244 protein-coding genes, 4 tRNA genes and 1 pseudogene are annotated in these 218910 nt (G+C 72.2%); 167 read left to right on the top strand and 82 right to left on the bottom strand.

Annotated features, from left to right (window positions below):
* Nucleotides 1-782: 782 nt before the first annotated feature.
* The 24 genes from IEY75_RS12435 (at nucleotide 783) to IEY75_RS12550 (ending at nucleotide 24810) form a co-directional block, all read left to right on the top strand.
* Nucleotides 783-1718 (top strand): hypothetical protein, encoded by a 936-nt coding sequence (locus IEY75_RS12435; protein ID WP_189114474.1) that lies wholly within the window; start codon nucleotides 783-785, stop codon nucleotides 1716-1718.
* A 550-nt stretch (nucleotides 1719-2268) separates the two neighbouring features.
* On the top strand, nucleotides 2269-2559 hold the full coding sequence (locus IEY75_RS12440) for a pilin (protein ID WP_229789623.1): 291 nt from the start codon (nucleotides 2269-2271) through the stop codon (nucleotides 2557-2559).
* 5 nt (nucleotides 2560-2564) lie between these two features.
* Nucleotides 2565-3464: a conjugal transfer protein TrbL family protein gene (locus IEY75_RS12445; RefSeq protein ID WP_189114475.1), complete on the top strand. Its 900-nt coding sequence runs from the start codon at nucleotides 2565-2567 to the stop codon at nucleotides 3462-3464.
* A gap of 19 nt (nucleotides 3465-3483) precedes the next feature.
* The gene (locus IEY75_RS12450; protein ID WP_373290272.1) at nucleotides 3484-4410 is read left to right on the top strand and encodes a PrgI family protein; all 927 of its coding nucleotides are present in this window, start codon (nucleotides 3484-3486) and stop codon (nucleotides 4408-4410) included.
* Nucleotides 4407-6197: a VirB4 family type IV secretion system protein gene (locus IEY75_RS12455; protein ID WP_189114476.1), complete on the top strand. Its 1791-nt coding sequence runs from the start codon at nucleotides 4407-4409 to the stop codon at nucleotides 6195-6197. Before IEY75_RS12450 ends, IEY75_RS12455 begins: the two co-directional genes overlap by 4 nt.
* Nucleotides 6198-6208: 11 nt before the next feature.
* A complete protein-coding gene (locus tag IEY75_RS12460) occupies nucleotides 6209-8755 on the top strand; it encodes a type IV secretory system conjugative DNA transfer family protein (RefSeq protein WP_373290267.1) in 2547 nt (848 codons plus the stop codon).
* 301 nt (nucleotides 8756-9056) lie between these two features.
* Nucleotides 9057-9878, top strand: a complete 822-nt coding sequence (locus IEY75_RS12465; RefSeq protein ID WP_189114477.1) for a replication-relaxation family protein — start codon at nucleotides 9057-9059, stop codon at nucleotides 9876-9878.
* Nucleotides 9879-10569: 691 nt separating this feature from the next.
* Nucleotides 10570-11229: a hypothetical protein gene (locus IEY75_RS12470; protein WP_229789627.1), complete on the top strand. Its 660-nt coding sequence runs from the start codon at nucleotides 10570-10572 to the stop codon at nucleotides 11227-11229.
* 232 nt (nucleotides 11230-11461) lie between these two features.
* A complete protein-coding gene (locus IEY75_RS12475) occupies nucleotides 11462-12472 on the top strand; it encodes a hypothetical protein (RefSeq protein WP_229789630.1) in 1011 nt (336 codons plus the stop codon).
* Nucleotides 12469-13278 (top strand): GGDEF domain-containing protein, encoded by an 810-nt coding sequence (locus tag IEY75_RS12480; protein ID WP_189114480.1) that lies wholly within the window; start codon nucleotides 12469-12471, stop codon nucleotides 13276-13278. Before IEY75_RS12475 ends, IEY75_RS12480 begins: the two co-directional genes overlap by 4 nt.
* A gap of 122 nt (nucleotides 13279-13400) precedes the next feature.
* A complete protein-coding gene (locus tag IEY75_RS12485) occupies nucleotides 13401-14045 on the top strand; it encodes a hypothetical protein (RefSeq protein ID WP_189114481.1) in 645 nt (214 codons plus the stop codon).
* Nucleotides 14046-14139: 94 nt separating this feature from the next.
* Nucleotides 14140-15162 carry a M23 family metallopeptidase gene (locus IEY75_RS12490; RefSeq protein WP_189114482.1) on the top strand — a complete coding sequence of 341 codons (1023 nt, stop codon included), beginning with the start codon at nucleotides 14140-14142 and terminating at the stop codon, nucleotides 15160-15162.
* 150 nt (nucleotides 15163-15312) lie between these two features.
* Nucleotides 15313-15687 carry a hypothetical protein gene (locus IEY75_RS12495; protein ID WP_189114483.1) on the top strand — a complete coding sequence of 125 codons (375 nt, stop codon included), beginning with the start codon at nucleotides 15313-15315 and terminating at the stop codon, nucleotides 15685-15687.
* Nucleotides 15688-15814: 127 nt separating this feature from the next.
* Nucleotides 15815-16312, top strand: a complete 498-nt coding sequence (locus tag IEY75_RS12500; RefSeq protein ID WP_189114484.1) for a hypothetical protein — start codon at nucleotides 15815-15817, stop codon at nucleotides 16310-16312.
* Nucleotides 16309-16692 carry a hypothetical protein gene (locus IEY75_RS12505; protein WP_189114485.1) on the top strand — a complete coding sequence of 128 codons (384 nt, stop codon included), beginning with the start codon at nucleotides 16309-16311 and terminating at the stop codon, nucleotides 16690-16692. Before IEY75_RS12500 ends, IEY75_RS12505 begins: the two co-directional genes overlap by 4 nt.
* 128 nt (nucleotides 16693-16820) lie before the next feature.
* Complete coding sequence (locus IEY75_RS12510) at nucleotides 16821-17564, top strand: hypothetical protein (protein ID WP_189114486.1); 744 nt, start codon at nucleotides 16821-16823, stop codon at nucleotides 17562-17564.
* 131 nt (nucleotides 17565-17695) lie between these two features.
* On the top strand, nucleotides 17696-18079 hold the full coding sequence (locus IEY75_RS12515; protein ID WP_189114487.1) for a hypothetical protein: 384 nt from the start codon (nucleotides 17696-17698) through the stop codon (nucleotides 18077-18079).
* A gap of 126 nt (nucleotides 18080-18205) precedes the next feature.
* Nucleotides 18206-18535 carry a hypothetical protein gene (locus IEY75_RS12520; protein ID WP_189114488.1) on the top strand — a complete coding sequence of 110 codons (330 nt, stop codon included), beginning with the start codon at nucleotides 18206-18208 and terminating at the stop codon, nucleotides 18533-18535.
* Nucleotides 18536-18693: 158 nt separating this feature from the next.
* Nucleotides 18694-19944: an AAA family ATPase gene (locus IEY75_RS12525; RefSeq protein ID WP_229789631.1), complete on the top strand. Its 1251-nt coding sequence runs from the start codon at nucleotides 18694-18696 to the stop codon at nucleotides 19942-19944.
* Nucleotides 19945-19960: 16 nt separating this feature from the next.
* On the top strand, nucleotides 19961-21682 hold the full coding sequence (locus IEY75_RS12530; protein WP_189114489.1) for a hypothetical protein: 1722 nt from the start codon (nucleotides 19961-19963) through the stop codon (nucleotides 21680-21682).
* A 120-nt stretch (nucleotides 21683-21802) separates the two neighbouring features.
* Complete coding sequence (locus IEY75_RS12535) at nucleotides 21803-22321, top strand: hypothetical protein (RefSeq protein WP_189114490.1); 519 nt, start codon at nucleotides 21803-21805, stop codon at nucleotides 22319-22321.
* A 123-nt stretch (nucleotides 22322-22444) separates the two neighbouring features.
* Nucleotides 22445-23182 (top strand): hypothetical protein, encoded by a 738-nt coding sequence (locus IEY75_RS12540; RefSeq protein WP_189114491.1) that lies wholly within the window; start codon nucleotides 22445-22447, stop codon nucleotides 23180-23182.
* A 100-nt stretch (nucleotides 23183-23282) separates the two neighbouring features.
* Nucleotides 23283-24086, top strand: a complete 804-nt coding sequence (locus IEY75_RS12545; RefSeq protein WP_189114492.1) for a hypothetical protein — start codon at nucleotides 23283-23285, stop codon at nucleotides 24084-24086.
* Between the two features lie 112 nt (nucleotides 24087-24198).
* The gene (locus tag IEY75_RS12550) at nucleotides 24199-24810 is read left to right on the top strand and encodes a hypothetical protein (protein WP_189114493.1); all 612 of its coding nucleotides are present in this window, start codon (nucleotides 24199-24201) and stop codon (nucleotides 24808-24810) included.
* A 136-nt stretch (nucleotides 24811-24946) separates the two neighbouring features.
* Here IEY75_RS12550 and IEY75_RS12555 read toward each other — a convergent pair whose 3' ends face one another.
* The 14 genes from IEY75_RS12555 to IEY75_RS12620 form a co-directional block, all read right to left on the bottom strand.
* Nucleotides 24947-25948, bottom strand: coding sequence for a DUF2637 domain-containing protein (locus IEY75_RS12555; protein ID WP_373290268.1), 1002 nt, complete (start codon nucleotides 25946-25948; stop codon nucleotides 24947-24949).
* Complete coding sequence (locus tag IEY75_RS12560; RefSeq protein ID WP_189114494.1) at nucleotides 25945-29217, bottom strand: BTAD domain-containing putative transcriptional regulator; 3273 nt, start codon at nucleotides 29215-29217, stop codon at nucleotides 25945-25947. The genes IEY75_RS12555 and IEY75_RS12560 overlap by 4 nt, the downstream gene beginning before the upstream one ends.
* A 15-nt stretch (nucleotides 29218-29232) precedes the next feature.
* The gene (locus tag IEY75_RS12565; RefSeq protein WP_189114495.1) at nucleotides 29233-29637 is read right to left on the bottom strand and encodes a pilus assembly protein TadG-related protein; all 405 of its coding nucleotides are present in this window, start codon (nucleotides 29635-29637) and stop codon (nucleotides 29233-29235) included.
* 17 nt (nucleotides 29638-29654) lie between these two features.
* Nucleotides 29655-30116, bottom strand: a complete 462-nt coding sequence (locus IEY75_RS12570; protein ID WP_189114496.1) for a TadE/TadG family type IV pilus assembly protein — start codon at nucleotides 30114-30116, stop codon at nucleotides 29655-29657.
* Nucleotides 30113-30544, bottom strand: a complete 432-nt coding sequence (locus tag IEY75_RS12575) for a TadE family protein (RefSeq protein ID WP_189114497.1) — start codon at nucleotides 30542-30544, stop codon at nucleotides 30113-30115. Before IEY75_RS12575 ends, IEY75_RS12570 begins: the two co-directional genes overlap by 4 nt.
* Before the next feature lie 9 nt (nucleotides 30545-30553).
* Nucleotides 30554-30772, bottom strand: coding sequence for a hypothetical protein (locus IEY75_RS12580; protein WP_189114498.1), 219 nt, complete (start codon nucleotides 30770-30772; stop codon nucleotides 30554-30556).
* A 19-nt stretch (nucleotides 30773-30791) separates the two neighbouring features.
* Nucleotides 30792-31652 (bottom strand): type II secretion system F family protein, encoded by an 861-nt coding sequence (locus IEY75_RS12585; protein ID WP_189114499.1) that lies wholly within the window; start codon nucleotides 31650-31652, stop codon nucleotides 30792-30794.
* A complete protein-coding gene (locus IEY75_RS12590; protein WP_189114500.1) occupies nucleotides 31649-32536 on the bottom strand; it encodes a type II secretion system F family protein in 888 nt (295 codons plus the stop codon). Before IEY75_RS12590 ends, IEY75_RS12585 begins: the two co-directional genes overlap by 4 nt.
* Nucleotides 32536-34122 carry a TadA family conjugal transfer-associated ATPase gene (locus IEY75_RS12595; RefSeq protein WP_189114501.1) on the bottom strand — a complete coding sequence of 529 codons (1587 nt, stop codon included), beginning with the start codon at nucleotides 34120-34122 and terminating at the stop codon, nucleotides 32536-32538. Before IEY75_RS12595 ends, IEY75_RS12590 begins: the two co-directional genes overlap by 1 nt.
* Complete coding sequence (locus tag IEY75_RS12600) at nucleotides 34112-34867, bottom strand: CpaE/TadZ family protein (RefSeq protein ID WP_189114502.1); 756 nt, start codon at nucleotides 34865-34867, stop codon at nucleotides 34112-34114. Before IEY75_RS12600 ends, IEY75_RS12595 begins: the two co-directional genes overlap by 11 nt.
* Entirely contained in the window at nucleotides 34867-35532 is a 666-nt protein-coding gene (locus IEY75_RS12605) for an SAF domain-containing protein (protein ID WP_189114503.1), read from the bottom strand. The genes IEY75_RS12600 and IEY75_RS12605 overlap by 1 nt, the downstream gene beginning before the upstream one ends.
* A complete protein-coding gene (locus IEY75_RS12610; RefSeq protein WP_189114504.1) occupies nucleotides 35529-36500 on the bottom strand; it encodes an ATP/GTP-binding protein in 972 nt (323 codons plus the stop codon). The genes IEY75_RS12605 and IEY75_RS12610 overlap by 4 nt, the downstream gene beginning before the upstream one ends.
* Complete coding sequence (locus tag IEY75_RS12615; RefSeq protein ID WP_189114505.1) at nucleotides 36494-37060, bottom strand: hypothetical protein; 567 nt, start codon at nucleotides 37058-37060, stop codon at nucleotides 36494-36496. The genes IEY75_RS12610 and IEY75_RS12615 overlap by 7 nt, the downstream gene beginning before the upstream one ends.
* A 1019-nt stretch (nucleotides 37061-38079) precedes the next feature.
* Complete coding sequence (locus tag IEY75_RS12620; protein WP_229789635.1) at nucleotides 38080-39213, bottom strand: macrolide family glycosyltransferase; 1134 nt, start codon at nucleotides 39211-39213, stop codon at nucleotides 38080-38082.
* 279 nt (nucleotides 39214-39492) lie between these two features.
* On the opposite strand from IEY75_RS12620, the gene IEY75_RS12625 reads away from it, so the two are divergent.
* Entirely contained in the window at nucleotides 39493-42822 is a 3330-nt protein-coding gene (locus IEY75_RS12625; RefSeq protein WP_189114506.1) for an error-prone DNA polymerase, read from the top strand.
* A 522-nt stretch (nucleotides 42823-43344) separates the two neighbouring features.
* Here the strand turns inward: IEY75_RS12625 and IEY75_RS12630 are convergent.
* Both IEY75_RS12630 and IEY75_RS12635 read right to left on the bottom strand, forming a co-directional pair.
* Nucleotides 43345-43989 carry a hypothetical protein gene (locus IEY75_RS12630; protein WP_189114507.1) on the bottom strand — a complete coding sequence of 215 codons (645 nt, stop codon included), beginning with the start codon at nucleotides 43987-43989 and terminating at the stop codon, nucleotides 43345-43347.
* A gap of 429 nt (nucleotides 43990-44418) precedes the next feature.
* A complete protein-coding gene (locus tag IEY75_RS12635) occupies nucleotides 44419-44739 on the bottom strand; it encodes an STAS domain-containing protein (protein ID WP_189114508.1) in 321 nt (106 codons plus the stop codon).
* Between the two features lie 280 nt (nucleotides 44740-45019).
* Between IEY75_RS12635 and IEY75_RS12640 the strand changes: the two genes are divergently transcribed.
* From IEY75_RS12640 to IEY75_RS12665, 6 genes are all read left to right on the top strand, one after another.
* On the top strand, nucleotides 45020-45340 hold the full coding sequence (locus IEY75_RS12640; RefSeq protein ID WP_189114509.1) for a hypothetical protein: 321 nt from the start codon (nucleotides 45020-45022) through the stop codon (nucleotides 45338-45340).
* A 176-nt stretch (nucleotides 45341-45516) separates the two neighbouring features.
* Nucleotides 45517-45753, top strand: coding sequence for a helix-turn-helix domain-containing protein (locus IEY75_RS12645; protein ID WP_189114510.1), 237 nt, complete (start codon nucleotides 45517-45519; stop codon nucleotides 45751-45753).
* Nucleotides 45753-46322: a Clp protease N-terminal domain-containing protein gene (locus IEY75_RS12650; protein ID WP_189114511.1), complete on the top strand. Its 570-nt coding sequence runs from the start codon at nucleotides 45753-45755 to the stop codon at nucleotides 46320-46322. Before IEY75_RS12645 ends, IEY75_RS12650 begins: the two co-directional genes overlap by 1 nt.
* A 358-nt stretch (nucleotides 46323-46680) precedes the next feature.
* A complete protein-coding gene (locus IEY75_RS12655; protein ID WP_268244351.1) occupies nucleotides 46681-46854 on the top strand; it encodes a DUF2326 domain-containing protein in 174 nt (57 codons plus the stop codon).
* A gap of 328 nt (nucleotides 46855-47182) precedes the next feature.
* On the top strand, nucleotides 47183-48526 hold the full coding sequence (locus tag IEY75_RS12660; protein ID WP_189114513.1) for a NucA/NucB deoxyribonuclease domain-containing protein: 1344 nt from the start codon (nucleotides 47183-47185) through the stop codon (nucleotides 48524-48526).
* Between the two features lie 68 nt (nucleotides 48527-48594).
* Nucleotides 48595-49059 (top strand): hypothetical protein, encoded by a 465-nt coding sequence (locus IEY75_RS12665; protein WP_189114514.1) that lies wholly within the window; start codon nucleotides 48595-48597, stop codon nucleotides 49057-49059.
* A 62-nt stretch (nucleotides 49060-49121) separates the two neighbouring features.
* Here the strand turns inward: IEY75_RS12665 and IEY75_RS12670 are convergent, their stop codons facing one another.
* Nucleotides 49122-50357 (bottom strand): IS256 family transposase, encoded by a 1236-nt coding sequence (locus IEY75_RS12670; protein WP_189114699.1) that lies wholly within the window; start codon nucleotides 50355-50357, stop codon nucleotides 49122-49124.
* Between the two features lie 374 nt (nucleotides 50358-50731).
* Between IEY75_RS12670 and IEY75_RS12675 the strand changes: the two genes are divergently transcribed.
* Nucleotides 50732-51085, top strand: coding sequence for a histone-like nucleoid-structuring protein Lsr2 (locus tag IEY75_RS12675; protein ID WP_189114515.1), 354 nt, complete (start codon nucleotides 50732-50734; stop codon nucleotides 51083-51085).
* Between the two features lie 319 nt (nucleotides 51086-51404).
* On the opposite strand, the gene IEY75_RS12680 is transcribed toward IEY75_RS12675, so the two are convergent.
* Nucleotides 51405-51992 (bottom strand): GIY-YIG nuclease family protein, encoded by a 588-nt coding sequence (locus IEY75_RS12680; protein WP_229789638.1) that lies wholly within the window; start codon nucleotides 51990-51992, stop codon nucleotides 51405-51407.
* 152 nt (nucleotides 51993-52144) lie between these two features.
* Between IEY75_RS12680 and IEY75_RS12685 the strand changes: the two genes are divergently transcribed.
* From IEY75_RS12685 to IEY75_RS12695, 3 genes are all read left to right on the top strand, one after another.
* Nucleotides 52145-52570 carry an MmcQ/YjbR family DNA-binding protein gene (locus IEY75_RS12685; RefSeq protein WP_229789639.1) on the top strand — a complete coding sequence of 142 codons (426 nt, stop codon included), beginning with the start codon at nucleotides 52145-52147 and terminating at the stop codon, nucleotides 52568-52570.
* 186 nt (nucleotides 52571-52756) lie between these two features.
* Nucleotides 52757-53500 (top strand): 3-keto-5-aminohexanoate cleavage protein, encoded by a 744-nt coding sequence (locus tag IEY75_RS12690; protein ID WP_189114517.1) that lies wholly within the window; start codon nucleotides 52757-52759, stop codon nucleotides 53498-53500.
* A gap of 630 nt (nucleotides 53501-54130) precedes the next feature.
* A complete protein-coding gene (locus tag IEY75_RS12695) occupies nucleotides 54131-55669 on the top strand; it encodes a hypothetical protein (protein WP_189114518.1) in 1539 nt (512 codons plus the stop codon).
* A 228-nt stretch (nucleotides 55670-55897) separates the two neighbouring features.
* Here the strand turns inward: IEY75_RS12695 and IEY75_RS12700 are convergent, their stop codons facing one another.
* Nucleotides 55898-56956 (bottom strand): hypothetical protein, encoded by a 1059-nt coding sequence (locus tag IEY75_RS12700; protein ID WP_189114519.1) that lies wholly within the window; start codon nucleotides 56954-56956, stop codon nucleotides 55898-55900.
* A 261-nt stretch (nucleotides 56957-57217) separates the two neighbouring features.
* Here IEY75_RS12700 and IEY75_RS12705 point away from each other — a divergent pair, with 261 nt between their 5' ends.
* Nucleotides 57218-57589, top strand: coding sequence for an iron chaperone (locus IEY75_RS12705; protein ID WP_189114520.1), 372 nt, complete (start codon nucleotides 57218-57220; stop codon nucleotides 57587-57589).
* A 252-nt stretch (nucleotides 57590-57841) separates the two neighbouring features.
* Complete coding sequence (locus IEY75_RS12710) at nucleotides 57842-58120, top strand: hypothetical protein (protein ID WP_189114521.1); 279 nt, start codon at nucleotides 57842-57844, stop codon at nucleotides 58118-58120.
* 87 nt (nucleotides 58121-58207) lie between these two features.
* On the opposite strand, the gene IEY75_RS12715 is transcribed toward IEY75_RS12710, so the two are convergent.
* The 5 genes from IEY75_RS12715 to IEY75_RS12735 form a co-directional block, all read right to left on the bottom strand.
* Entirely contained in the window at nucleotides 58208-58561 is a 354-nt protein-coding gene (locus tag IEY75_RS12715; protein WP_229789640.1) for a GNAT family N-acetyltransferase, read from the bottom strand.
* A gap of 212 nt (nucleotides 58562-58773) precedes the next feature.
* Nucleotides 58774-58929: a hypothetical protein gene (locus IEY75_RS12720; RefSeq protein WP_189114523.1), complete on the bottom strand. Its 156-nt coding sequence runs from the start codon at nucleotides 58927-58929 to the stop codon at nucleotides 58774-58776.
* A 97-nt stretch (nucleotides 58930-59026) separates the two neighbouring features.
* Nucleotides 59027-59521: a nuclear transport factor 2 family protein gene (locus IEY75_RS12725; RefSeq protein ID WP_189114524.1), complete on the bottom strand. Its 495-nt coding sequence runs from the start codon at nucleotides 59519-59521 to the stop codon at nucleotides 59027-59029.
* A gap of 447 nt (nucleotides 59522-59968) precedes the next feature.
* Nucleotides 59969-60041 (bottom strand) — tRNA-Arg (locus IEY75_RS12730).
* Between the two features lie 35 nt (nucleotides 60042-60076).
* Nucleotides 60077-60166 (bottom strand) — tRNA-Ser (locus IEY75_RS12735).
* Nucleotides 60167-60726: 560 nt separating this feature from the next.
* Between IEY75_RS12735 and IEY75_RS12740 the strand changes: the two genes are divergently transcribed.
* The gene (locus IEY75_RS12740) at nucleotides 60727-61836 is read left to right on the top strand and encodes a globin domain-containing protein (RefSeq protein WP_189114525.1); all 1110 of its coding nucleotides are present in this window, start codon (nucleotides 60727-60729) and stop codon (nucleotides 61834-61836) included.
* On the opposite strand, the gene IEY75_RS12745 is transcribed toward IEY75_RS12740, so the two are convergent.
* On the bottom strand, nucleotides 61823-62776 hold the full coding sequence (locus tag IEY75_RS12745; protein ID WP_189114526.1) for a helix-turn-helix domain-containing protein: 954 nt from the start codon (nucleotides 62774-62776) through the stop codon (nucleotides 61823-61825). The two genes, IEY75_RS12740 and IEY75_RS12745, sit on opposite strands and share 14 nt — an antisense overlap.
* Before the next feature lie 483 nt (nucleotides 62777-63259).
* Between IEY75_RS12745 and IEY75_RS12750 the strand changes: the two genes are divergently transcribed.
* A complete protein-coding gene (locus IEY75_RS12750) occupies nucleotides 63260-64081 on the top strand; it encodes a (2Fe-2S)-binding protein (protein WP_229789641.1) in 822 nt (273 codons plus the stop codon).
* A gap of 294 nt (nucleotides 64082-64375) precedes the next feature.
* On the opposite strand, the gene IEY75_RS12755 is transcribed toward IEY75_RS12750, so the two are convergent.
* The 3 genes from IEY75_RS12755 to IEY75_RS12765 all read right to left on the bottom strand — a co-directional run bounded on the left by IEY75_RS12755 (nucleotide 64376) and on the right by IEY75_RS12765 (nucleotide 66509).
* A complete protein-coding gene (locus tag IEY75_RS12755; protein WP_189114527.1) occupies nucleotides 64376-64741 on the bottom strand; it encodes a hypothetical protein in 366 nt (121 codons plus the stop codon).
* A gap of 225 nt (nucleotides 64742-64966) precedes the next feature.
* Nucleotides 64967-66112 carry a tyrosine-type recombinase/integrase gene (locus IEY75_RS12760; protein WP_189114528.1) on the bottom strand — a complete coding sequence of 382 codons (1146 nt, stop codon included), beginning with the start codon at nucleotides 66110-66112 and terminating at the stop codon, nucleotides 64967-64969.
* Nucleotides 66102-66509, bottom strand: a complete 408-nt coding sequence (locus IEY75_RS12765) for a helix-turn-helix domain-containing protein (protein ID WP_189114529.1) — start codon at nucleotides 66507-66509, stop codon at nucleotides 66102-66104. Before IEY75_RS12765 ends, IEY75_RS12760 begins: the two co-directional genes overlap by 11 nt.
* A gap of 272 nt (nucleotides 66510-66781) precedes the next feature.
* On the opposite strand from IEY75_RS12765, the gene IEY75_RS12770 reads away from it, so the two are divergent.
* The 55 genes from IEY75_RS12770 (at nucleotide 66782) to IEY75_RS13035 (ending at nucleotide 97851) form a co-directional block, all read left to right on the top strand.
* Nucleotides 66782-67045, top strand: coding sequence for a hypothetical protein (locus IEY75_RS12770; protein ID WP_189114530.1), 264 nt, complete (start codon nucleotides 66782-66784; stop codon nucleotides 67043-67045).
* Nucleotides 67045-67278 (top strand): helix-turn-helix domain-containing protein, encoded by a 234-nt coding sequence (locus IEY75_RS12775; RefSeq protein WP_189114531.1) that lies wholly within the window; start codon nucleotides 67045-67047, stop codon nucleotides 67276-67278. Before IEY75_RS12770 ends, IEY75_RS12775 begins: the two co-directional genes overlap by 1 nt.
* Entirely contained in the window at nucleotides 67275-68021 is a 747-nt protein-coding gene (locus tag IEY75_RS12780) for a BRO-N domain-containing protein (RefSeq protein ID WP_189114532.1), read from the top strand. The genes IEY75_RS12775 and IEY75_RS12780 overlap by 4 nt, the downstream gene beginning before the upstream one ends.
* A 142-nt stretch (nucleotides 68022-68163) precedes the next feature.
* On the top strand, nucleotides 68164-68472 hold the full coding sequence (locus IEY75_RS12785; RefSeq protein ID WP_189114533.1) for a hypothetical protein: 309 nt from the start codon (nucleotides 68164-68166) through the stop codon (nucleotides 68470-68472).
* 153 nt (nucleotides 68473-68625) lie between these two features.
* Nucleotides 68626-68757 (top strand): hypothetical protein, encoded by a 132-nt coding sequence (locus IEY75_RS21280; RefSeq protein WP_268244350.1) that lies wholly within the window; start codon nucleotides 68626-68628, stop codon nucleotides 68755-68757.
* Between the two features lie 216 nt (nucleotides 68758-68973).
* On the top strand, nucleotides 68974-69162 hold the full coding sequence (locus IEY75_RS12790) for a hypothetical protein (RefSeq protein WP_189114534.1): 189 nt from the start codon (nucleotides 68974-68976) through the stop codon (nucleotides 69160-69162).
* Nucleotides 69155-69295, top strand: a complete 141-nt coding sequence (locus IEY75_RS12795; RefSeq protein ID WP_189114535.1) for a hypothetical protein — start codon at nucleotides 69155-69157, stop codon at nucleotides 69293-69295. Before IEY75_RS12790 ends, IEY75_RS12795 begins: the two co-directional genes overlap by 8 nt.
* Nucleotides 69292-69537: a hypothetical protein gene (locus tag IEY75_RS12800; protein ID WP_189114536.1), complete on the top strand. Its 246-nt coding sequence runs from the start codon at nucleotides 69292-69294 to the stop codon at nucleotides 69535-69537. The genes IEY75_RS12795 and IEY75_RS12800 overlap by 4 nt, the downstream gene beginning before the upstream one ends.
* 3 nt (nucleotides 69538-69540) lie before the next feature.
* Entirely contained in the window at nucleotides 69541-70089 is a 549-nt protein-coding gene (locus IEY75_RS12805) for a hypothetical protein (RefSeq protein WP_189114537.1), read from the top strand.
* Complete coding sequence (locus IEY75_RS12810; protein ID WP_189114538.1) at nucleotides 70086-70469, top strand: hypothetical protein; 384 nt, start codon at nucleotides 70086-70088, stop codon at nucleotides 70467-70469. Before IEY75_RS12805 ends, IEY75_RS12810 begins: the two co-directional genes overlap by 4 nt.
* On the top strand, nucleotides 70466-71017 hold the full coding sequence (locus IEY75_RS12815; protein ID WP_189114539.1) for a hypothetical protein: 552 nt from the start codon (nucleotides 70466-70468) through the stop codon (nucleotides 71015-71017). Before IEY75_RS12810 ends, IEY75_RS12815 begins: the two co-directional genes overlap by 4 nt.
* Before the next feature lie 82 nt (nucleotides 71018-71099).
* Nucleotides 71100-72122, top strand: coding sequence for a hypothetical protein (locus IEY75_RS12820; protein WP_189114540.1), 1023 nt, complete (start codon nucleotides 71100-71102; stop codon nucleotides 72120-72122).
* Complete coding sequence (locus tag IEY75_RS12825) at nucleotides 72119-72835, top strand: ATP-binding protein (protein ID WP_229789642.1); 717 nt, start codon at nucleotides 72119-72121, stop codon at nucleotides 72833-72835. Before IEY75_RS12820 ends, IEY75_RS12825 begins: the two co-directional genes overlap by 4 nt.
* Entirely contained in the window at nucleotides 72829-73008 is a 180-nt protein-coding gene (locus IEY75_RS12830; protein ID WP_189114541.1) for a hypothetical protein, read from the top strand. The genes IEY75_RS12825 and IEY75_RS12830 overlap by 7 nt, the downstream gene beginning before the upstream one ends.
* Nucleotides 73005-73181 (top strand): FDXHR family putative zinc-binding protein, encoded by a 177-nt coding sequence (locus IEY75_RS12835; protein ID WP_189114542.1) that lies wholly within the window; start codon nucleotides 73005-73007, stop codon nucleotides 73179-73181. The genes IEY75_RS12830 and IEY75_RS12835 overlap by 4 nt, the downstream gene beginning before the upstream one ends.
* Nucleotides 73178-73315 (top strand): hypothetical protein, encoded by a 138-nt coding sequence (locus tag IEY75_RS12840; protein WP_189114543.1) that lies wholly within the window; start codon nucleotides 73178-73180, stop codon nucleotides 73313-73315. The genes IEY75_RS12835 and IEY75_RS12840 overlap by 4 nt, the downstream gene beginning before the upstream one ends.
* Complete coding sequence (locus tag IEY75_RS12845; protein ID WP_229789644.1) at nucleotides 73312-74160, top strand: DNA adenine methylase; 849 nt, start codon at nucleotides 73312-73314, stop codon at nucleotides 74158-74160. Before IEY75_RS12840 ends, IEY75_RS12845 begins: the two co-directional genes overlap by 4 nt.
* Complete coding sequence (locus IEY75_RS12850) at nucleotides 74157-74522, top strand: VRR-NUC domain-containing protein (RefSeq protein ID WP_189114544.1); 366 nt, start codon at nucleotides 74157-74159, stop codon at nucleotides 74520-74522. The genes IEY75_RS12845 and IEY75_RS12850 overlap by 4 nt, the downstream gene beginning before the upstream one ends.
* Before the next feature lie 77 nt (nucleotides 74523-74599).
* Nucleotides 74600-74752 carry a hypothetical protein gene (locus IEY75_RS12855; RefSeq protein ID WP_189114545.1) on the top strand — a complete coding sequence of 51 codons (153 nt, stop codon included), beginning with the start codon at nucleotides 74600-74602 and terminating at the stop codon, nucleotides 74750-74752.
* A gap of 12 nt (nucleotides 74753-74764) precedes the next feature.
* Entirely contained in the window at nucleotides 74765-75049 is a 285-nt protein-coding gene (locus tag IEY75_RS12860) for a hypothetical protein (protein ID WP_189114546.1), read from the top strand.
* Nucleotides 75046-75252, top strand: a complete 207-nt coding sequence (locus IEY75_RS12865; protein WP_189114547.1) for a hypothetical protein — start codon at nucleotides 75046-75048, stop codon at nucleotides 75250-75252. The genes IEY75_RS12860 and IEY75_RS12865 overlap by 4 nt, the downstream gene beginning before the upstream one ends.
* Nucleotides 75249-75764, top strand: a complete 516-nt coding sequence (locus IEY75_RS12870; protein WP_189114548.1) for a hypothetical protein — start codon at nucleotides 75249-75251, stop codon at nucleotides 75762-75764. The genes IEY75_RS12865 and IEY75_RS12870 overlap by 4 nt, the downstream gene beginning before the upstream one ends.
* Nucleotides 75761-75907, top strand: coding sequence for a hypothetical protein (locus IEY75_RS12875; RefSeq protein ID WP_189114549.1), 147 nt, complete (start codon nucleotides 75761-75763; stop codon nucleotides 75905-75907). Before IEY75_RS12870 ends, IEY75_RS12875 begins: the two co-directional genes overlap by 4 nt.
* A gap of 51 nt (nucleotides 75908-75958) precedes the next feature.
* Nucleotides 75959-76276: a hypothetical protein gene (locus IEY75_RS12880; RefSeq protein WP_189114550.1), complete on the top strand. Its 318-nt coding sequence runs from the start codon at nucleotides 75959-75961 to the stop codon at nucleotides 76274-76276.
* 70 nt (nucleotides 76277-76346) lie between these two features.
* Nucleotides 76347-77318, top strand: coding sequence for a hypothetical protein (locus IEY75_RS12885; protein ID WP_189114551.1), 972 nt, complete (start codon nucleotides 76347-76349; stop codon nucleotides 77316-77318).
* A 180-nt stretch (nucleotides 77319-77498) separates the two neighbouring features.
* A complete protein-coding gene (locus tag IEY75_RS12890) occupies nucleotides 77499-77657 on the top strand; it encodes a hypothetical protein (RefSeq protein ID WP_189114552.1) in 159 nt (52 codons plus the stop codon).
* 410 nt (nucleotides 77658-78067) lie between these two features.
* Entirely contained in the window at nucleotides 78068-78277 is a 210-nt protein-coding gene (locus tag IEY75_RS12895; RefSeq protein ID WP_189114553.1) for a hypothetical protein, read from the top strand.
* Complete coding sequence (locus tag IEY75_RS12900; RefSeq protein ID WP_189114554.1) at nucleotides 78274-79755, top strand: terminase large subunit domain-containing protein; 1482 nt, start codon at nucleotides 78274-78276, stop codon at nucleotides 79753-79755. The genes IEY75_RS12895 and IEY75_RS12900 overlap by 4 nt, the downstream gene beginning before the upstream one ends.
* A gap of 11 nt (nucleotides 79756-79766) precedes the next feature.
* Nucleotides 79767-79973: a hypothetical protein gene (locus tag IEY75_RS12905; RefSeq protein ID WP_189114555.1), complete on the top strand. Its 207-nt coding sequence runs from the start codon at nucleotides 79767-79769 to the stop codon at nucleotides 79971-79973.
* Nucleotides 79970-81337: a phage portal protein gene (locus IEY75_RS12910; protein WP_189114556.1), complete on the top strand. Its 1368-nt coding sequence runs from the start codon at nucleotides 79970-79972 to the stop codon at nucleotides 81335-81337. Before IEY75_RS12905 ends, IEY75_RS12910 begins: the two co-directional genes overlap by 4 nt.
* Nucleotides 81337-82065 carry an HK97 family phage prohead protease gene (locus IEY75_RS12915; protein WP_189114557.1) on the top strand — a complete coding sequence of 243 codons (729 nt, stop codon included), beginning with the start codon at nucleotides 81337-81339 and terminating at the stop codon, nucleotides 82063-82065. Before IEY75_RS12910 ends, IEY75_RS12915 begins: the two co-directional genes overlap by 1 nt.
* Before the next feature lie 5 nt (nucleotides 82066-82070).
* Nucleotides 82071-83309 (top strand): phage major capsid protein, encoded by a 1239-nt coding sequence (locus tag IEY75_RS12920; protein WP_189114704.1) that lies wholly within the window; start codon nucleotides 82071-82073, stop codon nucleotides 83307-83309.
* Between the two features lie 61 nt (nucleotides 83310-83370).
* Nucleotides 83371-83793: a hypothetical protein gene (locus tag IEY75_RS12925; RefSeq protein ID WP_189114558.1), complete on the top strand. Its 423-nt coding sequence runs from the start codon at nucleotides 83371-83373 to the stop codon at nucleotides 83791-83793.
* Nucleotides 83790-84032: a hypothetical protein gene (locus tag IEY75_RS12930; protein ID WP_189114559.1), complete on the top strand. Its 243-nt coding sequence runs from the start codon at nucleotides 83790-83792 to the stop codon at nucleotides 84030-84032. The genes IEY75_RS12925 and IEY75_RS12930 overlap by 4 nt, the downstream gene beginning before the upstream one ends.
* Before the next feature lie 3 nt (nucleotides 84033-84035).
* Nucleotides 84036-84404 carry a phage tail fiber protein gene (locus IEY75_RS12935; RefSeq protein WP_189114560.1) on the top strand — a complete coding sequence of 123 codons (369 nt, stop codon included), beginning with the start codon at nucleotides 84036-84038 and terminating at the stop codon, nucleotides 84402-84404.
* On the top strand, nucleotides 84404-85258 hold the full coding sequence (locus tag IEY75_RS12940; protein WP_189114561.1) for a glycine-rich domain-containing protein: 855 nt from the start codon (nucleotides 84404-84406) through the stop codon (nucleotides 85256-85258). The genes IEY75_RS12935 and IEY75_RS12940 overlap by 1 nt, the downstream gene beginning before the upstream one ends.
* A gap of 12 nt (nucleotides 85259-85270) precedes the next feature.
* Nucleotides 85271-85555: a hypothetical protein gene (locus IEY75_RS12945; protein ID WP_189114562.1), complete on the top strand. Its 285-nt coding sequence runs from the start codon at nucleotides 85271-85273 to the stop codon at nucleotides 85553-85555.
* 13 nt (nucleotides 85556-85568) lie between these two features.
* On the top strand, nucleotides 85569-85898 hold the full coding sequence (locus IEY75_RS12950; protein ID WP_189114563.1) for a hypothetical protein: 330 nt from the start codon (nucleotides 85569-85571) through the stop codon (nucleotides 85896-85898).
* 9 nt (nucleotides 85899-85907) lie between these two features.
* Nucleotides 85908-86636, top strand: a complete 729-nt coding sequence (locus IEY75_RS12955; protein ID WP_189114564.1) for a hypothetical protein — start codon at nucleotides 85908-85910, stop codon at nucleotides 86634-86636.
* A gap of 1 nt (nucleotide 86637) precedes the next feature.
* A complete protein-coding gene (locus IEY75_RS12960; protein WP_189114565.1) occupies nucleotides 86638-87531 on the top strand; it encodes a hypothetical protein in 894 nt (297 codons plus the stop codon).
* Nucleotides 87531-87950, top strand: a complete 420-nt coding sequence (locus IEY75_RS12965) for a hypothetical protein (protein WP_189114566.1) — start codon at nucleotides 87531-87533, stop codon at nucleotides 87948-87950. Before IEY75_RS12960 ends, IEY75_RS12965 begins: the two co-directional genes overlap by 1 nt.
* A gap of 1 nt (nucleotide 87951) precedes the next feature.
* The gene (locus tag IEY75_RS12970; RefSeq protein WP_189114567.1) at nucleotides 87952-88287 is read left to right on the top strand and encodes a hypothetical protein; all 336 of its coding nucleotides are present in this window, start codon (nucleotides 87952-87954) and stop codon (nucleotides 88285-88287) included.
* A gap of 2 nt (nucleotides 88288-88289) precedes the next feature.
* Nucleotides 88290-89021, top strand: coding sequence for a hypothetical protein (locus tag IEY75_RS12975; protein ID WP_189114568.1), 732 nt, complete (start codon nucleotides 88290-88292; stop codon nucleotides 89019-89021).
* Nucleotides 89022-89077: 56 nt separating this feature from the next.
* The gene (locus tag IEY75_RS12980) at nucleotides 89078-89491 is read left to right on the top strand and encodes a radical SAM protein (protein ID WP_189114569.1); all 414 of its coding nucleotides are present in this window, start codon (nucleotides 89078-89080) and stop codon (nucleotides 89489-89491) included.
* Nucleotides 89491-89982, top strand: a complete 492-nt coding sequence (locus IEY75_RS12985; RefSeq protein ID WP_189114570.1) for a hypothetical protein — start codon at nucleotides 89491-89493, stop codon at nucleotides 89980-89982. Before IEY75_RS12980 ends, IEY75_RS12985 begins: the two co-directional genes overlap by 1 nt.
* A 2-nt stretch (nucleotides 89983-89984) precedes the next feature.
* Nucleotides 89985-90317, top strand: a complete 333-nt coding sequence (locus IEY75_RS12990) for a hypothetical protein (RefSeq protein WP_189114571.1) — start codon at nucleotides 89985-89987, stop codon at nucleotides 90315-90317.
* 123 nt (nucleotides 90318-90440) lie between these two features.
* Complete coding sequence (locus IEY75_RS12995; protein WP_189114572.1) at nucleotides 90441-92408, top strand: hypothetical protein; 1968 nt, start codon at nucleotides 90441-90443, stop codon at nucleotides 92406-92408.
* Nucleotides 92408-95149 (top strand): TIR domain-containing protein, encoded by a 2742-nt coding sequence (locus IEY75_RS13000; RefSeq protein ID WP_189114573.1) that lies wholly within the window; start codon nucleotides 92408-92410, stop codon nucleotides 95147-95149. The genes IEY75_RS12995 and IEY75_RS13000 overlap by 1 nt, the downstream gene beginning before the upstream one ends.
* Before the next feature lie 9 nt (nucleotides 95150-95158).
* Complete coding sequence (locus IEY75_RS13005) at nucleotides 95159-95626, top strand: hypothetical protein (RefSeq protein ID WP_189114574.1); 468 nt, start codon at nucleotides 95159-95161, stop codon at nucleotides 95624-95626.
* 25 nt (nucleotides 95627-95651) lie between these two features.
* Nucleotides 95652-95894 carry a hypothetical protein gene (locus IEY75_RS13010; protein WP_189114575.1) on the top strand — a complete coding sequence of 81 codons (243 nt, stop codon included), beginning with the start codon at nucleotides 95652-95654 and terminating at the stop codon, nucleotides 95892-95894.
* 10 nt (nucleotides 95895-95904) lie between these two features.
* Entirely contained in the window at nucleotides 95905-96603 is a 699-nt protein-coding gene (locus IEY75_RS13015) for a hypothetical protein (RefSeq protein WP_189114576.1), read from the top strand.
* The gene (locus IEY75_RS13020; RefSeq protein ID WP_189114577.1) at nucleotides 96600-96938 is read left to right on the top strand and encodes a thermonuclease family protein; all 339 of its coding nucleotides are present in this window, start codon (nucleotides 96600-96602) and stop codon (nucleotides 96936-96938) included. The genes IEY75_RS13015 and IEY75_RS13020 overlap by 4 nt, the downstream gene beginning before the upstream one ends.
* Nucleotides 96935-97174: a hypothetical protein gene (locus IEY75_RS13025; RefSeq protein ID WP_189114578.1), complete on the top strand. Its 240-nt coding sequence runs from the start codon at nucleotides 96935-96937 to the stop codon at nucleotides 97172-97174. Before IEY75_RS13020 ends, IEY75_RS13025 begins: the two co-directional genes overlap by 4 nt.
* Nucleotides 97175-97182: 8 nt before the next feature.
* Complete coding sequence (locus IEY75_RS13030; protein WP_189114579.1) at nucleotides 97183-97479, top strand: hypothetical protein; 297 nt, start codon at nucleotides 97183-97185, stop codon at nucleotides 97477-97479.
* 9 nt (nucleotides 97480-97488) lie between these two features.
* Nucleotides 97489-97851, top strand: coding sequence for a hypothetical protein (locus IEY75_RS13035; RefSeq protein ID WP_189114580.1), 363 nt, complete (start codon nucleotides 97489-97491; stop codon nucleotides 97849-97851).
* Nucleotides 97852-97956: 105 nt separating this feature from the next.
* On the opposite strand, the gene IEY75_RS13040 is transcribed toward IEY75_RS13035, so the two are convergent.
* The 13 genes from IEY75_RS13040 to IEY75_RS13100 form a co-directional block, all read right to left on the bottom strand.
* Nucleotides 97957-98463: a hypothetical protein gene (locus IEY75_RS13040; protein WP_189114581.1), complete on the bottom strand. Its 507-nt coding sequence runs from the start codon at nucleotides 98461-98463 to the stop codon at nucleotides 97957-97959.
* A gap of 142 nt (nucleotides 98464-98605) precedes the next feature.
* Nucleotides 98606-98863, bottom strand: coding sequence for a hypothetical protein (locus IEY75_RS13045; RefSeq protein ID WP_189114582.1), 258 nt, complete (start codon nucleotides 98861-98863; stop codon nucleotides 98606-98608).
* 145 nt (nucleotides 98864-99008) lie between these two features.
* Complete coding sequence (locus IEY75_RS13050) at nucleotides 99009-101123, bottom strand: FtsK/SpoIIIE domain-containing protein (RefSeq protein WP_189114583.1); 2115 nt, start codon at nucleotides 101121-101123, stop codon at nucleotides 99009-99011.
* A 2-nt stretch (nucleotides 101124-101125) separates the two neighbouring features.
* The gene (locus IEY75_RS13055; protein ID WP_189114584.1) at nucleotides 101126-101467 is read right to left on the bottom strand and encodes a hypothetical protein; all 342 of its coding nucleotides are present in this window, start codon (nucleotides 101465-101467) and stop codon (nucleotides 101126-101128) included.
* A gap of 10 nt (nucleotides 101468-101477) precedes the next feature.
* The gene (locus tag IEY75_RS13060) at nucleotides 101478-101906 is read right to left on the bottom strand and encodes a hypothetical protein (RefSeq protein ID WP_189114585.1); all 429 of its coding nucleotides are present in this window, start codon (nucleotides 101904-101906) and stop codon (nucleotides 101478-101480) included.
* Nucleotides 101894-102256: a hypothetical protein gene (locus tag IEY75_RS13065; RefSeq protein WP_189114586.1), complete on the bottom strand. Its 363-nt coding sequence runs from the start codon at nucleotides 102254-102256 to the stop codon at nucleotides 101894-101896. Before IEY75_RS13065 ends, IEY75_RS13060 begins: the two co-directional genes overlap by 13 nt.
* Complete coding sequence (locus tag IEY75_RS21480; protein ID WP_373290269.1) at nucleotides 102253-103284, bottom strand: hypothetical protein; 1032 nt, start codon at nucleotides 103282-103284, stop codon at nucleotides 102253-102255. Before IEY75_RS21480 ends, IEY75_RS13065 begins: the two co-directional genes overlap by 4 nt.
* Nucleotides 103285-103333: 49 nt before the next feature.
* Nucleotides 103334-103660, bottom strand: coding sequence for a hypothetical protein (locus tag IEY75_RS13075; protein WP_189114587.1), 327 nt, complete (start codon nucleotides 103658-103660; stop codon nucleotides 103334-103336).
* A gap of 74 nt (nucleotides 103661-103734) precedes the next feature.
* Entirely contained in the window at nucleotides 103735-103974 is a 240-nt protein-coding gene (locus tag IEY75_RS13080; protein WP_189114588.1) for a hypothetical protein, read from the bottom strand.
* Between the two features lie 3 nt (nucleotides 103975-103977).
* The gene (locus IEY75_RS13085) at nucleotides 103978-104388 is read right to left on the bottom strand and encodes a hypothetical protein (protein WP_189114589.1); all 411 of its coding nucleotides are present in this window, start codon (nucleotides 104386-104388) and stop codon (nucleotides 103978-103980) included.
* 87 nt (nucleotides 104389-104475) lie between these two features.
* Nucleotides 104476-104757 (bottom strand): hypothetical protein, encoded by a 282-nt coding sequence (locus tag IEY75_RS13090; protein WP_189114590.1) that lies wholly within the window; start codon nucleotides 104755-104757, stop codon nucleotides 104476-104478.
* Nucleotides 104758-104797: 40 nt separating this feature from the next.
* Nucleotides 104798-105355, bottom strand: a complete 558-nt coding sequence (locus IEY75_RS13095) for a hypothetical protein (protein ID WP_189114591.1) — start codon at nucleotides 105353-105355, stop codon at nucleotides 104798-104800.
* A 28-nt stretch (nucleotides 105356-105383) separates the two neighbouring features.
* A complete protein-coding gene (locus IEY75_RS13100) occupies nucleotides 105384-105695 on the bottom strand; it encodes a hypothetical protein (RefSeq protein WP_189114592.1) in 312 nt (103 codons plus the stop codon).
* Nucleotides 105696-105964: 269 nt separating this feature from the next.
* Between IEY75_RS13100 and IEY75_RS13105 the strand changes: the two genes are divergently transcribed.
* From IEY75_RS13105 to IEY75_RS13115, 3 genes are all read left to right on the top strand, one after another.
* Entirely contained in the window at nucleotides 105965-106186 is a 222-nt protein-coding gene (locus tag IEY75_RS13105; protein WP_189114593.1) for a hypothetical protein, read from the top strand.
* 82 nt (nucleotides 106187-106268) lie between these two features.
* Nucleotides 106269-107408, top strand: coding sequence for a helix-turn-helix domain-containing protein (locus IEY75_RS13110; RefSeq protein WP_189114594.1), 1140 nt, complete (start codon nucleotides 106269-106271; stop codon nucleotides 107406-107408).
* A 136-nt stretch (nucleotides 107409-107544) separates the two neighbouring features.
* On the top strand, nucleotides 107545-107712 hold the full coding sequence (locus IEY75_RS13115) for a hypothetical protein (protein ID WP_189114595.1): 168 nt from the start codon (nucleotides 107545-107547) through the stop codon (nucleotides 107710-107712).
* Between the two features lie 201 nt (nucleotides 107713-107913).
* Here the strand turns inward: IEY75_RS13115 and IEY75_RS13120 are convergent, their stop codons facing one another.
* Nucleotides 107914-108432 carry a kinase gene (locus tag IEY75_RS13120; RefSeq protein WP_189114596.1) on the bottom strand — a complete coding sequence of 173 codons (519 nt, stop codon included), beginning with the start codon at nucleotides 108430-108432 and terminating at the stop codon, nucleotides 107914-107916.
* Nucleotides 108433-108479: 47 nt separating this feature from the next.
* A complete protein-coding gene (locus IEY75_RS13125) occupies nucleotides 108480-109331 on the bottom strand; it encodes a GntR family transcriptional regulator (RefSeq protein ID WP_229789645.1) in 852 nt (283 codons plus the stop codon).
* Nucleotides 109332-109863: 532 nt separating this feature from the next.
* Here IEY75_RS13125 and IEY75_RS13130 point away from each other — a divergent pair.
* The 20 genes from IEY75_RS13130 to IEY75_RS13225 all read left to right on the top strand — a co-directional run bounded on the left by IEY75_RS13130 (nucleotide 109864) and on the right by IEY75_RS13225 (nucleotide 123157).
* Entirely contained in the window at nucleotides 109864-110148 is a 285-nt protein-coding gene (locus IEY75_RS13130; protein ID WP_308425704.1) for a DUF6284 family protein, read from the top strand.
* A 35-nt stretch (nucleotides 110149-110183) separates the two neighbouring features.
* Nucleotides 110184-110381, top strand: a complete 198-nt coding sequence (locus IEY75_RS13135; protein ID WP_229789646.1) for a hypothetical protein — start codon at nucleotides 110184-110186, stop codon at nucleotides 110379-110381.
* The gene (locus IEY75_RS13140; RefSeq protein ID WP_189114598.1) at nucleotides 110378-110515 is read left to right on the top strand and encodes a hypothetical protein; all 138 of its coding nucleotides are present in this window, start codon (nucleotides 110378-110380) and stop codon (nucleotides 110513-110515) included. The genes IEY75_RS13135 and IEY75_RS13140 overlap by 4 nt, the downstream gene beginning before the upstream one ends.
* A 29-nt stretch (nucleotides 110516-110544) precedes the next feature.
* Nucleotides 110545-110928 carry a hypothetical protein gene (locus IEY75_RS13145; RefSeq protein WP_189114599.1) on the top strand — a complete coding sequence of 128 codons (384 nt, stop codon included), beginning with the start codon at nucleotides 110545-110547 and terminating at the stop codon, nucleotides 110926-110928.
* A gap of 69 nt (nucleotides 110929-110997) precedes the next feature.
* The gene (locus IEY75_RS13150) at nucleotides 110998-111369 is read left to right on the top strand and encodes a hypothetical protein (protein ID WP_189114600.1); all 372 of its coding nucleotides are present in this window, start codon (nucleotides 110998-111000) and stop codon (nucleotides 111367-111369) included.
* The gene (locus IEY75_RS13155) at nucleotides 111366-112286 is read left to right on the top strand and encodes a DUF2637 domain-containing protein (RefSeq protein ID WP_189114601.1); all 921 of its coding nucleotides are present in this window, start codon (nucleotides 111366-111368) and stop codon (nucleotides 112284-112286) included. The genes IEY75_RS13150 and IEY75_RS13155 overlap by 4 nt, the downstream gene beginning before the upstream one ends.
* Nucleotides 112286-112426 (top strand): hypothetical protein, encoded by a 141-nt coding sequence (locus IEY75_RS13160; protein ID WP_189114602.1) that lies wholly within the window; start codon nucleotides 112286-112288, stop codon nucleotides 112424-112426. Before IEY75_RS13155 ends, IEY75_RS13160 begins: the two co-directional genes overlap by 1 nt.
* A 54-nt stretch (nucleotides 112427-112480) precedes the next feature.
* Entirely contained in the window at nucleotides 112481-113227 is a 747-nt protein-coding gene (locus tag IEY75_RS13165) for a hypothetical protein (protein WP_189114603.1), read from the top strand.
* A 149-nt stretch (nucleotides 113228-113376) separates the two neighbouring features.
* The gene (locus tag IEY75_RS13170; RefSeq protein ID WP_189114604.1) at nucleotides 113377-113841 is read left to right on the top strand and encodes a DUF3307 domain-containing protein; all 465 of its coding nucleotides are present in this window, start codon (nucleotides 113377-113379) and stop codon (nucleotides 113839-113841) included.
* A gap of 178 nt (nucleotides 113842-114019) precedes the next feature.
* Nucleotides 114020-114214 (top strand): hypothetical protein, encoded by a 195-nt coding sequence (locus IEY75_RS13175; RefSeq protein ID WP_189114605.1) that lies wholly within the window; start codon nucleotides 114020-114022, stop codon nucleotides 114212-114214.
* Nucleotides 114211-116298: a cell division protein FtsK gene (locus IEY75_RS13180; protein ID WP_189114606.1), complete on the top strand. Its 2088-nt coding sequence runs from the start codon at nucleotides 114211-114213 to the stop codon at nucleotides 116296-116298. Before IEY75_RS13175 ends, IEY75_RS13180 begins: the two co-directional genes overlap by 4 nt.
* A gap of 150 nt (nucleotides 116299-116448) precedes the next feature.
* Nucleotides 116449-116703 (top strand): hypothetical protein, encoded by a 255-nt coding sequence (locus IEY75_RS13185; RefSeq protein WP_189114607.1) that lies wholly within the window; start codon nucleotides 116449-116451, stop codon nucleotides 116701-116703.
* Nucleotides 116704-116751: 48 nt separating this feature from the next.
* Nucleotides 116752-117252, top strand: a complete 501-nt coding sequence (locus tag IEY75_RS13190; RefSeq protein WP_189114608.1) for a hypothetical protein — start codon at nucleotides 116752-116754, stop codon at nucleotides 117250-117252.
* Nucleotides 117249-117590 carry a hypothetical protein gene (locus IEY75_RS13195; RefSeq protein WP_189114609.1) on the top strand — a complete coding sequence of 114 codons (342 nt, stop codon included), beginning with the start codon at nucleotides 117249-117251 and terminating at the stop codon, nucleotides 117588-117590. The genes IEY75_RS13190 and IEY75_RS13195 overlap by 4 nt, the downstream gene beginning before the upstream one ends.
* Before the next feature lie 29 nt (nucleotides 117591-117619).
* The gene (locus IEY75_RS13200) at nucleotides 117620-118381 is read left to right on the top strand and encodes a DNA cytosine methyltransferase (RefSeq protein WP_189114610.1); all 762 of its coding nucleotides are present in this window, start codon (nucleotides 117620-117622) and stop codon (nucleotides 118379-118381) included.
* Nucleotides 118382-118421: 40 nt separating this feature from the next.
* On the top strand, nucleotides 118422-119363 hold the full coding sequence (locus IEY75_RS13205; protein WP_189114611.1) for a bifunctional DNA primase/polymerase: 942 nt from the start codon (nucleotides 118422-118424) through the stop codon (nucleotides 119361-119363).
* Nucleotides 119360-120931, top strand: a complete 1572-nt coding sequence (locus IEY75_RS13210) for a hypothetical protein (RefSeq protein ID WP_189114612.1) — start codon at nucleotides 119360-119362, stop codon at nucleotides 120929-120931. Before IEY75_RS13205 ends, IEY75_RS13210 begins: the two co-directional genes overlap by 4 nt.
* A 443-nt stretch (nucleotides 120932-121374) precedes the next feature.
* Nucleotides 121375-121545, top strand: a complete 171-nt coding sequence (locus IEY75_RS13215; protein ID WP_189114613.1) for a hypothetical protein — start codon at nucleotides 121375-121377, stop codon at nucleotides 121543-121545.
* Nucleotides 121542-121757 carry a helix-turn-helix transcriptional regulator gene (locus tag IEY75_RS13220; RefSeq protein ID WP_189114614.1) on the top strand — a complete coding sequence of 72 codons (216 nt, stop codon included), beginning with the start codon at nucleotides 121542-121544 and terminating at the stop codon, nucleotides 121755-121757. Before IEY75_RS13215 ends, IEY75_RS13220 begins: the two co-directional genes overlap by 4 nt.
* Nucleotides 121754-123157: a tyrosine-type recombinase/integrase gene (locus tag IEY75_RS13225; RefSeq protein WP_189114615.1), complete on the top strand. Its 1404-nt coding sequence runs from the start codon at nucleotides 121754-121756 to the stop codon at nucleotides 123155-123157. The genes IEY75_RS13220 and IEY75_RS13225 overlap by 4 nt, the downstream gene beginning before the upstream one ends.
* Before the next feature lie 136 nt (nucleotides 123158-123293).
* Here the strand turns inward: IEY75_RS13225 and IEY75_RS13230 are convergent.
* Nucleotides 123294-123380 (bottom strand) — tRNA-Ser (locus IEY75_RS13230).
* A gap of 103 nt (nucleotides 123381-123483) precedes the next feature.
* On the opposite strand from IEY75_RS13230, the gene IEY75_RS13235 reads away from it, so the two are divergent.
* The gene (locus IEY75_RS13235; RefSeq protein WP_189114616.1) at nucleotides 123484-124431 is read left to right on the top strand and encodes an NAD(P)H-quinone oxidoreductase; all 948 of its coding nucleotides are present in this window, start codon (nucleotides 123484-123486) and stop codon (nucleotides 124429-124431) included.
* On the opposite strand, the gene IEY75_RS13240 is transcribed toward IEY75_RS13235, so the two are convergent.
* The 4 genes from IEY75_RS13240 to IEY75_RS13255 all read right to left on the bottom strand — a co-directional run bounded on the left by IEY75_RS13240 (nucleotide 124418) and on the right by IEY75_RS13255 (nucleotide 127357).
* On the bottom strand, nucleotides 124418-125119 hold the full coding sequence (locus tag IEY75_RS13240) for a glycosyltransferase family 2 protein (protein ID WP_189114617.1): 702 nt from the start codon (nucleotides 125117-125119) through the stop codon (nucleotides 124418-124420). The two genes, IEY75_RS13235 and IEY75_RS13240, sit on opposite strands and share 14 nt — an antisense overlap.
* 104 nt (nucleotides 125120-125223) lie before the next feature.
* Nucleotides 125224-125757, bottom strand: a complete 534-nt coding sequence (locus IEY75_RS13245) for a hypothetical protein (RefSeq protein ID WP_189114618.1) — start codon at nucleotides 125755-125757, stop codon at nucleotides 125224-125226.
* Nucleotides 125758-125845: 88 nt separating this feature from the next.
* Nucleotides 125846-126754: a rhomboid family intramembrane serine protease gene (locus IEY75_RS13250; RefSeq protein ID WP_189114619.1), complete on the bottom strand. Its 909-nt coding sequence runs from the start codon at nucleotides 126752-126754 to the stop codon at nucleotides 125846-125848.
* A 78-nt stretch (nucleotides 126755-126832) separates the two neighbouring features.
* Complete coding sequence (locus tag IEY75_RS13255; protein ID WP_229789647.1) at nucleotides 126833-127357, bottom strand: peptidylprolyl isomerase; 525 nt, start codon at nucleotides 127355-127357, stop codon at nucleotides 126833-126835.
* A gap of 143 nt (nucleotides 127358-127500) precedes the next feature.
* Here IEY75_RS13255 and IEY75_RS13260 point away from each other — a divergent pair, with 143 nt between their 5' ends.
* On the top strand, nucleotides 127501-128454 hold the full coding sequence (locus tag IEY75_RS13260) for a hypothetical protein (protein WP_189114621.1): 954 nt from the start codon (nucleotides 127501-127503) through the stop codon (nucleotides 128452-128454).
* 87 nt (nucleotides 128455-128541) lie between these two features.
* Here the strand turns inward: IEY75_RS13260 and IEY75_RS13265 are convergent, their stop codons facing one another.
* Together IEY75_RS13265 and IEY75_RS13270 are read right to left on the bottom strand one after the other, a co-directional pair.
* Nucleotides 128542-129516 (bottom strand): CorA family divalent cation transporter, encoded by a 975-nt coding sequence (locus tag IEY75_RS13265; RefSeq protein ID WP_189114622.1) that lies wholly within the window; start codon nucleotides 129514-129516, stop codon nucleotides 128542-128544.
* A gap of 29 nt (nucleotides 129517-129545) precedes the next feature.
* Nucleotides 129546-130649, bottom strand: coding sequence for an aminotransferase-like domain-containing protein (locus IEY75_RS13270; RefSeq protein WP_189114623.1), 1104 nt, complete (start codon nucleotides 130647-130649; stop codon nucleotides 129546-129548).
* Between the two features lie 160 nt (nucleotides 130650-130809).
* Here IEY75_RS13270 and IEY75_RS13275 point away from each other — a divergent pair, with 160 nt between their 5' ends.
* From IEY75_RS13275 to IEY75_RS13285, 3 genes are read left to right on the top strand one after another with little or no spacing between them, the layout of a single operon-like run.
* A complete protein-coding gene (locus IEY75_RS13275) occupies nucleotides 130810-131652 on the top strand; it encodes a 3'(2'),5'-bisphosphate nucleotidase CysQ (protein WP_189114624.1) in 843 nt (280 codons plus the stop codon).
* 59 nt (nucleotides 131653-131711) lie between these two features.
* Nucleotides 131712-132554, top strand: a complete 843-nt coding sequence (gene cysD, locus IEY75_RS13280; RefSeq protein ID WP_229789663.1) for a sulfate adenylyltransferase subunit CysD — start codon at nucleotides 131712-131714, stop codon at nucleotides 132552-132554.
* Nucleotides 132554-133804, top strand: coding sequence for a sulfate adenylyltransferase subunit 1 (locus tag IEY75_RS13285; RefSeq protein WP_189114626.1), 1251 nt, complete (start codon nucleotides 132554-132556; stop codon nucleotides 133802-133804). Before cysD ends, IEY75_RS13285 begins: the two co-directional genes overlap by 1 nt.
* 72 nt (nucleotides 133805-133876) lie before the next feature.
* On the opposite strand, the gene IEY75_RS13290 is transcribed toward IEY75_RS13285, so the two are convergent.
* Nucleotides 133877-134959 carry an EamA family transporter gene (locus IEY75_RS13290; protein WP_189114627.1) on the bottom strand — a complete coding sequence of 361 codons (1083 nt, stop codon included), beginning with the start codon at nucleotides 134957-134959 and terminating at the stop codon, nucleotides 133877-133879.
* An 87-nt stretch (nucleotides 134960-135046) separates the two neighbouring features.
* Between IEY75_RS13290 and IEY75_RS13295 the strand changes: the two genes are divergently transcribed.
* The gene (locus IEY75_RS13295; RefSeq protein WP_189114628.1) at nucleotides 135047-135979 is read left to right on the top strand and encodes a LysR family transcriptional regulator; all 933 of its coding nucleotides are present in this window, start codon (nucleotides 135047-135049) and stop codon (nucleotides 135977-135979) included.
* Here the strand turns inward: IEY75_RS13295 and IEY75_RS13300 are convergent.
* From IEY75_RS13300 to IEY75_RS13325, 6 genes are all read right to left on the bottom strand, one after another.
* A complete protein-coding gene (locus IEY75_RS13300; protein ID WP_189114629.1) occupies nucleotides 135976-139584 on the bottom strand; it encodes an nSTAND1 domain-containing NTPase in 3609 nt (1202 codons plus the stop codon). The two genes, IEY75_RS13295 and IEY75_RS13300, sit on opposite strands and share 4 nt — an antisense overlap.
* 312 nt (nucleotides 139585-139896) lie before the next feature.
* Nucleotides 139897-140814: a glycosyltransferase family 2 protein gene (locus tag IEY75_RS13305; RefSeq protein ID WP_189114630.1), complete on the bottom strand. Its 918-nt coding sequence runs from the start codon at nucleotides 140812-140814 to the stop codon at nucleotides 139897-139899.
* A complete protein-coding gene (locus IEY75_RS13310; RefSeq protein WP_229789648.1) occupies nucleotides 140811-141740 on the bottom strand; it encodes a sulfotransferase family protein in 930 nt (309 codons plus the stop codon). The genes IEY75_RS13305 and IEY75_RS13310 overlap by 4 nt, the downstream gene beginning before the upstream one ends.
* The gene (locus tag IEY75_RS13315) at nucleotides 141737-142345 is read right to left on the bottom strand and encodes a glycosyltransferase (protein WP_189114631.1); all 609 of its coding nucleotides are present in this window, start codon (nucleotides 142343-142345) and stop codon (nucleotides 141737-141739) included. The genes IEY75_RS13310 and IEY75_RS13315 overlap by 4 nt, the downstream gene beginning before the upstream one ends.
* Nucleotides 142342-142818 carry a glycosyltransferase family protein gene (locus IEY75_RS13320; RefSeq protein WP_189114632.1) on the bottom strand — a complete coding sequence of 159 codons (477 nt, stop codon included), beginning with the start codon at nucleotides 142816-142818 and terminating at the stop codon, nucleotides 142342-142344. Before IEY75_RS13320 ends, IEY75_RS13315 begins: the two co-directional genes overlap by 4 nt.
* A gap of 134 nt (nucleotides 142819-142952) precedes the next feature.
* Nucleotides 142953-143891: a hypothetical protein gene (locus IEY75_RS13325; protein ID WP_189114633.1), complete on the bottom strand. Its 939-nt coding sequence runs from the start codon at nucleotides 143889-143891 to the stop codon at nucleotides 142953-142955.
* A gap of 98 nt (nucleotides 143892-143989) precedes the next feature.
* Here IEY75_RS13325 and IEY75_RS13330 point away from each other — a divergent pair, with 98 nt between their 5' ends.
* The 6 genes from IEY75_RS13330 to IEY75_RS13355 all read left to right on the top strand — a co-directional run bounded on the left by IEY75_RS13330 (nucleotide 143990) and on the right by IEY75_RS13355 (nucleotide 152886).
* A complete protein-coding gene (locus IEY75_RS13330) occupies nucleotides 143990-145738 on the top strand; it encodes a Wzz/FepE/Etk N-terminal domain-containing protein (protein WP_189114634.1) in 1749 nt (582 codons plus the stop codon).
* A gap of 37 nt (nucleotides 145739-145775) precedes the next feature.
* On the top strand, nucleotides 145776-147161 hold the full coding sequence (locus IEY75_RS13335; protein ID WP_189114635.1) for an O-antigen ligase family protein: 1386 nt from the start codon (nucleotides 145776-145778) through the stop codon (nucleotides 147159-147161).
* Complete coding sequence (locus IEY75_RS13340; RefSeq protein WP_189114636.1) at nucleotides 147158-148345, top strand: hypothetical protein; 1188 nt, start codon at nucleotides 147158-147160, stop codon at nucleotides 148343-148345. Before IEY75_RS13335 ends, IEY75_RS13340 begins: the two co-directional genes overlap by 4 nt.
* Nucleotides 148342-149199 (top strand): sulfotransferase, encoded by an 858-nt coding sequence (locus IEY75_RS13345; RefSeq protein ID WP_189114637.1) that lies wholly within the window; start codon nucleotides 148342-148344, stop codon nucleotides 149197-149199. The genes IEY75_RS13340 and IEY75_RS13345 overlap by 4 nt, the downstream gene beginning before the upstream one ends.
* Nucleotides 149187-150728 (top strand): lipopolysaccharide biosynthesis protein, encoded by a 1542-nt coding sequence (locus IEY75_RS13350; RefSeq protein ID WP_229789649.1) that lies wholly within the window; start codon nucleotides 149187-149189, stop codon nucleotides 150726-150728. Before IEY75_RS13345 ends, IEY75_RS13350 begins: the two co-directional genes overlap by 13 nt.
* Nucleotides 150729-150873: 145 nt before the next feature.
* Nucleotides 150874-152886 carry a hypothetical protein gene (locus IEY75_RS13355; RefSeq protein WP_189114638.1) on the top strand — a complete coding sequence of 671 codons (2013 nt, stop codon included), beginning with the start codon at nucleotides 150874-150876 and terminating at the stop codon, nucleotides 152884-152886.
* Between the two features lie 35 nt (nucleotides 152887-152921).
* Here the strand turns inward: IEY75_RS13355 and IEY75_RS13360 are convergent, their stop codons facing one another.
* Complete coding sequence (locus tag IEY75_RS13360; RefSeq protein ID WP_189114639.1) at nucleotides 152922-153311, bottom strand: CBS domain-containing protein; 390 nt, start codon at nucleotides 153309-153311, stop codon at nucleotides 152922-152924.
* A gap of 195 nt (nucleotides 153312-153506) precedes the next feature.
* On the opposite strand from IEY75_RS13360, the gene IEY75_RS13365 reads away from it, so the two are divergent.
* The 3 genes from IEY75_RS13365 to IEY75_RS13375 are packed head-to-tail and all read left to right on the top strand — an operon-like array spanning nucleotide 153507 to nucleotide 156029.
* Nucleotides 153507-154238: a phosphocholine cytidylyltransferase family protein gene (locus tag IEY75_RS13365; protein ID WP_189114640.1), complete on the top strand. Its 732-nt coding sequence runs from the start codon at nucleotides 153507-153509 to the stop codon at nucleotides 154236-154238.
* Nucleotides 154226-155293: an iron-containing alcohol dehydrogenase family protein gene (locus IEY75_RS13370; protein ID WP_189114641.1), complete on the top strand. Its 1068-nt coding sequence runs from the start codon at nucleotides 154226-154228 to the stop codon at nucleotides 155291-155293. The genes IEY75_RS13365 and IEY75_RS13370 overlap by 13 nt, the downstream gene beginning before the upstream one ends.
* Nucleotides 155268-156029 carry a CDP-alcohol phosphatidyltransferase family protein gene (locus IEY75_RS13375; protein WP_189114642.1) on the top strand — a complete coding sequence of 254 codons (762 nt, stop codon included), beginning with the start codon at nucleotides 155268-155270 and terminating at the stop codon, nucleotides 156027-156029. The genes IEY75_RS13370 and IEY75_RS13375 overlap by 26 nt, the downstream gene beginning before the upstream one ends.
* A gap of 6 nt (nucleotides 156030-156035) precedes the next feature.
* Here IEY75_RS13375 and IEY75_RS13380 read toward each other — a convergent pair whose 3' ends face one another.
* Together IEY75_RS13380 and IEY75_RS13385 are read right to left on the bottom strand one after the other, a co-directional pair.
* Complete coding sequence (locus IEY75_RS13380) at nucleotides 156036-157244, bottom strand: glycosyltransferase (RefSeq protein WP_189114643.1); 1209 nt, start codon at nucleotides 157242-157244, stop codon at nucleotides 156036-156038.
* Between the two features lie 34 nt (nucleotides 157245-157278).
* Nucleotides 157279-158010 carry a maleylpyruvate isomerase family mycothiol-dependent enzyme gene (locus IEY75_RS13385; RefSeq protein WP_189114644.1) on the bottom strand — a complete coding sequence of 244 codons (732 nt, stop codon included), beginning with the start codon at nucleotides 158008-158010 and terminating at the stop codon, nucleotides 157279-157281.
* Between the two features lie 151 nt (nucleotides 158011-158161).
* Between IEY75_RS13385 and IEY75_RS13390 the strand changes: the two genes are divergently transcribed.
* The 10 genes from IEY75_RS13390 (at nucleotide 158162) to IEY75_RS13435 (ending at nucleotide 167994) form a co-directional block, all read left to right on the top strand.
* Nucleotides 158162-159019 carry an Fpg/Nei family DNA glycosylase gene (locus IEY75_RS13390; RefSeq protein ID WP_189114645.1) on the top strand — a complete coding sequence of 286 codons (858 nt, stop codon included), beginning with the start codon at nucleotides 158162-158164 and terminating at the stop codon, nucleotides 159017-159019.
* Nucleotides 159020-159220: 201 nt separating this feature from the next.
* Nucleotides 159221-160759: a sugar transferase gene (locus IEY75_RS13395; RefSeq protein WP_189114646.1), complete on the top strand. Its 1539-nt coding sequence runs from the start codon at nucleotides 159221-159223 to the stop codon at nucleotides 160757-160759.
* A gap of 61 nt (nucleotides 160760-160820) precedes the next feature.
* A complete protein-coding gene (locus IEY75_RS13400) occupies nucleotides 160821-161390 on the top strand; it encodes a flavin reductase family protein (RefSeq protein ID WP_229789650.1) in 570 nt (189 codons plus the stop codon).
* A 147-nt stretch (nucleotides 161391-161537) separates the two neighbouring features.
* Entirely contained in the window at nucleotides 161538-162725 is a 1188-nt protein-coding gene (locus tag IEY75_RS13405) for an LCP family protein (protein WP_189114648.1), read from the top strand.
* Between the two features lie 330 nt (nucleotides 162726-163055).
* Complete coding sequence (locus tag IEY75_RS13410) at nucleotides 163056-164522, top strand: LCP family protein (RefSeq protein ID WP_229789652.1); 1467 nt, start codon at nucleotides 163056-163058, stop codon at nucleotides 164520-164522.
* Between the two features lie 50 nt (nucleotides 164523-164572).
* Complete coding sequence (locus IEY75_RS13415) at nucleotides 164573-164893, top strand: rhodanese-like domain-containing protein (protein WP_189114710.1); 321 nt, start codon at nucleotides 164573-164575, stop codon at nucleotides 164891-164893.
* A 5-nt stretch (nucleotides 164894-164898) separates the two neighbouring features.
* Nucleotides 164899-165651: a glycerophosphodiester phosphodiesterase gene (locus IEY75_RS13420; protein ID WP_189114649.1), complete on the top strand. Its 753-nt coding sequence runs from the start codon at nucleotides 164899-164901 to the stop codon at nucleotides 165649-165651.
* Between the two features lie 27 nt (nucleotides 165652-165678).
* Nucleotides 165679-166566 carry a sensor histidine kinase gene (locus IEY75_RS13425; protein ID WP_189114650.1) on the top strand — a complete coding sequence of 296 codons (888 nt, stop codon included), beginning with the start codon at nucleotides 165679-165681 and terminating at the stop codon, nucleotides 166564-166566.
* Nucleotides 166567-166568: 2 nt separating this feature from the next.
* The gene (locus tag IEY75_RS13430; RefSeq protein WP_189114651.1) at nucleotides 166569-167006 is read left to right on the top strand and encodes an ATP-binding protein; all 438 of its coding nucleotides are present in this window, start codon (nucleotides 166569-166571) and stop codon (nucleotides 167004-167006) included.
* A gap of 61 nt (nucleotides 167007-167067) precedes the next feature.
* Entirely contained in the window at nucleotides 167068-167994 is a 927-nt protein-coding gene (locus IEY75_RS13435) for a DUF5926 family protein (protein WP_229789654.1), read from the top strand.
* 32 nt (nucleotides 167995-168026) lie between these two features.
* On the opposite strand, the gene IEY75_RS13440 is transcribed toward IEY75_RS13435, so the two are convergent.
* A complete protein-coding gene (locus IEY75_RS13440) occupies nucleotides 168027-169232 on the bottom strand; it encodes an arginine deiminase (RefSeq protein ID WP_189114652.1) in 1206 nt (401 codons plus the stop codon).
* A gap of 362 nt (nucleotides 169233-169594) precedes the next feature.
* Between IEY75_RS13440 and IEY75_RS13445 the strand changes: the two genes are divergently transcribed.
* The 3 genes from IEY75_RS13445 (at nucleotide 169595) to pheA (ending at nucleotide 171885) form a co-directional block, all read left to right on the top strand.
* A complete protein-coding gene (locus IEY75_RS13445; protein ID WP_189114653.1) occupies nucleotides 169595-170299 on the top strand; it encodes a hypothetical protein in 705 nt (234 codons plus the stop codon).
* Nucleotides 170300-170410: 111 nt separating this feature from the next.
* On the top strand, nucleotides 170411-170884 hold the full coding sequence (locus IEY75_RS13450) for a hypothetical protein (RefSeq protein WP_189114654.1): 474 nt from the start codon (nucleotides 170411-170413) through the stop codon (nucleotides 170882-170884).
* A 38-nt stretch (nucleotides 170885-170922) separates the two neighbouring features.
* Nucleotides 170923-171885 (top strand): prephenate dehydratase, encoded by a 963-nt coding sequence (gene pheA / locus IEY75_RS13455; RefSeq protein WP_189114655.1) that lies wholly within the window; start codon nucleotides 170923-170925, stop codon nucleotides 171883-171885.
* A 47-nt stretch (nucleotides 171886-171932) separates the two neighbouring features.
* Here pheA and IEY75_RS13460 read toward each other — a convergent pair whose 3' ends face one another.
* Together IEY75_RS13460 and IEY75_RS13465 are read right to left on the bottom strand one after the other, a co-directional pair.
* Nucleotides 171933-172658 carry an AIM24 family protein gene (locus IEY75_RS13460; RefSeq protein WP_189114656.1) on the bottom strand — a complete coding sequence of 242 codons (726 nt, stop codon included), beginning with the start codon at nucleotides 172656-172658 and terminating at the stop codon, nucleotides 171933-171935.
* Nucleotides 172659-172815: 157 nt separating this feature from the next.
* Nucleotides 172816-173169 (bottom strand): metallopeptidase family protein, encoded by a 354-nt coding sequence (locus IEY75_RS13465; RefSeq protein WP_189114657.1) that lies wholly within the window; start codon nucleotides 173167-173169, stop codon nucleotides 172816-172818.
* Nucleotides 173170-173308: 139 nt separating this feature from the next.
* On the opposite strand from IEY75_RS13465, the gene IEY75_RS13470 reads away from it, so the two are divergent.
* On the top strand, nucleotides 173309-173740 hold the full coding sequence (locus IEY75_RS13470; protein ID WP_189114658.1) for an enediyne antibiotic chromoprotein: 432 nt from the start codon (nucleotides 173309-173311) through the stop codon (nucleotides 173738-173740).
* A gap of 45 nt (nucleotides 173741-173785) precedes the next feature.
* On the opposite strand, the gene IEY75_RS13475 is transcribed toward IEY75_RS13470, so the two are convergent.
* Nucleotides 173786-174220 (bottom strand): OsmC family peroxiredoxin, encoded by a 435-nt coding sequence (locus tag IEY75_RS13475; protein ID WP_189114659.1) that lies wholly within the window; start codon nucleotides 174218-174220, stop codon nucleotides 173786-173788.
* A 279-nt stretch (nucleotides 174221-174499) separates the two neighbouring features.
* On the opposite strand from IEY75_RS13475, the gene IEY75_RS13480 reads away from it, so the two are divergent.
* Nucleotides 174500-176092, top strand: coding sequence for a phytoene desaturase family protein (locus tag IEY75_RS13480; protein WP_189114660.1), 1593 nt, complete (start codon nucleotides 174500-174502; stop codon nucleotides 176090-176092).
* Nucleotides 176093-176224: 132 nt separating this feature from the next.
* On the opposite strand, the gene IEY75_RS13485 is transcribed toward IEY75_RS13480, so the two are convergent.
* The 3 genes from IEY75_RS13485 to IEY75_RS13495 form a co-directional block, all read right to left on the bottom strand.
* Nucleotides 176225-177181: a diacylglycerol/lipid kinase family protein gene (locus IEY75_RS13485; protein WP_189114661.1), complete on the bottom strand. Its 957-nt coding sequence runs from the start codon at nucleotides 177179-177181 to the stop codon at nucleotides 176225-176227.
* 199 nt (nucleotides 177182-177380) lie between these two features.
* The gene (locus IEY75_RS13490) at nucleotides 177381-177923 is read right to left on the bottom strand and encodes a Clp protease N-terminal domain-containing protein (protein ID WP_189114662.1); all 543 of its coding nucleotides are present in this window, start codon (nucleotides 177921-177923) and stop codon (nucleotides 177381-177383) included.
* Between the two features lie 3 nt (nucleotides 177924-177926).
* Nucleotides 177927-178163: a helix-turn-helix domain-containing protein gene (locus IEY75_RS13495; RefSeq protein ID WP_189114663.1), complete on the bottom strand. Its 237-nt coding sequence runs from the start codon at nucleotides 178161-178163 to the stop codon at nucleotides 177927-177929.
* 153 nt (nucleotides 178164-178316) lie between these two features.
* Here IEY75_RS13495 and serS point away from each other — a divergent pair, with 153 nt between their 5' ends.
* Together serS and IEY75_RS13505 are read left to right on the top strand one after the other, a co-directional pair.
* Nucleotides 178317-179579 carry a serine--tRNA ligase gene (gene serS, locus IEY75_RS13500; protein WP_189114664.1) on the top strand — a complete coding sequence of 421 codons (1263 nt, stop codon included), beginning with the start codon at nucleotides 178317-178319 and terminating at the stop codon, nucleotides 179577-179579.
* Between the two features lie 165 nt (nucleotides 179580-179744).
* Nucleotides 179745-180593 carry an HAD hydrolase family protein gene (locus IEY75_RS13505; protein ID WP_189114665.1) on the top strand — a complete coding sequence of 283 codons (849 nt, stop codon included), beginning with the start codon at nucleotides 179745-179747 and terminating at the stop codon, nucleotides 180591-180593.
* Nucleotides 180594-180630: 37 nt separating this feature from the next.
* Here IEY75_RS13505 and IEY75_RS13510 read toward each other — a convergent pair whose 3' ends face one another.
* Complete coding sequence (locus tag IEY75_RS13510; RefSeq protein ID WP_373290271.1) at nucleotides 180631-181224, bottom strand: bacterial proteasome activator family protein; 594 nt, start codon at nucleotides 181222-181224, stop codon at nucleotides 180631-180633.
* Nucleotides 181225-181718: 494 nt separating this feature from the next.
* On the opposite strand from IEY75_RS13510, the gene IEY75_RS13515 reads away from it, so the two are divergent.
* Nucleotides 181719-182909 (top strand): ABC transporter substrate-binding protein, encoded by a 1191-nt coding sequence (locus IEY75_RS13515; RefSeq protein ID WP_189114667.1) that lies wholly within the window; start codon nucleotides 181719-181721, stop codon nucleotides 182907-182909.
* 14 nt (nucleotides 182910-182923) lie between these two features.
* Here the strand turns inward: IEY75_RS13515 and ddaH are convergent, their stop codons facing one another.
* Nucleotides 182924-183742 (bottom strand): dimethylargininase, encoded by an 819-nt coding sequence (ddaH, locus tag IEY75_RS13520; protein WP_189114668.1) that lies wholly within the window; start codon nucleotides 183740-183742, stop codon nucleotides 182924-182926.
* Between the two features lie 146 nt (nucleotides 183743-183888).
* Here ddaH and IEY75_RS13525 point away from each other — a divergent pair, with 146 nt between their 5' ends.
* The 4 genes from IEY75_RS13525 (at nucleotide 183889) to IEY75_RS13540 (ending at nucleotide 188774) form a co-directional block, all read left to right on the top strand.
* Nucleotides 183889-184347, top strand: a complete 459-nt coding sequence (locus IEY75_RS13525; RefSeq protein WP_189114669.1) for an Lrp/AsnC family transcriptional regulator — start codon at nucleotides 183889-183891, stop codon at nucleotides 184345-184347.
* Nucleotides 184348-184394: 47 nt separating this feature from the next.
* Complete coding sequence (locus IEY75_RS13530; RefSeq protein WP_189114670.1) at nucleotides 184395-186008, top strand: methyl-accepting chemotaxis protein; 1614 nt, start codon at nucleotides 184395-184397, stop codon at nucleotides 186006-186008.
* A 99-nt stretch (nucleotides 186009-186107) separates the two neighbouring features.
* Nucleotides 186108-187511: an aminotransferase class V-fold PLP-dependent enzyme gene (locus IEY75_RS13535; protein ID WP_229789656.1), complete on the top strand. Its 1404-nt coding sequence runs from the start codon at nucleotides 186108-186110 to the stop codon at nucleotides 187509-187511.
* A 354-nt stretch (nucleotides 187512-187865) separates the two neighbouring features.
* Nucleotides 187866-188774, top strand: a complete 909-nt coding sequence (locus IEY75_RS13540; RefSeq protein ID WP_189114671.1) for a serine protease — start codon at nucleotides 187866-187868, stop codon at nucleotides 188772-188774.
* Between the two features lie 53 nt (nucleotides 188775-188827).
* On the opposite strand, the gene IEY75_RS13545 is transcribed toward IEY75_RS13540, so the two are convergent.
* The 5 genes from IEY75_RS13545 to IEY75_RS13565 form a co-directional block, all read right to left on the bottom strand.
* The gene (locus tag IEY75_RS13545) at nucleotides 188828-189418 is read right to left on the bottom strand and encodes a hypothetical protein (protein WP_189114672.1); all 591 of its coding nucleotides are present in this window, start codon (nucleotides 189416-189418) and stop codon (nucleotides 188828-188830) included.
* A 70-nt stretch (nucleotides 189419-189488) separates the two neighbouring features.
* Nucleotides 189489-190250, bottom strand: coding sequence for an amino acid ABC transporter ATP-binding protein (locus IEY75_RS13550; protein WP_189114673.1), 762 nt, complete (start codon nucleotides 190248-190250; stop codon nucleotides 189489-189491).
* Between the two features lies 1 nt (nucleotide 190251).
* Nucleotides 190252-191097, bottom strand: a complete 846-nt coding sequence (locus IEY75_RS13555; RefSeq protein WP_229789659.1) for an amino acid ABC transporter permease — start codon at nucleotides 191095-191097, stop codon at nucleotides 190252-190254.
* Complete coding sequence (locus IEY75_RS13560) at nucleotides 191094-191930, bottom strand: ABC transporter substrate-binding protein (protein WP_189114674.1); 837 nt, start codon at nucleotides 191928-191930, stop codon at nucleotides 191094-191096. The genes IEY75_RS13555 and IEY75_RS13560 overlap by 4 nt, the downstream gene beginning before the upstream one ends.
* Before the next feature lie 136 nt (nucleotides 191931-192066).
* Entirely contained in the window at nucleotides 192067-193092 is a 1026-nt protein-coding gene (locus IEY75_RS13565) for an ROK family protein (RefSeq protein WP_189114675.1), read from the bottom strand.
* 248 nt (nucleotides 193093-193340) lie between these two features.
* Between IEY75_RS13565 and IEY75_RS13570 the strand changes: the two genes are divergently transcribed.
* Together IEY75_RS13570 and IEY75_RS13575 are read left to right on the top strand one after the other, a co-directional pair.
* Nucleotides 193341-193901 (top strand): DUF6230 family protein, encoded by a 561-nt coding sequence (locus tag IEY75_RS13570; protein ID WP_189114676.1) that lies wholly within the window; start codon nucleotides 193341-193343, stop codon nucleotides 193899-193901.
* Between the two features lie 31 nt (nucleotides 193902-193932).
* Nucleotides 193933-195075, top strand: coding sequence for a DUF6114 domain-containing protein (locus IEY75_RS13575; protein WP_189114677.1), 1143 nt, complete (start codon nucleotides 193933-193935; stop codon nucleotides 195073-195075).
* 72 nt (nucleotides 195076-195147) lie between these two features.
* Here the strand turns inward: IEY75_RS13575 and lepB are convergent, their stop codons facing one another.
* The 3 genes from lepB to IEY75_RS13590 all read right to left on the bottom strand — a co-directional run bounded on the left by lepB (nucleotide 195148) and on the right by IEY75_RS13590 (nucleotide 199095).
* Nucleotides 195148-195681: a signal peptidase I gene (lepB, locus tag IEY75_RS13580; RefSeq protein ID WP_189114678.1), complete on the bottom strand. Its 534-nt coding sequence runs from the start codon at nucleotides 195679-195681 to the stop codon at nucleotides 195148-195150.
* A 22-nt stretch (nucleotides 195682-195703) separates the two neighbouring features.
* Nucleotides 195704-197326 (bottom strand): multicopper oxidase family protein, encoded by a 1623-nt coding sequence (locus IEY75_RS13585; RefSeq protein WP_229789660.1) that lies wholly within the window; start codon nucleotides 197324-197326, stop codon nucleotides 195704-195706.
* A gap of 86 nt (nucleotides 197327-197412) precedes the next feature.
* The gene (locus IEY75_RS13590; protein WP_189114679.1) at nucleotides 197413-199095 is read right to left on the bottom strand and encodes an Ig-like domain-containing protein; all 1683 of its coding nucleotides are present in this window, start codon (nucleotides 199093-199095) and stop codon (nucleotides 197413-197415) included.
* 628 nt (nucleotides 199096-199723) lie between these two features.
* Here IEY75_RS13590 and IEY75_RS13595 point away from each other — a divergent pair.
* The 3 genes from IEY75_RS13595 (at nucleotide 199724) to IEY75_RS13605 (ending at nucleotide 207297) form a co-directional block, all read left to right on the top strand.
* Entirely contained in the window at nucleotides 199724-204766 is a 5043-nt protein-coding gene (locus tag IEY75_RS13595; protein WP_189114680.1) for a peroxidase family protein, read from the top strand.
* Between the two features lie 203 nt (nucleotides 204767-204969).
* Complete coding sequence (locus IEY75_RS21285; RefSeq protein ID WP_189114681.1) at nucleotides 204970-205857, top strand: calcium-binding protein; 888 nt, start codon at nucleotides 204970-204972, stop codon at nucleotides 205855-205857.
* 615 nt (nucleotides 205858-206472) lie between these two features.
* Nucleotides 206473-207297 carry a hypothetical protein gene (locus IEY75_RS13605; RefSeq protein ID WP_189114682.1) on the top strand — a complete coding sequence of 275 codons (825 nt, stop codon included), beginning with the start codon at nucleotides 206473-206475 and terminating at the stop codon, nucleotides 207295-207297.
* A gap of 36 nt (nucleotides 207298-207333) precedes the next feature.
* On the opposite strand, the gene IEY75_RS13610 is transcribed toward IEY75_RS13605, so the two are convergent.
* Complete coding sequence (locus tag IEY75_RS13610) at nucleotides 207334-209004, bottom strand: DUF885 domain-containing protein (protein ID WP_189114683.1); 1671 nt, start codon at nucleotides 209002-209004, stop codon at nucleotides 207334-207336.
* Nucleotides 209005-209220: 216 nt separating this feature from the next.
* Here IEY75_RS13610 and IEY75_RS13615 point away from each other — a divergent pair.
* A pseudogene (locus IEY75_RS13615) lies at nucleotides 209221-210253 on the top strand (DMT family transporter); the annotation flags it as partial.
* On the opposite strand, the gene IEY75_RS13620 reads toward IEY75_RS13615, so the two are convergent.
* Nucleotides 210136-211203, bottom strand: a complete 1068-nt coding sequence (locus tag IEY75_RS13620) for a PHP domain-containing protein (protein WP_189114684.1) — start codon at nucleotides 211201-211203, stop codon at nucleotides 210136-210138. The pseudogene IEY75_RS13615 and the gene IEY75_RS13620 overlap by 118 nt on opposite strands.
* 147 nt (nucleotides 211204-211350) lie before the next feature.
* Here IEY75_RS13620 and IEY75_RS13625 point away from each other — a divergent pair, with 147 nt between their 5' ends.
* From IEY75_RS13625 to IEY75_RS13640, 4 genes are all read left to right on the top strand, one after another.
* Nucleotides 211351-212526 (top strand): NHL repeat-containing protein, encoded by a 1176-nt coding sequence (locus IEY75_RS13625; RefSeq protein WP_189114685.1) that lies wholly within the window; start codon nucleotides 211351-211353, stop codon nucleotides 212524-212526.
* Nucleotides 212527-212700: 174 nt separating this feature from the next.
* Entirely contained in the window at nucleotides 212701-212868 is a 168-nt protein-coding gene (locus IEY75_RS13630) for a hypothetical protein (RefSeq protein ID WP_189114686.1), read from the top strand.
* A 168-nt stretch (nucleotides 212869-213036) separates the two neighbouring features.
* Nucleotides 213037-213552 (top strand): tRNA adenosine deaminase-associated protein, encoded by a 516-nt coding sequence (locus IEY75_RS13635; RefSeq protein WP_189114687.1) that lies wholly within the window; start codon nucleotides 213037-213039, stop codon nucleotides 213550-213552.
* A 38-nt stretch (nucleotides 213553-213590) separates the two neighbouring features.
* Nucleotides 213591-214139, top strand: a complete 549-nt coding sequence (locus tag IEY75_RS13640; protein WP_189114716.1) for a nucleoside deaminase — start codon at nucleotides 213591-213593, stop codon at nucleotides 214137-214139.
* 88 nt (nucleotides 214140-214227) lie between these two features.
* Here the strand turns inward: IEY75_RS13640 and deoD are convergent, their stop codons facing one another.
* Nucleotides 214228-214935 carry a purine-nucleoside phosphorylase gene (deoD, locus tag IEY75_RS13645; RefSeq protein WP_189114688.1) on the bottom strand — a complete coding sequence of 236 codons (708 nt, stop codon included), beginning with the start codon at nucleotides 214933-214935 and terminating at the stop codon, nucleotides 214228-214230.
* Nucleotides 214936-215014: 79 nt separating this feature from the next.
* Here deoD and IEY75_RS13650 point away from each other — a divergent pair.
* Nucleotides 215015-215104 (top strand) — tRNA-Ser (locus tag IEY75_RS13650).
* A gap of 83 nt (nucleotides 215105-215187) precedes the next feature.
* The gene (locus IEY75_RS13655) at nucleotides 215188-215655 is read left to right on the top strand and encodes a GNAT family N-acetyltransferase (protein ID WP_189114689.1); all 468 of its coding nucleotides are present in this window, start codon (nucleotides 215188-215190) and stop codon (nucleotides 215653-215655) included.
* 98 nt (nucleotides 215656-215753) lie between these two features.
* Here the strand turns inward: IEY75_RS13655 and IEY75_RS13660 are convergent, their stop codons facing one another.
* Nucleotides 215754-216521 (bottom strand): hypothetical protein, encoded by a 768-nt coding sequence (locus IEY75_RS13660; RefSeq protein ID WP_189114690.1) that lies wholly within the window; start codon nucleotides 216519-216521, stop codon nucleotides 215754-215756.
* Between the two features lie 378 nt (nucleotides 216522-216899).
* Nucleotides 216900-217355 (bottom strand): hypothetical protein, encoded by a 456-nt coding sequence (locus IEY75_RS13665; RefSeq protein ID WP_189114691.1) that lies wholly within the window; start codon nucleotides 217353-217355, stop codon nucleotides 216900-216902.
* Nucleotides 217356-218025: 670 nt separating this feature from the next.
* Here IEY75_RS13665 and IEY75_RS13670 point away from each other — a divergent pair.
* The coding region (locus tag IEY75_RS13670; RefSeq protein WP_189114692.1) for a ParA family protein at nucleotides 218026-218910 on the top strand (885 nt) is incomplete at its 3' end.

Below are 218910 nucleotides of genomic sequence, written 5' to 3' on the forward strand. Positions count from 1 at the left end.
CGCGAACGGAACGCGCGGACGCGAACGGAACGCGCGCCCGGCCAGGGAACGCGAACGGAACGCGCGGACGCGAACGGAACGCGCGCCCGGCCAGGGAACGCGAACGGAACGCGCGGACGCGAACGGACGGACGCGAACGGACGGGCATCCGCCAGTGGACGTGCGCTTGCCGACGGACGTTCATCGCGAACGGATGTTCATCCGCCTACGGACGTTCATCGGCCTACGGACGTGCGCTGACTGCGGCGGTGCCGGCGGGCCGCACGGAGCGCGCCGCAGCCGGATGTACGACACGGCGGTTCGTGTCGTACATCCGGTGGACTGGCCCGCGTGCCTTTGCGTGGCACCCGACGCCGGATCAGACGACCGCGCGCAGACCCGCGCCTATACCTCGCGGGTGGTGCTGGCCGCAAGACCTGCGGGCTCTAACGGTTCTAACGAAACTAACGAAACTAACGGCCGACGCCATTGTGAGGACTGTTCGATCGTCCGTTAGAGCACCCTGCTCTAACGGACGATCGACCACAGTGGCATGTTTCGGTCATCTCCCTCTGGTAGTGGTTCAAGCTCTACGGCCTCGCCATTGCGGGTGTTTCCGCAGGTCAAGCCCCCGTTAGAGGGCGAATGGCGGCGTGAGGGGTCGCCCGTTCGGTGCCGCCGGCAGAGGCCGAAAACGTGCTTTGACCTGCGGCGTTAGAGCTGCGTTAGAGCCAGGCCCGCCAATGAGGGCATCACCAGCGGCTCACATGGGGCCGCGGTGCTGTGTCTCAGGGAGTCCTGCCATGACCGTCACCACCGCCAAGCCGGCTGCCGCTTCCCGTAGCGAGTCTTCGCTGGACGTCGCCGAGCGCTGCTTCCAAACCCTGAGCGTCGACCCGGCGCCCCTGTCCTTGGACTGCGACCAGCTCAACGCCGCCGCCACCGTGCAGGGCATCGACCTGGGGTTGCCGGCCGGCCAGGTGCCGCTGCTGGTGCTGCGGGATTGGCTGATCGACAACCCGCAGGCGTTCGCCGCCTCCGACACCGTCTGGCGCCAGCTGGTGGAGCGGGCCCGGTTGGATGGCCCGTCGTGGGTGGTCGCAGCAGCCGGGATGGCCGCGCCGGCGCTGCTGTGCCAGGCCGCCCAACTGCGCGACCGATTCGCCGACGCGGACACCGACGACATCAACAACGAGCTACTCACCGGCTTCTTGGAGGCCGTGCGTGACCGCCTGGACCTGACCGGCTCGGGCCTGTTCGCCGGTCTGCGTATGGCCGCGTGGCGGGCGGCGTGGCGGATGCTCACCGCCGAGCCCGGCACCGAACCCGTCGCCGACGTCGAGCACGCGGTGCCGGCGTCGCGGGCGCCGCGCCCGATGTCCGCCCATCCCGACTTGCTGGTCGCCCGCGCCGTGGAACTGGGCGTCCTGGACGCTACGGAGGCCGCAGCGTGGATCGACATCCGCCTGGGTCACAAAGCCCCGGAGCCACACGCGGCGGCGATGGGCATCAGCACCGACGCGCTGCGGATGCGCCTAACCCGCGCCGATATCCGCCTACACGCCGCGATCACCTCCGGCGCCCTGTCGGAGATGGTGTCGGACAGCGATCGGGAGCGGATGCGCGCCCGCGCCGCGGCACGCGCCGGGTTGCGGCGCCGTAACACCGCCGCCGCGGCGACCGCTGCCCGTGTCGGCCGGCTCCTTCGCCAGCCCGTATCGCATCGGCTGGCCTGCTGAACACCGGCATCGCCTCGGCGGCCCCGACGGATCTCACCTCCCGTCGGGGCCGCCGCCGTTGCGGTGAAACGGCAGTTCAGGGCTCTAACGGGCGGTGGCCGTTAGAGCCCGTTAGCCGGCCGTTAGAACGGCTAGACGTTCGTCAGCTCTAACGAAACCGGATTACTAGTCGCACGACATCCCAGCCCCGGCAACGCCGCGGCATGGGGTGCCTGCCCGCCGCCGGAGCCCGAACGCCGGTCGGGGCAGGGGATGGCCGCTGTTGCTGCCCGGGTTTTGGGGTGCTGCGCCGATGCGCTGACACCACATCGATCGCGCACCTTCTCGAGGAGGAAGAGCTTCCCGACCCAAGACCCCGCAAGCCAGTAGCCATCCCCCGCCCTGTCGGTACTTCGACTCCGGCGGCGGCGCTCCACCATCCTATTCGTCCAGATACGCCCGACTGTGTCGCTGGTTGGGCTGGAGGTGTGTCATGTCGACTTTTATCCACAGGGTTATCCACAGCCGCCGCGCCCGCGCGATCGCCGTCCATACGGCCACCATCGCTGTGATGGTGTCGGTGCCGGCCGCCGCTTACGCCGACACCACCGGCACCGCCGGGTTGGCGGCGGCGACGCTGCCGCAGGTGATCGCCAACCTTCAGCAGTGGCTGATGGGCATCCTGGCCGGTGTCGCCACCCTGTTCCTGATCCTGGCCGGCGTGTACTGGGCCACCGCCGGCGGCGACCCGTCAGCGGTGGAGCGCGCTAAGGGTGCGTTGAAGAACGCCCTGATCGGCTACGCCCTGGCCGTCCTCGCGCCGATCCTGCTCGGGGTAGTCAAGGGCATCGTCGGCGGCTGAACGTCATGGACTGGATCTTCGACGGGATGCTCGACAAGCTCGCCAGGGCGCTGCTGGCGGCGTTCGACGCGCTGCTCGCGCTGCTGACCAAGGTCCTGCTCCTGACCCCGGACGTCACCAACCTGCCGCAGGTGAAGGCCCTGACCGACAGGTCGGTGTGGGTCGTCGACACCGTCTTCGTCCTGGCGTTCGTGGCCGCCGGCACGGTGTGTGTGGTGTCCGGGGCCTCGGAGAACGCCCGCTACCAAGCCAAAGATTTGCTGCCCCGGATGGTGGTCGGGTTCATCGCCGCCCACTTCTCCCCCCTGGTCTGCTCCCAAGCCATCACCCTGGCCAACGCCCTGGTCGCGGCGTTCACCGGCCGGCCCGGCACCGACGACTCCCCCACCAAGGCGATGCGCCACCACTTGAACGCGGCGATCACCGGCGGCTCCGGGATCGCCCTGTTCCTGGTACTGATCGGCGTGCTCGTGGTCGTCCTGGCGGCGGTGGCGGTGTTCCAGATGCTCGTGCGCACCTGCGCATTGCTGGTGTTGGCCACGTTCGCGCCGATCGCGTTGGCGTTGCACGCGACGCCGGCCACCGACGGGCTGGCCCGGTTGTGGTGGCGGGGCTTCGCCGGCTGCCTCGCGGTCCCGGTGCTGCAGGCGTTCACCCTGCAGGCCGGCGGGTGGATGCTCACCAACCCCGACCTGCTCCTGCCGAACCTGGGCCTGCCAGGCGAGCCCCTGGAGGTGCTGAATCTGATGATCGTGGTCGTGCTGCTGTGGACCACCGTGAAGATCCCCGGCCTGGTCGCCAAGCACACCCGCTCCCCAGCCGCTGGAGGCCGCACCACCGTGGGCGCGTTCCTGAAGGTCGCCGTCATGCAGAAGGGCCTCAACAAGATCCCCGGCCTCAAATGACTCTCGGAAGGAGAACCTGATCGTGGACTCCAACGAACCACCACGGGCGAAAATCGCCGCTGATGTGGATGCTCCGGACAAGGTCCTGTACGGGCTGACCTTCCGGCAGCTAGCCATCCTCGCCGTCGGCGCGGTCGCCTTCTACAGCTTCTACCAAGCGGTCGGCCGGCATATGCCGGCGCCGGTGCTGGTCGTGGCCGGGGTGCTCATCGGCGGGACGGCGTTCGGGCTGGCGGTGGGCCGCCGTGACGGGCAGAGCCTGGACGTGTGGCTGCTCGCCGCCCTGCGCCACGGCCACGCCCCCAAAGCGCTCACCGACCGCGACCCGACGCCGGCGGTACTGCCGGACTGGGCGCCCGAGGCCGTCGGTAAGCCGGTCGTCCCAGCGCCGCTGCGGCTACCAGCCCAGACGGTCGCCGCGGACGGGCAGATCACCACCGACACCGGCAGCACGGCGATCGTGGCCACGACCACCGTCAACCTCGCGTTGCGTACTCCGGCCGAGCAGGCGGGGCTGGTGGACGGGTTCGGCCGCTGGTGCAACTCCCTGACCACCGCCACGCAGGTAGTGGTGTCCGCGCAGCCAGTGGACATCGCCGCCCGCGCCGACCACCTACGGGCCGCCGCCGACCGGCTGCCGCACCCGGCGTTGGCCGGCGCCTGCACTGATCACGCCGCGTTCCTGGATTCCCTGGCCGACAGCCGCGATCCGCTGCGCCGGCAGGTCCTGGTCGTCACCACCAGCACCGACACCGCTGGCAACGCCGCACGGCGTAGCGCGGATGACACCGCCCGCGCGCTTACCGCTCTCGGGGTGACCGCGCAGCCGCTGGAAGCCGGCGCCGTCGGCGCCGCCCTGGCCGCGGCCGTGGACCCGTTCCGCACCGCTGCCCCGGGTGCCCGCGCCACCACGGACACCCCCATCACTGTTCGGAGGTCACCATGAAACTGCCCACCCTTGCCCGCACCCGCGCCCCCGTCGACAGCCTGTCGGCGGGGGCTTTCGCGTGTGGCCCCGTCGAAGTGGCCCCCAGGTTCATTCGGGTCGGTGACGGCTACGCCGCCACCCTCGCCGTGACCGGTTACCCGGCTGAGGTCGGCCCGGCCTGGCTTGAACCCCTACTGGCATGGCCGGGCCGCCTGGACCTCGCCGTTCATATCGACCCGCTACCGGCGCCGGTGGCTGCCGGGCGGCTGCGTAAGCAGCGGGCCCGGTATGAGTCCTCCCGCCGCGCCGACGCCTCCGGCGGCAAACTCGCCGACCCCTACGTCGACGCCGCTGCCGAGGACGCCGCCGAGCTAGCCACCCGGCTGGCCCGCGGCATTTCCCGGCTGTTTCGGGTTGGGATCTACCTGACCGTGCACGCCCGCACCGAACTCGAACTCGCCGCCGCCTGCAACCAGGTCAAGACCGCCGCCGCATCTGCCCTGCTTGAGGTGCAGCCGATGACGTGGCGGCACCTACACGGCTGGACCTCCACCCTCCCGCTCGGCCACGACGCCGTTCAGGTGCGGCGCACCATGGACACCGCCGCTGTGGCCGCCGCGTTCCCGCTCGCCTCACCGGACCTGCCCGCACCGCTACCAGGGCAGCCGGCGGACACCGGCGGCGTCCTTTACGGCGTCAACCCCGAGTCCCGGGGGATCGTGTGGTGGGACCGGTTCGCCCAGGACAACTACAACCAGGTCGTCCTCGCCCGCTCCGGCGCCGGCAAAAGCTACCTGGTGAAATGCGAAACGCTGCGGCACCTGTATGACGGGGTGCAGGTCGCGGTCATCGACCCCGAAGACGAATACCTCCGGCTAGCCGACGCCGTCGGCGGCACCATCGTCCGGCTCGGGCACGCCGGCGTCACCGTCAACCCCCTCGACCTACCCGCCGCGGACCGGCGGCCGGATGTACTCACCCGCCGCGCCCTGTTCCTACACACCCTGATCGCCGTGCTGCTCGGGGAGCAGCCGACGCCCGGGCAGCGGGCGGCGTTGGACCGGGCGATCCTGGCCACATACGCGACAGCGGGGATCAGCAATGACCCGGCCACCCACCACCGGGCGGCGCCGCTGCTGGCCGACCTCGCCGCCCAACTCGCAGACGGTGCCGGCGGCCAAGACCTGGCCGAGCGGCTACAACCCTGGATCACCGGATCCGCAGCCGGAATGTTCAACGGGCCGACCACCGTCCGACCGGACTCGCACCTGGTCGTGTGGTCGCTGCGCCAATGCCCCGACGAGCAACGCGCCGCCGCCACCCTCCTCGCGCTGGACGCGATCTGGCAGCAAGTCGACCGACTCCCGGACAACCGCTCAGGCACCTCACCGCAGGTGCGGCGGCTGGTGGTGGTCGATGAGGCGTGGCTGCTCATGCGCGACGGCGAAGGCGCCAAGTTCCTCTACCGGCTGGCGAAGGCGGGCCGTAAGCGCAACACCGGGCTGACGATCGCCACCCAGGACGCCGCCGACCTCCTCGGCTCCGACCTCGGCCAAGCCGTGGTGGCGAACGCCGCCACCCAGATCCTGCTGCGCCAGGCGCCGCAGGCCATCGACGCCGTCGGTACGGCGTTCGGGCTCACCGACGGTGAACGCCGCCGCCTGCTGGCGGCCGGTCGCGGGCACGGACTCCTGCTGGCCGGCGCCCACCGGTGCGGTCTGCACGTGGTGGCCTCACCTGCCGAGGACCGGCTCGCCTCGACAACTCCCGGCCAGCTGGCCGACCTCGACGACCCCGACCTGTAGGAGCCGAACTCGTGTTCACCCCCACCATTTCCACCGTACCGATCCTGGCCGGCAAGTTCTCCGACCCGCCGGCCATCGCACCCCCGAACCTTGACCCCACCGCCTGGATCGTTGACACCTTCACCGCCCTGGCCCGCCCGTGGGTGGGCCTGGCGCTGCTCGTGGTCGCCGTGTCGACGGTGGCGCTGCGCCAGGTTGTCGGCAACCACCGGCACCTGCGGCTGCTCACCGACGCCCGCCAGATCACCATCGCCGCCCCGCCGGAGGTGGATTCCGGCGGCGCCCACGTGTTGTGGTCGAACCTGGCCGGCATCCTGCGCCCGTCCCGCCGCACAAGGTGGCTGTACGGGAGACCGCATGTGGTGTGGCAGTACGCGTGGACTGGCCGGCGGGTCACCATCAGCCTGTGGGTCCCCGGCACGATCCCGCCCGGCTCGGTGGAGGCCGCCGCTCGGGCAGCGTGGCCCGGCGCCACCGTCACCACCATCGTCGCCGCGCCCCCGATCACCGATGGTGCGGTGGCTGTGGGCGGGCAGCTGTCACTGACCGATGGGGAGTGGCTGCCGATCGGCACCGACTTCGACACCGACCCTTTGCGCTCCCTGATGTCCGCGGCCTCCCAACTGCGCGACGACGAGACCGCCGTCATGCAGATCCTGGCCGCCCCCGCTACCCCAAGCCGGTACGCGCGGGCCCGCCGCGCCGCGGGCCGGCTGCGCGCGGGGAAACCCGCCGCCGGCGGTCTGGACCTGGGCGCGCCGGTGCGCGGGGTGATCGACTTGTTCCTGCCTGGCCCCGCACCTCGCAGCGGCGGCGGGGCGGTGCCGGCGGCGTACCGGCCGCCGGGCCTGGACCGCGACGTGCGCCTCGTCCTGGACAAGACCTGCGGGCATCTGTGGCAGGCGGCCGTCCGCTACGCGGTGGCCACCACACCGCGCGGCGAGACCGACCGGACCAAGGTCAAGGCGATCCGGCACAGGTTGGGTGGTAAGGGCTCGGCGATCGCCTCCGCGTTCGCCGTCTACGACAACCGCAATCGGCTGGGCCGCCGCACCCGCCTGACCAACCCGGTCTGGGCGTTAGCCGACCGGCGGCTGGGTGCGGGGATGCTGCTGTCCGGGCCGGAACTATCCGTGCTGGCCGGGCTGCCGCAGGACCTGGCAGTGCCTGGCTTGGACCGGGCCCGCGCCAAGGCGGTACCGGCGCCGATCGAGGTCCCGGCCGGCGGGCGCGCCACCAAGCCAGTCGGGACGGCGGAGGTGGGCGGGCACAAGGTCGCGGTGAAGGTCGCCGACACGAGGTATCACACGCACATGGTCGGGCAGACCGGCTCCGGCAAGTCCACTCTCCTAGCCAACCTCGTCCTCGACGACGTCAAGTCCTATCGGGGGGTGGTGGTGATCGACCCGCACGGGGATCTGGTCACCGACATCCTCGAGCGCATCCCGGCCGAGCACGCCGATCGGGTGTGGCTGTTCGACCCCGACCAGGACAATCCGCCGGCGCTCAACCCGCTGGACGGGCGGCGGGAGGACAAGGATCTGATCGTCGACAATATCGTGTCGATCTTCTCCTCCATTTTCGCTAAGGCGTGGGGGCCGCGGATGGACGACGTGATGCGGGTGTCCTGCCTGACCCTGCTCACGCGGCCTAACGTGACGATGCAGCACATCCCTTCGCTGCTGAACAGCCCGAAGTTCCGTGGCCGGTTCACCGCCGACCTGCGCGACCCGGACGGCCTGGACGGGTTCTGGCAGTGGTACGACGGACTCACCCCCGCCCTGCGCTCCCAGGTCATCGGCCCCGTGCTGTCGCGGCTGCGGTCGTTCCTGCTGCGGGACTTCGTGAAGGACACGATGCGCTGGCCGAAGTCCTCGTTCGACATGGGCAAGATCCTGGACGGGCAGATCCTGCTCGTGCGCATCCCCAAGGGCGTCCTCGGCGAGGACACTTCCAAGATCCTGGGGTCGCTGATCCTGGCCCGGGTGTGGCAGGCCGCCACCGCCCGGGCGGGCACCGCCCCGGACGGCCGGCGGGACGCGGCGCTGTATCTGGATGAGGCGCACAATTTCCTCAACCTGGCGGCGAGTCTGGACACGATGCTGGCTGAGGCCCGCAAGTACCGGCTGGCGATCACCTTGGCGCATCAGGATTTGGCCCAGTTTCCCCGGGAGTTGCTGTCCGCGGTCAGCGCGAACGCTAGGAACAAGGTGTTCTTCTCCGTGGCCCCGGAGGACGCGCGGGTGCTGGCCCGGCACACGATGCCGGAGCTGGACGAGCACGACCTGACCCACCTGGACGCCTACACCGCCGTCGCCCGCCTGGTCGTTGACGGACGGCAGACGGCACCGTTCACCCTCAAGACCCTCCCACCGGCCGACCTGCAGAACGCGGTCGCCCAGATTCGGGCGTCGGCTGATGCGCGAGTGCCGCAGCAGAAGCCCTCGGAGGTCGACAAGCAGGCCGAAGACGCCGCCGAGGCGGACAAGGCCGAAGCCGAAAAGAACAACCGCGCTAACCGCAGTGCCGGTCGTGGCGATCGCCGCGACGGTAGATAACTCAAGCGCCCGTGGCCGGGCAACAAGACTAATCCCGGCCACGGGGCGCTCTGTTCGCTCCCGCCGCCGGCTGGGGTGGGGTTCGTCTTGGGGGGCAGTGGCCGTTCGTTGGCCGTTCGTCTGCGGGGTAGCTGGCGAACACCCGGCCATCCATTGCCGACACAGGCGTATCCGCAGGTGGATGCCGATCCTAACGGCCCCGATCCGGCGCGTTGTTTCGAAGACTCCCCTCCTCACGGAGGGTTCCTTCCTCCCCCTGGCCGGCATCTCACCCTGCCTTACCGAAAGGTTCTCCCTGCTCATGTCTGCCTCCGATCCCTACGCCCGCCTGCACCTCACACCCCGGGACTTCACGTTGTTGGGCTGGCTGGCCGAGCACTACGTGCTGTCCACCGACCAGATCGCCCAGGCCCTGTTCCCGTCCGTGCGCAAAGCGCAGACCCGGCTGCGGGCGCTCACCTTGGCGGGGGCGGTGTCGCGGTTCGTGTTCACCCGCCACGCCAGCGAATCGCGGTCCCACCGCTACACCCTCGGCCCCCTCGGCGCCGCCCTGCACCCCAACGACTGGCACGACCCCGCCAACCCCGACGCCCGCCCACCACGCACCAGCCTGGAGCGGCGTACCCGCATCGCCGCCTACCCCGCACTGGGGCACCTGTTGGGCGTCAACGGCTTCTTCGCCGCCCTCCACGCCGTCGCCCGGGTCGATCCCGCGGCTGCGGTGCTGACCTGGTGGTCCGAGCAACACGCCGCCAGTGTGTTCACGCCCGACAGCCCCCGCCTACGGCCCGACGCCTACGGCTGCTGGGCCTACGGCGCCGACGAGGTGGAGTTCTTCCTCGAACATGACACCGGCACCGAGGACCTCGGCCGGGTCCTGCGTAAGCTCCCCGCCTACCAAGCTCTCACCCTCGCTACTGGCGACGCCCGACCGCTGCTGTTCCGCCTCCCGGACAGCCGCCGCCAGCAGCGGCTGCTCAGGCACCTGGATACCATCGACCTGTCCATGACGGTGGCCACCTCCACCCACGACCAGCCACCCCACCAAGCCGTGTGGACCATCCCCGGACACCGCGAACGCCTGCCGCTGCACCTGATCCCGGCGAGGATCGCCGCCCGTTAGCGGCTATGGCGCTCTAACGGTTCTAACGGCGCTAACGGAAACGCCATCGAAACTGGCAGCGTCGGCTCTAACGGTGCAGGTCAACCCCGATATTCGCCGATCTCGGCGGTGGGCAGGCCCGTTAGAGGGGTGTCGTACGGTCATCGCCCTACACACCTTTAAAAACCCCGCTCCGCCCCCGGTTGGTCCCGCCTTCGGACACCCCGCCTTTACGAGGCCACGGCAAAAGCCCACCCGCTCACCAGAGCCGGTCGGCGCCGCAGCCCCGCACAGGCGACCCACAAGGTCGCACCCACCACCAGCACCACCGCTTCACCAGCACCACCCGCGATCGTCTCGATCGCACCCCCGCTGATCACGCAGCACACCGCACGCCCGAATGGGCGAGCAAGATCGCCGTCGGGCGAGCACGCCTGACAACGCCGGACGCGACCGTCCACACCCACGCCGTAAGGCGCACCGAACAAGCCGAACCGCATTCTCGCGGGCCGGCAGGTTTCACGCGCCCCGGCCAGGGGCGCACTCCCTGCAACAGGAAGGCACCCCGCTGATGGGCACTACCGCTGGAACGCCGCTGACCAGCCACGGCAGCCGCGTCCCCACCACCCGAGCCGCCCGGCCGAACACCACCACGGCGTCGAGCCAGGCCTCCGCGCCGGTATCGGCTCCGCCGCCTGCGGTGGTCCGCACCATGATCGTCTGCCTGCCTGACGATCTACCTACCGAGGTTCTGGCTGACGGCCGGGACCTGCACCGGCACCTCGGCCTACCCGCCACCGCCACCGCCGTGTTCTGGACCCACCCGAAGGTGCGGCCCTGGCAGCGCGGCGAACTGATCGACCTGCGCCCCGGAAAACGCGGACCCCGCTGGTGCGCCGGCGGGCCACTGCGTTTGCTGAATCTGGACGGGATGCGTCACGGCGCCGCTGTGGCCGCCGCCGTACGCCACCAGGTGTGGACTGAAACGGTGCGCGGCACCCGCAACGCCCACGACTGGAACCGCTACCTGGCCCGGCACCTGGACCAGCCCGACCGCTACGGCCACACCCAAGCGGTGCGGGACTTCCAAGCCCAACCCCGGGTCCTGGCGATGCGCGCCCACAACGCCGCCCAACCAGCCGGACCTCAACTCGACCCCTACGAGCTGGAGGCGTTGCAGGCCGGGCCCGCCGCCTACCAACACCTGCACGCCACCGCCGCCGTCTGCGGCGACGCGCTGCTAACCGCTGACCGGCACACCTGGCAGCCAACCACGGGCCTGCTGGCCGACCGGATCGCCTACCTCGGCCGGGCCAACGCCCACCTCACCCACCTACGACCCGATACCCGCCTGCTGGCGATCACCCTCTAACACCCCGGCACAGGGCCGGCCGGAACCTCGATAGCGCCGCCCGACCTGGGCTGCGCCATCGCCGTACCCAACCAGCACCCAACGCCGGCGGCGCCCCGTCAGGGGCAAGACCATTTCCGCCGGAAACATCCGGCACCCGGCCTTTACCTCTTCGCCCACCCGAAACAGACAACACGCCCGCACACCAGCCCCGGTGCGCGGGCGCCTCCACATCCGGGGCCGGGGAAGCGACTTGACCTTGCCCCGCGGCGAAGCGTGGATCAACCACGCCTCACCCATCGAAGAGAGGAACACCAGTCCCATGACCACAGCAACAGCCAGCACCCCGACGGGGTCGCAGAAGGTGATCGCCGCGATGTGGCGTGACCTAAACGGGGGCCCGGCAACAGCGGCGCAGGTCGCCGACGCCGCCGGGCTCGGCTACTCCACCGTCACCCCGATCCTGCGCCGTATGGGCACCGAGGGCACCGCCACCAAGGACGGCCAAGGGCGGTGGGTACTCAACCTCGACCAGCCCCAGCTTGTCCTCCCCGCAGCAGGGGACGACCAGCCAACGCACGACGCGAGCGCCGACGATGACCCCGCCGGAGACCATGCCGAAACAGCCGCCGCCGCAGAGGCGTCGACCACCGACATGGACGCCGACGCCGACCCGGCCGGTGGCACCGACCCGGAACCCGAGGTAGACGCCGCCAGCAGGGTCCAAGGTGCACCCGACGGTGAGGTGGCCGACAACCAACCGGCCACCGCCCCTAACACCGCTGCCGCCGACGGTGACGGTGACGGTGACGGTGACGCGCAGGAACTAGCTGCCGCACCGCTCCAGTGCACACCGAAGGATCAGACGCCGGATCCGCAGCCGGAGGAAGCCGAGGGCGATCCCGCTCCCAGCACCACCGAGGCAGCGCCCTCCGACACCGCGCAAACCACCGACACCGCGGAAACCACCGACACCGACACGACCGACGCCGACACGGCCGACGAACAGAAGAAGGGTCGGCGGGTGTCGGCGCATCCGAAGCGGCCCAAGGGCGCGCTGCGCGGCGATGTCCTGGCCGTGCTGCAGGCCGATCCGGACACCGCCTTCAAGGTGTCGCAGATCTGCAAGCACCTCGACACCGTCAACGACGGCAGCAGGGCGAAAGCCTCTGCGGGGGCGGTCGCTAACGCGCTGGACAAGCTCGTCGGTGACGGAAGCGCCCGCCGCCATGACGGCAAGCCCGCCACCTACCAGGCCGAATGACCGGCCGGCACTACCACGTCCTGATCGCCTTTAGCCCGGGCCAGCCGTCAAAGCCGTGGAAAGCGAACGGCCGGCCCGGTGACTCCAACCAAAGTTTGGAGCTACGCCAAGTGTCTCTAACAATTTCTACGGGCACCACCCTGGCCTGGACCATGATCGGCCTGATCGCCGGCGTCGCGGCCCTGCTGCCGGCGTGGTGGATCGCCAACCGGCAGCGCGTCCACTGGCAGACCAAAGCCCTCACCGACGAGCTGACCGGCCTGGCCAACCGCCGGCACCTCATCCGCACCCTGCACCGCATGGCCGACACCAGCCGCGCCGTCGCCGTGATCCTGCTGGACCTTGACGGGTTCAAGCAGGTCAACGACATCGGCGGTCACGGCGCCGGTGACGACCTGCTACGCGCGGTCGCCGACCGGCTCAACCGCATCGAACATCGGCACCTGCACACCATCGCCCGCCTCGGCGGCGACGAGTACGCGATCGTCATCGACAACCCCGACTCCGCCGCCGACATCGCCGATGCGATCGCGCAAGCACTCGCTGGGACTCCGGTGAGCCTCGGCTGGGGCCACCTTGCCTCGGCGGCGGCGTCGATCGGGGTCACTGTCGGGGAGGCGGGGGCGCAGCCGCGACTGCTGCTGCATCAAGCCGATGCCGCTATGTACCAGGCCAAGCGTGCAGGCGGCGCACAGATCCGCATGTTCACCCCGGCCGCCACCGAGCCCGGTCTGGTTGAGCGTCCCGCCGTACGGCAGCGCGACCGGCGACACGACACGGTCGAACTGCCCTGCGTCGACTCATGACGCAGCACGTCTCACCGCGCACCTGCCAGTAGCCCAGGCCGGACCGACCCCCTCGCGCCGCCAGCCGGCTGCCCGCCAGGTCGGTCCGGCCACCAGCATGCCCAACAACAAGGAGAACCAGCATGTCCGCCACACGTTTGAAGGTCGGCGACTACGTCGTCACCACCACCAAGCACCTCAAAGACTGCATCGGGGTCGTCTACCAGATCACCGAACTGGACCGTGACAAGGCAACCGGAACACCCCTCGGCGACGGGTTCCCAGTCGAGGAACCGGCCGTGATCTGGCAGCCGGCACCACCGGCCTTTGTCGCGCAGGCCAAGCGGATGGCCGACGGTGACATCCGCGCCGGCGACCTGGTCGTCCTGGACTCCCGCTACGGCCGACGCAAGGACCAGGGTGTGGTCTTCGAGGTCACCGACGTGGTCGGCGGCAAGGTCGACGCAGTGTCCGTGGTCGGCGGAAGGAAAGCCGGCGGACCGCCGCAGGCGTTCCGGCCCGCCCCCGCCGACCTGGTCGCCGCGGCCAGGACCAAGGCAGCCGCCGCGCCGGACGCCGCGAACATTGACCTGGGCAGCGTCGTCACCATCTGCGGCCGTGGCTGGAAGCAGCCTGTCGAGGTGCTGTGGGTGGTGATCCGCCGCAACGGCGACGAGCACGCCGACGTCGCCCGCCTCGGCGGTGACGGTGGCCGGTACTGGCCCAAGATCCCGATCACGGCCATGCGGCTGACCACCCCACCCCAGCCCGCACCCGCCACCAACTGACCCCACCCCACCGCACCACCTGCAGGGGCCGTGGCACCGCCAACCGGCGGACGCCGCGGCCCCTGCCCGCCGTCGCCCAGGAAGGAAGCCGGCCATGAAACTGCGCGCCCTGATGGCTCTGACCGTCGCCGCCGTAGCCGGGCTGATGCTCCTCGGCGCCGGTATCGGCGGCCTGTCCTACGGCCCGGCCAGCGCCGAAGACTGCCTGCCCACCACGGGCGCAAGGTCGGCGAGCGCGGCCAGCGACGGTGGCACGGAGGGGTTCGACCGTGAGCAGCTCACCAACGCCCGTCTAATCATCGCCGCTGGAGCCAAGCTAGGTGTGCCGGCCCGCGCGCACTTGGTGGCGCTGGTGACGGCGATGCAGGAATCCGGGCTACGGAACCTTCCCGGCGGGGACCGCGACTCGATCGGGCTGTTCCAGCAGCGCCCGAGCCAAGGGTGGGGCACCGCCGCTCAGCTGCACGACCCGACCTACGCGGCCAGCAAGTTCTACCAACGGCTGGCCAAGGTTCCCGGGTGGGAGCGGTTGTCAGTCACGGACGCAGCGCAGGTCGTGCAGCGCAGCGCCTACCCGAATGCCTACGCCAAACACGAACCGGCCGCCAGCCGGCTTCTGACTGCCATCGGTACCGGCATGCCAGCGTGCTCGCCGGTCAGCGCGCAAGGGTGGGTAGCTCCCGTCAAAGCCGCGGTCGTGTCCGGGTTCCGCACCACGGACCGGCCAGGCCACAACGGTGTCGACCTCGGCGCGCCCCGCGGGACGACTATCCGCGCCGCCGCCGCCGGACGCGTCGTGCAGTCGGTGTGCAACGTGGTGCCCGCCTCGCACGGCTGCGACCGGGACGGTAGCCCGACGGTCGGCGGGTGCGGCTGGTACGTCGACATCGACCACGGGGGCGGGGTGATCACCCGCTACTGCCACATGAGCCAGGAGCCTCGCGTCCACATCGGCGACCGCGTCACCGCCGGCCAACCGTTAGGGCAGGTCGGCTCCTCCGGGAACTCCTCCGGCCCGCACCTGCACTTCGAGGTCCACCTGCGCGGCGACTCCAGCCCCGCCGGCGCGGTGCCACCGACCGAGTGGATGGCCGCCCACGGCGCAGCCATCGGCTGAACGTTCGGTTCGGCGGCACCACCTCTCAAACGTCCGGCGACCCGTCCTCCGGGACCGGCGCCGGAATGCACAAACCAACCCCCATCCGCGGGTCCCCGTCACCCCGGCCGGGGTGTGGGTGCCCTCACCGAGCAAAGGAGAACATCTCCGATGTCGAATCAAGTAACGGGTGCGCCGATGGTGCGCTACCGCTACAACGACCAGCAGATGCACCGCTTCGCCGTCATCGCCGCCCGGGCGGCCGACGAGTGGGAACTGGTCTGCGACCTGCTGTGGGCGATCTACACCCCGCTGCTGTCCCACAGCACCGTCCCCACCCCGCCGCAGGCGACCGAGACTGGCGAGGTGCCGCGGCTGCTGATCCCGTCCGGGCAGGCTGCCGCCATCCGGCAACTGGCCTACGACCGGGCCGACGACTGGGCCAGCAGGGCTGAGGTCGCGTTGCGGCTGATCAACCAGATGCCCCCCGAATACCACGACCACGGCCGGCCCAACGGCGGGCGCGCGGGTGGTCCTCGACGGTAGCGCGACCGACGTCATCTAGCCCAGCCCCCTCGCAAGCGATGTGCCCCGCACCAGCCCCCTCCGGTGCGGGGCACATCGCTTCCCAACCCATGCCCGCACGCCACACGATTTCGGAAGAGGAACTGTCATGTCAGCTCAAACACCACCCCACACGCCCCAACCGCCACGGCCCCTACGCATCGGCGAGGAGGGCATCTTCGCTGGGGACTGGGCGCTCACCTACGACCCGGCGACCGGCCGGCACCGCGTCCCGGTCGGGTTCCCTGGCCTGTTGATCGACTGGTGGAACGGGTTCGCGGTCTGGTCCTGCAGCCGGCCGGTGGCCGAGGCGGTGGTCGCCGACCAGCAGTGCCTCCGCGACCAGGTCACCCACACCCTCACCGGGCAGGGCCTGACCGGTACGGCGCTGCGGGCCGAGTTGGATTTGCAGGCCGCGCCGATGGTGTGGGACGGCGCCGACATCATCGTTGACCAGACCCGCCTACACGGGCCCGCCGACGGGTTGTCGCGGATCAGCCCGGACCAGCGGGGTCGGTATGTGATCTGCGGGTGGCGGTGGACCTGGACCCTGGTCGATCCCACCGACTGCGATCGCGTCGCCGACGATGCGGGGGGCCTGCGGTGACCCGTTGTCTGTCGCGCGGGCATGTCGACCATGACGTGCTCGCCCAGGTCATGCACGCCGCCCGTGATGACGCCGACAACGCGGCCGCGGTGTGGGAGATGGACAACCTCGGCGGCCGGTCAGCCGGCGACCCCACCCCACTGGCCCGCAAGGTAATCACCGGAATCGACGACGGCGACCCGGTGATCCTGGATGCCCTGCCCGGACCGTCGATCGACGGGCCGGCCGAGGCGCTCACCCAGGCTGCCCCGGCCGGCGCTGATCTGGCCGGTCTGTGCCCCGGCTGCGCAGACCGCGTCAACGACGCCTACCTGACCGACTACGTGCAGCGTCTGCATGACGCGGTGGTTGAGCACTGCGAATACCACCTGAACCCGTAGCCCCACCCCCGGGACTGCGGATCCGTCGAGCCCACTGGGGGCCGGCGCCAACCCTGATTGAGGCAGGGGAACGCGCCGGCGGAGCCGGCCCGCGTTTCCCTGCCTCCTCACTATGAGGAGAAGCAGCAATGCCCAACCTGAAACGGCACGTCTACACCGCAGCCGAGCTGGCTGCGATCGTCGAGGCGATCAACACCGCCGGCGACGGCGGCCGGCTGATGCGCGGCGCGATGGAAGCGATCTGGAAGCCGCTACTGACCCAGTACGCGACGGGCTCAGGCCAGAACGCCGCAGTCCGCCCGGCCGAGCATGAGATCCCGCTGGCGCAGTGGCAGGCGGTGACCGAAGCCATCCTGGCCCGCGCCGACCAGTGGGGCCTGGCACCGGTCATCGCGTTCGACCTCGCCATCGGCTTGCCCTCGCACTACCCGGACCCCACGGTGCCTACCCCAGACCTGCCGGTCAGGGTGAACCTGCCCGGCGTGCACCACCTGGAGGCCGATCGGGATGCCACCGAGGTGATCAGCGCGGCCAGCGCCTACTGCGACGCGCTGGCCGCCGCCTACGGGCCTGGCAGCCGCTACCACCTGGACGCGGTCGTGTCCTGGCAGCGGCAGCTGTCACGCATGTTCCAACTGACCCTGGGCGCCCGCACCCGCGTACACCGCGACGGGCCGTTGTCGCTGCTGGTCCACACCGAGGCCGGGATCACCTACGGGTTGCTCTTCCACACAATCCCCCGCCGCTGCATCACCTGCGACGCCGGGATTACCGACGACGGCACCGCTATCGGCGGCGAGTTCGGCTGCTCGCATGCGCCGACCTACCCGCTCGACCGGCCGCAGCCCGGCACCTGGTCATTTCATTCCTGAAAGGACATCCGACCCCGATGAACAGTAGTGGCAACGTCGACGATGCAGCAGCTCCAGACAGTCCGACCGGGCTGTTACGGGCACCCGGAGGATGCCCACCGCCCACCAGCCAAGCTTCGGCCGGCCAACCTGTGAGTGATCAGAGAGTCCGGCCGGCCGCCGGTGTTTACGGCGGTGAGCCGAAGGACTCCGCCCCGGAGGCGGTGCGCGAGGAGTACGACAAGCGGCTGGGCTACTTCGAGCTGCTGGACAAACACGAGACGGCCTGGCTCGCGGCGGAGGTGCGCATGCTGCACCGGCAGTGCGAGAGCGTGAAGGCCGACTGTCGGCAGCGGCTGGCCCAGGCCCACCAGCGGGAGCTGAACCTCCGGCACCGGCTGGCCCACCAGCTGCTGGGTCTGCTGCCCCGCTGGGGCCTCGGCAAATATGCGACCGCAGGCGCGAAACGGGCTTTGGATGCGCTGTACCCGACCGGGAACTGCTCCCGGTACTGCCCACACGACCAGCACCGATAGCCCGCCCAGGACCGCCAATGCGCTCCCCAGCAGCGGCTGCGCACATCTACGGATCGGCCCGATACAGGGGGTGGGAGGTGCCGGCGAACGCCGAAGCCCGACCTCCGTCATTCATGAGGAGAAGCAGTGTCTACACCAGTTCGGCACGTTTACACACATGCGGAGATCACCGGGATCGTGCGAGCGGTCGACGCCGCGACCGACCCGCACAAGTTGATGTGGGGGGTTCTGGCTGCCGTCTACAACCCGCTGCTGGCCGCCGCGGGGCGTGGGGGCTTCGACATCGTCGCGTTCACCACCGGTCAGATCCAGCCGGCCCAGTTTTGCATCCCGGCCGGTCAGTGGACCGCTATCGACCGTGCGGTGTGCGCGCGGGCCGATCAGTGGGTTACGCGAGTGGCGTTGGCGTTGGAGATCACGATGAGTCTGCCGCTGCAGGACAACCCCCGACCGTAACCGCCGTAGCCGCTGACCAGCCGTACACCGGCCGACCGCGGCAGTAGCTGTAACACCCCGGCGCCCACCTGGTGGGCGCGTTCACCTTCACCCAGGAGGTGGCCGCGCCCAGACCGGGGCGGCCACCTCCTGCCCATTTGATGGCAGGAGCACCCAACATGCATCCCTACAATCCGGCCGGCAGCCCGCCAGCCTGGTCGATGACCGCCCCCAACCCCACCGCCGCGACTACCAGCACCACGGCGCCCCCCGCACCGCCCGCGACGCTGACGGTGTCGGGGCTGCCGACACTGCGCCCCGGGCAGCTACGTGCCCAGGTCCTGGCACACCTGGTCAGCCAGCCCGCCGACGGCAACACCATCGGTGCGATCGCCCGCGCCCTGGGCGGCCGTTCTACCGGCGCGGTCGGTCAAGCGATCACCAAACTGGTGGAGCTGGACCACGTAACCGGGGAGGTGTCCGGCGGGAAGAAGGTCTTCCACGTCACCACCGCCGGCCTGCAACAACATCAGGACAACTTGGCCGTCGGCGTCTTGGACGCCCCGCCGGCCGCGGCCCGCACCCGGCCAACACCGGCGCCCCGCCCGGCGCCAGCAGCGGCGCCAGCACCGTCGGGGCCGGTGCTGCGCCCCAACGGCACCCCGTACCACCCACGCCGGCTGGCCGGCCGCCGTGATGTGGACGTGCTGCAGGAACTGCGCGGGGCGGGTATCGCCGCTCTGCTCTACGGCCCACCCGGCACCGGCAAAACATCGGTGGTGGAGGCGGCGTTCGGCGCCGAACTGCACACCGTGGCCGGGGACGGCGACACCACCGTCGGGGACCTGATCGGTGACTACGTACCCGACAGGGCCGGCTACCGGTTCGTACCCGGCCCTCTGCCCACGGCGATGCAGGCCGGGGAGGTGCTGTTCATCGACGACGCGACGTTGATCTCGCCGCGGGTGTTGGCGGTGATGTATCCGGCGATGGACGGCCGCCGCCAAATCGTGGTGAAGGCCGACGGCGGCCGAACCGTGACAGCAGCTAACGGGTTCTACGTGATCGCCGGCCACAACCCGGGCGTGCACGGCGCGGTCCTGACCGAAGCCCTGGCCTCCCGATTCTCCGCCCACATCCACGTCACCACCGACTACGACCTGGCCCGGGCGTTAGGTGCTGACTCCCGGGCCGTACGCGCGGCGGTGGAGCTGAACGCCAAGGTGCAGGCAGGCCAGATCGGCTGGGCGCCGCAACTGCGCGAGCTGCTGGGCTTCAAGAAGATCGCCGACACATTGGACACCGACAGCGCGATCGCCAACCTGGCCGGTGTCGCCCCGGTCGAGGACCGCGACACCGTCGCCGAGGTCCTAGCCAAGCAGTTCGGTCGCCGCATCGTGACTGGTCTTGCTCTCGGCAAGCAGCTCTGAGACGGCGGCTGAAGCGATGACAACGATCAACCGGCACGTCACCACCACCCCTACCCCCAGCCGGCCGGCCGCGACCGATCTGATCTGGGCCCGCTACTCGGCCGCTTGGACCGCCCAAGTCGCCGACCTGGCCGACCGCGCCGACCTCACCGTGGTCATCCAACCCGGAGCGGGCCGAGGCGCTCCGGCGTGCTTCATCCCCGCCACCAACACCATCGAAGTCAACAGCCACCTGATCGACATCGACCCCCACACCGTCGACCCGACCGCTGCGACCGCCCGCGACGCCTACCCCGTGGCGTGGGGGGCGTTAGTGCACGAGGCCGGACACGCCGCCCACTCGCGATGGTGCAGGGTCAGCACCGGCGCCGGGGTGCCGTGGCCGGTCATCGAAGCCGCCACCCTGCTCGAAGAGCCACGCATCGAATGCCGACAGCTCAAACGCCGGCCTGGGGACCGTAGGTGGTTGCGGGCGATGGCCGCCAAGCTCCTGCTCGCCGACATCCCCACAGTCGACAACCCCTGGACCGCCGGCACCCTCGCCGCCCTACTCCTGGCCCGAGCCGACGCCAAGATTCTGGACCGGCGCGAAGTTCGGCCTGCCCGTACGGCGGTGCGGAAGCTGATCGGCACCGACCGGCTGCGGGAGCTGGGCAAGATCTGGCGCAAAGCCCTACGCACCAAAGACGGCGACGCCGACCGGATGCTGGACCTGGGCCGGCAGTGGTGCGACGTCCTGGGCATCGACACCCGCCTGATCGGGCCGGTCCTGCTGGTCCCCGACGGACCACCCGGCGTGGACGGTGCGGCGCGGAAGGCAGCCGCAGCGACCGCCGCCGCGGTCGCCGCCACCGACCTCGCCGACGCCCACACCACCACCAACGCCGACGCTCACGTCGCGGCGGCAGCGGCTGCACGAAACGCCAGGCGGGCCCTTGAAGCCCAGGCGCAAGCCCAGGCCCGGGACGCGGCCCGGAAAGTGTTCGGCCGCCGCGCCACCGCCACAGGCCCGACACGCCAGCCACAGCAGACGGAACAGGCGACGGCCCGACAACTGTCCAGGGCGTTGAAAGCCGCCGCCCGACGCGACCCGGTCGTGGTGTCCACGACAGCGGCGACACCACCTGGCCGGTTGATCGCCCGCGCCGCTGTCACCGCCGCCGCTCAACGCGCCGCCGGCGTCCGACCAGACGCCCAACCGTGGCGCAGCAGCACCTCCCGGCGGGTGCTCGATCCACCGCTGGCGGTCGGGATCACGGTGGATGTGTCGGTGTCGATGCGGGCCTGGCTGGGCCCGTGTGAATCGGCGGCGTGGATCACCGCCCAAGCCGCCGCCTGGGCCGGCGCCCACACCGCCACCATCACCTTCGGCCGCGACGTCACCCCCATCACCTACCCCGGCCAACCACCCGGACACGTCCGCCAACTCGGGCTGGAAAGCCACACGCGCGGGTTCTGCACGACAGTGGACGCCCTTGACGGTGCGCTGCACCTGTCCGACCCCCGTGGTGGGGCCCGGCTGCTGGTCATCGTCTCCGACGGCGAGCTGCTGCTCGCCGAACGCCTGCGCGGGCAGGAACAACTCGACCGGCTCCGCAAGGCCGGATGCGCGGTGCTGTGGCTGGGCCCCGCCGACAGCCAACCCCTGCACGGCGTTACCGCACGCCTCGGCCTTGCCCCGGCGCAAGCCGGCAACGCCATCACCGAAGCCGCCACCGCCGCCCTCCGCCGCCAATAGGCAGGCATGCCGGCTCCGGCAAGAGATGTCCGGCCGCACCGACCCGACGGCCGGTCATCTGGCGCCTCACCGACCCGCGGTGAGGCGCTTCGCGTATTGCCCAAGAAGGAAGGAACCGTGATGTTCAACCATCCCGAACCCACCGCCACCCCAGCTGTCGTGGTGCCAGAGGCGCTGGCCAAGGTGTTGCAGCAGGCGTGGGCGCAGGCCACCCACACCGACACCAGCCCCCAGCGTTGGACCGCCGACACCGTCCGGGCGCTCGCAGGGCACCTGGACGACCCAATCCGCAACGCCCAACGCCTCCACGACGGCCTGGACAATCTGCGCCGCACCATCCACACCCAGATCCACGACGCCGTCACCGAACACCACGCCGACTACCAGTGGGCGCAAGGATTCCTGCAGGCCTGCCGCGCGGAGCCGTTGCGCAGTCGCTACCGGGTCGTCGTCGAAATCGTCTTCGAAATCGACGCCGACGCCGAGTCCATCGACTCCGCCGAGGACGACGCCCGCGAACAGCTCGTCTCCGCCCTACGCCTCAGCAAAGTCGCCAACTCCTACCTGCGACCCGAAACCGAAATCACCGTACGCAAAGTGGACCGCGGCGATCTGGTCCACCCCAACACCTACCTGTAACCCGAGTCCCGCCGCCTCGCCGGCAGGGCTCTGCTTGCCCTAGCCATCCACGCCGAAGGCGCCCCAGCCCGCACTTGCGCGGCTGTGGGCGCCTTCCGCACCTTTACGAAAGCGAGTGCCACTGTGAGAAACAGGTATCCGGAGCCCGCCGCTGGTCTGGGCGCCTACCTGCAAGCGTTCCTGGACCACCACGGCTACCAGATCGACCACGACGAAATGTGGATCCAAATCGGCCAGCAGCCGCACAGCGTGCTGGAAATCTGGTCCCAGCTCGGCGCCTACGCCGCCGCCGACTACCAACTGGCCCTACTGCACCAGCCGGTGGCGTTCCTACGCGGCGAGGTCGGCGACACCAACACCGACTTCACCGACATCGGCGGCTACATCACCAGCCTGGACGCCTGCAACAACGCCCACACCCAATACGCGCAGGCCAGAGTTCAGACGGCGATGCGAATCCACCACTGCCTACACCAACTCCACAACTACGGGGCGCTGCACCGCAACTTCACGGACTGGGACGACGTAACACTGTCCCCGCACCGGCAGCCGGACCACACCGTCACGGTGCAAACCCCCGCCAGCAACTCGCCCGGCGGCGGATGGCCGCTGGTGCGCATCACCGACACGCAACTGCGGTCACTGGTAGCCGCCACCGCCGGCACTGCCCCGTCGCCGGCAAACCCGGTGATCAGACAGGACGGCGAAACGTTCGTCGAGACCATCGCCTGTCCCCACCGCGGCAACCTCGACCAGCTTCTGATCCCGGTCATCACCTCCGACGGGGACTGCTCCTACCTGCTACGCGATCACCGCTGGCAACCCACCACCACAACCAGCCAGGACCAGCAACCCGACTGACACCCATCCGCACCACCCGTTCCGTCGCCGAAGGCGCCCACCGCAGCACGCGGTACCGGGCGCCTTCGGCGTTCCCCTCTCCCGAAGGAACACCGAGACGATGATCGACTACGACCTGTGTGAAACCCCGGGCATACGCGAGTACCTCCACGAACTCGCCGCCGCCGCCGGCCACGAGGTGGAACCCTGCGAGATGGGGTGGACGTTCGTCAACGACCCCGACACCTGCACCAGCTGGATCCGCGCCGCCGCCATCTACGCCGCCGCCGGCTACCAGCAGCGGATGCTCGCCGGCACCATCGACATGCTCCGCGACAACATCGGCGACCAGAACCTCCACATCGACGACGTCCTCAGCCACGCCCCGCTGCTGGCTGCCGCCGCCACCAGCTACCAGACGATGGTCCGTGACCGGACGGCCGCCTACGAACGGCTAACCACTCACAGCAGCCGACTTGCCCGCATCCACGCCCTCACCCCCGACAAGATCGTCTGGGAGAAGCGGCCACTCATCCCGGCCGGCAGCCACGGCCCGGTCACGGTGACCGCACCGGCGGACGGCGGACCGCATTGGCCGATAGTGCGCGCCGACCGGCAGGCGATGACCGTCATCAGCGAAGGGCACCGGCATCTGCGGCCGAAACCGTCAAGGCCGTTGATCCGACGGTTCGGCGACCACTTCGCCCTCAACACCGTCGACCACAACGGCGCTACCAGCTACCGGATCCTGATCGAAATCAACGCCCCCGAAGGCACCTTCTGGCCGCTACGCGCACTGCACTGGACCGACCCCGAACCCGGCAACGCTACCGGCCCGATTGGGGCGCCCGGCGGAGTCGATACCGGGCAGGCGCCGGACCTGCCGCCCGGCACTGACGCCCGCACCAACCCGACCCCCAGCTGACGTCGCCGCCGGCCGCCGGGATGCGACTTGACCCGCGGCGGCCGGCGAAGCGTCCATGTCCAACGCCGCACCAACCCGGCCGCGGCATCCCCACCGAATCAGGAAGCAGAAGATGACAACTCCATCGGTGCCCCACGGCGTCTTCGAACCCACCAACGGCGCCTACGTCAAACTCAAGAAACTCCTGACGGAGCACTTCGACATCATCGAGTGGACCCGCGACCAGGACAACACGGCACCGGTCATGGTGTCGTTTGTGGATATCACCACCGGGGACGCGTTCACCATGCACCCCATCGACTCCATCACCGACTCCGACCCCATCACCCTGCTGGTGTTCACCACAACCGGCCAGGTGCGGGCACACGGCCCGTACAGGGGACGTACGGTCGCGAAGACGAAGGCCGCGGCGATCGCCGCAGCGGACACGGCCGTCGCGGTCACCTTCACCGCCGCGTTGCATCCGCCAGCCGAACAGCTCCCGGCCCTGGTTGGCTCCTGGCACGAGGTGCACCCGCGGATCCCCGCCGAGGTTGAGTTCTCGACCAGCGGGCACGGTCCGCAGATCGTGCTGTGTATCGACTGGACCCGGCGGCGGCTCCTACCCGTCGGCCCGTTCCCCGATGCCGGCACCGCCGACCTGTGGCAGCCGGGGAACCTTCCCGCCGGCGTCCACACCCGCCGGCTTGACCTGACCCTGCCCGCCGCCACCGCCGGCGAGTAGCCACCGTTGCGCGCGTCGCGGCGCCCGCCATACCAACCAGGCACCGGCGGGCGCCGTGACGGGCGCTTCCGCGCGCCGCAAGCCTGTCGCATGCATTTCGGGGTGCGACTGGTCTGCCGGACGGCGACTGCCGACATCAGGTCGGCGGCTGCCGGTCGGATTCGCGGGTGCGTTTGACGTCGTCGGGCATGTAGCGGCGCACCGTCTTGGGATGGCGGTTGAGCTTTTCGGCGATGGTGGCGGCGTCCAGCGACGGGTCCTGACGTAGCAGGTAGACGACGGCGTCCTTGGTGTACTTCGGGATCTCGTCCTCGCCATCCGCCGCCGGAGGCGTCGGGTCCGCGTGCTGGCCGTTACCAGCACGCGATTCGGCTCTTTTCTCGTCGGTGAGCGGGTCCGCTGCTGCTGCGGTGTCGTCTGAGGCTGTGGGCTGTGGGTCAACGATGGCCGGCGCATCACCGGTGGGCTCGGCCGCGATCGCAGGTGTGGGGGTCGGCTGATCTGGCTGATAGTTCGGGCCGTCGATGGCAGGCACGTTCAGCAGAGGCGGGTGTTCCACAGTCTGCAGCGCCGTGTGCCCGTTGGCGCCGTTGAGGGCAGCGACAACCGGTTGGCGTTCCGGCACCCTCTGCAGCGCCACCGGCGCCTGGGCCGGTGTTGGTGTTGGCTGCGCTGCCGGGTTGGTCCCGGCTGGGACGGTGGTGTCGGCTTGGGCGGTGCGGATACGACCGGCGAGTTCGACGAGGCTGACCGAGGCCACGATGACCATCCCGTCAACCGAGATAGGCAGCAGGTACGGGGTGATACCAGCCTCACCGAACCGTCCAGCGACCGCCGCCATATGCCAATAGGACACCCACGCCGCGATCGCCCCGATGACGATGGTGGCCAGCATCCGCAGCACGGCGAGGTCACGGCGGTGGACGGGGACGCGGGCGATGACCTCAATGGTCGCTAACAGCGCCAGCGGCGGCCAGGCCGCGATGCCCTGGGCGATCGGGTCGTCGGGGGCGTGGAGCATGTTCGCCGCCACCGAGGCGGCGACGCCGAGGAACAGCACCGCGCGGACGGCCCACCGCAGCCGCCGCAACTGCCCAAGGGTCAGCTTCGCCGGCGTCCGAGTATCGGTGCTGGTCATGGTCGCCTCCGGCCGGTGAGGTCGGCCAGGAGCTTGGTGGCCAGCTGTCGGGTGTCTTCTTCGGCTTCCACGCCGAGTTCCTCCATGGCCTTGTTCATGGTCCGACGCAGCGCCCGGATCCCGTCAGCGTCTCCAAGGGCTGCCATTGCCTTCATCGCTTTCTGGTACAGGGCCTCGGCGTATGGGCAGGCGCCGATCGCGGGGCGCACGACCCGCAGGATCTGGGCGGGGTCGTCAACGAGTTCGTCGGTGAAGGCCAGGACGGCGTCGATGTAGTCGCGGCGGGTCCGCTCCCGGTACAGATCGACCCACGGGTAGTCGGCGCCTGCGGCCAGCTCACCGGTGTAGGTGTCCACCGCCTGGCGCAGTAGCCGGGTACGGGTGATGCTGTTCCCGGCGGTTTTGGCTTGGCCGACAAGGTCACGCATGCGCCACAGGTCCACGTCGAGTAGCTCCTGTGGCCCGAGCTGCACGGCGTGGGCAGTGCTGTTACGCACGACGAACCGCTTCGCCGGGACACCGGCGACCTCACCGAGGATGTTGCGTAGCAGGGAACTGGCAACGTTGATCTGGTCCCGGGCCGCCTTGTAGGTGACATCCGGTAGGAGGTCTTCGAACAGGGTGTCTTCGTGGGCGGTGCCGCCGGAGGCGATCAGGTAGGTGAGCAACTCCCGGACGCGGCTGCGGTATTCGCGGCTGCCGGTGTAGTCCAACGGGGCGTCCGTGCCCAAGACGGTCAACTTCACTGGTAGCGGCTGGCGGGTGTCGGCCGGCATGGAGGTCGCCGGTTCGGCGGCGTCACCGTGATCGGTGTCCTCGGCGCCAACATCGTCCGGGCCGGCCGATGACTCGGCGCTCGTGTCCGCGACGTCGGGCACTTCGGCGGGTTGGTCCTGGCCAGACGCCGCAGTTTCATCGAGCCGCCGCGGGTCGTCCTCGGTCAGCCGCGCGTCGTCGGAGTCGGGGATGGTGTCGGCTGGCGGTCGGGGTGCGGGTGTGCCGGTTTGGGCTTCGATGAGGGTGAGCAACATTTCCAGCGTTTGTGCTTCGTCCAGGACGGTGAGGCGGCCGAGGTCGGCGGGGTGGCCGTTACGGTGCCGTTCCCCGTATCGGATTCCGACGGCTGGGGTGGTGGTGCCATCGGCGGCAACCTGGATGGTGTCGCCGCGCGGCCAGTCGCCGCAGATCACTCCGTGCACGTCGAGGCGGTAGTGGGCGGCCAGTGACCATTCCAGGCGGGTGGAGTCGGCTTCCCCGGTGACGTCGGTGATCAGCACCAGCGGTGGCACGAACTCCCGGTCGGGCTGCTCGGTGCGGAACTGGGCGATGGACACGGCCTCGTATTCCTGGCAGAGCCGTGCCCGGTAGAGAGCGTGGGCTTCCAGCTCTTCCAGGGCGGTGACCAGGTCGTTGGTGACGATCAGCCGGCTGGTGGTGTTGGGCACCTGCACCGCCGCGGCGCCGAGCAGCGACGCCAAAGTGGAGGCGGGGATGATGACCTCGGTGCGGGCCTGCGGATCGTCAGGACTGCCAGATGCCAGCGCGGAGACCAGTAGTCCTCGTGCGGCGGCCAACGCTCCCGGGCCGGTGAGGCCGAGGCCGGCGGTCGGCCACACCTGCGCGTGCTCGCCGTCGGTGGACGGGGCGACCGGTGTCGCCGGTCCCGGCTCCACCTTCACCACGTCCGCAGGTTCGACCTGCGGGGGCGTTTGCTGTTCGGCGATGATCTCGCGGTCCGGCGCGGGCTGCCAGTCGCTGTCGATCAACGCCGAAGAGTCGTGGTCGGCGCCGGTGAGATCACCCGGCTCCCCGGTGGGACGCAGGTCGGACACCCAGGACGCCACCTCATCGGCTACCGGGGTGGTTGCGGGGCGGGCGCCACGCGGGCCGAACGTCGGTGCTAGCCGGGCGCGCACATGTTTGACCAGTGCCGACACGGCGGGTAGGTCAGCGTCGCGGCGCCGGCGGCTGACGCCGGCCAGGCGCCGGTAGCGGCGGTTGCGGTGCGCCCACACCGCCGCCGCGGCGGTGGCGAGTGCGGCGGCGAGGCCGGCGTCGACCCAGCCCCCGCCGGGCAGGTCGATACCCGGCCGGGAGGTAGCCGGCGCAGGCTGCTGCGCCGACTTGCTCGGCGTCGATGTCGAAGGTGACTGCGGTGCGGCAGTGGTAGTGATGACCCCGTCATCGGTAGGCGGGGTAGCCGGCCCACTCGGAGTTGGCGCTGGATGGGTCGGGGCCGGTGTGGCGGGAAGGGTCGGCTCGGCCGGCTTACTCGGCTGAGCCGGCTCGACCGGCGGTGTGGCGGGGGTGGTCGGTTTTGGGTTGGTGTGCCCGGCTGGTGGTTGAGCATCGTCGGGAAGGTCGAGGGTCCATCCGGCGAAGATCAGCCGCGGGTTGTTGAGGGTGCGGCCGTCGTCGAAGTGGCGGTGCTTGTTGAGCTGGTAAATCTCGGGCCACCGGTCGCCGTCTCCGAGCCACTGCTGGGCGATCTTGTACAGGTTGTCGCCGCGGTGGACGTGGACGTCGTAGCTGCGGCCGGCGGCGACCAGGGTGATGGTGCCGGCATCTGTGGCTACCTGCTGCCCGGCGTCGGTGGTGGGGGTGGCGTGGGGGATGCGTAGCTGCCAGCCCGGGTAGATGCGGGTGCTGCCCGGCTGCAGGGCGCGGCCGTCGGGTTGGGTGACGCCGCTGTTGGCTTCCACGATGCGGGTGTAGGCCTGGGCGTGGCCGTAGTACCGCTCGGCCAAGTCCAGGATGTGCTCACCGCGCACCACGGTGTGGATAACCGTGGACGGGTCTTGGGCACCGGGACCCTGATGCACCACCGGCCCTTGATCGCCTACGGGCGACGATGTGGCTTCAGCGGTGCCGGCGAGCGCGACGGCGACGGCGGCGGGTCGGGGCTGCCAGCCATTGTGGGATGCCGCGGCCCAGGTCGCGGTGGTGGAGCTGGTGATGACCGCGCCGAGCAGGAACGTGAACACGGCCCGCTGCACCCCGATCGCCGGCAGGGTGCGCCGCCCACCGGTGAGAGTGTCGAGGAGGGCGGCGGCGAACCCTTGCACGCAGGTGGCCCAGGCGATCCACCCGGCGAGGGTGAGGGCCCCGAGTAGGACAGTGTTGCCGTAGTCGACCGCCCACAAATTTTCCTTCGCCCAAATGGCCGCGGACCAGGGGTTGGTGCCGGCGGCAAGCAGGACGGCGGGGACGCCGAGGAGGAGCGCGGCGATGGCCAGCACGGATGCGGCGGCTTTGCAGATCCTCAACACGGCAGCAAACCTCCTCTAGTTGGTGTTGATCAGGCGGGCGGTGGACTGGCCGGTCAACGTGCGGGTGCGGTAGCCGAACGCCGCCAGCAGGGTGGGCCGGTAGGTGATCGTGGCGGTCACGGTCACCGACTGCAGGTCGTCAGCGACAGCGACAGTGCCGGTGGCCCCGGCGCGGGACAGGTAGGCGCTCGCGGCTTGGGTGGCGGCGGCTGGGTCGATGCGTTTGATGCCGCCGCCGATGGCTGCGGGTAGGTCGATGGCTTGGCCGGCGGTGCGGGCGGCCTGAGCGGCGACGTTCTCCGCTCGCTGCAACGCCCGGACCATCCCGCCGGCGTCAACGACGAGGCCGACCAAGAGGAGTAGGGCGGGGGCGAGTATCGCGACGAGGACGCTGACCGCACCCCGGTCATCCCCGGACACAAGAAGCCTTCGGCGGGTCATGGGTTGCCCTGCCGGATACGGAACTGATCTAGCGGCGACACGAAGTCGGCGCTGAGCGTCTTGGTGGCGGTGATGCCAGGCAGCGCGGCCAACTGTGCGTAGGACAAGGTGCAGGACACGGTGGCCTGCACATGCGCCGGCTGACCCAGCGGCCGGCCGAAACCACTGGTATCGGTGATGGTCTCTGTCGCAACGCACTGCAGGCCGTTGCCGGTCAGGGATTGCTGGGCGGCTTTCGCGGCGGCTTGCCGGGCGGCGGCCGGGTCTGTTTGCAGGGACGCGGCGCGGGAGGCGTCGTGGGCGGCGTCGGCGACGGCGTTGGCCGCCAGCACGGTCCGGCCTCCCGCGACGGCGAGCAAAATAATCAGCAGCAGCACTATGGCCAGGATCGCCGCTTCCAGCGTCGCCGACCCGTCGTCCGACCCGCGAATCCAGCGGCGTTCCGGTGCCGGGCTCACGGTGCGCCTCCGGTCACGATCTCCCGTGGCCCGCTGGCGGTCTTGGCTATCCGGCTCCACGGGCCGGGGATCAAGGTCACAGTCCGGGCGGTGATGGTGACCGTGACCGTGGTGGGCGTCTGTTCCTGGCTGACTTGCGCGTCGGTAACCAACCTGCCAGCGGCCCTGCCCAGGAACCGGGATGCAGTGTCGGGGCCGGCGTCGGCTGGGGCGTCGTAGAGGCGGCCGGCGTCGGCGCCTTGCTGGGCGGCGGCCAGTACGAGGGTGTTGGCGAACATCGACAGGGCCGCCTGCACCCCGCCGACGATGAGGATCATGACGACTGGGGCGACGATCGCCAGCTCGATCGCGGTCGCGCCTCGGTCCTCGTGCAGCCGCCATCGGCGCCGCAGACTGCGGCGCAGAACGGAGACGAGGCGGGCGGGCAAGAGCGGCGGTCAGCCGTTGGGGGTGAGGCCGTTGACGACGTCAATGAACTTGCCGCCGGCGCCTTTGATCGCCGCGATTACCAGCAGTGCGAGTAGGGCGAGGCCGGCGGTGATGATGACGGTTTGGATGGCTTCGCCGCGGTCGTCGTGGCGGCCTTCGCGCAGCCGGTCGGCCAGGTGGCTGGCTAGGCGGTGGGCGTGGTGTTGGGCGGCGACGAGTGCTTTCACTGCGGGGGTCCCTTCGAGGTTAGGTGGCGATGTGGAGTTGGGCGATGAACGGGTAGACCGCGATTGCCAGTAGCACCAGCACCAGCGCCGCACCGAGGGCGTCCAGGGCGGTGGAGGAGGATTTCGCGGCGGCGAGTTCGGCGTAGCGGACCTGGGTACGCAGCGAGGTGGCCTTGGCCCGCAGGGTCTTGTAGACGTGGGCGCCGGCGGTGCCGGAGGCGTGCATGATGTCCCCCAGATCACCCAACGCCGGCACATCCAGATCCGCGCCCAGAGCTTGTAGGCGTTCCCATGGGGCTTCCATCCGCAGCTTGGCGTCCAGCAGGGTGCTGCGGATACGGTCGAACACCGGCCCCGACCCGACCTGCGCGGCTTGCTCCAGGGAGGCGACGGGTCCGTGTCCGGCGGCAGCCGATAGGGCGACTTGGTCGAGGTAGACGCAGACCCCACGCTGGTACTCCGCCCGCGCGGTGCAGGCCTGGCCGGCGACCCCACGCCGTTGCAGCACCATCGCCCCGACCGAGAACGCCAACCCACCCGCCGTGGGCGCCACAAACGGCACATCCAAGCCGGCCAGACCGGCAGCCAGAGCGAGCACGGGGATCGCGACAATGCCGGTCAGCGCGGCCATCCCGAGGTGCGACAGGTACTTGCCGCGAGTCAAATCAAGTAAGGCCAGGTCGGCTTCCGGGACTAGCTTGTCAGCCAGCCACGCCCACGCCCGCCCCGCGGGCGGCTGGTAGGTCTGCCGGTGATCCGGGTTAAGGCGGCTGAGAGCGGGGCCGAGGGCTGGGGTGCCAGGGCGTAGCTGCCACACCAACAACCCCACCGACAGGCCCAGCACCGCCCCAGCGAGCATCCCCGAAGTCGACAGCGTCATGCGACACCGCCGGTGTCGAGGGTGAGGATGCGGGCCGGGCGGCGGGGCATCGATAGCCTGCGGGCGGCCAGCAGCAGCCCGATGAACGCCGCCGAGAACACCGCCAACATCAACTGACCCCCGGCGGTGGCGTACGGGGCGGCATACGCGGGGGCCAGGAAACCGACGGCGAACTCGGCCGCCACCATCCCGGTCAACACTTTGAGGGTGAGGCGGGCGTTGGCGCGCTCAGCGTGCACCGCCCGCCGCAGTGACGCCTGCTCAGCGGCTGCGGAGGCGATGCCTTCCAGGACGTCGCCGAGGCGGGAGCCGCGGACCTGGGCGTGGGCGATCAACGCCACCACGACCTCGTCGGCGTTCGGATCATCCAACGCCTCCGCCAGCCGCCGCAACGCCGCCGGCAACGGCTGCCCGGCTTGCAGCGCCATCGCCAGAGCGCGGACCTCCGCGGCGATCTGCGGGGCCGCGGTCGCAGCGGAAGCGATGATGCCCTGCTGCAGGCCAGTACCGGTGTCGACCAAATCTTTGAGGCGGCGCGTCCACGACTCCACCGCCTCCAGCCGGCCGATCGCCGCCTCCTCCAACGCACCGGCACCAAGCAGCCACGGCAGTCCGGCCACGGTCAGCGCGGTGAGAGCGGCCATGACCGGCATCCCGGACACCGCCAGCACGAGCAGGGAGGCGATCGCGGCTACGCCGAGCCGCCGGCGGTGGATACGCCGTTCGGTCGCACCGCCGCGGTTGTGGCCGGCCCACAGCCGGCTCGCCCAGCCGACGACCGCACCCAGCCCCGGCGGTGTGCGGCCGGTCAGTGCGGCGACCGTCCAGAACAGGCAGACCGCGAGCATGGCTCCGGCGGCCATGGCAACGAGGAGGTTGTCCATCAGCCGTCACCGCCAACGATGGTGTTCAACGGCCGCGGCCAACGGCCCACCTGCCGGTGCGCGATCAGCGGCTGCGGGTCGTAGCCGGCCCGCCGCAGCCGGGCCAGATGCCGCTCAGGCAACTGCTGCGGTACCGCCCGGCCGGCACCGGCGGCGTCAGCCGGGCCGAAAACGGTGGTGGTGCGAACGCCATCGCCGTCAGGGAACAGGCCGTCGACTTCCAGAACGTGGGAGACGAACCGGTGCTTGCGCCCGCCAATGGACGTCTCATCGACCATCGACACGTACACGATCAAGTCGACCGACCCGGCCACCTGCCGGAAAGCCCGCTGGACGGAGTGCTCGCCGGAGTGGGACAAGACGAGTTCGACGAGGCGGTCCATCACCATCTGCGGGCCCCGGGCGTGGATGGTGCCCAACGAGCCGCCGGTGGTGCCCATGGCCTGCAGCATCGCCACGATCTCCCGACCACGGACCTCACCAACGATGATCCGCGCGGTGTTCAGCCGCAGCGCCATCGGGATCATGTCATCGAGCAGAATCTCCCCAGCCCGACGACCATCCGACCCGACCTCCCCATGCCCCTCCCGGGTCTCCAACGCCACCGCCCAGGGATGCGCGCCGGTGGTGTGCAGGCCAAGTTCACGGGACTCCTCCATCGTCACGAACCACTCGCTGGACCCGATCTCGGAGGCCAGGGCCCGCAGGAGGGTGGTCTTGCCGGCGCCAGGCCAGCCGGCGACCATGATGTTGAGCCGGGCGGCCATCGCCGCCTTCAAGAAGTCGGCCAGCAGCCGGTCCAGCATGCTGTACTGCGGCAACACCAGATCGTCCAAAGCGACAGCCAGGGCGCCGTGACGGCGGATCACCACCACCGGCCGCGGCGAGATGACGTACATGGCAGCCAGACGGGAACCGTCAGCCAGCTGAAGGTCGATCATCGGCCGCGACGGCGACAACGACCGCTCCGTCGACCCGATGTCCCCGGCGCGCCGGGCCAAATTGGAGATCATCTCCACGAGTTCGGCGTCACTGTCAGCCACCGGCGCTGAGGTCCGCACCCGCCCGTCGCGGTACTCGATCCGCACGCCGTCGCAGCCCAAGATGGTGATGTTCTCAATCGACGGGTCGTCCAACAGCCGCTGCAACCGGCCCAGCCCGGCAAGCTCGGCCAGAACCGCTTCCAACAGGGCGTCCTCAAACGCCGGGGCGATAAGGCGGTGACGGCGCTGGGCGTCGATCCACTCACCGACCACCCGGGCGGCAACCCGCTCCGCAGCCACCCCACCAATCGCCTCGCCGCCGCCAGACTCGCCGACGGTGGCGGTATGGGCGCGCACGACCCGCTCGTGCAGCTGCCGCACCAGCTGGTAGTCCACCGCCTCCACCCCATCGGCTGCCGACACCGACGCGGTGGAAAGGGGCGCTAGGCGAGCCACGACGTGGTCGCCGGCGGGCACCAGCGGCGCGGGGGTGGTGTCGCGGCGCTCGTGCCGGCCGACAGTAGCGGGCTCGCCGACAGGGCGTAGGTGCCGGGGCGCGGGGAGCTGACCGGTGGCCCACGGCGGGCGGGCGCTACCGGACATGCGCCACCGCCGAGGAGCGGATGCGGGTGTGCAGGGCGCGAGCGGTGCGCTGCGCCTCGATCATCAACCGGTTCCCGCGCCCCAGCGACCCACCGAACGACAGCCGGCGGGCGGCACGCGGCGCCCACGGCCACACATCCAACACCGGCGCGTCCAGACGGCGGCCGGCCTCACGGACATAGGGGCCGTCGTCCATGACCAACAACTCCACCGGCACGGCATCGGCGCGCGCGGCGTCGAGCTGGGCCAGGCCGTGCTGGGCGTGCGCCAGCGACGGCAGGGTCGATCGAACGACCAGCACGGCCAGGTCGGCGGCGGCGATGACTGGCCAGAGGACGTGCGGGGCGGTGATGCGGCCACAGTCAACGATCACGTCCGTCGCGTCACGCCCTCGGCCCAGGTCGGCGAACAGGTCGGCAAGGTCCGCACCGATATCGGCCACCACCTCCGCCGCGACCGGCGAAGCGACGCCCGGCAGCAACAACTTGCGTTCCGCCGGCGGAGCCAGGTCAATGAGGTTGGAGTCGAACTCATCGCGTAGCCGGCCCCGGGCGTTAGCGACCGCCAGCTCGGCGGTACCGCGGTCAGCGGTGACCTGGCCGGCCAAGAAACCCGCCAGCGCGTCGCCGCCGGCCGGGTCCGCCTCGGCTAGGACAACCGGGGCCGGCCACGACAACGTCAGGGCGAGTGCGGCCAGACTCACCCCGGGTGAGCCCTTGGCCGAGCACAGGGCGATCACGGCCATCAGCGCCCTCCGTCGAGCACAAGCGCGATCCGGTTCCCCGCCGCGGCGGCGGCAATACGACCAGCCTCGTCAGAGCCAACGATCACGTCCACGGTCGTGCCGCCGCCGAAGTCCAGACTCCGCACGGCCACCACGGTGCCGGGCACCATGTCGACCTGCGGCCGGTCACCTCCATCACGCCCACCGCCGGGGGTGCCGGCAGGGACCTCGACCAACTGGACATTGGCGCCTGGGCGCAGCGGCTGAGCGGGCGCCAATTCGGCCTTCAACGCCACCGACACCATCCGCTTACCGGACTCCGGGAACACGTCCACGAAGGCGTCGCCTGCGGTCAGGACCTGGCCCTGCAGCAGCGGCACCTGCGCATACCGGCCCACAACCTTGTCCCGCTGATCCGCCGGCAGCGGGCGCGCGGCCTCGGCCAGTGAACCGCGCACCATGACAAGGTCCTCGGCCGTGACCTTCTGGCCGAACCCGATCGGTTTGGCGGCGACCAGGTACTGGCTGCCGCCGTGCGCCCGGGTCACCACCAACGCGACCAGCAGGGCGGAGGCGATTGACATGGCCACCAGCACGGCGACCATCGGCCGCGACACCCGCCTCCCCGACACGCCCTTCGGAGCGGCCACCGCGCCGCGGCGGGTGGGTTCGGTGTGGGTGCTCATCCGTTGACCACAACTAACTCGCGGACCTGCAAGGTCGTGGACGCCTGCCGCGTCGTCGTCAACTGCCCGGTCTGCCCGCCGCCGGCCCAGGTCACATCCCAGGTGGTTGTCGCGGTGACGGTGAACTTCCCGTCCGGTGCAGTCTTGCTCGATGTGCGGTACACGTAGCCGCAGGTCGGGGAAACCGCGCCACCGGCGGCGGCCTTGTACGGGCTGCCGGGGTTGGTGCAGGTGACCGACTGGCCGTCACCCATCTGCCACTGGATGCGGCTGGCCTTGGCGGTAGCGGTCACTGTGAGCCCGCCGGCCGACGCCGAGGCGGTGGCGGGACCCCATGTTGCCGGGCTGACGGTGGTCCACAGCCAGACCGGTAACCCGACCAGCCCAGAGCCGTTGCGGCGGGGGGCGGTGCCGATTTGCGCGCCGCGGATGGGTAGCAAGTTGACCGCCCGGGCGGCCAATACTGCCGGTGACACTCCTGCGCCGGAACCCGGCGGCGGCGAGGCGAGCCACTTGATGCCCACGCCGCCGACACCCAGCGGGCTGATCGCATTGGCCGGGTAGCAGATGTACTCGTACACCGCGCCGTCGCCAGGCTGGTGGCCTGCCCACAGCGGGCCGGATTGCGGGTCCGGGACGATCACGTTGTAGTAGCAGCCGTCGCTACCGTTGAACCACGCCGTCTTGGAGGTACTGATCGAACTGCGTGACGGGATCGTGCAGGGCACCTCCTGCTTCGCCCACTCGCACGTGCGCGGACCCGAACCACCGCCCGGCTGGGGCTTGCCGGGCATCGGCCCGCCGGGTTTACCCGGCTTGGTGATGACAACGGTGCAGTTGTTGCCGCCTGGCGGACAGACCACGCCTCCGCCGTCGTCTGCGGCAGCAGCACTGGGCAGGGCTGTCAGGGAACTCACGAGTAGCAACGCCGCGATCAGTGGCGGCCAGCCGGATCGGTGCCTCAGCACGGGGTCTTCCGTTCGGCCGTGATCGTGGAGATCAACCACTGGGCGTCGTTCTTGCCGTACGGCTCAGCCTTGGCGTTCACTAGGTACCGCTGAAGCTGGTTGGGTGCAGTCATGTCCTTACCAGAGGACTTCACGACCGTCTTGGCGCCGTTGTTGTCGTAGCAGTCGGTGATCTTCACGAAGTAGGGTCGGGTCGTCACGTTGACTTCGACAACCTTCGGGTCGTGCTTCGGTCGCCCCTTGGTTACGGTGCCCTGTTGCACCATCTGCGCCAGCCACGCGCTGGTCTGCAGGTTCAGCGGCGACCCAGCGCCCTTGAGTGGGATATCCGCCTCCGGGTCTGCGCCCGCAGCCTCATAGGTGTCATTGAAATCGCCGTAAGCTTTCAAGGCCTTATCGGCGGCTGCGGCCTCATTGGCACCCAGGGAAGCCGACAGGGTTGGGCTCGCTGACGAAACCGGCGACTTCTTTGATGAACCCCACGGGCGCACAAGAACGATGACCAGGAGCAGAACTATAAGCACGGCTCCGCCAATCAAAATGACCTTATCTATGGCCATCTCGCCACGGTCGTCATCTGGAGATCGTGATATCAACTCTTGCCCCCTTGCGGCACTGCGAAAGTTTCGGCAGCTCAGCCATCGTTTCTAGTCGATCTCGACCAGTCGGCGCCAGTCGGATTCACGCACTGGCCGAGTCGTTTCCGTCACCGCGTCTGGGACCAGGAGGCGGCAGCGTGCACGTTCGAGAGTGGATTTTGTAAGAATGCCGCAAATCGCACCGTGCTTCGGATGCTGTGACCAACTCTGGTCGATCTGACTGCAACCGGCCGTTTAAGCACGTCCGCCGCCGGCCTGCGCTGCTATTCGTATATCTGCTTCCGGCGACGAATTGGGGGATTGGCAACCTGATCCGCGGTCTTGGGCAAAAGCGGTCTAAGTCTCAATCGTCGGCTTCACCGCCTGTTTGGCTGTGGGGTTCGACGGTGGCTTCAGGCACTACTGGACGCGAGATCCGCCAACAATCCCTGCTCGCGCAATAAGTGAAGGCGTTGATGAGCGGCCTTGAAGTCAAAGAACCTGTTGGATCCAGACCGTGAATATGTCTGTGGCCTTGCTGCGAAGGAGGTGTTGCGGGCAGCCCCGCGGCCAGACTCAACTATCGGCGGCTCAGCCCATCGGCTCCCAGGAGGCAGTATTGAGGTCAGCGCGCGAAGCGGCCCCCGTCTTCGGGGCATCATTCCCGCCGTGATTGGCCCAACCTATCCAGGTAGACCCACGTACGTGCTCGTGAATCTGGCCGGACCGCTGTCCCTGGAGCCGCGTTTCGACGACTCCCGGAGGTCACTCGCCCGAAGATGTCGGGGATCGCCCTGACGCCAACAGTGGCTCACCGCGCGGACCCCACGCCGATCACGAGCAACGTCAACGGATGTCTAGCGCGGGCCCTGGCGAGGTTCGCGGTCGCTGGTTCGGTGTTCGCAGGAGGGCCTGTTGTTGGTGGGCACCCGCATGTCGAAGCGTCGCCACGCACGCCGCCCGGTCCGCGACCAGGGCCGGCGTGCGTGGCGAACGACGCATCAGAGGAGAATGGCCTCCAGGATGTCGGCCGCTCGTGCTGTTCCGCCCTCGGCCCGAGCCTCGGCCCGCAGCTGAGCACTGTGCGCGAGGACTGAAGCGTTCCCTGTCAGCTCCTCCAGCGTCTGCCACAAGATCTGGGCTGTGGCTGATGCCGCGTCCAGGCGGCGTCCGACGCCGAGTTCGACGAGTTTGTCGGCGTTGGTGAACTGGTCCACTGCCTGTGGCACCGCGATGACCGGCGTCGCGGTCCATAGTGCTTCGCTGCTGCTGCCCATGCCTGCGTGTGTGATGAACGCGTCCGCGTGCTCCAGGATGGCCAGCTGTGGCACCCACGGCTGTACGTCGATGTTCGGCGGGATAGCTCCCAGTTCGGTACGGTCGACGTACTTGCCGATCTGCAGCACCGCGTGCCATCCCCGCCTGTTGCCGAATGCGGCCACGCACTGCCGATAGAACTCGGGCTGCCGAGTGTATGCCGAGCCCAGCGACACCAGCAGCACTTTGTCGTCGCCGTGCGGGCGTGTCCAGCTCTCGCGGGGCCCGAGGCACGGACCCACAAACGTGACCGCCTGCTCATCGACCTGGTTGGCGAAGGGCTGCATCGCGCGGGGGATCAGCGCCAGGGCACGCGAGGGCCGGCCCATGAACGTCTCCCAGTTCGTGGTGGTCGCCCCGTTGAATGCCAGCCAGTCGGAGAAGACCGTCCCGAACCCGTCCGCCCCCGGCAGCGTCCCGGCGAAGTCCTCCCACGCCACGTATGTGGGGGACAGCTGCACGATCGGCTGCCCCTGGGACTCGGCCAGCGCCCGTGCCGCGTAGCAGCCGATGTCGTACAGGTAGAGGTCGGCGGGGTCAAAGTCGTAGTAGGCGTGTAGCTGCGGGAGGGCCTGGATGTTGTCGTCGAGGAAGACCCGCATCGCGCCGATCGGGTTGTCTGGCCAGTCGTTGTCGGCGATCGGCAGCGTCGACTCGATCGGCACCAGTGTGGCGCCGGTGGGGGCGATGAGGTCGGCGACGGTAGTCCCGTTGGCGTAGGTCACCCGGTGGCCCCGGAGGACCAACTCCCGGATCAGATCCAGGCTGGGCAGGACATGACTGACGGCGGGTACGCCGCACATGGCGATGTGGGACATGGTGATGCTCCAGATTTACGAAAGGACAGGACGCGGGCGGCGGGCGTGGGCGTCACTTGTAGATCTGGAGGGCCATAGCCAACACGCTACCCACCCTCGCGTCGGGGCGTGAAGCGATATTCGATGCCCGGTTCGCGGTGGCGGTGAGCAGACCAACCGGGCGCTGACGGCGATCTTGACCGGCAGGGTTCTCGAACGTATGTTCGAGTCGATCAAGGTCGTAGGGCAACGGCGGTAGGGGCCTCGGGCTTCGAGGTAGCGGGCTGGGGTGAGTGTCAGATGGGCTTCAACAACCCGGACATTCCCTGGTCAGAGCTGGAACGCCGGCTCTCCGGCCGCAGCCCTCAGCGGCCGGGCGAGGTGCTGGCAGAGGCTGACGGCGGCGACGGTCCGGCGTTCAGCCGTAAACGGTCTCCGTATACCTCGCCACCGGTCCAGCCGCCGCGCACCGATGGCGGTGTGGCGTACGCCGAGCTGCACGCGCACACCAACTTCAGCTTCCTCGACGGCGCCAGCACGCCGGAGGAACTAGCCGAGGAAGCCGTGCACCTCGGCCTGACCGCACTGGCGGTCACCGATCATGACGGCTTCTACGGCATCGTCCGGTTCAGCGAGGCCGCTCGGGCGTTGAGGCTGCCGACGGTGTTCGGTGCGGAGCTGTCGATGGATCTCACCGAGCAGCGGGCCGGGCAGCCGGACCCGCCCGGCCCGCACCTCCTCGCACTGGCCCGCGGCCCGGACGGCTACGCCGCGCTGGCGAGGGTGATCTCCAGAGCCCAGCTCGCCGGTGGGGCCAAGGGGACGCCGCGGTACCCGCCGCTGGAGGACCTCGCCGACCAGCTGCGCGATCAGGTGCTGGTGTTGACCGGCTGCCGCAAGGGCCACGTCCCCCTGACATTCAGCACCGACGGGTACGCGGCGGCCTGTGCTGAACTGGATCGGCTGGTCGCCCTGTTCGGTAGTGAGGGTGTGGGCGTGGAGTTGATCGAGCACGGCAACGCCGACGACGTCGACCGCAACGATGCCCTCGCCGCCCTGGCCGCCGAACGGGGTCTGCCGGTAGTGGCCAGCAACAACGTGCACTACGCCCGGCCGGGCCGCCACCACCTAGCCAACGTCGTCGCCGCGGTCCGGGCCCGGCGGAGTCTGGATGAGCTCGACGGCTGGCTAACCGCCGGCACGGCACATCTGCGCTCCGGCGCGGAAATGGCCGCCCGCTTCGCTCACTACCCGGGCGCGGTCACCAACGCCGCCCGCCTCGGCGCGGAGCTGGCGTTCGACCTGAAGCTGGTGGCGCCGCGGCTGCCGCGCTTCGACCGGCGAGGCCACACCGAGATCAGCTGGCTCCGCCACCTGACCATGCAAGGCGCCGCCGACCGGTACGGGCCACCCGAGACCAACCCGAAGGCGTACGCCCAGTTGGAACGGGAGCTGAACATGATCAAAGAGCTGGGATTCCCCGGCTACTTCCTGGTCGTGCACAGCATCGTCGACTTCTGCCGCCAGAAAGGAATCTACTGCCAGGGCCGCGGGTCGGCCGCCAACAGCGCGGTCTGCTACGCGCTGAGGATCACCAACGTTGACGCGGTGGCCTGGAACCTGCTCTTCGAACGGTTCCTAGCCCCCGAACGCGACGGCCCACCCGACATCGACGTGGACATCGAATCCGGCCGCCGTGAGGAGGTCATCCAGTGGATGTACACCACCTACGGCCGCGAACACACCGCCCAGGTCGCCAACGTCATCTCCTACCGTCCCCGCTCCGCCATCCGCGACGTCGCCCGCGCCTTCGGCTACTCGCCCGGCCAGCAGGACGCCTGGAGTAAACAAGTCGACCGCTGGTCGGCCATCAAACCCGACGAAGTCACCGAGGTCCCCGCACAGGTTGTTGAGTACGCGACGGCGCTGCTGGACTTCCCCCGACACCTGGGCATCCACTCCGGCGGCATGGTCATCTGCGACCGGCCCGTCATCGAGGTATGCCCGGTGGAGTGGGCGCGGATGCCCGGCCGCACCGTCCTGCAATGGGACAAAGACGACTGCGCCACCGCCGGCCTGGTCAAGTTCGACCTCCTCGGACTGGGCATGCTCGGCGCCCTACACGACGCCTACGACCTCATCGGCCAACAACTGGACCTCGGCGACCTGACACCGGACGACCCGCAGGTGTACGACATGCTGTGCCGCGCCGACGCCGTCGGCGTGTTCCAGGTGGAAAGCCGCGCCCAACTGGCCACCCTCCCAAGGCTACGGCCCCGCACCTTCTACGACCTCGTCGTCGAGGTCGCGCTCATCCGGCCGGGGCCGATCCAGGGCGGGTCGGTGCACCCCTACATCCGCCGCCGCAACGGTGAGGAGGCGGCGGACATTCCGCATCCGGCGATGGTCAACAGCTTGGCGAAGACGTACGGGGTGCCGCTGTTCCAGGAGCAGATGATGCAACTGGCCATCGACGTGGCGGGGTTCACCCCTGCCGAGGCCGACCAGTTGCGCCGGGCCATGGGGTCGAAGCGCTCCGCGGAGAAGATGAACCGGCTCAAAGACCGCCTCTACGCCGGCATGCACCAGCGGGGCATCACCGGTGACCTGGCCGATGACATCTTTTTGAAGCTGGCCGCGTTCGCCTCCTACGGCTTCCCCGAATCCCACGCCATGTCCTTCGCGTTCATCGTCTACGCCAGCGCCTGGCTCAAGCGCTACCACCCCGCCGCCTTCTGCGCCGCCCTCCTCAACAACCAACCCATGGGCTTCTACAACGCCCAATCCCTGTGCGACGACGCACGACGCCACGGCGTCAGTATTCTGCGCCCGGACATCAACGCCAGCAGCGCCAAAGCCATTCTCATCAGCACCGCCACCACCAAGACTGCCGCTGGCGTAGACGAGCCACCCGAACGCTGGGGGCACGGCGGGCCGACCATCCGGCTCGGGCTATCCGCCGTACGCCACGTCAGCGCCGACATCGCCGAGTGCATCCAAGCCGAACGCGATCGACACGGCCCTTACACCCGCATCGACGACCTGGCCCGACGCACCGGTGTCACCGCCCCCGCACTGGAGGCACTCGCCACAGCAGGAGCATTCGACGGGTTCGGGATGCACCGGCGGCAGGCACTGTGGCAGGCAGGCGCCGCCGCCACCGAACGCCCCGACCGGCTCGCCGTTGGCATCCCGCCCCCGCCGACCTTGCCGGGCATGTCACAGCTGGATCTGCTGGCCGCCGATGTGTGGGCCACGGGCATGTCACCGGACACGCACCCCATCGCCTTCCTACGGCAGGCACTCACCGCCACGGAAGCCGTACCGCTGGCCCGGCTCGTGGACTGCGAGCACGGCGATCGGGTACGGGTCGGTGGGATCGTCACCCACCGGCAACGCCCCATGACCGCCAACGGGATCACATTCCTGAACCTCGAAGACGAAACCGGCATGCTCAACATCGTCTGCACGTCAGGCTTCTGGCAACGCCACCGCCGGCTCCTACGCGCATGCAACGCCCTACTCGTCCGGGGCCGGCTGGAAAAGCACAGCGGCGTGATCAACCTCGTCGCCGACCACGCCCTACCACTGAACCCACCAGCCCCGACTAGCTCACGGGACTACCGGTAGACGTGGCCAGGGCTTCCTGCCGTGGGAGGAGTGCCGTAACACAGGTGAGGATCGGCGATTTGGTTATCCACAGGTGCGAAGTTGTCCACAACGGCAGCGGCCGACGGTAGCGCCGCACGGACCTGTCGCGAGATTGTCTTCGGCGTACGACGGCGAGGTCACCTCTTGCCGACCGGCCACGCCCACGCGGAGGTGGGGCCGGCAAGACGAAGGCCACCGGCATCGGGGCGGTCGGAACCTAGCCGGCCGCCCCAGCACCGGGACCGCCCTGCCACTGGAGGTGTAGTGATGCCGCAGCAAGAAGCGGCTGCAACGACGCTTCCGTTACCGCGACGGCGTCACCATCATCACAAAAGTACGGAACCGACGCCCGACAAGCGACTCCGCCGCCACCGTCCTGCCGTCCGGCCCCGTGCCGACACCGCCCTGCCCGGCCCGGTTGACGTCTGCCTGGGCTGCACTGCGACCCAGGCCAGGCTGACCGCGTCGCTGCGCGGTGCGCGCGCACGTTCCTGTCGTCGGTTACGTCGCGGGCGGGGTGGGGGTGGTGCTGTGGGTGAGGAACCAGACGCCGCGGAAGCGGTCCCAGCCTTTGGGGTCGACGGTCAGGACGTGCCGGCCGGGGACGGGGCTGGTGGTGAAGCAGACCGTCGCTTTCAGGTGCGCGCCGGCGGCGAGGCTGCGCGGGCGGAGGGTGCCTGCGCGGTGCGGGAGCAGGGTGCCCTCCGGCGTCCTCAGCTGCCAGTCGCCGACGGTGATGGGTAGCGGCTTGTCGTGGTGGCTGCGGTAGGTGACGGCGGCGCAGGTCGTGCGGCCGGCCCCGGGGCGTAGGCCGGTCGCGGTGATGTGGACGCCGCGCAGGATGACGCGGCCGGACCGGTCGGCGCAGTAGTCGTCGTCCTGGTTCTGGCCGGGATAGGCGCCGGGGGCCGGGCAGTTCGGGTGAACGGTATGGGTGATGACGGCGTCGGTGAGCATCCGGTGCATGGCGACGACGACGGTTGCGGCACCGACGACCGCCACGGCGGCCGTCGTGGCGAACGCGAGGACGGGCAGCGCGGCGACGGCGACGATCAGCCAGACGACGATCGGGACCTGCGGTGAGGACCGGTTGTGGAGAAAGGGGCGGCGCGGCGGCGGCCCAGGGGGAGGCAGTCTCACCGACACGTCAGACCCCTCCCGTTCGCCTACCCGTACTTCGGTGCGCGGGTGGCGGATCTGAGCGTCTTCGGCGGCGCATTCGTCACCGCGCGCCGGAACATGCCCGACCGATGCGAAAATGGCGGCGTGGTGCCTGGCGAACGTCCATGGACCGCCTCGCGGTTCCAGCGATTTCAAGAGGCTGTGCAGCCTCGTCCCGCCCGATGCCGGCGGTCCGCCAGCAGTTTGTGAGGATGGCGAATCCGCGTTCGCCTTGGGCGCTTAGCGTGCTCGGCCGCCTGGCCGCCTACCTCAACCGGTAACCCCACCACCGGGTTACCGGCGCCTGGCGGGCGGACAGGCCGGCCGCGACAGTGGCCCGTGCCGAAGCGGAACAGCCATGTGCTGTGGTGGGTTGGATCCTGCAGCGCCTGCTTGAAATTGCTGACATGTTGGTCAGACGGTGCAGGGGTGCACTTGGCCGATCGCGTGTCGGAGTTCTACGGAGTCCTTGACAACTGCGCGCCGGTGGCCGGGCAGGCACAGGTGCAGTGCGAGGTCGATGTGGCCGGCGTCCTCGGCGGCCTCCGCCAGCGCCTCCACGGCGCCACTGTCCAGGGCAGACACTTGAGCTAGGTCGATGACGAGTGGGGATGCGCCTTCATCGAGCAGATTTTGCAGGGTGGTGTTGAGTTGGTGGCTGAGGGCGCCGCTGAGTGGACCGTCGGCCCAGACCAGAGCCGCCTCGCTGAGTCGAAGCACGGTGAAATCCGCCATAAGGTACCTCCCGGCCGTGCGCTGGGTTATGTCTCCGGTCAGCCCTTGGCTGCGATCAATATCGCGCTGCACCAGCGGCTTGCGCCGTCAGACAGTGGTGTCACGCTCCGGAGTTGATCGATGGGCGTAACGTTACGGCACTGGTCTTGGATGGGGCAATGCGTTCGGGCCGTTGGTGCCGCTGCTCACAACGGCTGCGTATGGGTGTGGGATCGCCGGCGGTCCGTCAGCTGGTGTCGCCCGCGGTAAAGCGCACCCCGAAACGACTGCGGGGATGGCAGTGAAAACGTTCGTAGACGAGGTGCTGCGCGCTGTGGATCATGCTGGGATCGTCTTCCGTCCAGGGCCTACGGGCAGCCGTGCCGCGTTGGCCTGTGGGCCGGATGTGTGGGAGGTGATCGGTGTCGCGCACGCCGTCAGGGACGAACAACCAGGGCTGGCCGAGGACGCGTTGCTGACGCAAGTCGCGTCGGTCACCGGCCTGAGCGGTGAGCAGGTAGCCGCCGCCATGCGCTATTGCGCCGAGTTCGGAGATGAGATCGACCGCCGAATCTGGGCGAATCTAGCCGCTGGCGGGCCGGCGTTGATATCGGAGAGCTAGCCGAAGGGTTAGGTGTCGTTGGGCCTGTGGCACCACAGGTGGTGCCGCTCTGGAGGCTGCAGTTGTGGTCGCTGCTGGCGGTCACCGACGTGCCGGGTCGTCGGGGCCGATCTGGGTGGGGATCAGTGTGTCAACCGGGGTTGACGCACCGGGGGTCGTCAACCTAAGTTGACAGCATGACGGAGGCAACGGACCTGGCCGCCGACGCCGGCAACCCTGACCCCCGAGTGGGGTTGCGTGCTGTCGTCGCCCTGCGCCGCCTGCTTGAAGGCTTGGAGAATCTCCAGGTCGCTAACGCGCGCCGGCATGGCTGGTCGTGGCAGGAGATCGCGGACGCCCTTGACGTGACCCGCCAGGGCGTCCACAAGAAGCACGCCGGCCGGGTGCCGGCCGCAGACCCTCAGGAGGCGTGATGTTCGAACGGTTCACCCAGGCCGCACGCGACGCGGTGGTACGCGCGCAGACGGAGGCCCGCGGTCTCGACCACGACCGCATCGGCACCGAGCACCTACTGCTGGCGTTACTGCACAGTGGACTCACCGTGCCGGGCCTTACCTACCCGCACGTCCACGAGCAGGCCCGCCGCCGAACCCCCGCGACGCTCGGCGTGGAGCCGGATCGCGACCAGGCGGACGCCGCCGCGCTGAAGGCCATCGGAATCGACCTCGACCAAGTGCGCCGCACGATCGAGGCCACCTTCGGCCCCGACGCCCTCTCCCTGCCTCCGCCGGAGCAGAAGCGGAGTTGGTGGCGGCGGGCGATGAACCATGTGCCGTTCACGCCACGTGCCCGCAAGGTCCTGGAACTGTCGTTGCGCGAGGCCCTGCGTTTGAAGCAGAGGTTCATCGCGCCTGAACACCTCATGCTCGGCATCCTGCGCGACAACGGTGGCACGGCGACTCAGATCATGACCGATGCAGGCGTTGACCTCACAGCGCTCGGCCAACAGCTGGAAACGGCCCTACTACGCCAAGCAGTGTAACTATTCCCAGCGATACGGCGGCCGGCCCGGCGCCCGGTGTCAGTGCAGGAATCGGAAGCATAGTCATCTTTTGCTTCGACCTGACCGTGAGCGTCCTCGCTCACAGCGCAGGCTGGGCACCTGACTCCTCGTGCACGACAGTCACCTGTCTCACGGCGTCGATGAGCGCCAGTTCGCCGCTTCGCTCACTCTCGCCGCCGAGGTGATGACACGGGAGCGCATACAGTGAGCCTTTTTCATCCTGACCGCAGGGACCTCACCGCGACCTTGAGCCAGTCGGCTCCTGCTGTTTGCCCGGCGGCCTGACCTGCGGTGAACCAGGCCTACCGTCTGGAGTCGACGCCGTCCCGCACCTCGTCTGACCTGCCAATACGCCAGGATGAAAATGGCTCAGTACATCGTGACGATGAACTCCGACGATCTCGAAAAGGCACAGCGCCGCGGCTTCGATGCCGACCCCCATGTGTTACCACAGCGACTTACCGATCAGTTCGAGGCGGGTGGCCTGTTCGGCTTCCGCTTCTTCAAATAATCACCCCCCGGGGTTGGTCGCCACCGGAGGTTGATCTTGATAGGCGATCGCAACATGGGAGCGCGCCAGACCGGCGAGGGCCTTGTGAAATCATTCCGGCAGGTAACCGCCTGGCTGTGGAAGACTTGCAACCGGCCGGTCCCCTTACCGGAACCTGAAGTGGGAGGTTTTCCTGCATCAGTGTGGCGACTGCCACTGTCGGTAATCTGACAATACCCGTGCCAATACTCCACCAACTGCGCTTTCATCGGCGGCGCATGTCCCAGACATCGGAAGGAGAAACATGCTCCGCCCAGTGCGAAGGATGCTCCTCGCCGCTACGGCAGCCGTGGCCGTCCTGGCCAGCGGCACCGCCGTAGCAGCCGCACCAGCCGAGACTGGCTACTTCAACTACACGATCCCACAACGTCAGCCTGACGGGACTACCCGTCAGGTGTCGATCGATCAGGCGCAGCCGGTCAACCCGGTCCCGACCACGCTGGCCGAACGGTTGGAGTGGGAACGAACGCCCAAGAGCGAGGACGCCGTTCCCGCTCGCATCCCCACCAACAGTGGGCAGCGCGTCACCTACGATCCGGTGACCGTCGAAGAATGCAAGGCATTCACCGCGTCTGACCAAACGCCGTACGCACACAAAAACCACTACGGATTCTGCTCCAACGGTTCTGTTGAAATCGGACGGATGACTTGCCCGTTTCCGTCATGCCTGCATTCGAAATCATTCGGACTGACCATTATCGGCCACGGTGACCGAAACATTGAAACGGGGGCCGTGCAGCGGAAGGCGTCGTTCACCCTCAATACGCGGATGGGTCACACCATCGGCACCCAGGTACCAGACAACATCCTCGTGACAGTCGGCCTCGACTGCGTCGCTCTCAACGGCACTACCTGCAACAACCCTTGGGGCGGGGGTATCACCAAGACGTTGGGTGAGTGGCGTCGGGATGAGACTGAGACGGCGACTCTGACAATCGAGGGGACACCCTCCGAAATTCCGACTGATCCGAACTGGGATGGCAAAAGCTACTACAATCTGCGCCCTTTCATACGTCACAACAACCCCCAATTTCCGCCTACCGAGCGGAACCTGCCGTGGGATGCCATGCGATGCGATACATCCACGAAGAATTACTCCCGACCCTACCGAGACAACGGCGCATGCATCTTCACAAACATCAACGCACTGTTCCCCATCTCCCGAGCTCCTGGTAGCCCGCACAAGTCGGTCGGAGATCACTTGTGGCAGGCATTAAACAAGCCGCTGGAGACCAAGCCTGGCGTCCCCAATAAGGTCATCCCAGGCAAGCCGGGATCAGGGCAACCACTGACGCGCCTGGTCGACCACACGCCCGAACTTGACGCGCGAATCACTAAGAACCGGACGCGGGCGCGGGAGAACTGCGTGAGGTTCTGGGGTGTCGACTACGCCAAGCCGGAAAGCCCGAACAGCGAATATCCGAAACAGAAGCGGGACTGCGACGAGTACCCGATGGCTTCAACGTTCGAGGGAGCTGCCCACGCGGACTACCAACCAGGTTCGATCTTGTCGTTCTCTTCCAAGCCGGTTCCATTTGGGGAGAACCGCAGCGCGGGGAACTGGCTTCAGCAATGGTACGCCGAGGATCACATCATCCACGGCGACTATTTCTACATCCGCGTGTTGGATTAAGGTCGCGGGAAGCTGACAGATGGGCGGCGGGGTCGGCTGGCCCCGCCGCCGCCGCTGAAAGGACCGGTATGAACGGGACGATCACAGACGCGGCGGAAGTATCGGTGCTGGTGCTGTACAGCCACTTCACGCTGCAGATCAACGCCTCGCCGGATGCCCCTGACATCGACTTCGAGCAGACGGTAGCGGACATCAACGAGTCGCTGGTGACACTAATGTCGGGGGACAGCGGTCACCGAGCGGCCGTGCGGGTGGAGCTGCTGGCCGCCTCGTTCGGCGCCCCGATGCCGCCCGCCGAGACGTTGGTGGTGGCGGGACAGGTCATTTCCGATGGCAGCCCCCTCTTGCTCGCCGGTGTCACTACAGGTGAGGTGCACGAGTTGTTCGCCCCGCCGGCGGGCCGGTATGTGCTACGGGTGACGTGCTCCGGCCGTGACCGGATGTTGGCGGAGTTGGCCGCGGGCCGCAATGCCGATGGGGTGGAGCGGTGGCTGATCCAGATGTGGCCTGCCGGGTCGGTAATGCCGGGGTAGAGGCGGATGGGGTCGTCGGCTGGGGGTCTGTCAAGATAACGGTGTAAGCCGGTCGATATCTTCTACTTGCTGGCGGTGCGGAGTCGGCCTTCGAAGGTGATCTCGAAGGCGTTCAGGGCTGCTTTCCAGCGCACGGCCCACCGGCGTCTGCCGGTGCCGGTGGGGTCCAGGGCCATGACGGCCATGTAGACGCACTTGAGCGCGGCCTGCTCGTTGGGGAAGTGGCCGCGGGCGCGGACGGCTCTGCGGATGCGGGCGTTGACGGACTCGATGGCGTTGGTGGAGCAGACGATTTTGCGGATCTCGGGGTCGAAGCCCAGGAAAGGAACGAACTCCGCCCACGAGTTCTCCCACAGCCTGACGATCGCCGGATACTTGTGTCCCCACGTCTCGGCGAACTCCAGGAACCGTTCCTGAGCTGCAGATTCAGTAGCCGCGGTGTAGACCGGTTTCAACCCGCGGGCGATCGCGTCCCAGTGTTGGCGGGCCGCGTAGCGGAACGAGGCGCGCAGCAGATGCACGATGCAGGTCTGGGTGATCGCCTGCGGCCACGTCTGCCCGATCGCATCTGGTAGGCCCTTGAGACCGTCGCAGACGACCATGCACACGTCCTCGACCCCGCGGTTACGCAGTTCAGTAAGCACTGACAGCCAGAACTTGGCGCCCTCGCCGCCGTCGCCGGCCCACAGCCCGAGGATGTCTCGGCACCCGTCGACAGTGACGGCCATCGCCACGTAGATCGGCCGGTTAGCGACCTTCCCATCACGGATCTTGACGTGAATCGCGTCCAGGAAAATCACCGGGTAGACCGGGTCCAGGGGCCGATTCTGCCACTCGGTCATGCCGTCCATGACCTTGTCGGTGATCGTGGAGATCGTCTGGCGGGATACCTCGGCGCCGTAGACCTCGGCCAGGTGGGCGGATATCTCGCCGCAGGTCAAACCCTTGGCCGACAACGACAACACCATGTCCTCAACGCCGGACAGACGCCGCTGCCGCTTACGCACGATCGTCGGCTCGAACGACCCAGCCCGGTCCCGCGGCACGGCGATCTCCACCGGGCCCACGTCGGTGAGAACGGTCTTGGTTCGGGCGCCGTTGCGGGAGTTCCCGCTGCCGGCGCCGGCCGGGTCGTGCTTGTCATAGCCGAGATGGTCGGTGATCTCACCTTCCATCGCCGACTCCAACACAATCTTCGTCAGCTGCTGCAGCAGTCCACCTTCGCCGGATAGCTGGAGGCCCTGCTGCCGGGCCTGGGCCACCAACTGCTTGACCGCCGCGGTGTCCACACCCGCCATCTCGTCGCGGCCGCTCGTCTGGGTTGTCGTCTCGTCCTCAGCCACCGCGGCAGTATCCGCCACGGCTGTCGTCATCGTCATCAGGTGTCAATCCCTTGATCAGGGGCTTACACCGTTGTTCTTACAGACCCCGCCAGGCTGGTCTCCCACGGCCGAAGTTGGAAGGCGTGTAACCGACGACGACTCGCGGTGCCCGTGTCAATCCGCCACCTGCCCGCACGACGTTGGGGGAAGACGACGTCCCCCCATTTTCTCGCACTGGCTGGCCGCGAGGCAACTGTCACAGGCCGGTCTGACGGGATAGTCCCCGAGCACGGTCCTACGTGGTGATCTACCATGACGCTGAAATAAACGCGTACGACGAAGGGACCCTGATGGCTCGACAGACAATCACGGTACTGACCGATGACCTCGATGGTGGGACGGCCGATGAGAGCGTGAGTTTCGCCCTCGACGGCGTCCAGTACGAGATCGACCTGTCCGCCAAGAACGCCGAGAAGCTACGGAAGGCCCTGGCCCCGTACGTCGACAACGCCACCCGGGTCGGCCGCGGCGGGGTAGTACCCGGGCGTCGCGGTCGCACCGTGCGCGGCTCCGGGCCCGCGGTTGGTGGTGGCCGGGAGCAGAACAAGGCCATCCGCGACTGGGCCAAGCAGACCGGTAAGGACGTCAGCGACCGCGGCCGCATCCCCGCGTCCGTGGTGGCCGAATTCCAGGCAGCACACTAAACCACTGTCGTCGGACTTCCGGGTAGGCCCTGGGCCCGCTGGCAACCTTCGGGCACCTCCGGGGTGACAGCCATGCCGCTGTCACTTGCCAGTGCCGTAGTACCGCCTGCTGTCGGTGACGTCGAACCGGTCCAGTGGCGTACTCCTGCTTGCAGGCGTTTCCCGAAACCAAGGCGTGTCGGATTCGTGCCAGCCCTTGAGCTGATTGGCCGGCTCATGCCCCGGACCGACGAGCGTCGTTTCTCGGTTGGTCGAGACTCCGGCGTCCCGCACTCGCCCATCGGCGCGCGGGCAGGTACTGCCCGCGTCGAGCGACCGGTCACGGCTGCGGCGAGGGCTCGGCCGGACCGCTGGTGGTGTTGTAGGTGTTTTTGGCGGCGACGACGGCCGTTTGGATGTGTTCGGGGTTGACGCCGCTGACGTTTAGTGGGGGGTGCAGGCGCCGGACGAGTTCTGCTTCGATGGTGGCTGGTTCTGCGTCCTCGGCCCAGGTCAGCTGGAGGTGTGCGTGCATCCACGCGGTCAGCCGTGCCTCGTCCTCGGGGAGCAGGACCACCCGGTCGGTCCAGGTCGTCCGGTAGCCCTCGGATGCCAGGAGCCCGGCCAGGGTACGGCGCAGGGTCGACTGGCCTGAGCGGCGCAGGTGGTTGCGTAGGATCCGGCCGCGGAGGCTGGTTGCCCGGCCGAGGTACAGCAGCCGCAGGCTCGGATCGTTCGGGTGTGGCGGTCCTGGCAGGTCAGGAAAGACCGAAGGAGCGGCCCACCAGGCGTAGACGCCGCTACCCCGGCTCAGTCCCTTCACGGCGACGTCGAGTCCGACCGGCACCCCGAACAACAGCCGTAGAACCTGCTCAATCCGGGCCTGCCCGTCGGGGACGTCGTCGGGTCGCATTGCGCTATTGGTCATCAAGGCCATGCTAAACGTCCGGGCCGGCCACGCCGGCGGGACCGCACGACACCGCAGCGCACTACCGGGGCTGGCCGTCTGGTGTCGCGGCGTGGTGGTGCCTTGTTGCGGTGTGAGCGAACGTGCGGCGGGCTCGGCACTACCATGGAGGCGTGACCGGCGGTGGGAGTCGGCCGGCCCGGGTCGAGGACGTGCACGAGCTGGCGTTGGCCATGCCACACGTCACCATCGACGGCGTCGACGGCGGTAACCCGGTCTACCGGGTGGGCGGGAAGTCGTTCGTGTTCTTCCGCAACCCGCGACCGGACGCGACCAACCCTGAAACCGGTGAGCGGTATACGGACGTGATCGTCTTCTGGGTTCCGTCCGAGGCGGACAAGCAGGCCCTGGTCCGGGATGAGGCGTCGCCGTTCTTCACCACCGCACACTTCAACGGCCACCCCTCGGTTCTCCTGCGAGCCGCCCGAATCGGTGAGCTGACCCACTCGGAGTTGGCGGAGGTGGTTCAGGACGCGTGGCTGTCCCGCGCGTCAACGCGCCGAGGCACAGCATGGCTCAGCGCGCACCCCCCAACGTAATCAGCGTCCTGGCGGCAGGCGCACCTGTTCGCCGGCGGCCAGGGGACGGCCGAACCTGTGGGCGGGCGCCGCCGGCGTCGCCGTATTCGCCTTGGTGTTGTTCTCGGTGGTCCTTGTCGGTGCCTGTTGTGAGGTTGACGGCCGCCGCCGGGGGGAGAGGGCTTTGTGGGGTTGAGGATCAGGCGGATGAAGGCGTGTCTCAACGGCGGCCGGCGGGTCGAGGAGCATCCGGCGGTGCCGGTCACCGCTGAACAGTTGGCTTCGGCGGCGGTTGATGCGGTGGCCGCTGGCGGTGAGGCGCTGCATCTGCATCCGCGGGATCGTCTTGGCGTCGAGACGCTGGACGCCGGTGATGTGGGTGCAGCCGTCACCGCGGTACGCCGGGGGTGTCCGGGTGTGTCGGTGGGGGTGAGTACGGGTCTGTGGATCAGCGAGGGTGATGTGCGGCGGCGGTTGGCGGCGGTGGCCCGGTGGGTCGATCTGCCGGTGGCGGCACGGCCGGACTTCGCCTCGGTCAACGTCGGCGAGGCCGGCTTCGCCGACCTGGTTCAGACCCTGCACCAGGTGGGGGTGGGGGTGGAGGCTGGGGTGTGGTCGACCGCCGACGCCCAAGAGCTGGCGGCCTTCGGTGCGGCTGGCTGGACACGGATCCTGGTGGAGATCATCGACAGCCCAGCCGAGACGGCCGCCGCCACGGCCGACGTGATACTGGCCCGCCTCGATGAGCTGGGCGTGGCCGGCCCGCGCCTGCTGCACGGGGAGGAGGCCGCCTGCTGGCAGTTGGTCGCCCACGCCGGCCGGCTGGGCCTGCCTACCCGCATCGGCCTGGAAGACACGACCATCGGCCCTGACGGCCAACCGGCCACCGACAACGCCCACCTGATCCGGCAGGCCCTGAACCTATGGACCGCAGCCGCCACCTCCCGATAGCGCACCACTACGGCTACGACCGCCACCACCAAGACCCACCACCCGACCACCGCGAGACACTTCACCCGACGAACTGAGCCACAACGCCCGCTCTTGCCGACGAGAGTGCGTCCCTCGTGCCGATGCCCGAATGCCTATCGAGTTCGTCCACGGAAGAGTTTCTCTAAGCCGACCAAAAGGCACGCAAATAAACGCGTGGACAACAATTGAGATTGTTGAGATGATTGGGCTTGTTCACAGTCAGAACGAGCTGATCTAGGTGCATCAATGACGAGAGCGAATCACGATCGCCGAAAAAGCGATGCCGACAGGAAAGCGCGGAACACTCGGCGCAGGGTCTCGAAAGCAGATTACCTTGGCCGTCGGGTTCCCCCAACGGTTGATGCATATGAAAAGACCACGCGAAAGGGCAGCAAGAAGCTTGCACAGGCCCTGATTGCACGCCACACCCTTCGCATGGACTCGATTCGCAAGACGGAACCCAGTCGCCTGGTGCCAATTATGTCCGCGTTGGCCCCAATTACAATCCTGGATCTAGCCTTAGTTCGCTCTGGCGCCTCACCAAGGCGACCTCCAGCGGCGTACATTGGCGGGTGGGTAGATCACTTGGCCTGGGGTGTCGATAGTGTAGTGACTGCCGCTCGGCTGCTGTTGTCGGGGCAGATTGTCGGTGCGGCGGCGGTCGCGCGCAACCAACTTGAACGATGGACTTTTCATCGCGCGACGGCCGCGAAACTGGAGCAAAGAGCGGGCGAATCGACAGCGGATTTCGTTGCGCGCACCTGGAGCGTCGCCGACAACTTCCATGTCGATTGGTTCTCCGGGTGCGCTTCATCCGATCTTCCGGGAGATGAAGAACCATTCTATGGTGAGCCTCCCATTGACCACAAGCACATCACTATTTCCGACGGCTCAATAATATGCCCCGCAGTACTATACGAACTACTTAGTGAAGTAATGCATGGGCGCGCGCTGCTCGATGCCGTTGCCTGGGACAGTGGCGGACTATTGGAGTCAGACCAATGGCCACCCGACATGTATGTCGCTGTCGGGCTTGTGGTCGATACAATCACCCTATGTCTTCGCGAACTACGGGTGGCAGCCGCAGCTCTTGCGAAGCAGGATGGCAGCGAAATGGGGGTCGAGATCTTGAAGCGAAGTCTCGATACCTTCTCGGAGGCGGAAGACCACGTCCTCGAAATAGCGGAAGATTCCGCGGCGACGCCGACGGGAATGCGCTTTTGCGCCCCACCTCTTGCGACCTTGGTCCCGCTGCTCCCCAACGAAGGACTGAGCCTTCCAGTGGTGCGGTCTGTTTCTAGTTTGGGTCGGATATATAATGCTGTTCTTGCTGGCCAGCGGCCGGCCGGCCGTCTTTTCCGAGACGACGAGTTGGCTATGTATGCCTTTGCCTGGCATCGCGCGCGCAGTATGCGCGCAGCAAGAGTCGCTCTCGCCTGGGAGAAGCAAAAGGTCGGAGACAGTTTCAACTTAGATAGTCTTACAAACCGAGCCACCACGTGGGTCTTGCTGACTGAGGCAGCTTCTTTGGTTGGCCGCTGGCATCACCGGCCACCACCTGCCGCGGCTGCGACGCTTATCGGTACGGCGCTTCGATCCGCCTACTGGCTTTGGTTGGAGGACGATGACAGGGCCATGAGCGTCTTGCGATGCGTGCTGGAACAATTGGCCCGACTCCGCGCGTGGCGGTTGAAGCCTGCAAGGGCGGCGATGTTGGAAAGTCGCCCGGAGACAACGCCGCGAGATTGGCTTGAGGCTGCAGGATGGAAGCGACTCACTGCTCTGAACAGAGCGTTGGGGGAGCTCGCTCATACTAAGGCAACGTCACGCTGGAGCGGCGCCCGAGAATTACTGGCAAAGTTCCAACAAGACATCAATGAAGAAGATGCTATCTATACGGCCAGAGGGGCCGCCCTTGACTTTGTGGCGGAGCTCTTAGCTCGGGAGTTAGCAGCCGAAGTGAGTGAGATTTCGCCAACCATTTCAGAAGGACTGCTTCGCCTATTTCTGGAGATCGGATTGTGTTCGGAACAGCATTCCTACTCGCTCGAGTCTCGGTTCAACCACATATGGAGCCATCGGACTACCAGCCTTGGTGACAGCGACTTCATTCTGCTTCCCGACCTTTGGCCGCAACAAACACTATAGTGACGGTCCGGATGCTTGCGCTAGCCGCGCCTCTGTCCGTGCCGAATTCAAGGCTGGCGCGGCATCTTCTTCTGCCGCGAGGCGGCGCGCCGCGGCAGTGTAAATTGCGTGGATCAGGTCGATATCTGGTTGTGCCGAGGAGAGTGCGTCCGCCGGTGCCAACGAGAAGTATTCAATCGTCCCGCTCCGGGCACTCGGAGCCATCAGCGGTCAATGTCGCTGCGGTCCTCACGACCCTACGATGAATACTACGCCATTCGCCGAAACGACCACCCCTAGACCCGCATCAGCCGCCAGATGGGTCCTAGCCAACGCTTGCGATAGGCCACTCTTACTAATCCGATCCACCTCCAGGCGCGGGATGTCGGCAGGAATTTTCGCAAATAGCCGACATATGCCAATGGCCACGTCACGAATAGTCTCGGCAGGAGCCCGGGAACTCAGGCCCTGCTCCACGCAGGTCGCGACCAACTGGTCTGCATCGGGCTCAAATTGGGCAGAGTTCCAGGCTCCCACTTGTATCCACACCATTGTGGCCACAAGGTTGCTAGAGGTGTCGTCCCTATGGAGGCCATTAAGCAGTGGAAGGTCGTGCTGATGGGGCGCCACGATTGCCATGACCTCACTGTATGGGGCTACGAATGTCGCTATTTTGAATAGCTCCTCGTCCGATTCCCGCAGCGAATTTTCGAAATTCTCGAAATCTGACGGCGAGTACGTCCATCCTTGAAGGGACTCCAGCTTGGCGCGGATTGCTTTCTCCACACTACTTTCGACCTGGAACGATTCAATCTCAATCGCTGTCTGCCAGGTATCTTCCGGCGTGGCAGAAAGGAAAGTAAACTGCGTTTCGCCTTGCGTGAAAAAGTCATAGACGGCACAGATCATATATCTCTGCCGTTGCTCAATATCAACCGCCTGGAGGCCGGGAACAAGTTTCGGCAGATCTGCGACGGCACCGCCCAGTGTCTCGATCCAATTCAAAACGTCGGTAGCATTTGCTGTGACGCTCGGGTCGTGCTTCGCTTCGTTCGCGACATCTCTCAAGGAATCCAAAGCGTCCACGGCACGAGCGGTCCATCCAAGCTTGCGCAGTTCCTCAACGATGCCCTTCAGGTGCATGGAGGACCACTGCGGCTGGGCCTTCTTGAGACTCGACTCCCATAAGGCGGCCATATCCCGCGCCGCAGCACCTACATCGTACGGAGAATATCCGCTGCGCATGCGGTCATGGAGGTTGTGACCAATCTCGCCAGTGCGGGCTGTCAATCGATTCTGCAATTTCATGCACTACACTCCCAGCTTCTGCTCATTCTGGGAGTCTATAGGCGGACGCTGCGCCACAGGCCATTTCTTCGAGGAGGCCGGAGTACACCACGAACTCTCATGCCGCGACGCGCGCGTTCGGGCAGGCGCCCAGACGTCCGACTCTGCCGAGATCCGGATGTCCGTCAAGACCGTCAACCGGTGAGCTGAAACCGCATGTGAACCCGGCACGCCTCGCTCACTGCGGGCGCTGAGCCGGGCAGGGCGTGCCACACTGGCGCCATGGCCAGACCTCAGACGGTCGACGAGTACATCGACGGCTTCACCGGACCGGGCCGCGAGCTGCTTGAGCAGGTGCGGGCACTGGCCCACGAGGCGGTTCCGGAGGCGAGCGAGGCGATCAAGTGGGGTTATCCGGCGTGGGTGCACCTCTCCGGAACGATCCTCTTTATGGTCAGTGGTCACGCTAGACACGCAAGCGTCGCGTTCACGCCCAGCACTCGCGAGGGGTTCGATGCCCAGCTCGCCGGCTTCGCCACCGGTAAGGGCACGGTCAAACTCCCATACGGCCAACCTGTGCCGGGCGATTTGTTGCGCCGGATGATCGCGTTTCGCGTACGTGAGCACGAGGACGATGGCGTGCTGTGGATGTGACCGTGTCGTGTATTGGTGAGATCGCTTCCACCTGTCGAAACCAGCGTGCCAGGAGCCGTACGACGCACAGATTCGCCGCCGGCCGCACATCAAACCCAAGGTCAGGGAGGCGCACGCATCTGCCGCCGAACGTGCGCGCTGCCACTGGGGCCGTCGTGCATCGAATATTCGTCCAGGCGGGGGTCGGACGCTGGCCAGATCACCCACGGGTGGGCCGCAATGCTGCGGGAGCCCCGGTTACCGTTGCCCATCATGACGACCTACTCCGGTCCGGCGAGGCTGACCCTCGCCGGCGGCACCCAGGTGTCCGGCACGGCTTCGCTCAGCACCAATCAGCGCGGAGGTATCGAGGGCTGGGGTGGCACGTTCCGTCCGGACCAGACCAGCGCGGACATCCGCAACGCTAGCGAGGGGCTTTCCCTGGAACTGCCGTACGACCAGATCGGGTCGGTGTCCGTCACCGGCGTCCGGAAGCTGCTCGCGACGCAGATCCTAGTGACACTCACCGGTAGCGGCCCCGCACCGTTCTGATTCGCATTCAGGCTACGCTCCACCAAGATCAGCTGCGCTCATCTGCCGCTGGTCGCGCGTCCTAGATGCGAGTGGTCGCGTTGACGGTTACAAAGCTGCCCAGATGAAGCGGATGTCTGGGGCTTTTTCCTCGTTGCCGGAGCCGTCGGTCGTTTCAGCCACGGTGAAGCCGTGGCGTAGGTAGAACCTTTGCGCTGCGGTGTTGGTCACGAACGTCCAGAGTTGGAGGCCGGCCGGCCGGCGGGATTTCGCGAGCTGGATGAGACGCGAACCCAGCCCCATGCCGGTGAAGGCCGGCTCGATGTAGAGCTGGTCCACCCACTCCCCGTCCAGGACCAGCACCCCCAGCGGCCGGCCGTCGGCGTCCTCCGCCAACCACACCTCCCGCTCGGGAATGACGACGGTGCGGATCCAATCTCGCACTTCGGCATCGGAGTGCACCGCGGGCGGGATGGCGTCGACCGCGGCTCGCCGGGACCGGAGGAGAACCTCCGCGACCGCCGGGGCGTCCTCAAGACTGGCGCGTCGAGGCGTCGCTGAATCCACACGTCCTGCATGCGAGAGACCCATGGACCGATCATCCCGATCCGGAAAGCCCGAGGCAAAGGATAAATCAACTGCCGCGACGCGCGTTCCGATGACGGGGTGTCGGGCTAGAGCAGGGTGTCCAGTAGCGCGTCTGGTCCGGCGGTTTGGATGCCGTGGTCGAGTTCTTCTCGGATCTCTTCGATGGTGTCGTCGTGGCCGAGGACTTCGGGTAGGTCGTTGCTGAGTTCGAATTGTTCGAGCAGGTCGTAGGCTTCGCCCAAGGTTGTTGCGCCCGTCTGTTGGGCCCAGCGCAGGGTGTTGCGGGCGGCGTTGGAGGGCGCGAAGTCCTCATCTCACACGTTGTCCACCAGACAAATTTTAGCCAGTCTCGGTGACCGTGGTGGTCTCGGTGCCCGGGCCGGCTGCCGTCTGTCGCGGCCCGGTGGGGGTGTGTGGGGTGGTGTTGCTGACGTGTCCGGCGATCAGGCGCCACCGGTTGTCTTGGGTGCGGGTCCAGGTGCGGGTGTAGCGGACCCGGGCGTGGAAGGGTTCGCCGTCGAGGGTGCCTTCCAGCGTGCCGAGGAACCAGGTGATGCCAGTGTCGCCGACCACCAAGACGGTGAGGTCTTCTTCGTCCACCCGGGTCATCGACTGTTGGCCGGACTGGTGGAGGTGAAGGTCGTCTTCCTTGGAGTACGGGGCGCCGTCGGGGCCGGTGAAGACGAGCCGGTCATCGATCAACCGATCCAACACGGCCACGTCCGAGGTGAGCTGGGCGTGTTGGAGTTGCCGTTCGGCATCGCGTAGCGCTGCGACTGCGGCACCATCGCCACCGCCGGCGGCAAGGGCGTCTTCGCTGGAGGGCCGGCTCATCGACACCACCTCACCATCAAACACCTTCAGAGGGCGTGGTGTCGTGTCGCTCCCACACTTGGCGGTCGACTCGAACCCGTCCAGCCCCTACCCTGCGCCCGGCCCACCCGCGGATCGAGTCGTCGCGCATCCCCACAGCCGAAGCACCGGCAACCCACCCCCCCGGGACCCATCGCCGCTTACATGGCCGGTCCAGCCCCAGCAGTCGGCAGCACGAAACCCCTCACCGAGCCAGCTACACGCCGATGAACGCGCCGCGATGGGGCGGTACTCGAATGGGTGACGAAAACAACATCCGACACTCACAGTAACAATGCTTCACGTAGTTGGTGGGTCACCTTGGGTGTGTTCCGTCGGGGGAGCAGCACAGGAGCAACCAAAGCCCCACAGTGGAGAGACAACACGGGCCGTGGACTGCGTTTCCGCAGGTCACGGCCTTGATCGTTGCGCGCCCGAAGGGACTCGAACCCCTAACCTTCTGATCCGTAGTCAGATGCTCTATCCATTGAGCTACGGGCGCAGGTGCCGGACAAGCATACATGCCGTCCCGGACCGCGGAGACTCCGGGATTCGAACCCGGGAGGGGCGGTTAACCCCAACCGCATTAGCAGTGCGGCGCCATAGACCAGACTAGGCGAAGTCTCCCCCGATGGCCGTTGCGGACCACCGCTCCGGAGCCTACAGGTCAGCTCCGTCGCCGGGCAAAGCGCGTCACCCCCCCGCGGCTCACCCTTCGAGCCCTCCGTCCCCCGGAGGTGCGGTCCGCAGGCCCGACCGGTGCGGTGCCCCGGACCGGCCGGGAACCTCGCTGCCGTCCGGTCCGCCAACTCCATGGCCGAAAGGCCGGAGCCAGGCCCCGCGCGGCCCGCCGTATTGGTCACTACGAGTGATTGAGTGAGCGCGTTCAGCGGCAGTAGATCGGCGTGTCGCGTCGGTCGTCGGTACAGGTTGATATCTGCCCGCAGACACGGTCGAATGTGGATGCTGAACTGCGGCGGTACGTACTCGGACGGGAGGGTGTTGCGCCCCGGGACCCCGACACGCAACTTCCATCGCACAGCCTGTGCGATGCGACACGGAGCGATGCGGCACCCTGACGGAGCGTGCAATGTAGGTGACTGCGTGGAGAACAGGGGTACACCAGCCGCCATCGGTATCTCGGCACTTCGCGCGAGCGAGCGGACCGTCACGGTAAGGGGATGCTCATGGGCAACTTGTCGCGGCTACTGAAGGAGAGCTGGGCCCTCGTCGAAGACCAGCAGGACAAGGTCGCCGGCTACTTCTACGCCCGGCTGTTCCTGACCGACCCCCGCCTGCGGGACCTGTTCCCCGTCCACATGGACGTACAGCGCGCGCGCCTGCTCGGCGCCATCGTGCACGCCGTGCAGACCCTGGAGGACCCGGAGCAGTTCGACAGCTACCTGCGGGCACTGGGCCGCGACCACCGCAAGTTCGAGGTGGTCGGCGCGCACTACGACGTCGTCGGCGCCGCCCTGGTGGAGGCGCTGCGGACGTTCGCCGGGGAGCAGTGGGGCTGGGAGTACGAGCAGGCGTGGAAGGACGCGTACGCCGTCATCGCCCGCAAGATGCAGGCCGGCGCGGCGGAGGACGACAACCCGCCCTTCTGGCACGCCGAGGTCGTCGCGCACCAGCGGTACGGCCGGGACATGGCGGTGTTCACCTGCCGCACGTCCACCCCGCTGGACTACCGGCCCGGGCAGTACGTCAGCCTGGAGAGCCAGTACCACCCGCGCGTGTGGCGCGCCTACTCCGTGGCGAACGCGCCGCGCCGGGACAACCTGCTGGAGTTCCACGTCCGGGCACTCGGCGCCGGGTGGGTGTCGGGCGCGCTGGTGCGGCGGCTCCGGGCCGGGGACCCGCTGCGGCTGGCGGCGCCGATGGGCGACATGGTGTTGGACCGGCGGTCGGCGCGCGACATCGTCTGCGTGGCCGGCGGTACCGGGCTGGCGCCGATCAAGGCCCTCATCGACGAGCTGACCACCTACAACCGCACCCGCTGGGTGCACGTCTTCCTCGGCGCGCGCGACCGCGACGACCTGTACCACCTGGACGAGCTGACCCAGCTCGCCGCGCGTTACCCGTGGCTGTCGGTGGTCCCTTCGTGCAGCGAGGACGAGACGTTCACCGGCGAGCGGGGACACGTCAACGAGGTGATGTCCCGCTACGGGCCGTGGGCCGAGCACGACTTCTTCGTGTCGGGGCCGGCGCCGATGGTCCGGGGCACGATGCGGACGCTCAGCGAGCTGCGGGTGCCCTCGACGCGGATCCGGTACGACGCGTTCACCGAGTGGTGAGCCGCTGGCGGGGGATCGGCGGGCCGGCGAAGCGCCAGTCCAGCCGGTAGCGCGCCTGCAGCGGCGGGTTGTCGGCGCTCCACCGCACCCGGGTGCGGTCCCCGAGCGCCTCCGTCGACAGCCGCAGCGCCGTCGGGCCGGCCACGGGTGAGGTGCCGGTACCCCGGACGTCGGGCGCGCCGGGCAGGTCCAGGTCGATCGCCAGCCGGCCGGTCGGCAGCCGGACGGTGCGGCGCAGCCAGGGGCCGGCCTGCGCGGCGGTCGCGGTGACCGTGTAGTCGAGGGTGGCGCGGGTGCCGGGCAGGATCGGGTACGTGCCGTCGTCGTCCTCGAAGACCAGCCACGCCTCGGCCGCGGCGACGTCCGCGGCGCTGGGCTGCCAGCGGACGGGTCGCCGCCGGCCGTCGGTGGTCGAGGTGACGCGGGCGCGCAGCGACTCCGCGGTGGGCGCGGCGTCGGCGGTGGCGAGGCCGACCCGGACCGCGAACCGGGTGACCGGGTCCGCGCCCGCGTTGTAGAGGGCGCGGCGCACGGTGCAGCGGTACCGTCGGCCGTCGAAGTGCAGGCTCGTCAGCTCCCGTTCGATCACCAGGCCGGCGGTCGGGGGCAGCCACGGCGGGCCGGCCGGCGTCGGTCCGGGGGTGGCCCGGCGCAGGCGCGCGTACGCCTCGAAGTGGCGCCAGATGGCGCCCGCGCTCAGCAGTACCGCCTCGGCCCGGCGGGCGAAGTCGGCGGTGGGCCGGTGCCGGCAGCTCTCGATGTGGCTGACGTACGAGGGGTCGAACCGCATCCGCGCCGCGAGCTGCTTCTTGCTCAGGCCGCGCGTGCGCCGCCAGCGGCCCAGCTCTCCCGCGAACGCGGCGGCCGCCGCGTCCGCCCGCCCGGCGGCGCCGTCGGTGGGCGCGGCGGCGGGTGCGCCGCCCGGCGGGCGGGTGGACATGCGGTCGGGCCTCTCGGTGTCGTCGCGGAACCGCTTCAGTCTGACGCCTGAGTACGTCGAGCGGGGGTATGTGCGCCTTACCGACAGTTCTCTTGACAACCGCCCGGCGGCCGGTGGAATGTGATCAAGTTAGTTAGGCTAGCCTTAGCGTGGTGGCGGTCCCGCCGCGACCCGCGCCCGTCCGGTAGGCACCCGTCCGGCACGCACCTGTCCGGTGCGCAGGCGTCCGGTACGCCTCTGTCCGGCGCACCTGCGTCCGGTACGCCCGGCGGCGCGGCGAGTCGGGGGCACCGCGCGCGCAGCCGGGGGTCCGGCCCCGGTCCGACGGCGGCGGATGTCGAGGTACGCGAACTCAGGAACTCCGGTGCGGTCGGGCCGGACGCGGGTCCACCGGCCCGCACACCACCCTGTCGCTGGCGGCTGCCCGCCCCGCTCCACCCGTTTCGATCCGCGCCCCCGCGGCGCGCGCAGGAGGTGGTCGACGTGCACACAGTAGCGTCGCGCCACGCGGTGCCGCCGGCCCGCGCCGGCCTGCCCGACCCGCTCGCCGCCGTCCGCGAGGTCCTCGCCGCGGCAGCCCGCACCCGTGCGCCGCTGGGGCTCGCCCCGCACCTCACGGTCGACGAGGGTCACCCCGGCTGGGTACCGGCGACGGCGCTGGCCGACGGCACCCGCATCGCCGACCTCGTGGAGACCAGCCGCCGCCGCTTCGACGCCGCCCCCGCGGCGGCTGTGGCCCTGGCGTGGAAGTCCTACGGGTACTGGCTGGCGCTGCCCGCCGTCCTCGGCTGGGCGTACGCGCGCCAGGTGCCGCTGATGCGCCCCGCCGACGTGCTCGTCGGACTCGACACCGGCGAACTGGTCCCGCAGGTCGGGCTGCGCCGCGGTACGGCCGTGGCGGTCCTGCCCAGCGACCCGCTGGCCGTGACGGCGCCGGACGCGGTCACCGTCGTCGCCGACGAGGCCGCGCTCCTGGCCGCCCTGCGCGACACGCTGCGCACCGCGCACGTCGACCCGGTGATCGGGCAGCTCCGCCGGCAGGTGCGGATCAGCGGCCGCACCCTGCTCGGCTCACTGGCCTCCGGCGTCGCGTACGGCGTGCTCGGCGCCGCCGAGGTCCTGCCGGGGACCATCCGCGACACCCTCGACGCGCTGCTCGGCGCGCTCGGCGTCGCCGACCTCGTGGCGGTGGCGCAGGCGCCCGACGGCTCCTGGGCGGTCCAGCGGCGGACCTGCTGCCTGGCCTTCACGCTCCCCGCGCCCAAGGTCTGCTCCGGCTGCTGCCTGCGCCCCGACCTCGGCTGACCGCGTCCGCTGCGGGTACGCCAACCGGTGCGCGTCGGTCACGTCCGACCACTCCGAGAGCGGGACCAGGTGCGCCCGCGCGGCCGTGACGGCCTCCCAGGCGCAGTGGTGGGTGGTGGTCGAGGTCTCGCCCGTCGCGGCCACGCGCACCTCGACGACGTGGCGGTCGCCGCGCCGGCGCACGAAGATGTCGCGCCGCGCGGCCGCGTCGAAGTGGCCGTTCCACCAGTGGACGAGAAGATCCATCCGGCGAGTCTATCGAACACGTGTTCGATCGGAAGGGGGTCGGGGAAATCAGCCCCAGGGGCGCGCGAGGGGTACGTCGTGGGCGCCGCACGCCGCCACGATGTCGATCGCGGCGCCGAGCCCGACCGCCAGGCCGGCCAGTCCGCCCGCCTGCGCGACGCGCAGCTTGCGCCCCGCCGCCCGCAGGTCCTCGTGCCGGGAGTCGAGAAGCTCATTCACGATCTCGGTGGTCTCGGCGGAGGTCGGCGGGCGCCGCGCCGCCGCTCCCGCCGCGAGCGCCTTGCAGGCGGTGACGCCCGGGTCCTCGCGGACGAAGTAGTACCACCCGACGCCGGCAGCCGCGGAGCCGAGGCCGCACAGCAGCAAGGCGCCGACGGCGATCGCGGCGACGACGAGGGCCTGGGGCCTGTTCATGGATCCTCCGGTCACGCGGCGGGCGCCGCGGCGGTGAACCCGCTCCGCGCCCTGCGATCTCAGTCTGGGGTGGTCCGACCGGGGGCGGAACCGGCGGAGGGTGTGGGATTCGAACCCAGCTAAAACCCCTGGTCAGAGGGGTGATAGCTGGCCTGACCTGCTAGCCAACGCTAACTAGCGCCAGCCATGACTACCTGAATCTACCTCGATCCCCCTAGCCAGCCCCTACGCCGCCGCCGGCGTGGGGGCTGCTTCGCGCTGTTTGGGCAGCATCGCTGACACCGCCGACACGATGCTGTCGTGGACCTCTGGCATCAGGTGCCCGTAAAGGTCGGACGTCACCCGGATCGACGAGTGCCCGAGTCGCCGCTGCACGGCCGTCAGGGGAGTGCCGGCCGAGATCAGGACCGCGGCGTGCGTGTGCCGTAGGTCATGCAGGCGCAGCCCGTCCAGCCCTGCGCGCTCGCGGACCCGCAACCAGATCCGCTGCCGGAAGTTCCGGGTCATCGGCGTGCCGTCATCCATCGCGAACAGCGCGTCCCCGCGGTCCTTGGCCGCGACCATCCCGGCCAACTCGTCCGCGACCTCCGTCGGGAACACCACGGTTCGCCGGGAGCTGGACGTCTTCGGCTCCGTGAACAGGTACGCCCCACCGTCGACCTCGTGGCGGGTTCGCAACACGGTCAGGCTGCCGGCCAGGACATCCACGTCACCGACCCGCAGGCCGGTCGCCTCGCCGTACCGCAGGCCCGTCGCCAGCATGAGCAGCACGAACGGCCGCCACCGCTGGTACTCGCCCGAGCAGGCGGCCAGCAGGCGGCCGATCTCCGGGGCGGTGAGGAACCGCATCTCCTTGTGGACCCGCGGGGGCATCGCCGAGCCGGCCGACGGGTTGAGACGCAGGTACCGCTGGCCGACGGCGGCCTGGAGGAGCTTGTGCAGGATCGCGTGGACGTTGCGGACGGACTTGGGGGAGAGGGGCCGCCGTAGCCACTTCCCCTCGCGTTGGGGGTCAGGCACGCCGGCGCCGATGTCGTGGACGAACTGCTGCACCGTCAGGTCACCGATCTCGGCCAGGGGGAGTGCGCCGAGCAGGGGGCGGATGTGGATGCGGACCCGCGACTCCTCCGACCGGCGCGCTGACGGCTTCAGCGTGGACTCGTACGACGGCCAGTAGGAGTCGATCCAGTTGTTTAGCAGGATCTTCCCGCCGCGGGGGTCGATGAAGTCGCCGCGGAGCTGGTCGGCGCGCAGGGCGGTCATGCGCTTCTTGGCGGAGGTCTTGGTGGGGTAGCCGGCCTCCAGCGTGACCTTCTTGCCGGCGACGACATCCCGGATCCGGTAGGTCGGGCCGTTCCTCTCAACCCACACCAGACGGCCCCAGCAGCTCGATCATCCGCCGCGTCTCCTCCAGGGACGCGGCCCGTTCGCGCGCGCGCCGGTCGAGGATCAGGCTGACGATGCGCTCCTTGATGCAGTCCGTCAAGCGAGGGTCCGTCATGACCAAGTTGATCTCCTCGTCGTCGCTGCTACCAGCGGCGATGCCGGCGGCAGCACGGAGGGCATTCACCGGATCGTCGCCAAGTGCTTTCGCAATCGTGACGACGTTGGCGACGGTCATGCCTCGGTCGCCCGAGATCCACTTGAAGATCGACCCTCGGTGGATTCCTGACTCTCTGGCGAGCTTGGCGACGCTCCACCCGGGGCGCTTCGTCATGCGCTGTAGGTAGTCAGCCCAGGTCTCGCTGCCGCCGCCTGTGTCGCCCATAGGCGCACGGTACCCGGCCACTGACCAGCGTGTATACGGCGCCATGCGTCGCGTACTGGCGTCGTTCAGCATGGGGCCGACGGGTCGCCATATGTCTGCGCCTCGATAGCGCGTTGCTGTGGTGGACACCGCTCCGACCTCCCTCTCTGTCGTCAAGTAGCGACGTTCCAGCGCACCGTACTAGCGATCATCGGTACGCCGAAAGGGTGAGGGCGTAACTAAATGGCGACGAAACCTTGCGTCGCGTTGTGGCGACGCTTAGTGTGGCTCTCATGAAAGCGACGCCACAACGCATCGCAGCGTCTCCGGGACGCGACGCGCGAACCACCCGCCTCCGGGTCGATGTCTACGACGCACTCGCCGCAGCCAAGGTCCAGAGGAAGAAGGTCGTCGACCTCGCCGCCATCCACGGCATCAGTCGACAGCACCTCTTCGACATCCGCTCTGGCAGGTGCGGCGCAAGCCTCGGTCTGGCTCTCCGCATGGCGAGCGACCTCGACACCACCGTCGAGGTCCTCTTCGAGCGGGCCGCCTGATGGACAAGCCGCTGGACATCGACGGGCTCGCCGACTTCCTCGGCGTCTCCCCGGCCTGGGTCCGCGCCCGAGTCGCCGCCCGCGAGATCCCGCACACCCGGCTGCCCGGCGGGAAGCTCGTCCGCTTCACCGCACAGGACATCGCCGCCATCCTCGCCGCCGGCTCGGAGCCCGCCCTGAACGGGCCGCTCGCCGCTGGCGCACCTCGACTCGTCAGGAGTACCGCCGCATGAGCACCGACCTGACCACCTTCAACTTCCCCGCCACCGGCGCCGAGCTCCGCAGCGTCCTGATCGAGGGTGAGCCGCACTTCGTCGCCGTGGACGTGTGCGCGGCCCTCGGCATCGGCAACGCCCGCCAGGCGGTCACCTACCTGGACGACGACGAGGTGCTGCGGGTACCCGTCACCACTAATGACGGGTCCGGCCGCGAGCTGGACACCAACGTCGTCAACGAGCCGGGCCTGTACTCGCTGATCCTGCGCAGCCGCAAGCCGGAGGCCAAGGCGTTCAAGCGGTGGATCACCCACGAGGTGCTGCCCGCCATTCGCAAGACCGGCCGCTACGAGGCCCCGGCCGCCACGGTCGCCTTGCCCGGCCCGGACCTGGACGCGCAGGCCCGGATCATCGCCACCCTCTCCGGTGTCATCGCCCCGGACTACCTGGAGGCCAAGGCCCGCATCGTCCTGGCCCGCGCCCTCGGCGAGGCCCCCGAGATCGACCCCGCGCGCCGGCCGCTGACCGTCTCGGACTACTTCGCCGAGCGCGGCATGACCGAGGACGCCGCCCGCCCCTACGCCTCCCGCTTCGGCAAGGCGATCAAGGGCCTGTACGTGGCCAAGCACGACCGGGAGCCGGACATGGCCGACCGGTTCATCAACGGCTCGACCCGCCGGGTGAAGGCGTACACGGAGGCCGACCGCGGCCTGTTCGACGCCGCCTGGCAGCAGATGTTCCCCGCCGCGATCGGCGCCTGAGTCGCCCTCCCGCTCACCGCGCGGAGATCGCGGAGGGCGTGAGGAGCCCGGGCCGTCCCGCCCACCACGCCGTCACCCAACACGTCGGGCGGGCAGGCGGGACGGCCCACACCCCACCACCAGCCAACGGAAGGACCACGCCATGAACAGCGGAAACCGCACCTGCCGAACGCCCGACAACCCGTACGGAATCCCGAACGGCCCCGTCGCGCCGAAGGACAACAGCCCGACCACCGACCCGGTCGAGATGCCCGAGATCACCATCCGCCGGGTCCCGTGCGACGACGGCACCAAGGACTTCGACCTGAAGGTGACCGGCACCGGCCTGACCAGCGAGGACGAGATGGTCGTCCTGCTGCTGATGGTCGTGGAGAGCTGCACCGGCGTCTCGACGGACCAGTACCTGGCTGAGGTCGACCTCGTCCGCCGGATCGTGCAGGCCGCCCGATGAGCCACCTCAGCATCGCCCTGGGTCTGGCCCTGGGCCTGCTGCGGATCGTCGGTATCCGATGACCCGCCGTCGCCGCAAGGTCACCTCCCGCGGGGTCCTGCTCACCCTCGCCGCGCTCGTCCTGCTGGCCGCCTGCGCGGTCGTGGTGCCGCGATGACCACCCACCGCCGCGGCGACCGCAACCCCGACGACTGGCTCGACTGGCTGCTCGGCCTGCTCATCGTCGCCGCGCTGTTCACCTTCGCCGGCTGGTGCCTCACCGCCCTGGCCTGGCACCAGCACTGACCACATGGACGAGCCCCCACCGATGCAACCGGCGAGGGCTCTGGGATCAATCCGAAGGAGATCGATCATGCGACACCTTACCCGCCGAGAGCGAGCCTGGCTCGTCCAGCGCCTCTGCCCCAACCGGGAGCCGTTCCCGCCGCCGCTGCCCGAGCAGGTTGAGGGGCAGCCCGCCGGTGGCCGCCGGGTCCCCGCCCAGTGGATGGGGTCCGGCCGATGATCGCCGACCTGCCGTGGTGGGCCGCCGTCACCGTCTCCATCACCCTCGGCCTAGCCGTGTCCGCGGTCGCCACCTGGATCGTCGTGCAGGTCACCGCCGCCATCACGAACTGGTGGCTGGGCGCCCGCGCCGACGCGGTCGAGTTGATCGAGTCCGCACGACGGGCCGGTGCCGGCGATGAGTGACTTCGACCAGCACGTGCTCCAGGCGCTCGCGGTCGCCGCGCTCACCCCCTGCGGGGCGGCCGACGCCGACCAGGACCAGATCGACGCGCAGTGGTGGGCGATCGTCGCCCGCGTCTGGGGCGTGACCCGGTGATCGGCCTGATCGAGCACCTGCTCGACGCCATGGAGCCCGACGACCACCCGGGTGGCGACGAGACCTGGGCCGACCAGCTCGCCGCGATGCGCGCCGACACCGTCCCCCTGCCCCTGGACGGCCGCCCCGCCACCAGCCGCCCCCGCGCGGTCGGCCGGGTTGAGGCCGCCCGGGTCCGCGCCCACCGCTGGCTGCACGCCGGCTTCCCCGTCCACATCCCGCACCACCGCCTGGAGGACTGACCCATGCCCATCGACATGCCCATCGACATCGACGCCATCAAGCAGCGCGACAGCGCCGCCACGCCCGGCCCGTGGCAGTGGTTCGGCAACACCGACAACCACCAGGTATTCCTGGGCACCCCCGACCGCGGCCGGCTGTACATCATGCGGTTCGTTCGCTGGGGGATGCGCGACGCGCAGCCGGTGTTCTACGACCACGCCGGCGACACCGGCCAGGTCAAAGCCGCCGACGTCCCGATCTACCAGGTCGCCCCGGACGCGACCAGCCGGGCCGACGAGCGGGTGTACCGGGCCGACATCCGCGGCCTGCGCCAGCCCGACGCCGAGTTCATCGCCGCCGCCCGGCAGGACGTGACCGACCTGCTCGCCGCACTGACCGACGCCCGCGCCGAGGTCGACCGCCTCCGCACCGGTGTCAAGGCGGTCGCCGACGGTCTGGACCTGGCCGCCGCCGAGGACGCCAACCCCTGGCTCACCGCCGAGCACCGCGGCGGCCTGGCCAACACCGCCACCCAGCTCCTGGACCTCCTCGCCGCCGGCGGTGCCCTGTGACCGCCGAGATCGTCCACCGCTTCGCCCCCGCCGCCGAAGGCGACGAGCCCGACCTGAAGCGCCTCGCCGCCCACTACACCGTCGAGGCGTACGCCCTCCACATGCAGGCGTTCGTCGGCGGCAGTTGGACCCCCGACGCGATCGAAGCCCGCGGGATGACCGTGCGCGCCGCCTGCAACACGTGGACCGCCGCCTGCGCGCTTAACGCCCTGCTGTGGCCCGACAGCCACGACGCCGCCGAGCTGATCCAGGACGCCCACGACGGCAAGGGCGAGCAGATCGCCGAGTGGCTCGACGACTGGATGGACCGCCACGGCATCGACCGAGAGGCCGTCATTCAGGCCGTAGAAGCCCAGCGCGCCGAGGCGGTGACCGCGTGACCGCCGTCCTCAAGCGCACGCAGACCGAGCTGCTGATCGCGGTCGCCGCCGGCCGCGTCTACTACTCGCTCACCGCACCCAACCGCAGCGTCAGCTACCGCGACGACCGGACCCTGCCGGTGGACCGGGACCTGATCCGCTCCCTGTACCTGGCCGAGCTGATCGCCGAGGGCGACCCGTGCGGCCAGCGCCCCCAGGTCCGCGCCGCCCGCTCCTGGACCCTCACCCCGGCCGGGCAGCAGTACGTGGCGGCGCTCGCCGACCCCCACGCCGGTGCCGGCGTCGACCGGCTCGCCCGCATCGCCGCCCAGCTCGTGGCCCGCGTCCGGGAGGACGGGCCGGCGGAGAACGCGATCTGGCTGGAGCACGCCGTGCCGTCGGCCGAGGACCGGTACGCGCTGCTGTTCGTCCTCGCCGCCGCCGTCCCCACCGACCGGCCATGGCGGGAGCTGACCGCCTGGGCCACCCGCGACGCCGCGGCGCTCGCCGACGAGGTCGCCGTCGAGCGGTTCAGCCCACCCATCGGCGGCGGCCGGCGCCGGGAGTGAGAGCAGCCGGCCCGCCCCGCACTTCCCCGCGGGGCGGGCCGGCACCCACCAGCACAGACCAGTACAGCCGAGAGAAGGACCGATGACCTGGTTCAAGGTGGATGACGGGCTCCACAAGCACCGCAAGCGGATCCGCGTCGGTATGTCCCTGGAGGGCATGGCCGCGATGGGCCTCTGGGCCGTGGCCGGCTCGTGGGCGTCCGACGAACTCACTGACGGCTGGGTACCCGATGACGTCCTGGAGTACCTGGCGCCCATCCACGGTGGGGATCTCGCCAAGCGCCTGGAGTCCGCTGGCCTGTGGGAGCGGACGGTCCGCGGCGGCGAGGAGGGCTGGCAGTTCCACGAGTGGTCCAGCCACCAGCCCTCGAAGGATCGGGTGTTGGCCGACCGGGCGGCGGCAGCCGATCGTCAGCAGCGCGCCCGGGACCGGGCCAGGGCGGCTCGCGAGTCACGCAACCGTCACGGCGTGAGTCACGAGCGAGGTGCAGAGGCCGTCGACCACGACGACGTGAGAGTGCCCTCTGAGGAGGCGCCCGAGTCCACCGCGACCGCCGCACCTTCCATCGACGGCGACGCGTCCCTGCCGTCGCCCACGGACATTGACGCTCAAATCGGCCCTGGTCACGGCGGTAGTCACGGCGTGCGTCACGGCGTGACGGACCCGTCAGTCACGGTCCCCCCGACCCGACCCGACCCGACCCGTACTTCCTACGGAAGTAATAAGAGCGTTAGCGCCGCAAGCGGCGCAGCGCGCAAGCGCGCCACGCGACTGCCCGAAGGCTTCGCCGTCACCGACGAGATGAAGACCTGGTTCGTCGCCAACTGCCCCGGCATCGACGGCCGGCGCGAGCACGAGCGGTTCACCGACTACTGGACCGGCATCGGCGGCGCCAAGGGCACCAAGACCGACTGGGTGGCGACCTGGCGCAACTGGATGCGTAAGGCCGCCGACGACCAGCGCGCCCGCCCGGCCGCCCGCGGGCCGATGACCGGCGCCAACCGCTTCCACAACGACCAGACCGACGAAGAACGCGCCCGCCGCAACCCGTACGCCGGCGGCAAGAACGCCATCATCGCCAGCCGCACTGGAGCGTCCGCATGACCAGCACCGAACCGACCCGCATCGGTCACGCCTTCACCGAGTTCACCGCACCCGGCCAGCGCCGAGGCCAGGCCGGCGCGTCCACGATGTCGGCCCGCGACCCGATCCACGACCTCGTCGGCGACGAGTGGGTCGCCGCGATGCGCGCCCGCCGCGCCGCCAACCGCAACGCCGGCTACGTCAAGCACCGGCAGGCCCGCTACGCCGACGCCAGCTACACCAAGCTGCGCGCCGACCAGACCGCCGACGGCAAGATCGCCGCCTGGTTCGACCGCGGCCCCCGCGCCCTGGTCATCGCCGGCCCGTCGCGCACCGGGAAGACCACCGCCGCGTACGCGATCACCAACGACGCCGCCACCCGCGGTGCCTGGGTCGTCGCCCGCACCGCCCTTGGCCTGTCCGCCGCCCTCAAGCCCGACGGCGAGCCCTTCGCCCTCCAGTACGCCCTGGACTGCGACCTGCTGCTCCTTGATGACCTGGGTCGGGAGCGGGTCACCGACTGGTGGCTGGAGCAGCTCCAGCACATCGTCGACGAGCGGTGTGGCAACCAGCGGCGCCTGATCGTTACCGCGAACACCCCCGCCGACTCCGCCGCCGCGTTCGACTCCCTCGCCGAGCGGTACGGCGACCCGCTCGCCGAGCGCCTGATCGACGGCAGCGGCCTGGTCGTCCTCGACGGGGAGCCGATCCGCGAGGTCGTGACCGAGTGGTGACCCCCGAAGACCACGCCGCCCGCGTCGAGCGCGCCCACCGCGGCGCAGCCCTCTGCCGCGCCGCCCTCCAGCCCCGCCCCGAGCCCGAGCCGGCCCGCCCGCTGACCCGCTCCGAGCAAATCCACGCCCGCGCACTGGAGCGCGCCCGCACCGACCGGGAGGCCCGCCGATGACCGCCACCCTGACCGCCGCGACCTGCCCGACCTGCCGCGCCCGCTTCGCCGACGTCGACCTGTTCGACGCCCACCGCCAGCGCGGCGCCTGCCACGACCCCGCCGCTGCCGGCCTCATCCGCATCGACGGCATCTGGACCGAGTGGCTCCTCCTCATCGGAGCCGACGCATGAGCCGCCCACCCGCCAAGCCGCCCACCCCGCCCCCCTGCACCCGCTGCAACGGCCCGCTGTGGCTGGTCACCCGCCGCTGCGCCAACAACTGCCGCACCAAGCCCACCGCCACCGCACCGAAGGAGAAGCCGTGACCGTCGCCCTCCGCCCCCCGATCCCGTACTTCGGCGGGAAAATCACCGTCGGCCCGGCCATCGCCGCGCTGCTGCCCGCCCACGCCCACTACATCGAGCCCTACGCCGGCAGCCTCGCCGTCCTCGGCGCGAAGGCGCCGTCGCGGCACGAGACCGTCAACGACCTCGACGAGCACCTGGTGGCGTTCTTCCGGGTGCTCCGCGACCGGCGCGAGGAGCTGCGCGAGGTGTGCCGGTGGACGCCGCACGCCCGCGCCGAGTACCGCGACAGCCGCATCGACGCCATGCCGGCCGACCTGCCGGACCTGGAGCGTGCCCGCCGGGTCTGGGTTCAGCTCACTCAGGGCCGCGCCGGGAACCTGCTGGCGACCGGGTGGCGGCACGTCGTCAAGCCTGAGGGCTCCTCGATCTCGATGCCGGCCTATCTGGACGGCTACGTCGACCGGATCGCACCGTTCGCCGAGCGGCTGCGGGACGTGTCGCTGGAGTGCCTGCCGGCGCTGGACCTGATCGCCAAGTACGGCCAGCACCCCAGCGTCCTGCTCTACGTCGACCCGCCGTACCTCGGCGCGGTCCGCGAGGCGCGCGGCTACCGGCACGAAATGCGCGACGACGTCGACCACCGGCAGCTCGCTGAGGCGCTGCACGGCTGCCACGCCGCGGTCGTCCTGTCCGGGTACGCCTCCGACCTGTACGACCGGGAGCTGTACACCGGCTGGGACCGGCACTCCATCGCCGCGTCCACCGGTCAGGGCGGCACCTGGGCGAACAGGACCGAGGTCCTCTGGTCGAACCGGCCGCTCGGCCAGCAGATGTCCCTCCTCGACGCCCTGGACGTCCGATGAGCAGCCGCGTCCTGACCGCGATGAGCGAGTCCACCCTCCAGACCGCCGTCCTCGACCTCGCCGCCCGCCTCCACCTCCGCGTCGCGCACTTCCGACCCGCCCTCGTCGGCGGCCGGTGGATGACCCCCGTCGCCGCGGACGGCGCCGGCTGGCCCGACCTGGTCATCGTCGGCGCCCGCGGCGTCCTCTACCGCGAACTCAAAGCAGCCCGCGGCCGGCTGTCTGCTGCCCAACGGACGTGGCTGGACGCGCTCGCCGAGGCCGGTTGCGACGCCCGGGTGTGGACCCCCGACGACTGGCAGGACCGCCGCGTCCTCGCCGAGATGGCCGCCATCGCCCGCAGGAAGCCCGCAAGGCCATGACCCCCACCCGTCCCACCATTCCGGCCCAACGGCGCGGCAGCGACCCTCTCAGCGGGCGGACGGGCCATCTCCACGACATGGCACGGCGCCTCATCCGCGACGCCATCCGCCACTACCCGGGCGCGCGGGTCGCCTGCCTCGACCTCAACGACCACCGCCTCGCCGACGTACTCCTGCACCTCATCCGCACCGCCCAGCTCCACATCACCTGGCCCGACCAGACGTCCTAGAAGGAGATCAACATGCCGACCCCCACCCGAGGTACCACCCGGGCCGATTCGGCCGCCCACGGCGAGCAGCACAGGCCGCACGGGCACCACCACGACAGCGAACCCGACGCCATCACCGCACTCCGCACCACCATCGGCGCCATCCACATGCACGCCACCGGCGTCGCGCCGGTCGACCTTGACCGGGAGATGGACCGCGCCGCCCGGCTCCTCGATCAGCTCAGCGCCGCGCTGACCGGCCAGCACGACCAGTGCGGACCCGGCGCCCACACCTGCACCGAGGGAGAGACCCGATGACCCAGCCCCACACCTACCGGCGCGCCTACTGCCCGACCTGCCGCCGACACCTGTCCATCACCCGCGACGGCAAGATGCGCCGCCACGTCCGTAACCCCGGCGGCATCTTCCCGCCCGTCGACTGCCCAGGCACCGGCCAGGACGGCACCGACAGCCCCGACTGGACCCCGACCCCGACCAGCACCGGGGGGAGCGGGCGATGAGCGACATCGCAGACATCGGCGGCGCCTACGGGCGCGAGCGCGACGGACACATTCAGCAGCTCATGGACTGCGGCGTCCGCATCACTGAGCTGACCGCTCGGGTCGCCGAGCTGGAGGCCGAGAACGAGCGGTTGGCCCGCGAGTACAACCAGCTCGGCGAGGTCTACGTCCAGTGCCTGGCCGAGCGGCTGGAGTACAAGGGCGAGGCGGAGAGGGTTGCCGAGCTGGAGGAGCAGCTCGCCAAGGCTCAGCTTCCTGTCGAGGCGTGGGAGATCCCCGGCGACCTCATCGATCGAGTCGACAGCTTCATCAGCGGCCTCAACACCAAGGTCGACGCCATCCACGCCGACGTCCGCCGGCTCGTTGACGTGGTTCCGCCTAACTTCGGCGCAGCTAGCAGCAAATTAGGCGGCAGTGGCGCAGGCGCCCCGGACGCCTGTGAGACCTGTGAGACCTGTGAGAGCGCCGACACCCCGGACGCCGCTGCCACGACCGGGGAGGCGGCGGCATGAGCGACCTCAAGCAGAGCCGCGCCGACCGGATCACCGACTGGGCGCTCCTCGCGATCCTCGTGGTCATCGGCCTGTTCGTGCTCAGCGGCGTCGTCGGCCTCTGGGTGACCGTCATCATCCCCGCCCTCAACGCCCCCGCCTGACCTGCTGCCCGGCCGTCACCCGGCGGCCGGCACCCAACCAGAGGAGACACCGTGCCCACCTTCCGCAAGAAGCCCGTCGAAGTCGAAGCCATCCAGTTCGACGGCCAACTCGCCAGCACCGAGGACATCAACCGACTCGGCGCCGGCGCCGTCTACGTACCCCGCGGCTACGAGCACCGGATGCGCTACGACAGCGAACAGGACCGCAGCAACGGCCACGTCCTCGACGACGCCCCGCCGTACCTCGTGATCCACACCCTCGAAGGTGACCACCGCGCCAACGTCGGCGACTGGATCATCCGCGGCGTCGCCGGCGAGCTGTACCCGTGCAAGCCCGACATCTTCGAGGCCACGTACGACCCCGCCTGACCCGCCCGTCGCCCGGCCGGCGTGGGGAGGACCGGCCGGGCACCCACCACCCGCACAACCGAGGAGCACCGTGACCGACTGCGTGATCTGCGGCCGCGCCACCGACGGCTACGCCTGCGAACCCTGCACCCGCCCCGTACACCGCGACCTGATCGCCGCCGCGGCGCTCACCGACGACACGCTCACCACCATCGCCCGCCTCGACCGCCTCCCCGACCGCGGCGGCCGGACCGCGCCCCTACGCGACGACGAACCCCCGACCACGCCCGGCGGCAAGCCGCGCCAGCCGAACTGGCTCATCGAGGACCGGCCCACCACCCCAGCCTCCGCGCTGCGGCCCACCGCCGCGCCGGTCAACCTCGACGCATCCTCCCGCGTCGACGCGGCCACCGGCGTCATCACGACCTGGGCGCGCATGGTCATCGAGGAGCGCGGCCTACCCACCGCCCCAGCACCCGCCCCGCTGGCCGGGCCGACGTGCGAGCCGTTGCAGGACTGCCGCCGGCACCGCACCTGCCGCGCCATCCTCGGCCAGCACCGCGCCCGCCCCGGCCTCAGCGCCGCCGGCCGTGCGGCGCTGCTGCTCACCAACCACCTCACCTGGCTGCGCCACCACCCCGCCGCCGCCGAGGCCCTACCCGAGCTGGGGCAGGCGTGCCGGGACATCATCCGCACCGTCGACCGGCCCGCCGAACTGGAGCTGGTAGGCGCCTGCGACTGCGGCGTGCGCCTCTACGCCAAGGCCCGCGCCGCCACCATCACCTGCCGGCACTGCGGGAAGGCGTGGAACACCGACAGCGGCCGAGCGGAGATGACCAAACACATCCGGGCCAGCCTCGTCACCGGCGCCGAGTACGTCACCCTGCACCTGCGCCAGCACCCCGGCCAGCCCCGCAAGCGTGTCCGCGACCTGATCGCGCAGTGGGCGCGGCGCGGGCACATCCAGGTCCGCGGGCTGTCCGCCGACGGGGATCCGCTGTACCGGTACGGCGACATCGACACGCGGATGAACCGACTGGAGGATGCCAGCTCAGTGGCATGATCGTGTTACTGTCAGCGCCAGAGCGACTGACGACTGCTGCCCACCCACCGGTTCGGTGAGGTGGGCATCGTCGTGTCTGGACCTGCACGTGGCTGGCAGGGTGGTGGAACGGCCGGCGCTCGCTGAGGGGTCAGCGCCGGCCGACACCCCCGCCCCGGAACACCGCGGCAGGGGGCGACCATGCTCCTGCTGTTCCCGCCCCTGGCCGTCGCGCTCGGCGCCACGCTGCTCATCCCGGCGCTGGCCCTGCACGCCTGGGCGCAGGACTGGCTGGACGTCCTACCGTGGGCGGCGCTGGCCCTGATCTACCTGGTCGGGCATGTAGCCCAACGCCTGTGACCGGGCGTCCCGATCTGCATGGTGACTGGTCGGAGCGGCAGCGCCGTGCGGCTGTGGTGCGCGCTCACCGTGCCCAGTACGGCGACTGGTGCCCAGGCTGGCGCAGGACGCCACACCCCAGCGGGGACCTGTGTGCCGATCACATCGTTGCGGTGGCTGCCGGTGGCGATCCACGTGGTGACCTTGCGGTGCTGTGTCGGTCCTGCAACAGCCGCAAGCGTGACGGTAGAGGCCCGATGCGGCGTGTTCCGTCGGTGACCTCGCGCGCGTGGTGATCGGTCGCCTGGCCCTGGGGCCCGGGGGGTGGGGTCGGCACGGGCACGCAGGGTCATCGACCCCAAGCCCTTAAGTCGAGGCGTCTCCCTCCGCCGTTTCACACGGAGATCAACTAGGCGGGTGGGGGGTGGCTGGTGGTTACGCGTAGGGAGGCGCTGGAGGCCATCAAGGACCGCCTGACGGCCGAGCTGGACGTGGTTGAGGGTCGGGACACGGCGGTGCTCGCCAAGGAGCTGCGGGCCACGTGGGCGGAGCTGGACGGCCTGCCGGCTGTCGACTCGGATGCGCCGGCTGATGAGATCGCCCGGCGGCGGGAGCAGCGGCGTCGGAGCGCGGCCGGATGACCGTCATCGACCTGGCCGCCGCCGACCGGCCGAGGGTGCTGCACCTGCCCAGCTACTCGACGTCGGCCGGTGACGAGGCGATCGACCTGGCGGCGTCGGCGGGCCTGCACCTGGACCCGTGGCAGAAGTACGTGCTGCGCCACAGCCTCGGTGAGCGCGCCGACGGGCGGTGGGCGGCGTTCGAGGTCGGCCTGATCGTGGCCCGGCAGCAAGGCAAGGGCGCGGTGCTGGAGGCGCGCGAACTGGCCGGGCTGATCCTGTTCGGCGAAGAGCTGATCATGCACACGGCGCATGAGCTGAAGACGTCGATGCGGCACTTCAAGCGTTTGATGGGTCTGTTCGAGAAGTCGGCGGACCTGTCGCGCCGCCTGAAGCGGGTCAGCCGTTCCAACGGCAAAGAGGGCCTGGAGATGGTCAGCGGCGCCGAGTTGCAGTGCCTGGCCCGGTCCAAGGGGTCCGGCCGCGGCTACTCCGGTGACCTGGTGGTCCTGGACGAGGCGTATGACCTGGTCGAGGATGAGATGGACGCGACCATGCCCACGATGCTGGCCCGCGACAACGCCCAGGTCTGGTACTGCTCCTCACCGCCGCTGAATCCGGTGTCGGGGCAGATCCTGATGTCGGTGCGCGACCGGGCGGAGGCCGGCGCCGCTACCCGGCTGGCGTGGTTCGACTACGGCCTGGCCGGGCGCCTGGACCGGATCGACCAGATCGACCTGGATGACCGGGCGAACTGGTGGGCGGCGCTGCCAGCGATGCGGTCGGGCCGGGTACGCGAGGAGAACGTCCAAGCCCTGCGCGACCAGCTCAGTGACATCGGGTTCGCCCGCGAAATCATGGGGATCTGGCCGCCGGGCCTGGCCGGCGCGTTCCGGGTGATCTCCGAGGCCGATTGGGAGTCCGCGCGGGATCCGCAGTCGCGGATCGTCGGCGCGCCAGTGTTCGCCCCGGCGGTGTCCCTGGACCGCAGGTGGTCGGCGATCGGCTCGTGCGGGTTCCGCGCCGACGGGCTGCGGCACGTGGAGGTCGTGGAGACCGGGCCCGGCACCGGCTGGGTGGCGCCGCGGCTGGCCGAGCTCAAGCGCGCCCACCGATCCGGGGCTGTGGTGGTGGACGAGTTCGGGCCGACCGGGTCGCTGATCCCGGAGGTGGAGAAAGCCGGGGTGAAGGTCGAGCGGATCGGCGCCGGCGACGCCGCACGCGCCTACGGCATGTTCTACGACGCGTTCGCCGGCCTGCCGTACGTGGACAAGGACTCCGGCCTGGAGGTGGATCCGCGCAACGCCCGCCACATCGGCCAGGAGGAGCTGACCGAGGCAGTGAAGGTGGCCGTGGACCGCAAGCTCGGCGAGGGCAAGGCGTGGGATCGGCGCAGCCCCGAAGACGACATCACACCGCTGGTGTCGGTGACCAATGCCTACTGGGGCCTGTCGAAGTTCGGGTCGAGGAAACGCAAGCCGATGGCGGCGTACGTGTGAGGGGGCCGGTGATGACTGCTGTGCAGGAGGATCCGCGGCTGACCTCGACCTCGACATCGCCGGGCTGGGCGCCGATCGTGGCGGTGCTGGTGGCCGTCCTGGCCGCGCTGCCGTACGCAGTCGGGTGGATGCCTGGGGCGGTCACGCGGGCGGCGCTGTGGGTGGCCGACGCCGCCCGGCTGGGGTGGCGTGACGGCCGGCACGGCGGCGCGGCGTGAGATTCCTGGACCGCATCGCCGCCGTCCACGGCGCACGCAAGTCGTTCACCCAGTCGCCGTTCTGGGCCGATGAGCGGCTGTCCCTGCCGATGCTGGCCTCGCTGCCGGCCCGCCCGGACCGGGAGGTCATCGAACACGACCTGGCCGGCTACATCCAGGGCGCCTACAAGGATAACGGGATCGTGTTCGGGTGCATCCTGACCCGGCAGCTCATCTTCTCCGAGGCCCGGTTCCTGTGGCAGCAGATGGCCGGCGGCCGGCCCGGGGACCTGTTCGGGGCGGCGTCGCTGGCGCCGCTGGAGCGGCCGTGGCCCGGCGGCACCACCGGGGAACTGCTGGCCCGGATGGAAGTCACCGCCAGCCTGGCCGGCTCCTACTACTCCACGTTCTGCGACGCCGAGGGCGTCCTGGGTAAGGCTTCGGATCCGGGGTCGCGGCGGATCGTGCACATGGACCCGGCCCGCACCCAGATCGTCATCAAGGCCCCGTCGGGGAACCCGTACGGGCTGGACGCCTACCCGGCCGGTTACCTGTACGAGCCGCCGGCCGCCGTCGGCGTCACCGCGCCGAAGGCCACGATGCTGCTGGCCGACGAGGTGTGCCACTACTCGCCGATCCCGGACCCGGCCGCCCGGTGGCGGGGCATGTCCTGGCTGACTCCGATCCTGCGGGAGATCACCGCCGACAAGGCGGCCACCAGGCACAAGGGGAAGTTCTTCGAAAACGGCGGCTCCCCGAAGTTGACGGTGGCGCTCAAGGACGTCACCGACCCCGACGAGTTCGAGGCGTTCGTGGAGCTGATGCGCTCCCAGCACGAGGGCGTGGACAACGCCTACCGCACCCTGTTCCTGGCCGGCGGCGCCGACGTCACCACTACCGGCGCCGACCTCAAGCAGCTGGACTTCAAGGCCACCCAGGGCGCCGGGGAGACCCGCATCGCTCTGGCCGCCGGGGTGCCTGCGGTGGTGCTGGGCATCTCCGAGGGGCTGGCCGGGTCGTCGCTGAACACCGGCAACTTCCGCGCCGCCGCCCGGCTGATGGCCGACCGGACCCTGCGCCCGCTGTGGCGGATGGCGTGCGCCTCGTGGGAGCAGCTGGTCACCCCGCCGCGGGAGGACGTGCGCCTGTGGTTCGACCCTGACATTGCGTTCCTGCGCGAGGACCAACGCGACGCCGCCGACATCCAGCAGATCAAGGCGCAGACCATCCGCACCTACGTCGATGCCGGCTACACACCCGATTCGGCGGTCGCCGCCGTTGACGCCGACGACCGTTCGCTGCTGGTGCATACCGGCCTGTACAGCGTGCAGCTGACCGCGCCCGGCACCGCCGCGCCCGTTCCCGCACCGCCCGAGGAGGGCTGATGGACACCAAGCACCTCCGTGTGGAGGTCAAGGACGCCGACCGCGGTGAGTTCGCCGCGATCTTCTCCACGTTCGACGTGGTCGACCACGACCGGGACGTCACCAAGGTCGGCGCGTTCACCGACGGCGCCCCCGTGCGGGTGTCCGCGTACGGGCACGCCATCTGGGGTGGTGCGCTGCCGGTGGGTAAGGGCGTCATCCGCACCACCGGCCGGGAGGCCATCGCCGAAGGCGCGTTCTTCCTGGACACCGCCGCCGGCCGGGACACGTTCACCGTCGTCAAGGAACTGGGCGACCTTCAGGAATGGTCCTACGGCTACGACGCCACGAAGTTCTCCTTCGGCGAGGTCGACGGCAAGCAGGTCCGCTTCCTGGAGGAACTGAAGGTCCACGAGGTATCCCCGGTGCTGTTAGGCGCCGGTGTGGGCACCCGCACCCTGTCCGCGAAGTCGGGCGGGTCCACATTCTCCGACGAGGCGCAGGCGGTCGTGGCCGCCCTGGACGCCCTCGTCGTACGCGCTGCCGACGTCATGGCGAAGCGGCGCGAGAAAGGCAAGGGGCTGGGCGCCGACAGTGCGGCCCTGCTGGGCCAGGTCGACGGGCAGTTGAAGGCGCTCGCCGGGCTGCTGGCCGAACCGGACCCCGAGCCAGACCACGGCGACGTGCAGCGGGAGTTCCTGCGGTTCGTCGCCATTTCTCGTGACCTGAACAAGGAGATGACACCGTGACGGTGATGGAGTTCCCGCGCCTGAAGGAGGCCGAGGGGAAGCTGGCGGCCAAGCAGAAGGAGCTGCACGGCATCTTCGCCGAGGCCGGCCCCGACATGGACATGGGCAAGGTGAAGTCCCTGCCCGGCGACAGTGCGGCGAAGGTCGCCGAGATCCGCTCCCGTAACGAGGAGCTGGACGACCTGGGTAAGCAGGTCGAGGAGCTGAAGTCGCTGTACGACATCGCCGGCCGGGTCCAGTCGCAGCGGCGCGAGGACGCCGGGCACGGTGAGGCCGGCGCCGAGCAGGGCGACACCGGCTCCGGGCGCAAGGCGTTCAAGTCCTTCGGTGACTCGTTCGTGGAGTCGAAGGCGTACAAGGGTCGGGCGCCGGGCAGCGTCGGTGAGGTCGCCACGATCGAGGTGGAGCTGAAGACGCTGATGGAGACCGGCGCCGGATGGGCGCCGGAAACCACCCGCACCGGGAAGGTCGTGGAGTACGCGACCCGACCGATCCAGGTCACCGACATCATCCCGCACACCACCACCAGCCAGGCAGCTGTCGTCTACATGGAGGAGACGACGTTCACCAACGCCGCCGCTGAGACCGCGGAGGCCGGCACCTACCCGGAGTCGGCGCTGGCGCTGACCGAGCGGTCCGTGACCGTCCGGAAGATCGCCACGTGGCTGCCGGTCACCGACGAGCAGCTGGAGGACGAGCCGCAGGCCCGCGGCTACATCAACAACCGGCTGCCGTTCATGCTGCGCCAGCGCCTCGACGGGCAGATCCTCACCGGTGACGGGTCCGCGCCGAACCTGCGCGGCCTACTCAACGTCTCGGGCATCCAGACCCAGGCCAAGGGCGCCGACCCGATCCCGGACGCGGTGTACAAGGCGATGACGAAGATCCGCGTCACCGGCCGGGCTACCCCCACGGCGGCGGTGTTCCACCCCAACGACTGGCAGGAGGTGCGGCTGCTGCGCACCACCGACGGCATCTACATCTGGGGTAGCCCCACCGAGACCGGCCCGGAGCGGATCTGGGGTCTGCGGGTGGTCCAGGCTGACGGGATCACGGAGAACACCGGCGCGGTCGGTGACTTCGCCAACTTCTCGGAACTGGCCGTGCGGCGCGGGGTGGATGTGCAGGTCACCAACGCGCACTCCGACTTCTTCATCAAGGGCAAGCAGGCGATCCGGGCGGACCTCAGGGCGGCTCTGGTCTTCTACCGCCCTGCGGCCTTCTGCACCGTGACGGGCCTCTGACCGATCGACTTGCGACGCCCGGCCGCCGATGCGCGGCCGGGCGTTCGTGGTGAGGAGAGCAATGGGCATCATCGAAGGGGCCGGGAAGGTCGGCGACGGCCTGAGCCTCGGCCGGCGCAAGGTCGCCCGCGGCAGCTACAGCTTCGCCATCGACGGCGGCGCGGTTGGCGACATCACCCTGCGCGGGGACACGATCCCCGCTGGCGCGGTCATCGTGGATGCGCTGATCAAGGTCGGTACCGCGCTGACGTCGGGCGGGTCGGCGACCGTCGCGGTCAAGGTCGAGGGCGCCGCTGACATCAACGCCGCTGACGCCATCGGTGGGGCGCCCTGGTCGACCACTGGCGCCAAGCGCGGCGACTTCACCGCCACGTCCGCGCCGGTCACGACCACGGCCGTCCGGTCGATCGTGGCGACGGTCGGCACGGCGGCGCTGACCGCGGGGGTGTTCGACGTCCTGGTCGAGTATTGGGAGCTGGCATGAATGCAGGCAGGCGGATCTACCGGACGGCCGAGGGCCGGCATGTGGTTGAGGGGCACCCGGACGCGGCGTTCCTGGCCTACGGGGTCGCCGACGAGGTGCCCGAGGAAGTCCTGGCCGAGCTGCCGGCCGCGGCCGGCGACGACACCGAGGCGGCCGGTGACGCGCAGGACGATGCCAAGCAGCGGCCGGCGCCTGCGAACAAGGCGCGTCGGGCCACAGCGAACAAGGCAGGAGGGTGACCTGTGGCTGAGGGACTGTCGGCGACGGCCGCCAACGACGCCCTGGACGACAGCATCCTGGCGACGTACACGTGGATCAAGCTGCACGTCGGTGCGCCGGGTGCGGCCGGCACCTCCAACCCGGCCACCGAAACCGACCGCGTCCAGGCGACGTGGGCGCCGGCCAGTGGTGGGGCGTCGTCGAACAGCAACACGCTGACCTGGTCGGCGGTCGCCGGAGCCGAGGACTACACCTACTTCACCGCCTGGACCGCCTCGACGGCGGGCACGTTCGGGTTCTCCGGCACGGTGACGGCCAACGCGGTCGGCGTCGGTGACGACTTCACCGTGGCGATCGGTGGGCTGGACGTGTCGCTGCCTGTGGCGTCCTGATGTCGGGCGGGATCTGGCCGGTCGGCAGCGTCGACGTGCAGGAGTTCGCGGCGTCGGGCACCTGGACCAAGCCGGCGGCCGCGCGGCTGGTGCAGGTGGTCCTGTGTGGTGGCGGTGGCGGGGGCGGGTCTGGGCGGCGCGGTGCGGCGGCGGCGAACCGGTGCGGCGGTGCCGGCGGCGGCCCGGGTGCCCGGACGCTGGCCACGTTCGACCCGGCCGACCTGACCGCCACGGTCGCGGTGACCGTCGGCGCGGGCGGCGCGGGCGGGGCGGCGCGGACCGCCGACGACACTACGGGCGCCAATGGCACCACGGGCGGGTCGACGTCGTTCGGGGCGTACGTGCGCGCGGGCGGCGGCGCGCAGGGCTCCGGCGGCGGGACGTCGACGTCGGCCTCCGGCGGGTCGGCGGGCAACGGCATGTTTATGGGCGGCACCGCCGCGGCGGCCACCGGCGGCAACGGCACCACCAGTACCGGCCAGACCTCGCTGTTCGCCGTCGGCTGCGCCTCCGGCGGAGGCGGGGGCGGTGGCATCTCGACGGCCAACGCCACCGGTGCGGGTGGCGGCTCCGGGGTGGTCGCGGTCTACGGCAACGGCGTCAACGGCGGCGCGGTCGCCGGGGCCGGCGGCGCGGGAGACCCGGGCACCGCCGGTGTCGGCGGCGGCGTCGGTGTCGGCGGCGGCGGAGGTGCCTCCGGGGACACCGGCGGCACGGTGGCCGGCGGTGCCGGCGGCGTGGGCGGCTACCCCTCCGGCGGCGGTGGGGGCGGGGGCGGGTCCACCAACGGCGCCAACTCCGGCGCCGGGGCGGCCGGCGGCGACGGCTACGCCATCATCACCACCTACTTCTGAGCGGAGAGCACTGTGGGCCAGCGGCAGTGGTACAAGGTCATCCGCAACCCGGACGGCTCCCGCGGCACCGAACTGGTGGTCGAGGACGTGCCCGATGAGGTCCTGGCCGCCGAGGCCAACCAGGCCGCGGTCCTGGACCGGGCCCGGCGGGCGCTCGTGGCCAACGCCGCCTACCTGGCGGTCGCCGCGCCGACCAACGCCCAGGTCGTGGCGCAGGTGCGGCGGCTGACACAGCAGAGCAACGCGCTGATCCGCCTGGCGGTCGCCGACTTCACCTCAGCCGACGGCACCGAGTGAGCAGGAGGCCGCCATGTCGAGCATCAAGGCCGAAGGTCAGCAGACCGCGACGCTGACCACCGAGCACACCCTCCTGGACACCTCCGACGCCGGGAACTACCAGCTCAAGGTCGACACCACGAACCTCGCGGGCGCCGAGTACGTCGACCTGAAGATCTACGACAAGGCCAAGACCGGCGGCAGCTACCGGCTCGTCCAGTCGGTACGCGTCGCCGCGGGTGCCGCCTACCCGATCTCCGAGTCGGTGCCCCTGACCGCCCCGCTGGGCGCCAAGTTCACCCTGACGCAGACCGGCGGGACCGGCCGGTCCTTCGACTGGTCCGTCGTCCAGCTCGACGCGTAGGAGGCGGCGGTGCACGCCTACGGCCTATGGCTAGCCGCCTACCAGGCGGCGGCCGGCGGCGGCCCGGTCACCGGCACGATGGCCGCCGACCTCGGCGCTCTAGCGGCCACCGCTGCCGGTACCCGCACCGTCCACGGCACCGCCGGGGCGGACCTGGGGGCGCTGGCCGCGACCGCGGTCGGGCAGCGCACCGTCCACGGCATCGCCGACGCGAGCCTGGGCGGGTTCACCGCTACGGCCGGCGGCGCGCGGACCGTCCACGGCACGGCGGTCGCCGGCCTGGGGCCGCTGACGGCCACGATGGTCCAGGACGGCGCTGGCGCGGTCGTCGGGACCATGACCGCCGACCTCGGCGCGCTGACCGGCGCCGCGGCCGGGCGGCGGACCGTGCGCGGCGCCGCTGCTGCTGGCCTCGGCGCGGTGACGGCGGCTGTCGTCGGCGGCAGGACCGTGGCCGGCGCCGCTGTGGCGGCCTTCGGCCCGCTCGCCGCCTCGACGCAGGGGCAGCGCACCATCCGCGGCGCTGCGGCGGCGACATTCGACCTCACCGCGACCGCGGCCGGCCGGTGCGCGGTACACGGCGCGATCACCGCCACCCTCGGCGCGCTGACCGCGACCATCACCGTCGTCACCGCCCCGACCCCGGCGCGCAGCACCCCGGCAGTCACCGCCGGCCGCACCAGCACCGCCGCGGTCATCGCGCGGCGTACCTCAACCCCGACCGTGGAGGGAGGCTGACGTGGGCGCCACCATCTTCTACGAGTCCGCCACCGAGCTGGCGACCCTGACCAACACCTTCGCCGTCGCCGGCACCCCCACCGACCCGACGACGGTGTCCCTGACCGTCACCACTCCCACCGGCGCCAGTACCACCTACACCCACGCCGCCGGTGAGATCACCCGCACCGGCGCCGGGGGGTACACCAAGGACATCGCTAGCTCCGAGGCCGGGGCCTGGGCGTACGTGTGGACCGGCACCGGCGCCGCCTCCGACACGGTGGCCGGCACCTGGACGGTGTTCTCCGCCGCCCTGGCGCACCTGTACTGCACCGCCGCGGAGCTGAAAAACCGCGTCGGGGTGGAGGACACCGAAGACGACTTCGAGATCCAGCAGGCCGTGGAGACCGCGGCGCGGGAGATCGACGACTGGTGCAAGCGGCACTTCTTCCGTCAGGCCGGCACCCGGGTGTACGCCGCCGACAGCCCGTACCGGTGCACCGTCGATGACCTGGTGTCGGTGACGTCGGTGCGCACCGACGAGGCCGGTGACGGCGCTTTCGAGACCACCTGGGCGGGGTCGGACTATCAACTGCGGCCGGTCAACGCGACCGCCGGGGCGGTGCCGCGCCCCTACCGGCAGGTGTGGGCCGTCGGCGGCCGGACTTGGCCGCATCACCGGGCGGTGCTGGCCCGCGCCGAGCGGGTGGAGGTGACCGGCGTGTTCGGCTGGCCGGCCGTCCCCACCAACGTCAAGGCCGCCGCCCGGATCCTGGCCGCCGAACAGCTCAAGCTCAAGGACGCCCCGTTCGGTGTGGCCGGGTTCGGGGAGTTCGGGGCGGTGCGGGTGCGCGACAACCCGATCGCGGTGCGGCTGCTGCGCTCCTACCGCCGACGCCCGGTCCTGGTCGCCTGATGGCACCGACGATTTTGCAGGTGATGCAGGGCATCGAGGCCAGGCTCAACACCATCACGGGGCTGCGGGTGTCGGATATCGCCCCGGACCAGATCAACCCGCCCGCGGCGGTCGTGGGTGTGCCGGCGGTGCCGGCGTACCACGCCACGATGGGCCGCGGCCGTTTCCAGCTCGCCCCCACCGTCACCGTGCTGGTGTCGGCTGGCCTGGACCGGGTCGGGCAGCACAAGTTGGCCGGCTACGCCAACCCCACCGGCGCCCTGTCGGTCGTGGCGGCGGTGGAGGCGGACAAAACCCTCGGCGGTGTGGTGGATGACTGCCACGTCGTCGGGTTCCGGCCGCTGGGCCTGGAGGAGATCGGGCTGATCGGCTACTACGGCGGCGTGTTCGAGCTACGAGTGATCGCAACAGGAGTGTGAGATGGCCCAAGACTTTTGTGTCGAGACCGGCTGTGACCAGTTCGGGCAGGCGGCCGGCTACTGGCAGGGGCGCCGCGGCGACGACAACCCGGCCCGGCCCCGGCCGCGGCTGTGCCGGGACCACTACCTGGACCGGTTCGGCGCCGAGTTCGTGCGGTTCGAGGTGACCGGGGCGGCGCGGATCGTTGACGTGCGCACCCGGGAGTCGGTGCCGGCGCCGGGGGTGGTGGAGCTGGACCCGGTCGCCACGAACATCCGCATGCTCGTCGGGATGGGCTACGGCCGGGTGGTCGAGGACAAGCCGGCCGGCAAGCCTGCGGGCGCGAAGAAGGCCTGACCGTGTCGACGTTCGTCGCGCTCAACGTCACGACGTGGGTGGCCGGCTACGACATGACCGGCGACACCAACAAGACCAAGCTCGACGCCGGCCACGACCCGCAGGACGCCACGACGATGACCTGTGTGGCCCGGGTCCGCAGGGCCGGCCTGCGCACCGTCGAGGGCAGCGTGGAGGGCTACTGGCAGGCCGGCACGGGGTCGGTGGACGAGGCGGCGATCACGGGCCTGGGCGGGTTGCAGGTTGTCACCCACACCCCCACCGGCACCGTCGGGGACGTGTCCTACTCGTATCAGGCCAGGGCGCTCAAGTACGAGATGTTCGGCGCCGTCGGCGAGATGGTGCCGTTCGCGCTGGAGACCCACGGGGCGCGCGGCAACGGCACCCTCTCGGTGGGTGCGGTCCGCGGCCGGGTCCTGGCCGCCAAGGGCAACATTTCCGCCACCGGCGTGGTCGGGGCGGCGTACGAGCTGGGCGCGGTCGGCGCCGGTCAGCACCTGTACGCGACGGTGCACACCTTCGCCATCGGCACCAGCTTCACGCTGGTGATCGAGTCCGACGCCGACAACACGTTCGCCTCCGCGACGACCCGGATGACGGTCGGGTCGATCACCGCCGCCGGCGGCACCTGGGGTGTGCGGGTGGCCGGGCCGGTCACGGACACGTGGTGGCGGGCCCGGGTCACCGCCGCCTCTGGCACGTCCACGATCGCCGTGACCGCCGGCATTCGCTGACCCCCTTCAACCCTCCAGCCCCGACGCGGGGCCGTCTGCCCGGAAAGGGGTGACGCATGTCCACGTTCGCAGCCCTCGACCTCCGCGTCGAGGTCAACTCGGTGGACCTGTCCGACTGGTGCACGAAGGTGACCTGGCCGGTCGAGTACGACCAGCAGGAAGACACCGCCTTCGGCGACAACGCCCGCTCCCGGCTGGCCGGGTTGCAGGACATCGACCTCAGCCTGGAGTTCAACCAGGACTTCGGCGCCTCGGCGGTCGACCAGACGATCTCGGCGATCGACGGCACGGTCGTCGCGGTGAAGGTGCGGCCCACTTCGGCGGCGATCTCGGCGACGAACCCCGAATATGTGGCGTCGTTCCTGGTGGCCGAGTACAGCCCGTTCGACAACTCCGTCGGGGATCTGGCCACCACGAGCATGTCGTGGCCGCTGTCTGACGCCGACGGCTACGCCCGCAACACCGCCTGATGGACCTGCACTTCCTCGGCGCCCGCGAGTTCTTCCTGCTGGCCGCGGACTGCCGGGATGCCGGCCGCAAGGACCTGGAGCGGGAGCTGCAACGCGGCCTGACCGGGGCGGTCGCGCCGACCCGGCAGGCCATCAAGACCGCCGCCGGGAAGGCGATGCCCCGCGCGGGCGGGTACGCCGGCCTGCTGGTGCCGGTGTTGAACGTGGCCGCCCGCAAGTCCTCGGCCATCGGGATCCGGCTCGTCGTCTCAGCCAAGGGCGAGACCGAGCAGCGCGACGTGCGCGCCCTGGACGCCGGCACGCTGCGGCACCCGGTGCATGGCCGGTCCAGGTACAGCCGCAAGGCCGGCCGGCGGGTGTCCAACCCGTGGGCGATCACCGACATTCCCGCCGGGTTCGCCAGCAAGACCTTTGAACGGCAGGCCGACGCCATCGTGGTGCGGCTCGGCGACGCCGTCCAGGCGGTCGCCGACAAGATCGCAGGAGGCTAGACGTGGCGCGGATCCGCATGTGCGACGCCGACCGGGAAACCTACGGCGGCCCGGAGTGGCTGGGCTTCAACCTCGCCACCCTCACTGACGACACCGACCTGGGTGAGCTGGAGGCCATCGAGGCGGCCACCGACACAGTCCTGGCCGTCGCGGTCGCCGAGCCGGCCGGGGTCCGGGCGATCCGGCTGTGGCTGTGGATCGGCCTGCGCAACGCCGGCGTCAACGTCGAGTGGGCGAAGTTCCGGCCCAAGGTGCTGCGCGTGGCGTGGGAGGCCGGTGATGCCCTCCCCCCGGATGGCGGCCCCCCTTCGACCGACCCGTCACCCAGTTCCTGACCGTCATCGAGCCGTGGTTCACGTTCCTGGCCCGCATTCCGCCCCGTGAGTTGCGGGCGCTGAGTATGCGGCAGGTCGAGGCGCACATGTCCTGGTACGCCAAGCAGCAGCGGGGGTGAGATCGTGGCCGACCGGAAGTTGATCCTGGACATCCTGGCCCGGGACCGGGCCTCCCGGCCGATCGAGCGGGTCGGGGACGCCGCCGACGGTGCTGGCACCTCGCTGGAGGGCATGGCCAAGGACGCCGCCCACCTCGATGACGAGCTGGGCCGCACCCAGAAGGCGATGCAGGTCCTCACCGGGGAGATGGCCCGCCTGGACCGCGGGTCGGCCCGCTTCAAGGAGCTGCGCAAGGAGTTCGGCGCCCTGTCCCGCGACGCCGGGCAGCTCGGCAAGATGCGCAAGGTCCTCGGTGACGTCGGGGCCGATGGTGCCGAGGCGATGTCGATGTCGTTCTCCCAACGCATCGGGCCGCTACTGGCCAAGGCGCCGGTGTCGGCGCCGCTGGTCGGCGCGGTGGCCGCGGCGGCCCCGGCGATCGGCGCGGCCGTCGGCGCGGCAGTGCTGTCCGGCCTGGCCGCCGGCACGGTCGGCGCCGGGGTCGCCATGGCGTTCCGGCACCCCTCGGTCAAGGCCGCCGGCCGGGAACTGGCCACCGACTTCGAGTCGGCGATGATGGACGCGACCGCCGACTTCGTGCCCGCCACCGTCTCGGCGATCGGTGTCATCCGCGGCGAGGTGCGGTCACTGGGGCCGGAACTGCGCGGGGTCTTCGCCCCAGCCGCCCAGTACGTGGCGCCGCTGACCCGCGGCCTGACCGGGTTCATCCGCGGGGTGCTGCCCGGTCTGGCCTCGGGCCTGCGCCGGGCCAAGCCGGTCGTGGACGCCCTGGCCGCCGGGTTCGCGCTGGTCGGTGAGCAGACCGGGGAGGCGCTGGAGGCCATCGGCGACGGGTCGGCCGGCGCGGCGATGGCGCTCAAGGACATGCTGGTCGTCACCGCCTACGGCGTGCGCGCCCTGGGCGAGACGGTCGGATTCCTGTCGAAGATGTACGGCGGGATGCGGGTGGTGGCCTCCGGGTTCTCGGCGTCCACGATCGCGGAGTTGGCGCAGAACGAGGCGTCGGCCCGGCAGATGAACGCGGCGTTCGGCAACCTCACCAGCGGGCTGGGCTCCTACAGCAGCGCCGCCGGTGGGGCAGCGGGCGCGACCCGACACCTGACCGAGGCGCAGATCGAGAACGCCGACCGGGCGCTGGCAGCCTTCGACGCCGAGACGGCGCTGGCCACCGCGATCCGCGACGCCGGCAAGGCCGCACAGGGCGCCTCCGGCGGGATCAACCTGAACACCGCCGCCGGGCTACGCAACCGGGAAGCCCTGTCGAAGCTGTCGGCGTCGATCATCAAGTCCGTCGCCGACTACGAAGCCCAGCACGGCGCCACGGCCCGGTCAGCGCAGATGCAGCAGCAGGGCTACGACGCGTTCCTCAAGGCCGCCCGCGGCATGGGCGTCACCGGCGCCGCGGCCCGGAACCTCGCCAAGCAGCTCGGGCTGCTGCCCCGCACCGTGCGGATCAACGTGGACACCCACTACCGGATGTTCGGCAAGCCCGGCACCTCGGTCGGTGGGATCGGCGGCCAGGGCTTCAAGGGCTACTCCAAGGGCGGCCCAATCGAAGGCCCAGGCCCGCGCGGCCGGGACTCCGTACCGATCCTGGGCGCACCGGGCGAGGGTGTGCTGAACCTGCGCGGCATGGCCGCCGTCGGCGGTAAGCGGGGCCTGGCCGCACTGAACAAGGGCGACCGGCCGGTCGCCTCGACCCCGGCCGCCGCCGCCAGCCGCGGTCCAGCGGTGGCCGCAGCCGCCCAGCGCGCCGCCCGCAGCGCCACCATGGTCCGCCAGGCCCTCACCTCCTCAGTCCCCGTGCCCGCGCCCGCGGCCGACCGAACCACCCCCGGCGCCGCTGGCCGGCTGGCCCTGTCGTGGGAAGGCTCGTCCAACCGGCTGATCGACGCGTTCATGCAGGGGCTGCGGTATGAGATCCGCACCCAGGGCGGCAACGTCCAGGCCGTCCTGGGCACCGGCGCCTGATGCCGTTCCCGGGGGTGCCGCTGCCGGTGCGCGTCTACCTGGACCCCGGCGGCGCGCCTGCCGATCCGGGGTCGTGGGCGTGGACCGACATCACCGGGTACGTGCGGGACCGGGACGGCATCGAGATCGCCGTCGGCCGCCCCGACGAGCGCGGGGAGGTCGGGCCGGGTCGGTGCACGCTGCGGCTGGACAACACCGACGGCCGGTTCTCCCCGCGCAACCCGCTCGGGGCCTGGTATGGGGAGCTGGGGCGGAACACGCCGATCCGGGTGGCGCTGGCGTGGCTGTCGGACACCTTCGGCCGCACGGTGGTCAACGGGTGGGGCACGTCCAGCTCCGGGCACGCCTGGACCCTGTCGGGCACCGCCGCGGACTTCGACGTCACCGCCGGGGCCGGCACCATCGTCGTGGCCACGGCCGGTACGGCGCCGTCGGCGACCCTGGCCCCGACCCTGCATGACGTGTCCGCCCGGATCACCGGCACCCTGTCCACGGCCAACGTCACCGGCAACCAGGCCGGCTTCGGCGTCGACCTGCGCGGCGGCACCAGCGGGGCGTGGTCGTGCATGGCCCTGGTCAACGCCGACGAGTCGGTGACCGCGATCATCTACGGCCGCACCGGCGCGGTCCTGGCCTCAGCGACCGTGCCGACGCTGACCCACTCCGGGCAGGCGTTGACCGTCCGCGGTGAGGCGTCTGGTACGGATCTGCGGGTGCGGGTATGGGCGGCGGCCGGCGCCGAGCCGGCCGTGTGGCACGCGACCGCGGCGGCCACCGATCTGGATCCGGGCACCGTCGGGGTGCTGGCCTACCGGCACGCCTCCAACACCAACGCCGGCCTGACCGTCACGTTCGACAACTTCGGCGTGGAGGTGGAGCGGTTTACCGGGCTGGTGTCGGAGTGGCCGCCGCGGTGGGACCTGTCGGGCAACGACGCCACCACCCCCATCGTCGCCAACGGCATCCTGCGCCGCCTCGCCCAAGGGCAGGCGCCTGCCGCGCCCGCGCTGCGTCGGGCGATCGGCGTCCACAGCCCGGTGGCGCACTGGCCGCTGGACGACGGCGCCAGCGCCCGCTCCGGCGCCTCCCTGGTGCCCGGCGGCACACCGCTGGCGGCGGCCGGGACGTTCACGTGGTCGGACGGCACGCCGCCGCTCGGGGCGACCGGATGCGTACGCGCCGACGGCGTCTACAACACCACCCTGGGCACCACGCTGGGCGTGTTGAAGGGCTCGGCCGTCCCCAACGCCGCCGCCGCAGCCGGCTGGACGTTCGTGCTCTGGGAGCGGCAGGTCAACGCCTGGGCGGCCGGGCAGACGATGAACACCTACGGCTGGATCTACGACGCCGGTGGGTCCGGCACCGTCTGGGTGTGGCAGATCAACCACCAGACCCAGCAAATCGACTGCGCCTGGTACTCCGACGCCAACACCTTCGGCGGCGCCGTCGGCTCACTGACCACCATCGACATCCTCGGCGACTGGCGGCAGATCGCCGTCACCCTCGCCCAGGCCGGCGCCGACATCTCCGCCGCGGTGCACATCACCTCCAGCTACGACGGCGCCCCCGTGGCCACCTACACCGCCGCGTCCACCGTCGCCGGCCGCACACTGGGCGCCCCGGACCGGCTGGAGCTGTGGATCCAGGGCTACACCGGCGCCGGGGTCGTCCTACCGGTCGCCTACCTGTCCACGTGCGCCCTCCTCCCGGCCGCCCTGACCACCGCCCAGCTCACCGCCCTGGGTGAGGCCGGGTTCGGCGGGTCCGGGCAGACCGCAGTGCAGCGGATCGCCGCGCTGTGCGCCCAGGAAGGCGTACCGGTGCACCTGCCCGGCGTCGACCACTCCAGCGTCCTGGGCGCGCAGCCGGCCCGGCAGCTGCTGGACCTTATCCGCGAAGCTGAGCGCACCGACGCCGGGGTGCTGTACGAGCGTGGAGGCGGCCTGGCGTACCGGCCGCGCGCTGACACCTACAATGCGGCGGCGGACCTGACCATCGGGTGGGAACACACCTCGCCCGCACCCGAGCCCACCGACGACGACCAGCGCCTCCGCAACCGCATCGTCGCCTCCCGGGAGAACGCCGAGTCGGTCACCGTCGAAGACGCCGCCTCGATCGCCGCCGCCGGCCTGTACGAGGATCCCGTGCAGGTGTCCCTGCCCGGCCCCGGGATGCTGCCCTCGCACGCCACCTGGCGGCTACGCGCCGGCACCATCACCGACCAGCGGTACCCGGCCATCGGCATCAACCTCGCCGGCCAGACCGCCCTGGCTGATGGGTGGCTGGGCTGCCAGATCGGCTCCCGCATCGACCTGGTCGACCCGCCGGCCGGCCAGGCCCCCGATGACGCCCCGCTGATCCTGGAGGGCTGGACCGAGCGGCTGCACATCTTCGGCTGGGACCTGGAGCTGGCCACCAGCCCCGCCACCGTCTACCGCGTCGGCGTCTACGACGACACCGACCTGGGCCGGGCCGACACCGGCGGCAGCCAACTCAACTCCGCCGCCACCGCCGGGGCCACGTCGCTGTCGGTGCTCACCACCGTCCCGCCGACCTGGTCAACCACCGCCGTCCCCTACGACATCGCCGTGGGCGGGGAGCGAATCACCGTCACCGCCGTCACCGCAGCCGTGGCCAACGTCCAGACGTTCACGGTCGTGCGCGCGGTCAACGGCGTAGCCAAGGCCCACGCGGCCGGCGCGCCGGTGTCGCTGTGGGCGCCCGTCCGCTACGCCCTCTAGGAGGCACCGGTGGCGATCCACGCCGGAGACCTGATCCACGCCGCCGACCGACAAATCGACGTCATCGGCCTCACCGCCACCAACGACACCAGCGCGTCCACCAGCTACATCACCGGCACCAGCCACGGCGTCGCGTTCACCGCGCCGACCTCCGGCGCCGTCCTCATCCGGTTCGGTGGGCTGCTGGGCTCCAACCACAACGTCAGCACGCTGTGCTCCTACCTGACGTTGCAGGTCCGTGCCGGCGCCACCGTCGGCTCCGGCGCCCTCGTGCTGACCGCCGCCGACGGCAACGCCTGCCGCTACTACAAGCCCAACACCGCCGCCGGCTACCACTACAGCCACGTCGAGGTCCCGTACCTACTCACCGGCCTCACCCCCGGCAACGACCACAACGTGCAGACCCTGTTCCGGGCCGTCGTCGGCTCGGCCGGCGTCGCGCAGCGGTGGGTCACCGTCTCCTCCGCCAACGCCTGATCCTCAACCTGATAGGGGCTTCCGCGTGTCTATCCACACCTTCTGCGTCGAGCTGTACCACCCCGGCGACGACCCGGTCCCCGGCCACGACGACGGCCGCCTGGACGCCGTCGCCCGCCGCGCCCGCCAAGACATCCGCGACGCCGGCCTCCTGCCCGCCGGGGTGACCGTCATCGAACCCCCGGACCCCACCAACCCGGGCGAGGACGTCGACACCCCGCCGCCGGCCGGGCCCGTCGTGGACATCGCCGCCGCCCGCGGCGCCTGAGGGATCCGCCATGGACTGGTACCTGAACCGCGCGCTCACCACCATGCGCAACGAGGTCAACGCCGCCTACCCCCGCCGGGACAAGACCTCCGACGGCACCATCGGCGACACCGCCCACCAGAACACCAACAGCGACCACAACCCCGACCGCGACGGCTCGGTCGACGCCTGGGACATGGACGTCGACCTCGGCACGCCGAACAACCCGGCCGCAGTCGAGCACATCAAGGCCCGATTCCAGGAGCACCCGGCCGCCGAGTACTGGATCCACAACGACCAGATCGCCATCCGCGGCGAGGGCTGGCGGCGCCGCTCCTACGCCTACGCCGGCCCGGGCCGCAACCGGCACAACCACCACGTGCACTTCAACACCCGACCGCAGCACGAGGGCTCCACCCAGCCGTGGGGCATCACCGGAGAGGACGACGACATGCAGCTGTCCGACGTGATCTACAAGGACACCACCGGTAAGGACCGCACCGTCAAGCAGGTCCTGGGCACCCTGGACGTCATCGTGCGCCGCGACGAGCAGGCGTGCGCCAACGCGTTCAAGCAGGTCCTCGCCGCCGTGGCCGCCGACGACACCCCAGTCACCATCCCACCGGAGCACCTGCCGGCCCTGGCCGCGCAGCTCGCCGCCGCGATGCCCACGGCCGCGACCATCGCGGACGCGGTCAACGACGACGCCGCCGCGCGCCTGACCTCGTGACCACATGGATCTACCCGCGGTCGAAGGTGATCCGCGTCGTGGACGCCGACACCATCGAGGTGGACGCCAACCAGGGACTGCGCAACAAGCGCGGCATCGAGGTCCGCCTGGCAGAGGTGGACGCACCCGAACGGAACACCGCCGCTGGGAAGACCGCGAAAGCGTTCGTCGAGGCGCTGCTGCCGTCGGGGACGGAGGTGACGGTGGTATCCCACGAGATCTACTCGTTCACCCGGGTCATCGGCGAAGTCCGCCTGGCTGACGGCCAGTCCCTGGGCGATGTCCTGATCCGGCACGGCCACGCCGTCCGCTACGACGGGGGGCCGCGGGGATGACCGACCCGCTCGGCCCCGTCACGATCACGCCGCGGGACATCTACGACCAGCTCGTCCAGCTCCGCTCCGCCGTCGAGCGGCTGATCGACGCCGAGGCCGACACCGGCAAGAAGCTGGACGACCACGAGGCCCGCATCCGCGGCCTGGAACGGGGCAGGTGGCCGCTGCCGTCGCTGGCCCTGCTGGTGTCGATCCTGGCGCTGGTCCTGCCCGTCGTGCTGCTGATCAAGAAGTGAGGACCCCGATGCAGAAGCCCACCCTCGGCCGGATCGTGCACTACCGCGGCAAGCAGGGCTATCAGGCGGCGCGGGCGGCGATCGTCACCGCCACCGAGGAAACCCTCGACCCCCGCGGCGTCGAAGCCGGACACGTCCCGGCCCTGACCGACGACACCCACGTGCACCTGTGGGTGTACAGCCCCGGCGACTCCGGCGGCTTCGCCGAGTACAACGTCGCGCCCGGCCGCCCGGACGACCCGCTCACGCAGGCGACCGCCGCGAACATCCCGCCCGGCACCTGGTGCTGGCCGCCCCGAATCTGAGGAGAGCACGTGAAGAAGTACGCCAAGTCGCTGGCTCAGGTCGCCGCCGCCGCGCTGGCCGCCCTCGTGGCGGTCCTCGCCGACAACCAGGTCAGCGTCGGCGAATGGATCAACGTGGCGATCGCGGTCACGACCGCCGCCGCGGTGTTCACCGCCCCGAACATCCCCCAGCACAAGACCATCAAGTCGGTCCTGGCCGTCCTCGGCGCGATGCTGACCCTGGCGGTGTCGCTGATCACCGACGGGCTCACCACCGCTGAGGTGATCCAGCTCGCCCTGGCCGGCCTCGGCGCGCTCGGGGTGTACGCGTTCCCGAACGCCGGGGATACGCTCGCTCGCGCCGCCCGGCCGCAGCCGGCGATGCGCCTCTGACCGGTCGGGCGCCGTCGACCCCCGCGATGGTGCCCGACCTCCCCCGCGAAGGAGCCCCCCGCTTCGGCCTCACGGCCGGGCGGGGGGCTCCTTCGTCGTGTCCGGCTACGGGATGCGCCAGGACACCGACCTCAGCTCCCGGCCGGGAAGGCTCGGCCGGTACACCACCATCACCGGCCGCCTCGCTGACTTCGGAAGCTCCACCGGCACCCAGCCTCGCACGCATTGACCCGGGCGCAGCTTCCGGCCGTCGAACGGGTACTCGGGGCGCAGCACGCCGGTCCCGCCAGCCTCGGCCTCGGTGTCATCGGCGAACGACAGCAGCCACGGCCCTTGGGACACGGTCCGGTCCTCGGCGACGCGGTTGCACGCCTTGGCGTCGATCACGCCGTGCTGTGTCGCCCCGGCGGCCGGGAGGGCTTTGTAGGCGTAGGCGGTGACGGTGATGTCGTCGGCGTCCACGCTGGCGCCGAGGGCGTGCACAGTGTCGGCGGTTGGGGTGGGTGCTGGCGCCTGGCTGGCCTCGGCGCGCGGGGTGGTCGGCGCTGGGGCAGACGCCGTCGTGCACCCGGCGAGGAGTAGGGCGGGCGCGGCGAGTAGGGCGGTACGCATAGCGGCTCCCGTGGCTGAGGGGTGTGTCCGCTCAACGATGGGAGGCGTGCGCAAGGCGTCAGCCGGGCGGCCGTAGCCCGCGCCCACAACGGCGGCACCCCACCGCCGGGAGGCTGGTGGGGTGCCGGTCGCGCGCGCGGGGTCAGTCCCAGTCGTAGTCGTCTCGCTCGCGGCGTCCGATGCGGCCGGCGCGGCGTAGGAGCATGACGGCGGCGATGCCGCCGAGGGGCCAGGCCCACCAGGGCAGGTCGGCGCGGTGGTCCCAGGCGGCGATCGCGGCGCCGAACACGACCACGAGGGCGGCCAGGCGGAGTAGGCCGGGGCCGAGGACGGCCAGGATCGGATGGCGCATGCCGACGCTGAACCCGGCGGCATCCCGGGCGGTCCGAAAGAAACTCACGGCTCACTCCTTGTGGTCGTTGCGTGTAGTGCACGCGTGTAGTGCACGGCTTCTCCAGCGTGTAGTGCACGCCTCGCGCGCGCGTAGGGCCTGGGGCTGAGCCCCGAATCCACGCTTCTACACGGTCGTGCACTACACGCCGCGGCTAGTCACTGGCGGTGATGGCGGTGCGGGGGTTGAGCAGGTAGTGCCCGCGGCCGTCGCCGCGGCGGAGCAGGTCGTCGGCCGGGTCGTCAGCCCAGGCTCCGAGCCACTTCGACAGCCATGAGGCTTTCATGCCGGTGGCGGACAGGACGTCCTCTGCGATGTCGCCGGGGCGCACGTCGGCGCTGTGGGCGGCGAGCTGCCGCAGGTGATCGCGGAGGTGGGCGCGGGCCTGGTGGTCATCCATCCGCGGCTGGAGCGCGAGCTGCATTCCGCAGTCGTCGTCGCTGATGGTGTAGCCGTCCAGGTCGTGGATGTCGGCGAGGTCGTCGGGGACGGTGTGCTGCTCCAGCTCGGAGTCCTCCTCGTCCTCGTCGTCGAGGTCTTCGAGGGCTTCACGCAGCAGGTCGCTGGCGTCACCGTCGAGGTCCTCCAGGCTGGCGTCCTCGCCGACGGCCGCGAGTAGGCCGCCGTCGTCTTCGTCGTCGTCGTGGAGGTCCTCGTCGTCCAGGTCTAGGCCGTCGTCCCCGTCGGGGTCGTCGTGGGTGTGAGTCTGCATCGTGCTGGCGGGCAGGGGTGTGGGGGTGGTCTGGCCGGCGCGGAGGGCGATGAGGTGTTCGGCCCAGCGGACGAGCAGGTCAGGGGCGCGGTCGTAGGTGCGGCCGGGCTCGGTCTGGAGCTGCTTGTCGATGCCGACGCCGGCCAGGTAGCAGGCGCCGGGCTTCTCGGCGCCCCAAACGTGCGGGCCGCCTTCGCCGAGGGCGTCGACGACGTCTTCGGGTAGGGCGTAGGTGGCGTCGTCGGCGTCTTCCACGCCGTAGCACAGGTAGAGGTTGAGGTTGGCGCGCATGGAGGTGGGGAGCCGGTCGAACGTGGCGCGCTGCAGGCCCAGGGCCAGGCCGACGCCGAGGCTGCGCAGGGTCTCGGACAGGTCCACGGCGACCCGCTCCACGTCCTTAGCCACGGCGGCGAACTCGTCGATGACGACCCACCGGTAGGGCACCGGGGCGCCGGGCGCCCACTGCTCGTAGCCGGCCTCGCCGAGCAGCTTGGCCCGGCCTGGCATCTCGGCCTCCAGCTCGCGCAGCAGCGCCTTCACGCCCGCCTTGCTGTCGGCGGTCCGGGCGGCGCCCTTGGCGACCCAGGCGGGCTCCTGGTCGAACTTGCGGGGGTTGAGGTACCAGTACTCGACCTCGGCCGGGGCGCCGCGGGACATGAGGGTGACCAGCATCTTGCGGATGCCCTCGCTCTTGCCGGCCCCGGACATGCCGGTGATCAGCAGCAGCGCCGCGTTGCGGCCCTCGGCGGCGTCGCCGGGCAGGTGGAAGGCCAACGGTCGGCCGGACTGGCGGCGGCCGATGACGATCGGGTCCATGATCGTGCCGAACCCGTAGGTGCCGGTGCCCGTGGACACGATGCCCGGCCACGGCGGCGGCGTGGCGAGGTGGTCGACCGGGGACATCCGCAGCGTGCCCACGCGGGTCGACGTCCCCGGCTTGCCCGGAATGATCTGCGCAGACCCGGGCGGCAGGTCGTGCACGGACTCCAGCGTGGCCGCGACTCCGTTCTTCTGGAGGTCGGCGATGGACGCGCCGGGCTCGGCGACGATGTCGGCCACGATCGTGCCGTTCTCCTCGTGGGGGGCTTTGATGTCGCGGACGTCGGCCAGGGCGCGGGCGAGCCGGTCGCTCATGCCGCTCTTGCCGCCTTCCTCGGCCGCCGGGCGGGTGCGGGAGGCGAACAGGACGTTCGCCGCCGCCGCGGCGGTGAACGCGGCCATGCCGTAGGCGGCGAACGGCCGCCACGTCAGGTCAGGCAGTATCCCCAGAACCCACGACCAGCCCCCAGCCACCGCGGCGCCGCCGACGGCGAGCTGGTGGACGGTCTTGCCGTGGGCGGAGGTGGCCAGGTGCTTGGTGGCCCGGTGCACCACGTAGGTGATCCCGCCGTACATCGTCAGGGTCAGCGGGGACCACGCCCACGCGTACGCCTGGTCGGCGGCCAGGACGAACCGCACGGGCAGCGCGGACACCCCCATCCCGGCCGCGACGGCCCAGGGGGCCACGATCGGGACCGGGGCGAAGTGCCCGGGGCGGGTGGAGCGCATCGTGGTCATGGTCAGTCTCCGAACTTCAGCTCACGGCGCCCGGACCGCTTCTTACGGCGGCCGGCGGCCTGCAACTCCGGGGCGTACTGGGTTTCGAACCGGCGGCACGCCAGCTTCAGGTAGCGGGCGGCGGCGAACATCAGCACCGACGCCAACGCGATCGGACGCACGATCTGCCCGGCCCGCTTCCGGGAGGCCCGCTGGTCGTGGATCCGCAGCATCGCCCCCAACGTGCCGGCGGCCATGGCCAGCTCACGGGCGTGGTAGGCCAACGCCTTGGCGTAGGTGCGGAAGTAGGCGCGCAGCTCCTTGTCGGTGACCACGTCGTCGATCGTCATCAGGCGGTTCGTCATGGCGTTCTCCCTAGAATCCGAGGTCTTCGCGCAGCAGCAGGTACAGGGCGTAGATCAAATCCGGGTCGCCGGTGGTGAACCGGATGGCATGGGGGCGCCGTCGGCGCCGCCACCAGGTGGGCCGCCGCCACGGGTCGTTGTGGCCGGGGGCGTCCACGGCCAGTAGCCCGGGCAGCCACCACCGGGCCGGCCGCAACGCCACCGAGGTGACATCCCGGACCGGGAAGGTGACCTGCGTCGGGGGCTTGGGTAGCCGCGGCGGCTTCAGGCCGACCGCGCGGGCGCCGCGGGTGGCCTTGGCCTGGGCGCGGGCGTGACGCCACGCGTGCACTACACGCACCCACCAGCGTGGCTCCACGCGAATCCACGCCCCGTCATAGGACAGGTGCCGGTCCAGGCCGGTCACCACGATCGGGTCGACGGCGCTCATGCCGCCCACGCCCCCACCCCGGACACGACCAGGACCACGAGGACGGCCGGCCAGTTCCCGGTGCTCAGGGCGAGCCCGGCCGCGCCGAGGACGGTGACGCCACCCGCCACCGCGGCGGCCGCGCGCGGGCTGACCGACGGCGCAGCGCGCCGGGGCGGGGGCGGCCAGTACGCGGCCACGTCGGCGGCCGCCCGGGTGGCGAGGACCTTGCCGGTGGCGGACGCCAGGCCCCCCGGGAGCCGGTCCACGACGACCCTCGCCACTTCGCGGTCGCCACTCCACTGCGCCACCTGGCGGCGGACGGTGGCGGGGTCGCCGGTGGCGCGGTAGCGGGTGACGTAGGTGGCGGGGAGGTTCATCGGTCACTCCTGTCGGTGGCGGAAGAGGTGGCGGACTGGCGCAGGCCCGCCAGGTCCCGGGACACGGACCGCTCCGCCACTTCGGTGCCGAATGCCTCGCTGAGCTGCGCGGCGATGGTGGCGGCGGAGGCGTCGGGGTCGTTCCGCCACAGCTCCGCCACTGCCTGCCGGCGGCGGCTGGCGGGGACCTTCCCGCCACTGGCGGAAGTGGCGGACGCCGGAGAAGTGGCGGACGGCTTCGCCACTTCGGCGGGCGGGCTCGCCACAACGGTGTGGCGGACGAGCGTCTTGGTGGCGGACCCGTTCGCCACCTTCGCCACTACGCGGGTGGCGGGCTCCGCCACTGGCAGGGTCAGAAGTGGCGTGGCGGGAAGTGGCGTGGCGGACGCTGGCGGGCTCGCCACCTTGCGGGTGGCGGACGGCGAAGTGGCGGGCCGTGGCGTGGCGGGCTTCGCCACTTCACGGGTGGCGGACGGCTCGACGGCCGGCTTCGCCACCGGAGGCGGAGTGGCGGACGCTGGCGCCAACTTCGGGGCCGGCCGCGTTGGCGCGACCGTCGCCGGCAGCAACTCGTCTTGGCGCGCCACGTCTGCCGCCGGTTCGTCGGCCATGTGCGCCAGGGCCGACCCCATCCCCAGCACCAGGACCGGCAGGCACGCCACGATCGTCGTGATCCACCACGGCGCCGACCCGGCCTGGACCGGCACGAGGAGGTGGTAGGCGATCTGCCCTGCCGCCCCCAGCAGCAGGGAGGCGACAGCGGAGGTGCGGGCGAAGCGGCGGGCCTTGGCGCTGCCGTGCCCGGACAGCCACACCCACAGCGCGTACGCGGCGTACGTCTCGACGCCGATCGGGAGGGTGATGGCGGTGTCGACGGTCCAGCCGCCACCGATGCCGGGCAGGAGGTTGACCTTCCCGAAGCCGGTCATCTTCCCGAGGCCGACCCAGCCGGCCCACACGGCGACGAACGCGGGCAGGCACAGCACGAGCAGCGGCCACCTGGGCAGGCTGCGTGCGGTGCTGGTCATGAGGTGCTCCTGTCGTTGTGCGGGGTGGCACGGGTGGCGCGGGTGGGGGTCAGCTACTGGGCGAAGGGTCGGGCTGCCGGCCGGCGTGGACGCACGCGGCGACGAACACCCGGTCGCCCTCGGCGAGCAGGGCGGCGTAGCCCTCGCGGCTCTCGCCGGGAAGCCGCTCCGGGGACAGCGCGTCCCGGACTGCGGCGCGGGCCTGGTCGCACCGTTCGGTGGTGGCCTGCTCGCCGCGGGTCTTGAGGGCGGTCCCGGCGTCGGTGCCGTGCTTGCTCATGGTGGCGAGGTAGTCGGTGTAGGCCTTGGGGCTGGCTCCGCATCCGGCGAGGGCGACGAGGGCGGCGAGGGCGATGGCGGCGGTGGTCTTGTGCATGGCGGGCTCCTTGGCGGTCGTGTGGTGCGGTGGGCCTGGGCGCCCCGCGGGGGATGTCGGGGCGCCCAGGCAGATCAGGGGGCGGGCGGGGCGTGCTCGGTGGCGCGCCAGCGCCGCCAGTTGCGGACGTGGACGGCGCCGTAGCCGGCCACCGAGGCCAGGAACCCCCACTGGGAGGTGGCGACCGCGTAGGCCAGCCAGAGGGCTTGGGAGGCGATCCCGATGGCCCAGCCGGCTCGCCGGCCGCTACCGGCCAGCCACAGGCCGGTGATCCCGACCGCGGCGAGGATCCACGACCACGCCTGGTGGGCCATCGCTCAGACCCCCGCCGTCACGGCCGGCGCCACGATGGGCAGCGGGATGACGTTGAGCAGGGTCACGTCCTTGCCCTTGGCGAGCAGGTCGGGGATGTCGGTCCAGTCCCCGTCGATCGGGGCGCTGCGGTTGATCTCGGCGTTGCCGTAGCCGGCGCCGCCGTTGATGGTGTAGGTGACCAGGTAGCGGTACTCCCGCCGCTCGGCCAGCTCGTCCAGGTCGTCGGCCAGGACGGTGTCGGGGATGAGGCGGCGCAGGATCAGGGCGGCGCGGGCGGGGTCGCCGTCGGCCTGGTCGATGGCCTCAACCCCGAGGGTGTACTGGCGGGCCATGGACGGCAGGCCGTCGGCGGTGGCGACGGGGATCATGCCGGCCCAGCGGGCGCGCAGCTCGGTGATGGTCTCGGTGCTCACGGTCTCTCCTCGGCGCTGTTCGGTCCGCTCCCTGGCGGCTCCGCGTGCGTCCGGGTGATGGGCCGGACGCCACGGGGCCGTCAGGGGCTAGTCGCGCAGCTCGTGGGCGGGGTCGGTGCAGTGGTCCAGGTCCCGGAAGTGGGCGTGGAGAGTCAGGTACGCCTCGCGGAGGTTCGCGCAGGCGGTGCGCCGGTAGCGGGCGGCGTCGGCGAGGTGGCTCTTGGCCTTCTCGGGCTCGAAGCCGGCCTTCGACTCGGCGGCATTGGCGTGCTGGCGGTAGGTGCTCCATGCCTCGATCTGGTCGAGGGCGATGGTGCCGACGGCGTTCTGGCTGATCTCGGCGGTGGGCTCGTTGACGGTCTCGCTCATCTCGGGTGGTCCTTCCGTCGGTGCGGTCAGTGGGCGGTGGTCAGGGGCGGAACGGGTGCTCGGTGCCGTCGGGCTCGACCACCAGGCCGTCGATCTCGGACAGGTTGGAGGTGGCGTCGGCGAGCAGGTCGCGGAGTTCGCCGTCGCGGACGGCCCGCTCGTAGTCGGCGCGGCGGTAGGTGAAGGTGTCGCTGGCGACGACGACGACGCGGACGTTGATGTGGTCGGGGCTGGGGTTGGTGGTGGGTGACTTCACGGCGATCCAGGTCGTCACGTCCACGTCGGCGGGCTCCGGGGCCGTGGCGGGGGTCGCCTGGGCGATCAGCCGGCAGTTTCCGCCCTTCGCGCCCTTGGCGCCCATGACCAACCCTCGTCCCGACGGGGTCGACGCGAGGCACTCGACGTTCTTCGGCCCGACCTTGACGGCGACAGCGCGGCGGAACCGGTCGCAGGAGTGGACGGCGACGATGTCGCCGACGGCGATCGGAGCGTCCGCGGGGAGCGCAGCGAACTGATCCGGGGTGAGGGTGTCGATGTTCGCGCGGGCGACGTCGGCGTACTGCTCGTAGGCGCTTGCTGCGGTGATGTTGGGGTGCATCGCTGTCTCCTCGGTCGGTGCGGTCAGGTCAGGCGGCGTTGGCGTGGCCGGTGTACACGGCGATGTCCAGCAGTCCGTCCTCCTCGTCGGCGCTGTAGTGCCAACTGCCGTCACCCATCTGCCTGAAGCCACCGGCCGGCATGCCGGCCGCGGAGGCGATGGCGTCGACGGCGGCGATCCGCTGGGCGCGGTCCAGGTTCTGGCCGATCTGGATGCGGATGTAGCCAGAGGCGATCTGCCCGGGCTGCCCGGCGTGGGCGTCGAGGGCGTCGGCGATGCGGCGGAAGGTGTTGGCGGTGGTCTGGCAGGAGTCGGTGGCGCTGGTGGTGGCGGTCGGCATCGCTCGGTCCTCCTCGCTCGGTGCGGTCAGTGGGCGGCGGTCAGCGGCCGGTGCGCCACTCGGTGCCGCGCCACTCGGTGCCGTTGGTGCGCCACTCGGTGCCGGTGGCGGTGGTGTTGGCGTGCATGTGGGTCTCCCTCAGTCGATGCGGGTGCCTTGCGGTGCCCCACCACTCTGTCATAAGAGTCGTGACTGGCGCAACTGTCGTAACTAAGGAAGGATGTGCCTGGCACCACTGGCGCAATTGACGCGCGTGGGATCATCGACGGATGCGAGAGGACGAAGCGGTGGAGTGGATCAGTGGCGCCCAGGCGGCGGCGATCCTCGGCGTCTCCGCGCGCACCGTGCTGCGCACGCTTCAGAGCGCCGCGGCCGGAGAGAGCACGCAGTGGGGCGAGCGCGGTGTCGGCTGGAGGCACAAGCCGCTGAGCACCCGTGGCGCCTTCCAGGTAAGCCGCCAGGTCGCCGAGCGCATCGCCGCCGAGTCCTAGTCACGCATCGACGGTCACCCCTCATGACCTGCCGGCGCCAGACCCCCGCTGTCGGCAGACGTCTGCCGACAGGAGCGAACACGTGACCCCCTTCGCTGCCCGCCTCGCCGCCCTACGGTCATCCCGTGACCTCACCCTCGACGCACTCGGCAGCCGCGCCAACCTGTCCCGCTCCTACGTCTCCGAGCTGGAGCACGGCAAGAAGAAGCCCAGCGCCAAAGCCGCCCGCCTGCTCGACGCCGCACTCGACGCCGACGGCGCCCTCGCCGCACTCGCCGACGCCCCACCCGTCCGCGCACCGGGGCTCCTCGTGGTGACCACCGACCCGCGAGCGCCGCTGTCCCTGGACGACATCGCCGCCGTCCACGGGGCGATCGGGCAGCTCGTGGCCACCGACACCGCGCACGGGTCGACCGGGCTCGCCGAGCGGGCCGCCGCCGCGTTCCGGGACGTCGAGAGCCGCCTGGCGACCGCTGGCGCCGACCCGCACGCCGGCCGGGACGCCGCCGCCGCGGTCGCCGAGCTGGGCGAGGTCGCCGCGTGGGTGTCCTACGACGCCGACGAGCAAGGACTGTCCCGGCAGCTCGCCACCGACGCGCTCCTCGTCGCCCAAGCCGCCGGGGACGCCGACATGCAGCGGTTCCTCGCCTCGCACCTCTCGATGCAGTCGGCGTACGTGGGCCGCGGGGCGGAGGCGCTGGCGATCGCCGATCGGGCGCTGGCCGAACAGCCGGCCTCGCCGCGGGTCCGCGCGATGTTCATGGTCCGGCGCGCCCGCGCGCTCGCCGTCCTTGGCGACATGGCCGGGGCGCTGGCCGAGATCGCGCACGCCCGCGCGCTGCTGGCCGACGGGCTCAAGGCATCCGACCCGTCGTGGACGTGGTGGCTGCACGAGGCCGAGCTGGCCGTACACGAGGCCCGGGTGCGGGCGGCCGGCGGTGACATGGCCGGCGCCGTGGACCTGTCCGCCCAGTCCGTGGCCGCGCTGCCCTCGCGGCAGGGACGCGACGGGGTGCTGTACCGGGCGTGGCTACTCCACGACCTGGTGGCCGCCGGCTCGTGGGCCGAGGTCGACGGGCTGGCGCGCGAGCTGATCGTCCGCGGCGGCGCGGCCAAGACGGCCCGGGTCCGCGCGATCATCGCTCAGGCCCAGGCGCGCGCCCGCGCGGCCCGCGCTCCAGCGGCCGTGCTGGACGCCCTCGACGGCATCCTCGCCACGTAGGTAAGCCTCACCGTCGCGACAGATGCGCGCCCGCTCCCTCTAGCCGGTGACCCCTGCTGTCGCCTACCGGACAGTCCGGTGTGGCCGGCGGGGGACGCCGAGTTGACTCGACCATTCCCCTCGTGAAAGGCCCCTCATGCTCAGCGTCTGTGCCCTGCTCGCCGTCCTCTTCCTCGCCAGCAACCGACGCCGCACGACCCATCGGATCTTCGCCGAGGCGCGCGCGCAGGGGAGGGCCGAGGGCCACGCCGAGGGCTTCGCGGAGGGGTACGTGGCCGGCATGTCGCGCCGCTACGTCAGTTGATCTCCCCTACTGCGCCCCTACGACTACCGGCCCCGGTCGTCTGACCAGGGCCGGAACCGGCGGAGGGTGTGGGATTCGAACCCACGAAGAGGTTGCCCCCTTACCGGTTTTCAAGACCTACCAGGAACCGCCGTTTACCTGCGACGGACCATCGCCGGTCATAGTAGCCGACACGCATCCGACATCTAGTCACCTGAGGGCTCAGCCGGGCATCGGTGGTGCCAGGGCTCCGTCACGGCGATGATCTGGCATCTGCGCGTGGATGAGGGCTGCGGTGACCGGCGGTTTGGTTACGCCGGTATCAATGCGCAAACATGGAGAAAGTATCTCAGGGGTGTCATCCCATGCCTTAAGTCGCGCGGCAACTGAAACGCTATCGCGCAGCTTCAATCGCCTAATTGCCTCTACCCGCGCGCACCACAGATGGACGACCACGCATCGTTTTGGTCCAACATGACGAACCACCGCCTCTATTCCTTCTGGTTGACCCATGTGCAGAATCGGAATGTTTCCTTTGGTGAGCATCATATCGAGCATGGGTCGATCGATTGCATAAAGGGCGGCATATCGCCGATTTTCCCAAACGATCTCTTTTGCCGCTCGCAAAGCCTCAATTGCGGCCTCGGAACTCATCCGATAACCTGCCGTCTTGCCTGGCCCGACTTTTAGGCGCGGAAACAGCGAGTATCTAGGTGAGATCCGTTTCAGTGCGTCCGTCACCGTATCTTTTCCTGCGGCTGGCGCCCCATAGAGTACTAGTGCTGGCATTACAGCGCACCGTCAAGAACGTTTGATAACAAATTTTTGGCTTGAGTTTGAAGGGGTACCCCCGAAGAACAGTTGTCGATTACGTCATGCCTGATCGCCGGGCGGAAGTCGGTATCAATCGAGGCCAAGTAGCCGGGCCAATCGGCGAGCTTTGCCGCGTCGCGAGCCGCCCCCCGATGCCGGATGTACGTATGCATGGTGTCGGGATCACAGTGCATCCACACAAAGTGCGTACTCGCATTGTGCGTGGAGAAAGTCGCCTGAGTACGAGCGAGCCACGCCGTGTCGCCGAATTCGCGCAGAAACGGCGCAGTTACGATTGCACTGTTTCCGCAGGAGACATTTTCGAGGGTCGCTGCTGCCAGCGCTTCATACTCGCGCGGACGGATCACGGATAGATAAGCCTCTGACTCGCGGTCATTGGGCGAAAGCCCTAATACCTCAAGTGCCGCTTCAACTACTGGTCTGGTAAGCGTGTCTTTGTCGAGAATGGGCCATCCGGTCTCACGAGCCAGAATTCGTCCAAGCTCAGTTTTGCCGCTACCCGCGAAGCCACCCACCATAATCACCAAAGGGTTTCGTAAACGAACCTTTTCCTGAGCGGCTGTATGGTTCGAATTCACAATACGCTTTGAGCGTGACTTTGTAACGACCAAACCCTCGGCAATCAGAAGCTTCATCGCCTCCGAGATAGTGAAAACGCTTACGCCCCACTGTTCCGCTAATTCACGCGTGGACGGAAGGACGTCGCCGTCCCGCAGGGTGCCCGCTTCGATGTGGTTGCGCAAGGTTCGCGCCACTTGGCGGTGTAGTGAGTCCGACCGGGTCAATCCCGACCTCTCCGGCGTCACAGTCGCTCCTCGCCTAGCTGCGGTGTCAACGCCTCAGTATACCAGGCACATATCAGATGTTAGGTCCAGTGTCTAGGTCTGACCAGTACAACCAAGGTCTACTTCCTAACAGTTGTGCTGACTGCCAAACAGTTGTTAGGTTCCTCGTGTCGCCGGTTGACGAGCGACGGAGCGGCCCCGGCTGTGACGTCCGCTACGAGCCGTCGCACGCAGGTTCGTTGAGAACTCCACAGAGGCAGCGTTGACCGGGCTGCACCACGAACGGTCAGGCGTCCTACCCGATCCGCTGGGAAGCGGCACGCGGGCGATGCCAGCACCAAACGAGAAGACGAAGACGCTGACCTGCCCGGATGTGTCCTGGCGGGTTGGTGGCCTGCACCCCCTGAGGGGTGTGGGTGCGGCGCCCTGGCCGGTGTTAGCGCACCGGCCGGGCTGCCGCCTCCCCCTCTGGCACTGACGCCCTGGGGGGCTTGGCTGCGGGTCGACGTTGACGCGTCGGCCCGCCCTGTATTGCTCACCGAAAGGACAAACGATGAACACAAATCAGAGTACGGGCCGGCGCCGGTTGGCGCTGGTGGCACCGCTGGACCCGGTGCCGGTGGAGGGGCCGACGACGGCGGAGTTGGAGGAGATTGAGGCGGAGTGGCCGTTGATCGCGGCCGAGCTGGAAGTGGTCGACGCGGAGTGCGCGATGGCCCGCACCGGCTCGCCGTCGGAGCTGGATCACCGCAGGCTGCGGCGGGCGCGGGATCGGGTGCTGCGGGAAGCCGCCGCCCTGTCCACCGGCCGCCGGGTTGTCACCTCGTGGGCCGCGTGATGGCCGCCGCCAAGGTTCGCACGGTGGTGCCGGCGGTGGAGCTGCGTCCGGGTGATGAGGTGCGTACCCCGTCGCTGCGGTGGGAGAAGGTCGCCACGGCGACGCGGGCGGGTCGGCACGTGCGGGTCGTCACCGACGGCACCGGCCCGGACTATCCGTGGTTGTGGGTCTGCGGCCACCGCCTTACCGTTCGCCGCCGGATGACCGCCGTCCCCCCGGCGGTGGCGGCGTGACCGCTGTACTCGCCGCCGCGGTCGCTGCGGGGCTGTCGGCGGTGGTGACGCATCGGGTTGATGTGTGGTGGTGGCGCGGTGCCGCCGCCCGGACCGCCCGCCGCCTGGCTGTACGCGGCCGGGAGGTGGTGTGAGCGTGGTGGGCCGGTTTGTGGATGTGTCGATGACCGGCACCCCGGCCGAGGTCGCCGCCATGCTGCACCGTCACCAGGCCGGCGGGGATCTGGTCCTGGTGAACCCGCCCCGCCCGGTGGCCGATGGCCGTATCGCGGTCACGGTTCGCACGGTGCCCGCCCCTGGCGCCGCCCTGGCCGTGCCCGCGGCCTCCCCGCCGGTTCCGCTCGGGCTGGTGGTGGTGCGGCGGTACTGGCGCCCGGTGCTGGCCGGCGGGTCTGCGCTGGCGGTGGTCGGCGCGGCTGGCTGGGCGGTGTGGCTGGTGGTGGGGTTCGTGGCCGTGTGGTGGCCGCTGCTGCTGGCCGGCGTCGCGGTGGTGTGGCTGGGGTGGGCGGTCGCTGGTCGTGGTGGCCGGCACTGTCCCGGCTGCTGACCAGCCCCGCCCATCCTCTCTCCTCCTTCTTTCTCTCCCCTTTTTTGCTCCTGATTGGAGTTGTTTGGCATGGCTAGTGCTGTGAACCCGTTTGCGGAGGTCCCCGCCGCCCGGGTGGCTGATGGCCTGGTGGAGGCCGCTGCCGCGCTGCGGACGGTGGACGACGGGCATCGGATGTGGGCGGCGCTGTATGTGCGCCCGGGACTGCTTCTCTCGCAAGACGAGGCTGCCGCGGTCGCGGCGGTGGACGCTGTCGCTGCCGCCCTGGGCGTGCCCGCGATGACCGGGAAGGAACACGGGCAGTGGCGGCACGCCGCGGTGCGCGAGTGGGACGGTTTCAGTACCGACGTCAAAACCACAGTCACCCCGCCGCGGGTGTGCGCCTGCGGTGCCACCTGCCACCACGCCGCCCCACCGGTGGTGCCGGTGGTGGGTGGATGACCGCCCCTGCGGTGGTCCGCAGCGCGTATCCGCCGCCGGTGGACCGGCTGTTGCCTGAGGCCCGGAAGCTGGCTGAGGAGATGTCGGGTGTGCCGTCGCGGAACCGGCTGATGCGCGAATTCCGTATCGGGGCCTCGAAAGCCGACGCCCTACGCGCCGCCCTCACCCAGCCCGGGGACGTACCGGAACGCGGCCCCGACATCGACACCTTGGAGCCGGACCGGATCCCGGATCCGGGGACGCGACCTGATGACCCGGACCCGGACCCGATGGTGACCGAAACGGATGCGGTCACGCACGACGTGGCGGCGCAGGTCGACCCGGACCGGCAGGACGCCGAGGACACCGCGGACCCGGATCCGGTCCGGGACCGCGACGCCGGCACGGTGAAACGCCGCCGGGTCCGGTGGCCACGGCGCCGCCGATCTAGGCCGGCGGTATCTGGGCTGGTCACCGGGGTCGGACACCCGGGCACGGCAGCCCGTGATGTCGGGGACATCGGGCACCTGAAACGGGTCCGCTGGGGCGTCCGCCTGGTCCTTGCCCTGGGGGTGGCTGCGTCGATTGCGGGCAACGTTTTGCACGCCCGGGACAACATCGTCAGTCAGGTCATCTCCGCCTGGTCACCCCTGGCCCTGCTCCTCACGGTGGAGCTGATTTCCCGGGTCCCGGTCCACCGGGCGGGTCTGGCGGTGGGCCGGTGGGCGGCAACCACACTCATCGCCGGCATCGCGGCGTGGGTGTCGTACTGGCACATGACGGCCGTGGCGGTCCGCTACGGCGAAACCAGCGGATCGGCCCACCTGTTGCCCCTGTCGGTAGACGGCCTGATCGTTGTCGCGTCGATCTGTCTGGTGGAGCTGGGCGGACGCATCACCACCCACATTCGCACTCCCCTGGTGAAGGAGATCCCCTGATGTTGCGCGGAAAGATTCTCGGCTACCTGATCACCGCCGCTGTGCTGTTCGTGGTCCTGAAAAACCCCACCGGCGCCGCCGACAACATCCGCAATCTCGCTGAGGCGGTCGGTCGGTTCCTGTCCGCCCTCATCAAGTAACCCGCTCGACCTGCTGTTTCTGCTGTTCACCACCTGATGTTGAGGGAGATTTGTATGTGTAGGAGTAAGTCCAGTGGCGGCCGTCGCTGCCCCGGCCGCAACAGCACCACCGCCGCGGCTGCGTCGGCGTCCGGGGCCGCCCCCACCGCGGCGCCGGACCTCCCCCCGGCCGCAGCGCAGGATCCGGGCGCCTACTACGCCCACCGCGCCGACGCCTGGCGCGCCACCGCCGACGACCCGACCGCGCATCCGGTCGACCGGGACCGTGCCCGCGCCGAGGTCAGGCAGTGGGACACGCTGGCCGGTCAGGCCCGCGCGCAGGCCACCCCCGCCGTGTCCAGTGAGGCAGTCGACGCCACCCCGGGCGAGGTGAGGTCGGGTCCGGTCGCGTTCGGGCCGAACGCGACGGTCGTGGGTCGGGTGGTGACCCCGCAGGGCACGTTCCGAGGCGACCAGATGCCCGCCGACGTCGCCGCCCGGGTCCAAGGCGCTATGGACATGCTGGACCGGATGGGCGTCACCAACGGCAACCGGCCGACCAGCAACCCCGACGCCGGTGCCGACCGCCGGCCGACGGTGACCATCGGGACCAACCGCGGGCAGGTCGCCGCCCACGCGGAGGGGACGTTCACCTTCGGCGGCCCGGGTGGGTTCACGTTCACCGGCACCACCACCTCGCCGGATGCGCCCACCGGTGACGGGGAGCGGGTTGAGACTCCGAACGTCACGATCGACCGCAATTTCGGGCAGGTCCACGAGCGGGTGGAGGGCACGTTCCACTTCGGCGGCGGCCCCCGCTGATGGGTTCCCCGACGTCACCCCGTACTAGACGCACTGTACATGTGCTGACCTGCACGTTCTGAAACGCCGAGGCGCGGCCCACTGGGCTGGACACCTCCGGCCGCGCCCCGGCCTCCCCCTTGCCACCTTTCGATGACAGGAGTGTCTCCATGTTCGCAGATCCTCACGCCGAGATGGGCGCCGTGGCCGCGGTTTTCGCCGCCCTGTACGCCGCCCACCACGTCGGGGACTACTGGGTTCAGACCGACCACCAGGCGTGCACCAAAGCCGCCCCGGGATGGTCGGGCCGGTGGGCGTGCGCCAAACACGTGGCCACCTACACCCTCACCGGCTGTCTGGCGCTGCTGTTCCTGGCCGCAGCCACCGGCTGGCGCCCCGACCCCGACATGGCAGGCACCGGTCTGGCCGTGTCGGCGGTCACCCACTACCTGGCCGACCGGCGCCAAATTCTCGCCTGGCTGGCGCAGCAGAGCGGCGCGGTCCGCTTCTACCTGCTGGGCGCACCCCGCCCCGACCGCGACGACAAGCCCTGTCTGGGCACCGGCGCCCACGCCCTAGACCAGTCCTGGCACATCGGCTGGCTGTTCATCGCCGCCCTGTTCATCGCCGGCTAACCCGCCCCGCGGCACCCGCCGCCCGGGTCCGGCCGCCCTGCCGGTCCCGGCGGCGCGGGCCGCCTTGTCCGCATCTGAGCGTCCCGGAATCACTCACCCCCGTCAGGAGACCCGATTGTCCGACCAGCCATGCGGGGTCTGCCCCGTCCTACAGGCCCGCATCAACCATTTGACCGGCGTGAACGCCCACCTCAACCGCACTTTGACCCACCTGCGGCGGCTGTTCGCCGCGGTGGTCGCCGGGGTGCGGGCGACGGCGGTGTTCATCGACCGGGAGATCGAACAGCCCACCATGCCGCGCCGAGAGCTGATCCGCGCGGTGGTTCAGCGGCTCGGCCATGTCCTCGACGTTGCGGAGGGACGCACCCGATGACCACCAACAATCCTGACGGCAGCCCACGTTTGACCCTCATCCCCGGCGGCGCCGACGGTGACGCTGAGGCGGTGCCGGTCGACGCCGCCGGCCAGCCGGTCGACGCCGACTCGTCCCCGCCGCCGGCCGTGCTGGCGGACGGCGCCCGGCCGCCGGTGATTCCGACGTGGCTGCGCTCGGCTGCTGACCGCCGGCACACCGTGGCCCGCGCTGCTGACCTGGCCGGTTACACGGTGGCTTTCCATGCGGTCCGGTCCCCGAAATACCTGGCCAAAACCCTCTACTACGCCCCGAAAGGCGCCCTGGCCACGGTGGGCAGGCTGCTGCACTGGGCCAGCGCCGAACGCGGCAACTTCGAGTTGCGGCAGCACGCGGCCACCAGCGGGGACGCGTTCACCTGGCAGGCGCTAAACCGTACCCGGTCCAAAGAGTCCCGCGGCCGGTGGTGGACCCTGGGCCTGGGCGCGTTCGCGCTGCTCATCACCGTGATGACCGTCGGGTTATCCGAGGTGGTGCCCTCGTGGGCGTGGTGGGCTGGCGCCGCCGCCCTCGTCCCCCTCGCCGCCCGCGCCGGACGGCCGGCGGATGTGCCGATCACCGATCGGGTGTCGGCGGGGAAGCGGTTCACGAAGCTGACCGGGGAGATGGTCCGCGACGCGCTGGTGTCGCTGAACCTGTCCGGGCTCAAAGAGCCCGGTGCGGTGGAGTTCGTCCAGCCCGGCATCCACCGCGACGGACCCGGCTGGCTGGCCCGGGTCAACCTCCCCGCCGGCCTCGAAGCCGTCAAAGTCCTCGAACGGCGCGGATCCTTGTCCTCGGCGCTACGGCTGCCAGTCGACCAGGTATGGCCGGCGGTCGGGCCGCAGCACGCCGGACAACTGGACCTGTGGGTCGGCTACCAACCGGCCTCCAAGATGGGCGCCCCGCCCTGGCCGCTACTGGCCGCCCGCCGCATCTCCGTATTCGACCCGATCGAACCCGGCTTCGACGCCCGGATGCGGGCGGTCACCGCCCTGTTCATGGAAACCAACTGGCTGATCGGCGGTCAGCCCGGATCCGGGAAAACCTACGGCGCCCGGTCCCTGGCCCTGATCGCCGCCATGGACCCGTGCGTGGAGTTGAAGATTGCGGCGTTCAAACCATCCGGCGACTTCGCCGACCTGGCGCCGCTGTGCTCGACGTACGTGTGCGGGATCGATGATGCGGCGTTCGAGGCCGGCGCCGACATCATCGCCTGGGCCGAGGCCGAGGTGATGCGCCGCGGCCGGCGCATCGCCGCAGCCCGGGAACGGGGACACGCCCCCGACGGCAAAGTCACCCGCGAGCTTGCGGAGCGGCCGGGGTCGGGGCTGCACCCGGTGGTCATCATCCTGGACGAAGTCCACGAACTACTGGCCCAAGCCAAGGCCATCGGGGAACGCCTGGCCCGGGTGATCCGCCTGGCCCGCGCATTCGGGATCACGTTCGTCCTGGCCACGCAGGTCGCCGACGCCAACTCCGTCCCCTCGGTGATCACCCGGTGTGTGTCGGTGCGGTGGTGCATGAGCGTCCGCGATCACACCGCTAACGACATGATCCTGGGCACCGGCGCCTACAAATCCGGCCTGACCGCCACCGCGTTCCGTCCCCGCATCGATGCCGGGTGGGGGGTCCTGACCGGGGCAGATGTCACCGGCCACGCCCGCGCCTGGTACCCGACACCCGAACAGGTCGCCAAAGTGATCGCCAAAGCCGCCGCGCTACGCGGTCGGGTGGTGGGGACACCCATCGAGGAAAAGACCGACGCCCGCGACGTGCTGACCGACGTACGCGCGGTGTTCGCCTCCGGCGAGGCCGGCCTGCCGTGGAAGACCATCGCCGAACGGCTCGCCGACCTGCTACCCGACCCCTACGGCGGCACCACCGGCGACATGGTCCGCGAATCCCTGGCCCGGTTCGGCGTCACCTCGCAAGACGTGAAGGTCGCCGGATCCAACCTCAAAGGCGCCCGACGCACCGCCATCGACGCCGCGATCGCCCAACGCGACACCGACAACGACGCCGACGCCGTCGGCGACGGTGCTGCGGGGCGCAGCACGGCCTAGAACGCGGTCGCGGGGCCGGTCGCACCCCCGAGCCCGGTCGCGGATCCGCGACCGGGCGGTGCGACCGGCCCCACCAGCCCAAACACCCACCGGTCGCGGGACTGCGACCGGCCTCCACCCTGCCCGAAACCCTCCCAGGAGGCCCAACCTATGACCTCGACCCTGCTTGCGACCTTGACCCTGCTCGCCGTGGCCGGCGGCTACGGCCTCGTGTGCTGGCTGTGGCCGTTCGGCACCTGCTCCGCCTGCTCCGGCGCCGGGGCGCGTCCCCACCTGATCACCCGGAACCTGCGCATCTGCCGCCGCTGCCGCGGCGCCGGAAAGCGGCTGCGGACCGGCCGGGCGATGTGGAACTACGGCCGCCGCATCCACCACGACGCCACCACCAGCCGGGACGCCCGGTGATCGCCCCGTCAACCTGCCCGCCCTTCTCTGACGCGAGGGAGTAGCCCTATGACCGCCACCATCACCGGTGATCGGCTCTATGACCTGCGCGCCGCCGTGCGCGCGGAATGTGGACGCACCATCCACGCCGCTCTGGCCGTGGCCGGATACGAGTACACCGACGCCGACCTGTGCCCCATGAGCGTCGAGTACGCCGAAGAGACCCTGGCCCTGCACGCCCGGGACTTGGCCCACACCGTCGATGCCCTCCCGATCGCGGCCCGGCCTGACGGTTGGGACACCCCGACCGGGGACACGCACCGGCCGGACACGCTGAGCCTGGCGGTGCGGGCGGTGGTCCGGGCCGCCCTCGACGCCGCCGCCCACGACTTCACCGCCAGCCGGATCGACACCCCACGCGGTGAGGCCGCCCGCCAGCACCTGGCCCTGGCCGCCCGCCTCCTGGCCCAAGTGGTCGACGGCCTGCCGCCAGGCTGCCAGCCGTTGGGCTGGGGCGACACCGGGGACGCGGCGTGGTGGCGGCACGGCCGAACCCTGGGCCGGGCATGAGCGCCCCCACCCGGCCGGTCGGCCGCCTGGATCCTCGGCTGCGCCGCGGGCTGGCCGTCACCGTCGCCGACCTGGTGGCGGTGTTCCTGACCCACCATCACCGTGACCGGCCGGCGTGCGCGGTGTGTGGGCACGTCTACACCACCGCCGCCCGCTGGTGTCCCTCCGAAACCCTGGCCCGGCAACTCCTGGCCTGCCGCCGCCACGAACGGCCCGCCGCCGTCGCCCCGATCATCGACGTGCTGACTGCCCGGGACACCCGCGCGCTACCCGACCCGGCGGCGACCGCGCCGGCCGCCGCCGGAACAGGGGAGCTGTTCCCGGTCGCCGACGCGTGACGGGTCACGACCGGGCGCAGGGGGACCCCGTGAACGCGCTCTCGGTGTTCGCCGGCATCGGCGGTCTCGACCTGGGTTTGGAGCGGGCCGGGATGACGGTGGTCGGTCAGGTCGAGATGGACCCGTTCTGCCGGTCGGTCCTTTCTCGGCATTGGCCGGATGTCCCCCGTCACGACGACGTACGCACCGCCCCCGCCTGGTGGGCGAGTCAGGAGAGGCCGGATGTCGATGTTGTCTGCGGAGGCTTCCCCTGCCAGCCGTTCAGCAACGCCGGGAACCGCCAGGGCGTCGGCGATGCCCGGTGGGGATGGCCGTGGATGGCCGACGTCGTTCGCGTGGTTCGACCCCGATACGTGCTCGTGGAGAACGTCGCAGCCCTGCTTACCGCTGGCGGGGCTTTCGGAACCGTGCTCGCCGACCTGGCCGCGCTCGGGTTCGATGCGCAGTGGTCAGTGCTTTCCGCGTGCGCTGTGGGTGCCCCACACACACGGGAACGGCTGTTCGTTGTGGCCTACCCCCACCGCGAGCATGGGCCGGTCGGGCTGGCCGATCCGCGCCAACCCCCAACGCGGCACCGGCCGCAGGATGCGCCCGGACACCACCGCCCGGGTGCGTGGCCTGATCCGCTCCACCGGCCGATGGAGACCGAGCGCACCCACGGTCGAGTACCTGATGGGCTTCCCGACCGGCTGGAGTGCGCCCGCGTCCGCGCACTCGGTAACGCCGTCGTCCCCCAGGTCGCCGAGCACGTTGGCCGCCTGATCACCGCACACGCCCTGACCTGCCCTTAGCTGCTCGCCGCGCGCGGCGACTCTCGGAAGGAGTGACCTCATGTCCCATCTGCTTGATGCCGCCCTGGCCGCCGCCGCGCGCGGCTGGCACGTCTTCCCCCTACGACCACACGACAAGCGGCCCGCGTTCCCCGACCACACCGCCGCCACCTGCCGCCGCACCGACCCGAGGTGCGTCGGCGGGCATCAGGGGTGGGAGCAGCGGGCCACCACCGACCCCGACCGGATCCGGCGGGCGTGGTCGGCGCGGCCGTACAACGTCGGGATTGCCTGCGGCCCCTCCGGGCTGCTGGTGGTCGACCTCGACCAGCCCAAGGCGGGGAAGCCGAGGCCGGCGGTGTGGACCGACCGCGGCGCCACGTGCGGGGCGGACGTGTTCGCGCTGATCTGCGCCGACGCCGGACACCCCGTCCCCGACCACACCCGCACCGTGTACACCACCGGTGGGGGGACACACCTGTACTTCCACCAACCCCCCGGCGTCGGGCTGCGCAACACCAACTCCGACAACGGCGGCGGCCTGGGATGGCTGATCGACACCCGCGGACACGGCGGCTACGTCGTCGCCCCCGGCTGCGTCGTGGACGGTAAGCCCTACACCCTGGCCCGCGACGGCGACCCCGGCGACCTACCCGACTGGCTGGTAGCCCGGCTACGGCCGGCGCCGCTGCCGCCACCCGGACCGGTCCGCGTCCAACTGGCCGCGGGTGGGGACCGCAAGGGCAGATATGTTGCCGCCGCGGTGCGGCGGCAGCTCACCCACCTTGCCGGCGCTGCCCAAGGGCAGCGCAACACCGCCCTCTACGTCTCGGCGGTGGCGTTCGGCCAGTTGGTCGCCGGTGGCGCCCTGGCCGAGCACGACGCCCGGGTGCTCCTGGAAGACGCTGCCGGTCAGCTCAGGCTGAGCCAGGCCGAGAGCGTCCGCACGATCGCGTCCGGGATGCGGGCCGGCGCCAAGCGTCCCCGGCAGGTGGCCGCATGAGTGAGCGTCTGGCGATTGGTTCCGGCCCCGAATCGATTCGCGTGTTGAAGAAGGCCCTGGTGGACGGGATCCTGCCCGACACCTACGTATCCGCCGGTGCCCTGGTGCATATGGAGCAGGTGTCCGGGGGCCTGGCCAGCGTGGCGGCGGATGAGGACTCGCCGCTGCCGGTGTCGGCGTCTGCGCTGTCCCCGCCCGTGCTGGCCGGGCTGTTGGCCGCGCACGCCTACGTGTACCGGCTGCGGTCCCGCAAAACCAACGACGGGGTTGAAACCTACGAGGAGGAAACCACCCCGCCCCGGGAGATCCTGTCCGCCGTGCTGGCCGCTAAGACGTGGTCCGGTGTCCCCGCCCTACGCGGCGTCATCGGCGCGCCGGTCCTGCGCCGCGACGGGACCCTGTTGCAGAAACCCGGCTACGACCCGGCCACCGGCCTCTACCTGGCCGCGAAAGTCGCCCTGCCGGAAGTACCGTCCAAGCCGACCGCCGAACAGGTGGCCGAGGCCAGGGCGTTCCTACTCAACCGGTTCCTACGGGACTTCCCGTGGTCGGCGCCTGCGGATCGGGCGAACTATCTGGCGTTGCTGGCAACGCCGATCCTGCGCCACTACACCCGATCCCTGACCCCCTTCGCCCTCATCGACGCCACCATGCCCGCGTCGGGGAAGACGATCCTGACCGGCGGCCCCGGCATGCTCTACGGCCAACGCGTCCTGCCCTGGACCTACAGCGAAGAAGAACTACGCAAATCCATCACCGCCGTCCTCGCCGAACAGGTCGGAGTCGTGGTGTTCGACAACCTGGCCGAAGGGACCACGATCGACTCCGCGATCCTCGCCCAACTCGTCACCGGCGGGGTGTGGGCCGACCGGCAGTTGGGGTCGTCGCGGACCCTCGCCGTGGTCAACGACCGGTTGTGGATGGCCACCGGGAACAACCTGCAAGTCGGTGGGGACATGGCCTCCCGCACCATCCGCGTCCACCTCGACCCCAACATGCCCCGACCCGAAGAACGCGACCAGTCCGGGTTCGGGATCCCGCACCTTGACCAGTGGATCACCGTCCCGGCCAACCAACTCACCGTGCTGTGGCACCTGCTGGTCCTGGTCCTGGACTGGACCCGCGCGGGCGGGCCGAAAGCCGCCGGGCTGTCGATGCGGCAGTTCACCCCTTGGGCGCAAGCCCTGGGCGGGTTCCTGGCCCACCACGGCATCGGCGGGTTCCTGACCAACACCGCCGACGTCCGGGCCATCGATGAAGACGAATCACGGTGGGCGACGTTCCTGACCTGCTGGCACGACCGCCACGGCAACAAGCCGTTCACCTCCGCCGAGCTGCGCCGTGACGCCGAACCTGTACGGCTGGGCAGCGACGAACACGACCCGTGGGACGGGCAGTTCATCACCACCCCCACCGGGCGCCTACCCAACCCACTACAACTCGGCCGGCTCCTCACCGGGCAAGCCGGCCGGTGGCGCGGCAACCACGTCCTACGCACCGGCCCCCACGAACGCGGCAACCGCGGCGTCTACTGGGTCGAACGCGCCGACACCCCCAACCCCGGCTGAAACAGCCCGGGGCATCTCGGCATCTCGGCAACTCGGCAAACAACCGGCCTGACCAGCTAAAACACCCTGCCGAGATCCAGTCAAGAGACAACCATCAATCTCGGCATCTCGGCAACCACCTGCCGAGAACAGAGCACTTTGCCGAGATGACCCCAACCTCTCCGAGGTGATCTCGGCAAGCGTTTTCCCAGCTCGCAGCCATGTTTGCCGAGATGCCGAGATGCCGAGATGTTTCAGCCCGTTCTCACAACACCGCGCACGACGCGCCGCGACCCTCCACAACGGCCTGTCCAGAACGCCGTAGCCGGTTTCACCCACCCAATCCCACCAGGCCAACGAAAATCTTGGCTCTAGGGCGCTCTCAGCGGGTCGCCTGTGCGTCGTGGCGCACCGTGCCTCCCGAACCTTGTCCCGACCCTCCCAAGTCCCGAAAGGACCCCACCGTGCGAATCAGACTCCACGGCACCCCCACCGAATGCACCGCCACCCTCGCCGCCCTGGCCGAAGTCCTCGACATCCACACCGTCAGCCGCCCCTATCCCGACCGAACAACCTTCGCGTACGCCCGCATCTACATCGAGGCCACCCCGCTACCCCCTCAGGAGGACCGATGACCGTTACCCCGATCCGCCGACCGGCCCGGACCGGCGAACTCATGACCGTCCCCGAAGTGCTGGCCGAACTCGACGTGCCTAAGTCGACCTTCTACCGGTGGAAAGCCCTCGGCATCGCACCCCGAACGATCAAATATCCCAACGGCAGCCTCCGAGTCCGCCGCCGCGACCTGGATACCTGGATTGAGTCACGCGAGGAGAACGCTGCTTGAGTGTCTACGACGTTCGGATTCACGCTATCCTCGAAAACACGCTGGCTAAAAAGCGCAAGTCCTACACGGTGCGATGGAAGGTCGCCGCCACGCCGTTCCGCGACACCTTCGCCACTCGTGCTCTGGCGGAGAGCTTCCGGTCTAAGCTGATTGTCGCGCAACGCGAGGGCGTTGCATTTGACGGGAAGTCCGGCCTTCCCGAGCCGATGGCGCGCGAGCTTAACGCAATCTCGTGGTACGACCTCGCGGTTTCCTACGTCGACATGAAGTGGGCGCGAGCGGCGGCGACACAACGAAAAAGCGTCGCCGAGTCTCTGGCATTCGCTACGTTGGCCCTTCTCAAGACTGACCGAGGCGCACCGGACGACAATACCCTGAGATTGGCGCTCTACCGTTGGTCGTTTAATAAGGCCCAGCGTAATGTGGGGGAGCCACCCCTGGAGTTGTCTCGTGTTGTTGCCTGGGTGGAGCGTAATACGGTGCCGATCTCGGAGCTGAAGGACGCCGGAGTTGTTCGCAAAGCTCTTGACCGACTTGCAATTCTCGTAGACGGCCGTGCTGCTGCCGCTAATACTATCGCCCGCAAGCGCGCCATCTTTTACGGCGCTCTCAAGTACGCAGTTGAACTGCGGCATCTCGAAACCCACCCGATGGACTATGTCCAATGGAAGCTACCCAAGAGTGCGGAGGAGGTCGACCCCAAAGTGGTCGTGAACGCAATGCAGGCTCGGAGACTGCTAGCGGCTGTTGCTAAGACAGACCCGCAACTAGAGGGGTTCTTTGCCTGCATGTACTTCGCCGCCATGCGCCCATCCGAAGTGGCTCACCTGCGGGAAGACGAGTGTGAGTTGCCCACAGAAGGATGGGGCTGGCTGCATCTGAGCGGGTCGACTCAGCATGTAGGTGGGGAGTGGAGCGACAGCGGCGAGAACCGGGAGGATCGGGAGTTGAAGCACCGCGCGAAGTCGGCGACCCGCGATGTGCCCGCCTGCCCTGAGCTGGTCGCCGTCCTCCGCCGGCATCTGGCCGAGAAGCGGCAGCGCGGCGGTCGGATGTTCCACGCCGCCAGGGCAGGGGCCGGCCCGGTCACCAAGAGCACCTACCTTCGAGCGTGGCGCGGTGCGCGCAGAGCGGCACTGACGCCCGTACAGCAGGCTTCGCCGCTGGCCAGCAGACCGTACGACCTGCGGCACGCCGCAGTGTCGTTGTGGCTGAACGCTGGGGTTCCGGCTACCCAGGTCGCCCAGTGGGCAGGGCACAGCGTGCACGTCCTGCTCAAGGTGTACGCATCCTGCGTCTACGGCCAGGACGAAGCCGCGCGGCGGCGGATTGAGAGCGCGCTTGGTGAGCCGCCGACAGTCGCCCCAGAGCCGCCTCCAGGCGACGAGGCGGCGGCTTGATCGACGACACGTATCCGACACGACCGGTGAGCCAGAGTGAGATTCGCTGAGAATCCGTGAGAATCACTCACCTAAGCGGAGGCGCCCCCAGCGACCTGTTTTCGCAGGTCCGGGGGCGTTTTTGCTGCCCTCAGGGCGGAGGGTGTGGGATTCGAACCCACGAAGAGGTTGCCCCCTTACCGGTTTTCAAGACCAGCGCCATCGGCCACTAGGCGAACCCTCCCGCGGCCGGCGGCGCGCCGCCGGCCGGTGCCAAGTGTGCCAGACCCCGCACCCGGGGGCGGCCCGGGTGACGGCGGGGGCGGGCGCACGGTAAGACTGTCGACATGCGCGCCGTCACGATTACCGCCCCCGGCGGACCCGAGGTGCTGACGTGGGCCGAGGTCCCCGACCCGGTACCCGACGAGGGCGAGGTGCTCGTCGCCGTGGCGGCCACCGCCGTCAACCGGGCCGACCTGCTGCAACGGGAGGGGCGGTACCCGCCGCCGCCCGGCGCGTCGCCGTACCCCGGGCTGGAGTGCGCCGGCCACCGGGAGGACACCGGCGAGCCGGTGTGCGCGCTGCTGTCCGGCGGCGGGTACGCCGAGCGGGTGGCGGTCCCGGCGGCCCAGCTCCTGCCCGTGCCGGCGGGGGTGGCGCTGACCGGGGCGGCGGCGCTGCCGGAGGTCGCGTGCACGGTCTGGTCCACCGTGGTCCGGGCGGCCGGGCTGCGGGTGGGGGAGACCCTGCTGGTGCACGGCGGCGGGAGCGGCATCGGTACCTTCGCGGTCCAGCTCGGCGTCGCCCTGGGGGCGCGGGTGCTGACCACGGCGCGGCCGGCGAAGCACGAGGCACTGCGGGCGCTGGGCGCCCACCGGACGATCGACTACACGGCCGGGGACTTCGCGGAGGTCGTGCGGGCCGACGGCGGCGCGGACGTGATCCTGGACATCATCGGCGGCCCGTACCTGGGCCGCAACGTGGCCGCGCTGCGGACCGGTGGCCGGCTGGCGGTGATCGGGATGCAGGGCGGCCGGCGCGGTGAGCTGGACCTCGGCGCCGTGCTGGCCCGGCGCGCGACCCTGATCGGGACGACGCTGCGGGCGCGGCCGGCGGCGGAGAAGGCGGAGATCGTCGCCGGGGTGCGGGCCCAGGTGTGGCCCCTGGTCGAGGCCGGGCGGATCCGGCCGGTCGTGGACCGGGTGCTGCCGGTGACCGAGGCGGCGCAGGCGCACCGGGTCGTGGCCGGCGGCGACCACGTCGGCAAGGTGGTGCTGCGGGTCAGCGGCGGGTGACCGGCCGGCGGCGGCCGCGCTCGCGGCCGAGGATCCAGATCGCCTCGACGCCGTCCCGCCAGGTGATCTTCTTGCCCTCGTCGCGGGTGCGGGCGTTGTAGGAGATCGGTACCTCGAAGGGGCGGATCTGGCGGCGCAGCAGCTTGGCGGTGACCTCGGCCTCCATGCCGAAGCCGCGGGAGCGGATCTCCAGCGAGCGGTACAGGGCGACCGGCATCAGCTTGAAGCAGGTCTCCAGGTCGCCGATGTACGAGTTGAACAGCACGTTCGCGGCGAGCGTGACCGCCTTGTTGCCCATCACGTACCAGAACGAGTACGAGCTGTGGCTGCCGAACGTCCGGTTGCCGTAGACGACCTCCGCCCGGCCGTCCAGGACGGGGCCGAGCAGGCGCGGGATGTCCTGCGGGTCGTACTCCAGGTCGGCGTCGAGGATGACCATGTAGTCGCCCGTGGCGCTGTCCACCGCCGTGCGGATCGCGGCGCCCTTGCCGGCGTTGCGGGGGTGGGTGACGACGCGCAGCCGGGGGTCGTCCATGGTGGCCAGGATGTCGGCGGTGCCGTCGCGGCTGCCGTCGTCGACGACGACCATCTCGATCGGGCAGGGGTAGTCGACGGCCAACGCCTGTTTCAACGCGTCGCCGATGCGTGCGGCTTCGTTGAATACCGGCATCAGGATCGAGAGCTTCACCGCGGTCTCCGCGTCTGAGGGGGTGGTGAGACCGGGTCAGCCTACCCGCTCGCCTTCCGGGGGCCGGGGCGCGGACCGCCGGTGGCGGTCGACCGGCCGCCGGGTCAGGCCGGAGCGAGGGTGCGGAAGCCGCGCGGGACGAGGTCGCGGTGGCCCGCCAGGGCGGTCTCGGCGGCGACGGCGTGGGCCAAGACCGGGCGCCGCGCGGCGGCGGCGGCCTCGCCGCGGAAGACCTGGGTGAACAGGTCGTCGAGGCGCCAGAGCTGGTGCGGCTGGGGGACCCGGGTGCAGAAGCGCTCGCGGACCCCGTCGACGGCGGTGGCGGCCAGCTCGATGACGCCGTTGCGCGGGTCGGCGGTCCAGCTTACGTGGCGCAGGTGGCGCAGTTCGGCGTTGAGGTGCAGGCGCAGCCGGCTCAGCGGCCAGCCCTGGCGGGTGACGACGAGGCGGCGCCGGGTGAGCAGCAGCAGGAAGTCCTCCCGCTGCGGCCGCTCGGGCCGGAAGCAGCGGGCGACGAGGCTGACGGCGTCGCCAGGGCCGACGCACTGGCGCAGTACCGGCAGGTGGCGACTGACCGTCGACACCGCCAGACCCGCCTCGCGGGCGGCGGGGAGGAACGTGCGGGAGAAGACGTTCATGTCAGATTAACGACAGCTTCGCGGGCGGTGAAACGGTCAGGCGCGCAACTTCCACACGCGAACTTGTTACTCCACCCTTACGGGCGGTTTAGCCCGAGAGGCGTAGAGTTCCGATCGCCGCAGCCACCATAAGTAGCCCGAAAAGGAGTGCGCAAGCGCCCGCCTGGATGAGTGTGCGGTGGCGCCGCGGGGCGTACGCCAGCGCCAGCGCCGCCAGCGCCCCCACGACCAGGCCGCCGATGTGCCCGGCCTTGGAGATCTGCGGGATGGCGAAGGTGAACAGCAGGTTGATGCCCAGGACGGTCAGGACCGAGGACGTGTCGTTGCCGAGCCGGCGCAGCACGATGAATAGGGCGCCGAACAGGCCGAAGACCGCCCCGGAGGCGCCGACGGTCAGCGCGCCGGGGGCGAACAGGTATGCGGCGACATTGCCGCCCAGCCCCGCCAGCAGGTACAGCGCCAGGTACCGGATCGGGCCGAGGGCGGCCTCCAGGTACCGGCCGAACGCCCACAGCGCCCACATGTTGAGCCCGAGGTGCAGCAGGCCGAAGTGCAGGAACATCGCCGCGACCAGGCGGTAGTACTCGCCGTGGTAGATGCCCGCCAGGTGTGCCGCGATGCTCTCGGGGCTGTCGTCGCGGCCGAAGACGCCGCCCCAGGCCATCAGCGGCGTGACGTCCCCGCCCAGCCCCGCGAAGCCGCCGCCCAGCAGGCCGCCGCCGCCCGCCGACAGCACCGAGGCGAGCATGACCAGGATGTTGGTGGCCAGCAGCGCCTTGGTCACGTACCCCCGCTGGCCCGCCGGCCCGCCGCCGAACGCCGTCCGGCCCTGCCGCTGGGTGCGCCGCCCCTGCGCGACGCACTCGGGGCACTGGTGGCCGACCGCCGCGGCGTGCATGCAGTCGGGGCAGATGGGCCGCTCGCAGCGGGTACAGCGGACCCAGGTCTGCCGACCCGGGTGCCGGTAACAGACGGGTGCGCCGGCTGCCTCACTCATGCGGCCAACCTACCCGCCGCATACCGCCGGGGCGCCCCGCGGAGTGGGGACCCGCACGGGTCCCCACTCCGCGGCCGGTCAGGCGCGCTCGATCTCGACGCGCTCGATGACGATGTCCTGCTGCGGGCGGTCGTTGCTGTCGGTGTCGGCACCGGCGATCTGGTCCACGACCTTCTCGCCGGCCGGGTCGGCGACGACGCCGAAGATCGTGTGGCGGTTGTTCAGGTGGGGGGTCAGGCCCACGGTGATGAAGAACTGGGCGCCGTTGGTGCCCGGCCCGGCGTTGGCCATGGCCAGCAGGTACGGCTTGTCGAACTGGAGCTCGGGGTGGAACTCGTCGGCGAAGGTGTAGCCCGGGCCGCCGCGGCCGGTACCGGTGCGGTCCCCGCCCTGGACCATGAACCCGGAGATCACCCGGTGGAAGATCACGCCGTCGTAGTACGGACCCTCGCCCGGCTTGCCCGTCGTCGGGTCGGTGTACTCGCGGGTGCCTTCGGCCAGTTCGACGAAGTTCCGCACGGTCTTGGGGGCGTGGTTGCCGAACAGTTCGACCCGGATCGGTCCGACGTTCGTGTGCAGGGTGGCGTAGCGGGCCTCGGCCACAGGTACTCCTCGTGTCAGTGGGCCCGCGCCCGACAGGACGCGGGCGGACGGTGCATAGGAATCCTGCCATGTGTCGTCGGCGGGATCCGGGGGTATGCCGTCCGCCATGAGGCTGGCGACAACTACCGGGAGGTGGGCGAGAGGTGTTCACGCTGAGGCGACGCACGCCGAGGAAGCACGCTGAGCTGTTCAGGGAGGAGCTCGGCGAGGGCCTGGGCCACCTCGCCCAGGCCGCGAACCACGCCGCGGGCGGGCTCGGTACCGCGGTCGGCCCGGCGGTGAGCGCCGCCCGGACCCGGATGGCCCCCACCGCCGAGCGGGTGCGCGCGGCGGCCGTGGCCGGGATCGGCGGCACCGCCGCCGTGCTCGCGCCGATCGCCGCCACTGCCACGCAGGCGGCGCGCGACAGTGCCAAGGTCGCGGGCCGGAAGGGCACGAAGGTCAGGAAGCAGGCGGCGCGCGTCACGCAGCGGCCCGTCAAGGGGCGCTCGCGGACCGGCCGCATCCTGGCCCTCGCCGCCGCCGGTGCCGTGGTCGGCGGCATCGCGGCCATGATCGTCCGGCGCCAGCAGCAGCAGCGGGCCTGGGACGACTTCGACGCCGAGCGCGACCTGGGGCCCGACACCGACGGCCTGCACGCCCCGGACCGGGTGGGCGCGGGCGTGAGCGGCTCCGGGGTCCTCACCGGCGAGAACAAGAGCGTCGGGGCGCACGCGGGCTCCGGCCAGTCCGGCTCTGGCGGCCTGCACTCGGTGGCTGGGACGGGCGGTCCGGGCGGCGGCACACCGGCAACGGGCTCGGGGCAGGGCGGGACGACGCGCGCGGGCGAACCCGGTCGCGGCATCGGCCAGGGCGGCCCCACCGGCCCGGCGGGGCGCGGCCCCGGCGGCGGTCCGGGGCGCGGCGGCCCGGCCGGCGGCAACGGCCTGGCCACGGGACGCGCGCCCGGGGCGGGTGCCGACTACGGGATGCCCACCGGCGGCGTCACCCCGCCCGTGGGCGGGATCGGCGGCGGGCGCGCCGACGGCCTGGCCGCCGGCGAGGGCGCGAGCGGCTCCCGGCCGCGGCACGGCCTGCGGCGCGGCACCACGCGCTGACGTACGGCGACGGCCCGGCCACCTCCCGCGAAGGGGGCGGCCGGGTCGTCGGCGGGCGGTCGTCGGCGGCCGGGTCGTCGCGGGCGGTCAGAGCCAGCCGGCGCGGCGCAGGCGCCAGTACAGCAGCGCCGCGCTGCCGGCCATCAGGGTCAGCACGGCCGGGTAGCCGTAGGGCCAGTGCAGCTCGGGCATGTCCGAGAAGTTCATGCCGTAGATGCCGGCGACGATGGTCTGCACCGCGGCGATCGCCGCCCACGAGGCGATCTTGCGCATGTCGTCGTTCTGCGCGACCGAGATCTGCGCCAGGCGGGCCTGGAAGATCGAGTTCAACAAATCGTCGTACCCGTTGAGCTGCTCGACGGCCTGCACGACCTCCTCGCGGAGCTGTCGCAGCCGGCGCCGGACCCGCCCCGGCAGCGGCGGCTCGTCGCCGTCGGCGAGCGCCCCCAGCGGGCGCTGCGCCGGGACCATGGCCCGCCGCAGCTCGACCAGGTCGCGCTTGAGCCGGTGGATCCGGTTGACCACGCCGTCGTCGGGCCGGTCGTCGAACACCAGCTCCTCCAGGGCGTTGATCTCCCCGGCCACCGCTTCGAGGGCGTCGGGGTACCCGGTCACCACGTGCTGGACGAGGTCCAGGACCACGGTCCAGCGGTCGACGGTCGCGCCGTGCCGGCGGTGGGCGAGGTGGTGGGCGACCGCGCCCAGGGGTCCGTCGGCGCCGCGGTGGACCGCCAGGACCAGCCGCGGCGCCACCGTGACTGTCAGTTCCCCGGTGCGCAGCCCGCCGGCCGGGTCGCGCCCCACGGTGCCGACCTCGACGGTCACCGGGTCGTCGGCGCCGGCCTCGGCGACGTCGACCGCCTCGGGCAGGCCCAGCCGCCGCCGTACCTCGGCCAGCCGGTCGGCCGGCGGGTCGCGCAGAGCCAGCCACGTGAAGCCCTCACGCGCCTCGGCGGCCCGGTCGAGGCCGGGGCCGTACGGGTCCGCGACCTCCTGCCAGCGGCCGCCGGCATACCGCAGGCAGGCCACCACGTCGGCGGTGTCGGGCGCCGCTCCGGTCACCCGGGCACCTCCGTCGTGTGCGCGGCCGGTCAGCCGCGGACCGCCGCCACGGCGTCGGCCAGCCGGCGCACGCCCTCGCGGATCCGGTCGACCGTCACCGCGGAGAACGCCAGCCGCAGCGCGTGGTGGCCGCCGTCGACCACGAAGTCGCTGCCCTTGACGACGGCGACGCCGCGCTCCGCGGCCGCCGCGGCCAGCTTGTCCGCCGGTACGTCGGCCGGGAACTCCACCCACAGAAAGTAGCCGCCGTCGGGGGCGGTGAAGGCGGCATCGGGCAGGTTCTCCCGCAGCGCCTCGCCCAGGACCCGGGCGCGCTCGCCGAGCGCGGCGCTGACGGTGGCGATCGAGCGGTCGAAGCCGCCGCTGACGCAGAACTGGTGCACGGTCGCCTGGGCGAACATGTTCGGCGAGATGTACAGGTTCGTCGCCGTGCCCGCGATGCGCGCCATCAGGTCCGGCGCGCCGATCAGGTACCCGACGCGCACGCCCGGGCAGACGGTCTTGGTGAACGAGCCCGCCCGGACCACGACGGCGCCCGGCACGTCCGCGGCCAGCTCCTGGAGCGCGGGCAGGGCCTCGCCGCGGAACCGGATGTCGGTGTAGGGGTCGTCCTCGAAGACGGTGAAGCCGTACTCGGCCGCCAGCGCCAGCAGTTCGCGCCGGCGGGCGAGGGAGAGCGTCACGCCGGCCGGGTTCTGGTAGTTGGGGATGATGTGGGCGAGCTTGGGGCGGACCCCCGACTCCAGCAGCGCCCGCAGCGCGCCGGTGTCCACGCCCTCGGCGTCGAGCGGCACCTGGTGCACGCGGCAGCCGCGGTTGCCCAGGCCGAGCAGGGTGCGGTCGTACGTCGGGTTCTCCACCACCACGTCGTCGCCGGGGCCGAGCAGGGCGTCGAACAGGAAGGCGTCCGCCTGGAGCGAGCCGTTGGTCAGCAGCACCTGCGCCACCGGCACCCTGTGCCGCGCGGCCACCCACTCGCGCAGGGGCGGGTAGCCGACCGACGTGCCGTACGCCGTGGCCCCGCCCGGGTCGGCGTCGAGGGCGGCGACGGCCGCGGCCTTGAGTCCGTCGATGTCGACGATGTCGAGGCTCGGCGCGCCCCGGGCGAAGGAGATGAGGTCCTGAGCGGTCATACCCGTGAGGGTAGAGGGTGCCCCGGACGCCGCCGGACCGCCCGCCGAGGCTCTACGGGGGCAAATCGCCGACATCGGTGTGGATGTGGCGCGGTGTCCCGCGTCGGCGGGCGGCGGGGGTACTAGATTGTCGGGCACGCCAGTGGGAGCGAGGGATGCGGTGGGGCTCGACGATCCGGTACGCGCAGGGGCGGGCGCCAGCCCGGCCGACGACCGGGACCAGACGGTCGCGCAGTGGCTGGCCTGGCTGGCCGGCGAGCGGTTGCTCGACCTGCGGCACGTGCGCGGGTACGCCGACCCGGGTGCCCTGCGGGCCGCCGGTGACCGGCAGGCGCACCACGTGCTGCGCGGCGAGCTGGGCCGGCTACGCCCCGGGGACGCCGTGCTCTCCGAGGAGGACGCGGGCGCCCGCGGCGAGGCCGCCGCCGACCGGCGCGCCGCCGACCGGGTCTGGATCATCGATCCGCTGGACGGCACGCGCGAGTACGGCGAGCAGGGCCGCACCGACTGGGCCGTGCACGTGGCCCTGTGGGAGCGCGGCGCGGGGCTGACCGCGGGCGCCGTCGCGCTGCCCGCCCGGCAGGTCGTCCTCGGCACCGACGCCCCGCCCCCGCCGGCCGCGGCCGGCCCGATGCGGGTCGCCGTCAGCCGCTCCCGCCCGCCGGGGTTCGTCAGCACGCTGCTGGAGCGCTGCGGCGGCGTGGCCGTGCCGATGGGCTCGGCGGGGGTGAAGGTGTGCGCGGTCGTCACCGGCGAGGCCGACGCGTACGTGCACGCGGGCGGCCAGTACGAGTGGGACTCGGCGGCCCCGGTGGCCGTGGCGACGGCGGCGGGCCTGCACTGCTCGCGGCTGGACGGCCGTCCCCTGGAGTACAACCGGGCGCACCCGCGGCTGCCGGACCTGCTCGTCTGCCGGCCGGAGCACCGCGACGCCCTGCTCGGCACCCTGGCCGAGCTGATCAAGACCGGCGAGGTGCTGATCGAGGAAGGGGCCGCCGGGTGAGCGTCGCCGCGTACCGCTTCTCGCACCTGGACGCGCTGGAGTCCGAGGCGCTGTTCATCATGCGCGAGGTCGTCGCCGAGTTCGAGCGGCCGGTGCTGCTGTTCTCCGGCGGCAAGGACTCGATCGTCATGCTGCGGCTGGCGTCCAAGGCGTTCGCGCCGGCCCGGATTCCGTTCCCGGTGCTGCACATCGATACCGGGCACAACTTCCCCGAGGTGCTGGCCTACCGCGACCGCCGGGTCGCCGAGCTGGGCCTCCAGCTCATCGTCGGGTCGGTACCCGACGCGATCGAGTCCGGGCTGGTCAGCGCGCCGGCCGACGGCACCCGCAACCGGATCCAGACGCCGGTGCTGCTGGACACGGTCGAGAAGTACCGGTTCGACGCGCTGTTCGGCGGCGCCCGCCGGGACGAGGAGAAGGCGCGGGCCAAGGAGCGGGTGTTCTCGTTCCGGGACGAGTTCGGCCAGTGGGACCCGCGCAACCAGCGCCCCGAGCTGTGGTCGCTGTACAACGCCCGGCACGCCCCCGGCGAGTCGATCCGGGTGTTCCCGCTGTCGAACTGGACCGAGCTGGACGTCTGGCACTACATCGCCCGCGAGGACATCGCCCTGCCGCCGATCTACTTCGCGCACGAGCGCGAGGTGATCCGGCGCGGCGACATGCTGTACGCGGTCAACGCGTTCGTCACCCCGCGCGGGGAGACCCCGTTCACCGCCCGGGTGCGGTACCGGACCGTCGGCGACGCCTCGTGCACCGCGGCGGTCGAGTCCGACGCCGACACCGTGGCGAAGGTGATCGAGGAGGTCGCGGCGACCCGGATCACCGAGCGCGGCGCCACCCGCGGCGACGACCGGACCTCGGAGGCGGCGATGGAGGACCGGAAGAAGGAGGGCTACTTCTGATGGACCTGCTGCGCTTCGCCACCGCCGGCTCGGTCGACGACGGCAAGTCGACGCTGATCGGCCGGCTGCTGTACGACACCAAGTCGCTGTTCGCCGACCAGCTCGCCGCCGTCGAGGCGGTCTCCGCCGCCCGCGGCGACGACTACACCAACCTGGCGCTGCTCACCGACGGCCTGCGCGCCGAGCGGGAGCAGGGGATCACCATCGACGTGGCCTACCGCTACTTCGCCACGCCGCGGCGCAAGTTCATCATCGCCGACACCCCCGGCCACATCCAGTACACCCGCAACATGGTCACCGGGGCCTCGACCGCGGACCTCGCCCTCGTCCTGGTGGACGCGCGCAAGGGGCTGGTCGAGCAGTCGCGCCGGCACGCGTTCCTGTGCTCGCTGCTGCGGGTGCCGCACCTGGTGCTGTGCGTGAACAAGATGGACCTGGTGGACTGGTCGCAGGAGGTCTTCGAGGAGATCGCGGCGGAGTTCACCGCGTTCGCGGCGAAACTCGATGTGCCGGACCTCACCGTGATCCCGGTGTCGGCGCTGCACGGCGACAACATCGCCAGGCGGTCGGCGAACCTGCCCTGGTACGAGGGGCCCTCGCTGCTGCACCACCTGGAGCACGTGCACATCGCCAGCGACCGGAACCTGGTGGACGTGCGGTTCCCGGTCCAGTACGTGATCCGGCCCCAGTCCACGGCCCACCCGGACTACCGAGGGTACGCCGGCCAGGTCGCCTCGGGGGTGCTCAAGCCCGGCGACGAGGTCATGGTGCTGCCCTCGGGCTTCACCTCCACGATCACCCACATCGACACCGCCGACGGGCCGGTCGCGCAGGCGTATCCGCCCATGTCGGTGACGATCCGGCTGGCCGACGAGATCGACATCGCCCGCGGTGACCTGATCTGCCGCCCGCACAACGCCCCCGCCACCGCCCAGGACATCGACGCGATGCTCTGCTGGATGGACGAGACGCGGCCGCTGCGCACCGGCGGCCGGTACGCGATCAAGCACACCACCCGGACGGCGCGCGCCGTGGTGCGCCAGCTCCACTACCGGCTGGACGTGAACTCGCTGCACCGCGACGAGGGCTCCGACGGGCTCACGCTCAACGAGATCGGCCGGGTCCGGCTGCGGACGACCCAGCCGCTGCTCGCCGACGCGTACCGCCGCAACCGCACCACCGGCGGCTTCATCCTCATCGACGAGTCCACCCACCGGACGGTCGCTGCCGGGATGATCGTCGACGGCTGACGCCGCCGGGCGGGGGACCGGCGGCCGGATGAAGGGCTCGACCCTCGACTCGACCCCGGCCCGGTGTCGAGGTCACGTGGCCGCGCAGGTCTGGGGCGCGTCCCGCCGGCCCGCCGCGGCGGCGACCACCGCCGCCGGCTCGGGCAGTACCGGCGCCGGCTCGGGCAGATCCGGCGCCAGCTCGGGCAGAACCAGGCCCGGCTCGGGCAGAACCAGGTCCGGCTCGGGCAGAACCAGGCCCGGCTCGGGCAGGTCCGGGACCGGCCCGGCCGGCTCCGGCGCGGCCGTCGCGGACCGGGCGGACCAGGTCGAACCGGCGCTCGCGGCGACGACCGCCGCGACGGCCACCCAGCCCAGCGCGCCGAGGGGCTGCCCCAGCAGCAGCCAGCCCGCCAGCGCCGCCACGGCCGGTTCGAGGCTGAGCAGGACGCCGAACGTCCGGGTCGGCAGGCGGCGGAGGGCGACGAACTCCAGCGAGTACGGGATGACCGAGGCCAGCACCGCGGTACCCAGCACGAGCGGCAGCAGCTCCGGCCGGGCCAGCGCCGCCACCGCCCCGGGCGTACCGAAGGGCACCAGTGCCAGCGCCGCGACGCCGGTCGCCACCGCCAGGCCGCCGAGGCCCGGTACCGCCGCGCCGACCCGGGCGGTCACCACGATGTACCCCGCCCAGAACGCCCCCGCCACGAGCACCAGCGCGACGCCGACCGGGTCCAGCCCGCCGGCGCCCGGGGCATGCCCGGCGGTACCCAGCAGGACCACGCCGGCCAGCGCGAGCCCGACCCACAGCAGGTCCCGCGCGCGCCGCGAGAGCACGGCGGCCAGGGCGAGCGGGCCGAGGAACTCGATCGTGACGGCCGGGCCGAGCGGGATGCGGGCGATCGCCGCGTAGAAGGAGGCGTTCATGCCCGCCAGGCACAGCCCGAGCAGCGCCACGGCGCCCCACGGGCGGCGGTCCCACGCACGGACGGCCGGGCGGGCGGCGGCGAGCAGCAGGAGGCCGGCCAGCGCCAGCCGCAGCAGCGTCGTGCCGGCGGTACCGCCGGCCGGGAACAGGCGGGCCGCGCACGCGGCGCCGACCTGGAGCGAGACGCAGGCGCCCAGCACCGCGGCGACGGCGGGACCGCGGGACGCGGCGGTCGGCTGAAGATCCATGCCTCCACGGTCGCGTCCCGGCAGCGTCCTGTCCAGCGAACCTTTCTGGAGGACACTGGTAAGCAGAACTGACGAATCGAGGGTGCCGTGCTGGACGTCCACCGCCTCCGCCTGCTCCGCGAACTGGACCGCCGCGGCACCCTCGCCGCCGTCGCCCGGGCGCTGTCCTACAGCCCCTCGGCCATCTCCCAGCAGCTCTCCCAGCTTGAGTCCGAGACCGGCGTACGCCTCCTGGAGCACGTCGGGCGCGGCGTCCGGCTGACCGCCCAGGGGCGCCTGCTCGTCACCCACGCCGACGCGGTCCTCGAACGCCTCGAACTGGCCGAGGCGGAGCTGGCCGCGTCGCTGACCGAGGTCACCGGCACCCTGCGCGTCGCCTCCTTCCAGTCGGTCCTGCTGGCGCTCATTCCCGCCGCCCTGTCCCAGCTCGCCGCCCGCCACCCCCGGCTGCGGGTCGAGATCACGCAGCAGGACCCGGAGGCCGCGTTCGCCGGCCTCGTCGCCCACGACTTCGACCTGGTGCTCGGCGAGGAGTACCCCGGCCTGCCGCAGGCCCGGATGCCCGGGGTGGACGAGGCGGACCTCACCCGCGACGAACTGCGGCTGGCGGTACCCACCCGGGGGCCACTGGCGCTGCGCCGGCCGGAGCTGGCCGACCTGCGCGAGGTGCCGTGGGTCCTCGACCCCGCCGACTCGGTACCGGCCCGCTGGATGGTGGCGCTGTGCCGGGACGCGGGCTTCGAGCCCGACGTGCGGTTCGAGACGCCCGACCTGCTGCTGCACGTCCACCTCGTGGCGACCGGGCACGCGGTGGCGATGCTGCCCGACCTGCTCGGCGTCGGGGACCGGGCCGACCTGCGGCTGGTCGGCCTGCCGGGGCGGCCGCGGCGCCGGCTGTTCACCGGGGTCCGGCGGGGGGCGGCGCGGCATCCGCGGGTGCGCGCGTTCCGGGACAGCCTGCGCCACGGCCTCCGCGCCGCCGCCGGCCGGGTCACCGACGTCCATGGACAGGACACCTAGGGGCAGGCGGTCCGCGGGTGGTCGGGAAAGTCGGCCGCCAACCGGGCACAGACGTGGGGGTACGCCCGACCGGCGTCGACCGGCCACGGGATCACCGCGCTGTCGGCGCCGCCGGTGTACAAGGTGGCACCGTCAGGGCTCCACAGCGCGGTGGTCACGGCGGCCCGGTGCCCGCGCAGGGTCGCCGTCGACCGCCCGAGGGCGATATCCCAGAGGACGACGGTGGTGTCGTGGCCCCCGCTGGCCAGCGTCCGGCCGTCGGGGCTGTACGCGAGCGCGTCCACCGCACCGGCGTGCGCAGGTCTGCCGGCGTACCGGAGCCGACCGGCCGCGGTGTCCCAGAACGAGATGGCGCCGTCGCCCCCGCCGAGCGCCACCTCGCCGAGGTCCGCCCGGACCGCGACGTCCACGACGTTGACGCCGCTGGCCCACACCGCGGTCGTGGCGCGGGCCGCGACGTCCCAGACGCTGATCACGCCGCCGGCGGTGACCGAGATCAGGCGTCGTCCGTCCGGGCTGAAGCGCACCGCGTAGATCCGACCGGGCTGGTGCAGGGCGGCCCGGAGGGCGCCGGTCCGGCCGTCGAAGAGGCGGATCGTGTCGTCGGTGCCGGCGACGGCGGCGGTTTCGGAGGCCGGGTGCAGGTCGCCGGCGAGCTGCCGGTCGTCGAAGCCACGCAGGGCGCGGACGCGTCGCCCGGCGGCAGCGTCCCACAGGTGCGCCTCGCGCTGGTACCAGGTCAGCAGCGGCTGGGCCGGGAGGGCGCGGGGAGGCTCCGGTGGTCCGGTCGGCGTCGCTGTCACGTCGGTGTGGTCGTCGGCGCGGACGCGGCGGCTGTCCGCGTCCCACAGCACGGTCTCCTGGGTGGCGACGCCGCCGACGATCTGCGGCGGGTTGGTCGCCGCGAGGGTGCGCCCGTCCGGGCTCTGGGCCAGGTTGCCGATCTCGCCCGGCGGGCCGGCCAGGGGCAGCGTGCCGCGTCGCCAGATCAGGGCGGTGCGGTCCCGGCCGCCGGAGGCGATCGTCTCGCCGTCGGCGCTCACCGCGATGCTGTACGGCACGGTCGTGTTGCCAACGAGTTCGGCCCGGGGGCGGCCCCGCTCGACATCCCACCGGTACACCACGCCGCCGGTGTCTCCGGTGATCAGCGTGTGCCCGTCGGGTGCGAACGCCATCGCCCGCACCCCGGCGTGGTGACCGCGCAGGATCCGCCGGAGCGCGCCGTTCGCCGCGTCCCTCAGGTACACCACGCCGGAGTCGCCGGCCGACGCCACCAGCCGGCCGCCCGGGGCGAACCGCACCTCCTCCGCCGGCTCCGCGCCGGCCGGGACAGTCCACCCGCGCCCGCCGGGGGCGAGCGCCCACACCGTCACGCGACCGTCCCCTCCGGTCACGGCCAGCCGGTCCCCGCCCGGGTTGAAGTGCAGGTCGGACCGGTCACCGCGGGGCATGGCGAAACGGTGCCGGACGGTGCCGTCCGACACCCGCCAGACCCGGACCTCGCCGCTGGTGAACACGGCCGCCAGCAGCGTCCCGTCGGGGCTGAACTCCACGCCGTTGACCGGGGCGGCCCCGCGGTGGATGACCCGCGGCTCGCCGGGGCGGGCAGGCTCCCACAGGCGCACCGTCCCGTCCAGCCCACCGGAGGAGAGCAGGGAGCCGCCCGGTTGGTAGGCGATCGTGCGGACCGCGCCGTCGTGCCCGAGCAGCCGGGTGCGGACCCGGCGTCGGGCGAGGTCCCACACCCCGATGGCGCCGTCCTGGCCGGCGAGGGCGAGCTCCCGGTCGTCGGGGCTGAAGGCGACCTCCTTGACGGCGTCACTGTGGACCAGGCGGCCGGCGTAGACCTGGTGCCCGGCCAGGCTCAGCAGCGCGCCGCGCGCCTCCACCGTGTCGGCCGCCCGGTACGCGCCGGCCGCCAGGGCGAGCGCCCGGGGTACGTCAGTCCGGGCGACGGCCGTCGCCTCGGCGGCGAGTTGCCGGGACAGGGCCGCCTGTCGCTGCGTCACGGCCTCCCGCCACTGCCACAGGGCGGTACCCGCGCCGAGCAGAGCCAGCGTCAGCAGCACGGCGAGGCCGGCGGTGAGTCGCCGGATCTGGCGGGCGCGCCGGGTCGCGGCGGCCCGCTCCGCGTCCTCGGCGGACACCGCGGCGTGCAGGAACTCGCGCTCGACGGTGTTCAGCTCGGCGGCCCGCCCGGGTCGGTCGGCCCACTCGCGGGCGATCGTCAGGCGGGGGCCGCGGTACAGGTCGCCGTCCTCGCGGCCGAGGCCGTCCCAGACCGTGGCGGCGTCGGTGAGGCGGCGGTGGATCCGTAGGCTCTCCCGGTCCTCCGTCAGCCAGGCGCGCAGGCGCGGCCAGGTGGTGATGAGGGCCTCGTGGGCAATCTCCACGGTGTCCTCGCCGACGACCAGCAGGCGGGCGCGGGCGAACCGCTCGACGACCTCGGCCGTCGCGGGGCGGTCCAACTCGGCGGTGTACACCCGGCGCGGGGTGTCGGCCGTGCCCTCGCCGAGCGCCGTCAGGCGGGTGAGCAGGTCGCGCGCGGCGGCCTGCGCCGCGGCGCCGAGAGCGGCGTACTCCCGCTCGGCAGTCTGGGCGACCGCGCGGGTGAGTCCGCCGGTCGCCTCGTACGCCGCCAGGGTGAGCTGCGTACCCTGCCGGTGGCGCCACGTCTCCAGGAGGGCGTGCGAGACCAGCGGCAGCGCACCGGTCTGCCCCGCGGCGTCGGCGAGCACCTTGGTGACCAGCGCCCGCTCCACCGACAGGCCGGCCGTCCGCGCGGGGGCGGTCACCGCGCGGCTCAGCTCCTCCTCGGTCATGGGGCCCAGGGGCGCGGTGGCGCCGGCCAGCGCCGTCGCCAGGCGCTCGTACCGCGCACAGTGGCCGTAGAAGTCGGGGCGGAGGGCGATCAGGACCACGACCCCGGGCTCCGCCGCCGCGTCGAGCAGGACGTCGATGAAGTCGGCGCGCTGGGCGGCGTCGCGGCAGAGGGTGAAGACCTCCTCGAACTGGTCGACGGCGATCACCCCGGGCAGCGGCCCCGCTAGCGCGGCCCGGTGTTCGTCCATGGGCCGCTCGCCCGGGGTCACGATCAGCGGGGCCGCGCCGGCCTCCCCGGTGAGGGCGGGGACGAGGCCGGCCCGCAGTAGCGAGGACTTCCCGCTGCCGGAGGCCCCGACGACAGCGAGCAGGCCGGTGGCGCCGGCCCGGGCGGCGAGGTCGGCGATGAGCGCCTCCCGGCCGAAGTATCGGCCGGCGTCGCCGAGCTGGAAGCTGGCCAGGCCCAGGTACGGCGGCGCGTCGGCGTCCCGCCCGGTGCGGACGTTCGCCTGTGCCGTCAGTGCGGCGCTGGCCGCCCGCCAGCGCTCCTCCCACTCGGCCGGGTCGCCGCCGCAGGCGGCCACGAAGCCGCGGACGACCGCCAGTCCGGGCAGTCGGCGGCCACCCGCCGCGTCGGACAGGGTGGACGGTGAGTAGCCGGCGCGGTCGGCCAGCGTCCGGTAGCCGGGGTTGCCGGCCGACCGCCGCAGGAGGCGGAGCGCCGCCGCGAACTCCTGGACGGGGCCAGCCGTGGGATCCAGTACCCGCTCCGGTCGCGCCACGGTGCCTCCCCGCGCCGTCTCCGACGTTTCGGGCCCGGCTGTCCCGCGGCGGCGCGCGCCGACTCTATCGACGCGGTCTGCCATCAGCCCACGCCGGCCCAGCCGCGTCCGCGTGCGTGGCGGCCGGTGGCGGTGGCGGGTGGCTGCCGGCCGTCCGAAGTGGTACGCATGAGTGGTCCCCCGATCACGTGGCGGTGTCGCGCTGACACCTTCAGTGAAAGGGAGTGCGCCGTTGTTCGATACTGCTGAGATCGCCGAACAACGTCCGTTGTCCGACGGGTCGATGTTCGTGCAGGTGGGGACGGTGGTGGGCTAGATCCCGCGACCACGGCGGTGCAGAAGGCGGAGCAGCCGGTCCGGGCCCACCACGCCCGAGGCGACCGCAAGGGCCAAGTACGCCCGCGGCTCCGCGGCCGCGGCCCGCACCGTGCGGGCCGCCCAACGGAGCGCGGCCCGGCGGTTGCCGGCGGCCGCCTCGGCGAACGCGATCTGCCCCCGCAGCCGCGCGGTTCCGCGCGGCACGGAGTCGAACTCCGGGTACCGGTCGAGCAGCCAGCGCAGCGCCGCGGAGATCGTCCGCCACCGGGCGGTGAAGAACGACTGCGCGTGCCACCGGACCTCGACCAGCGGTGTCGGGAGATTTCGCACCGGTGTGCGGCGGGCGGCGCGCAGCAGGAGTTCGTAGTCCTCGGCGTAGCTGCCGGGGATGGTCTCGTCGACCAGGCCGATGCCGTCCACCAGTGCGTCCCGGCGGAACAGGAACGTCGACGGGTGCAGCGTGGTGAGCCTGTCCCGCAGCAGGGCGGCGAGGGGCACGCGGGTGTCGGCGAGGGTCCGGTCGGTGGTGTGGTCGGCGTACCGGACGCGGATGCCGGTGCACACCAGCTCCGCCCCCGGGTCGGCGGCGAGGGCGGCCGTCTGGGCGGCGAGCTTGCCGGGCAGCCACACGTCGTCGTCGTCGCAGAAGGCCACCAGGTCGCCGGTGGCCGCGAGGATGCCGGTGTTGCGGGCGCCGGCCAGCCCGGGCGTGCGGTCGTTGCCGAGGACCCGCACCCGGTACCGGTCGTCGCCGCCGGCCAGGGCCGCGTCGGGGGCGCTCTGGTCGAAGACGACGAGGACCTCCACGCCGCCGGGGTGGTGCTGGGCGCGCAGCGCGGCCAGCGCCGCGCGCAGCAGTGTCGGGCGGTCCCTGGTGGGGACCACCACGCTGACCCGTCCGGCCGTGCTCATCGGCGCTCCTCGTCGGGGGTGCGGCCCAGGTAGCCGTAGCGCAGGCGCAGCGGCCAGGTACTGGCGGCTACCGTCCAGCGGCGGCGTCCGGTGTAGTCCTCGCGCCAGGTGTCGTCGCGGCGCACCGTCAGCGGGCCGGTACGGAACCGCAGGGGGTTGCCGGCGATGCTGTGCGGGGCGGTCGGCGGGCCGTCGGGCGCCACGGGCGGCAACCCGGCGAAGGCGCGCACGCCGGCCAGCGCCGCGTCCGGGGCGGCGACGAAGTCCTCGTACCGCAGCCGGTGGACCGGCAGCCGCCGGGCCAGCAGGTCGAACGCCGCGTTCTGGGCCAGCCAGCGCCCGCTGGCCCGGGCGGGGGACAGCACGGGCATGTAGGCGACGCGGTCGGTGATTTCCGGCCGCCGCACCCGGCGACCCCACGAGTGGGCCACGGCAGGGGCGTCCCGGACGAGGTGCAGGACCCGCAGGTCCAGGTCGGCGGCCCAGCGTAGCGCGAAGGCGAGCGAGGCGTGCTTGCTGGAGTCGACGACGAGCCGGGCACCGGTGACGTCGGCGGCGGCGGCGTAGATCCGCTGGTAGAGCCCGGTGTACCGGGCGACGGTGGCGGTCCGGACGCGCGGCAGCCGGCGGGCGGCGAGCCACGGCAGGTGCCGGGTGCGGTCGACCGCCGCCTTCAGGCCCAGGACCGTCGGCGCGTCCAGCGCCGCCCAGCCGCCGAACGCCCGGTCGCCCACGGCCGTCCAGAAGGGGCACTCGCGGAACGGCGCCCCGCACCCGCAGCATTCGCCGCCGACCAGGCCGCGCTCCCACAGGTGGACCACCTCGCCGACGGCGCACACGTCGGCTCCCGCGGTCAGCAGCAGCTCCAGCAGCGTGGAGCCGCTGCGGCCGAGTCCGCCGACGAACAGGACGGTCGGCCCGCTCACCGGCGCCGCCGTCGACTCATCCGACGGGCGATCAGGGCGTCGACGATCTCGCCCACCCGGGCGACGCCGGGCGGGACGGCCGGCTCCGCCTCCGCAGCGACGGCGAAGGCGGTCGGGTCGGCCAGGCCGAGGTCCAGCGCGGCGGCCAGGGCCGCGGAGTCCTCGCAGAGCCGGACCAGGCCCGCGGCGGCGAGCCGGCGGCCGAACCGCTGCTGGTGGTCGTCCACGTGCTCGCCGTGGGCGGGGTCCCGGGGGACCACGATCGGGGTGCGGCCGTGGCGACGGGCTTCGGTGATGGTGGCCGGGCCGCCGTGGCTGACGACCAGGGTCGCCGTCGCCATGGCCCGCTGGAGGCCGGCGTGGTCGAGGAAGGGTACGCCGCCGGGCAGCGCCGGGGGGGTGCTGTGTCCGTACTGGACGATCATCGTCGGGGCCGCGGGGCGGGTGCGGTGCCAGTCGGTCAGCCAGGCCAGGAGTCGGTCGAACGGGTGCACGTCGGTGCCGACGACGGCGAGGACGGTCGTGCCGGTGCGGCCGCCCTGCCGCTGCCGCGGGATGTCGGCGGCGCGCGTCGCCGGGGCGGCGGTCGCCGGGTCGCCGTTCACAGGAGGTGTCCGACGACGGTGGAGCGGGGGTACAGCCGTTGCTGCTCCTCCCACTGGACCAGCATCGCCGACAGGAACGGGCGGCACAGCCGCGCGGTCAGCGTGGGCGTGTCGACCCGGTCGTACACCTCGATGTAGATCGTCGGCACGCGGCGCAGCCGGGCCAGGGCGACGAACGGCAGGGCCACCCCGGCACCGGTGGTGACGACGGCGGCGACCTCCTGGCGGCGCAGGAAGCGGGCGGCGAGGCGGAGGTTGCGCAGGAGGTTGCCGAGGTTCCGGGTAGTGGGGTGATAGGCCCAGGTGACTGCCTCGTCGGCGAGCAGCGAGCGGGCGTCCGGGGTGTCGAAGGTGACCCAGTGGCGCGGGCGGTCGCGGTACCACGACCGGAGGGCGACGAGCTGGGCCAGGTGGCCGCCGCTGGAGCCGACGAGCAGGATCGGCGCGTCGGCCGACGGCGGCGGTACAGCCATGGGACCCCTCCACAGCCAGACGGACCCGGTGACGGGTCGACGTGACGGACCGACGTGACGGATCGACCGGTCGGGCACCCGGATCCGGGGTGGACAGGCGCCCGCGCGCGGCCGATTGACCGTACCCTATGGGCCTACCGCTCGGCCGCCTGCGCGAGCCGGGTGTCGAGCCCGTCCAGCACCGCCGGATCCGTCCGGTGGTCGAACGGACCGGCGAAGTGCGCGCCGCTGGCGGCGGCCGCGGCCACCGCGGCGTCGGTCGCCGGCCCCGCGCCGAGCCGGTGCCGCAGGTCGTCACCGCGGACCGCCAGGTCGGCGGCGCCGCAGAGCAGCGTCGGCAGGACCGCGCGCTCGGGTGACAGACAGCCGCGGAAGTAGGCCACCACGTCCGGCCGGCCGTTCAGGAATTCCGCGACGAAACGGGCCGCCCGCCAGCTCAGCGCGGCGCCCGGCCCGCCGGTGCGCAGCCGCAGATCGGCCGGGGGGCGGGTGCGCCAACCCACCGCCAGGCCGTCGGCGGTGTGCAGGCGCAGCAGCGGTTGCAGGCGGTTGACCAGTTCGAGCGGCCGCAGCGTGGCGGCCGCCGCCGCGGGCGAGGGGAGCCGGCGGTGGCGGAACCCGTAGGCGCTGCGCGTGTGCCGCGCCGCGCCGCGCAGGTCCCGGTGGGCCACCACGGCGTCCGCCCTGGACGCCACCAACTCGTCCTCCGCGTGGGCGAGTGGCAGCAGAGGGTAGTCGGTGCCGGTCAGGCTGACGATCCAGTCCACGCTGACCCCCTCCCGGGCGAGCCAGTCGACGCCGCGGAGGTACCGGTCCACCGCGCTGTAGTCGCCGGGCCGGTGCAGGTCGTAGGTGACCGTCACGTCGGGTAGTGCCCGAAGGTCCGATTCGTCCAGCGGCGGCCCATGGACATCGTGGCTGATGTAGACGACGCTGGTGGGGCTGTACCGCCTGATGACCTGCACGAGCCTGGTCAGTCGCGCGGCGGCGGCGCCGGTGTGCGCGGCGGTACCGCGGTCCTGGGCGCCGTGATGCCGGGGGGCGTTGTTCTGGATGTGGTAGCAGAACCGCATGACGTCTATTATCGGCCGTCGTCACCGCCAGCGGCGCCCGATGTGGAGAGCACCCACCGTCGCGAAGCGGTTGTGGGACAAAAGGGAGCGAAACCCCCATGAATGTGTCTCGCCACCCGGAGCCCACCGAGCCGGACGGCCCGGATCTGGCCACGTACCTGCGCTGGCTGCGGCGGCACTGGTGGATCATCGGGATGGGCGCCGTGCTGGGAATGGCCGGCGGGTACCTCGCCGCGGCCGTCCAGACGCCGGTGTACCAGGCCACGACCCAGGTCGTCGTCCGCGCCGTCGAGACCGGGGACAAGAACGGCGCCGTGCAGAACAAGATCAATCTGGACACCGAGGCGCAGGTGGTCCGCTCGCTGGTGGTCGCCGAGAAGGCCCGGGGCGCGCTGGGTACCGCACTCAGCGCCGACCGGATGTCCCGGCGCGTTGGCGTGACCGTCCCGCCCAACAGCCAGGTACTCAACATCACCTACGGCGCCGAGACCGCCCAGGCGGCCCAGGCCGGGTCGCGGGCGCTGGCCGCCGCCTACCTGGATCTGCGCGGCACCGACGCCCGGCGGCGGATGGACGAGGAGCGCAAGGCGCTCGACGGCCAGATCGCCGCGGTCACCAAGCGCCTCGACGGCATCGCCCGGCAGATCGCCCGCGCCAAGGACGAGTCCTCCGAACGGGAGCGGGCGATCGCCGACCGCAACGTGCTCACCGACCAGCTCCGCGGCCTGAACGAACGCCGCAGCCCCCTGGTCGCCAGCGCCGTACACCCCGGCGACATCATCTCCGAGGCGCGCCTGCCGGAGAGTCCCAGCGCCCCCAACGCGATGCTGTACCTCGTCTCCGGCCTCGGCGCCGGCCTCCTGCTGGGCCTGTGCCTGGCGGCGTTCGCCGACCGCCTGGACCGGCGCGTGCGGCACGGCCGCGACCTGGCCGAGCGGTTCGCTCCCGCGGTCCTGATGGAGGCGCCCGGCCAGGTGAACGCCGTCGGCATCGTCGCTCCCGGCCACCCGCTGGCGGCGGAGATCGGGCGGCTGCGCAACGTCCTGGCCACGACAGGGCCGCCCCCGGCGGGCCGGGGCCGCACAGTGCTGGTCACCGGCGCGTCCACCGGGCACGCCGCGGCGTTCGTGGTGGCCAACCTCGCCGCGGCGTACGCCCGCACGGGGCAGCAGGTCGTCGCCGTCTGCGCCACCGCCGACTCGGCACTGGTCAACGTCGCCGCGCCCGGCGGCGCCGCGGCCGGCCTGTCCGACGTCCTGCGCCGCGACACCCCGGCGCTCGCCGCCCTGAGCTCCGTCACGGACCTGCCGTCGCTGCGGGTGCTGCTGCCGGGGGCACTGGACGCCGTCGCCGAACTCCCGCTGGCGGCGCTCGCCGAGACGCTGGACACCCTCGCCGACCGGTTCGACCACGTGCTGGTCCACGCGGCCTCGCCCCGGGTCAGCGTCGAGGCGCAGGCGCTCGCCAACCACGTCGACGCCGTACTCGTGGTGGCGGAGTCCGGCCGGACCAGACGGACGGAGGTGGCCGGGGCGATCGCACGGTTCGACCAGGTGGGCGTCGAGGTCGCCGGGCTGGCGCTGGCCCCCCGCGTCCCGGACGGCGTGGTACCGCGCCGGGTGCCCCCGACCCAGCTTCCCGGCCGCGGGCGTCCCGCGGTCGCGGCGGCGCCGGTACCCACGACGCCCGCCAGCGCTGGCCCGGCACGCCGGCCGGCCGACGACTCGACGATGATCCTGCCGCGGATGATCGAGGTGGCACCGCCGCCCGCCCCGGGGCGGATGCAGGCCAACGGGCGGGCGGTTCCCCGCCAGGCCGCCCCGGATCCCCGCGAAAGCGCCCGGTGACCTGCGCCGCGCGACCGTCCGGCGGGGCGGACATCCGGTGACCGCGGCGGTGGTACCGGTCCGACGGCCGGCGCCCCGCCCGGCTCCGCCCCCGCACGCGCGACTGCGCCTCCCGCGCGCGTGGCCACTGGCCGCGCTGCTGACCCTGTACCCGCTCTGGTGGGTGCTCGGCCTCTCCCCGGTGATCTTCGTGGTGCTGGCGGTCCCCATGGTGGCCCAGCTCGCGCGCCGCGGGCGCGTCGCGGTCCCGGCAGGTTTCTGGATCTGGCTCATCCTGCTCGCCTGGGTCGTCCTGGCGGTCCTGATGCTCGACTTCACCGCACCGGGCACCCTGCCGCCCGCCGGGTCCGGGCGGTACATCGGCTGGACGATCCGCACGCTGAACTACCTGGCGGTGACCGTTCTGCTGCTGTACGTGTACAACCTGGACGAGCGGGAGCTGCCGCGCCGCCGGCTGATCCGGTGGCTGGCCCTGCTGGCGGTCTGGGTCGTCCTGGGCGGGTTCCTCGGCCTGCTGCTGCCGAAGGTGCGGTTCGCGGCGCCCGTGGTGCACCTGCTGCCGCCCGGCATCGCCGCCGACCCGTTCGTCAAGCGCATCATGCTCATCGAGTTCGCGCAGGTCCAGGAGATCATCGGCGGGACGGCGTCCGCGCGGCCCGCGGCGCCGTTCGACTTCACCAACACCTGGGGCGAGAACCTGGCGGTCCTGCTGGTGTGGTTCGCCGTCGGCTGGCTGATCCTGGCCCGGGGCTGGCGCCGGCTCGCCGGCCTGACGGTCCTCGGCGCGGCGCTCGTCCCCGTCATCGGGTCGCTGAACCGGGGCCTGTGGCTGGGCCTGGGCCTGGTCGCGGTGTACGTCGCCGTCCGGCTGGGCGCCCGCGGACGGCTGCGCGCCCTCGTCACCCTCGGCGGCGCCGCGGCGATCGTGGCCGCCGTGGTCGCCCTCTCCCCGCTCGGCCACACGATCGGCGGCCGGATCGCCCACGGCCACAGCGACCGGATCCGCGCCACCCTGACCGCCAGCGCGTACCAGGCGGCGAACGCCTCGCCGATCCTGGGCTTCGGCGGCAACCGGGCGCTCGTGGGCAGCAACCGCTCCATCGCCGTCGGCAAGCGACCCGGGTGCGCCCAGTGCGGCAACCGCGAGATCGGCTCCGACGGGCAGTTCGGCAACCTGCTCGTGGGCCAGGGGTGGGTCGGCCTGCTCTGCTACAACGGCTTCTTCCTGTGGGCGCTGTGGGCGTACCGGCGGGACAGATCGGTCGTGGGCATCGCCGCCAGCGCCACCGTCGTGCTGCTGCTGTGGTTCCAGTTCGCCTACAACTCGCTGCCGACCACCCTGGGCTTCGTCATGATCGGGGTCGGCCTCCTGGCCAGGGCGGCGACGCCGCGCCGGCCGGTCCGGGCGCAGGTGCGCCCGTGACCGACTCCCGCTCCTCCTACCTGCACACGCTCGCCGCGCAGGTCTGGCCGGCGCCCGCGCGGCCGGCGGTGCGGCGGGGCGGACCGGGCTACGTGGTGGTCCCAGGCGTCCGCGACCCGCGGCTCCTGGTGTCCGGCTCCGGCCGGGCGGCCGCGGCGGCGGTCCGGGCGTCCCTGGTGCCGCCGACCCGCAGAGCCCGGCTGCGCCAGGCCGCCGTCGGGGCGCTGTTCCGGGTCGGCCTGGGGCGACTCGCGTTCCGGTACCGGCTCGACCCCGGCGACCCGCAGGGGGTTGGGCTCGACCGCCACCTCGCCGCGGTGTGCGGGTCCGAGGTGCGCCTGTCCGCCCACCTCGGACCGCCGCGCGCCACCCGCAAGCCCGTCCTCCAGTTGCGTACCCCGGCCGGTGCACCGGCCGGCTACGCCAAGCTGGGCGTGGACCCCCTCACCTGCCGGCTCGTCGCCGCCGAGGCGGCGGCCCTGCGCCGACTGGCCGGCCTCGATCTCGGCCCGGTCGTCGTCCCGCACCTTCGGCACCACGGCCGCTGGCGGGGCGCGGAGCTGCTTGTCCAGTCGGCGCTGCCGGTACACCTGCCGCCGGCGACCCCGGCGGCGGCCGCCGCCGCGGTCCGGGACGCCATGGTCGAGGTCTCCCGGGCGGCCGGCGTGCGCCGCGGGCGCCTGCGCGGCAGCGGGTACGCGGCCGGCCTGGCCGCCCGTGTCACCGCGCTCGGGCCGCGTCCCGAGCGCCCGCGGCTCGCCGCGCTGCTGGCCCGCGCCGGGGCGGAGGATCCGGTGACGGCGTTCGGCTGCTGGCACGGCGACTGGAACGGCGGGAACGGCCTGGCGCTGGCGGACGGCCGGGTGCTGGTGTGGGACTGGGAGCGGTTCGCCGAGGACGTACCCGTCGGCTTCGACGCGCTGCACCACCGTCTCCAGCGGGACTTCTCCGCGGGCGTGGCGCCCTGGAGGGCGGCCGCGGGGCTGCTGCGCGACGCCGCCGGGTGCCTGCGGCAGTTCGACCAGCCGGCGCCGGCCGCGCTGATCGCCCTGCTGTACCTGGTGGATCTCGCCGCCCGGTACCTCGCCGACGGCCAGCGGGCGGCCGGGTCCGCGGTCGGCGACGTGGGCGCCTGGCTTGTCCCGGCCGCCGAGGAACACCTGGAGAGGAGCCGGTCGCGATGACTGTCAGGCAGTGGGCGTACCAGGGGCTGCGTACGGCCACGCGCACCTACGGGCGGTGGACCGCCGGGTCCCGGCTCGACCCCGGCTTCCTCATCGTCGGTGCGCAGCGGTGCGGCACGACGTCGCTGTACAAGACGCTCGCGCAGCACCCGTCGGTCCTGCCCGCCGTCTGGCACAAGGGCGCCCACTACTTCGACACCGGGTACCACCGGCCGCGGGCCTGGTACCGCGGACACTTCCCCACCCGCCGGCAGGCCGAGGCCGCGGCACGGCGGCACGGCGGCACGGCGCTCACCGGCGAGTCCAGCCCGTACTACATGTTCCACCCGGCCGCCGCCGCGCGGATCGCGCGGGACCTGCCCGGCGTCCGGCTGCTCGCACTGCTGCGCGACCCGGTGGAGCGGGCCTACTCGGCCCACTCCCACGAGCTGGCCCGCGGCTTCGAGACCCTGCCCTTCGCCGACGCGCTGGCGGCCGAGGCGGACCGCACCGCGGATGCCGCGGCGGTCCTGGCCGCCGGCCCCCGGGCGGCCCACCACAGCCACCAGCACCACGCGTACCTCGCCCGGGGGCGGTACGTGGAGCAGCTCACCCGGCTGGCCGCCGCGGTCGGCCGGGAACGGCTGCACGTGGTGGACGCCGACGACTTCTTCACCGACCCGCGGCCGGCCTTCGACGGCGTCTGCGACTTCCTGGGCCTGGCGACCGGCGCGGACATCAGGTTCGGCCGGCACAACGCCCGGTCGCGCGCGCCGATGCCGGCGGACCTGCGCGCGCGCCTCGACGCGCACTTCCGGCCGTACGACGAGCGACTCGCGACCTGGTGGGGCCGGGTGCCGTCGTGGCGGCGGTGACGGCCGAGCGGTCGGGCGTCCGCGGGGCGGGCCGGCACGCCGTCGCCAACCTCGTCGGCGCCGCCCTCACCGCCCTGGCCGGCGTCGCCCTGCACGTCGTCGTGACGCGGGCCTGGACCCCGGCCGAGGCCGGCCTGTTCTTTGTGGCCAGCAGCCTGTTTCTCGTCGGCGCGGCGGTGGCCGTGCTGGGCAGCAACGTCGGGGCCGTCTACTTCGTCAGCCGGTACCGGGCGCTGGGCCGGACACCGGAGATCCGGCCGGTCCTGGTCGCCGGGCTCCTGCCGGTCGCCGCTGCGAGCCTCCTCGTGGCCGTTCTCGGCTGGCTGGCGGCGCCGTGGCTGGTCGACACGCTCGCCGACTCGCCGGGCGTGGCCCGCGACGAGGTGGTGGCCGCTGTCCGGGTGCTGTTGCCGTTCGTCCCGTGCGCGGCGGCGGCCGAGTTCGCGCTGGCCGCCTGCCGTGGCTTCGGGGCCATGCGGCCGCTGCTGTTGATCGAGCGCCTCGGGCGCAGCGCCCTGCAACTCGCGGCGGTCGCCGCGGTGGCGGCATGGGGGCTCTCGGCCGGTACCGCGCTCCCGCTGGCGTGGGTGGCACCCTCCCTGCCGGCGGCGCTCGCGGCCGCGGTGTGGCTCGCCGTCCTGGTGCGCCGGGCCGGCGGCGGGGCGGGCGGTCCGGGGTCGGCGTGGCGCGGGCAGTGGCGGCCGTTCTGGCGGTACACCGGCCCCCGGGCGCTGGCCAACCTGCTCCAGGTGATGCTCCAACGCCTCGACATCGTCCTGGTGGGGGTGCTGCGCGGCGTCGCGGACGCCGCCGTCTACACGGCGGCGACCCGCTTCCTGGTGGTGGGCCAGCTGGCCGGGCAGGCCCTGTCGACCTCGGTCCAGCACCGCCTCGCGGCCCACCTCGCCACCGGCGACCGGGCGGCGGCGGGGGCGCTGTACCAGGCGGCCACGGGGTGGCTCGTGCTGCTGTCCTGGCCGGTGTACCTCGGCGGCGCCCTGCTCGCGGAACCGGTCCTCGCCCTGTTCGGACCCGGCTACACCGCGGGCCGGACAGTGCTCGTGGTGCTGGCGCTGACGATGCTCGTGGCCACCGGATGCGGCATGGTGGACGCGGTGCTGATGATGGCGGGGCGCACCTCGTGGACGCTGTACAACGCAGCGGCGGCAGGGACCGTCAACATCGCGGCGAACCTGTGGTGGATTCCCGCCCACGGCATCCTCGGCGCCGCCGCCGCGTGGTCGCTGGCGATCCTGCTCAACAATCTCGTGCCGCTCCTCCAGTTGCACCGCGCCTGCGGGCTGCACCCCTTCGGGCGGGGGACCCGGCTCGCGGCCGGGCTGGCGATGAGCTGCTTCGGCGTGCTGCCGCTGGCGGTGCGCGCGGTGGCGGGCGCGGGATCGGCGCCGGCGGCGGCGGCGCTCGCGGTCGGCGCGGCGGCGTACGCGGCGGCGGCGTGGCGCTGGCGCGGCCCCCTGCACCTGGACTCGCTGCGCGCCCTCCGCCGAGCGGCGCCCGCCACCACCTGAGCATCGCCGGGCGGGCACGGGATGTCGGTGACCGCATGATCGACGAAGTCACATCCGACGAAACGGACGCCAGGGTGGAGCGGGCCGCGGGTTTGCGGTCAGGATGGGTCCGTCCACAGTCGGGCCAGCGGTCGGGGTGAATGCGGTGAATCGGGTGTGCCATCGAGCGGTCGGCCTGCTGGTGATGGGTCTGGTGGCGGTAGCCGGGTGCCCCGGCCCGGCTGACGCCGCGGCTGCGGTGTCGGCCGAGACCCGCGCCGCCAACCCCGACACCGGGATGCTGGCGACGGTGCCGTCGGCGCGTACGCCGGACGTCCGCGACGGTGCGGTGGACGCGATCGTGGACCTCGGCGACACCGTGGTCGTCGGCGGCGACTTCACCCAGGCCCGCGACCCCGGCGGCGGTACGGCCGCCGCCCGCCGCCACCTGCTCGCCTTCGCCAAGGCCACCGGCCGCGTCGACCCGGCGTTCGCCCCGGTGGTCAACGGGGAGGTCCGGGCGGTCGCCGCGGGTCCGATCCCCGGCACGGTGTTCGTCGCCGGGCGCTTCGCCACGGTCAACGGCGTGCGGCAGCCGCGGCTCGCGCTGCTGCGCGTGCGGGACGGCGGCCTCGTCGCCGGCTTCCGGCCGCCCGTCCTCAACGGCGCGGTCAAGGACCTGCGGCTGGTCGGCGACCGGCTGCTGGTGGGCGGCTCGTTCACCCGCGCGGGCGTGGCCCGGCGGGTGGGCCTGGCCTCGCTGGACGCCCGTACGGGCCGGCTGGACGACTACCTGACGGCGGCGCTGTCGGGCAACCACAACTACGCGGGCACGGGCGCCCGCGCGCCGGTCGGGGTGGAGAATCTCGCGGTCTCGCCGGACCGCCGGCACCTCGTGGTGATCGGCAACTTCCGGCGGGTGGACGGGGTGACCCACCGGCAGATCGTCCGGTTCGACCTCGGCGCGCGAACGGCCCGGGTGCGGGACTGGCGGACCGACGCGTTCGCGCCGGCCTGCAACGCCCACGCCTTCGACCACTGGGTCCGGGACGTCGCCTTCGCGCCGGACGGCGGCTACTTCGTCGTGGTCACCACCGGCGCCCACTTCCCGGGGACCCTGTGCGACAGCGTGACGCGGTGGGAGACGGGCCGGCGCGGTCCGGGCCAGCAGCCGACGTGGGCGAACCACTCCGGCGGCGACACCTTCCTGTCCGTCGCGGTCGGCCGGTCGTCGGTGTTCGTCGGCGGGCACTTCCGCTGGCTGAACAACCCGCTCGGCGCGGACGTCGCGGAGCCCGGCGCGGTGGGCCGGGCGAGCATCGCGGCGCTGGACCCGGCCAGCGGCCTGCCGCAGCGGTGGAACCCGGGCCGCAACCCGCGCGGGTACGGGGTGGACGAGATGCACCTGACGCGGGACGGGCTGTGGCTGGGCAGCGACACGCGCTACCTGGGCAACAAGGAGCACCAGCGGGAACGGATCGCCTTCCTGCCGTTCGGGCCGGCGGCGGTCCACTCACGGGCGGTCGCCGCGCTGCCCGGCCGGGTGTACCAGTTCGGCGCCGCCCACCGGGTGCGGGAGTACGACGGGGACCGGCAGGTCGGGCCGCCGGCGGAGCTGGCGGGCGTCACGGCCGACTGGCGGCGCGCGCGCGGCGCGTTCTGGGTGGGCGGCACCCTGTTCTACGGCGAGGGGGGCACCCTGCGGCGGCGGGCCTTCTCCGGCCGGGCGCTCGGGGAGCCGGCGGTGGTGGACCCGTACCACGATCCGAAGTGGGACACGGTGCTCACCGGGTCCAAGCCGGACCTGGGCCAGACCTACGCCGGAGTGGCCACGTCGTTCCACGCGCAACTGCCGCAGGTGTCCGGCATGTTCTACGCCGACGGCCGGCTGTACTACGCCCTGACGGGCCGGCCCGGCCTGTACTGGCGCTGGTTCGACCCGGACAGCGGCACGGTCGGCGCGGTACCGGAGACGGTGCCCGGGGTGACCGGCCTGGCGGCGACGACAGGGATCTTCGTGGCGGGCGGCCACTTCTACGCCGCCTACGTGACGACCGGGTCGTTGCTGCGACGAGCCTGGACGGCCGGCGTCGGCCCCACCGGCCCGGCGACCGCGGTCAGCGGGCCGAAGCTCGACGGCACCGACTGGCGGTCACCGCTGACGTTCGTCGGCCCGTGACCCGGGGCTGTCCCGCCGCGGCGCGGCGGGGCGGCTCAGGCCGCCGCGTCCGTCGCCTGGGTCCAGACCCGCAGGATGTCCCGGACCGAGATGACCCCGAGGACCTCGCTGCCGTCCAGCACCACCAGGTGCCGGAAGCCGCCGCGGACCATCGCCGCGGCGGCGGCCTCCACGGTCCAGGCGGGGCCGGCGTAGACGACGTCCCATGTCAGGTGGGAGCCGGTGCGCTCGGTGTCCGGGTCGAGGCCCCGGCCGATGGCCATGAGCACGTCCCGCTCGGTGATGATCCCGACCCCCTCCGAGTCCGGGTCCAGCACCACCGCCGAGCCGACCCTGCGCTCGGCCATCAGCGTCGCCGTCTGTCGCAGCGTGTGCTCCGGGCCCACCGTCAGGACCAGGGCAGCCATCGCTTCGCGTACATGCATTCCCATCACCCCTTACGCACCGTACGGACATCGTGGCGGCCAGGGTGGCAAGTCTCAAGACTTGTACTTTTCCGGCGCTTATGAGGGTGGATCGCGGTATGGGGCCGGGTGCCCGGTTCGGCCGCCCCGCCCGGCCGGGTCGGGACCGGCCCGACGGATAGGATCACCGGACCGCCACGTCGAAGGGACCACTCCATGATCGGGCTCGTACTCGCGGCCGGCGCCGGGCGGCGGCTGCGTCCGTACACGGACACGCTGCCCAAGGCCCTGGTCCCGGTCGACGGCGAAATCACCATCCTGGACATCGCGCTGCGCAACCTGGCCGAGGTCGGGCTGACCGACGTGGCCGTGGTCGTCGGCTACCGGGCCGAGGCGGTCCAGGCCCGCCGGGCGGCGCTGGAGGAGCGGTACGGCGTGCGGCTCACCCTGGTCCACAACGACCGGGCCGAGGAGTGGAACAACGCGTACTCCCTGTGGCTGGCCCGCGACCACTTCGCCGCGGGCGCGCTGCTGGTCAACGGCGACACCGTCCACCCGGTCAGCGTCGAGAAGACCCTGCTGGCCCAGCGCGGACCCGGCGTCCTGCTGGCCGTCGACGACGTCAAGGCGCTGGCCGAGGAGGAGATGAAGACCGTCTTCGACGCCGAGGGCCGGCTCACCCGGATCACCAAGCTGATGCCGCCGGAGGCGGCGTTCGGCGAGTACATCGGCGCCACCCTGATCGAGCCGCACGCTGCCGGGCCGCTGGCCGAGGCGCTGAAGGCGACCTGGGAGCGGGACCCGGACCTGTACTACGAGGACGGCTACCAGGAGTTCGCCGCGCGCGGCGGGGAGGTCCGGGCGGCCACGATCGGCACGGTCGATTGGGTGGAGGTCGACAACCACGCCGACCTGACCCGGGCCCGGGAGATCGCGTGCCGCTACTAGCCCGCACGGTTAACACCCCGCTGGCCATCGAGGTCCGGCGCGGGGCGATCGCCGAACTGGGGCCGCTGCTCGCCGACCGGCGGATCTCGGCCGGCGGCGACGTGGCCCTGGTCGTCGGCCCCGGACAGGGGGAGCGGATCGCCGACCTGTGCCGGCCGGGGCTGGGCCGCGCCGACCTGTTCCCGGTCACCGGGGGGACGCTCGACGCCGCCCACGACCTGGGGGACCAGTTGCGCGCCCGCAGCTACGACGCGGTGGTCGGGATCGGCGGCGGCAAGACCATTGACACCGCGAAGTACGCGGCCTCGCGGTACGCCGTACCGATGGTGACCGTGGCGACGTCGCTGGCCAACGACGGCATCGCCTCGCCGGTGGCCTCGCTGGAGCACCAGGGCCGCAAGGGCTCCTACGGCGTGCACATCCCGATCGCCGTCGTCGTCGACCTCGACTTCGTCGAGGACGGGCCGGACGCCCAGACCCGGGCCGGCGTCGGCGACGCGGTCAGCAACCTCAACGCCGTCGCCGACTGGGAACTCGCCCACCGGGTCCGGGGCGAGCCGCTGGACGGCCTGGCGGTGACGCTCGCCCGGACCGGGGCGGAGGCGCTGCTCAACCACCCGGGCGGCATCGCCGACGACGACTTCCTGACGGTCCTGGCCGAGGCGCTGATCCTCGGCGGGCTGGCGATGGCGGTGTGCGGGTCGAGCCGGCCGGCCTCCGGCGGCTGCCACGAGATCTCGCACGCGCTCGACGAGCTGGCCCCCGGCACCGCGTCGCACGGGGCGCAGGTGGGGCTCGGGGCGCTGGTGTGCACGTACCTGCGCGGCGAGCGGTCGCGGTTCGCCCAGCTCGCCCGCTGCCTGCACCGGCACGGCCTGCCGCGGACCGCCGCCGAGCTGGGCGTCGACGACGACCTGCTGGCCGAGGCGCTGGTCCGGGCGCCGCAGACCCGACCCGACCGGTACACGATCCTGGAACACCTGGACCTGGACCGCGTGGCGGCGGGCACCCGCCTGGCAGACTACGCCGATGCCCTCGCCGCAGTCGCCGTCTGAGCCGGCCCGCCAGTCCCGCCCCGCCCACCGGTACGCCGACTTCTACGCGGTCAACCGCGGCGGCGGCCTGTTCTCCGAGGCGGTGAGCCAGCGGCTCGGCGCGCTGATCGCGCTCGGCGGCGCGCGGGCACGGCTGACGCCGCGGGCGCTGACGCTGGTGAACCTGCTCCTCGGGCTGGCCACGTCGGTCACCGTGGTCGCGCTCGCCGGGGCGGTGGCCGCCGGGCGGTCGCCCGCGTGGCCGGTCGGCCTCGCCGCGCTGCTCGGCTGGCAGGCCGCGTACGCGTTCGACTGCGCGGACGGCCAGCTCGCCCGGGTGACCGGCCGCAGCAGCCCGCGCGGCGCGCGCCTGGACATCCTCTGCGACGTCGCCGCGCAGATCGCCCTGGTCACGGCCCTGGCGGCGACGGCGGCGGCCCAGCGCCCGGACACCCCGGGCTGGCTCCTGGCGGCCTTCGCCGGCACCTGGATGGTCAACCTGGTGACGTCGGTCCTGGCGAGCGGGCCCCAGGCGGAGAGCCTGGTGACCTCGACGGCACCGGCGGCGCGCGCGGTGAAGCTCGTGCGCGACTACGGCGCGGTGGTCGCGCTGGCGGGCGTGGTGCTGACGGTCGCGCCGGCGGCGACGGTCTGGGTGGTGACCGCCTTCACCCTCGTCAACGGCGGCTTCCTGCTGGCCAGCATCGCCGCCGCGACCCGACCGACCCCCGGCACCCCGGCCGCGCCCCGCCCCTGAGCCCGGCTACCGGGCCACCGCCGCGTACACCGCCAGCAACTGCGCGGTCACCACGTCCGGGTGGAAGGTCGCCAGGTACCGGTCCCGCGCCGCCCCCGCCAGGCCCGGTGCCGCCGCCCGGACCGCCGGCAGGGCGGCGGCCAGGTCGTCGGCCCGCGGCGGCACCACCCAGCCGGCCGCGCCGGCCGTGAGCGCGGTGACCGGGCTCGCCGCCCCGGGCGCCACCGCCGCCCCCACGCCCACCAGGTACGGCACGCCGCCGAGCGCGGTGCCGAGCACCGGGCGTCCCGCGGCGAGCGCCTCGATCACGACGGTCGGCAGGACGTCGTGCCAGGTCGGTACCGCCAGCACCACCGACGAGGCGGCCAGCGCCGCGCGGACGCCGTCGCGGTCCAGCGGGCCGAGGTAGCTGACGTCCGCGCGGCTGGCCGCGGCCCGCTCGGCCAGCTCCCGCTGCGGGCCGTCGCCGGCCAGCCGCAGCGGCCCCAGGGCGCCGTCGGGGTGCCGGTGCCAGGCGTCCAGCAGCAGGCCGAGGCCCTTCTCGGGGGCGAACCGGCCGTAGAACAGGAAGCCGTCGCCGGCCGGTGCCGGCGGGCCGGGGTCCGGGATGGAGTTCGGCTTGACCGCGATCCGGTCGGCGGGGATGCCGTAGTCGCCCAGGTGGGCGGCGATGCCGGAGGTGAGGGCCAGGTACCGGTCGACGGACCGCCAGGTGGGCCGGTGCGCGGCGAGTGCCACCGCCATGACCGCGCTCTGCGCCCGGCTGTCCCGGTAGCAGGCGTGGCGCACCCCCGGCCAGCCCAGCGCCCGGCCCCGGCAGTCGGTGCAGATCCCGCCGTCGCGGAAGTACAGGCCGGGGGAGCAGACCTGGCGGTAGTTGTGCACCGTCTGCACCACGGGCACCCCGTGCCGGTGCGCGGTGCGGACCACCCACGGCGACAGCAGCGGGTACGGGTTGTGCAGGTGCAGGACGTCGGGCCGGGTCCGGCGCAGGAGCGCGGCCAGCTCGCGCTGCGCGCGCCCGTTGTACAGCGGCGAGGCGGGCAGCAGCGCCTTGTCGAGCGTGGACATGGCGGGGATGTCGTCGGAGTCGCGCAGGAACGGCAGCACCTGCGCCCCCGCGGCGCGCAGCTCGGCGATGTCCTGGTCGACGATCACGTTCTCCCCGGAGGGCAGGACACTGCGGTACCGGTTGTGCGCCACGACCACCTTCACCCGCCCAACCTATCGCCGCCGCCGGGCGGCCGGTCTACCGCCAGGCGGGCGGCGCCGGCAGCGGCCCCGGCGGGTGTACGTGGAGGGTGGTGGCGGTGGGCCGCCCGGCGAGCCACATCAGCAGCGTCGGCGAGGTCGCGCGGACGGTCCGCAGCGGGCGCCGGCCCAGCGGCAGCCGCTGCCCGGTGTCGGTGGCGTGCAGCAGCAGGTCGGCGAGCGCCCCGCCGCGGCGCAGTGCCGCGGCGGTGTCGGCCAGTTCCTGGTGGACGAACGACGGCGCCCAGTGCCGCGGGGTGTAGGCCACCGCCAGGTCCACGTGGTGGATCTCCAGCTCGCGCAGCCGGCTGGGCAGGACCGCGCGGGCGGGGCGGTGGACGCCGCCGAGCCAGCGCACGTACCGGTCCCAGCGGTCGGCGGGGTGCGCGAGCACGGCGCGCCGGAGCCGGGCGGCGGAGGCGGCGAGGTCCGCGCGGATCGCGGCCAGCGGCCGGTTCGCCCCGTGGGCGATCTCCCGTTCGCGGTCCTGCCCGCTGGTGTACTGGGGGATGTCCGCGCCGGTGCGGGCGGCGGTCAGCAGCCGGACCCGGGAGTCGGCGCCGCGGGCGAGGTGGGTGAGGACGTGGGCCCGGGACCAGCCGGGCAGCAGCGAGGGCCGCCGGGCGTCCCCCTCGCCGAGCGCGGCGGCCGCGCCGAGCAGCCGGGACGTGGCGTCGTCCAGGGCACACAGCCAGGCCGTCGCGACGGCCCGTTCGGAGTGGATGGCCATGGTTCCCGCTTCCCCGCGCGGCCCGCCCGCTAACCCGCCGGGTCGACCGCCCGGGTGGCGGCGCGGGACCGACGGCGGGGTGACCGGCCGGGTGGGGGCGCGGGGACCGATGGCCGACCCGCGGGCCGGGCCGGCTGGGTACGGTGGGCGGGTGCCGGAGTTGCCCGAGGTCGAGGCCCTGGCCGCCTTCCTGCGCGAGCGGGCGGTGGGCCTGGAGGTCCGGCGCGTCGACGTGGCGGCGATCAGCGCGCTGAAGACGTACAACCCGCCGGTGACGGCGCTCGTGGGCCGCCGGGTCACCGGCGCGGGCCGGCACGGCAAGTTCCTGGATTTGGGCCTGGACGGCGACCTGCACCTGGTGGTCCACCTGGCCCGCGCGGGCTGGCTGCACTACCGCGACGCCGTCGGGTCGGCCCCGCTGAAGCCGGGCAAGGGGCCGATCGCGCTGCGGGTGGTGTGCGACGACGGGTCGGGCTTCGACCTGACGGAGGCCGGCACGAAGAAGGGCCTGGCCGCGTACGTGGTGCCGGCGCCGGCCCAGGTGCCGGGGGTGGCGGCGCTGGGGCCGGACGCGCTGGCGGTGGACCCGGCGACGTTCGCCGACCGGCTGCGCGGCCGCCGGGGGCAGGTCAAGAGCGCGCTGACCGCGCAGTCGGTCGTCGCCGGGATCGGCAACGCGTACTCCGACGAGATCCTGCACGCCGCCCGGCTCTCGCCGTTCGCGCTCACCCACAAGCTGACCGACGCGCAGTACGCCGACCTGCACGCGGCGATGCGGGCGACGCTCACCGACGCGGTGGCGCGGTCGGTCGGGCAGCGGGCGGCGACGCTGAAGGCGGAGAAGCGCTCGGGGCTGCGGGTGCACGCGCGGGCGGGGCTGCCGTGCCCGGTGTGCGGCGCCACGGTCCGGGAGGTGTCGTTCGCGGACTCCAGCCTCCAGTACTGTCCCGGCTGTCAGACGCAGGGCCGGCCGCTGGCCGACCGGCGTACGTCGAGGTTCGTGCGGTGACGCGCCGGTAACGGTCGCATATCCATTTCAGTTACCCCACATTATGGTGACTATCGCCGACCCTGACAGGAAACGGGCGTCGGTATAGTTGCTCCGGCCTCGGTGTCGCGGTACGCGCGTCCCGCCGGGCGTACCGCCGTCGCCGGCCGGCGGGGGCGCAGTGGACTGACGCGAGGGCGGTTCTCCCGGGAGGACACGGGTGTGACAGCGAGCCTCGAACGCCCGGCCTCGCCCGATCGGAGCGAGCCCGTGCGGCACAGCGAGCCACCGGACGAGCCCACCACCAGCGGGGTGGTGCGCACGGCGTGGTCGCGCGCCCGCCGGGCGGCCCGCTGGCACCGGCCGTACACCGGCGCCCTGATCCTGCTCGACCTGGCGGCCACCATCGAGGCCAGCGCCATCGCGCACGCCACCCTCGACCAGGTGTCCTCCGGCCTGGCCAGCGGCGAGAACGAGCTGTGGTTCTACACGGTGGCCTACGTCCTGCTGCCCGTCGGCTGGCTGGTCATGCTCTGGGCCAACGGCGCCTACGACCGTCGGCACCTCGGGCTGGGCACCGAGGAGTTCAAGCGGGTCATCCGGGCGTCGGTGGGCGTCGCGGCGTCGGTGTCGTTCCTGGCGTTCTCCACCAAGACGCAGCTGTCCCGGCTGTCGGTGGCGGTGGTCCTGGTGGCGTCGCTGGTGGCGATCCTGATCCTGCGCCGGTGCGCCCGGGAGGTGCTGCACTGGCTGCGCCGCCGCAGCGGGGCCGCCACCCACCAGATGATCCTGCTCGGCACGCTGCCGGAGGCGCTGGAGGTGCACGCCGCGGTCACCCGCAACCCCGACGCCGGGCTGGTGCCCGTGGCGATCAGCGTGACCGAGGGCTTCGCGGCGACCCGGGGGATGCAGACCCCGGTGCCGGTGTACGACGCCCGCGACGTCCCCGGCCTGGTGCACCGGCTCGGCGCCGACACGATCGCCGTCTGCGGCGCGGCCAGCACCGAGCCGGGCGAGCTGCGCCGGCTGGCGTGGCAGTTGGAGGGCACCGGGGTCGACCTGATCGTCGCGCCGCAGCTCACCGACATCGCCGGCCCGCGGGTGCACATCCGGCCCATCGAGGGCCTGCCGCTGCTGCACGTCGAGGAGCCGACGCTGTCGGGCCTGTCCTGGCTGGCGAAGAACCTGCTGGACCGGGTGGCCGCGGCGGCCGGGCTGATCCTGCTCTCGCCGCTGCTGCTGGCCGTCGCGCTGAGCATCAAGATCTCCGATCCGGGGCCCGTGTTCTTCCGGCAGCCCCGGGTGGGCGTGGAGGGCCGCACGTTCCGGGTCTGGAAGTTCCGCACCATGTACACCGACGCGGAGGAGCGGCTCGCCTCGCTGCAGAACTACAACGAGAGCGACGGCATGTTCTTCAAGATGCGCGAGGACCCGCGCGTCTTCCGCGCCGGCCGGCTGCTGCGGGCCACCTCGGTCGACGAGCTGCCCCAGTTGATCAACGTACTGTTCGGCGAGATGTCGCTGGTGGGGCCGCGGCCGCTGCCGGCGGACAACGGCGACTTCCTGGGCGACGTCCGGCGCCGGCTGCTGGTGCGGCCGGGGATCACCGGGCTGTGGCAGGTGTCGGGGCGCTCGGACCTGAGCTGGGAGGAGGCCGTGCGGCTGGACCTGTACTACGTGGACAACTGGTCGCTGACCTACGACCTGGCGATCCTGTGGCGCACGGTCGGCGTGGTGCTGGCCCGCAAGGGCGCCTACTGACCGCCCGCCGCGGCCGGCCGGGCGGCCGCCAGGACGTGGCCCGGGTTCCGGGACGGGCAGTGTGCGGGCGGGCCGGGCCGCGCTCGGGCAGGATGGGGGCATGGTGAGCGAGGAGCCGGGCGGCTGGATCCATCGGGGTGACCCGTTTGCCACACCGGAGGCGGACCGCTCGCCGGTGCGGCGGCTGCGCGGGCGCCTGGCGGCGGGCATCACGGTCTGGACGGCGTACGGCCCCCGCGGGCCGGTCGGCCTGACCGTCTCCTCGACGGTGGTGGCCGACGGCGAGCCGGCCCGGCTGCTCGGGCTCGTGGACGACGAGTCGGCGCTCTGGGACGGCCTGACCGCGGGCCGGTTCGCCGTGGCGGTACTGGCCGCGGCCGACCGCCAGGTCGCCGACCGGTTCGCCGGGCTGATGCCGGCGCCCGGCGGGCCGTTCCGCGAGGGGGACTGGGTGGAGACCGGGTACGGGCCGGTGCCGGTGGGGGCGACGTGGGCCGGCTGCCGGGTCGACGGGACGCGGCCGTACGGCTGGGCGCTGCTGGTCGAGGCGACCGTGGAGGTGGCCGAGCTGGGGGCGTCGTTGCCGCCGCTCGTGCACTACCGCGGCCGGTACCGGACGCTCTCTGACTGAAAAATCCTATTTGTGCCTATTTGGGGCTACGCCGGGCGGCGCGTGGATCCCGTCTGGACGTTCCCGGCCGTTCGTCGTCCGGGCCGACCTGGCGCACGCACGGCGTTGAATGCCCCTGATCTTGTCCGCGGTACGTAATCTGGACCCATGTCTTCGCCGCGCCGCCCCGGCAGTAACGCCGGCAACCCCACCGGCCACACCGCCGCCGGTGGTGCCGCGCGCCCCGCCGGCCGGGCCAGCGTCGGCGTCCGCGACGGCGGCCCGCCGGCCGACCGCGCCGGCCGGGCGACCCGGCCGCCCGCCGCCAGCCGCGTCTACGGCGGCCCGCCGCCGCGCCGCCCGGTCCGCAGGGGCAAGCCGCGCTGGGGCCGGATCGCCCTGGTCGTGGTCGCCGCGGCGGTCGTGCTCGGCCTGCTGTTCGTGGGCGGCCTGTCGCTGTACGGCAACACCCTGAACAAGAACCTCACGCGGACCGACCCGTTCTCGGCGCTGACCGGGGGACGCCCGACCAAGACGGTCAACGGCGCGGTCAACATGCTCCTGGTCGGCTCCGACTCCCGCGACCCGGACGCGACGCTGGACAAGGCCAGCGAGTGGCGCGCCGACACCATGATGATCATGCATATCCCGGCCGACCACCAGAACGCGTACCTCGTCTCGCTCCCGCGCGACCTGTACGTCCCGGTCGTCGAGGCCGGCAGCAACGGCTGCCGGGGCGAGCGCGCCAAGATCAATGCGGCGTTCGCGTTCGGCGGGCTGCCGCAGCTCGTCCGCACTGTCGAGTGCTTCAGCGACGTGCGGATGGACCACGTGGTCGCCATCGACTTCGCCGGCTTCAAGGACGTCACCAACGCCCTCGGCGGCGTCGACATGACCGTCGACCAGACGATCACCTCGATCCACAAGCCGTTCCGCACGTACAAGAAGGGCAAGCGGCACTTCACCGGGTTCGAGGCGCTGGACTACGTCCGGCAGCGCAAGCAGTACGCCGACGGCGACTTCACCCGGGTGAAGCACCAGCAGATGTTCCTGCGGGCGCTGATGGACAAGGCCGCCAGTTCGGGGACCATCACGAACCCCGCCAAGCTCAACGCCTTCCTCAAGGCCGCCACCCGGTCGCTGACCGCCGACAAGGACTTCTCGCTGGTCGACATGGCGCTCCAGTTCCGCGGCCTGCGCAGCCAGAACCTCACGTTCATGACCAGCCCGCACCTGGGCAGCCAGGACATCAACGGCGAGTCGGTGGTGGTCAGCGACCGGGAGAAGGCGCTGGGGCTGTACCAGGCCATCGCCCGCGACCGGCTGGCCGACTGGGTGAAGGCCAACCCGAAGTGACCCCGCGACACGCCGGGCCGCGGCCGGCCCGCGCGGTCGCCCCTCCCCCGCCCGGGTGACCACCGGACGGGGCCTCCCCGTCCCCCCGCCCGGCGTGCGCCCGCGCGGGCGCGGCGCGCCGGTGTCCCCCGGTCGGGTTGTCGGCCGGTCGTCGGCACGCGCGGCGCGGACGGCCGGTCCGCCCTGCCGGTTCGGGTAGCCTGCTGCGACCACCCCGCCCGAGCTGCGGCGGAGCCGTACCGCGCCGCCCGTGGTGACTTCCCGTAGTCAGGCAGGGTCATTACAGTGGTGCTCCGCGACGCCGCCCACCTGGAGAGGAGTGCGACCACGATGGGTGTCCAGACCCCGCTCGGCGAGCCGCACGCCGACGCTCCCGGACCGCGACCGGCGGGCACGACGTACACCACCGGAGCGGTCCCGCGGCCCGCCGGCACCCCGCCCGCCGCCGCCCACCCCGCTCCCGTAGCCGCGGCTGTCCCCGCGCCCGCCGCCAATGCCAATGCCACCGCCACCGTCCTGGCCGGTGCCCACGTCCCGGCTGACGCCACCGCCACCGCCAACGGCACCGCCCCGGTGACGGCCGCTGCCGCGACCACCGCCCCGGCCGCGGTGCCCGCCCCCGCGCCCCCGGCGGACCGGGCGCCCGCCGGCTTCCCCGCTCCGCCCGCGGCGGACCCGGCCTCCACCGGCGACGCCCCGCCCGCGGCGCCGGGTGCCGGCACCCGGCGCCGCGCCCCGCTCTGGGCGCGGCTGTGCGCCGGGTTCGGGGCGACGCTGATGATCGTCAGCGGCGGCGCGCTGGCGGCCAGCGCGTTCCTGGAGCGGCGGTACACCGGCGCCGTCAACCAGGCCAACCTGCTCTCCGGGGGCGCCACGGCCGCGGCCGGCACCGACCTGGCGGGCCCGGTCAACATGCTGCTGCTGGGCGTCGACGAGCGCTCGGACAACAAGGGCGACATGCGCTCGGACTCGATCATCATCCTGCACATCCCGGCGAGCCACGACCAGGCGTACCTGGTCTCGGTGCCGCGTGACTCCTACGTGCCCATCCCCGCCTCCCGGCGCAGCGGCTTCGGCGGCGGGATGGACAAGATCACCGAGGCGTTCTACTTCGGGTCCCGCAACGGGGCCGGGCGCGAGGGCGGCGCGCAGCTCGTCGGCGAGACCCTGCACCAGCTCACCGGCATCACCTTCAACGGCGCGGCGATCATCGACTTCGGCGGCTTCAAGCGGGTCATCGACGCGCTCGGCGGGGTCACCATGTGCGTGGACCACGCCGTCTCCTCGATCCACATGAAGTACGTCGACGGGCAGCCCCGGTGGAACAGCGAGCCAGGCGAGGGCCCGCCGGTCCGGCACCGCCGGGGCTGCAAGAAGATGGCCGGGTGGGAGGCGCTGGACTTCTCCCGGCAGCGGTACGGCCTGCCCAACGGCGACTACGACCGGCAGCGGCACCAGCAGCAGCTCGTCAAGGGCATCGCCAGGGAGGCGATGGCCACCGGCGCCGGCCGCGACCTGCGCCGGCTCGACGGGCTGGTCCGGGCCGCCGGGAGGGCGCTGACCGTGGACACCGGCGCGGTACCGGTGGCCGACTTCGCCTTCACCCTGCGCGGCATCGCCGCCCGGGACCTGGTGATGGTCAGGACCAACGCCGGCACGTTCAACTCCGACCAGGTCGGCGAGACCTCCGTCGAGAAGCTCAGCGACGAGAGCCTGGGCATGATGCACGCCATCCGCGACGGCGACCTGGCCGGCTGGCTGGTCGGACACCCGCACTTCATCTCCACCGCCCGCTGACCCGCCCCGCGCGCCGCCGGGGGAATAAGGTGGTGGGCGTGAGTCGGGACATGGAGCAGGTGGCGCCGGCAGCGGTGGACGACGGTGTCGTCGTGCTGGATGTGCGCGAGTCGGACGAGTGGCAGGCCGGGCACGCCGAGGGCGCCGTGCACCTGCCGATGATGGAGGTACCCGCGCGGATCGGCGAGATCCCCCGCGACCGGCCCGTGGTCGTGGCCTGCCGGTCGGGCAAGCGGTCCGCGCAGGTCATCGCGTACCTCCAGGGCCACGGGTACGACAACCTGCGCAACCTGGACGGCGGTATGCAGGCCTGGGCGGGCGCCGCCCGGCCGATGGTCAGCGACGACGGCCAGCCCGCGCGGGTCATCTGACGGCGGTGGCCGCCCCGCTGGTCTTCGCCCACCGCGGCGCCTCGGCCGCCCAGCCGGAGAACACCCTGGCCGCGTACGAGCGGGCGTTCGCCGACGGCGCGGACGGCGTGGAGTGCGACGTCCGGCTGACCCGCGACGGGCACCTGGTCTGCGTCCACGACCGCCGCGTCGACCGGACCAGCGACGGCCGCGGCCGGGTCTCCCAGCTCACGCTGGCGGAGCTGCGCGCGCTGGACTTCGGCTCGTGGCACGGCGCCGGCCGGCCGGCGACGGTCGTGGTGCTCGACGAGCTGATCGACGTCGCCGCCGCGGCGGGCCGCCCGGTCGAGCTGCTGGTGGAGACCAAGCACCCGAGCCGGTACGGCGCCGCGGTGGAGCGCGCCCTGCACGCCACGCTGCGCCGGCACGGCCTGGACCGGCCGGGCGGGCGGCCGGTGGGGGTCACCGCGATGTCGTTCGCGCCGAGCGCGGTCCGGCGGGTCCGGCAGCTCCTGCCGGGCGTACCCACGGTGCAGTTGCTCGACCTGCTGCCGCCGGGGCTGCGGACCGGCCGGGTCCCGTTCGGCGCGCCGATCGCCGGGCCGAGCGTCGCCCTGCTGCGCTCGCGCCCCGGCCTGGCCGCCGCGCTGCGCGCCGCCGGCAAGCGGCTGTACCTCTGGACGGTCAACACCGACGCCGAGGTCGACCTCGCCCTCCGGCACGGCGTGGACGGCATCATCACCGACCGGCCGGACGCGGTGCGGCATCGACTTCGGTAACTGCCGCGGCCGGGGCACACTTGGCGGATGGTCGAGCACCCCGACATCGTGGACGGTCCGCTGCCGCCGGGCCGGCGGCAGGTCTCGCGGCAGCGGCTCGACCGCGACCGGGACCTGTTCATCGCGGCGACCAGCCACGAGCTGCGCACGCCGGTGACGGTCATCAAGGGGTACGCGGACACCCTGGCCAACCACTGGGAGCACCTGCCCGAGGAGGACCGCCGGGAGGCGGCCCGGGTGATCAGCGAACGCGCCGGCGACCTGGCCCGGCTGGTGGACCGGCTGCTGTCCGCCGCCAGCGAGGCCGATCCGGCCAGCGGGGCCCCGCCGGTGCCGTTCGACCTGGTCGACGGGCTGCGGGCGGCCGTCGCCGCGCTCCCCGCGGACCTGGCCCGGCGGCTGGTCGTGCAACTGCCCGCCGGCCTGCCGGGGGCGCTGGGGGACCCGGCCAGCCTGCCGACGATCCTGACCGAGCTGACGACCAACGCCGACAAGTACTCGCCGGTGGGCTCGCCGATCTGGCTGACCGCCGGCACCGCGGCCGGCGCCGCGTACTTCCGGGTCAGCGACTCGGGCATCGGCGTGCGGCCGGAGTACGCCGAGCGGGTCTTCGACCGGTTCTGGCAGGGCGACCAGGTCGCCGTGCCAGCCCCGCGCGGCCCGCGGACCCTCGGCCGCACCGACGACGACGGCTACCGCAGGCGCCGCGGCGGCGCCGGTCTCGGCCTCTATCTGGTGCGCCGGATCGTTGAACGACAAAACGGATGGGTCTCCTTACGTCCCCGCGAGGGGGGAGGTACGGTCGCAGAGGTGCGCCTACCGCGCGCGAGGGCAGCCCCGTCCGGCGGCGCGGTGCCCGGCCCGGCCGGCGCGCAGGCGCCGCCGCCGGTGCGGTCGCAGGAGGCGGGAGAGTGACGATGGCCGTCGCGGAACGGGCCTGGTGCCTCGTGGTGCCGCACCACGCCCGCGGCGCCCGGGTGGCCCGGCACCGGCTCGCCGCCGAACTCTCCGGCGCGGTCACCGGCGCCCTCCTGCTCGACGTCGTCGCCGTCGTGGCCGAACTCGTCGGCAACGCCGTCCGGCACGCCGCGCCGCTGCCCGGCGGCGTGGTCCGGGTGGCCTGGCGGCTGGCCCCCGACGACGGGGACGTCGTGGTCGAGGTCCGGGTGACCGACGGCGGCTCCGAGGTGGCCCTGCCGCGGGCGCGCACCCCCGGCCCGGAGGCCACCGGCGGCCGCGGGCTGGGCATCGTGGAGGCGCTCGCCGACCGGTGGGGAGTGGACCGCGACGGCCTGGGCCAGAGCGTGTGGGCGCGGCTGTCCGCGCTGCGCGCCGCCAGTCGCGCCGCCTGCTGACCGCGGCGGGGTGCCGGCGACGGCTGCCGGGGCCCCGCCGCGTGCACTAGGGTGGTTGCCCGTGAGCAAGCGTCGGAAGAACAGCGGCCCCCGCACGAGCGGCCCCCGCACCAGCGCCCCGCGCCGCACCGGTACCCGCGGCGCCGCCCCGCGCGAGAAGGTCCGCGACGTCTTCGTCGTCCGCCCGTTCGAGGGGCTGGCCGACGAGGCGGAGTGGATCGCGCTGCGCGAACTCGTACCGGCGGCCACCGCGCCGCTGACCCTGGCCCCGGAGCTGGCGGCGGCCCACGGCGACCCGGACGTCCTGCTGGTCAGCGTGCTGCCCGGCGCCGCTCCGGTGATCGTCCGGCCCGACGGGCAGATCGTGCTGGCGCTCCAGCGGCAGCAGCAGTCCGGGGACGTCAACCGCGACCTGGCCTGCTCCCTGCTCGCCGCCCTGGAGACCGAGCCCGGCCGCCCGGTGGCGGTACCGCCGCTGCCCGGCGAGGGGCCGCGCCTGGCCGACGTGATCGTGGACGGCCCGCTGGACGTCACGGTGCACGACGGGTTCGCGTTCTGGGCCGGGCCGGAGGGCGCGGACTCCCCGCAGTGGGCCGCCGTCCTGGAGCAGGCGAACGCCGCCGCGTACCCGACCCGCAAGCTGGCGGCGGCCTCCGGCGCCTACTGGTGCCAGGCGGCGGCGCGCGCGCACGTGCGCTGGGTACTGGCCGACGACGAGGACGCGGCCCTGGCCGCCCTGGCGCGGCTCGCCGCGGCCGGCGAGCTGCTGCTCGGCGACGACACGAAGTTCGCGGGCATGTTCCGGGTGCACGGGCGGCTGGCGCCGGTGTGGGACCTGCCGCACGACGCGCCCGCGGAGAGCTGGGAGCCGGCGGTGGCGGCGCTGGCCGGGCGGTACGCCGCGGCGCTGGCCGACGACAGCCCGCTCACCGCCGAGCAGCGGCGGGCCCGGCAGGGCCTGCTGGGCCGGCAGCTCAGCCTGCGCTGACCGGCCGCCGCCTGGCCCGCGGTCGCGGCGGCTCAGGCCGGGACGGCCTCGCGCACGATCGGGCACGACATGCAGCGCGGTCCGCCCCGCCCGGAGCCCAGCTCCGAGCCGGCGATCCGGATGACCTCGATGCCCGCGTGCTCAAGCTGGGCGTTGGTCTCCACGTTGCGCTCGTACGCGACGCAGACCTTCGGGGCGATGGCCAGCGTGTTGTTGCCGTCGTCCCACTGCTCGCGCTCGGCGGTCACCGGGTCGAGGCCGGTGTCGATGATGCGCAGCCGGTCGATGCCCATGGCGGCCGCGGCCGCCACCAGGAACGGCTCCGGCTTGCCGACGACCGGCTCCCCGTCGCCGCCGCGGCGGACGGCGTACGCGACCAGGTCGTCGGCCAGGTTCGGGTACATGACCACCGCGTCGACGTCGACCATCGTGCAGACGGTGTCCAGGTGCATGGTCGCCCGCTGCTGGGCGATCGGGACCACGAGCACGGTGTGCGCCAGTTCCCGGAGGAACGCCCGGCGGGCCAGCCGCTCGGCGCCGGCCGGCGTGGTGCGCTCGCCGACGCCGACGGCGAGGACGCCCGGGGCGAGCAGGAGCACGTCACCGCCCTCGACCAGCTCCAGCCCCGGCTCGTAGAGCAGCGGCGTACCGACGAAGCGCGGGTGGTGCCGGTAGATCGCCCGGGTGATCGTGGTCTCCCGCCGCCGGGCCGGCATCGCCAGGCTGGTCACGGCGACGTGGCCGCGCACCCAGGTAGAGGAGTCGCGGGTGAACAGCAGGTTGGGCAGCGGGTCGACCACGAACGAGTGGGGGTCCATCAGGCTGTAGACCAGGCCCCGGCCGCCGCCGGCCGCGCGCAGCTCCTCCCAGGCGAGCCCCGCGGTGAGGACGCCGGCCAGCTCCGGCGCCGCGAGCTGCTCCAGGTGGTCGGCGACCTCGTCGCGCAGCGTGTCCCCCAGGCGCGGGTCGGCGAGCGCCCCGGCGATCAGCTCGGCGCGGGCGCGCGGGACGGCGAGGGTCTCGGTGAGGAGCTGTCCAAGGTAGAGGACCTCGATGTCGCGCCCGCGCAGCGCTTCGGCGAAGGCGTCGTGCTCCTCCTGGGCCCGGCCGACCCACGGGATCCCGTCGAACAGGAGCGAGTCGTTGTTGCGGGGCGTCAGCCTGGCCAGCTCGGCGCCGGGGCGGTGGAGCAGCACCGTGCGTAGCGGTCCGACCTCGCTGTCGACGTAGTGGGTCACAAGCCGCAGCGTAGAACACTTCCCGGCGCGCCGCGCAGAGACGTTTAGCCTAGGGCCGGCGCGACCTCGGGGGAACAGGCAAGATGTGAATCGGTCACATATTCATCTGTCCTATTCATCAATCGTTCGGTACCCGCACCTTGCCTGGTACGGGGGTTGGCGACTTACGGTGATGGGGCCACAACTGAATGCCTAACCGCTGAGACCTGCGCCACCCACCACGACCAACCGGCCCGCAGGACCGCCGGCCTACCCCCGGCGACCGCGACCATCCGCTGAGAAGGACCATGACCGCTCCGAACCACACCGACCGCCGCGGTACCACCGATCGCCACAGCCACGATCAGCGCCGGAGGTAAGCGATGACAGGGATCCCGAGCCAGCGCCGCGGAGCACACAGTGAACAGGGAGCACCGACGTTGCCGACCGTCCAGGACCGCCCCGCCACCCCGATCGACTGGTTCCGCCGCCACCGCGCCCGCCGCGACGTGCGCCGGACCGAGGCCGCCGGCAACCGCGCCGCCGACCGCCTCGACGAGCTGGGCCCCGGCTGGCACGTCGTCGACTGGCCGCGCACCGACGACGACCCCGCCGTCGGCGAGCAGGCCGGCTTCCTCGTCATCGGCCCCGGGGGCGTCTTCGCCGTCACCGTCGTCGACCACGGCCGCAGCACCGTCCTCATCGCCGGGGACGTGGTCCAGATCAACGGCCGGCGGCCCCCGCACATCACGCGGGCGCGCCGCGACGCCGGGGCGGCCGCCCGGGTGCTCTCCCGCGCGGTCGGCGTGGACGTGCCGGTCGTCGCCGTCCTGGCCTTTGTCGGCACCGGGCGGATCAGTATGCACGGCCTGCCCCGCGACTGCCTGCTGACCAGCTACCGCGAGCTGGACCGGCTCCTGCTGGCCGGCGGCGACCGGATCAGCCCGCGGACCGCCGAGAAGCTCGCGCACGTCGCGGGCGACCCGGCGACGTGGATCAACCGGCCGTACCGCTCCTCGGACGACGACCACCACCGGGACCGGCAGGACCGGGCGGCCACCTCGGCGCCGGAGCCCAGCCCGTACTGACCGGGCCGGGGAACTTCGGCCGCCCCGGCGCTCGCCGCGGGCCACGCGAACAGCTAGCGTGGCCCCTGACGCCGACGTACCCGTGCGAGGTACCCCGGTGCGGGAGGTGCGGTGGCACACGTCGAGCTGTCACTGTCCGAACCGGCCGGTCCGCCCCGGCACCGGGCCGACGGCGCCGGGCCCGACGGCGCCGCCCCGCACCCCGCGGGCAGCCTCGACCGGTGGAGCGCGGCCGTGGCGGCCGCCGACGAGCCGTGCCTCGTCCTCGACGTGGAGGGCGGCATCGTCGCGGCCTCCGTCGCCTGCCACACCCTGCTCGGCCTCGGCGCGCCCGGCGGGGTCGTCGGCCGCTACCTGCTGGACGGCGTGCTGCACCTGGTCGACTTCACCGCCGCCCGGCGGCTGCTGCCCGAGGCCGACATCGACGCCATCCCGCCCCTGCTGGCCCTCACCTCCGGCCGGCAGGCCCGCGGCCTGATGCGGGTCCACGACGGCGCGTACGACGTGACGGTCGACGGCATCGCGGTACCGCTGCGCGACGGCGACGCCGTGGTCGGGTCGCTGACCTTCTTCAGCGCGATCTGATCCCCGGCCCGCCCCCGCGCCCCAGTACGCTGGGCGCCATGCCTGGCGTGCCGCCCACCCGCTTCGTCTTCCTCGGACCCGAGGGCACCTTCGCCGAGCAGGCGCTGCGCGCCGTCCCCGCCGCCGCGCGCGGCACCCGCACCCCGGCCGCGAGCGTCCCGGACGCCCTCGACGCCGTCCGGGCGGGCGAGGCGGACGCGGCGCTGGTCCCGCTGGAGAACTCCGTCGGCGGCGCGGTCGGCGTCACGATGGACGAACTGGCCGCGGGCGACCCGCTGATGATCATCCGTGAGGTGGTCCTGCCCGTGAACTTCGTCCTCGCCACCCGCGCCGACGCCGACGCCCCCGCGGCGGCCGGCGCGCTGCGCACCGTCGCCGCGCACCCCCAGGCCGCCGCCCAGTGCCGCGGCTGGCTGCGCGCCCACGCCCCCGCCGCCACGGTCGTCGAGGCGCTGTCCAACGCGGCCGCCGCAGCGGCCGCCGCCAACCAGGAGGTGGACGCCGCGGTCTGCGCCCCGCTGGGGCTGCGCCGGTACCGGCTGCGGGCGCTCGCGGAGCAGATCGCGGACCGGGCCGACGCGCAGACCCGGTTCGTCCTGGTCGGCCGCCCGGCGCCGCCACCCCCGCCCTCGGGCGACGACGTCACCACCGTGGCGGTCCGCCTGGGGCGGGACCGCGTCGGCGGCCTGCTCGGCGTACTCACCGAGCTGGCCGTGCGCGGCATCAGCCTCACCCGGATCGAGTCCCGGCCCACCGGCGACGGCCTGGGCAGCTACGTGTTCCTCGTCGACTGCGCGGGGCACGTGGCGGAGCCGCCGCTGGGGGAGGCGCTGATGGGGCTGCGGCGGGTCTGCTTCGACGTCCGCTTCCTCGGCTCGTACCCCCGGCACCGGCTGGCCGCCCGCGCCGACCGGCCGCACACCCCGGCCGGGCTGGCGGAGGTCGACTTCGCCGACGCGGCGGCGTGGCTGGCCGCCCTCCGCGCCGGCCGCCCCGGCTGACGGACCGGTAGCGGTGCGCCCTCCGGCGGACGGCGCACCGTGGGGGCTCAGCCGCCGAGCAGGCCGCCCAGGCCGCCGCCGCCGGAGTTCTGCTGGCCGGCCAGGCCGGCCGGCGGCTCCTCCGAGGGCTGGACGACGACGAAGCCCTGGCCGGCGAAGCTCATGGTGAACGCCTCGCCGGTGGTCCGGCCGAGCAGCGTGCCGATGCCGAGCTGGTCCGCGCGGTGGTAGCCGGTCTGGAGGTTGGACGACCAGCAGATCGCCGCCTGCGGGTCGGCGTACGTGGGCTGGTCCACGTTCAGCACCACGGGCGTGCCCTTGGTGGTGATCGCGATCCGCCCGGCGCCGCTGAAGACGCAGTTGAACAGGCCGGCGGAGGACAGCATCCCCATCCCGGACACCATCTGGATGTCGTACTGCAGCGAGGTCTCGAACGCCAGGACGTTGGTCCCGTTGATCGACAGCGAGTCGCCCTGCTCCAGGTCGATCAGGTGGACGTCGGCCGCGGCGTCGGCGAGGAAGACGTCGCCGTTGCCGGAGACCTTCATCAGCGGCACGCCCTCGCCGGTGACCTTCTGCTTCAGCCACTTGCCGACGCCGCCGGAGCCCATCGCCTGGAACTGCACCTGGCCCTGGTAGGCCACCATCGAGCCGGTCCGCGCCATGCACTCGCCGCGGAGTTCGACCTTCAACATCTTGGAGTTCTGCAGCCGCAGGCCGGGCTGGTCCGACTCCTTCTCCAGGTTCTCGGCGGCGAAGATCGCGCTGCGCATTCTGTGATCCTCCTGAGGCGGTCGCGGGACGTGCCACGCGGGTTCGGGACGGCGGGCCGCCGTGGCCGCCACGGTACCCGCCGCGCGCCCGTGCGGGACGCGGCCGGCCGCGCGCGTCCGCGCGTCGCGCGGCTCCGGCCTCCTGCGGGGGACCCGGTCAGCCCCAGCCGAGGGCGTGCAGCCGGGCGTCGTCGATGCCGAAGTGGTGGGCGATCTCGTGGACGACCGTCACCGCCACCTCCTCGACGACGTCCTCCTCGGTGTCGCAGATCGCCAGCGTCGGACCGCGGTAGATGGTGATCCGGTCGGGCAGGACGCCCGCGTAGTCCCAGCCGCGCTCGGTGAGGGCATGGCCCTCGTACAGGCCCAGCAGCTCCTCCTCGCCGGGCGGCGGGTCGTCCTCGACCAGCACGACGACGTTGTCCATCAGCGCCATCAGCTCCGTCGGCACGTCGTCGAGCGCCTCCGCGACCAATTCCTCGAACCGGGACCTGCTCATGTCGACCGCCATGGCGTCCATTCTGCGCCGCCGGACGGCCGCGGGGGCTATGCGGCGCGTCCCCTCGCTGCATACGATCGATTCTCATCGATCTCCGACGGCCCGACGCCCGGCGCCGCGGACACCGTTCCCCCATGTGAAGGACATTCCCGTGCTCGCTTCCGCACTCCGCCCGGCCCTCATCGTCGGCGTCAGCCTCGGCGCCGTCGCCCTCGTCGCCGGTGCCGCCACCGCCGCCGCGCCGAAGGTCTCCATCGACCCGGCCGCCGCCGTACCCGACGGCGCGACGGTGACCGTCTCCGTGACCGGCTACCCGCCCAACTCCCTGGTCGTCGGCGGGGTCTGCGCCGTCACCGGCGCCGCCGCCGTCTCGTGCGACACCACCTCGAAGGTGGAGATCACCACCGACCGCGCGGGCGCCGGCAGCGGCAAGCTCGTCGTGCACAAGGCGTACGACGGGGTGGGCCAGGACGGCAAGCCCGCCGGCAGGGTCGACTGCGGCACCCACCCCGGCGGCTGCCTGGTGGGCGTGGCCGAACCGAAGCAGAAGGTGACCGGCTCGACACCGATCACCTTCGCCTGAGCCGCCGGTCGGGGGCCACCGGCGCGGTGCCCCCGACCGCCCGGGTCACTGCGGCGCGAGCGTCGCGGTCAGGGTGATCTCGGTACCGGCGGCGAGCAGGTGCGAGATCGGGCAGTTCTGCTTGGCCTCCTCCGCCCACTTGGCGAAGTCGGCCGCGTCCATCCCCGGCACGTCGCCCCGGGTCTCCAGGCCGATCCGCGTCACCCGCGGCCCGGCGTCGGTGCTGTCGAGCTGGACCGACGCGGTCGTCTCGAGCTTCCGCGGCGCGCAGCCGGCGTCGGTCAGCAACTTGGCGAGGAACATCGAGTAGCAGCCGGCGTGCGCGGCGCCGACCAGCTCCTCGGGGTTGGTGCCCTCGCCCTCCTCGAACCGCGACCGGAACGAGTAGTTCCCGGTGATCCCGCCTTTCCCCGTGCGAACGGTCCCGACCCCCTCGCGCAGGGTCCCTTCCCAGTGAGCCTCAGCAGTACGAATCGACATGGGGACGAGGCTAGTCCCTCCCCGCGGATCCGGCGCCGCGCGCCGCCGCCGGGCGGGTCGCGCACCGGCGGCGGCGTCGGGGGTACGCATTGGACGGCGACGCGGACGGAGCGGGGCGAGTGCGGCCGTCCCGGGTCGCGCCCTCCGCGGCCGGTCCCGCGGCGCCCGCCGTGCCCGCCGCGCCCGGTGTGCCCGCCGTACCCGCCGGGGCCGGCCGCGGACGGCCGGAATTCGGCCGGAACCGGTGTGCCGGAACCGGCGAACAGGGAGAGTCGGGGGATGACCTATGACGTGATCGTCGTCGGCGGCGGGCACAACGGGCTCGTCGCCGCCGGGTACCTGGCGCGGGCCGGCTGGCGGGTCGTCGTCTGCGAGCGCCGCCCGGTGGTCGGGGGCGCGGCGGTCAGCGAGCGCCCGTTCGGGCCGGACTACACCGTGACGTCCCTGTCGTACGTCGTCTCGCTGCTGCCCCCCGACCTGGTCCGCGACCTGCGGCTGGCGCAGCACGGCTACCACGTGTACCCCCAGGGCCCGTACTTCGCGCCGCGGGCCGACGGCCGGGCCCTGCGGATGGCGACGGACCCGCGGCGGCGGCACGCCTTCCTCAGCGAGTTCGGCAGGGCCGACGCCGACGCCTACGAGGAGTGGGACGCGTGGCTGGGACGGCTCGGCGCGACGGTCGGCCCGCTGCTGCACCAGATCCCGCCGAAGCTCGGCAGCCACCGCCCGGCGGACCTGCTAGGCCAGGCCGGCCTGCTGCGGCACCTGCGCCGGGTCGACGTGCGCGCCGCCGTGGACCTGACGCGCCTGTTCACCGCGAGCATCGCCGACCTGGTGGAGCCGCGGTTCGCCTCGGACGCGGTGCGCGGCCTGCTCAGCGTCTCCGGGGTGATCGGTACGTGGGCGGGGCCGCGCAGCGCCGGCACCGGCTACGTGATGCTGCACCACCACGTCGGCGAGGTCGGCGGGCAGCAGGCCGCGTGGGGGTTCCCGCGCGGCGGCATGGGCGGGGTGAGCAACGCGCTCGCCGCGGCCGCCCGCGCGTTCGGGGCGGAGATCCGCTGCGCCGCCCCGGTCGACCGGATCCTCACCGCGGGCGGCGCGGTGCGCGGGGTGGCGCTGGCCGACGGCACCGAACTGCGCGCCCCGACGGTCGTCACGACCGCCCACCCGCAGGTGTCCTTCCTGCGGCTGCTGGACCCGGCCGACCTGCCGGCCGACTTCGTCGCCGACATCCGCGGCTGGCAGACCCGCTCGGGCACGGTCAAGGTCAATTTCGCGGTGGACCGGCTGCCGGTCCTCGCCGCGCACCCGGAGCCGGACCCGGAGGTGTACGGCGGCACGATCGTGCTCGCCGAGTCGCTGGACGAGCTGGAGAACGCCTACCAGGAGGCGGTCGCGGGCCGCCCGGCGACGGCGCCGTTCGCGGACATCTGCATCCCGTCGGTGGTGGACCCGACGCTGGCGCCCCAGGGGCGGCACGTGGTGAGCGCGTTCACCCAGTGGGTGCCGCACACGTACGCGGCGGCGCCGCACGAGGCGGAGCTGGCCGCGTACGCCGACCGGCTGACCGCGCGGGTCGAGGCGGTCGCGCCGGGCTTCACGGCCTCGGTACTGCACCGGCAGGTGATCGGGCCGCACGCGATGGAGACGGAGTACGGGCTGGTCGGCGGCAACATCTTCCACGGCGAGCTGACCCCGGGCCAGATGTTCCACGCGCGGCCGGCCGCCGGGTACGCGGACCTGCGCACCCCGGTCCGCGGTCTGTACCAGGCCGGCAGCGCCACCCACGGCGGCGGGGGCGTGACGGGCATCCCGGGCCGCAACGTCGTGCGCCAGATCCTCGCCGACCGCCGCCCCCACCGCCGCTGAGCGGCTGAAGGGGCCTCCGCACGGCAGACCCCCTCCGACGGTCGCCTTGCTGTCCCGGCGACGGGTGCTGTGGCCGGCGACTACCCCGCAAGGTTGCCGGGCGAGGCCCTGGCCGGGGCGGCGCCGGTGCGGTTACCGGTTCGCGGCGTCGGCGGCGAGGTCGGGGGAGTCGGCGGGCCGGGGTACACACAGCCAGAAGGCACGGGGCATCACCTCGACAACCAGTCGGTCGCCGGGATCGATGAGGTCACCGTCGAGTTGGCGCGGCTGGGGCCGGTCGCTGACGACTTCGACGCGCGCCCCGCGGAAGGTCTCCACCGACGGGATCCGCCTCCTGCGCCGTACGAGCCCCCACGCCAACGTCGCCCACTTACGCAACGTACCGGGCGTCAGGATCGCGATGTCCAGCACGCCGTCGTCAGGTCGCGCCTCGCTCAGCAGCGGTACCCCGCCCTGTAGGCGACCTACGTTGGCGACGAGCACCGAACGGGCGCGCCGCCGCATCGGGGCGCCGCCGTCGACGCGGACGGTGACCTGCATCGGGCGGTCCCGCAGATGCCTGACGGCGCCGAGGACATAGGCGGGCCAGCCGATGCGCGCCTTGGCGGTGTCGGACGTGGCATCGAGCATGTGTGCGTCGAAGCCCATTCCCGCCATCACCGCGAAGTGCCGGCCCTCGACCCGGCCGACGTCGAGGCGCCGTAGGCCGCCCTCCAGCGCGACGGCCAGGCCGGCGCCCAGGTCGGTCGACAGCCCCAGGTTCGCGGCGAGCAGGTTGCCGGTCCCGGCCGGCAGGATCGCCATGGACACCTCGGTCCCGACCAGCGCGGAGACCGCCGACATCACGGTCCCGTCACCGCCACACACGAAGACCACCTCGGCACCCGACTCGACGGCCGCGCGGGTCTGTCCGAGGCCGGGATCCTGTGCGCTCGTCTCGCGCCACCGCGGGGCCGGCCAGCCGGCCCGCGACAGCGCCTCGTTGACGGTGTGCCGCAGCTCGGCGAGGTTGCTCACCTTCGACGGGTTGACGACAACGGCCGACCTGGGTGCCGGGTTGGTGCGGCGGGTCCCCTCGGTAACGGTCATCGGGAACCGGTAACGGTCATCGCGACTCGCTCCCATCAGCAGATGTTCTCGCCACAGTTCGGACGGCGAAGCCGGCGATTGCGGCGCTGTACGCCGTCCGGGTGCGGAGTGCGGTCACCTGGCGCCGTCGGGGTGAGCGTAGCGGTGGCGGCGCGCACGACCGTTCGTGTGGGCCGAGACCGCCGACGAGATCCTCGAATCACCGGCCCGATTCCGTAGCCAGGGCACGCAGTGTGTCCAGCGCGGCGCCCGGGGCGACCCGGGCGGCCAGCGCGGGGTCGGCGCGGACCAGGCCGAGCAGCAGGTGTGTCGTGTCCAGCTCCCGCTGCCGGAGGGCGATCGCCTCGCGCAACGCCAGTTCGAGCACCTTGCGCGCGGCCGGGCCGAATGGCGCGTGCCGGCGGCGGAACCAGCCGCGCGGGGCGGCGGCCGGCCGGTCCAGCGCACCCGGCCCGAAGCTGGCCTCGACGCTGGCGCGGACCGCCGCGACGTCGATCCCCAGGTCGGCGAGCGCGTCGACCTCGACGTCGGTGATCGGGCCGTCGGCGGTGTCCCGCGCGGCGGCGGCGACCTCGGCCGCCCGGTCCAGGTCGACGCCGGCACCGGTCAGGACCGCGGGTCCGCGGCCGCCGCCGCCGAGCAGGGCGAGCCACAGGGCGGGCAGGTCGACGGTCGCGCCGTCGGACCGTTCGACCGCGGCGACGACCACCTCGCGGGCGGCCTCGGTGAACCTCTCGAACATCGGTCACTCCTCCCGGGACGGCGGCAGGGCGGACCGGCCGGCGTGCTTCTTGTGGACGGCCTGCTTGCTGACCTCCAGGACGGTGGCGATGTCCTGCCAGGACCAGCCGCGCCGGCGGGCGTTGTCGACCTGGAGGGACTCCAGGCGTTCGAGCAGCCGGCGCAGGGCGCGGACGGCCACGAGCCCCTGGCGGGGGTCGGTGCCGCCGGCCGCGCCGACGAGCGTCGCGGTGTCACTCATTCGTCAACCTTAGTTGACATGACCGCGATTCGTCAACCTTGGTTGACGGCCGTCGGCCATCCCACGAAGAGCCGGGAAACGCGGGTGCCTGCGGCGTCGTTCGGCCGCCCGGCGCACCCCGCGCGCGCCGGCCACCGAGTAGGCTCGTACCTCGTGATCGACCTTCGCCTGGTCCGGGAGGACCCCGACGCCGTCCGCGCCAGCCAGCGCCTGCGGGGCGAGCCGGAGTCCGCCGTGGACGACCTGCTCGCCGCCGACGAGCGGCGGCGGCTGGCGGTCCAGGCGTTCGAGGCGCTGCGGGCGGAGCAGAAGGTGCTCGGCCGGCAGGTGCCCGCGGCCGCGGGCGACGAGCGGGCCGCCCTGCTGGCCAAGACGAAGGACCTGGCCGCCGAGGTCAGGCGCACCGAGGGCGTCGTCGCCGCGCGGGACGCCGACCTGCGCGCGGCCCAGCTCGCGCTGCCCAACGTCGTCGCGGCGGGCGTACCGGCCGGCGGCGAGGACGACTACGTGGTGCTGCGCGAGGTCGGCACCCCGCCGGACATCGCCGACCCGCGCGACCACCTGGAGCTGGGCGAGCGGCTCGGCGCCATCGACATCGAGCGCGGCGCGAAGGTCTCCGGCTCCCGCTTCTACTTCCTGCGCGGCGTCGGCGCCCAGCTCCAGCTCGCGATGTTCCAGCTCGCGGTCGCGCAGGCCGTGGAGCGCGGGTTCGTGCCGATGATCACCCCGGCGCTGGTCAAGCCGGCCTCGATGGAGGGCACCGGCTTCCTCGGCGCCCACGCCGCCGAGGTGTACCGCCTGGAGGCCGACGACCTGTACCTGGTCGGGACCTCCGAGGTGCCGCTGGCGGCGTACCACGGCGACGAGATCCTCGACCTGTCCGCGCCGGTGCGGTACGCGGGCTGGTCGTCCTGCTTCCGCCGCGAGGCCGGCTCGTACGGCCGGGACACCCGCGGGATCATCCGCGTGCACCAGTTCGACAAGGTCGAGATGTTCTCCTACTGCCGCCCCGAGGACGCCGCGGCCGAGCACGCGGCGCTGCTGGCAATGGAGGAGGAGATGCTGGCCAAGGTGGAGCTGCCGTACCGCGTGATCGACGTGGCGGCCGGCGACCTGGGCTCCAGCGCCGCCCGCAAGTACGACTGCGAGGCGTGGGTGCCCAGCCAGGGCCGGTACCGCGAGGTCACGTCCACGTCGAACTGCACGACGTTCCAGGCCCGCCGGCTCGGCGTCCGGTACCGCGACGCCGAGGGCCGCACGCAGGTCGCCGCGACCCTCAACGGGACCCTGGCGACGACCCGCTGGCTGGTGGCGATTCTGGAGAACCACCAGCAGCCCGACGGCGCGGTCCGGGTCCCCGCGGCGCTGCGCCCGTACCTCGGCGGCCGCGAGCTGCTGGAGCCCGTCGCCGGCTGACCGTCCGCCCCGGCCGCGCGTCCGAGCCGCGCCGGGACGTCACGTCGAGTTCCGGCGCCGCTCGGACGATATTGGTGGCCCGGCTGGCGTGCCGGCGGTACGGTTGCTGCCCCGTCCGGCGCGGCGGAGGTGCTGTCGCGGCCGGCGGAGGGGTGAGGAGGCACCATGCCGCGGCCGGAACTGCCGAAGCTCGTCGCCACCGATCTGGACGGCACGCTCGTCCGCAGCGACGACACGGTGTCCGCCTACACCCACGCCGTCCTCGACCGCGTCCGCGCCGCCGGCATCCCCATCGTGGGCGCCACCGGCCGCGGCCCGCGGCTGACGGAGCTGACCCGCAACGACATCCGCGCGGCCGACTACCTCGTCCTCGCGGGCGGCGGCTGGGTGATCGACCAGCGCGACCCGCACGGCCCGGTCAACCTCTCCGAGCGCCGCATCCCGGGCCAGGTGCTCGGCCCGCTGATCGCGGACCTGGAGGCGGCGGTCGGCCCGCTGACGGTGATGGTCGAGGCGCTGGAGGACCCCGGCGCCTCGCTGTGGGGCGACTACGACCCGGCCTGGCGGTACCCCGAGCGGTTCGAGGCCCGGCCCCGGCACGAGTGCGTCGTCGGCGACGTGATCAAGGCATTCGCCCGGCACCCCGACCGGCACGTCGACGACCTGCTGGCGGTCGCCCAGCGGGTGGCGGGGGACCGGGCGACCGTGACCCAGGCGGGCCTCGGGTTCATCGAGATCCTGCCGCCGGGCGCCGACAAGGCCGCCGGCCTGAAGATCGTCACCGACGCGCTGGGCCTGGAACCGGCCGACGTCCTCGTCTTCGGCGACCAGCCGATCGACCTGGCGATGTTCGCGTGGGCCGGCTGGGGGCGGGTCGCGGTCGCCAACGCCCACCCCGCGGTCCGGGCGGCGGCGGACCACGTCGCCGCCAGCAACGACGCCGACGGCGTCGCCCGCTACCTGGACGCCCTGCTGGCCCGCCCGCAGGCGGCCCCGCAGCCGCGCGCCGCCTGACCCGCGGCGGCCGGCGCGCCCGGCCGCCGCGGACTGGTCAGAGGTACTGGCCCGTGCCCGAGTGGGGGGCGGGGCGGTCGCCGGCCACCGGCTCCGCCGGGACGGCGCCCGGCGGCAGCGCCGGCCGCCCGCGCATCTGCTCCAACTGCATCCGCGCCGCCATCTGCTGGGCGACGAGGGTGGCCTGGATGCCGTGGAACAGCCCCTCCAGCCAGCCGACGAGCTGCGCCTGGGCGATCCGCAGCTCCGGCTCGCTGGGCGTGCTGCCCTCCTCGAACGGCAGCGACAGCCGCTCCAGCTCGCTCTGGAGCTCCGGCGCCAGGCCATCCTCCAGTTCGGTGATCGAGCGGCGGTGGATGTCGGCGAGGCGCTGCCGGCCGGCCTCGTCCAGCGGCGCCGCCCGGACCTCCTCCAGAAGCTGTTTGATCATGCTGCCGACGCGCATCACCTTCGCCGGCTGTTCGATGAGGCGGGCGGGGTCGTCGCCGTCGGCGTCCCCGGCCCCCTCCGCCATCTTCACCGGGCTGCCGTCGGGGCCGACCACCACGACGGTCGGCTGCTGCGGCTGGTCGGGGGAGGCGGCGTTCTTGGCGGGGGTGGACTGCGGTGCGTCGTCGGTCATGGGGTCCATCTTGGCGCACGCTCGCGCGGCCTGCCACCGCGCCACCGGCGGCGGTACCCGTGGACGAATGTGCTCTTTACGGTCGCTCGGGGACGCGGGGCTCGCTTGTGGCACGACTGTTCGGCTAGCGTCCCCCGTAGTCGTCCGCCTCCGCGCCGCGCGGCCCTCACCGGCCGGCCCGGCAGCGGGGGGACCCGTCGGCCCGGCGCTTGGATCGTTCTTCCGGGCGCCGCGGTACGCGTCGGCCGTGTCCGCGGGGTACGTCCCGCGGAGACCGTTCTGTGGGGGAGCGGTGCGGCCGGGGCAGCGGCGGGGCTGGCACCCGCACCCGTCGCCGATGGCGGGCCCGGCGCCATGGGGCGACAGGGGGCGGTCGCCGTCCGTCCGGCCAGGAGGCGCCGGCGGGAGGTGGATCGAGGCCCTTCGCTGGTTGACGGCAGGGTACGGGGGACTGTACAACCGCGAATCGGGGCGTAAACGGGTAGGCATACTGGGGAGGACCCGTGTCGCAAATCAAGTGCCGGCGTGCGCTCCGGCTGCTCGCCGGCGCGGTGGTCGTCGTGACCCTGGGCGGGTGCGGCGCGTCCGCCGAGCCGGGCGACGAGGTCGCGGCGGTCAGCGACCGGACCGTGTCCGTCGGCCTGCTGCTGCCCACCTCCGGCGTCAACAAGGCCGTGGGCGACGACATGCGGCGCGGCTTCGCGCTGTACCTGCGCCGGCACGGCGGCATCCTCGGCGGCCACCGCGTCCAGGTGGAGACCGCCGACGAGGGCGAGACCGCCGACAGCGGCCGGGCCGGCCTGGCCGAACTGGTCGGCAAGGGGGTGGCCGCCGTGGCGGGCGTCGCCTCGCCGGACGTCCTCAGCGCGCTGCGCGACCCGATCCGGGCGGCGAAGATCCCGCTGATCGGCGTGAACGGCTCTCCGGCGAGCCTCCAGGGCGAGATCTTCGTCTGGCGCACGTCCTACGTGGGCACCGACCCCGGCCTGGCGATGGGCCGGTACATGGCGGAGAACGTCAGCGGCCGGGTGGTCATGGTGCTGCCGGACCAGCGCGGCGGGCAGGACGTGCTCGACGGGTTCCGGGACGGCTTCGGCACCGACGCCCGGCTGGACCGGGAGCCGATGTTCGCGGGCGCCGCCGCCAACCCGGGCAAGGGCGCGTACGCGGGCCTGGTCCGGCAGATCCGGCAGCGCCGCCCGGCGGCGGTGTTCGCGGCACTGACCGGTCCGGCGGCGGCGGAGTTCGTCCGGGAGTACCGGTCGGCGGGCGTCACGGCCGGCCTGTACGGCACCGGGTTCCTGACCGAGGGCACCGGCGTCGCCGAGGCGGGCGCCCCGGCCGTGGGCATCACCACGGCGCTGAACTACTCGGCCGACCTGCCGTACCCGGCCAACCGGGTCTTCGCCTCCGCGTACCGCAAGGAGCACGGCGCGGCGCCGACGACCTACGCGATGGCCGCCTACGACGCCGCGGCCGTGCTGGACCGGGCGGTCCAGCTCGCCAAGGGTGACCTGAGCGCCCAGACCATCAACCTGCACCTGGGCCGCGTCGGCCAGGTCGACAGCCCGCGCGGGCTGTGGCAGTTCAACCAGTCCCGCACGCCCCAGCAGAAGTGGTACCTGCGCGAGGTCCGGGCCGACGGCCAGGTCACCTCCAACGTCGTCATCCGCGAACTGGCGACCCTCGGTTGACCGGCCGCGCCGGGTCAGCGGCGCAGTTCGGCGACGCAGCACTTCACGCTGCCGCCGCCCTTCTTCAGCTCGGACAGGTCGACGGGCACCGGGTGGTAGCCGGCGGCGGCCAGCGTGCGGGCCAGGCCGGCGCACTCGGTGTTGAGCACGACGTTGCGGCCGTCGCTGACCAGGTTCAGGCCGAACGCCATCGCGTCCTCGCGCGGCGCGACGACGGCGTCGGGGAACAGTTGGCGCAGCACCCGCTGCGAGGAGTCCGAGAAGGCCGCGGGGTAGTAGACGACGTTGCCGTCGTCGAGCGCGGCCAGTGCCGTGTCGAGGTGGTAGAAGTGCGGGTCGACCAGCTTGAGGCTGATCACCGGGCGGCCGAGGGCCTCCTGGGCCTCGCCGTGGGCGTCGGTCTCGGTGCGGAAACCGAAGCCGGCCAGGATCAGGCCGCCGTGGGCGGCGGGCAGGTACGCGAAGTCGCCCTCGCCCTCGTTGACGACCGTCGGCGGGACGAACCGCCAGCCGGCGTCCTCGTAGAACCGCTGGTGCGCCTTGGCCTCCGCGGCGCGCTGCGGGTACTTGAACTGGGCGCCGTAGGCCACCCCGTCGACCACGAAGGCGCCGTTGGCGGCGAAGACCATGTCGGGCAGGCCGGGCTCGGGCGCCAGCTCGCACACCTCGTGGCCCAGGCCGGCGAGGGTGTCGCGCAGGTCGGTCCACTGCGCGACCGCGTGGGCGGTGTCGACCGCGATGTCCGGGTCCATCCACGGATTGATCACGTACTCCACGGTGAAGTGGGTAGGCGGGCACAGCAGGTAGCTCCGCTGCCGGGCGAGTCGTTCCATCGGCTGTCCCTTCCCGTATCCCTCGTCACCTAAGTGACTGCACGACGCCGCCCCGGGGCCGGATCCGGCCTCAGTGCGGTGACTAAGAGTAAGTAGCGTGCCGGCTGCACAAACAGTAGGCAATCTTGCGTGGGAGCGTCGGAACATTGCGTATTGATCCCGTGGACCAGCAGATCGTTGCCAGTCTGGTCGCCAACGCGCGCATCTCGTACGCCGAGATCGGCGCGCGGGTCTCGCTGTCCGCGCCGGCCGTGAAGCGGCGGGTGGACCGGCTGCGCGCGCACGGGGTCATCCGGGGCTTCACCGCCGTGGTGGACCCGGCCGCCGTGGGCTGGTCGACCGAGGCGTTCGTGGAGCTGTACTGCTCGGGCCGGACCTCGCGGTCGCAGCTCGCCGCCGCGGTCCGCCGGCACCCGGAGGTGGTGGCCGCCTACACGGTGTCGGGGCAGGCCGACGCGCTGGTCCACCTGCGCGCGGCCGACATCTCCCACATGGAGCGGATCCTCCAGCGGCTGCGCGGCGAGCCGTTCGTCGCCTCCACCCGCAGCCTGATCGTCCTCTCCCGCCTGACCGAGCCCCCGGCGCAGGTCTTCCCGGAGGGGTAGCCGGCCACTCTGCTCAGCCCGGCGGCCCGGCTGCCGATCGGGCCGTCATGCCGTCACTGCGAAACCTCCGGGTCGGAACGAAGCTCGTCGTCAACGCCGGGGTCGCCCTGAGCCTGCTCACCGCGGTGGCCGCCATCGGCTACCTGGCCTCGCGCGACGGCGAGGCCGCCGCCGACCGCGCCGTGCGGGCCACGGAGCTGTCCCGCGACGTCACCGCGCTGACCTACCGCGCCGCCGACCTCAACGGCTGGCAGACGGCCTACGCGCTCGACGTCGGCCGGCACGGCCCGGCCGCGGCGGGGGACACCGCCGCCAACCGGCAGGCGTTCCTGGTCGCGGCCGCGGTGGTGGAGACCGAGTACGCCCGCACGTACGCGGAGATGGTCAGCCCCGAGGCGCGCGCCCACGCCGCGGCGTTCCGGACGGCGTTCGCCGACTTCATGGCGCTGGACGCCCGGATCGTGGCCCGGTACCGCACCGGCCGCCCCGCGGACCGCGCCGCCGCCGACGCCCTGGTCGTCGGCGACGCGGTGGCGACCTACCAGCGGATGGTGCGCGAGGGGGAGGCCGCCGGCAGGGCGTCGGTCGCCCGGGCCGACGGGATCCGGCAGGAGTTCGCCGCCAGCAGCGCCGCCGAGCGCGGCTGGATCCCGGCCATGGCCATGGCCGCGGCCCTGCTGATGGTGCTGGGCGCGGTGTTCGTCCAGCGCAGCATCGTGCCGCCGCTGCGCCGGGTGTCCGCCGTGCTGCGGGCGATGGCCGAGGGCGACCTGACCACGTCCGCCGCGGTCGCCCAGACCGACGAGATCGGCGAGATGGCCGGCGCGCTCGACCAGGCCAACGCCCGGACCCGGGACACCCTGGCGGAGGTCGGCGACCACGCCCGGACCGTGGCCGCCAGCGCCGAGGAGCTGTCCGTCACCAGCCGCGAGATCGCCCTCTCCTCCGGCGAGTCGGCGACCCAGGCCGGCATCGTCGCCGCCTCCACCGAGGAGGTGTCGGCGACGGTACACACGCTGGCCGCGGGCGCCGAGCAGATGACGGCGTCGATCCGGGAGATCGCCGAGAACGCGAGCCAGGCGTCCGCCGTGGCCGCCGAGGCGGTCGGCGAGGCGCACCATGCCGAGGAGATCATGGGACAGCTCGACGCCGCGTCCGCGGAGATCGGCGCCGTCCTCAAGGTGATCACCTCGATCGCGGAGCAGACGAACCTGCTCGCGCTCAACGCCACGATCGAGGCGGCCCGGGCGGGCGAGGCCGGCAAGGGCTTCGCCGTCGTGGCCTCCGAGGTCAAGGACCTGGCGCAGGAGACCGCCCGGGCCACGGGCGACATCGCCGGCCGGATCGAGGCGATCCAGGGCGGCGCCAACAACGCCACCCGGGCCATCGGCGCCATCACCGCCGTGATCGACCGGGTGCACTCATACCAGCAGACGATCGCCGCCGCGGTCGAGGAGCAGACGGCCACGACCAACGAGATCAGCCGCAGCGTCGGGGAGGCCGCGACCGGTACGTCGAGCATCTCGGAGAACATCACCGGGATCGCCCAGTCGGCCAACGACACCAGCACGGGCGTCGGCCAGACCCAGGTCACCGCCGATGAGCTGGCCCAGCGGTCGGCCCGGTTGACCGCGCTGATCGGCAGCTTCCGGGTGCAGTGACGGCCGGCCGCCCGGCCGCGCCGCCGGAGAACCGCGCGCCGTCGGCGGGGCGGGGCGGCGGCGCTCCCGCGGGGCAACGGCGGTCGGTATGGTGTGTCCATGACTGTCGATATGGAGGATGCCGTGATCAGCGGAACGGACGGATCGGCTGCCGCTTCGGCCGCCCCCGGCGCCCGTCCGCTGCTGCCGGTGGTGGGCGGCGGCGTCCCGGTGCCGGTGGTGACCGGCGGGACCGTGCCGTACGCGAACCTGGACTACGCGGCCAGCGCCCCGTCGCTGGAGTCCGTCGCCGCGCGGTTGACCACCGCGCTGCCGCTGTACTCCAGCGTGCACCGCGGCGCCGGTTACGCCTCGCAGGTGATGACCTCGCTGTTCGAGTCCGCCCGCGAGGAGATCTCGGCGTTCGTCGGGGCCCGCGGCGACGACGAGGTGATCTTCACCCGCTGCACCACCGACGCGCTGAACCTGGCCGCCCGCGCCGTGCCGGCCGGCGGCGAGGTCGTCTTCCTTGACATCGAGCACCACGCCAACCTGCTGCCCTGGCGCGCCCGCGCCCACCGCTGCGTCACGGCCGCGGCCACGGTCGGCGAGACGCTGGCCGTGCTGGCGGCCGACCTGGACGCCCGCCCCGCCGCGCTCGTGGCGGTGACCGGCGCCTCCAACGTCTCCGGCGAGGTCACCCCGCTGGCCGACATCGTCGCGCTCGCGCACGCCCGCGGCGCCCGGGTCCTGGTCGACGCCGCCCAGTTGGCGCCCCACCGGCCGATCGACATGGCGGCGACGGACGTCGACTACGTGGCGTTCGCCGGCCACAAGCTGTATGCGCCGTACGGGGCCGGCGCGCTGGTCGGCCGCCGCGACTGGCTGGACCGGGCCGAGCCGTTCCTGTACGGCGGCGGCGCGGTCCACGACGTCAGCCTGGGCGAGATCTCCTGGACCACCGGCCCGCAGCGGCACGAGGCGGGCTCGCCGAACGTGCTCGGGGCGGTCGCCATGGCCGCGGCGGCCACGGCGCTGCGCGGGCTGCCGGCCGGCGCCATGGAGGCCCAGGAGTTGGCCCTGCGCACCCGCCTGACCGACGGTCTGTCCGCCCTCGGCGCGCGCATCGTCCGCATCTGGGAGGACGCGCCGGACGTGATCGGGCTGGCGACGTTCACCTTCGACGGGCACGACCCGGCGCGGGTGGCGGCGTACCTGTCCGCCGAGCACGGCGTCGGCGTGCGGACGGGCCGGTTCTGCGCGCACCCGCTGTTCGCGCGGCTGGGCTTCGGCCGCGAGGGCGCGATCCGGGCGAGCTTCGGCGTCGGGTCGCACGCCGGGGACATCGACCGGCTGGTCGCGGCGCTGGACGCATACCTCACCGAGGGGCCGCGGTGGCAGTACGCCGCCACCGCCCAGGGCTGGCTCCCGCAGCCCGACCCGCGGCCGTGGCCGGAGTGGGCCGCGGTGAACCCGGCCGCCGGCCCGGGCCTGTCCCCGTGCGCGGCGAACCCGCTGGGCTGACCCCGCACCCCTGACCGGACCGCACCATCGGAAACCCCCGCCCCGGCGGGGGTTTCCGCATTTCGGCCGGTCGTGAAACGCGGTCGGTCCGCGGTGCGTCTGAATGGCTGACGGTGCGGGCGGACCCGCCCGCCGCGAGGTGTCCGCCGACGCGTTTCGGTGTTGCCGAGCCCGTTTGCGTAGAAAGTTTCCGCAGGTCAGTAGCTATAAGCTATCGACAACTGCCGATTATGTGAGCGAGGATGGCCAGGCACGAAGAGGAGTCGCGACGAGCTTTCCGCAGCGCCCGAGCGAGCTTGAGGGACAGCGCGGAGAGGTATGTGCGACATCTGCATCGTCCTGATGGAGTTGCTTGTGAATCGCCGTACCTTGCGCACTGCCGCCCTGTCCGCCGCCGGTGTCGCCCTCGCTCTGGCGGCCGCCGCCCTCGTGCCCACCGCCCACGCCAGCCCGGTACCCGAGGCCCCGGCCGCCACCGGCGACGGCGCGCCGGCCACGCCGACCGCACCGGCCCCCGATCCGTCGGCGCCGGCCGGCGCCGGCCAGGCGATCATCGGCGGCAAGCCCGCCCCCGCCGGTGCCTACCCGTGGATGGCGCACCTCGCGGTGCAGGCCGGGAGCGGGCCGCTCGTCTGCGGGGGTTCGCTCGTGTCCGCCGACATCATCGTCACCGCCGCCCACTGCCTGGAGGGCGCGACCAAGGTCGAGGCCAGCATCGGCAAGGTGCGGTTCAAGGACGGCGTGAAGCGGACCGGGAGCAAGTTCAAGTCCGGGCCCGGCCCCGAAAAGGGCGACTGGGCGATCGTCAAGCTCGACCGCGGGTACCAGGCGCCGTCGTTCGCGGTCCTGCCCTCGGACGCCAGCAGGGACAAGGCCGCCCGGTTCACGGTGATGGGCTGGGGCGCCGTCGCCGAGGGCGGCAAGATGAGCGACACCCTCATGCAGGTCGAGGTCCCGCTGGTCCCCGACAACAAGTGCGGCCCGGCCGCCTTCGTCGAGGTGTGCGCCGGGGACCTGAAGAACGGCGGCAAGGACACCTGCCAGGGCGACTCCGGCGGCCCGCTCGCGGTCAAGGCGGGCAGCCGCTGGGTCCTGGTCGGGGTGACGAGCTGGGGCAAGGGCTGCGCCAAGCCCAATGAGCCCGGCCACTACGCGCAGATGAGCGCGCTGCTCGGTCCGGTGAAGGCGGCGATCAAGGAACTCGGCGGGGCCGCGCCCGCCGAGACCGCCGATCCCGCGCTGGCCACGGCCCTGGCCTCCTGAGGCGGGCCGCCGCGGGCGGGCGCCGCCTCACCGGGCCGCGGCCGGGCGCCGCGTCACCAGCAGGTGCCGCAGTTCGGGCGCTCGTTGCCGTGGTCGCGCGCGAGCGGCAGCCGGGCCGGGCTCGGCCCCTCGACCCGGGGCGTGGGCGTGGGGCTGAGGTCGTCCGGGTCCGCGGCGGGCGTCGACCAGCAGTCCAGGGGGGAGGTGGCGGCGTACAGGCACGTGTGGTGCACGCCCGGCGCCGCCACGACGTGCAGGTCGCGGAAGTGCCGGCGTACCCGGTGCGCCGGGTAGCTGTACTGCGAGCCCCAGGAGGTCGGCTCCCGCGAGTCGACATGGGCGCCGACCGTGGCCAGGACGGCCGTGAGCGTGTGCGCGTCCGGGAGGCGGTACGGCCGGCAGTAGCGCACCCAGCCGGAGACCAGCAGGCCGTCCTCCACCGCGGTCATGCCGGTGATCCGGCCGGAGTTTCCCTCGCCGCGGACGCAGCGCCCCGCGACGGGGTCCGCCGGCGGGCCGGCGGCCCCGGCCGGTGCGGCGGCGAGGACGACCCCGCCCGCGGCGAGCGCCGCGAGCAGTCGCGTGGCGAGCCGGTGTCCGCGGTGGCGATGTCCCGGGTGCGAGTGTCCTTTGTGACTGTCCATCTGCACAGTTTAGGAAGCCGGCCGGCTGCCCCGCAGCGGCCGATCGGCTACCGCGGGGCGGCGGCGCGGGTCACTGCTGGAGCACCCGGTGCAGGAACTCGCGCGTCCGGGCCTGCCGGGGGCTGCCCAGCACGGCCGCGGGCGGGCCGGACTCGACGATCGCGCCGCCGTCCATGAACGCCACCCGGTCGGCGACCTCCCGGGCGAAGCCCATCTCGTGGGTCACGACCATCATCGTCATGCCCTCGTCGGCCAGCGACCGCATCACCGCCAGGACCTCGCCGACCAGCTCCGGGTCCAGCGCGCTGGTCGGCTCGTCGAACAGCATCAGCTCCGGGTTCATGGCCAGCGACCGGGCGATGGCCGCCCGCTGCTGCTGGCCGCCGGAGAGCTGCGCCGGGTAGGCGTCGGCCTTCTCGGCCAGGCCCACCCGGTCCAGGTTCTCCCGGGCGATCCGCCGCGCCACCGCCGCCGGGCGCCGGAGCACCCGGCGCTGCGCGATCATCACGTTCTGGAGGACCGACAGGTGGCCGAACAGGTTGAAGGACTGGAACACCATCCCGATCCGCCGCCGGACCCCGTCGATGTCGCAGTCGGGGTGGGTGACCTCGACGCCCGCGACCCGGACGGTGCCGGCCGTCGGCTCCTCCAGCAGGTTGACGCAGCGCAGCAGCGTCGACTTGCCGGAGCCGGACGGCCCGACGACGCACACCACCTCGCCGCGCGCCACCTCCAGGTCGACGCCCTTCAGCACCGCCAGGGGGCCGAAGGACTTGTGCAGGCCGCGGACCGAGATCGCCGCCGTGTCGGTGGTCGCCGCGTGGCCGGCCATGTCACTTCCTCCGGTTGCCGCGGCGTTCGAGCCGCTGCACGAGCTGCGACAGCGGCAGCGTGATCAGCAGGTACACGAAGCCCGCCACCACCAGGGGGGTGGCGTTGACCGTGCGGTTGAGCGCGTCCCCGGCGAACTTCGTGACCTCGATGCTGCTGGCGGTCACGCCGAGGACGTACGCGAGCGAGGTGTCCTTGGTGAGCATGATGAACTCGTTGGTCAACGGCGGGATCACGATGCGGAACGCCTGCGGCAGGATGATCGAGACCATCGCGCGGGCGTGCGACATGCCCAGCGAGCGGGCCGCTTCGAGCTGCCCCTTCGGGACGGCCTGGATGCCGGCGCGCAGCGTCTCGGCCATGTAGGCCGCGGCGCACAGGCCCAGGCCGAACGACACGGCCCCGTACACGCCGCCGACGATCTGCGCCTCCGGGAAGGCCAGCGGCACGCCGAAGCCGACCATGAACAGCACGAGCAGGGACGGCAGGCCGCGGAACAACTCGATGTACCCGATGGCGAACCACCGGTACGGCAGGATCGAGGACAGGCGCATCAGGGCCAGCGCCATGCCCAGGACCAGCCCGAAGGCGAACGCCAGCCCGGTGAACAGCAGCGTGTTGACCAGCGCCACCGTGATGATCTCGGGAAAGAGCTCGGCGGCGATGTCCGGGCGGAAGAACGCGTCGGCGAGCCGGCCCCAGTCGGCGCCGAGCGCGACGCCCGCCAGCACCGCCGCGAAGACCAGGTAGCCGGCCACCCGGACCAGTCGCTGTCGCTGCCGCCGGGTCAGCCGGCGGCGCGGCGCCGGCGGCGCGGGAGCCGCCGGCGCGCTCGCGGGAGCACTCAACTGGTCGCGATCCACTGCTTGTAGATCTTGTCGTACGTGCCGTCGGACCGGGCGTCGGCGATGGCCTTGTTGACCGCCTCCACCAGCTTCGGGTTGCCGCCCTTCTTGAGGGCGAAGCCGTACTTCTCGCCGGTGTCGAAGGTGGCGCCGACCGTGTACTTGGTGGGCTCCTTCTTCACCTGGAGGGCGAGCACCGGCATGTCGTTGACGGCGACCTCGACCTGGTTGGTGGCCAGCGCCTGCTTCAGCGCGGCGAGGTCGCGGTAGGAGACGACCTCCAGGCCGAGGTTGCCGTCCTTGTTCTGCTTCTCGACGTACTCCGCGCCCGTCGTGGCCGCCTGCACGCCGACCTTCTTGCCCTTGAGGTCCTCCAGCTTCGCGTACGCGGCGTCGGCGCGCATGACCATCGCCTGGGTCGCGTTGAAGTACGAGTCAGAGAAGTCGAGCACCTTCTTGCGGTCCTCGGTGATGGTGATGCCGGCGGCGGCGATGTCGCACTGGCCGGAGTTCAGGGCCTGCCCGGACTTGATGCCCTCCCAGGGCATGTCCTTGACCTCCTGCGTCACCTTCAGGTTCTTGGCGACCAGGTCGACGATGTCGACGTCGAAGCCCACGACCCGGCCGTCGGCCTCCTTGAACTGGAACGGCTCGTACGGCAGGTGGGTGCAGGTGGTCAGCTTGCCGGCGGCCACGAGGTTCACGCCGGCATCGGTGGTGGTGCCGGACTCCTTCTTGGTGCACCCGGTCGCGGCGGCGGCGAGGGCGGCGGCGAGCGCGGGCACGACCAACGCGCGCCGCTTCCAGCGGGGAAGCGGGTCGGTGTTCTGAGTCATGAGCGGATCATCGTCCAGCCTCGGCGGCCGCCGCCACTCAGCGGTCGAAATCGATGCGCAACGGTGTCTGAGCGCCGCCGCGCCGGCCGGGGCGCAAACCGAAACGAGTCCGGCATCCGCGCCGCGGCGTCCGGGATCAGCCGGCGGGCACCGCCGCGGCGGCGGCCAGCGCGGCTCCCCGGGCGCCGGCCATGTCCAGGTCCGGGACCAGGGCGAACTCCGCCACCGCGGCCTGCTCGGCCCGCAGCGCGGTGTGCGCGCGGACCTGGTCCAGGAACCACCGGCGGAACGCGGGCGCGGTCTCCACCACCCCGCCGCCGATGAGGTAGACGTGCGGGTCCAGGACGTTGGCGACGATCGTCAGCAGCCGCCCGATGGCCATCGCCTGCTGCGCGAAGATGCGCAGCGCGAGCGGGTCCTGCCGCTCGCCGTACCCGCGCACCTGCCGGCCGGCCCGGTCGGCGGGCTCGGCGTGCAGGGGGTGGTCCGGGTACCGGGTCAGCCAGTACGGCAGCAGGTGCCCGGTGATGGCGGTCAGCGACGCGACGCTCTCGGCGTCGCCCGGCGTCCCGCACTGGCAGGTCGGGACGGGCTGGCCCGCGTCGAGCAGGCCGTCCAGCGGGATCGGCACGTGCCCCAGCTCGCCCGCCATCCCCGCCGCGCCGGTCAGCACGCGGCCGTCGACGACGATCCCGCCGCCGAGCCCGGTGCCCACGATCACCGACACGGAGCTGGCGCTGCCGGCCCGCTCGCGCAGGTGCGTCCGGTGGGCGTACAGGGCCGCCGCGTTGCCGTCGTTGTGGTACGTGACGGGCACGCCCAGCCGCTCCTCCAGCGCCGCCCGCACGTCGAAGCCGTGCCAGCCGGGGTGCGCGAAGTTGGTGGACCCCTTGCGCGAGATCACGCCGCGGGCGTCGGCCGGCCCCGGGGTGTCCAGGCCGACGGCGGCGATCTGCGTCCGGTCCAGGTGCGCCAGGGCGAGGATCTGCTCGTACGCCTCGGCCAGCGCCGCGATCGCCGCCTCCGGCCCCTCCCGGACCCGGCTCGGCGTCTCGACCATGCCGTCGACGAGGAAGCGGTTGCCGGCCAGGACGGTCGCGTTGTTCGTCGTGCCGCCGTTGTCGAGGCCGACGACGAGCGGCGCGGGCTGACGATCGGTCATGACGGTCATCCTCGCCGGTGCGGCGGCCCCGGGCACGGCGAACGGCGCCAACGGCCCGAGAATGTCGGTCTGCGCGACTCCGGGGCGGGCGTGTCGGCCACCCGGAGGCGGTACCGGGCGGGCGACCGGGGGCGCCGCGGCGTTCGGGGGACGGGGTGCGGGCCGGGCGGAGGTGGCACCGGCGCGGGCGGGGAGCGCAGGATCAAAAGCCGCAGAGTCCGACACATCGACGCACCGGGGAGGTGGAGATGCGCCAGCCCCCGACCGGCCGCCTGCACTGGGGCCGGGCCGCCGCCGTCGGCCTGCCCGCGCTGGCGGTCGCCGCCGGCCTGCTGTACGCCGTGGCCGACGGCCTCCTGCCGGCCTCGCTCGCGGCGGCCGGCGTCCCCACGAAGGTCTCGGCCGGCCGGGTCGAGGGCGACGGCTTCGTCCAGTACGGCGACGGTGCCCCCGTGGCCGTCGCCGGGATCGCGCGGGCGCGCCTGTACGACTACTGCCAGTCGGTGCGGGCGCCGCTGCTCCCGCTCGTGCTCACCCTCCGCGCCGGGCGCGACGGCGCGCCGGTCACCGCCCGCGACCTGCGGATCGACTCGCAGGCGCTGGCCGGCCGGGCCACCTTCGACGACGTCGCCATCGGACGCGACGCGGGCGACCTCGGCTCGGCCGCCGCCGGCTCCCTCGGCCAGTCCGCCGCGCGCGTGGTGATCACCGACCTGCGCCAGCTCACCCAGGCCGCCAGCGCCGCCGATCTGCGGCTGCACGGCGTGGACGTCGACCTCGGCATGGGGGTGGAGCGGGAGTGCTTCTGACTGTCGCCCGCCGCCGCGCTCCGGGGCGGCCGTGAGTACCGCGGAGCCCGGCTGGTCCGCCCGCCGGCCGGTCGCCGGGGGGCTCCTGCTGCTGTTCGCGGGCTGCTGGACGCTGGCCACGGCACAGGTGCGGGTCACCGGGCTGGCCCTCGCCGAGGGTCCCGCCGGGCTGGCGGCCTGGCTGGTCCCCGCCGCCCTGCTGCTCAGCGGCATCGGGGTGTGGGCGGCGCCGCGCCACCGGCTGGCCTGGGCCGCCGTCGGCGGCCTCGCCGCCCTCGGCGCGCTGGTCGGCCTGAACCTCGGCGGCCTCGTCGTGGGCACGCTGGCCGGCATCCTCGGCGTCGCGTTCACGGCCGGCTGGGTCCCGCGGGTGCCCCCGGACCCGGCGGCGCCCGCGGCCTCCGCCGCCCGGCACCGCCGCGCCGCCGCCCGGGAGGTTCCCCGAGGCCGCCGCGCCGCCGCGCCGGAGGGTTCCCGCCGCCGCTCCCCCGGGCAGCGGCTGGGGCCGGCCGCGGCGGTCCTGCTCGCCGTCGTGCCGGCCGGCCTGCTCGCCCCGGCCGCCGGCCGGCCGGCCCTCGCGCTGCCCTGCCCGCCCGGTGTGACGCCGGCCGCGGGCGCCGCGCACGCGGTGGACGCCGCCCGCCGGTCCGCCGCCGCGCGTCCGCGGGTCCCGGCGGTGCCGGCCGCGGGGGCGCGCGACCCGGACGACGGGTGTACCGCCGCCGACATCCGGCGCCCCGGCCCGGTGGTACCGCTGGAGGCGCCCGCCGGAGGGCCGACCGTGGCCGGCCAGCAGGCCCTGCTCACCGGCGGGGCCGTCGACATGGCCGGCCTCTCCTACGACGGGGTGGTCGAGCTGCCGACCCGCGCCGGCCGCGTCCGCGCCCTCCGGTTCACGATGGACAGCTCCACCGCCACCGACGTCGAGCTGCGCCTGCGCGGCCCGCGCGGGGCCACGGTGGTCAGCGGCGCGAGCCTCACCTTCCAGGGCAACGTGACCCTGTACGCGACGCGCCTGGCCGGCGCGGTGGCCGGGGCGCCGGTCGAGTACACGCCCGCCGCGCCGCCGCCGCAGCTCACGGGGATGTCGCTGACCTCGCCGTCGCTGGACGTGGTCGCGGTCCGCAGCGACCGCCTGACGATGCCGGCGCTCGCCCTGACCCACGAGGACTGACCCGGCGGGACCGGGCCTCGCCCGGCGACCGGTGTCCCGTCACCGCGGTGCCGATCCCGGCGCGGTACCGGGTCACCAGGACGGGACGCGGCCCCGGACGGCGTCCAGCGGGACCGGCCCGTACGCGCGCGAGTCGACCGACTGCGCCCGGTTGTCGCCGAGGACGAGGACCATGCCGTCGGGTACCCGCACCGGCCCGTAGTACAGCCCGTCGACGGACGCCAGGTCGACGTACGGCTCGTCGACCTTCGCGCCGTTCACCACAAGCTGTGCGTCCTCGATCGACACCTCGTCGCCGGCCACCCCGACGACCCGTTTGAGGGTCAGGGCGCCGTCGGCGGGCCCCCGGAACACGACCAGCTCGGACCGGCGCGGCGGGAGCAGGCGGATGCTCACCTTGTCCATCAGCACCCGCTGGCCGACCTCCAGCGTCGGCGCCATGCTCGCGGACTCGACCCGGACCGGCTCGGCGACGACGCCGCGCGTCGCCAGGACGAGCGCGGCGCCCGCCGCGACGGCCGCGCCCGCGGCGAGCCAGCGGCGCGGCCGACGGCGAGGCCGACCTCCCCCGGCGGCTGCGCGGGGGAGGTCGGCGGGCGGCGTCATCGGGTTGTCGGCCTGTCGACCCTCACGCCCAGGGCGGGAGGGTGTCCTTGACCGCCTTGGCGGCGTTGATCGGATCGTTGACGTCCACCGCCCCGGCCTTGAGGCCGACGCTGAACTGCTGCATCATGTCGTGGTCCTCGTGCGGCAGGTTGTGGCAGTGGATCATGTACTTGCCCTTCTGGTGCTCGAAGCGCATCAGCAGGCGCACGGTCTCGCCCTCGCCGACGTACACGACGTCCTTGGGGCCGCGCTCCCAGGGGAACGCGGGCGCGCCGTTGCGGCTGAGGATCTGGAAGTCGATCAGGTGGATGTGGACCGGGTGGAACCAGCCGCCCGACTTGTTCTCGATCTCCCACAGCTCGACGTCGTTGAGGTCGGGGTTCGAGACGACGTCCCGGAAGCCGCTCTCGCCCACGTCGTGCCACGTCTTGCCGTTGATCGTCCACATGTCGTGCTTGCGCTCGACCTCCAGGCGCCGCGAGCGCAGCGACTGCGCCTCGGTGAGCTTCATGACCGGGCTGCCCACGAGCGTCGTCGGGATCTTGTTGTTGACGGTCGTGAACGCGTCGTCGACCACGTCGAAGGCCATCACCTTGCCGGTGTTGGCGAAGTCCACGTTGTTCTTGTTGCTGAGGTTGCGCAGCTCGATCCGCTGGCCCGCCTTGTACTTGCGGAAGTCGATCAGGATCTCGTACCGCTCGGCGCTGCCGTGCCGCCAGCTCCCCACCTGCTGGGCCACCGGCATCAGCCCGCCGTCGGTGGCGACCATGGTGACCGGGTCGCCGGTGCTGAGCTGGAACCGGTACGACCGGGAGATGGAGGCGTTGAGGACGCGGAACCGGTACACCCGGCGCTTGACCTTCATCACCGGCCACGGCTGGCCGTTGACCAGGATGATGTCGCCCCACAGGCCGGAGTGGGTCCGGTCGTTGTAGTTGGGGGCGCCGTCGGCGGCGAGCATGATGTCGTTGACCATCAGCGGCACGTCGAACTCGCCCTGCGGCAGCAGCGCCCGCTCGGCGGGGTCGTGCATGAGGTAGAAGGCGGCCAGGCCGCTGTACACGTTCTCGGCGGTGTGGTGCACCCCGTGGTCGTGGTACCAGAGGGTCCGGGCCGGCTGGAAGTTCGGGTAGCGGTACTCCTTGTAGTAGCCCGGCATGGTGATGTCGTTGGCGTACCCGTCGTACTGGGGCATCGACGCCGACCCGTGCAGGTGGGTCGAGGTGTGGAAGGGGTGGCTCAGCCGCGGGTGGTTCGCGGGCAGCTTGTTGCGCATCCGCACGTACGCGCGCACGCCCTGGTCCAGCTCGATGACCGGGCCGGGGAAGATCCCGTTGTACGCGTAGATCGGCGTGCGCAGGTTGGGGACGAGGTTGGCCACGCCCGGCCGCTGCGAGATCGTGTACCGGGCGAACCGGCCGAGCTGGTCCTTGCCGGTCTGGTACGGCTTGAGCACCGGCGGCCGGACGAACGCCGCGGTGTAGGGCTTGGGCATCTTCGAGGCCGGCAGCGCCGGCAGCGTCGCGGTCTTCACCTCGCGGGTCAGCGGGATCGCCGTCGCGGCGGCGGCGGTCAGGGCACCGGCAGCACTCCACCGGAGGATGTCGCGGCGGTTCATGCGTCCGCTCTGCGGCTGCGCGTCCATGGAGGCTCCTTGCGGGTGAGGTGGGGGGAGGGGGGTGGCCGCCCCCGGCGGGTGACAGCGCCGGGGGCGGCCGGTGGTGCGGTGGGTCAGCGGGCGGTGGCCCAGCCGGAGTACGGCGACGCCGGGGCGGTGCCGAACTTGTTGACGGCCTGGACCACGAACCGGTACTTCACGTTCTTCTTGAGACCGGTGAAGTACAGGTAGCGCAGGTTCGGCTTGACCACCTTGGTGATCTTGCGGCCGGTCCGGTTCTCGTACGAGGTGACCCGGTAGCCGGTGACCGCGGCGCTGTTGTTGACCGCCGTCGTCCAGGTGACCTTGGTGTTGACGACCTTGTCGGCGGTGCTGCCGTGGGCGGCGGTCGCCTTGACCGCGCCCGGGATGCCGACCTTGCGCGCCACCGACCTGCCCGAGGTGTTGCCCGCCTCGTCGGTGGCCGAGAGCTGGACGCGCGAGACCTTGCCGTACAGGCCGCCGACGCTGGCGTCGCCGCCCTCGCCGATGTCGCCCGCGATCCGGTTGGCCACCGCCACGTCGTCCCGGAACACGGTGTACCGCTCCGCGCCGGCCACGCCGTTCCAGGTCAGCCGGGCCGTGCTGTTGCTGGTCGCCGTCGCCACCGGGGCGCCCGGCGCCGCGGGGGCCGCGGTGTCCACGGTGACCGTGGTCGGGGCGGAGCTGTCGTCGCCGCTGCGGACCTTCAGCACGTGCGCGCCGTCGGCCAGCGCCTTGTCCGCGGCCACGGTGACCGAGAACTTGCCGGCCGCCACGTCGGCGGTGCCGAGCACGGTGTCGCCCTCCATCAGGTCGACGCTGGCGCCGGAGGCCCGGCCGCTGAACGTCGGGGTGTTGTCGTTGGTGACGTTGTCGAGCATCGACCAGCCGGTGTCGGACGCGTCGTCGAGGTTCGGGGCCGTCGGCGGGTTGCCGGCGTTGACCTCGGCGAGCCGGCCCTGGAGGTTCCAGAGGTCGGTGCGGGTGTCCACGCCGGGGCCGCTGATCCGCAGGTAGTTCTGCGGGGCGCCGGTGGCGTCGACGAGCGTGGAGCCGGTGACCTTGTGGGCCACGTTGACGTCGCCGAGGTGGCCGGCCGGCGCGGCGGGAGCCACGGCCGGGTCCCAGCTCAGGAACGGCGCGGCGTTGCCGGCGCCGCCCTGGTCCCCGGCGAAGGCGTTGGTCGCCCGCTTCCAGCCGTCGTTCATGCACGAGGCGGGGTCCGCCGCCGGGTCGCCCTCGGTGGGCGAGAAGCAGCCGACGTCGGCGGTGTGGAAGCCGCGCTTGACCTGCCCGTCCCCGTCGGCGGTGATGGTGAAGTCGCCGTACGGGTGGGTGACCGTGTAGGTCTGGTTGGGCTGGAGGCCGTCGACCTTGTCGAGCCGGATCCGGGTGAACAGCGCCTCCTGGCCGGGGACGACCGCCTCGTTGACGTACGTCGACTCCAGCGCGATCACGAACGTGCCGTTGACGGCGCCGGCCAGGGTGGCCGAGGCGGCGAAGTAGAAGTTCTCCACCGCGTAGTTGTCCGGGTAGGACATCGGCTTGCCGAGGTCGGGCAGCTCCGACATCGCGCAGCCCTGCGCGGGGTCGTCGCACATCGCCAGGCGGGTGCCCGCCGAGTCCTCGACGTACATCGGATAGCCCGTCACGTTGTTGACGGGCCCGACGACGGGGAGGGCGGCGCTGGCCGGTAGCGGGCCGACCAGGACGGCCAGCGCGGCGGCGGAAGCGAGCGCCAGGGCGCGCTTTCCGAGAAGAATATGGGAACCCATGAAGTAGTCGTCCTCCGAGCGGGTGGGGGTGTGACAGCGGGGTTTACGTGCCGGTGCCGAGAAGTGTTCAAGCGCACGCCGGCCTGAGGCAAGGACGGTGTGCGCCGGTCGCCGCCGCTCAGCGTGTAGCGCCTCGACCGGCGAAATAGACGGCCGTTCCCGCACTCTCGGGACGGGTGTGCCCACTGGGGTTCACGAGTTTCGTCCGCATTGACCGCCGACAGTGGGTCACCGTTGTGACCTGCGGCGATGTCCTCGTGCTGGCCTTTCGGGCGGATCTGGCCGACGCCGCGGACCGAACGTGACGACGGGCTTGTCCACGCCACTGGACATATTGGCTGACGTCAGTACGGACAGCGCTTTCCCGCGCGCACAAATGCCGGGTCGGGGCGTCCGCGCCCCCACCTTTCGGCGCCTCCGCTGACCGTTCGTACCACCACCGCCGACGGTCGTCGGAGTGCACGGGCGGAAAGGCGGGAGGGCGGCACGCGTTTGGTCCGGTCCGGCTGAGTGGTCGCTGAAATCGGACCGCGCTGACCGCCCCGGGGGGCAATTGCGGACACAGTCCGATCAAAGGCGCGGACGGAATCATCGAAGCACCCAGGTCCCCGACGAGAGGAACTTCGCCGTGCGCATCCGCCCGTTGCTCGCCGCCACGCTGGGCGTCGCGCTAGGAGTGGGCCTGGCGGGAATCCCGCCGCAGGCCGCCTCCGCCGCGCCCGTGGGCCAGGGGTTCAACCTGAACCCGTCGGACCTGAAGTTCATCCTCCAGCAGATCAAGATCGCCGAGGCGCACGCCGCGGGCGGCGCGCTGCTCGGCAGTGGACCGAACCAGATCCCGAACCAGGCGCAGCAGGGCGCGGAGCTGCCGTGGGGGCTGCGGACCGTCGACGGCACCCAGAACAACCTCGTCGCCGGGCGCGCGACGTACGGCTCCGCCGACCAGCCGTTCCTGCGCCTCACCGAGCCGAACTACACCGCCGCCCAGCCGTGGGCCGCCGACCCCGACGGCCCCGGGCCGGTCAACGTCGGCGACGGCACGTCGTACGCCCAGAAGAAGGGCATGGTCAACGACGCCGAGCCGCGCGTGGTCAGCAACCTGGTCGTCGACCAGACCGACCGGAACCCGGCCGCCGTCGCCGCCGCCGGCCCCGGCGCCACCCCGAACGCCCAGGGCGCCTTCGAGATCCCCAACGTCGCCCCCGACGCGGGCCTGTCCGCCCCCTACAACTCGTGGTTCACCCTGTTCGGCCAGTTCTTCGACCACGGCCTGGACCTGGTCAACAAGGGCGGCGGCACCGTCTACATGCCGCTGCAGCCCGACGACCCGCTGTACCAGCCGGGCAGTCAGACCAACTTCATGGTGCTGACCCGCTCGCAGAACCAGCCCGGCCCCGACGGCGTCCTCGGCGACAACCCGGCGACCCCGGCCGTGGACGAGAGCGCCGACGACGTCCGCAACGCCACCAACCAGACGGCGACGTTCGTCGACCAGAGCCAGACGTACGCCTCGCACCCCTCGCACCAGGTGTTCCTGCGCTCCTACGACCTGGCCGCCGGCCGCCCCGTCAGCAACGGCACCCTGCTCACCGGCCCCGACGGCGGCCTGGCGACGTGGGCCGCGACGAAGGAGCAGGCGGCCCAGAAGCTGGGCATCCGGCTCACCGACGGCGACGTGCTGAACATCCCGCTGCTGGCCACCGACCCGTACGGCCGGTTCGCCCGCGGCCCGCACGGCTTCCCGCAGATCGTCCGCCCCGGCGGCGTCCTGGTCGAGGGCGACCCGGCCGCAGGCGGCGGGGCCGGCGTGGCCGTCCCGGCCGACGCGGTCCGCACCGGGCACGCCTTCCTCGACGACATCGCCCACCACGCGGCGCCCGGCGCGGTCGACCACGACCACAACCCGGCGACCCCGAAGGTCCCGGCGACCCCCGACGCCGACCCGGGCACCGGCGACGACAACAACCCGACCACGTACGACGACGAGATGCTGGGCCGGCACTTCATCACCGGCGACGGCCGGGCCAACGAGAACATCGGCCTGTCCGCGGTGCACCAGATCTTCCACGCCGAGCACAACCGGCTCGTCGGCGACATCCGCGACGTCCTGACCACTGAGGATCCGGCCAGCGTGCCGCAGTGGCAGCTCGGCGGCGGCGCGTGGAACGGCGAGCGCCTGTTCCAGGCCGCCAAGTTCGTCACCGAGATGCAGTACCAGCACCTGGCGTTCGAGGAGTTCGCCCGCAAGGTACAGCCGCAGGTGAACGTGTTCGCCGGCTACGACACCGCCGTGAACTCGGCGATCTCGGCCGAGTTCGCGCACGTCGTGTACCGCTTCGGCCACTCGATGCTCAACGAGCAGGTGGCCCGGGTCCGCGCCGACGGCAGCCGCGACGACATCGACCTGCTGGCGGCGTTCCTGAACCCGCCCGCGTACACCGCCGGTGGCCGCACCCCGGAGCAGGCCACGGGCGACATCGTCCGCGGCATGACCGACCAGGTCGGCAACGAGCTGGACGAGTTCGTCACCGAGGCGCTGCGCAACCGCCTGCTCGGCCTGCCCCTGGACCTGGCGACGCTGAACATCGCCCGGGGCCGCGAGACCGGGATGCCGACGCTGAACGCCGCCCGCCGGCAGTTCCACGCCGCGACCGGCCAGGCGCTGCTCAAGCCCTACGACGACTGGAACGACTTCGGCGTCGCCCTGCGGCACCGCGAGTCGCTGGCCAACTTCGTCGCCGCGTACGGCACGCACCCAAGCATCACCGGCACCGCCGCGCAGCGCCGCGCGGCGGCGACCCGGATCGTCGCGGGCGACCCGGCCGTGGCCGGCACCCCGGGCGACTCGGCCGAGTTCATGAACGGCACGGGCGCGTGGGCCGCCCAGGCCACCGGCCTGGACCGGGTCGACTTCTGGGTGGGCGGCCTGGCCGAGAAGCAGTCGCCGTTCGGCGGCCTGCTCGGCCCGACGTTCAACTTCGTCTTCGAGACGCAGATGGAGCGCCTCCAGGACGGCGACCGGCTGTACTACCTGAGCCGCACCGCCGGCCTGAACCTGCTCACCCAGCTCGAAGGCAACTCGTTCGCCGAGCTGATCGAGCGCAACACCGACGTGGACGGCCTGCCCGCCGACGTCTTCTCCCGGCCGGACTACACGTTCAACCTGGCCCGGCTCGGCACCTCGGGGCCGGTCCTGGACGACCCGGCCACCGAGTACGACGAGCGCACCCTGCTCACCCGCCTGCCCGACGGCACCGTCCGGTACGCCGGGGACAAGCACGTGCTGTTCCTGGGCACCCCGGCCGCCGACCGGATCACCTCCAGCGAGGGCGACGACACCCTGCGGGGTGGCGACGGCGACGACCGGATCGAGGGCGGCGCCGGCAACGACATGCACATCGGCGGCAAGGGCAACGACATCCTCACCGACACCTTCGGCGACGACGACGTCAAGGGCGGTGACGGCAACGACGCGATCACCGGCGGCGGCGGCCTGGACCTGCTCCAGGGCGGGCGCGGCAAGGACTTCGTCAACGGCGGGTCGGACCCCTCCGAGACGCTGGCCGGCGAGGGCGACGACTTCGTCTACGGCGGCGAGTCGGCGGACACCGTGTTCGGCGACGGCGGGGACGACTGGATCCAGGGCGGCGACCAGGCCGACCTGCTCCAGGGCGACAACGGCGCGCCGTTCCAGGACGACCCGAACCTGCCCGGCGACGACGTCCTCGCGGGCGAGGGCGGCGCCGACGACTACGACGCCGAGGGCGGCAACGACGTCATGGTCGCCGGGCCGGGCGTGGAGCGCAACGAGGGGATGCTCGGCTTCGACTGGGTGACCCACAAGGGCGACCAGCAGCCGGCGCACGCCGACCTGCGCCGCACCGGCCTGGTCAACCCGGCGCTGGACACCCTCAACGACCGGTACGACCTGGTCGAGGGCCTGTCCGGCTGGGACCGCGACGACGAGCTGATCGGCGACGACGCCGACGCGGCCGCGATGGTCGGCCACGAGCTGGTCAACGGGGCGCAGGTCGACAAGGTCCGCGGGCTGCGGCAGCTCCTGGGCGGGGCCGACGACTTCACCGGCGGCAACATCCTGCTCGGCGGCGCCGGCGACGACCGGATCAGTGGGCGGGGCGGCAACGACGTCATCGACGGCGACGCCTGGCTCAACGTCCGGCTGTCGGTCCGCACCGACCCGGCCGACCCGGCCACCGAGGTCCGCACCGCGAACTCCATGCTGGAGCTCCAGCCGGACGTGCTCGCGGGTCGCCTCGACCCGGGCAGCATCGTCATCGTCCGGGAGATCCTGACCTCGCCGACCGCGGGCAACGACACGGCCGTGTTCAGCGAGCCGCAGGAGAACTACGACATCACCGACGCCCCCGGCGGCGGCATCCGGGTCACCCACGCCCGGGGCAGCCTGGCCGACGGCGTGGACACGCTGCGCAACGTCGAGCAGCTCGTCTTCGACGGCGACGCGGTGCCGGTCGTCCTGGAGCCCGACGCCCCCGCGATCGGGACCGCCACGGCCGGCGACACCACGGCGACGGTGACCTGGACCGCGGCGACCCTCCGGGGCGCGGACGTGACCGGCTACGACGTCACCGTCCTCGCCGGCACCTCCACGGCGCCGGTGAAGACGGTCACCGTCGGCGGCGGCACCACCAGCACGGTGGTCCCGGGCCTGGCCAACGGCACCGCGTACCGGTTCCGGGTGCTCGCCCACAGCGGCGCCGGGGACTCGGGTGTCTCGGCGCTGTCGAACGCGGTCACGCCCGCCGGCGTCCCCGGGGCGCCGACCGCGGTGTCCGCGGCCGCCGGCCCGGCCTCCGCGACCGTGACGTGGACGAGGCCGGCCGACACCGGCGGCGTACCGCTGACCGGCTACGAGATCCGGGTGTTCACCGCCGGCAACCCCAACCCGGTCCGGGTCGTGACCGCCGCCGGCACGGCCACGAGCGCCGTCGTCGCGCCGCTGGCCAACGGCGTCGGCCACACCTTCACGGTGCTGGCCCGCAACGCCCGGGTGGCCGGCCCGGCCTCGGCCCCGACGGCCGCGGTCGTGCCGCGGGTCGGCCCGCCCTCGGCGCCGGGCCTCGGCCAGGTGTCGCGGGGCAACGCCTCGGCGGTCGTCCGGTGGACGGCGCCGGCCAGCACGGGCGGCAGCGCGGTCACCGGGTACTACGTGCGGGCGTTCAGCGGCAGCACGGTCGTCAAGACCGTGCGGGCCACCCCGGCGGCCCGGCTCGTCCGGGTGACCGGGCTGGTGAACGGGCGCGGGTACACGTTCGACGTGCGGGCGTTCAACGCCGTCGGCGTCGGCGCGGCCTCGAAGCGGTCGCCGGCCGTCGTGCCGGCGACCGTGGCCAGCGCGCCGCGGATCGGCACCGCGACCTCGGGCGCCGCCGGTGGCGCGGTCACCGCGGGCGTCCGCTGGTCCACGCCGGCCAGCACCGGCGGCGCGGCAGTAACGGGGTACCGGATCACCGCGCTGCGGATGTCCGGCACCCGGGTCGTCGGGGTCACCACGCTCCCGCTGCGCTCGGCCGCCAGCCGAGCCAGCACGGTGACCCTGCGGGCGGGCACGTACCGGTTCCTGGTCACCGCGGTGAACTCTGTCGGGGAGAGCGCCGCGTCCGGCCAGTCGAACGCGGTCGTCGCCCGGTAGCCCGCGGCCCCCGGACCCGGGTCACCCCCGCCAGCGGCGCGGGGGTGGCCCGGGTCCCCTTTCGAGGGGTGGTTTTTTAGCCCAGGATGCACCGGTTCAGTACGGTGTGGGCTACGCCGTCCGGCGCAGCCACCGCACCCCGGGAGTCGACGTTGCCGCACCTTCGCACAGACCGGATTCCGGCGGCCGCGGCTGCCGTCCTCGTGGGCGCGCTCGCCGTCGCGGCGCCGGCCGGCGCCGCCGAACCGGCACCGACGGTGACCCTCGGACAGGCGAGCTGCAACAGCCCCGACGAGGTGACGCTGCCGCTGATCCTCGGCGGCCCGCCCGGCGTGGACCCGGGCACCTTCCGCATCGCGCTGCGCTCCGGCAACCCGGCGCTCGTGGTCCCCACCCGCACGCCGACCGTGGACCGGGTGTCCACCCTCAACGTCTTCAACCTGCTCCTGCCCACCGTCGCCGGGCAGCGCGGCGTCGCCGACGTCACCATCGCGGTCGCCCACGGCGCGGCGGAGACCCGCCTGCCGGTAACGGTCCGCAAGGGGTACGCGACGATGACCGGCACCGACCGCGCCGACGTCCTGCTCGGCGGCCCCGGCCCGCAGACCCTGCGCGGCCGGGGCGGCCCCGACACGCTGTGCGGCGGTGACGGCGACGACGTCCTGGACGGGGGCGACGGCGACGACACGATCGACGGCGGGCGCGGCCTCGACCGGGCCGACGGCGGCACGGGCGACGACGCCGTCCACGGCGGTACCGGCCCCGACACCCTCGACGGCGGCCCGGGCGCCGACCGCGTCACCGGCGACACCGGCGGCGACCACCTCAGCGGCGGCGAGGGCGACGACTACCTCAACGCCCACACCGGCGACGACCGCCTCGACGGCGGCCCCGGCGCCGACTCGGTCGACGGCGGCGACGGCAACGACCGCCTCGACGGCGGCCCGGGCGACGACTGGGTGTACGGCGGCCGCGGCGACGACGTGGACACCGGCGGCCCGGGCGGCGACGACTTCGTGACCACCTACAACGACATCCTCACCGACTACCGCCCGGCCGAGGGCGACACCCGCCACCGCGTCGCGGGATAGCCGTTCGGCGGATCGGCCACGCCCTGTGCCTGGCGGCTACACCTTCGCGTCCGGTTCGACGTGGCCCCACGCGCCCCGTGTGTGGTCGGGCTCGCCTCGGGACTCCCGGGGTTTCGGTGGACGAGCGCGGTGTTGTGGGGCAGGGGTCAACAGCGGCGTCAGGCGAAAAAGCTCCACAGTGGATGCGTCCCAGGATGGAGAACATAGATTCCCAGGCGCAGTGACGCCATGACCGGAGGCGGCGCGGGGACGGTCGCGTCTGGGCAGGGATACCAGTCAACTCCACACGCACACGTGCTTCGCCAAGGACGCCACAGGCTGCGCTTTCGGCGGTGTCGTCGATGGAGCATCGCGCCTCCTCGGCCCAGTGGGGGTGAGCGGGGTACCCGCCCACCCCCACGCTCGCCGGAGAATGCCGTCGGGCGGTAGGGGTGCGCGTTGCCGTACTGGTCGGCAAGACTGAACACCACGCTGCAACAGTCGACAGCCCACGGGTGGGAGCAGATGTGAGCGCATTCGCCGACGCCCTGAGGACCCACCGGCACCGGTTCGGACGCCGCCCACGTCCTGCCCTGGCGGACGGTCACCACCCGGTACGCCCGCTACACCCAGGCCGTGCGAGAGCTGGCGCCGCCGCGGTTGTTCGCCAACCGCCACTGCTGGAGCCTGGCCGCCGTGGCGGACCGGCCCTGGACGCTCGCGTTCGCCGACTGCCTCTACTTCGACGGCGTGGACGTCCAGGAGGCGCTCGCGCACGAGTCCGCCCTGACCGGCCTCGACAGCGCCCCGGGTCCGGGCCTGCGGGACCTGCCGCTGCGGCGGGCGGTCGGCGACCCGTTCGCGCTCGGGCGCCGCACCGTCCTGGCCGCCGTGTCCACCTTGACGGTGCGGCGGGACCGGACGGGCGCGACGTTCCTGCTGCACCGCCGCGACCCGCGCGCGGTGGCGCAGTCCGGCGGCGCGACCCAGGTGATCCCGTCGGGGATCTTCCAGCCGTCGACGTCGCTGCCCGGCGCCGCCGCCGCGGACTTCGACCTGTGGCGCAACATCATGCGCGAGTACAGCGAGGAACTCCTCGGCGCCGCGGAGCACGGCGGCGACGGGCGCCCGGTCGACTACGGGGCGGCGCCGTTCGCCGCGCTCGACGCCGCCTACCGGGACGGCCGCGTCCGGGTGTGGCTGCTCGGGGTCGGCCTGGACGCCCTGTCGCTGTTCGGGGAGATCATGACGGTCGCCGTGTGGGACGCGGCGTTCTTCGACGACTGGGCGCGCCACCTCGTGGCCGACAACGAGGAGGGCGCGCTGGTGGCCTCGCCGCTGCCCTTCACCGCGCCGGTCGTCCGGGCGCTGCTGCGCTCCGGCCGGATGCTGCCGGCCGGAGCGGGCTGCCTGCACCTCGCCTGGCGGCACCGCGCCGCCCTGGCCTGCGCGGCGCCGTGACCGGACGCCGGTTCGCGGGGCAGCCGTCCGGCGCGGCTACAGGCGGGCCATCGCGCGGCGCATCGGGTCCAGGCCCAGGGAGCCCAGGTCGAGGGCCTGGCGGTGGAACGTGCGCAGGTCGAAGTCGGCGCCCTTGCGGGCCCTGACCTCGTCCCGGGCGGCCAGCCAGATCCGCTCGCCGACCTTGTAGGCCGGCGCCTGGCCGGCCCAGCCGAGGTACCGGTTCAGCTCGAAGCGCAGGTTCTCGTCGGCGAGCCGGCAGTGGGCGCGCAGGAACCGCCAGGCCAGTTCGGGTGTCCAGCGCTGGCCGGGGGCGAAGCCGAACGGGTTGTCCGCCGGGACCCTGAGCCCCAGGTGGACGCCGATGTCCACGATCACCCGCGCGGCCCGGAACGCCTGGCCGTCGAGCATCCCCAGGCGGTCCCCGGGGTCGGCGAGGTAGCCCAGCTCCTCCATCAGCCGCTCGGCGTACAGCGCCCAGCCCTCGCCGTGGCCGGAGCACCAGGCGAGCTTGCGCTGCCAGCGGTTGAGCGCCCCGGCGCGGGCGGCCGTCTGCCCGATCTGGAGGTGGTGGCCGGGCACCCCCTCGTGGTACACGGTGGTGACCTCACGCCAGGTGGAGAAGGTGGTCACGCCCTGCGGTACCGCCCACCACATCCGGCCGGGGCGGCTGAAGTCCTCGCTGGGGCCGGTGTAGTAGATCGCGCCGTCGCTGGTCGGGGCGAGGCAGCACTCGATCCGGCGGACCTGCTCGGGGATGTCGAAGTGGGTGCCGGCCAGCTCGCTGACGGCCTTGTCGGCGACGGTCTGCATCCAGTCCCGGAACGCCTCCTTGCCCTCGACCGTGCGGGCCGGGTCGGCGTCGAGGACGGCGACCGCCTCGTCGACGCTGGCGCCCGGCCCGGCCAGCTCGGCGGCGACGACCCGCATCTCCGCCTCGATCCGGGCGAGTTCGGCGAAGCCCCACGCGTACGTCTCGTCCAGGTCGATGCGCGCGCCGAGGAAGTACTGCGACGCGATGCCGTACGCCTCCCGGCCCCACGCCTGGTCGGCCCGCCCGCGCGGGGCCAGCTCCTCCCGCAGGAAGCGGCCGAAGGCCGCCGTGGCGCTGGTCGCGTCGGCGGCGGCGGAGTCCAGTTCGGCGCGCAGGGCACCGGCGGCGGTCAGCCGGCGGGCCAGGCGGGGGAACACGTCGTCGGCGGACGGGTCGGTCCAGGTGGCGCACTGCTGGGCCACCTCCAGGATCTGCTGCCGGGCGGCGACGTGGCCGTCGGCGGCCTCGGCCAGCAGCGTCGACTGGAACGCGGCGAGCGTGGCGGGGAGCTGGCGCAGCCGCGCCACGACGTGCGCGACGGCCTCCTCGCCCTGCGTCGGCATCAGGTCGAACACCGACAGCGAGTGGTGCAGCCCGCTGGAGATGACGTTCATCTGGCTGGCGGTCTGCCCGGCGTCGAACTGGAGCGTCTCGACGGTCAGCCGCTCGGTCATCGCGTCGGCGGCCACCCGCTCGGCCTCGGTGGCCGGGGTCGCGGCGGCGAGCGCCGCGAGGGTGTCGCGGGCGTGCGCGGCGCGGGCGGCGAAGCCGTCGCGGCTGAGGTCGGTGAGGCGGTCGTCGTGGCCGGCCAGCCCGCAGTACGTCGCACCGACCGGGTCCAGCTCGGCCCACTCGTCGACGTAACGGTTGGCGATGTCGTCGATGTCTCCCACGCCGCGACCCTACGGGAAAGCGGCCGCGGTCGGGGTCCGCCGGGCCGGGAGCCGTCGCGCTGCGGCCAGGGCGCATTCCGCGTGACAGCGCGCCGCAGGTCAGGCACTATGTGAGGAGTGAAACGGCACATCACCCCTGACACCTCAGCCTCCCCTCGCGTACCTGCCGCCCCGGCCGCGGGCGGCCCCGACGCGCCCGCCGGCCCTCGGGCGTGGCTGCCCGGCTTCCTGCTGCTGGCGCTGATCTGGGGCGCGAGCTTCCTGTTCATCGAGGTGGCGATCCGGGAGCTGCACCCGGTGTACGTCACCCTGTTCCGCGTCGCGGCGGGCGCCCTGACCGTGCTGGTCGTGCTGAAGGCCACCGGCGGCCGGCTGCCGCGGGACCTGCGCACGTGGGGGCACATGACCTTCGTCGGGGTGTTCGGGGTGGCGATCCCGTTCACCCTGTTCGGGTACGGCGAGCAGCACGTCTCCTCGGTGCTGGCCGGCATCTGGAACGCGACGACGCCGCTGGTCGCCCTGCCGCTGGCGGTGCTGGTGTACCGGACGGAGCGGCTGACCGCCCGGCGCCTGGTCGGCATGGTGCTCGGCTTCGCGGGGGTGCTGCTGGTCCTGGGCGTCTGGCGCGGCGTCGGCGGCAGTGCGCTGGTCGGCCAGCTCCTGTGCTTCGGCGCGGCCGTCTGCTACGGCGTGATCATCGGGTACCAGCGCCGGTACCTGACCGGCGTGCCCGGCGGCAGCGTGGCGGTCCCGGCGGGCAACCTGATCACGGCGACGGTCCTGCTGGCCGTCGTGGCGCCGTTCGTCGCCGGGCCGCCCCCGGCGCCCGGCGACCTGTCGCTGCCGGTCGTCGCCAGCGTGCTGGCGCTCGGCGCGCTGGGTACCGGGCTGGCGTTCGTCCTGCACTTCCGCGTCATCACGGTCGCGGGCGCGAGTACCGGCGCCTCGGTCACCTACCTGCTGCCGGTGGTGGCCACGCTGCTCGGCGTGCTCGTCCTCGGGGAGCACATCGACTGGAACCAGCCGGTCGGCGGCGTGGTGGTCCTGCTCGGGGTGGCGATCTCCCAGGGCATGGTGACGGCGCGCCGCCGCGCGGCCGCGGTACCCGGGTAGCCGGCACCGCGCGGGCGGTCAGCCGTGGCCGGCGGCCCAGGCCAGCAGCGCGTCGGCCGGCAGGGTGTTGACCACGCGGTCGGCGGGCACCCCGCAGGCGACCGCCCGCCGCACCCCGTACCCCAGCCAGTCCAACTGCCCTGGGGCGTGCGCGTCGGTGTCGATGCTGAACCGGCAGCCGGCCTCCACCGCGAGGCGCAGCAGCCGCTTCGGCGGGTCGAGCCGGTCCGGCCGACAGTTGATCTCGACCGCCTTGTCGTACTCCGCGCAGGCCGCGAACACCGCGGCGGCGTCGAAGTCGCTCGGCGGCCGGGTCCGGCCGGCCCGGTGGCCGCGGTCGCCCGCGCCCGTGACGCCCACGTCCGCGGCGGACACCTTGCGCCCCGTGCAGTGCCCGAGGATGTCCAGGTGCGGGTTGGCGACGGCGGCCAGCATCCGCGCGGTCATCCGGTCGGCGGGGTCGCGCAGGCCGCTGTGCACCGAGCCGACGACGACGTCGAGCCGGGCGAGTAGCTCGTCGGTCTGGTCGAGGCTGCCGTCGGCGAGGATGTCGACCTCGATGCCGGTGAGCACGCGGAAGCCGTCGGGCAGGCCCTCGTTCAGGGCGGCGACGTGGTCGAGCTGCCGGCGCAGCCGGTCGGCGGTCAGGCCGCGGGCGACCGTGAGCCGGGGCGAGTGGTCGGTGAGCACCAGGTACTCGTGGCCCAGGTGCACCGCCGCCAGCGCCATCTCCTCGATCGGCGACCCGCCGTCGGACCAGTCGGAGTGCAGGTGGCAGTCGCCGCGCAGCGCCGCCCGTAGCGCCGCGGCCGCCTCGTCGAGGGGGATGCCCTCGGTGGCCCGGGCCCGGCGCAGGTAGACGGGCTCCTCGCCGGCCAGCGACTCGGCGACGCACCGGGCGGTCACGTCGCCGACGCCCGCGAGGGTGCTCAGCGTTCCGGCGGCGGCGTGCGCGGCCACGTCGTCGGGGGCGAGGGCGGCCAGCGTGGCGGCGGCGCCGCGGAAGGCCCGGACCCGGTACGTGGCCTCGTTGGCCCGCTCCAGGAGGAAGGCGATCTCGCGGAGGTCGGCGATCGGATCCCGCATCCCTCCACCCTAGGGCTGAACCCCGGTCTGCCGGATGACTCTTTTGCCCCTGTAAACGGCTTATTTGGCGTACGGCGGTCGGGTCGAACGCACGAAACTTTGGAGTTTTGTACTGATAACGAGATTTGCCGCATTTAGGTTTCAGCGATGATGCCAAACCTGCCCGCGCGCCCGCCCGCGCGCCCGCCGCTGCGCCGGCCGGCGCTCGCCCTGGGCACCGCGCTGCTGTGCGCGCTGCCCGCCGCCCCCGCCGCGGCGATCGTCTCCAGCTCGCCGATGACCGGGACGCCGCAGTTCAACGGCGACATCTACGCCAGCGTCTATGCCGGCGACACCCTCTACCTCGGCGGCGACTTCACCTCGGTCAAGGTCGGCGCGACCACGTACGCCCGCGGCCGGCTCGCCGCCGTCGACGCCGCCACCGGTGCCCTGCGGCCCTGGAACCCGGGTGCCGACGGCCGGGTCCGGGCGCTCGCCGCCACCGGCGGCACCCTGTTCGTCGGCGGCGAGTTCGCCACCCTCGGCGGGGTGGCCCGCGACGGCCTCGCCCGGGTCGACGGCGGCACCGGGGCCGTCGCCCCCGGCTTCCGGCCGACCGTCTGGGGCCAGCCGTTCGCCCTCGTGGCCGGCTGGGGGAAGGTGTACGTCGGCGGTACCTTCACCGCGATCAACGGCGCCACCCGGACCCGCCTGGCCGCCCTCGACCCCGCCGACGGCAGTGTCGACGCCACCTGGAAGCCCACCGCCGACGCCTCCGTGTACAGCCTGGTCCTCGGCGACGGCCGGGTGTACGTCGGCGGGGACTTCCACAACCTGAGCGGCGCCGGCGCCACCGCCCGGGTCGCCGCGGTGCACGCCGGCAGCGGCGCCGTCGACACCGGCTTCCGGTCGACGGCCAAGTACGTCGCGTACGCGCTCGCCCTCGGCCCCGCGGGCCTGTACGCCGCGCACGGGGGACCCGGCGGCCGGATCGTCGGGTACACCCGCGCGGGCGTCGGCCGCTGGACCCTGACCACCGACGGCAACGCCCAGGCCGTCGGCGTCGACGACGGCGTCGTCTACTTCGGCGGCCACTTCGACAACGTGTGCCGGACCTCCCGCGTTGCCACCGCCCACGGCGCCTGCCTCGACGGCAGCGTCCCGCGGGTGAAGCTCGGCGCGCTCTCCGAGGGCGGCACGCTGTCGAACTGGACCGCCCACGGCAACGGCATCGTCGGCGTCAACACCATCGCCACCCACGCCGGCCTGCACCGCCTCGCCGTGGGCGGGGCGTTCACCACCATCAACGGCGCCGCCCGCAAGAAGTTCGCCCAGTTCCCCTGAGGGCGGCCCGGGGGGCCGGGCGGCCGCCGCCATCCGGCCACCCGGCCCCCGCCCCGCACGCCGGGTGTCCCGTTCGTCACAGCCGGGAGGCGCGCCCCCGGCTGAATGTGCGTACCCGGACGAGTACGGCGGCGTGACTTGACGGCCGGCCGCGCCAGTGGGCACCCTCCAGACATGGCATGGACGTTGGAGCGGCCCGACCCTGACCGCCACCGCCGCCGGCTGAGGCTCCTCGCCGAACTGGCGGGCGCCCGCGCCGGGCGCGAACTGCCGGCCCCCCGACGCGCCCGGGCCACCCGGGTCAAGGGGATCATCGCCGTCCGCCGCCGGCTGGTCGGCTGACCCCGCCGGGCGTACCCGGCCGGTTATCCGGCGTTGCGCGCCGCGCCGCGCCCACCAGCCACTAGCGTCACCCTCCGGGGGGTGACGCGCCCGGGCACGGGGCCGTCATCAGCCATCCGCCCGGTCGTTGATGCGGGCGGTTGCCGCGACGATCGGTTTGGGGGTGTGGTGTCGTACTTCGCTGCTGCGGCGGTCCGCCGGAAGGAGAAGTGGTCGGCGGCCGAGTTGAGCCTGTCCGGCGTCTCCGACGTCGAGGACGTGGCCGACCGGCTGCGGGACGTGGACCCCGACGCCGACCTCTCGGTGCTGTTCGTCGAGTCCGACGACGCGTACCTGGTCATCATGCGCCTCGACGAGGGCGAGGACCTGCGCGTCTTCGGCTCCGACTCGGTCTTCGCCGCGGAGTCCCGCCTCGGCGCCCTCCTGCTCGGCGACGTCGAGGCCCCCGCCCTCGACCTGGACGAGGCGGCCGAGCCGCCGGCCGCCGACGAGGACGCCCCCCGCGCGGTCGAACCCGATGTCGACCCGGTCGGCGACGCCGACCTCCTGACCGACCTGGGCGTCAGCTCCCACCAGCTCCTCGCGCTGTGCGCCCACGAGGGGATGCTCCCCGCGGACGTCACCGCCCAGGTGAGCCACTCGATCGGCTGCGCCGACGAGGTGGACGAGCTGCGCGACGCGTGACCGCGCCGCCGACCCGCCGCGGCCGCCACGAACAGTGGATGCGCCGGGCGCTCGCGGTCGCCGCCACCCCGCCCGGTCCCGCCGTCCGGGACGCGGCCGCACCGGGCACCCCGCCCGGTCCCCGCGCGCGGGACGCGGTCGTGCCCGGCACCCGCACCCCGCAGCCGCCTCCCGGCCGCCCGCCGGGCGGCGCCGACGTCCCGGTCGGCGCCGTCGTGTACGGGCCGGACGGCGCCGAGCTGGCAGCCGGCCGCAACGAGCGCGAACACCGTGGCGACCCCACCGCCCACGCCGAGATCGTCGCGCTGCGGGCCGCCGCCGCGCGGGTCGGCGGCTGGCGCCTGGACGGCTGCACCCTGGTCGTCACGCTGGAGCCCTGCACGATGTGCGCGGGCGCCATCCTCCAGGCCCGCGTCGCCGTCGTGGTGTTCGGCGCCTGGGAGCCCAAGACCGGCGCCGCCGGCTCGCTGTACGACGTGCTGCGCGACCCCCGGCACACTCACCGCCCCGAGGTGTACCCGGAGGTCCTCGCCGGGGACTCCGCCGCCCTCCTGCGCGACTTCTTCGGCCGCGCCGCCGCCGGCTGAGCTTGGCCGCTGCCACGCCCTGCCGGCCGCCACGCCCTGCCGGCGAGAGGGCCTCAGCCGGCCGCGACGCTTCCCGGCCCGCGGAGTCTCACGCCACCGCCGCGGCCAGCGCCAGCTCCGCCATCGCGCCGAACGTCCGCTCCCGGTCCGCCGACGACAGGTGCTCGCCGCGCGGCAGGTGGTCGCTGACGGTCAGCAGGGTCAACGCCCGCGCCCCGAACCGCGCCGCCACCGTGTACAGCGCCGCCGACTCCATCTCCACGGCCAGCACCCCGTACTCCGCCAGCCGCCCGTACAGGTCCGGCCGGTCCGTGTAGAACGCGTCCGAGGCGAACACCGGCCCCACCCGCACCGGCACCTCCCGCGCCGCCGCCGCGTCCACCGCCGCCCGCAGCAGCGGGAAGTCGGCCACCGGCGCGAAGTCCACCAGGCCGTCGAAGCGGACCCGGTTCATCTGCGAGTCCGTCGCGGCGGCGCTCGCGGCGACGAGGTCCCGCACGGCCAGGTCGTCGCGGATCGCCCCGCAGCTCCCGACCCGGATGAGCGTGCGAACCCCGTACTCGGCGAGCAGCTCGTGGCAGTAGATCGACGCCGACGGCATCCCCATCCCGGTGCCCTGCACCGACACCGGCTCACCGCCGAACGTCCCCGTGAACCCGAGCATCCCCCGCACGGTCGAGTAGCACCGGGCGCCGTCGAGGTACGTCTCGGCGATCCAGCGGGCGCGCTGCGGGTCGCCGGGGAGCAGGACACGGGGGGCGATCTCGCCGGGCGCGGCGCCGATGTGGGTACTCATGCGGCGATCCTGCCAGGCGCCGCCGGTTTCGCCCGCCCCAGCGCGCCGCGGGCCTGCGGGGTCGGGTAGCGTACTCGGCGGTGGTGTGTCCGAGCGGCCTAAGGAGCACGCCTCGAAAGCGTGTGAGGGTGCAAGCCCTCCAAGGGTTCAAATCCCTTCACCACCGCCACCGAACAGGGCAGACGCCCGGTGACCGCCACGCTGTCGCCGGGCGTTCGCTCGTCTGAGCCCCGGCGTCGATAGGGTGCGGCGATGACCGTGCGCCTGGAACCGATGACCCCCGCCGCGTTCGACGCCTACGCCGCCCGCGCCTCGCTCGCCTACGGCGACGAGCTGGCCGCGGCGGGCGTGCTGCCGCCGGCCGAGGCGCGGGAGAAGGCCGGTACCGACTTCAGCAGCCTGTTGCCCCAGGGCCTGGACACCCCCGGCCACGACCTGTGGACGGCCTACGCCGACGACGAGGTCGTCGGTCTGTTGTGGATCTGGCAGACCCCGGAGTCCACCGGGCCGTACCTCCACGTCTGCGACATCGAGGTGGTGCCCGGCCGGCGCGGGCAGGGGTACGGGCGGGCGCTGATGGAGGCCGCCGAGCGGGTCGCCCGCGAGCGCGGCGCCGCCTCGATCGGCCTCCAGGTCTTCGGCAACAACGCCGTGGCCCGGGCGTTGTACGACAGCCTCGGCTACGCCGTGGTCCGCGCCCAGATGAAGAAGCAGCTCTGAGCCGTACCCGGCGGCCGGTGCCCGGTGTCGCCGTCTTGGTGGGCGGCGCCCGCGCCGTCAAGGGGGGGGTGACGACGCGGGCGCCGGGTCGGGGTGGGTCAGCGGCGGACCTGGGCGCTCAGGTCGCCCCAGGTGGTACCGGTGGCGTCGACGCTGAAGCGGAACAGCGCGGACTTGGAGAACGACCAGCTCCGGGTCGGTACGACGCCGTTGGCGCCGGTCCGCACGGTGGTGAGGTTGCGCCACGCGCTGGTGTTGGTGGGCCGCCACTGCATGACGACGCGCGCCTGGCGCCAGCCGGTGAACTTGCGGGCGGCCGGGGTGTATCGGGTGACCTTCCCGCCGAGGGTGACCCGGGTGCCCTTGCGGTTGGCGGTGATGCCGGCCGCGGATCCGGCCCGGACGTGGAACCGGGTGTGCGCGATCGGCAGGCTGACGCCTTCGAAGGCGTCCTCGCCGGCGCCGGGTGCCCAGGCGTTCAGGCCGAGCAGGGTCTGGGTGCCGAGCGCGGAGTTGTGCCGGATCCGCAGCGACTGCGCGACGCCCGCGGTCAGCGGCTTGGTCGGCTCGAACATGACGTCCTCGGGGAACGTCAGCAGGCCGCCGCCCAGGGAGCCGTAGGTGCCCTGCGTCTCGTCGATCTGGCCGGCGCCGTCCTGGAGGATCCAGAAGGCCGCCCACGCCTGGCAGGTCTGGGTCAGCTTCATCGGTACCGTCCTGACCGCCGTGCTGGTGATCTTCACGTTGGGGACCGTCACCCGGGCGGGGCACGAGGCCGGCGCCGCCTGTGCGGCGCCGGCCGTCGCGCCGGTGAGGGCGGTGGCGGCGGCGGCGAGGACCAGGGCGCGGGCGAGGAGGTTCGACAACTCGGGACCTTCCGTTCGGCGGAGCGCCGGGGAGGGGGCGGCGCGTAGTCACAAGCTTGGCTTTTCCGGGCATTTGGGCGCGTCGGCCGCCGTGATCGCGGTTTTGGTACTGGTATGGGGAGATTCGCCAGGACGGCCGCCGGGCACGGTCGGACGGCGGCAGCGCACACCGAATGGCCGACAGGCGCACGGACGCCGGGACCGGGGAGCCGCGGCAGCGTCGGGAGGCGTGCGGAAGCGGTCGGAGGCGGCAGGCGAGCGCGCGGCCGGGCGTGGCTACGACCCCGGCGCGGCCGCGGCCCGGCGTCGCTGCGGTCTGGCGAGGCAGCGGTCTGGCGAGGCTATGGCCCGGCGTGGCCGGGAAGGGGGCGGGCCTGCTTACCGATGAGGGGCGGGTGCCGTCTCGTGGCCGGGTTCGCCAGGGGTGCGGCGGCGCTGCTTCAACTCCGCCTCGTACAGGTGCCGGACCCCGCCGGCCAGCTCCTCCCGGGCGGCGCGCTCCAGCTCCCGCCAGGCCGCGTAGTAGCCGTCGTCGTACTCCTCGACGATCTGGTAGGTCCAGCGGCCCTCCAGGACGTTGCGGCCGCGCAGCTCCCGCGCGATCCGGTCGGCGGTCGGGCCGTGGCCGGCCTTGCGCAGCAGCGCCACGGCGTCGTCCAGCGCGAAGTCGGCGCTGCCGGTGAGCTGGTGGAAGGCGTACAGGTGGCCGCGGGCGCGCTCGATGAACTCCAGCCCCTTGGACAGGTGGCCGAGGCCGTCGACCGTGGCGTCGTCGACGTGGGGCGGGCGACGGTGGGCGGGATCGGCGGGTCCGCCCGGTGCGGTGTGGGTCATGGGGGACCGGCTACCCGCCCGCCGGCCGGGTTACGCCGCTGCCATCCGGAAACGACACGGCGGCCGCACCCGCGACGCGGGGCGGCACCTGACGCCGCGGAAACGTCGAAGGGCCGGCCCCGTGGGGGTCGGCCCTTCCGTGTTCTGCCTGGTCAAGCTGGCGGACGATACGAGATTCGAACTCGTGAGGGTATGAACCCAACACGCTTTCCACCTCTGGGGCTGCGGTCCGGCCCCGTCCGTCGAGTCCACCAGACTCTCCTTGCATCTGCGCCACGTGCGGAGCAGGTGAGTCATACGGTTGCTAATAGCGCGGAGGACGGAGGACGACGGTCGTCGTGTCTGGCGATTAAGATCGGAATGGAGCCCACACCGAGGCTCGGTAGTCGTCGGGCATCGAGCAACCGCGATCCATTCGCGACGCTGCTTACTTAGGTGGCCCAGCCTGCCATCAGGGGACGCGCTGCGCCAGTGCCGGTCGAGCGCTTGCGGACACACGAGGAACCTACCCCGGGTCGCTACCCCCTCTACGCTGTCGCTTCGTCCCATGAGGGGCCGCTTCACCCATCGGATGACCGGGTGAAGCGCGTCACGTATCGAAAATTTGGGGTCACGCAGGGTTCATGTACCATGGCGCCATGTGCCTGCATGCGTCAAGACGGGGGATTTAGTGGCCATCAAGATTGCCCTGTTTAACAATAAAGGTGGGGTCAGCAAAACAACGACTTGCTTCAATTTAGGTTGGATGCTGGCCGAGCGTGGGCACCGAGTCATACTCGTGGATGCTGATCCTCAGTGCAATCTGACCGGGATGGTTCTCGACTTAAGTGGAGAAGACGCTCTAGAAGCATTCTACAAAGAGCAGCCTGGCCGAAATCTTAAAGAAGCTCTGGAACCCGCCTTTAAATCCAGGCCGCGACCGTTGGAGCCTATTGATTGCATCCCGGTTCCCGAATGCGAAGGACTATATCTCGTTCCTGGTCACGTCGCGTTGGCAGAGGATGAGACATCTCTCGGTATTGCGCAGCAGCTCTCTGAGTCGCTGCAAGGACTGCGCAATCTACCGGGAAGTTTCAGTCATCTGTTTCATCTGACGGCTGAAGCCTACGATGCGGACTTCGTGCTTATTGACCTGAGCCCAGGTTTGGGTGCGGTGAACCAGAACCTTGTGGCAACGGCGGATAGTTTCATCGTACCCTGTAGCCCTGATGTGTTTTCTGTGATGGCAATCGACTCCTTGTCGCGGGTCATCCCTCGTTGGATAGACTGGGCTAGACGAGCATCGCAGTTAGAGGTATTAGCAACGGCGGACTACCTCTTCACTGCTCCGGACCTCAAGTTTCTGGGCCTTGTCGTTCAGCGCTTCCGCCTTCGAGGCGGTAAGCCGACGAAAGCTTTCGCCGCCTACTTCGACAAACTTGGCACAGCATGTGTCGGTGGTGGCCCGCATGCTCGGGTTCACGCGCGTCACCTGCGACAAGTGGGCGCATCAGGCGGGCATCGTCACCAGCCAGAACAGGGCGGTCAACCCACGGCGAGAGGCGTTCCTGAGGCT

The sequence above is a fragment of the Pilimelia terevasa genome, from assembly GCF_014647915.1.
GTDB classification, from domain to species: Bacteria; Actinomycetota; Actinomycetes; order Mycobacteriales; family Micromonosporaceae; genus Pilimelia; species Pilimelia terevasa.

What these genes read in the sequence shown, in the direction of transcription:
- IEY75_RS12435 (WP_189114474.1), top strand. Translation starts at nt 783, where the DNA reads ATGACCGTCACCACCGCCAAGCCGGCTGCCGCTTCCCGTAGCGAGTCT.
- IEY75_RS12440 (WP_229789623.1), top strand. Translation starts at nt 2,269, where the DNA reads ATGGTGTCGGTGCCGGCCGCCGCTTACGCCGACACCACCGGCACCGCC.
- IEY75_RS12445 (WP_189114475.1), top strand. Translation starts at nt 2,565, where the DNA reads ATGGACTGGATCTTCGACGGGATGCTCGACAAGCTCGCCAGGGCGCTG.
- IEY75_RS12455 (WP_189114476.1), top strand. Translation starts at nt 4,407, where the DNA reads ATGAAACTGCCCACCCTTGCCCGCACCCGCGCCCCCGTCGACAGCCTG.
- IEY75_RS12465 (WP_189114477.1), top strand. Translation starts at nt 9,057, where the DNA reads ATGTCTGCCTCCGATCCCTACGCCCGCCTGCACCTCACACCCCGGGAC.
- IEY75_RS12470 (WP_229789627.1), top strand. Translation starts at nt 10,570, where the DNA reads ATGATCGTCTGCCTGCCTGACGATCTACCTACCGAGGTTCTGGCTGAC.
- IEY75_RS12480 (WP_189114480.1), top strand. Translation starts at nt 12,469, where the DNA reads ATGACCGGCCGGCACTACCACGTCCTGATCGCCTTTAGCCCGGGCCAG.
- IEY75_RS12485 (WP_189114481.1), top strand. Translation starts at nt 13,401, where the DNA reads ATGTCCGCCACACGTTTGAAGGTCGGCGACTACGTCGTCACCACCACC.
- IEY75_RS12490 (WP_189114482.1), top strand. Translation starts at nt 14,140, where the DNA reads ATGAAACTGCGCGCCCTGATGGCTCTGACCGTCGCCGCCGTAGCCGGG.
- IEY75_RS12495 (WP_189114483.1), top strand. Translation starts at nt 15,313, where the DNA reads ATGTCGAATCAAGTAACGGGTGCGCCGATGGTGCGCTACCGCTACAAC.
- IEY75_RS12500 (WP_189114484.1), top strand. Translation starts at nt 15,815, where the DNA reads ATGTCAGCTCAAACACCACCCCACACGCCCCAACCGCCACGGCCCCTA.
- IEY75_RS12510 (WP_189114486.1), top strand. Translation starts at nt 16,821, where the DNA reads ATGCCCAACCTGAAACGGCACGTCTACACCGCAGCCGAGCTGGCTGCG.
- IEY75_RS12525 (WP_229789631.1), top strand. Translation starts at nt 18,694, where the DNA reads ATGCATCCCTACAATCCGGCCGGCAGCCCGCCAGCCTGGTCGATGACC.
- IEY75_RS12530 (WP_189114489.1), top strand. Translation starts at nt 19,961, where the DNA reads ATGACAACGATCAACCGGCACGTCACCACCACCCCTACCCCCAGCCGG.
- IEY75_RS12535 (WP_189114490.1), top strand. Translation starts at nt 21,803, where the DNA reads ATGTTCAACCATCCCGAACCCACCGCCACCCCAGCTGTCGTGGTGCCA.
- IEY75_RS12545 (WP_189114492.1), top strand. Translation starts at nt 23,283, where the DNA reads ATGATCGACTACGACCTGTGTGAAACCCCGGGCATACGCGAGTACCTC.
- IEY75_RS12550 (WP_189114493.1), top strand. Translation starts at nt 24,199, where the DNA reads ATGACAACTCCATCGGTGCCCCACGGCGTCTTCGAACCCACCAACGGC.
- IEY75_RS12555 (WP_373290268.1), bottom strand. Translation starts at nt 25,948, where the DNA reads ATGACCAGCACCGATACTCGGACGCCGGCGAAGCTGACCCTTGGGCAG.
- IEY75_RS12585 (WP_189114499.1), bottom strand. Translation starts at nt 31,652, where the DNA reads ATGACGCTGTCGACTTCGGGGATGCTCGCTGGGGCGGTGCTGGGCCTG.
- IEY75_RS12590 (WP_189114500.1), bottom strand. Translation starts at nt 32,536, where the DNA reads ATGGACAACCTCCTCGTTGCCATGGCCGCCGGAGCCATGCTCGCGGTC.
- IEY75_RS12595 (WP_189114501.1), bottom strand. Translation starts at nt 34,122, where the DNA reads ATGTCCGGTAGCGCCCGCCCGCCGTGGGCCACCGGTCAGCTCCCCGCG.
- IEY75_RS12600 (WP_189114502.1), bottom strand. Translation starts at nt 34,867, where the DNA reads ATGGCCGTGATCGCCCTGTGCTCGGCCAAGGGCTCACCCGGGGTGAGT.
- IEY75_RS12605 (WP_189114503.1), bottom strand. Translation starts at nt 35,532, where the DNA reads ATGAGCACCCACACCGAACCCACCCGCCGCGGCGCGGTGGCCGCTCCG.
- IEY75_RS12615 (WP_189114505.1), bottom strand. Translation starts at nt 37,060, where the DNA reads ATGGCCATAGATAAGGTCATTTTGATTGGCGGAGCCGTGCTTATAGTT.
- IEY75_RS12620 (WP_229789635.1), bottom strand. Translation starts at nt 39,213, where the DNA reads ATGTCCCACATCGCCATGTGCGGCGTACCCGCCGTCAGTCATGTCCTG.
- IEY75_RS12625 (WP_189114506.1), top strand. Translation starts at nt 39,493, where the DNA reads ATGGGCTTCAACAACCCGGACATTCCCTGGTCAGAGCTGGAACGCCGG.
- IEY75_RS12635 (WP_189114508.1), bottom strand. Translation starts at nt 44,739, where the DNA reads ATGGCGGATTTCACCGTGCTTCGACTCAGCGAGGCGGCTCTGGTCTGG.
- IEY75_RS12645 (WP_189114510.1), top strand. Translation starts at nt 45,517, where the DNA reads ATGACGGAGGCAACGGACCTGGCCGCCGACGCCGGCAACCCTGACCCC.
- IEY75_RS12650 (WP_189114511.1), top strand. Translation starts at nt 45,753, where the DNA reads ATGTTCGAACGGTTCACCCAGGCCGCACGCGACGCGGTGGTACGCGCG.
- IEY75_RS12665 (WP_189114514.1), top strand. Translation starts at nt 48,595, where the DNA reads ATGAACGGGACGATCACAGACGCGGCGGAAGTATCGGTGCTGGTGCTG.
- IEY75_RS12670 (WP_189114699.1), bottom strand. Translation starts at nt 50,357, where the DNA reads ATGGCGGGTGTGGACACCGCGGCGGTCAAGCAGTTGGTGGCCCAGGCC.
- IEY75_RS12675 (WP_189114515.1), top strand. Translation starts at nt 50,732, where the DNA reads ATGGCTCGACAGACAATCACGGTACTGACCGATGACCTCGATGGTGGG.
- IEY75_RS12680 (WP_229789638.1), bottom strand. Translation starts at nt 51,992, where the DNA reads ATGACCAATAGCGCAATGCGACCCGACGACGTCCCCGACGGGCAGGCC.
- IEY75_RS12690 (WP_189114517.1), top strand. Translation starts at nt 52,757, where the DNA reads ATGAAGGCGTGTCTCAACGGCGGCCGGCGGGTCGAGGAGCATCCGGCG.
- IEY75_RS12700 (WP_189114519.1), bottom strand. Translation starts at nt 56,956, where the DNA reads ATGAAATTGCAGAATCGATTGACAGCCCGCACTGGCGAGATTGGTCAC.
- IEY75_RS12705 (WP_189114520.1), top strand. Translation starts at nt 57,218, where the DNA reads ATGGCCAGACCTCAGACGGTCGACGAGTACATCGACGGCTTCACCGGA.
- IEY75_RS12710 (WP_189114521.1), top strand. Translation starts at nt 57,842, where the DNA reads ATGACGACCTACTCCGGTCCGGCGAGGCTGACCCTCGCCGGCGGCACC.
- IEY75_RS12725 (WP_189114524.1), bottom strand. Translation starts at nt 59,521, where the DNA reads ATGAGCCGGCCCTCCAGCGAAGACGCCCTTGCCGCCGGCGGTGGCGAT.
- IEY75_RS12740 (WP_189114525.1), top strand. Translation starts at nt 60,727, where the DNA reads ATGGGCAACTTGTCGCGGCTACTGAAGGAGAGCTGGGCCCTCGTCGAA.
- IEY75_RS12745 (WP_189114526.1), bottom strand. Translation starts at nt 62,776, where the DNA reads ATGTCCACCCGCCCGCCGGGCGGCGCACCCGCCGCCGCGCCCACCGAC.
- IEY75_RS12755 (WP_189114527.1), bottom strand. Translation starts at nt 64,741, where the DNA reads ATGAACAGGCCCCAGGCCCTCGTCGTCGCCGCGATCGCCGTCGGCGCC.
- IEY75_RS12765 (WP_189114529.1), bottom strand. Translation starts at nt 66,509, where the DNA reads ATGGGCGACACAGGCGGCGGCAGCGAGACCTGGGCTGACTACCTACAG.
- IEY75_RS12770 (WP_189114530.1), top strand. Translation starts at nt 66,782, where the DNA reads ATGAAAGCGACGCCACAACGCATCGCAGCGTCTCCGGGACGCGACGCG.
- IEY75_RS12775 (WP_189114531.1), top strand. Translation starts at nt 67,045, where the DNA reads ATGGACAAGCCGCTGGACATCGACGGGCTCGCCGACTTCCTCGGCGTC.
- IEY75_RS12780 (WP_189114532.1), top strand. Translation starts at nt 67,275, where the DNA reads ATGAGCACCGACCTGACCACCTTCAACTTCCCCGCCACCGGCGCCGAG.
- IEY75_RS12785 (WP_189114533.1), top strand. Translation starts at nt 68,164, where the DNA reads ATGAACAGCGGAAACCGCACCTGCCGAACGCCCGACAACCCGTACGGA.
- IEY75_RS21280 (WP_268244350.1), top strand. Translation starts at nt 68,626, where the DNA reads ATGACCACCCACCGCCGCGGCGACCGCAACCCCGACGACTGGCTCGAC.
- IEY75_RS12790 (WP_189114534.1), top strand. Translation starts at nt 68,974, where the DNA reads ATGATCGCCGACCTGCCGTGGTGGGCCGCCGTCACCGTCTCCATCACC.
- IEY75_RS12795 (WP_189114535.1), top strand. Translation starts at nt 69,155, where the DNA reads ATGAGTGACTTCGACCAGCACGTGCTCCAGGCGCTCGCGGTCGCCGCG.
- IEY75_RS12805 (WP_189114537.1), top strand. Translation starts at nt 69,541, where the DNA reads ATGCCCATCGACATGCCCATCGACATCGACGCCATCAAGCAGCGCGAC.
- IEY75_RS12820 (WP_189114540.1), top strand. Translation starts at nt 71,100, where the DNA reads ATGACCTGGTTCAAGGTGGATGACGGGCTCCACAAGCACCGCAAGCGG.
- IEY75_RS12825 (WP_229789642.1), top strand. Translation starts at nt 72,119, where the DNA reads ATGACCAGCACCGAACCGACCCGCATCGGTCACGCCTTCACCGAGTTC.
- IEY75_RS12835 (WP_189114542.1), top strand. Translation starts at nt 73,005, where the DNA reads ATGACCGCCACCCTGACCGCCGCGACCTGCCCGACCTGCCGCGCCCGC.
- IEY75_RS12840 (WP_189114543.1), top strand. Translation starts at nt 73,178, where the DNA reads ATGAGCCGCCCACCCGCCAAGCCGCCCACCCCGCCCCCCTGCACCCGC.
- IEY75_RS12850 (WP_189114544.1), top strand. Translation starts at nt 74,157, where the DNA reads ATGAGCAGCCGCGTCCTGACCGCGATGAGCGAGTCCACCCTCCAGACC.
- IEY75_RS12855 (WP_189114545.1), top strand. Translation starts at nt 74,600, where the DNA reads ATGGCACGGCGCCTCATCCGCGACGCCATCCGCCACTACCCGGGCGCG.
- IEY75_RS12860 (WP_189114546.1), top strand. Translation starts at nt 74,765, where the DNA reads ATGCCGACCCCCACCCGAGGTACCACCCGGGCCGATTCGGCCGCCCAC.
- IEY75_RS12865 (WP_189114547.1), top strand. Translation starts at nt 75,046, where the DNA reads ATGACCCAGCCCCACACCTACCGGCGCGCCTACTGCCCGACCTGCCGC.
- IEY75_RS12870 (WP_189114548.1), top strand. Translation starts at nt 75,249, where the DNA reads ATGAGCGACATCGCAGACATCGGCGGCGCCTACGGGCGCGAGCGCGAC.
- IEY75_RS12875 (WP_189114549.1), top strand. Translation starts at nt 75,761, where the DNA reads ATGAGCGACCTCAAGCAGAGCCGCGCCGACCGGATCACCGACTGGGCG.
- IEY75_RS12890 (WP_189114552.1), top strand. Translation starts at nt 77,499, where the DNA reads ATGCTCCTGCTGTTCCCGCCCCTGGCCGTCGCGCTCGGCGCCACGCTG.
- IEY75_RS12900 (WP_189114554.1), top strand. Translation starts at nt 78,274, where the DNA reads ATGACCGTCATCGACCTGGCCGCCGCCGACCGGCCGAGGGTGCTGCAC.
- IEY75_RS12905 (WP_189114555.1), top strand. Translation starts at nt 79,767, where the DNA reads ATGACTGCTGTGCAGGAGGATCCGCGGCTGACCTCGACCTCGACATCG.
- IEY75_RS12915 (WP_189114557.1), top strand. Translation starts at nt 81,337, where the DNA reads ATGGACACCAAGCACCTCCGTGTGGAGGTCAAGGACGCCGACCGCGGT.
- IEY75_RS12920 (WP_189114704.1), top strand. Translation starts at nt 82,071, where the DNA reads ATGGAGTTCCCGCGCCTGAAGGAGGCCGAGGGGAAGCTGGCGGCCAAG.
- IEY75_RS12925 (WP_189114558.1), top strand. Translation starts at nt 83,371, where the DNA reads ATGGGCATCATCGAAGGGGCCGGGAAGGTCGGCGACGGCCTGAGCCTC.
- IEY75_RS12930 (WP_189114559.1), top strand. Translation starts at nt 83,790, where the DNA reads ATGAATGCAGGCAGGCGGATCTACCGGACGGCCGAGGGCCGGCATGTG.
- IEY75_RS12940 (WP_189114561.1), top strand. Translation starts at nt 84,404, where the DNA reads ATGTCGGGCGGGATCTGGCCGGTCGGCAGCGTCGACGTGCAGGAGTTC.
- IEY75_RS12950 (WP_189114563.1), top strand. Translation starts at nt 85,569, where the DNA reads ATGTCGAGCATCAAGGCCGAAGGTCAGCAGACCGCGACGCTGACCACC.
- IEY75_RS12965 (WP_189114566.1), top strand. Translation starts at nt 87,531, where the DNA reads ATGGCACCGACGATTTTGCAGGTGATGCAGGGCATCGAGGCCAGGCTC.
- IEY75_RS12970 (WP_189114567.1), top strand. Translation starts at nt 87,952, where the DNA reads ATGGCCCAAGACTTTTGTGTCGAGACCGGCTGTGACCAGTTCGGGCAG.
- IEY75_RS12980 (WP_189114569.1), top strand. Translation starts at nt 89,078, where the DNA reads ATGTCCACGTTCGCAGCCCTCGACCTCCGCGTCGAGGTCAACTCGGTG.
- IEY75_RS12985 (WP_189114570.1), top strand. Translation starts at nt 89,491, where the DNA reads ATGGACCTGCACTTCCTCGGCGCCCGCGAGTTCTTCCTGCTGGCCGCG.
- IEY75_RS13000 (WP_189114573.1), top strand. Translation starts at nt 92,408, where the DNA reads ATGCCGTTCCCGGGGGTGCCGCTGCCGGTGCGCGTCTACCTGGACCCC.
- IEY75_RS13015 (WP_189114576.1), top strand. Translation starts at nt 95,905, where the DNA reads ATGGACTGGTACCTGAACCGCGCGCTCACCACCATGCGCAACGAGGTC.
- IEY75_RS13025 (WP_189114578.1), top strand. Translation starts at nt 96,935, where the DNA reads ATGACCGACCCGCTCGGCCCCGTCACGATCACGCCGCGGGACATCTAC.
- IEY75_RS13030 (WP_189114579.1), top strand. Translation starts at nt 97,183, where the DNA reads ATGCAGAAGCCCACCCTCGGCCGGATCGTGCACTACCGCGGCAAGCAG.
- IEY75_RS13040 (WP_189114581.1), bottom strand. Translation starts at nt 98,463, where the DNA reads ATGCGTACCGCCCTACTCGCCGCGCCCGCCCTACTCCTCGCCGGGTGC.
- IEY75_RS13050 (WP_189114583.1), bottom strand. Translation starts at nt 101,123, where the DNA reads ATGACCACGATGCGCTCCACCCGCCCCGGGCACTTCGCCCCGGTCCCG.
- IEY75_RS13055 (WP_189114584.1), bottom strand. Translation starts at nt 101,467, where the DNA reads ATGACGAACCGCCTGATGACGATCGACGACGTGGTCACCGACAAGGAG.
- IEY75_RS13065 (WP_189114586.1), bottom strand. Translation starts at nt 102,256, where the DNA reads ATGAACCTCCCCGCCACCTACGTCACCCGCTACCGCGCCACCGGCGAC.
- IEY75_RS21480 (WP_373290269.1), bottom strand. Translation starts at nt 103,284, where the DNA reads ATGACCAGCACCGCACGCAGCCTGCCCAGGTGGCCGCTGCTCGTGCTG.
- IEY75_RS13075 (WP_189114587.1), bottom strand. Translation starts at nt 103,660, where the DNA reads ATGCACAAGACCACCGCCGCCATCGCCCTCGCCGCCCTCGTCGCCCTC.
- IEY75_RS13080 (WP_189114588.1), bottom strand. Translation starts at nt 103,974, where the DNA reads ATGGCCCACCAGGCGTGGTCGTGGATCCTCGCCGCGGTCGGGATCACC.
- IEY75_RS13090 (WP_189114590.1), bottom strand. Translation starts at nt 104,757, where the DNA reads ATGAGCGAGACCGTCAACGAGCCCACCGCCGAGATCAGCCAGAACGCC.
- IEY75_RS13095 (WP_189114591.1), bottom strand. Translation starts at nt 105,355, where the DNA reads ATGCACCCCAACATCACCGCAGCAAGCGCCTACGAGCAGTACGCCGAC.
- IEY75_RS13100 (WP_189114592.1), bottom strand. Translation starts at nt 105,695, where the DNA reads ATGCCGACCGCCACCACCAGCGCCACCGACTCCTGCCAGACCACCGCC.
- IEY75_RS13105 (WP_189114593.1), top strand. Translation starts at nt 105,965, where the DNA reads ATGCGAGAGGACGAAGCGGTGGAGTGGATCAGTGGCGCCCAGGCGGCG.
- IEY75_RS13115 (WP_189114595.1), top strand. Translation starts at nt 107,545, where the DNA reads ATGCTCAGCGTCTGTGCCCTGCTCGCCGTCCTCTTCCTCGCCAGCAAC.
- IEY75_RS13130 (WP_308425704.1), top strand. Translation starts at nt 109,864, where the DNA reads ATGAACACAAATCAGAGTACGGGCCGGCGCCGGTTGGCGCTGGTGGCA.
- IEY75_RS13145 (WP_189114599.1), top strand. Translation starts at nt 110,545, where the DNA reads ATGACCGGCACCCCGGCCGAGGTCGCCGCCATGCTGCACCGTCACCAG.
- IEY75_RS13150 (WP_189114600.1), top strand. Translation starts at nt 110,998, where the DNA reads ATGGCTAGTGCTGTGAACCCGTTTGCGGAGGTCCCCGCCGCCCGGGTG.
- IEY75_RS13155 (WP_189114601.1), top strand. Translation starts at nt 111,366, where the DNA reads ATGACCGCCCCTGCGGTGGTCCGCAGCGCGTATCCGCCGCCGGTGGAC.
- IEY75_RS13160 (WP_189114602.1), top strand. Translation starts at nt 112,286, where the DNA reads ATGTTGCGCGGAAAGATTCTCGGCTACCTGATCACCGCCGCTGTGCTG.
- IEY75_RS13165 (WP_189114603.1), top strand. Translation starts at nt 112,481, where the DNA reads ATGTGTAGGAGTAAGTCCAGTGGCGGCCGTCGCTGCCCCGGCCGCAAC.
- IEY75_RS13170 (WP_189114604.1), top strand. Translation starts at nt 113,377, where the DNA reads ATGTTCGCAGATCCTCACGCCGAGATGGGCGCCGTGGCCGCGGTTTTC.
- IEY75_RS13180 (WP_189114606.1), top strand. Translation starts at nt 114,211, where the DNA reads ATGACCACCAACAATCCTGACGGCAGCCCACGTTTGACCCTCATCCCC.
- IEY75_RS13185 (WP_189114607.1), top strand. Translation starts at nt 116,449, where the DNA reads ATGACCTCGACCCTGCTTGCGACCTTGACCCTGCTCGCCGTGGCCGGC.
- IEY75_RS13190 (WP_189114608.1), top strand. Translation starts at nt 116,752, where the DNA reads ATGACCGCCACCATCACCGGTGATCGGCTCTATGACCTGCGCGCCGCC.
- IEY75_RS13195 (WP_189114609.1), top strand. Translation starts at nt 117,249, where the DNA reads ATGAGCGCCCCCACCCGGCCGGTCGGCCGCCTGGATCCTCGGCTGCGC.
- IEY75_RS13205 (WP_189114611.1), top strand. Translation starts at nt 118,422, where the DNA reads ATGTCCCATCTGCTTGATGCCGCCCTGGCCGCCGCCGCGCGCGGCTGG.
- IEY75_RS13210 (WP_189114612.1), top strand. Translation starts at nt 119,360, where the DNA reads ATGAGTGAGCGTCTGGCGATTGGTTCCGGCCCCGAATCGATTCGCGTG.
- IEY75_RS13220 (WP_189114614.1), top strand. Translation starts at nt 121,542, where the DNA reads ATGACCGTTACCCCGATCCGCCGACCGGCCCGGACCGGCGAACTCATG.
- IEY75_RS13235 (WP_189114616.1), top strand. Translation starts at nt 123,484, where the DNA reads ATGCGCGCCGTCACGATTACCGCCCCCGGCGGACCCGAGGTGCTGACG.
- IEY75_RS13245 (WP_189114618.1), bottom strand. Translation starts at nt 125,757, where the DNA reads ATGAACGTCTTCTCCCGCACGTTCCTCCCCGCCGCCCGCGAGGCGGGT.
- IEY75_RS13250 (WP_189114619.1), bottom strand. Translation starts at nt 126,754, where the DNA reads ATGAGTGAGGCAGCCGGCGCACCCGTCTGTTACCGGCACCCGGGTCGG.
- IEY75_RS13270 (WP_189114623.1), bottom strand. Translation starts at nt 130,649, where the DNA reads ATGACCGCTCAGGACCTCATCTCCTTCGCCCGGGGCGCGCCGAGCCTC.
- cysD (WP_229789663.1), top strand. Translation starts at nt 131,712, where the DNA reads ATGCGCGAGGTCGTCGCCGAGTTCGAGCGGCCGGTGCTGCTGTTCTCC.
- IEY75_RS13285 (WP_189114626.1), top strand. Translation starts at nt 132,554, where the DNA reads ATGGACCTGCTGCGCTTCGCCACCGCCGGCTCGGTCGACGACGGCAAG.
- IEY75_RS13290 (WP_189114627.1), bottom strand. Translation starts at nt 134,959, where the DNA reads ATGGATCTTCAGCCGACCGCCGCGTCCCGCGGTCCCGCCGTCGCCGCG.
- IEY75_RS13305 (WP_189114630.1), bottom strand. Translation starts at nt 140,814, where the DNA reads ATGAGCACGGCCGGACGGGTCAGCGTGGTGGTCCCCACCAGGGACCGC.
- IEY75_RS13320 (WP_189114632.1), bottom strand. Translation starts at nt 142,818, where the DNA reads ATGGCTGTACCGCCGCCGTCGGCCGACGCGCCGATCCTGCTCGTCGGC.
- IEY75_RS13325 (WP_189114633.1), bottom strand. Translation starts at nt 143,891, where the DNA reads ATGCGGTTCTGCTACCACATCCAGAACAACGCCCCCCGGCATCACGGC.
- IEY75_RS13330 (WP_189114634.1), top strand. Translation starts at nt 143,990, where the DNA reads ATGAATGTGTCTCGCCACCCGGAGCCCACCGAGCCGGACGGCCCGGAT.
- IEY75_RS13345 (WP_189114637.1), top strand. Translation starts at nt 148,342, where the DNA reads ATGACTGTCAGGCAGTGGGCGTACCAGGGGCTGCGTACGGCCACGCGC.
- IEY75_RS13360 (WP_189114639.1), bottom strand. Translation starts at nt 153,311, where the DNA reads ATGCATGTACGCGAAGCGATGGCTGCCCTGGTCCTGACGGTGGGCCCG.
- IEY75_RS13365 (WP_189114640.1), top strand. Translation starts at nt 153,507, where the DNA reads ATGATCGGGCTCGTACTCGCGGCCGGCGCCGGGCGGCGGCTGCGTCCG.
- IEY75_RS13375 (WP_189114642.1), top strand. Translation starts at nt 155,268, where the DNA reads ATGCCCTCGCCGCAGTCGCCGTCTGAGCCGGCCCGCCAGTCCCGCCCC.
- IEY75_RS13385 (WP_189114644.1), bottom strand. Translation starts at nt 158,010, where the DNA reads ATGGCCATCCACTCCGAACGGGCCGTCGCGACGGCCTGGCTGTGTGCC.
- IEY75_RS13405 (WP_189114648.1), top strand. Translation starts at nt 161,538, where the DNA reads ATGTCTTCGCCGCGCCGCCCCGGCAGTAACGCCGGCAACCCCACCGGC.
- IEY75_RS13410 (WP_229789652.1), top strand. Translation starts at nt 163,056, where the DNA reads ATGGGTGTCCAGACCCCGCTCGGCGAGCCGCACGCCGACGCTCCCGGA.
- IEY75_RS13415 (WP_189114710.1), top strand. Translation starts at nt 164,573, where the DNA reads ATGGAGCAGGTGGCGCCGGCAGCGGTGGACGACGGTGTCGTCGTGCTG.
- IEY75_RS13425 (WP_189114650.1), top strand. Translation starts at nt 165,679, where the DNA reads ATGGTCGAGCACCCCGACATCGTGGACGGTCCGCTGCCGCCGGGCCGG.
- IEY75_RS13430 (WP_189114651.1), top strand. Translation starts at nt 166,569, where the DNA reads ATGGCCGTCGCGGAACGGGCCTGGTGCCTCGTGGTGCCGCACCACGCC.
- IEY75_RS13445 (WP_189114653.1), top strand. Translation starts at nt 169,595, where the DNA reads ATGACAGGGATCCCGAGCCAGCGCCGCGGAGCACACAGTGAACAGGGA.
- pheA (WP_189114655.1), top strand. Translation starts at nt 170,923, where the DNA reads ATGCCTGGCGTGCCGCCCACCCGCTTCGTCTTCCTCGGACCCGAGGGC.
- IEY75_RS13460 (WP_189114656.1), bottom strand. Translation starts at nt 172,658, where the DNA reads ATGCGCAGCGCGATCTTCGCCGCCGAGAACCTGGAGAAGGAGTCGGAC.
- IEY75_RS13465 (WP_189114657.1), bottom strand. Translation starts at nt 173,169, where the DNA reads ATGGCGGTCGACATGAGCAGGTCCCGGTTCGAGGAATTGGTCGCGGAG.
- IEY75_RS13475 (WP_189114659.1), bottom strand. Translation starts at nt 174,220, where the DNA reads ATGTCGATTCGTACTGCTGAGGCTCACTGGGAAGGGACCCTGCGCGAG.
- IEY75_RS13480 (WP_189114660.1), top strand. Translation starts at nt 174,500, where the DNA reads ATGACCTATGACGTGATCGTCGTCGGCGGCGGGCACAACGGGCTCGTC.
- IEY75_RS13485 (WP_189114661.1), bottom strand. Translation starts at nt 177,181, where the DNA reads ATGACCGTTACCGAGGGGACCCGCCGCACCAACCCGGCACCCAGGTCG.
- IEY75_RS13490 (WP_189114662.1), bottom strand. Translation starts at nt 177,923, where the DNA reads ATGTTCGAGAGGTTCACCGAGGCCGCCCGCGAGGTGGTCGTCGCCGCG.
- IEY75_RS13495 (WP_189114663.1), bottom strand. Translation starts at nt 178,163, where the DNA reads ATGAGTGACACCGCGACGCTCGTCGGCGCGGCCGGCGGCACCGACCCC.
- IEY75_RS13505 (WP_189114665.1), top strand. Translation starts at nt 179,745, where the DNA reads ATGCCGCGGCCGGAACTGCCGAAGCTCGTCGCCACCGATCTGGACGGC.
- IEY75_RS13510 (WP_373290271.1), bottom strand. Translation starts at nt 181,224, where the DNA reads ATGGACCCCATGACCGACGACGCACCGCAGTCCACCCCCGCCAAGAAC.
- ddaH (WP_189114668.1), bottom strand. Translation starts at nt 183,742, where the DNA reads ATGGAACGACTCGCCCGGCAGCGGAGCTACCTGCTGTGCCCGCCTACC.
- IEY75_RS13530 (WP_189114670.1), top strand. Translation starts at nt 184,395, where the DNA reads ATGCCGTCACTGCGAAACCTCCGGGTCGGAACGAAGCTCGTCGTCAAC.
- IEY75_RS13535 (WP_229789656.1), top strand. Translation starts at nt 186,108, where the DNA reads ATGACTGTCGATATGGAGGATGCCGTGATCAGCGGAACGGACGGATCG.
- IEY75_RS13545 (WP_189114672.1), bottom strand. Translation starts at nt 189,418, where the DNA reads ATGGACAGTCACAAAGGACACTCGCACCCGGGACATCGCCACCGCGGA.
- IEY75_RS13550 (WP_189114673.1), bottom strand. Translation starts at nt 190,250, where the DNA reads ATGGCCGGCCACGCGGCGACCACCGACACGGCGGCGATCTCGGTCCGC.
- IEY75_RS13560 (WP_189114674.1), bottom strand. Translation starts at nt 191,930, where the DNA reads ATGACTCAGAACACCGACCCGCTTCCCCGCTGGAAGCGGCGCGCGTTG.
- IEY75_RS13565 (WP_189114675.1), bottom strand. Translation starts at nt 193,092, where the DNA reads ATGACCGATCGTCAGCCCGCGCCGCTCGTCGTCGGCCTCGACAACGGC.
- IEY75_RS13570 (WP_189114676.1), top strand. Translation starts at nt 193,341, where the DNA reads ATGCGCCAGCCCCCGACCGGCCGCCTGCACTGGGGCCGGGCCGCCGCC.
- lepB (WP_189114678.1), bottom strand. Translation starts at nt 195,681, where the DNA reads ATGACGCCGCCCGCCGACCTCCCCCGCGCAGCCGCCGGGGGAGGTCGG.
- IEY75_RS13585 (WP_229789660.1), bottom strand. Translation starts at nt 197,326, where the DNA reads ATGGACGCGCAGCCGCAGAGCGGACGCATGAACCGCCGCGACATCCTC.
- IEY75_RS13590 (WP_189114679.1), bottom strand. Translation starts at nt 199,095, where the DNA reads ATGGGTTCCCATATTCTTCTCGGAAAGCGCGCCCTGGCGCTCGCTTCC.
- IEY75_RS13620 (WP_189114684.1), bottom strand. Translation starts at nt 211,203, where the DNA reads ATGCGGGATCCGATCGCCGACCTCCGCGAGATCGCCTTCCTCCTGGAG.
- IEY75_RS13625 (WP_189114685.1), top strand. Translation starts at nt 211,351, where the DNA reads ATGATGCCAAACCTGCCCGCGCGCCCGCCCGCGCGCCCGCCGCTGCGC.
- IEY75_RS13630 (WP_189114686.1), top strand. Translation starts at nt 212,701, where the DNA reads ATGGCATGGACGTTGGAGCGGCCCGACCCTGACCGCCACCGCCGCCGG.
- IEY75_RS13640 (WP_189114716.1), top strand. Translation starts at nt 213,591, where the DNA reads ATGCGCCGGGCGCTCGCGGTCGCCGCCACCCCGCCCGGTCCCGCCGTC.
- deoD (WP_189114688.1), bottom strand. Translation starts at nt 214,935, where the DNA reads ATGAGTACCCACATCGGCGCCGCGCCCGGCGAGATCGCCCCCCGTGTC.
- IEY75_RS13655 (WP_189114689.1), top strand. Translation starts at nt 215,188, where the DNA reads ATGACCGTGCGCCTGGAACCGATGACCCCCGCCGCGTTCGACGCCTAC.
- IEY75_RS13665 (WP_189114691.1), bottom strand. Translation starts at nt 217,355, where the DNA reads ATGACCCACACCGCACCGGGCGGACCCGCCGATCCCGCCCACCGTCGC.